General features: G+C 72.6%; 197 protein-coding genes, 3 pseudogenes and 2 riboswitches (1 of these 202 running past the window's edge). Of the genes and pseudogenes, 102 read left to right on the top strand and 98 right to left on the bottom strand.

Annotated elements, in window-relative coordinates:
• The first annotated feature begins 184 nt into the window (after nt 1-184).
• From ACFZB3_RS06980 to ACFZB3_RS06955, 6 genes are all read left to right on the top strand, one after another.
• Nucleotides 185-988 carry an IclR family transcriptional regulator C-terminal domain-containing protein gene (locus tag ACFZB3_RS06980; RefSeq protein WP_391370884.1) on the top strand — a complete coding sequence of 268 codons (804 nt, stop codon included), beginning with the start codon at nt 185-187 and terminating at the stop codon, nt 986-988.
• A gap of 569 nt (nt 989-1557) precedes the next feature.
• The gene (locus tag ACFZB3_RS06975; RefSeq protein WP_391370881.1) at nt 1558-3171 is read left to right on the top strand and encodes an ABC transporter substrate-binding protein; all 1614 of its coding nucleotides are present in this window, start codon (nt 1558-1560) and stop codon (nt 3169-3171) included.
• A 64-nt stretch (nt 3172-3235) separates the two neighbouring features.
• Nucleotides 3236-4174: an ABC transporter permease subunit gene (locus tag ACFZB3_RS06970; RefSeq protein WP_391370878.1), complete on the top strand. Its 939-nt coding sequence runs from the start codon at nt 3236-3238 to the stop codon at nt 4172-4174.
• A complete protein-coding gene (locus tag ACFZB3_RS06965; protein WP_391370875.1) occupies nt 4171-6204 on the top strand; it encodes an oligopeptide/dipeptide ABC transporter ATP-binding protein in 2034 nt (677 codons plus the stop codon). The genes ACFZB3_RS06970 and ACFZB3_RS06965 overlap by 4 nt, the downstream gene beginning before the upstream one ends.
• The gene (locus ACFZB3_RS06960) at nt 6197-7219 is read left to right on the top strand and encodes an oligopeptide/dipeptide ABC transporter ATP-binding protein (RefSeq protein ID WP_391370872.1); all 1023 of its coding nucleotides are present in this window, start codon (nt 6197-6199) and stop codon (nt 7217-7219) included. The genes ACFZB3_RS06965 and ACFZB3_RS06960 overlap by 8 nt, the downstream gene beginning before the upstream one ends.
• 73 nt (nt 7220-7292) lie before the next feature.
• Nucleotides 7293-8780, top strand: coding sequence for an aldehyde dehydrogenase family protein (locus tag ACFZB3_RS06955; RefSeq protein ID WP_391370869.1), 1488 nt, complete (start codon nt 7293-7295; stop codon nt 8778-8780).
• Here the strand turns inward: ACFZB3_RS06955 and ACFZB3_RS06950 are convergent.
• The 4 genes from ACFZB3_RS06950 to ACFZB3_RS06935 all read right to left on the bottom strand — a co-directional run bounded on the left by ACFZB3_RS06950 (nt 8767) and on the right by ACFZB3_RS06935 (nt 14442).
• On the bottom strand, nt 8767-9588 hold the full coding sequence (locus tag ACFZB3_RS06950; protein ID WP_391370867.1) for an SDR family NAD(P)-dependent oxidoreductase: 822 nt from the start codon (nt 9586-9588) through the stop codon (nt 8767-8769). The genes ACFZB3_RS06955 and ACFZB3_RS06950 overlap by 14 nt on opposite strands.
• A 565-nt stretch (nt 9589-10153) precedes the next feature.
• Nucleotides 10154-10837 carry a response regulator gene (locus ACFZB3_RS06945; RefSeq protein WP_391370865.1) on the bottom strand — a complete coding sequence of 228 codons (684 nt, stop codon included), beginning with the start codon at nt 10835-10837 and terminating at the stop codon, nt 10154-10156.
• On the bottom strand, nt 10834-12027 hold the full coding sequence (locus tag ACFZB3_RS06940; RefSeq protein WP_391370862.1) for a histidine kinase: 1194 nt from the start codon (nt 12025-12027) through the stop codon (nt 10834-10836). Before ACFZB3_RS06940 ends, ACFZB3_RS06945 begins: the two co-directional genes overlap by 4 nt.
• Nucleotides 12028-12123: 96 nt before the next feature.
• Nucleotides 12124-14442 (bottom strand): MMPL family transporter, encoded by a 2319-nt coding sequence (locus ACFZB3_RS06935; protein ID WP_391370859.1) that lies wholly within the window; start codon nt 14440-14442, stop codon nt 12124-12126.
• A 237-nt stretch (nt 14443-14679) separates the two neighbouring features.
• Here ACFZB3_RS06935 and ACFZB3_RS06930 point away from each other — a divergent pair, with 237 nt between their 5' ends.
• The gene (locus tag ACFZB3_RS06930; protein WP_391370857.1) at nt 14680-14811 is read left to right on the top strand and encodes a hypothetical protein; all 132 of its coding nucleotides are present in this window, start codon (nt 14680-14682) and stop codon (nt 14809-14811) included.
• 147 nt (nt 14812-14958) lie between these two features.
• On the opposite strand, the gene ACFZB3_RS06925 is transcribed toward ACFZB3_RS06930, so the two are convergent.
• The 6 genes from ACFZB3_RS06925 to ACFZB3_RS06900 are packed head-to-tail and all read right to left on the bottom strand — an operon-like array spanning nt 14959 to nt 20589.
• Complete coding sequence (locus ACFZB3_RS06925) at nt 14959-16257, bottom strand: amidohydrolase family protein (protein ID WP_391370854.1); 1299 nt, start codon at nt 16255-16257, stop codon at nt 14959-14961.
• Nucleotides 16258-16278: 21 nt separating this feature from the next.
• A complete protein-coding gene (locus ACFZB3_RS06920) occupies nt 16279-16587 on the bottom strand; it encodes a hypothetical protein (RefSeq protein ID WP_391370851.1) in 309 nt (102 codons plus the stop codon).
• Nucleotides 16562-17050: a hypothetical protein gene (locus ACFZB3_RS06915; protein WP_391370849.1), complete on the bottom strand. Its 489-nt coding sequence runs from the start codon at nt 17048-17050 to the stop codon at nt 16562-16564. Before ACFZB3_RS06915 ends, ACFZB3_RS06920 begins: the two co-directional genes overlap by 26 nt.
• Entirely contained in the window at nt 17047-17772 is a 726-nt protein-coding gene (locus tag ACFZB3_RS06910) for an ATP-binding cassette domain-containing protein (RefSeq protein ID WP_391370847.1), read from the bottom strand. The genes ACFZB3_RS06915 and ACFZB3_RS06910 overlap by 4 nt, the downstream gene beginning before the upstream one ends.
• A complete protein-coding gene (locus ACFZB3_RS06905) occupies nt 17769-18500 on the bottom strand; it encodes an ATP-binding cassette domain-containing protein (RefSeq protein WP_391370844.1) in 732 nt (243 codons plus the stop codon). Before ACFZB3_RS06905 ends, ACFZB3_RS06910 begins: the two co-directional genes overlap by 4 nt.
• Complete coding sequence (locus ACFZB3_RS06900) at nt 18478-20589, bottom strand: ABC transporter permease (protein WP_391370842.1); 2112 nt, start codon at nt 20587-20589, stop codon at nt 18478-18480. Before ACFZB3_RS06900 ends, ACFZB3_RS06905 begins: the two co-directional genes overlap by 23 nt.
• Nucleotides 20590-20745: 156 nt before the next feature.
• On the opposite strand from ACFZB3_RS06900, the gene ACFZB3_RS06895 reads away from it, so the two are divergent.
• From ACFZB3_RS06895 to ACFZB3_RS06880, 4 genes are read left to right on the top strand one after another with little or no spacing between them, the layout of a single operon-like run.
• A complete protein-coding gene (locus ACFZB3_RS06895) occupies nt 20746-21162 on the top strand; it encodes a nuclear transport factor 2 family protein (RefSeq protein ID WP_391370839.1) in 417 nt (138 codons plus the stop codon).
• Nucleotides 21159-22277, top strand: coding sequence for an acyl-CoA dehydrogenase family protein (locus ACFZB3_RS06890; protein WP_391370836.1), 1119 nt, complete (start codon nt 21159-21161; stop codon nt 22275-22277). Before ACFZB3_RS06895 ends, ACFZB3_RS06890 begins: the two co-directional genes overlap by 4 nt.
• Nucleotides 22278-22283: 6 nt before the next feature.
• Nucleotides 22284-23072, top strand: a complete 789-nt coding sequence (locus ACFZB3_RS06885; protein ID WP_391370833.1) for an acyl-CoA dehydrogenase family protein — start codon at nt 22284-22286, stop codon at nt 23070-23072.
• A gap of 8 nt (nt 23073-23080) precedes the next feature.
• The gene (locus tag ACFZB3_RS06880; RefSeq protein ID WP_391370831.1) at nt 23081-23881 is read left to right on the top strand and encodes an acyl-CoA thioesterase domain-containing protein; all 801 of its coding nucleotides are present in this window, start codon (nt 23081-23083) and stop codon (nt 23879-23881) included.
• An 18-nt stretch (nt 23882-23899) separates the two neighbouring features.
• On the opposite strand, the gene ACFZB3_RS06875 is transcribed toward ACFZB3_RS06880, so the two are convergent.
• Entirely contained in the window at nt 23900-25030 is a 1131-nt protein-coding gene (locus tag ACFZB3_RS06875) for an acetyl-CoA C-acyltransferase (protein WP_391370828.1), read from the bottom strand.
• Complete coding sequence (locus ACFZB3_RS06870) at nt 25023-26453, bottom strand: AMP-binding protein (RefSeq protein ID WP_391370826.1); 1431 nt, start codon at nt 26451-26453, stop codon at nt 25023-25025. The genes ACFZB3_RS06875 and ACFZB3_RS06870 overlap by 8 nt, the downstream gene beginning before the upstream one ends.
• Before the next feature lie 54 nt (nt 26454-26507).
• On the opposite strand from ACFZB3_RS06870, the gene ACFZB3_RS06865 reads away from it, so the two are divergent.
• Complete coding sequence (locus ACFZB3_RS06865; protein ID WP_391370823.1) at nt 26508-27275, top strand: SDR family oxidoreductase; 768 nt, start codon at nt 26508-26510, stop codon at nt 27273-27275.
• A 154-nt stretch (nt 27276-27429) separates the two neighbouring features.
• Here the strand turns inward: ACFZB3_RS06865 and ACFZB3_RS06860 are convergent, their stop codons facing one another.
• From ACFZB3_RS06860 to ACFZB3_RS06850, 3 genes are all read right to left on the bottom strand, one after another.
• Nucleotides 27430-28494: a phosphotransferase gene (locus tag ACFZB3_RS06860; RefSeq protein WP_391370820.1), complete on the bottom strand. Its 1065-nt coding sequence runs from the start codon at nt 28492-28494 to the stop codon at nt 27430-27432.
• Complete coding sequence (locus ACFZB3_RS06855) at nt 28491-29816, bottom strand: acyl-CoA dehydrogenase family protein (RefSeq protein ID WP_391370817.1); 1326 nt, start codon at nt 29814-29816, stop codon at nt 28491-28493. The genes ACFZB3_RS06860 and ACFZB3_RS06855 overlap by 4 nt, the downstream gene beginning before the upstream one ends.
• Before the next feature lie 72 nt (nt 29817-29888).
• The gene (locus ACFZB3_RS06850) at nt 29889-30482 is read right to left on the bottom strand and encodes a TetR family transcriptional regulator (RefSeq protein ID WP_391370814.1); all 594 of its coding nucleotides are present in this window, start codon (nt 30480-30482) and stop codon (nt 29889-29891) included.
• A 47-nt stretch (nt 30483-30529) separates the two neighbouring features.
• On the opposite strand from ACFZB3_RS06850, the gene ACFZB3_RS06845 reads away from it, so the two are divergent.
• Complete coding sequence (locus tag ACFZB3_RS06845) at nt 30530-31297, top strand: glucose 1-dehydrogenase (protein ID WP_391370812.1); 768 nt, start codon at nt 30530-30532, stop codon at nt 31295-31297.
• A gap of 123 nt (nt 31298-31420) precedes the next feature.
• On the opposite strand, the gene ACFZB3_RS06840 is transcribed toward ACFZB3_RS06845, so the two are convergent.
• Genes ACFZB3_RS06840 through ACFZB3_RS06810 form a run of 7 tightly spaced genes read right to left on the bottom strand, consistent with a single transcriptional unit; the run spans nt 31421 to nt 39654 of the window.
• A complete protein-coding gene (locus ACFZB3_RS06840; RefSeq protein ID WP_391370809.1) occupies nt 31421-32509 on the bottom strand; it encodes a CoA transferase in 1089 nt (362 codons plus the stop codon).
• Nucleotides 32506-33462: a TIGR03564 family F420-dependent LLM class oxidoreductase gene (locus ACFZB3_RS06835; RefSeq protein ID WP_391370806.1), complete on the bottom strand. Its 957-nt coding sequence runs from the start codon at nt 33460-33462 to the stop codon at nt 32506-32508. The genes ACFZB3_RS06840 and ACFZB3_RS06835 overlap by 4 nt, the downstream gene beginning before the upstream one ends.
• 1 nt (nt 33463) lies before the next feature.
• Nucleotides 33464-33865, bottom strand: a complete 402-nt coding sequence (locus ACFZB3_RS06830; RefSeq protein WP_391370803.1) for a cobalamin-dependent protein — start codon at nt 33863-33865, stop codon at nt 33464-33466.
• Nucleotides 33865-35442, bottom strand: coding sequence for a methylmalonyl-CoA mutase family protein (locus tag ACFZB3_RS06825; RefSeq protein WP_391370800.1), 1578 nt, complete (start codon nt 35440-35442; stop codon nt 33865-33867). The genes ACFZB3_RS06830 and ACFZB3_RS06825 overlap by 1 nt, the downstream gene beginning before the upstream one ends.
• Nucleotides 35439-36881, bottom strand: coding sequence for a FadD3 family acyl-CoA ligase (locus ACFZB3_RS06820; protein WP_391370797.1), 1443 nt, complete (start codon nt 36879-36881; stop codon nt 35439-35441). The genes ACFZB3_RS06825 and ACFZB3_RS06820 overlap by 4 nt, the downstream gene beginning before the upstream one ends.
• Entirely contained in the window at nt 36878-38056 is a 1179-nt protein-coding gene (locus tag ACFZB3_RS06815) for an amidohydrolase family protein (protein ID WP_391370794.1), read from the bottom strand. The genes ACFZB3_RS06820 and ACFZB3_RS06815 overlap by 4 nt, the downstream gene beginning before the upstream one ends.
• A gap of 35 nt (nt 38057-38091) precedes the next feature.
• Nucleotides 38092-39654: an AMP-binding protein gene (locus ACFZB3_RS06810; protein ID WP_391370791.1), complete on the bottom strand. Its 1563-nt coding sequence runs from the start codon at nt 39652-39654 to the stop codon at nt 38092-38094.
• Nucleotides 39655-39736: 82 nt separating this feature from the next.
• Here ACFZB3_RS06810 and ACFZB3_RS06805 point away from each other — a divergent pair, with 82 nt between their 5' ends.
• The 3 genes from ACFZB3_RS06805 (at nt 39737) to ACFZB3_RS06795 (ending at nt 42271) form a co-directional block, all read left to right on the top strand.
• Nucleotides 39737-40720 (top strand): 2Fe-2S iron-sulfur cluster-binding protein, encoded by a 984-nt coding sequence (locus tag ACFZB3_RS06805; RefSeq protein ID WP_391370788.1) that lies wholly within the window; start codon nt 39737-39739, stop codon nt 40718-40720.
• Nucleotides 40721-40821: 101 nt separating this feature from the next.
• A complete protein-coding gene (locus ACFZB3_RS06800) occupies nt 40822-41541 on the top strand; it encodes an enoyl-CoA hydratase-related protein (protein ID WP_391370785.1) in 720 nt (239 codons plus the stop codon).
• Nucleotides 41531-42271, top strand: coding sequence for an alpha/beta hydrolase fold domain-containing protein (locus tag ACFZB3_RS06795; RefSeq protein WP_391370783.1), 741 nt, complete (start codon nt 41531-41533; stop codon nt 42269-42271). The genes ACFZB3_RS06800 and ACFZB3_RS06795 overlap by 11 nt, the downstream gene beginning before the upstream one ends.
• Nucleotides 42272-42275: 4 nt before the next feature.
• On the opposite strand, the gene ACFZB3_RS06790 is transcribed toward ACFZB3_RS06795, so the two are convergent.
• From ACFZB3_RS06790 to ACFZB3_RS06780, 3 genes are read right to left on the bottom strand one after another with little or no spacing between them, the layout of a single operon-like run.
• A complete protein-coding gene (locus ACFZB3_RS06790) occupies nt 42276-43538 on the bottom strand; it encodes an amidohydrolase family protein (protein ID WP_391370780.1) in 1263 nt (420 codons plus the stop codon).
• Nucleotides 43538-43867, bottom strand: a complete 330-nt coding sequence (locus ACFZB3_RS06785; protein ID WP_391370777.1) for a hypothetical protein — start codon at nt 43865-43867, stop codon at nt 43538-43540. The genes ACFZB3_RS06790 and ACFZB3_RS06785 overlap by 1 nt, the downstream gene beginning before the upstream one ends.
• 33 nt (nt 43868-43900) lie before the next feature.
• Nucleotides 43901-45184, bottom strand: coding sequence for an SRPBCC family protein (locus tag ACFZB3_RS06780; RefSeq protein ID WP_391370775.1), 1284 nt, complete (start codon nt 45182-45184; stop codon nt 43901-43903).
• 366 nt (nt 45185-45550) lie between these two features.
• Between ACFZB3_RS06780 and ACFZB3_RS06775 the strand changes: the two genes are divergently transcribed.
• A complete protein-coding gene (locus ACFZB3_RS06775; RefSeq protein ID WP_391370772.1) occupies nt 45551-46402 on the top strand; it encodes an NAD-binding protein in 852 nt (283 codons plus the stop codon).
• On the opposite strand, the gene ACFZB3_RS06770 is transcribed toward ACFZB3_RS06775, so the two are convergent.
• The 11 genes from ACFZB3_RS06770 to ACFZB3_RS06720 all read right to left on the bottom strand — a co-directional run bounded on the left by ACFZB3_RS06770 (nt 46378) and on the right by ACFZB3_RS06720 (nt 57578).
• Nucleotides 46378-46971 carry a TetR family transcriptional regulator gene (locus ACFZB3_RS06770; RefSeq protein ID WP_391370769.1) on the bottom strand — a complete coding sequence of 198 codons (594 nt, stop codon included), beginning with the start codon at nt 46969-46971 and terminating at the stop codon, nt 46378-46380. The genes ACFZB3_RS06775 and ACFZB3_RS06770 overlap by 25 nt on opposite strands.
• Nucleotides 46972-47060: 89 nt before the next feature.
• Nucleotides 47061-47921: an NAD(P)-binding domain-containing protein gene (locus ACFZB3_RS06765; protein ID WP_391370766.1), complete on the bottom strand. Its 861-nt coding sequence runs from the start codon at nt 47919-47921 to the stop codon at nt 47061-47063.
• 16 nt (nt 47922-47937) lie between these two features.
• Nucleotides 47938-48438, bottom strand: coding sequence for a DoxX family membrane protein (locus tag ACFZB3_RS06760; RefSeq protein ID WP_391370763.1), 501 nt, complete (start codon nt 48436-48438; stop codon nt 47938-47940).
• Complete coding sequence (locus ACFZB3_RS06755) at nt 48431-49345, bottom strand: alpha/beta fold hydrolase (RefSeq protein ID WP_391370760.1); 915 nt, start codon at nt 49343-49345, stop codon at nt 48431-48433. The genes ACFZB3_RS06760 and ACFZB3_RS06755 overlap by 8 nt, the downstream gene beginning before the upstream one ends.
• Nucleotides 49346-49421: 76 nt before the next feature.
• Nucleotides 49422-51098 (bottom strand): OB-fold domain-containing protein, encoded by a 1677-nt coding sequence (locus ACFZB3_RS06750; RefSeq protein ID WP_391370757.1) that lies wholly within the window; start codon nt 51096-51098, stop codon nt 49422-49424.
• A complete protein-coding gene (locus tag ACFZB3_RS06745) occupies nt 51095-52465 on the bottom strand; it encodes a cytochrome P450 (RefSeq protein ID WP_391370754.1) in 1371 nt (456 codons plus the stop codon). Before ACFZB3_RS06745 ends, ACFZB3_RS06750 begins: the two co-directional genes overlap by 4 nt.
• Before the next feature lie 33 nt (nt 52466-52498).
• On the bottom strand, nt 52499-52699 hold the full coding sequence (locus tag ACFZB3_RS06740) for a ferredoxin (RefSeq protein WP_361282364.1): 201 nt from the start codon (nt 52697-52699) through the stop codon (nt 52499-52501).
• An 8-nt stretch (nt 52700-52707) separates the two neighbouring features.
• On the bottom strand, nt 52708-54123 hold the full coding sequence (locus tag ACFZB3_RS06735) for an ABC transporter substrate-binding protein (RefSeq protein ID WP_391370750.1): 1416 nt from the start codon (nt 54121-54123) through the stop codon (nt 52708-52710).
• 58 nt (nt 54124-54181) lie between these two features.
• Nucleotides 54182-55387, bottom strand: a complete 1206-nt coding sequence (locus ACFZB3_RS06730; protein WP_391370747.1) for a CoA transferase — start codon at nt 55385-55387, stop codon at nt 54182-54184.
• On the bottom strand, nt 55384-56850 hold the full coding sequence (locus ACFZB3_RS06725) for an aldehyde dehydrogenase family protein (RefSeq protein ID WP_391370744.1): 1467 nt from the start codon (nt 56848-56850) through the stop codon (nt 55384-55386). The genes ACFZB3_RS06730 and ACFZB3_RS06725 overlap by 4 nt, the downstream gene beginning before the upstream one ends.
• A complete protein-coding gene (locus ACFZB3_RS06720; protein ID WP_391370741.1) occupies nt 56847-57578 on the bottom strand; it encodes an SDR family oxidoreductase in 732 nt (243 codons plus the stop codon). The genes ACFZB3_RS06725 and ACFZB3_RS06720 overlap by 4 nt, the downstream gene beginning before the upstream one ends.
• A 142-nt stretch (nt 57579-57720) precedes the next feature.
• Here ACFZB3_RS06720 and ACFZB3_RS06715 point away from each other — a divergent pair, with 142 nt between their 5' ends.
• The 4 genes from ACFZB3_RS06715 to ACFZB3_RS06700 all read left to right on the top strand — a co-directional run bounded on the left by ACFZB3_RS06715 (nt 57721) and on the right by ACFZB3_RS06700 (nt 60867).
• Nucleotides 57721-58527, top strand: a complete 807-nt coding sequence (locus ACFZB3_RS06715; protein ID WP_391370738.1) for a TauD/TfdA family dioxygenase — start codon at nt 57721-57723, stop codon at nt 58525-58527.
• Nucleotides 58524-59252: a 3-oxoacyl-ACP reductase FabG gene (locus ACFZB3_RS06710; protein ID WP_391370735.1), complete on the top strand. Its 729-nt coding sequence runs from the start codon at nt 58524-58526 to the stop codon at nt 59250-59252. The genes ACFZB3_RS06715 and ACFZB3_RS06710 overlap by 4 nt, the downstream gene beginning before the upstream one ends.
• Nucleotides 59249-59806 carry a carboxymuconolactone decarboxylase family protein gene (locus ACFZB3_RS06705; protein WP_391370732.1) on the top strand — a complete coding sequence of 186 codons (558 nt, stop codon included), beginning with the start codon at nt 59249-59251 and terminating at the stop codon, nt 59804-59806. Before ACFZB3_RS06710 ends, ACFZB3_RS06705 begins: the two co-directional genes overlap by 4 nt.
• Nucleotides 59807-59910: 104 nt before the next feature.
• Complete coding sequence (locus tag ACFZB3_RS06700; protein ID WP_391370729.1) at nt 59911-60867, top strand: dihydrodipicolinate reductase; 957 nt, start codon at nt 59911-59913, stop codon at nt 60865-60867.
• 61 nt (nt 60868-60928) lie between these two features.
• On the opposite strand, the gene ACFZB3_RS06695 is transcribed toward ACFZB3_RS06700, so the two are convergent.
• Genes ACFZB3_RS06695 through ACFZB3_RS06685 form a run of 3 tightly spaced genes read right to left on the bottom strand, consistent with a single transcriptional unit; the run spans nt 60929 to nt 63770 of the window.
• Complete coding sequence (locus tag ACFZB3_RS06695; protein WP_391370727.1) at nt 60929-61720, bottom strand: enoyl-CoA hydratase; 792 nt, start codon at nt 61718-61720, stop codon at nt 60929-60931.
• Between the two features lie 23 nt (nt 61721-61743).
• On the bottom strand, nt 61744-62901 hold the full coding sequence (locus ACFZB3_RS06690) for an acyl-CoA dehydrogenase family protein (protein WP_391370724.1): 1158 nt from the start codon (nt 62899-62901) through the stop codon (nt 61744-61746).
• Entirely contained in the window at nt 62898-63770 is an 873-nt protein-coding gene (locus tag ACFZB3_RS06685; protein ID WP_391370721.1) for an acyl-CoA dehydrogenase family protein, read from the bottom strand. The genes ACFZB3_RS06690 and ACFZB3_RS06685 overlap by 4 nt, the downstream gene beginning before the upstream one ends.
• A 180-nt stretch (nt 63771-63950) precedes the next feature.
• On the opposite strand from ACFZB3_RS06685, the gene ACFZB3_RS06680 reads away from it, so the two are divergent.
• The 13 genes from ACFZB3_RS06680 to ACFZB3_RS06620 all read left to right on the top strand — a co-directional run bounded on the left by ACFZB3_RS06680 (nt 63951) and on the right by ACFZB3_RS06620 (nt 77512).
• Nucleotides 63951-64841 carry a TetR family transcriptional regulator gene (locus tag ACFZB3_RS06680; RefSeq protein WP_391370719.1) on the top strand — a complete coding sequence of 297 codons (891 nt, stop codon included), beginning with the start codon at nt 63951-63953 and terminating at the stop codon, nt 64839-64841.
• 209 nt (nt 64842-65050) lie between these two features.
• Nucleotides 65051-66214 carry an acyl-CoA dehydrogenase family protein gene (locus tag ACFZB3_RS06675; RefSeq protein WP_391370716.1) on the top strand — a complete coding sequence of 388 codons (1164 nt, stop codon included), beginning with the start codon at nt 65051-65053 and terminating at the stop codon, nt 66212-66214.
• Nucleotides 66215-66224: 10 nt separating this feature from the next.
• The gene (locus ACFZB3_RS06670; RefSeq protein WP_391370713.1) at nt 66225-66992 is read left to right on the top strand and encodes a 3-oxoacyl-ACP reductase FabG; all 768 of its coding nucleotides are present in this window, start codon (nt 66225-66227) and stop codon (nt 66990-66992) included.
• 65 nt (nt 66993-67057) lie between these two features.
• The gene (locus tag ACFZB3_RS06665; protein WP_391370710.1) at nt 67058-67825 is read left to right on the top strand and encodes an FCD domain-containing protein; all 768 of its coding nucleotides are present in this window, start codon (nt 67058-67060) and stop codon (nt 67823-67825) included.
• 111 nt (nt 67826-67936) lie between these two features.
• Nucleotides 67937-68737 (top strand): enoyl-CoA hydratase-related protein, encoded by an 801-nt coding sequence (locus tag ACFZB3_RS06660; protein WP_391370708.1) that lies wholly within the window; start codon nt 67937-67939, stop codon nt 68735-68737.
• 2 nt (nt 68738-68739) lie between these two features.
• The gene (locus ACFZB3_RS06655; RefSeq protein ID WP_391370705.1) at nt 68740-69705 is read left to right on the top strand and encodes an acyl-CoA dehydrogenase family protein; all 966 of its coding nucleotides are present in this window, start codon (nt 68740-68742) and stop codon (nt 69703-69705) included.
• Complete coding sequence (locus ACFZB3_RS06650; protein WP_391370702.1) at nt 69702-70850, top strand: acyl-CoA dehydrogenase family protein; 1149 nt, start codon at nt 69702-69704, stop codon at nt 70848-70850. The genes ACFZB3_RS06655 and ACFZB3_RS06650 overlap by 4 nt, the downstream gene beginning before the upstream one ends.
• Before the next feature lie 16 nt (nt 70851-70866).
• Complete coding sequence (locus ACFZB3_RS06645; RefSeq protein WP_391370700.1) at nt 70867-72450, top strand: FadD3 family acyl-CoA ligase; 1584 nt, start codon at nt 70867-70869, stop codon at nt 72448-72450.
• A gap of 1 nt (nt 72451) precedes the next feature.
• On the top strand, nt 72452-73636 hold the full coding sequence (locus ACFZB3_RS06640; protein WP_391370697.1) for a CoA transferase: 1185 nt from the start codon (nt 72452-72454) through the stop codon (nt 73634-73636).
• Nucleotides 73633-74436, top strand: coding sequence for an enoyl-CoA hydratase-related protein (locus tag ACFZB3_RS06635; RefSeq protein ID WP_391370694.1), 804 nt, complete (start codon nt 73633-73635; stop codon nt 74434-74436). Before ACFZB3_RS06640 ends, ACFZB3_RS06635 begins: the two co-directional genes overlap by 4 nt.
• Nucleotides 74433-75569: an acetyl-CoA C-acyltransferase gene (locus tag ACFZB3_RS06630; protein WP_391370691.1), complete on the top strand. Its 1137-nt coding sequence runs from the start codon at nt 74433-74435 to the stop codon at nt 75567-75569. Before ACFZB3_RS06635 ends, ACFZB3_RS06630 begins: the two co-directional genes overlap by 4 nt.
• 14 nt (nt 75570-75583) lie before the next feature.
• A complete protein-coding gene (locus tag ACFZB3_RS06625; protein ID WP_391370688.1) occupies nt 75584-76732 on the top strand; it encodes an acyl-CoA dehydrogenase family protein in 1149 nt (382 codons plus the stop codon).
• A gap of 3 nt (nt 76733-76735) precedes the next feature.
• Nucleotides 76736-77512 carry an SDR family oxidoreductase gene (locus ACFZB3_RS06620; RefSeq protein ID WP_391370685.1) on the top strand — a complete coding sequence of 259 codons (777 nt, stop codon included), beginning with the start codon at nt 76736-76738 and terminating at the stop codon, nt 77510-77512.
• Nucleotides 77513-77523: 11 nt separating this feature from the next.
• On the opposite strand, the gene ACFZB3_RS06615 is transcribed toward ACFZB3_RS06620, so the two are convergent.
• From ACFZB3_RS06615 to ACFZB3_RS06595, 5 genes and pseudogenes are all read right to left on the bottom strand, one after another.
• Nucleotides 77524-78789 (bottom strand): amidohydrolase family protein, encoded by a 1266-nt coding sequence (locus tag ACFZB3_RS06615; RefSeq protein WP_391370682.1) that lies wholly within the window; start codon nt 78787-78789, stop codon nt 77524-77526.
• Entirely contained in the window at nt 78783-79100 is a 318-nt protein-coding gene (locus ACFZB3_RS06610; RefSeq protein ID WP_391370679.1) for a hypothetical protein, read from the bottom strand. Before ACFZB3_RS06610 ends, ACFZB3_RS06615 begins: the two co-directional genes overlap by 7 nt.
• 388 nt (nt 79101-79488) lie before the next feature.
• On the bottom strand, nt 79489-80256 hold the full coding sequence (locus tag ACFZB3_RS06605; RefSeq protein WP_391370677.1) for a hypothetical protein: 768 nt from the start codon (nt 80254-80256) through the stop codon (nt 79489-79491).
• A 1115-nt stretch (nt 80257-81371) separates the two neighbouring features.
• Nucleotides 81372-81593 (bottom strand): annotated as a pseudogene (locus ACFZB3_RS06600) (IS5/IS1182 family transposase); the annotation flags it as partial.
• Nucleotides 81594-81704: 111 nt separating this feature from the next.
• The gene (locus ACFZB3_RS06595) at nt 81705-82298 is read right to left on the bottom strand and encodes a TetR family transcriptional regulator (RefSeq protein WP_391370674.1); all 594 of its coding nucleotides are present in this window, start codon (nt 82296-82298) and stop codon (nt 81705-81707) included.
• Between the two features lie 121 nt (nt 82299-82419).
• Here ACFZB3_RS06595 and ACFZB3_RS06590 point away from each other — a divergent pair, with 121 nt between their 5' ends.
• Both ACFZB3_RS06590 and ACFZB3_RS06585 read left to right on the top strand, forming a co-directional pair.
• Entirely contained in the window at nt 82420-83373 is a 954-nt protein-coding gene (locus ACFZB3_RS06590; protein WP_391370671.1) for an alcohol dehydrogenase catalytic domain-containing protein, read from the top strand.
• Nucleotides 83374-83464: 91 nt separating this feature from the next.
• A protein-coding gene (locus ACFZB3_RS06585) for an IS5 family transposase (protein WP_391370669.1) occupies nt 83465-84234 on the top strand; the annotation gives its coding sequence in 2 pieces (ribosomal slippage) (nt 83465-83822 and nt 83822-84234; 771 coding nt in all).
• 77 nt (nt 84235-84311) lie between these two features.
• Here the strand turns inward: ACFZB3_RS06585 and ACFZB3_RS06580 are convergent.
• Nucleotides 84312-84848 (bottom strand): GNAT family N-acetyltransferase, encoded by a 537-nt coding sequence (locus ACFZB3_RS06580; protein WP_391370666.1) that lies wholly within the window; start codon nt 84846-84848, stop codon nt 84312-84314.
• Between the two features lie 232 nt (nt 84849-85080).
• On the opposite strand from ACFZB3_RS06580, the gene ACFZB3_RS06575 reads away from it, so the two are divergent.
• A complete protein-coding gene (locus tag ACFZB3_RS06575) occupies nt 85081-86067 on the top strand; it encodes an RICIN domain-containing protein (RefSeq protein ID WP_391370663.1) in 987 nt (328 codons plus the stop codon).
• A 232-nt stretch (nt 86068-86299) separates the two neighbouring features.
• Here ACFZB3_RS06575 and ACFZB3_RS06570 read toward each other — a convergent pair.
• Together ACFZB3_RS06570 and ACFZB3_RS06565 are read right to left on the bottom strand one after the other, a co-directional pair.
• Nucleotides 86300-87024 (bottom strand): annotated as a pseudogene (locus ACFZB3_RS06570) (SAM-dependent methyltransferase).
• A gap of 219 nt (nt 87025-87243) precedes the next feature.
• Nucleotides 87244-88716: an aldehyde dehydrogenase family protein gene (locus tag ACFZB3_RS06565; RefSeq protein ID WP_391370660.1), complete on the bottom strand. Its 1473-nt coding sequence runs from the start codon at nt 88714-88716 to the stop codon at nt 87244-87246.
• Between the two features lie 193 nt (nt 88717-88909).
• On the opposite strand from ACFZB3_RS06565, the gene ACFZB3_RS06560 reads away from it, so the two are divergent.
• From ACFZB3_RS06560 to hypA, 10 genes are all read left to right on the top strand, one after another.
• On the top strand, nt 88910-89398 hold the full coding sequence (locus ACFZB3_RS06560) for a TetR family transcriptional regulator (protein ID WP_391372055.1): 489 nt from the start codon (nt 88910-88912) through the stop codon (nt 89396-89398).
• A gap of 69 nt (nt 89399-89467) precedes the next feature.
• On the top strand, nt 89468-90292 hold the full coding sequence (locus ACFZB3_RS06555) for a maleylpyruvate isomerase family mycothiol-dependent enzyme (RefSeq protein WP_391370658.1): 825 nt from the start codon (nt 89468-89470) through the stop codon (nt 90290-90292).
• 241 nt (nt 90293-90533) lie between these two features.
• Nucleotides 90534-92153, top strand: a complete 1620-nt coding sequence (locus tag ACFZB3_RS06550) for a hypothetical protein (protein WP_391370656.1) — start codon at nt 90534-90536, stop codon at nt 92151-92153.
• Nucleotides 92154-92156: 3 nt separating this feature from the next.
• On the top strand, nt 92157-93251 hold the full coding sequence (locus ACFZB3_RS06545; protein ID WP_391370653.1) for a hydrogenase expression protein HypE: 1095 nt from the start codon (nt 92157-92159) through the stop codon (nt 93249-93251).
• Between the two features lie 56 nt (nt 93252-93307).
• Nucleotides 93308-95098 carry a nickel-dependent hydrogenase large subunit gene (locus ACFZB3_RS06540; protein WP_391370650.1) on the top strand — a complete coding sequence of 597 codons (1791 nt, stop codon included), beginning with the start codon at nt 93308-93310 and terminating at the stop codon, nt 95096-95098.
• Nucleotides 95091-95636, top strand: coding sequence for a NifU family protein (locus ACFZB3_RS06535; RefSeq protein WP_391370648.1), 546 nt, complete (start codon nt 95091-95093; stop codon nt 95634-95636). Before ACFZB3_RS06540 ends, ACFZB3_RS06535 begins: the two co-directional genes overlap by 8 nt.
• A complete protein-coding gene (locus ACFZB3_RS06530) occupies nt 95633-96253 on the top strand; it encodes a DUF5947 family protein (RefSeq protein WP_391370645.1) in 621 nt (206 codons plus the stop codon). Before ACFZB3_RS06535 ends, ACFZB3_RS06530 begins: the two co-directional genes overlap by 4 nt.
• Nucleotides 96254-96311: 58 nt before the next feature.
• The gene (locus ACFZB3_RS06525; protein WP_391370642.1) at nt 96312-96518 is read left to right on the top strand and encodes a hypothetical protein; all 207 of its coding nucleotides are present in this window, start codon (nt 96312-96314) and stop codon (nt 96516-96518) included.
• Nucleotides 96519-96561: 43 nt separating this feature from the next.
• Nucleotides 96562-96732: a hypothetical protein gene (locus tag ACFZB3_RS06520; RefSeq protein ID WP_362587085.1), complete on the top strand. Its 171-nt coding sequence runs from the start codon at nt 96562-96564 to the stop codon at nt 96730-96732.
• A gap of 7 nt (nt 96733-96739) precedes the next feature.
• Nucleotides 96740-97078, top strand: a complete 339-nt coding sequence (hypA, locus tag ACFZB3_RS06515) for a hydrogenase maturation nickel metallochaperone HypA (RefSeq protein ID WP_391370638.1) — start codon at nt 96740-96742, stop codon at nt 97076-97078.
• Between the two features lie 68 nt (nt 97079-97146).
• Here hypA and hypE read toward each other — a convergent pair whose 3' ends face one another.
• From hypE to ACFZB3_RS06480, 7 genes are all read right to left on the bottom strand, one after another.
• Nucleotides 97147-98136 (bottom strand): hydrogenase expression/formation protein HypE, encoded by a 990-nt coding sequence (hypE, locus tag ACFZB3_RS06510; protein WP_391372052.1) that lies wholly within the window; start codon nt 98134-98136, stop codon nt 97147-97149.
• 67 nt (nt 98137-98203) lie between these two features.
• Complete coding sequence (gene hypD, locus ACFZB3_RS06505) at nt 98204-99331, bottom strand: hydrogenase formation protein HypD (protein WP_391370636.1); 1128 nt, start codon at nt 99329-99331, stop codon at nt 98204-98206.
• Nucleotides 99328-99618, bottom strand: a complete 291-nt coding sequence (locus tag ACFZB3_RS06500) for a HypC/HybG/HupF family hydrogenase formation chaperone (protein ID WP_391370634.1) — start codon at nt 99616-99618, stop codon at nt 99328-99330. Before ACFZB3_RS06500 ends, hypD begins: the two co-directional genes overlap by 4 nt.
• Nucleotides 99619-99621: 3 nt before the next feature.
• Nucleotides 99622-101985, bottom strand: a complete 2364-nt coding sequence (gene hypF / locus ACFZB3_RS06495; protein WP_391370631.1) for a carbamoyltransferase HypF — start codon at nt 101983-101985, stop codon at nt 99622-99624.
• Nucleotides 101982-102704 (bottom strand): hydrogenase nickel incorporation protein HypB, encoded by a 723-nt coding sequence (gene hypB, locus ACFZB3_RS06490; RefSeq protein WP_391370628.1) that lies wholly within the window; start codon nt 102702-102704, stop codon nt 101982-101984. The genes hypF and hypB overlap by 4 nt, the downstream gene beginning before the upstream one ends.
• 70 nt (nt 102705-102774) lie before the next feature.
• The gene (locus ACFZB3_RS06485; RefSeq protein ID WP_391370625.1) at nt 102775-103356 is read right to left on the bottom strand and encodes a hydrogenase maturation protease; all 582 of its coding nucleotides are present in this window, start codon (nt 103354-103356) and stop codon (nt 102775-102777) included.
• On the bottom strand, nt 103353-105023 hold the full coding sequence (locus tag ACFZB3_RS06480) for an enoyl-CoA hydratase-related protein (RefSeq protein WP_391370623.1): 1671 nt from the start codon (nt 105021-105023) through the stop codon (nt 103353-103355). The genes ACFZB3_RS06485 and ACFZB3_RS06480 overlap by 4 nt, the downstream gene beginning before the upstream one ends.
• 367 nt (nt 105024-105390) lie before the next feature.
• Between ACFZB3_RS06480 and ACFZB3_RS06475 the strand changes: the two genes are divergently transcribed.
• The 5 genes from ACFZB3_RS06475 (at nt 105391) to ACFZB3_RS06455 (ending at nt 110529) form a co-directional block, all read left to right on the top strand.
• Nucleotides 105391-106125 (top strand): nuclear transport factor 2 family protein, encoded by a 735-nt coding sequence (locus ACFZB3_RS06475; RefSeq protein ID WP_391370620.1) that lies wholly within the window; start codon nt 105391-105393, stop codon nt 106123-106125.
• Nucleotides 106122-106463, top strand: a complete 342-nt coding sequence (locus tag ACFZB3_RS06470) for a YciI family protein (RefSeq protein ID WP_391370617.1) — start codon at nt 106122-106124, stop codon at nt 106461-106463. Before ACFZB3_RS06475 ends, ACFZB3_RS06470 begins: the two co-directional genes overlap by 4 nt.
• Nucleotides 106460-107728 carry a sigma-70 family RNA polymerase sigma factor gene (locus tag ACFZB3_RS06465; protein WP_391370614.1) on the top strand — a complete coding sequence of 423 codons (1269 nt, stop codon included), beginning with the start codon at nt 106460-106462 and terminating at the stop codon, nt 107726-107728. Before ACFZB3_RS06470 ends, ACFZB3_RS06465 begins: the two co-directional genes overlap by 4 nt.
• 105 nt (nt 107729-107833) lie before the next feature.
• Nucleotides 107834-109000, top strand: coding sequence for a serine hydrolase (locus tag ACFZB3_RS06460; protein WP_391370611.1), 1167 nt, complete (start codon nt 107834-107836; stop codon nt 108998-109000).
• Nucleotides 108997-110529: an alpha/beta fold hydrolase gene (locus ACFZB3_RS06455; RefSeq protein ID WP_391370608.1), complete on the top strand. Its 1533-nt coding sequence runs from the start codon at nt 108997-108999 to the stop codon at nt 110527-110529. Before ACFZB3_RS06460 ends, ACFZB3_RS06455 begins: the two co-directional genes overlap by 4 nt.
• On the opposite strand, the gene ACFZB3_RS06450 is transcribed toward ACFZB3_RS06455, so the two are convergent.
• Together ACFZB3_RS06450 and ACFZB3_RS06445 are read right to left on the bottom strand one after the other, a co-directional pair.
• Nucleotides 110495-111409 carry a pyridoxamine 5'-phosphate oxidase family protein gene (locus ACFZB3_RS06450; RefSeq protein WP_391370605.1) on the bottom strand — a complete coding sequence of 305 codons (915 nt, stop codon included), beginning with the start codon at nt 111407-111409 and terminating at the stop codon, nt 110495-110497. The genes ACFZB3_RS06455 and ACFZB3_RS06450 overlap by 35 nt on opposite strands.
• Before the next feature lie 3 nt (nt 111410-111412).
• The gene (locus tag ACFZB3_RS06445) at nt 111413-112105 is read right to left on the bottom strand and encodes a hemerythrin domain-containing protein (protein ID WP_391370603.1); all 693 of its coding nucleotides are present in this window, start codon (nt 112103-112105) and stop codon (nt 111413-111415) included.
• A 156-nt stretch (nt 112106-112261) separates the two neighbouring features.
• Here ACFZB3_RS06445 and ACFZB3_RS06440 point away from each other — a divergent pair, with 156 nt between their 5' ends.
• A complete protein-coding gene (locus ACFZB3_RS06440) occupies nt 112262-115588 on the top strand; it encodes a BTAD domain-containing putative transcriptional regulator (RefSeq protein ID WP_391370600.1) in 3327 nt (1108 codons plus the stop codon).
• Between the two features lie 32 nt (nt 115589-115620).
• Here the strand turns inward: ACFZB3_RS06440 and pgm are convergent, their stop codons facing one another.
• From pgm to ACFZB3_RS06400, 8 genes are all read right to left on the bottom strand, one after another.
• A complete protein-coding gene (gene pgm, locus ACFZB3_RS06435) occupies nt 115621-117261 on the bottom strand; it encodes a phosphoglucomutase (alpha-D-glucose-1,6-bisphosphate-dependent) (RefSeq protein ID WP_391370598.1) in 1641 nt (546 codons plus the stop codon).
• Between the two features lie 120 nt (nt 117262-117381).
• Entirely contained in the window at nt 117382-117768 is a 387-nt protein-coding gene (locus ACFZB3_RS06430) for a barstar family protein (protein WP_391370596.1), read from the bottom strand.
• 128 nt (nt 117769-117896) lie between these two features.
• Complete coding sequence (locus ACFZB3_RS06425) at nt 117897-118652, bottom strand: CbtA family protein (RefSeq protein ID WP_391370593.1); 756 nt, start codon at nt 118650-118652, stop codon at nt 117897-117899.
• Between the two features lie 22 nt (nt 118653-118674).
• A complete protein-coding gene (locus tag ACFZB3_RS06420) occupies nt 118675-118896 on the bottom strand; it encodes a CbtB-domain containing protein (protein WP_351960613.1) in 222 nt (73 codons plus the stop codon).
• 36 nt (nt 118897-118932) lie between these two features.
• Nucleotides 118933-119074, bottom strand: a riboswitch (cobalamin riboswitch).
• Nucleotides 119075-119141: 67 nt separating this feature from the next.
• Nucleotides 119142-120197, bottom strand: a complete 1056-nt coding sequence (locus ACFZB3_RS06415) for a 3-hydroxyisobutyryl-CoA hydrolase (protein WP_391370590.1) — start codon at nt 120195-120197, stop codon at nt 119142-119144.
• A 258-nt stretch (nt 120198-120455) separates the two neighbouring features.
• Nucleotides 120456-121463 carry a VOC family protein gene (locus ACFZB3_RS06410; protein ID WP_391370587.1) on the bottom strand — a complete coding sequence of 336 codons (1008 nt, stop codon included), beginning with the start codon at nt 121461-121463 and terminating at the stop codon, nt 120456-120458.
• Nucleotides 121460-122323: an alpha/beta fold hydrolase gene (locus ACFZB3_RS06405; protein ID WP_391370585.1), complete on the bottom strand. Its 864-nt coding sequence runs from the start codon at nt 122321-122323 to the stop codon at nt 121460-121462. The genes ACFZB3_RS06410 and ACFZB3_RS06405 overlap by 4 nt, the downstream gene beginning before the upstream one ends.
• 11 nt (nt 122324-122334) lie before the next feature.
• The gene (locus ACFZB3_RS06400; RefSeq protein WP_391370582.1) at nt 122335-123939 is read right to left on the bottom strand and encodes a bifunctional 3-(3-hydroxy-phenyl)propionate/3-hydroxycinnamic acid hydroxylase; all 1605 of its coding nucleotides are present in this window, start codon (nt 123937-123939) and stop codon (nt 122335-122337) included.
• A gap of 126 nt (nt 123940-124065) precedes the next feature.
• Between ACFZB3_RS06400 and ACFZB3_RS06395 the strand changes: the two genes are divergently transcribed.
• The 6 genes from ACFZB3_RS06395 (at nt 124066) to ACFZB3_RS06370 (ending at nt 134545) form a co-directional block, all read left to right on the top strand.
• A complete protein-coding gene (locus tag ACFZB3_RS06395) occupies nt 124066-125115 on the top strand; it encodes an amidohydrolase family protein (RefSeq protein WP_391370579.1) in 1050 nt (349 codons plus the stop codon).
• A 131-nt stretch (nt 125116-125246) separates the two neighbouring features.
• Entirely contained in the window at nt 125247-126443 is a 1197-nt protein-coding gene (locus ACFZB3_RS06390; protein WP_391370576.1) for an imelysin family protein, read from the top strand.
• Entirely contained in the window at nt 126440-127687 is a 1248-nt protein-coding gene (efeB, locus tag ACFZB3_RS06385; RefSeq protein WP_391370573.1) for an iron uptake transporter deferrochelatase/peroxidase subunit, read from the top strand. Before ACFZB3_RS06390 ends, efeB (ACFZB3_RS06385) begins: the two co-directional genes overlap by 4 nt.
• A gap of 213 nt (nt 127688-127900) precedes the next feature.
• The gene (locus ACFZB3_RS06380; protein WP_391370570.1) at nt 127901-129706 is read left to right on the top strand and encodes an alkaline phosphatase family protein; all 1806 of its coding nucleotides are present in this window, start codon (nt 127901-127903) and stop codon (nt 129704-129706) included.
• A gap of 216 nt (nt 129707-129922) precedes the next feature.
• Nucleotides 129923-131821, top strand: a complete 1899-nt coding sequence (gene phsA, locus ACFZB3_RS06375; protein ID WP_391370567.1) for an O-aminophenol oxidase PhsA — start codon at nt 129923-129925, stop codon at nt 131819-131821.
• A gap of 351 nt (nt 131822-132172) precedes the next feature.
• Nucleotides 132173-134545 (top strand): SpoIIE family protein phosphatase, encoded by a 2373-nt coding sequence (locus tag ACFZB3_RS06370; RefSeq protein WP_391370565.1) that lies wholly within the window; start codon nt 132173-132175, stop codon nt 134543-134545.
• An 11-nt stretch (nt 134546-134556) separates the two neighbouring features.
• Here the strand turns inward: ACFZB3_RS06370 and ACFZB3_RS06365 are convergent, their stop codons facing one another.
• From ACFZB3_RS06365 to ACFZB3_RS06340, 6 genes are all read right to left on the bottom strand, one after another.
• Complete coding sequence (locus ACFZB3_RS06365) at nt 134557-135180, bottom strand: TMEM175 family protein (RefSeq protein WP_391370562.1); 624 nt, start codon at nt 135178-135180, stop codon at nt 134557-134559.
• Nucleotides 135181-135361: 181 nt separating this feature from the next.
• Nucleotides 135362-137200 (bottom strand): M1 family aminopeptidase, encoded by a 1839-nt coding sequence (locus ACFZB3_RS06360; RefSeq protein ID WP_391370559.1) that lies wholly within the window; start codon nt 137198-137200, stop codon nt 135362-135364.
• 154 nt (nt 137201-137354) lie between these two features.
• Nucleotides 137355-137960, bottom strand: coding sequence for a hypothetical protein (locus ACFZB3_RS06355; protein ID WP_391370556.1), 606 nt, complete (start codon nt 137958-137960; stop codon nt 137355-137357).
• The gene (locus tag ACFZB3_RS06350; RefSeq protein ID WP_391370554.1) at nt 137957-139663 is read right to left on the bottom strand and encodes a PHP domain-containing protein; all 1707 of its coding nucleotides are present in this window, start codon (nt 139661-139663) and stop codon (nt 137957-137959) included. Before ACFZB3_RS06350 ends, ACFZB3_RS06355 begins: the two co-directional genes overlap by 4 nt.
• Before the next feature lie 248 nt (nt 139664-139911).
• Nucleotides 139912-142101 (bottom strand): catalase/peroxidase HPI, encoded by a 2190-nt coding sequence (gene katG / locus ACFZB3_RS06345; protein WP_391370551.1) that lies wholly within the window; start codon nt 142099-142101, stop codon nt 139912-139914.
• A gap of 56 nt (nt 142102-142157) precedes the next feature.
• On the bottom strand, nt 142158-142595 hold the full coding sequence (locus tag ACFZB3_RS06340; protein ID WP_391370548.1) for a transcriptional repressor: 438 nt from the start codon (nt 142593-142595) through the stop codon (nt 142158-142160).
• 209 nt (nt 142596-142804) lie between these two features.
• On the opposite strand from ACFZB3_RS06340, the gene ACFZB3_RS06335 reads away from it, so the two are divergent.
• The 5 genes from ACFZB3_RS06335 to ACFZB3_RS06315 all read left to right on the top strand — a co-directional run bounded on the left by ACFZB3_RS06335 (nt 142805) and on the right by ACFZB3_RS06315 (nt 146242).
• Nucleotides 142805-143179 carry a sortase-dependent protein gene (locus tag ACFZB3_RS06335; RefSeq protein ID WP_391370545.1) on the top strand — a complete coding sequence of 125 codons (375 nt, stop codon included), beginning with the start codon at nt 142805-142807 and terminating at the stop codon, nt 143177-143179.
• Nucleotides 143176-143808 carry a class F sortase gene (locus tag ACFZB3_RS06330; RefSeq protein WP_391370542.1) on the top strand — a complete coding sequence of 211 codons (633 nt, stop codon included), beginning with the start codon at nt 143176-143178 and terminating at the stop codon, nt 143806-143808. Before ACFZB3_RS06335 ends, ACFZB3_RS06330 begins: the two co-directional genes overlap by 4 nt.
• 116 nt (nt 143809-143924) lie before the next feature.
• Entirely contained in the window at nt 143925-144416 is a 492-nt protein-coding gene (locus ACFZB3_RS06325) for a sigma-70 family RNA polymerase sigma factor (protein WP_391370539.1), read from the top strand.
• A complete protein-coding gene (locus ACFZB3_RS06320; protein ID WP_391370537.1) occupies nt 144400-144870 on the top strand; it encodes a hypothetical protein in 471 nt (156 codons plus the stop codon). Before ACFZB3_RS06325 ends, ACFZB3_RS06320 begins: the two co-directional genes overlap by 17 nt.
• A gap of 250 nt (nt 144871-145120) precedes the next feature.
• On the top strand, nt 145121-146242 hold the full coding sequence (locus ACFZB3_RS06315; protein ID WP_391370534.1) for an acyltransferase family protein: 1122 nt from the start codon (nt 145121-145123) through the stop codon (nt 146240-146242).
• Between the two features lie 158 nt (nt 146243-146400).
• On the opposite strand, the gene ACFZB3_RS06310 is transcribed toward ACFZB3_RS06315, so the two are convergent.
• Both ACFZB3_RS06310 and ACFZB3_RS06305 read right to left on the bottom strand, forming a co-directional pair.
• Nucleotides 146401-148533: a discoidin domain-containing protein gene (locus ACFZB3_RS06310; RefSeq protein ID WP_391370531.1), complete on the bottom strand. Its 2133-nt coding sequence runs from the start codon at nt 148531-148533 to the stop codon at nt 146401-146403.
• Nucleotides 148534-148738: 205 nt separating this feature from the next.
• Nucleotides 148739-149440: an SDR family oxidoreductase gene (locus ACFZB3_RS06305; RefSeq protein WP_391370528.1), complete on the bottom strand. Its 702-nt coding sequence runs from the start codon at nt 149438-149440 to the stop codon at nt 148739-148741.
• Nucleotides 149441-149725: 285 nt separating this feature from the next.
• Between ACFZB3_RS06305 and ACFZB3_RS06300 the strand changes: the two genes are divergently transcribed.
• Nucleotides 149726-150646, top strand: coding sequence for a GDSL-type esterase/lipase family protein (locus ACFZB3_RS06300; protein ID WP_391370526.1), 921 nt, complete (start codon nt 149726-149728; stop codon nt 150644-150646).
• A 6-nt stretch (nt 150647-150652) separates the two neighbouring features.
• On the opposite strand, the gene ACFZB3_RS06295 is transcribed toward ACFZB3_RS06300, so the two are convergent.
• Nucleotides 150653-151096 (bottom strand): AsnC family transcriptional regulator, encoded by a 444-nt coding sequence (locus ACFZB3_RS06295; protein WP_391370524.1) that lies wholly within the window; start codon nt 151094-151096, stop codon nt 150653-150655.
• Nucleotides 151097-151219: 123 nt separating this feature from the next.
• Between ACFZB3_RS06295 and ACFZB3_RS06290 the strand changes: the two are divergent.
• Both ACFZB3_RS06290 and ACFZB3_RS06285 read left to right on the top strand, forming a co-directional pair.
• Nucleotides 151220-151747, top strand: a pseudogene (locus tag ACFZB3_RS06290) (RBBP9/YdeN family alpha/beta hydrolase); the annotation flags it as partial.
• A 99-nt stretch (nt 151748-151846) separates the two neighbouring features.
• Nucleotides 151847-152338 (top strand): peptidylprolyl isomerase, encoded by a 492-nt coding sequence (locus ACFZB3_RS06285; RefSeq protein WP_391372049.1) that lies wholly within the window; start codon nt 151847-151849, stop codon nt 152336-152338.
• Between the two features lie 69 nt (nt 152339-152407).
• On the opposite strand, the gene ACFZB3_RS06280 is transcribed toward ACFZB3_RS06285, so the two are convergent.
• From ACFZB3_RS06280 to ACFZB3_RS06265, 4 genes are all read right to left on the bottom strand, one after another.
• Nucleotides 152408-153421: an MASE1 domain-containing protein gene (locus ACFZB3_RS06280; RefSeq protein ID WP_391370521.1), complete on the bottom strand. Its 1014-nt coding sequence runs from the start codon at nt 153419-153421 to the stop codon at nt 152408-152410.
• Between the two features lie 76 nt (nt 153422-153497).
• On the bottom strand, nt 153498-154325 hold the full coding sequence (locus ACFZB3_RS06275; protein ID WP_391370518.1) for a SpoIIE family protein phosphatase: 828 nt from the start codon (nt 154323-154325) through the stop codon (nt 153498-153500).
• 142 nt (nt 154326-154467) lie between these two features.
• Nucleotides 154468-155571, bottom strand: a complete 1104-nt coding sequence (locus ACFZB3_RS06270; RefSeq protein WP_391370515.1) for a GNAT family N-acetyltransferase — start codon at nt 155569-155571, stop codon at nt 154468-154470.
• 358 nt (nt 155572-155929) lie between these two features.
• Complete coding sequence (locus ACFZB3_RS06265; RefSeq protein ID WP_391370512.1) at nt 155930-157741, bottom strand: FAD-binding dehydrogenase; 1812 nt, start codon at nt 157739-157741, stop codon at nt 155930-155932.
• Between the two features lie 316 nt (nt 157742-158057).
• Here ACFZB3_RS06265 and ACFZB3_RS06260 point away from each other — a divergent pair, with 316 nt between their 5' ends.
• From ACFZB3_RS06260 to ACFZB3_RS06240, 5 genes are read left to right on the top strand one after another with little or no spacing between them, the layout of a single operon-like run.
• The gene (locus ACFZB3_RS06260) at nt 158058-159149 is read left to right on the top strand and encodes a substrate-binding domain-containing protein (RefSeq protein ID WP_391370509.1); all 1092 of its coding nucleotides are present in this window, start codon (nt 158058-158060) and stop codon (nt 159147-159149) included.
• 34 nt (nt 159150-159183) lie between these two features.
• Nucleotides 159184-160272, top strand: a complete 1089-nt coding sequence (locus ACFZB3_RS06255; protein ID WP_391370506.1) for an enolase C-terminal domain-like protein — start codon at nt 159184-159186, stop codon at nt 160270-160272.
• A complete protein-coding gene (locus tag ACFZB3_RS06250; RefSeq protein ID WP_391370503.1) occupies nt 160269-161333 on the top strand; it encodes an ABC transporter permease in 1065 nt (354 codons plus the stop codon). Before ACFZB3_RS06255 ends, ACFZB3_RS06250 begins: the two co-directional genes overlap by 4 nt.
• A gap of 5 nt (nt 161334-161338) precedes the next feature.
• Complete coding sequence (locus ACFZB3_RS06245) at nt 161339-162376, top strand: ABC transporter permease (RefSeq protein WP_391372046.1); 1038 nt, start codon at nt 161339-161341, stop codon at nt 162374-162376.
• Nucleotides 162373-163896: an ATP-binding cassette domain-containing protein gene (locus ACFZB3_RS06240; protein WP_391370500.1), complete on the top strand. Its 1524-nt coding sequence runs from the start codon at nt 162373-162375 to the stop codon at nt 163894-163896. Before ACFZB3_RS06245 ends, ACFZB3_RS06240 begins: the two co-directional genes overlap by 4 nt.
• A 57-nt stretch (nt 163897-163953) precedes the next feature.
• Here the strand turns inward: ACFZB3_RS06240 and ACFZB3_RS06235 are convergent, their stop codons facing one another.
• A complete protein-coding gene (locus tag ACFZB3_RS06235) occupies nt 163954-164703 on the bottom strand; it encodes an FCD domain-containing protein (RefSeq protein WP_391370497.1) in 750 nt (249 codons plus the stop codon).
• A gap of 180 nt (nt 164704-164883) precedes the next feature.
• Between ACFZB3_RS06235 and ACFZB3_RS06230 the strand changes: the two genes are divergently transcribed.
• The 6 genes from ACFZB3_RS06230 to ACFZB3_RS06205 all read left to right on the top strand — a co-directional run bounded on the left by ACFZB3_RS06230 (nt 164884) and on the right by ACFZB3_RS06205 (nt 170376).
• On the top strand, nt 164884-165627 hold the full coding sequence (locus ACFZB3_RS06230) for a DUF2071 domain-containing protein (RefSeq protein WP_391370494.1): 744 nt from the start codon (nt 164884-164886) through the stop codon (nt 165625-165627).
• Between the two features lie 116 nt (nt 165628-165743).
• The gene (locus ACFZB3_RS06225; RefSeq protein WP_391370491.1) at nt 165744-166958 is read left to right on the top strand and encodes a carbohydrate-binding protein; all 1215 of its coding nucleotides are present in this window, start codon (nt 165744-165746) and stop codon (nt 166956-166958) included.
• A 129-nt stretch (nt 166959-167087) separates the two neighbouring features.
• Nucleotides 167088-167864, top strand: coding sequence for a polysaccharide lyase family 7 protein (locus tag ACFZB3_RS06220; protein ID WP_391370488.1), 777 nt, complete (start codon nt 167088-167090; stop codon nt 167862-167864).
• Nucleotides 167865-167953: 89 nt separating this feature from the next.
• Complete coding sequence (locus ACFZB3_RS06215; RefSeq protein ID WP_391370485.1) at nt 167954-168751, top strand: DUF4389 domain-containing protein; 798 nt, start codon at nt 167954-167956, stop codon at nt 168749-168751.
• A 40-nt stretch (nt 168752-168791) separates the two neighbouring features.
• Nucleotides 168792-169247, top strand: coding sequence for a hypothetical protein (locus tag ACFZB3_RS06210; RefSeq protein ID WP_391370482.1), 456 nt, complete (start codon nt 168792-168794; stop codon nt 169245-169247).
• Between the two features lie 154 nt (nt 169248-169401).
• Nucleotides 169402-170376 (top strand): SMP-30/gluconolactonase/LRE family protein, encoded by a 975-nt coding sequence (locus tag ACFZB3_RS06205; protein WP_391370479.1) that lies wholly within the window; start codon nt 169402-169404, stop codon nt 170374-170376.
• 52 nt (nt 170377-170428) lie between these two features.
• On the opposite strand, the gene ACFZB3_RS06200 is transcribed toward ACFZB3_RS06205, so the two are convergent.
• Nucleotides 170429-173803 carry a pyruvate carboxylase gene (locus ACFZB3_RS06200; RefSeq protein ID WP_391370476.1) on the bottom strand — a complete coding sequence of 1125 codons (3375 nt, stop codon included), beginning with the start codon at nt 173801-173803 and terminating at the stop codon, nt 170429-170431.
• A gap of 206 nt (nt 173804-174009) precedes the next feature.
• Nucleotides 174010-174822: a hypothetical protein gene (locus ACFZB3_RS06195; protein WP_391370473.1), complete on the bottom strand. Its 813-nt coding sequence runs from the start codon at nt 174820-174822 to the stop codon at nt 174010-174012.
• A gap of 350 nt (nt 174823-175172) precedes the next feature.
• Between ACFZB3_RS06195 and bla the strand changes: the two genes are divergently transcribed.
• The 7 genes from bla (at nt 175173) to ACFZB3_RS06160 (ending at nt 181543) form a co-directional block, all read left to right on the top strand.
• Nucleotides 175173-175922 (top strand): class A beta-lactamase, encoded by a 750-nt coding sequence (gene bla / locus ACFZB3_RS06190; protein ID WP_391370470.1) that lies wholly within the window; start codon nt 175173-175175, stop codon nt 175920-175922.
• A gap of 180 nt (nt 175923-176102) precedes the next feature.
• Nucleotides 176103-177677, top strand: a complete 1575-nt coding sequence (locus ACFZB3_RS06185; RefSeq protein WP_391370467.1) for an ATP-binding protein — start codon at nt 176103-176105, stop codon at nt 177675-177677.
• Nucleotides 177674-178081: a roadblock/LC7 domain-containing protein gene (locus ACFZB3_RS06180; RefSeq protein WP_123979438.1), complete on the top strand. Its 408-nt coding sequence runs from the start codon at nt 177674-177676 to the stop codon at nt 178079-178081. The genes ACFZB3_RS06185 and ACFZB3_RS06180 overlap by 4 nt, the downstream gene beginning before the upstream one ends.
• Entirely contained in the window at nt 178078-178425 is a 348-nt protein-coding gene (locus ACFZB3_RS06175) for a DUF742 domain-containing protein (protein WP_391370463.1), read from the top strand. Before ACFZB3_RS06180 ends, ACFZB3_RS06175 begins: the two co-directional genes overlap by 4 nt.
• A complete protein-coding gene (locus ACFZB3_RS06170; protein WP_391370460.1) occupies nt 178406-179032 on the top strand; it encodes an ATP/GTP-binding protein in 627 nt (208 codons plus the stop codon). Before ACFZB3_RS06175 ends, ACFZB3_RS06170 begins: the two co-directional genes overlap by 20 nt.
• On the top strand, nt 179029-180237 hold the full coding sequence (locus ACFZB3_RS06165) for a cytochrome P450 (RefSeq protein ID WP_391370457.1): 1209 nt from the start codon (nt 179029-179031) through the stop codon (nt 180235-180237). The genes ACFZB3_RS06170 and ACFZB3_RS06165 overlap by 4 nt, the downstream gene beginning before the upstream one ends.
• Nucleotides 180238-180316: 79 nt before the next feature.
• Nucleotides 180317-181543, top strand: a complete 1227-nt coding sequence (locus ACFZB3_RS06160; RefSeq protein ID WP_391370455.1) for a cytochrome P450 — start codon at nt 180317-180319, stop codon at nt 181541-181543.
• A gap of 6 nt (nt 181544-181549) precedes the next feature.
• Here ACFZB3_RS06160 and ACFZB3_RS06155 read toward each other — a convergent pair whose 3' ends face one another.
• Nucleotides 181550-182713 carry an NAD-dependent formate dehydrogenase gene (locus ACFZB3_RS06155; RefSeq protein WP_391370452.1) on the bottom strand — a complete coding sequence of 388 codons (1164 nt, stop codon included), beginning with the start codon at nt 182711-182713 and terminating at the stop codon, nt 181550-181552.
• Between the two features lie 104 nt (nt 182714-182817).
• On the bottom strand, nt 182818-183753 hold the full coding sequence (locus ACFZB3_RS06150) for a LysR substrate-binding domain-containing protein (protein ID WP_391370450.1): 936 nt from the start codon (nt 183751-183753) through the stop codon (nt 182818-182820).
• 156 nt (nt 183754-183909) lie between these two features.
• Between ACFZB3_RS06150 and ACFZB3_RS06145 the strand changes: the two genes are divergently transcribed.
• Together ACFZB3_RS06145 and ACFZB3_RS06140 are read left to right on the top strand one after the other, a co-directional pair.
• Nucleotides 183910-184899: an aldo/keto reductase gene (locus tag ACFZB3_RS06145; protein ID WP_391370447.1), complete on the top strand. Its 990-nt coding sequence runs from the start codon at nt 183910-183912 to the stop codon at nt 184897-184899.
• A gap of 62 nt (nt 184900-184961) precedes the next feature.
• The gene (locus tag ACFZB3_RS06140) at nt 184962-186122 is read left to right on the top strand and encodes a SpoIIE family protein phosphatase (RefSeq protein ID WP_391370444.1); all 1161 of its coding nucleotides are present in this window, start codon (nt 184962-184964) and stop codon (nt 186120-186122) included.
• 20 nt (nt 186123-186142) lie between these two features.
• Here ACFZB3_RS06140 and ACFZB3_RS06135 read toward each other — a convergent pair whose 3' ends face one another.
• Entirely contained in the window at nt 186143-187792 is a 1650-nt protein-coding gene (locus ACFZB3_RS06135; RefSeq protein ID WP_391370441.1) for a carboxylesterase family protein, read from the bottom strand.
• A 231-nt stretch (nt 187793-188023) separates the two neighbouring features.
• Here ACFZB3_RS06135 and ACFZB3_RS06130 point away from each other — a divergent pair, with 231 nt between their 5' ends.
• Nucleotides 188024-188809: an NPP1 family protein gene (locus ACFZB3_RS06130; protein ID WP_391370438.1), complete on the top strand. Its 786-nt coding sequence runs from the start codon at nt 188024-188026 to the stop codon at nt 188807-188809.
• Nucleotides 188810-188874: 65 nt separating this feature from the next.
• On the opposite strand, the gene ACFZB3_RS06125 is transcribed toward ACFZB3_RS06130, so the two are convergent.
• From ACFZB3_RS06125 to ACFZB3_RS06115, 3 genes are all read right to left on the bottom strand, one after another.
• A complete protein-coding gene (locus tag ACFZB3_RS06125; RefSeq protein WP_361287407.1) occupies nt 188875-189690 on the bottom strand; it encodes an SAM-dependent methyltransferase in 816 nt (271 codons plus the stop codon).
• A gap of 120 nt (nt 189691-189810) precedes the next feature.
• Nucleotides 189811-190047 (bottom strand): DUF397 domain-containing protein, encoded by a 237-nt coding sequence (locus ACFZB3_RS06120; RefSeq protein WP_174856016.1) that lies wholly within the window; start codon nt 190045-190047, stop codon nt 189811-189813.
• A gap of 1 nt (nt 190048) precedes the next feature.
• Nucleotides 190049-190924, bottom strand: coding sequence for a Scr1 family TA system antitoxin-like transcriptional regulator (locus tag ACFZB3_RS06115; protein ID WP_391370436.1), 876 nt, complete (start codon nt 190922-190924; stop codon nt 190049-190051).
• A gap of 328 nt (nt 190925-191252) precedes the next feature.
• Here ACFZB3_RS06115 and ACFZB3_RS06110 point away from each other — a divergent pair, with 328 nt between their 5' ends.
• On the top strand, nt 191253-191930 hold the full coding sequence (locus ACFZB3_RS06110) for an ATP-binding protein (RefSeq protein WP_391370433.1): 678 nt from the start codon (nt 191253-191255) through the stop codon (nt 191928-191930).
• A 151-nt stretch (nt 191931-192081) separates the two neighbouring features.
• Here the strand turns inward: ACFZB3_RS06110 and ACFZB3_RS06105 are convergent, their stop codons facing one another.
• The 4 genes from ACFZB3_RS06105 to ACFZB3_RS06090 form a co-directional block, all read right to left on the bottom strand.
• On the bottom strand, nt 192082-192333 hold the full coding sequence (locus tag ACFZB3_RS06105; protein WP_391370430.1) for a hypothetical protein: 252 nt from the start codon (nt 192331-192333) through the stop codon (nt 192082-192084).
• A gap of 27 nt (nt 192334-192360) precedes the next feature.
• Nucleotides 192361-194493: a hypothetical protein gene (locus ACFZB3_RS06100; protein ID WP_391370427.1), complete on the bottom strand. Its 2133-nt coding sequence runs from the start codon at nt 194491-194493 to the stop codon at nt 192361-192363.
• Between the two features lie 102 nt (nt 194494-194595).
• Nucleotides 194596-195054, bottom strand: a complete 459-nt coding sequence (locus tag ACFZB3_RS06095) for an NAD(P)H-dependent oxidoreductase (protein ID WP_391370424.1) — start codon at nt 195052-195054, stop codon at nt 194596-194598.
• 114 nt (nt 195055-195168) lie between these two features.
• Nucleotides 195169-196485 (bottom strand): lipase family protein, encoded by a 1317-nt coding sequence (locus ACFZB3_RS06090; protein ID WP_391370421.1) that lies wholly within the window; start codon nt 196483-196485, stop codon nt 195169-195171.
• Nucleotides 196486-196757: 272 nt separating this feature from the next.
• Here ACFZB3_RS06090 and ACFZB3_RS06085 point away from each other — a divergent pair, with 272 nt between their 5' ends.
• Entirely contained in the window at nt 196758-197411 is a 654-nt protein-coding gene (locus tag ACFZB3_RS06085) for a lipoprotein (protein WP_391370418.1), read from the top strand.
• Between the two features lie 7 nt (nt 197412-197418).
• On the opposite strand, the gene ACFZB3_RS06080 is transcribed toward ACFZB3_RS06085, so the two are convergent.
• Nucleotides 197419-199434 carry a DUF1996 domain-containing protein gene (locus tag ACFZB3_RS06080; RefSeq protein ID WP_391372043.1) on the bottom strand — a complete coding sequence of 672 codons (2016 nt, stop codon included), beginning with the start codon at nt 199432-199434 and terminating at the stop codon, nt 197419-197421.
• A 429-nt stretch (nt 199435-199863) separates the two neighbouring features.
• Nucleotides 199864-200016, top strand: a riboswitch (cyclic di-AMP (ydaO/yuaA leader).
• Nucleotides 200017-200026: 10 nt separating this feature from the next.
• Between ACFZB3_RS06080 and ACFZB3_RS06075 the strand changes: the two genes are divergently transcribed.
• Entirely contained in the window at nt 200027-202267 is a 2241-nt protein-coding gene (locus ACFZB3_RS06075; RefSeq protein WP_391370414.1) for an NlpC/P60 family protein, read from the top strand.
• Nucleotides 202268-202319: 52 nt separating this feature from the next.
• Here ACFZB3_RS06075 and ACFZB3_RS06070 read toward each other — a convergent pair whose 3' ends face one another.
• Entirely contained in the window at nt 202320-203378 is a 1059-nt protein-coding gene (locus tag ACFZB3_RS06070) for an NAD-dependent epimerase/dehydratase family protein (RefSeq protein WP_391370411.1), read from the bottom strand.
• A gap of 247 nt (nt 203379-203625) precedes the next feature.
• Between ACFZB3_RS06070 and ACFZB3_RS06065 the strand changes: the two genes are divergently transcribed.
• The 6 genes from ACFZB3_RS06065 (at nt 203626) to ACFZB3_RS06040 (ending at nt 212930) form a co-directional block, all read left to right on the top strand.
• On the top strand, nt 203626-204990 hold the full coding sequence (locus tag ACFZB3_RS06065) for an FAD-dependent oxidoreductase (protein ID WP_391370408.1): 1365 nt from the start codon (nt 203626-203628) through the stop codon (nt 204988-204990).
• A gap of 303 nt (nt 204991-205293) precedes the next feature.
• Complete coding sequence (locus ACFZB3_RS06060) at nt 205294-206457, top strand: hypothetical protein (protein ID WP_391370405.1); 1164 nt, start codon at nt 205294-205296, stop codon at nt 206455-206457.
• A gap of 40 nt (nt 206458-206497) precedes the next feature.
• The gene (locus ACFZB3_RS06055; protein WP_351962548.1) at nt 206498-206782 is read left to right on the top strand and encodes a YkvA family protein; all 285 of its coding nucleotides are present in this window, start codon (nt 206498-206500) and stop codon (nt 206780-206782) included.
• Between the two features lie 21 nt (nt 206783-206803).
• The gene (locus ACFZB3_RS06050) at nt 206804-207499 is read left to right on the top strand and encodes a 2-phosphosulfolactate phosphatase (protein ID WP_391370403.1); all 696 of its coding nucleotides are present in this window, start codon (nt 206804-206806) and stop codon (nt 207497-207499) included.
• A 97-nt stretch (nt 207500-207596) separates the two neighbouring features.
• The gene (locus ACFZB3_RS06045; protein ID WP_391370400.1) at nt 207597-210107 is read left to right on the top strand and encodes a SpoIIE family protein phosphatase; all 2511 of its coding nucleotides are present in this window, start codon (nt 207597-207599) and stop codon (nt 210105-210107) included.
• A gap of 81 nt (nt 210108-210188) precedes the next feature.
• Nucleotides 210189-212930: a SpoIIE family protein phosphatase gene (locus ACFZB3_RS06040; protein WP_391370397.1), complete on the top strand. Its 2742-nt coding sequence runs from the start codon at nt 210189-210191 to the stop codon at nt 212928-212930.
• Nucleotides 212931-212933: 3 nt separating this feature from the next.
• On the opposite strand, the gene ACFZB3_RS06035 is transcribed toward ACFZB3_RS06040, so the two are convergent.
• Nucleotides 212934-214769 (bottom strand): glycoside hydrolase family 15 protein, encoded by a 1836-nt coding sequence (locus tag ACFZB3_RS06035; RefSeq protein WP_391370394.1) that lies wholly within the window; start codon nt 214767-214769, stop codon nt 212934-212936.
• 146 nt (nt 214770-214915) lie between these two features.
• On the opposite strand from ACFZB3_RS06035, the gene ACFZB3_RS06030 reads away from it, so the two are divergent.
• From ACFZB3_RS06030 to ACFZB3_RS06015, 4 genes are all read left to right on the top strand, one after another.
• Nucleotides 214916-215122, top strand: coding sequence for a hypothetical protein (locus ACFZB3_RS06030; RefSeq protein ID WP_362600381.1), 207 nt, complete (start codon nt 214916-214918; stop codon nt 215120-215122).
• Between the two features lie 118 nt (nt 215123-215240).
• Nucleotides 215241-216644, top strand: coding sequence for a Si-specific NAD(P)(+) transhydrogenase (gene sthA, locus ACFZB3_RS06025; RefSeq protein WP_391370391.1), 1404 nt, complete (start codon nt 215241-215243; stop codon nt 216642-216644).
• Nucleotides 216645-216935: 291 nt separating this feature from the next.
• Nucleotides 216936-218408, top strand: coding sequence for an amino acid permease (locus ACFZB3_RS06020; protein WP_391370388.1), 1473 nt, complete (start codon nt 216936-216938; stop codon nt 218406-218408).
• A gap of 12 nt (nt 218409-218420) precedes the next feature.
• A complete protein-coding gene (locus tag ACFZB3_RS06015; RefSeq protein WP_391370385.1) occupies nt 218421-219380 on the top strand; it encodes a hypothetical protein in 960 nt (319 codons plus the stop codon).
• 122 nt (nt 219381-219502) lie between these two features.
• Here the strand turns inward: ACFZB3_RS06015 and ACFZB3_RS06010 are convergent, their stop codons facing one another.
• The 3 genes from ACFZB3_RS06010 to efeU all read right to left on the bottom strand — a co-directional run bounded on the left by ACFZB3_RS06010 (nt 219503) and on the right by efeU (nt 224152).
• Complete coding sequence (locus tag ACFZB3_RS06010; protein WP_391370382.1) at nt 219503-220654, bottom strand: HoxN/HupN/NixA family nickel/cobalt transporter; 1152 nt, start codon at nt 220652-220654, stop codon at nt 219503-219505.
• 148 nt (nt 220655-220802) lie between these two features.
• Nucleotides 220803-222077 carry an iron uptake transporter deferrochelatase/peroxidase subunit gene (efeB, locus tag ACFZB3_RS06005; RefSeq protein WP_391370380.1) on the bottom strand — a complete coding sequence of 425 codons (1275 nt, stop codon included), beginning with the start codon at nt 222075-222077 and terminating at the stop codon, nt 220803-220805.
• 47 nt (nt 222078-222124) lie between these two features.
• A complete protein-coding gene (gene efeU, locus ACFZB3_RS06000; protein WP_391370378.1) occupies nt 222125-224152 on the bottom strand; it encodes an iron uptake transporter permease EfeU in 2028 nt (675 codons plus the stop codon).
• 266 nt (nt 224153-224418) lie between these two features.
• Between efeU and ACFZB3_RS05995 the strand changes: the two genes are divergently transcribed.
• On the top strand, nt 224419-225102 hold the full coding sequence (locus ACFZB3_RS05995) for a phosphatase PAP2 family protein (protein WP_391370377.1): 684 nt from the start codon (nt 224419-224421) through the stop codon (nt 225100-225102).
• A 1-nt stretch (nt 225103) separates the two neighbouring features.
• Here ACFZB3_RS05995 and prcB read toward each other — a convergent pair whose 3' ends face one another.
• Both prcB and ACFZB3_RS05985 read right to left on the bottom strand, forming a co-directional pair.
• Nucleotides 225104-225958, bottom strand: a complete 855-nt coding sequence (gene prcB / locus ACFZB3_RS05990) for a proteasome subunit beta (RefSeq protein ID WP_391370376.1) — start codon at nt 225956-225958, stop codon at nt 225104-225106.
• Nucleotides 225959-226031: 73 nt separating this feature from the next.
• Nucleotides 226032-226105, bottom strand: partial view of a lysylphosphatidylglycerol synthase domain-containing protein gene (locus ACFZB3_RS05985; protein WP_391370373.1) — the end only. It continues 874 nt past the right edge of the window; the window shows 74 of its 948 coding nt (coding positions 875-948); its start codon lies beyond the right edge, outside the window — the gene reads right to left on this strand; its stop codon occupies nt 226032-226034.

The raw sequence follows: 226105 nt of genomic DNA, 5'->3' as shown, positions 1-226105 counted from the left end.
CGTACCTTGTGGACCTTCTCTGGCACGGGGGTTGTCCTCTCGGGGATGGTCGTGGTGCGGTTCCCGGGTCCTCCGAGGCAGGTGCGGCAGCCCTCCGACCCACCAACCCGGTGTTCCATTACGTGGAATGCTGTACTCTCTTGTGGAACGCTCATCAGTGAAACCGTGCGACGGGAGCCTGTCAATGGCCGGGATCGAAACCGCAGAGGACTCACAGCCGGGCGGCCGCGGGGGACGCAGCTCCAGCGCGGGCAACGCCACCGACAAGGCGCTCAACCTGCTGGAGGCCGCCTCGGCCCCCGGCTATCCGCACCGTCTGGGAGACATCGCGGCCACCGCGGGAGTCCCCAAGGCCAGTGCGCACCGCATCCTCCAGAACCTGGTGGGGACAGGTTTCCTGGCCTCCGACGGGGCGGGGAGCTACAGCCCCGGGCCGCGGATCCGCGCGCTCGCGGCCCGGATCACCCAGGGCTGCGAGGAGGACCAGGTGATGCGGGCCGAACTCGAAGTTCTGGGCCGGCGCATCGGCCACACCGTGCACATGGGCGTGCGGACCGGCGACGTCGTGACCCTGCTGGTCAAGGTGTCCGGGCCGAACGCCGTGCAGGACTCCTCGCGGGTCGGCCAGCAGCTGTCGCTGCACACGACCGCGATCGGCAAGTGCGTGCTGTCCGGTCTGGCCGACGAGGAACTCACCGCGCTGGTGGACAGGTCGGGGCTGCCGCCCCGTACGGAGAACTCCCTCACCGGCCTCGCCGCACTGCGCGCGGAACTCGCCAAGGTGCGCGAGCAGGGTTTCGCCGTGGACGACGAGGAGAACGAACCCGGCGTACGCTGCCTGGCCGTACCGGTCCGCGACGCCAAGGGCGGGATCGTCGGCGCGGTCAACGTCTCGACGATCACCTTCCTGGAGACGCGGGAGGCCCTGGTGGGCTGGGCCGACACCGTGCGTACGACGGCGGAGGCGCTGCACGGCCTGCTGGGCTGACGCCCGACTGCGGGATCCCCGCCTTTACAACAAGGCGCGTCTGTACACCAGTCCATGATCCGCACGCTTATCTTTCGCGGCCGGCACCCCATTCCCCTTGCACGGATGCTGGACAGCAGGGCCCGGTTTCATCAGGGTTACACCACTGGGCCGATCGCGTCTCGTCCGCACTGCGGCCGAAAGACGCCCAGGCCCCGGTTCACCGGCCAGCCCCCGGTGGACCGGCATCACCGCAGTACCTGAGCCTGATCCTCGCGAGCAGCGGGAGCACCTCCGGTTCGTCGCCGCTCATTCCTCAGGACCGCCGGTTCCGCACGGCCCGCTCCGGCCGGCACCGCACGACGGTCCCCCGCGACGCACCCGACCCTCCGCACCTCCCGGCCCTCCGCCGGCCGACTCGCACCCTCCGTGAACACGCGCAGGTGGCCCCCTCCTCTTGCGGGTGCCGCCCGGGCCCCGCGACCCCCTCGTCCGCGCCCGGCACGTGCAGATGTTCCTCATGACACCCAGCTGCCCGCCTTCCGGCCCCTGTTGCCCTGGCGGACCTCCCGTGGCGCAAGGAGAAGTACATGCACTCCCTCGACTCCACCTCCGGCCGGCTCACCCCGAGATCGCTCCGGACCGCACGCACCGGCCTCGTCGCCGCGTGCGCCGCGCTCGCCCTGACCCTGACCGCCTGCGGCGGCGGCAAGACCGCGGCAACCGGCGCCCAGAGCACCGGCAAGGCGGTGCCCGGCGACACCCTGACCGTCGCCGAGCAGCAGGCCCCGCCCACCCTCGACCCGGGCAGCCTGGACCTCGGTTTCGTCGACTTCACGATGCTGTCGTACGAGTCGCTGTTCTACCTCTCCCCCGAGGGCACCGTGCAGCCGGCGCTGGCCAAGTCCTGGAAGTACGTGGGCTCCGGCAACACCGAACTGTCGGTCACCCTGCGCTCGGGCGTGAAGTTCGCCGACGGCGAGGCGGTCACCGCCGACGCGGTGAAGGCCTCCCTGGAGTACGCGAAGAAGGCCCAGGGCAACCAGGCGCACTACCTGACGGACGCCACCATCACGGCCACCGGCCCGCTCACCCTGACCATCAAGCTGGCCAAGGCCAACCCGATCCTGCCGACCCTGCTGACCCAGTCGTACGGCATCGGGCAGATCATCAGCCCCAAGGGTCTGGCGAGCGCGTCGAGCCTGACGCCGACCAAGACCAGTCAGGGCGCGGGTCCCTACGTCTACCAGCCGTCCGACAGTGTGGCCGGCGACCACTACACGTACACCGCCAACCCCGGCTACTACGACAAGTCCAAGCAGCACTACAAGAAGATCGTGATCCGGATCGTGCAGAACGGCCAGACCGCGGTCAACGCCATGAAGACCGGCCAGATCGACGTCTACAAGGGCGACTACACCTCCGCCGCCTCGGCCAAGGCCGCGGGCATGTCCACCGTCGGCCTCCCGGTGATCCTCCAGGGGCTGAGCCTGATCGACCGCGCGGGCGAGGTGTCCAAGCCGCTCGGCGACGTCCGGGTCCGCCAGGCGATCAACTACACCATCGACCGGGACGCCGTCACCAAGGCCCTGCTCGGCTCGGCGGGGACACCGACCGTGCAGACCGTCATCAAGGGCGGCGACGGCTACTCGGAGGAGATGGCGAAGGAATACCCCTACGACCCGGCGAAGGCCAAGCAGCTGCTCAAGGAGGCCGGTTACACGGACGGCTTCACGCTGCCCGTCCTCGCCGCCACCTTCGTCGGCTTCGACACGATGGCCGAGGCGATCGCCGGCCAGCTGTCCAAGGTCGGCATCAAGGTGAAGGTCACCGCGGTCACCAGCATCACCTCGTTCGTGGAGAACCAGACCAACCACAAGTACCCGGCGGTCTCCGGCGGCTTCACCGAGGAGCCGATGTACCTGGAGGGCCTGGACCTCTTCATGCCCGGCTCGAAGGTCTTCAACGGCTTCGGCAGCACCGCCCCCGAGCTGACCGAGCTGTTCGACAAGGCGGCCGCCGCCGAGCCGGCCGAGCGCGCGAAGCTCGACCAGCAGATGCAGGAGTACCTGGTGAAGAACGCCTGGTACGCCCCGGTCGCCTTCACCCCCGTCAACTACTACGTCCGCCCCGGCATCGGCGGGGTGAAGGTCAGCGCGGGCGCCCCCTTCGTGAGCCCGCTGGCCATCTACGCCACCAAGTAAGCGCTCCGGGCGGCCCCCGGCCTGACCACGGGGGCCGCCCGGCCCGAGAAAGGAGTGAGGTGAGATGCACAGGATCCTCTTCCGCTGGCTCGTCGGCGCGGTTCCCGTCGTGTTCGGCGTGACCGTCCTGACGTTCGTCCTGACCAGCCTGGTCCCCGGCGACCCCGGCCGCACCATCCTCGGCGCGAACGCCAGTCCCGCTCAGGTCAAGGCGCTCGACGCCCAGCTCGGCCTCGATCATCCGCTGCTGGTCCGCTACTGGGACTGGCTGACCGCAGCCCTGCACGGCGACCTCGGCGACTCGATCACCTCCGGCGTCCCGGTGAGCGACCAGCTCAGCTCCCGGCTGGGCACCACCCTGTCACTGATCGGCGGCGCGATCCTGGTCGCCGCCGTCGCCGGCGTCGCCCTCGGTGTCCTCAGCGCGCTCAAGGGCGGATGGCTGGGGCGCGCCGTGGACGGCATCGCGCTGGTCGGCCTCGCGGTGCCGAACTTCTGGTTCGGGCTGGTGCTGATGACCGCGTTCGCCGTGCAGCTGCCGCTCTTCCCCGTCTCGGGGTACGTGCCGTTCACCGACTCCCCGGTGCAGTGGTTCGAGTCCCTGGTCCTGCCGGTGCTCACCCTCGGGGTGCCGGCCACCGCGCCGGTCGCCAAACAGACCCGGGACGGCGTCCTCACCCAGCTCGACCGGGAGTACGTCCGGGTGCTGCGCGCCCGGGGCGTCCCGGAACGCTCGGTGGTCTTCCGGCACGTGCTGCGCAACGCGGCCGCGCCCATCGTCACCGTCCTCGGCGTGGTCGTCGTGACCCTGTTCGGCGGGACCGTGCTCGCCGAGACCCTGTTCGTCATGCCGGGCCTCGGCGGCCTGGCCGTGACCGCCGCGCAGACGCAGGACATCCCGATGGTCCAGGGTGTCGCGCTCGTCTTCACGGTCACCGTGATGCTGATCAACCTCCTCATCGAAGTGGTGTACGCGATGCTCAACCCGAAGGTGCGGACATGAAGGCCCCGGCGATGGCGCACAGGACGGCGTCCGGGAGCGGCGGCCCTCGACGGGGTGCGGCACGGCGTGGGTTCACCGCCCGGCTGCTGCGCAAGCCCGCCGCGGCCGTCTCCGCCGGCTACCTCCTCCTCGTCGTCCTGGTCACCGTGCTGGCGGGCCCGCTCGCTCCCTACGACCCCGACGAGCAGGACCTGACCGCGGCGCTGCAGGGCCCCAGCGGCGCGCACTGGCTGGGCACCGGCGAACTCGGCCGCGACGTGCTCAGCCGGCTGATGCACGGCGGGCAGATCACCCTGCTCGGCGTGCTGATCACCCTGGCCGTGTACCTGCCCCTCGGGGTCCCGGCCGGGATGGTCGCGGGCTACCGGGGCGGCTGGTTCGACCGGCTGGTCCTCAAGAGCGCCGACCTGATCTCCGCCGTCCCCGTGATCATCGTCCTGCTGGTGGTCCTGTCGGTGTTCACCGGCAACGAGAGCGCGGCCATGGCCGCCAACGGCCTCCTCGGCGCTCCCCTGCTGGCCCGGGTCGTGCGCTCGGCGACGCTCGGGGTGAAGGAGGAGCTGTACGTCCGGGCGGCGGTGGCGGGCGGCATCCGCGACCGGGTCATCATCCGGCGCCACGTCCTGCCCCGGGTCACCGGAGTGGTCCTCGTCCAGGCCTCCGTGTTCGGCGCCTACGCCGTGCTCCTGGAGACCGGGCTCGGCTTCCTCGGCCTCGGCACCACCCGGGCGAGCTGGGGCAGCATGATCGCCGAGGCGTCCAAGAACATCGGCACCGACCCCTGGTTGCTGGTTCCCTCCGGCTTCATGATCGTCAGCTTCATCCTGGCGCTCGGCCTGCTCAGCGACGGCCTGCGCGACACGCTCGCCGAACGGTACGCGCCCCCGGCCGACAGGCCGCCGTCCCGCCGCATGGGCCGGCCGCGGGGAGCCGCGCCGGAACCGGTGCGGGCCGAGGTCACGGGCACGGTCACCGGCACCGGCACCGGCACCGGCACGGACACGGACACGGACACGCCGCGGGTGATCGAGGAGCCCGACCCCGACGCGCTGCTGTCGGTGCGCGGTCTGACGGTGTCGCTGCGCATCGAGGGCACGCCCACCGAGGTCGTCCGGGACGTGTCGTTCGACCTGCGGGCCGGCGAAGTCCTGGGCATCGTGGGCGAGACCGGCTGCGGCAAGACCGTCACGGCCACCTCGCTGCTGGGCATGCTGCCCGCCGGCGGCGCGATCACCGCCGGCACCGTCCTCTTCGAGGGCGCCGACCTCGCCCGCGCCGATGCCGCCGCGCTGCGCCGCGTCCGGGGCCGTCGTATCGGATGGATCGCCCAGGACCCCGTCTCCGGTCTCGACCCGTCCTTCACCGCCGGCGCCCAGGTCGCCGAGGTCGTACGCCTGCACACCGGATGCTCCCGCAGGCAGGCCCGGGAGCGCACCCTGGAGCTCTTCGCGCAGGTACGGCTGCCCGACCCGGCCCGGGTGGCCGGCAGCTACCCGCACCAGCTCTCCGGCGGCATGGCCCAACGGGTCGGCATCGCGGCCGCGTTGGCGGGCGACCCCGCCCTGGTGATCGCCGACGAGCCGACCACCGCCCTCGACGTGACCGTGCAGGCGGAGATCCTCGACCTGCTGCGCGAACTGCGGGCGGGCGGTACCTCCGTCATCCTCATCACCCACGACTGGGGTGTGCTGGCCGACCTCTGCGACCGCGCTGTCGTGATGTACGCCGGCGAGGTCGTCGAGGAGGCCGAGGTCACCGATCTCGTCACCACGCCCGCGCACCCTTACACGGCCGGTCTGCTGGGGTCCGACCCCCATCACGCCCTGCCGGGGCAGCCGTTGCCCGCCGTGGAGGGGGCGGTACCGCCCCCGACCCAGTGGCCCGTCGGCTGCCACTTCCAGAACCGCTGCCCGCGGGTGACCGACGCCTGCAAGGAGAAACCCGTCGTGATCTCCCACCTGGTCGAACTGGAACGGTCGACGCGATGCATCCGCCCGCTCGAACTGATCGGAGGAGGAGCACATGAGTGAGCTTCTCCGGGTGCGCGGCCTGGACGTCACCTACCGCCGCTCCCGGCGGCACGGCGGCGACGTCAGCGCCGTACGCGGCGTGGACCTGACCGTGGGCCGCGGCGAGACCGTCGGCCTGGTCGGCGAGTCCGGTTCCGGCAAGTCGACGATCGGCTCGGCCGTGCTGGGGCTGGTACCGGTGACGGGCGGCAGCGTCGAGTTCGACGGCGCCGACATCACGCACGGCACCCGCGCGGACCGCCGGCTGCTGGCCCGCCGTATGCAGGTGGTCTTCCAGGACCCGTACGGCTCCATGAACCCGGCGCACACGGTCGGAGACACCCTCGCCGAGGCACTCCGTTACAACCTGGGCCTGCCCGCGGACGAGATCCGCGAGCGCGTCCTGCGCGCCCTCGACGACGTCGGCCTGCCGCCCGGCGCCGCCCACCGCTACCCGGCCGCCTTCTCCGGCGGGCAGCGCCAACGCATCGCCATCGCCAGGGCGTTGGTCATGGAGCCGGACTTCGTCGTGTGCGACGAGGCGGTCAGCGCCCTCGACCTGTCCGTGCAGGCGCAGGTCCTCAACCTGCTGGCCCGCCTCAAGCGGACCCGGGGCCTGAGCTACCTGTTCATCTCCCACGACCTGGCCGTGGTGCGCTACCTCAGCGACACGGTCGTCGTCCTGTACGCCGGCCGGGTCGTCGAGCGCGGCCCGGCGGCCCTGGTCGCCGACCACCCCTCCCACCCCTACACCCGGGCCCTGCTCGCCGCCGCCCCGGTCCCTGACCCGATCGTCCAGCGCCGCCGCCAGGCCGAGCGGCGCCTCGCGAGCACGACCGTCCCGGCCGGCCCGGTGACCGGACAGGTCGGCGCGGGGTGTGCCTTCGCCGCCCGCTGTCCGTTCGCGCAGGAGATCTGCCGCTCCGACCAGCCCGCACTGGTGGAGCACGACGGGGTCGCCGTCGCCTGCCACCGCCGCGACGAGATCGCCGCCGGTACGGCCATGCCCCTCCGGTCCCCGGCCGGGGCCGCCTGACCACCCAGCGGGCCCCGCCAGACCACCCGGCAGGCCTTGCCTCTCCCACCGCCCCCGCCCCACAAGGAACTCGATGACCGCCACCGCCCCCGCCTCCACCACCTCCTTCGACATCGCCGCACTCCTGCCCGACGGCACGCACCTCATCGCCGGCGAGTGGGTCCCCGCCCGCTCCAAAGCCGTACTGGAAGTCATCAACCCGGCCACGGGCGCCCTGCTCGCCCGGGTGCCCCGCGGTACGGCCGAGGACGTCGACGACGCCGTACGCGCCGCCGAGGCGGCGCTGCCCGCCTGGCGCGACACCAGCCCCGCCGTGCGCGGCGAACTCCTCTACCGCTGGGCCGAGTTGGTGCGCGAGCACGACGACGACATCAACCGGCTGGAGGCCATGGAGGTCGGCCACCCCGTCGGCCCCTCCCCCATCGCCGCCCGCCTCACCTACCTCGCCGGCAAGGCCGACAAGGTCTTCGGCGACACCCTGCCCACCCGCTCCCCCGACCTGCTCGGCCTGACCCTGCGCGAGCCGTACGGCGTCGTCGGCGCGATCATCCCCTGGAACGCGCCCGGCCCGATGACGGTGTTCAACACGGCCGCGCCGATCGCCGCCGGCAACACCGTCGTCCTCAAGCCGGCCGAGGACGCCCCGCTCACGGCGCTGTACCTGGCCCGGCTCGCGCAGGAGGCGGGGATCCCGCCCGGCGTCCTCAACGTCGTCACCGGCTACGGCGCCGAAGCCGGTGCCGCGCTCCCCGCCCACCCCGGCATCCGCAAGATGAGCTTCACCGGCTCGCCCGCCACCGGCACCGCCGTGATGGCGGCCTGCGCCCGCAACCTCATACCCCTGCAACTGGAGTTGGGCGGCAAGTCGCCCCAGATCGTGCTGCCCGACGCCGACCTGGCGAAGGCGGTCCCGGCGATCGTACGCAGCATCGTCATGAACAGCGGCCAGGTGTGCGCGGCCGGTTCCCGCGTCCTGGTGCACCCCGCGCTGCACGACCGGCTCGTGACCGAGGTCGCGGACGCCTTCCGCGCCGTCCGGGTCGGGCTGTGGGACCAGCCCGTCGACATGGGCCCGCTGATCAACGCCCGCCAGGAGAAGAGGGTCCTGGACTACCTGGCCGTCGGACGCGAGGAGGGCGCCGAAGTGGTCGTGGGCGGCGGCAAGTTGACCGGTGCGCCGTACGACGACGGGTACTTCGTCGAGCCGACCCTCTTCGACCGGGTCCGGCCCGGGATGCGCATCGCCCAGGAGGAGATCTTCGGCCCGGTGCTGTCCGTACTCACCTACGAGGACGAGGAGGAGGCCGTCGCCATCGCCAACGGCACCCGCTACGGCCTCACCGCCACCGTCTGGACGCGGGACATCGGCCGCGCCGTACGCCTGGCCCGCCGGGTCCAGGCCGGCCAGATCGCGGTCAACACCCTGGGGGACGGCGGGCCGGCCGGAGCCATCGGCGCCCCCTTCGGCGGCTACAAGCACAGCGGCTTCGGCCGCTCCATGGGCCCCGACTACCTGGAGGACTGGACGCAGGTGAAGTGCGTGGTCATCAACGCCGGCTGACGCCGGCGGCCCTGGCCCTCCGGTCGAACTCCCTGTTGAGGAAGGGCAGGAGAACGCTGCCGAACCGGGCCAGGGCGCGGGTGCCCGCGTCGGGGCAGATCACGAAGCGTCCTCGCTCGATGCCGTCCACGATGGCCGACGCGACCCGCTCCGGGGTGAGCGGCTTGATCGTCCCGCCGACCGCGCGGGTCTCGGCCGGCTTCCACTGGTTCTCCTCGGCGAGCTGCGGGGTGTCCACGTCCGGCGGGAAGACGACCCCGACGTGCACCCCGTGGGGTGTCAGCTCGGCCCGTACCGACTCCAGCAGCCCGCGTACGGCGAACTTGGCCGGTCCGTAGGCGCTGTAGCCGAAGATCCCGATCAGCCCGGCGGCCGACGAGACGGCGACGACGCTGCCGTGCCCGCGCTCCACCATGCCGGGGGCCACGGCCCGGATCGCGTACAGCGTGCCGAAGTAGTCGACGTCCATCATCTGCCGGAAGACCTCGTCGGGCAGTTCCAGGAAGTGTCCCGGACGGGCGAGCCCCGCCGACGTGACCAGGACGTCGCAGGGCCGGCCCTGCTCCTCCTCCAGTTCCCCGATGGCACGCGTGAGGGCCGTCCGGTCGGCCACGTCGGCCGCCCGCGCGGCGGCCGACAGCTCCTTCGCGGCCTCGCCCAGCCGCTCCGGCCCCCGTGCGATCAAGGACACCTTGGCCCCGCGGTCCGCGAACAGCCGGGCGGTGGCCAGCCCGATGCCGCTCGACCCGCCCGTCACGATCACGTGTGCCGAACCTGCGTCCAGTGAACGGGAGTTCCGCGGTCTCATGGCCGGGAGCGTATCGAAACGACCCGTCGCCGGCAGGACATCCGCCGGCGAGGCACAGCCAAGTGGCCGGGTGGCCAGGGCCCTGCCCCCACCGCTCGATCGGCGACCGCGTCGGACGGCTCGGCAGAGCCCGCTGCCCCGGGTCCTGGCTCGTTCCGGACCGCCCCGCAACGCCTCGATGGCTCCGGACAGATCGACCCCGTTCTCCCCCGTGCATCTGCCCCTCGGCGGGATCGCGCACCCGGGCCGGCCGGCCCGCAGGTGTCCCTGTGCTGTCCGGCTGTGGACCGGACGTGTTGTCAGTGGCTGCGGATACGGTGTGAGGTGATGGGCCGGACGGAGATCGTGAGGGACTCGCGGCCACGGGGGGTGGGTCGTACAGGCCCCGGCACCCAGCTCGGGACTGGAGGCATCTTGCCATGTCCCCACCCCCCGACTCCGTACCTCCGGGAGCCCTGAGCCCTCCTGAGGGCGCGAGGGCCGACCGTCGGGAAACCCTGGTGGCGGGTGAGGGGTGACGCGTCGCAGCGGCCGCGTCATGCTCTGCGCAGTCGGCTGCCGCCGATCAGCCGCCCGGGTGCTGATGTGGTTTCACGAGGCCGCTCTGATAAGCGACGACGACAAGCTGGGCGCGGTCGCGGACCCCGAGTTTGTTCATGGCCCGCTGGATGTGGCTGCGTACCGTCAACGGGCTGAGGACCAGCCGGTCGGCGATCTCGGCGTTGGACTTTCCGAGCGCGGCGAGGACGGTGACCTCACGTTCGCGGTCGGTCAGGGCCTTCACGGCGTCGGGGAGGGCGAGGAACTCGTCGGTGCCCGGGGTGGCCAGGAAGCGGGTGATCAAGGCCCGGGTGGCGGTGGGCGAGAGCAGGGCGTCGCCGTCCGCCACTGTGCGGATGCTCGACAGCAGGACCTCGGGGCTCACGCCCTTGCCGAGGAAGCCGCTCGCGCCGGCGCGCAGGGCGGCCGCGACGTTGGCGTCGTTCTCGAAGGTGGTCAGGATCAGGATGTGGGTGTCCGCCAGCTCGGGCCGGGAGCAGATGGCCGCGGTGGCCGCCACGCCGTCGGTGTTCGGCATGCGGATGTCCATGATGACCACGTCGGGGCGGTGCTCGGCGGTGCGGTCGACGGCTTCCCTGCCGTCGGCGGCCTCCGCGACCACGGTCATGTCCTCGACGGAGTCGATGAGGATGCGGAAGGTCGCCCGCAGCAGAGCCTGGTCGTCGGCGAGCAGGACACGGATGGTCATGGGTTCGGACTTTCGGCGTGGGCGGTGAACGGAAGGGTGCAGACGACCTCGAAGCCGCCCTGCGGACGATGACCGGCGTGGAAGGTGCCACCGACCGCCGTCGCGCGTTCGCGCATGCCGAGCAGGCCGAAGCCGCCGCCGTAGTGGGGTGCGGCCGTCGGCCGGTCGGGCGGGGTGTCGTTGGTGACCCGCAGGGTCAGGTGGCGGCGCGTGTAGGTCAGCCGGACCTGCGCGGTGCGCGTGACGGCGTGCTTGGTGACGTTCGTGAGGGCTTCCTGGAGGATCCGGTAGCACGTGAGGTCGAGGACGGGGCTGAGCGGGTGGGGCGGTCCTTCGGTGGTGACGCTCACCTCCAGGCCCGCCGCCGAGCAGGCGTCGACCAGGCCGGGGAGGTGCTCAAGTCCCGGTGCCGGAGCGAGTTCGTCCGCGGCGTCGGTGTCGTGGCGCAGGAGTCCGACGGTGGCCTTGAGTTCCCGCAGGGCCGCGGCGGTGGACTCCGGCAGTCTGGCGACGATCTCCAGAGCCTTCTCGGGGTCGGTCCGTGACAGGTGTGCCGCGGTGCCGGCCTGGGCGTCGGCCAGGGTGAGGTGGTGGGCGACGACATCGTGCAGTTCCCGTGCGATGCGCATGCGCTCCTGGACCACCCGGTGCCGTGCCTCTTCCTCGCGTTCGCGGGCCGCGTGCTCGGCGCGGGCCACCGCGTACTCACGACGTACCCGGACATAGCTGCCGAAGACCGCCGACAACAGCACCCAGGCCGCCGGGTTGACGATGGTCAGCACCGGGGAGTCGCGGAACGAGGGGAGCAGCAGTCCGGCGACGACCATGCCCGCGGCGGCCGCGAGTGCGCTGTTCCAGGTCGTACGGCGAGAGGCGCGCACACCCACGGTGTACTGGGCGGCCAGGAGCGGGCCCATCACTCCAGGCGTCAGCAGGTAGCCGAGGGCGCCCTGGCCGATGGCGCACAGGAGGGTGACGGCGAAGACCGGGAGGGGGTGGTCGTGGCGCCGGAACAAGGCGAGGCACCCCACGGCCGCGAGCGCGAGGCCGGGCCACAGGGACGGCGGCTCGGGCATGAGCACCCGGGTGAGGAGGACGCCGGCGACGGTGACGCCCAGCAGCAGTGCCACCGTCGCGACGTCGACGGCCGTCGGGCGGGTCGCTGCCCTGCGCTGCCAGTTCGTGCTCATCACACTCCGAGAGGGTTTCCCAGGTCAGCGTACTTGGGCAGGGGCGGGCTGCGGCGCCGTCGCGTCCGGAGCCGTGGCCCGCCCCTGCCGGTCGCCTCAGATGGAGGCCGGTGTCCTTCGGGCGTGCTCGCTGTGAGCCTCTCCCGTGCCGTCCGCCGGTGGCGCGGTGAGCCCGGCGCCCTCGACATCGACGCGGGGCAGCAGCCGGTCGAGCCATCGAGGCAGCCACCATGCCCTGTCACCGAGCAGGGCCAGTACGGCGGGCACGAGCGCCATCCGGACCACGAACGCGTCGAAGAGCACCGCGACGGCGAGCCCGAAACCGATGGTCTTGATCATCGACTCGCCGGAGGCGATGAACCCGGAGAAGACCGCGATCATGATGACGGCCGCCGCGCCGACGACCCGCGCGCTGTGCCGGAAGCCCGACACGACGGCCTGGGGAGCACGGTCACCGTGCACGTACGCCTCCCGCATCCGGGAGACGAGGAAGACCTCGTAGTCCATCGCCAGGCCGAAGACGATGCCGACCAGGAAGATCGGCATCAGGCTCATGATCGGGCCGGTCTGTTCCACGCCCAGCAGGTCCGCGCCCCAGCCCCACTGGAACACGGCCACGACCGCGCCGAGGGAGGCCAGCACCGACAGCAGGAATCCGAAGGCTGCCTTGACGGGTACGAGCACGGAGCGGAAGACCACCAGCAGCAGGAGCAGCGCCAGCAGGACGATGACCGCCAGGTAGGGCACCAGCGCGTCCTGCAGGGCCTGCGCCACGTCGATGTTCATCGCGGTGCTGCCGGTGATCTCGAACGTCGCGCCCGTCGTCCGTTCGAGGTCGGTGCGTTCCGATCGGATGGCCTTGACCAGGTCCTTCGTGGCCTCGGTGTTCGGTCCGGCGGTCGGGACCGCCGAGAGGAGCGCGGTGTCGCCGGCCGGGTTGAACCGCGCGGGAGACACGGACACGACACCGCTCGTGGAGCGGATCTCCGCGGCGATCTCCTTGACTGCCGCCTTGGGTTCTGCCGCGGCCCTGGCGTCCACCACGATCGTCAGCGGGCCGTTGAAGCCGGCGCCGAAGCCGTCGGCGAGGGCGTCGTAGGCGCGCCGTTCGGTGGAGGAGACGGGCTTGGACTCGGCTCCCGGCATGCCCATCTCCAAGTGCGTGGCGGGCAGGGCCAGGATGCCCAGACCGGCCACGCAGGCCACCAGCACGGACACCGGACGGCGCAGCACGAACCGGGCCCACCGGGAACCGCCGTTTCCCACGGCACGGTCGTCCGCACCGCCGTTTTCCACGGCACCGTTGTCCGCGCCGCCGTTGTCCGCGCCGCCGTTGTCCGCGCCGCCGTTGTCCGCGCCCGCGGCCGGTCGGCCGGCCGCGGGGCCGCGCTTGCGCGTGGCTCGGGAGAGCACCGCGTCGGGCCACATTCCGAGCAGGGCGGGGACCAGGGTGAGGGCGACCAGGACGGCGACGACCACGGCCCCCGCGGCGCACAGACCCATCTTGGTCAGCATCGGGACGCCGATCACCGACAGTCCGGCCAGCGCGATGACGACCGTCAGACCCGCGAACACCACGGCCGAGCCGGCTGTACCCGCGGCGAGGCCGACCGCCTCCCGAGGGTCGTGCCCGTTGGCGCGCTCCTCCCGGTAGCGGGAGACCACGAACAGGGCGTAGTCGATGCCGACCGCAAGGCCCAGCATCGAGGCCAGCGTCCCGGTGGTCGCGGAGAGCCCGAACACGCTGCCCAGGGCCAGGACGGACGCCATGCTGACCCCGACGCCGACGACGGCGGTGAGCAGCGGAAGACCCGCCGCCGCGAGGGAACCGAACGTCATCAGCAGGACCACGGCGGCGAGGGCGATGCCCATGGCCTCGGCCGTACCGCCCGCCGCAGGCTGCTCCGCCAGGGCGTCACCGCCGACCTCGACGGTCAGGCCGGTGTCGCGGGCTTCGTCGATGGCCTTCTCCAGCGCGGCCTTGTCGGCGTCGGTCAGCTCGGCGGCCTTCACCTTGAAGGTCACCGTGGCGTAGGCGGTCGAGCCGTCCTTGCTGATCGCGCCCGCCCTGAACGGGCTCACGGCACTGGCGACCTCCGGCTCGTCGGCGGCCTTCGAGACGAGCGCGTCGACGGCCGCACGGTGGCCGGCCGCGGTCACCTTCTCGCCGTCGGGGGCGACGAAGACGATCCGCGCGCCGGCGCCTTCGGCGTCCGTGCCGGGGAAGCGCTCACCGATCAGGTCGAAGGCCTTCTGTGCCTCGATGCCCGGCATGAACGACGTGCCGTCGTCGGAGGAGGCCGGAGCCCTGACGGCGCCGAGGCCGACGGCGCCGAGGGCCACGGCCCACAAGAGCGTCACGAGCCAGCGCCGCCGGAAGGCGGTCCGGCCCATCCGGTACAGGAAGGTAGCCACGGGAAAGGGGTCTCCAGGTCTGGGCGGGGATGGATCACCAGCCTGGCCCGGCCGGGGGTGCCGGGGCATCGTGCCGGTGCGGGCACTTCCGCCTGGTGCTGCCGCACGCACCGGCGCGCCGCCGTCCTCCTTGAGGAGGAGCACGGCATGCGACACAGGCATGACGCCCGTCGTCGACCTGCCCCTTCTCACCTTCCGAGACGTTTCAGTCCCCATGTCACGCAGCCGTACAGGCGGATGACAGCGGCAGGTGGCGGGGCGGACGGGCCGTTCCTCTTCCGGCTCGGCAGCAGCCACCTGCTCCTGCTGTGGTCCAGCCACGGCGACCGGGGCTACGCCATGGGCCTCGCGCACTCCGCGTCGGGCTGATCACCGGGCTGGATCCAGGACGAGGAGGCGCTCGCGGTCGTCAGACGTCTCGTGGAAAACGACACGACGATCACGATCGCCGCCGCCGGCCCGGCGTCGTGACCGGCGCCCTCACCCTGCCGGGCGGCCCTGGCATCGTCACCCGTGTCACTGCTCGGCCGCCGCCAGTGCCGCCTGTGCCTTCTTGCGGTAGGTGGCGAGCTTGTCCGCCGGGGCGATGACCTGGCGGCTGCGGGACTTGACGGACACGTCATGGCCCTCGGCCGCCTTGCGCAGCGCGCCGACGGTGGCCCGGGTGCGCGGGACGTGGGCGAACGGGTCGAACGAGTACCAGCGCATCGCGTTCCCGTGGGTCATCTTGTCGGTCTCGTCGTCCGTCACGGAGTTGGCGGTGAGCACCTCGTGCAGCTGCTCCGGCGCGTTCGGCCACATGGAGTCGCTGTGCGGGTAGTCGGCCTCCCAGCAGATGTTGTCGATGCCGATCTCGTTGCGCAGCCGCACCCCGATCGGATCGCTGATGAAGCAGGTGAGGAAGTGCTCGCGGAAGATCTCCGAGGGCAGCTTGCCGCCGAAGTCCTGGAGGGTCCACGTGGCGTGCATCTCGTAGGTGCGGTCGAGCCGCTCCAGGAAGTAGGGGATCCAGCCGGTGCCGCCCTCCGACAGGGCGATCCTGATGGCCGGGTACTCCTTGAGCACGCGGGACCACATCAGGTCGGCGGCGGCCTGGACGAGGTTGATCGGCTGGAGGGTGATCATCACGTCCGGCGGGGCGTCGGGGGCGGTGACGGCGAGGCGTCCCGAGGAGCCGATGTGCAGGTTCATCACCGTGCCGCAGTCGGTCAGGGCACGCCATACCGGGTCCCAGTACTCGGAGTGGAAGCTGGGGTAGCCGAGCGGGACCGGGTTCTCGGGGAAGGTGAGCGAGTGGCAGCCCTTCTCGGCGACCCGGCGGATCTCCTGGGCGCACAGTTCGGCGTCCCAGATGGCGGGCAGGGCCATCGGGATGAACCGGCCGGGATGGGCGGCGCACCACTCGTCGATGTGCCAGTCGTTGTAGGCGCGGACCAGGGCGAGCGAGAAGTCGGAGTCCTCGGTGGCGAACAGGCGGGCGGAGAAGCCGGGGAAGGAGGGGAAGTTCATCTGCGCGAGGACGCCGCCGGCGTTCATGTCGGCGACCCGCTCGTCGACGTCGTAGCAGCCGGGCCTGATCTCGTCGAGGCCCTGCGGGTCCATGCCGTACTCCTCCTTGGGGCGGCCGGCGACCGCGTTGAGCGCGGCGTTGCCGACGCTGTTGTCCCGGAACTGCCACACGTCGCTGCCGTCCTCGCGGTGGACCAGGCGCGGGGCGTCCTTCTTGTAGCGGTCCGGCAGGTGGTTCGCGAACAGGTCGGGCGGCTCGATGATGTGGTCGTCGACGCTGATGAGGATCATGTCGTCGCGGTTCATGCGGGCTCCTTGGGGCTCGGGTCAGTCCGATGCGGGCAGTGCCTTGGGCGCCTTGATCTGCAACGGCTGTCCGCCGTAGGTGAGTTGACCTGCGCCGGAGGCGGTGCAGAGGAGTTCGAGGGTGTCGGCGGCGTCGACGTACCGCTTTCCGATGAGCGTGCCGGACGGTTCTTCGTCGGCCGGTGCGGCGGGGGCGTCCCGGGCCGGGACCATCGGCAGGCCGCCGCACTCGATCGGGCCCTCCGCACTCGCCGGGGCCCGGATGACGATCACCCGGGTGGTGGAGGTGGCGGAGGCGAGCTGGTCACCTGGGCGAGGGAGCAGCGCCATTGCGCGGTTCTCCTTCCGGTGCGGGTGAATCGACTTCTGGTGCGGGTGAATCGGCTTGTGGTGCGGGTGAATCGGCTTCTGGGGCGGGTGCGTCGGCCGGCTTCGGAGCGACGGCGGGACCGCCGAGGCGCTCCCCGAGCCGGTCCAGGTCGTAGGACTGCCGGACGAGCCAGAAGCGCAGGAAGCCGCTGAGCGAGTAGCGGAGGAAGAGCGCGGCGCCCACCACGGCGGCCGTGATGCCGCCGAGGCCGAGGGAGAGCGCGTCCCCCTGTGCGAGCGAGTTGTCCGTGGCGTGGGCGAGGGGGAAGGCGAGGGCACCGAGCGCGAGGCCCGCGGTCATGAGCAGTCCGCCGAGGCGGAGCCAGAGGGCGGTGCGCGCCGCGGCGGGGTCGGGGATCTTCAGTTCGGCGAGTTCACGGACGAACCGGTCCGCCCGCGAGGCCGGTACGGGGGTCGACGTCATGTGGGGCTCCCCAGGTAGTAGGTGGACAGTTCGGCCTGCAGGGAGCTGTCGGGGTGCCCCTGCCACTGGACGCGGCCACGGACCAGGACGGCGGCGTGGTCGGCGATCTTCAGTACGGCTGCGGCGAACTGCTCCACGACCAGCACCGCGACGCCCTGCCGGGCGATCCCGGCGACGAGTTCGTACAGTTCGGCGACGACCAACGGGGCGAGCCCCATGGAGAGTTCGTCGAGGAGGAGCACGGCGGGATCGGTGGCCAGGCCGCGGGCGAGGGCGAGCATCTGCTGCTCGCCGCCGGAGAGGGTGCCGGCCTGCTGGGTGCGGCGGGCGGCGAGGACGGGGAAACGGCTGTACGCGGTCTCCTCGATCTCCTCCCGGCGGCGGCCGCGGCCGCAGAAGGTCATCATCAGCAGGTTGTCGCGGACGGAGAGGTTGGGGAAGACGCCGCGGCCCTCCGGGATCAGGCAGACCCCGGCGCGGGCCAGGCGGCCGGGACGGATGCCGGTGACGTCCCGGCCGCCCATCAGCAGGTGCCCGGCGCCGGCCGGATGCAGTCCGGCGGCGACCTTCAGGACAGTGGTCTTGCCCGCGCCGTTGGGTCCCAGGAGTGCCACCACCTGGCCCGCGGCGACGGTCAGATCCACACCGTGCAGCACGGTGATGCCGTGGTAGGCGGCGCGGACGCCGCGGAGTTCCAGCAGCGGGCCGGCGTACACGGTCATGGCTCCCCCAGGTAGGCCGCGAGGACGGTCTCGTTCTGCTGGATCCCGGCCGGCGGGCCGCACGCCACGACCCGGCCGAGGTCGAGGACGTACACGTCGTCGCAGACGGCCATGACCAGGCTCATGTCGTGTTCGACCAGGACGACCGCCGTGCCCTCGGCCGCCAGGGAGCGCAGCAGGCCGGCGAAGCGCTCGGTCTCCTCGGCGTCCTGTCCGGCCGCGGGTTCGTCGAGGAGCAGCAGACGGGGGCTCTGGACGAGCGCGCGGCCGACCTCGACGAGGCGGGCGATGCCGGTGGGCAGGGCGTCCGCGGGGGCCTGGGCCGTGTCGGTCAGGCCGAGGCGTGCCAGGACCTCGTCCGCCGTACGGGCCGCGTGGCCGCGTCGGGGCCCGAGTTCCGCGGCGACGAGGAGGTTGTCGCGGACGGAGAGCCGGCCGAAGAGTTCCAGGTGCTGGAAGGTCCGGGACAGTCCGCGCCGTGCCCGGCGGGCAGGCCCCTCGCGGGTGATGTCCCGGCCGTCCAGCCGCACCCGGCCGGTCTGCGGGCGGCGGAGCCCGGAGACGGTGTCGAACAGGGTGCTCTTCCCGGCCCCGTTGGGGCCGATCAGGCCGGTGACCCGGCCGGCCTCGGCGGCCAGCGACACCCGGTCCAGGGCCCGCCGGCCGCCGAACGCGACGGTGATCCCCTCGACTTGCAGCAGCGGTTCAGCTTGCGGCGGCGGTGGCACGGCTGAGCACCTCCCCGTCCTCGGGCCGCCATGGGCGTCGTACGCCCCACCACTCCGGCGGAATGTCGACGGGGGCGGCCTCGCGCATGGCGGCCCGGCCGCGCAGGGTCACGGCCGCCAGCAGGGCGACGGCCAGGGACGGCGGGCCGCCGTCCGGGACGAGGGCGGCGGACGCCCAGCACGCGGCGAGCACCCCGAGCAGTACGGTCAGCAGCGGCCGGTCGCGGCCGAGTGGCGCCCAGTCGGCCTTAAGCCGTGCGATCACACCGCTCGGACTGTGCGCGAAGCCCATGCCCGCGAGGGCGATGAGGAGGGCGGACAGGTTCTGTGCCCAGGGACCGAGCCCGTCCAGCAGTTGGGTGGGCACGACGTACGCGAGCCCCGTGAACAGGCCGGTGCCGACCGAGCCGAGGCCGCCGACGACCGCGATCAGGAAGACGGGCAGTCCGGCGACGAGGTTGAACCGGTCGGCGGTGACGGTCTGGAGCTGCATGCCGTAGAGGGCGCCGCCCAGTCCCGCGATGCCCGCGGAGAGGGCGAAGACCGCGACCTTGGCGACCAGCAGGCGGCCGCCGAGGGTGGCGTAGGCGGCCTCGCTGTCGCGCAGGGCGATCAGCCGGCGGCCGAAGCGGGCGCGCCGCAGCCACGCCACTCCGAGCGTGGTGACGGCGAGGCAGCCGGCGGCGATGACGAGCAGTTCGGCCGGTGCGGTGAGGTGCAGGCCGAACAGGTCGGGGCCGGTCACGGAGACCGAGCCCTGGTCGAACAGGGCGATGTGCACGCCCAGGACGTCGAAGGCCGGCAGGGTGAAGATCCACCGGTCGAGGACGGTGGCGAAGGCGACGGTGCCGAGCGCCAGGTAGATCCCCGAAAGGCGCAGCGCGGGCAGTGCGACCAGGGCGCCGACGGCAGCGGCGACGAGGACGGCGGCCGGCAGCGCCCACAGCTCGCCGTGCGCGCCGAGGTGGCCCCAGACCACCGCGCCGATCCCGGCGATGGAGAGCTGGCAGAGGGAGACCTGCCCCGCGTATCCGGCGAGCGGCACATAGGACAGGGCGATCACACCGAGCGAGAACAGCGTGCCGTACGAGATGACCTGGTCCTCGCTCAGCACGCTGACCAGGAACAGCGCGAGCACGAGGACGCTGCCCGCGAGGAGCAGGCTGCCCCGCCGGCCCGGCAGCGGGACGCGGACCACCGTTCGGTCGCGGCCGCGCAGCCGGCGGTGCGGGAAGGCGAGCAGCGCCAGGAAGAGCAGCAGGGCGGGGGCGGCGAGGCGCAGGCCGGGCAGGTAGTCGTTCTGTGGCAGGTAGCCGGCCAGGTAGGCCTCCATCAGGCCGACGACGACTGCGCCCAGGAAGGTGAGGGGCAGGCTGCGCAGCCGCCCGAAGACGGCGGCGGTGTAGGCGCTGACGATGAGCAGGGAGAGCTGCTGGGCGTCGAGCGCGACGGTGGGCGCGATGAGGATCCCGCCGATGGCCGCGAGCTGGATGCCGAGCACCCAGGCCAGCCGGCCGGCGCGCAGCGGATCGGCGCCGGTCAGCCCGGCGAGGGCGCGGTCGTCGACGCAGGCGCGCATCTCGGTGCCGGCCCGGGTGCGATGGAGCAGGAACCACAGGCCGGCGGCGATGGCGAGCGCGGTCGCCATGGTGGTCGCCTGGTGCCAGGTGACGACGGCCGGGCCGAGCCGGACGGCAGGCTGACCGGCGAAGAACGGGGTCAGTGGGCGCGGCGTGTCGGGATCCCAGACCCAGCGGGCGAGCGCGATGCAGCCGGCGAGCAACGCGACCGTCATGACGAGCCGTTCGGCCTCGCCCAGGGCCTGTACCGGGCGCATCAGGACCCGTTCGACGAACAGGCCGAAGGCGGGCGCGAGGACGAGGAGTACGACGGCCAGGGCGACCGGCACCGGCAGGCCCCAGCCGACGGCGAGCTGCCAGTAGGCGAAGGCGGCGAGCATTCCGGCCGCGCCGTGGGCGAAGTTGAAGACCCCGGCCGTGGTGTGGGTGAGCACCAGACCGCTACCGATCACGGCGTAGATGGCGGCGGTGCTCAGGCCGACCACCGTGAAGGCCAGGAACTGATCCATGGGTTGGAAACTAGCTTCTCACTAGAGGAGAATCAACCATTCGCACAAGGGGAGGTTGCTTCACGCGGCATCGGCGTTGACGGCGGCAGGTCCGCATGGAAGCGTGATACTCGATTTCGAGAATCACATTCTCACCGAGCGACCGTGGAGGCCCCCTTGAGTGCCACCGACGACCTGATCGAGATCCAGCAGCTGCTCGCCCGGTACGCGGTCGCCATGACCCGTGGGGACGTGGACCGGGTCCTCGGCGTCTTCACCCCGGACGGAAGCTACAGCGCGTTCGGCGACACCTACCCGCTGGACGAGTTCCCCGCGCTGGTCGCCGCCGCCCCCAAGGGCCTCTTCCTGGTCGGCACACCGGAGATCGAGCTGGCCGGCGACACCGCCACCGGCACCCAGCCGCTCTGCTTCGTCGAGCACTCCGAGCACCGGATGCGCATCGGCTACTACCACGACACCTACGCCCGCACCCCGGAAGGCTGGCGGCTGCGCACCCGGGCCATGACCTTCATCCGCCGCAGCGGGGACCACGACTCCGGCCGCCCGCACGCCTTCGACCGTACGCGGTCATGAGGACCGCCGAGTTCCGGCAGGGGCTGCGCGCCTGGCTGCACGACAACGACCTGACGCCCCCGCCCGACGCCTCACCAACTGACTCCCCCGACGGCTCCCTGGACGCCCAGGTCGCCCAACTGGCCCGGGTGCGGGCGGCGTTGTGGGACGCGGGCTGGATGCGGTACGGCTGGCCGCGTGCGGTCGGCGGGCTCGGCGGCAGCGGCACCCTGCGCGCGGTGCTCGGCGAGGAGATCGCCTCGCGGGCGCTGGCGGAGCCCGGCATCTGGTCGATGGTCGAGGTGCTGGTGCCGACCGTCGTCGGCTACGCGCCGCCCGCGCTCGCCGCCGAACTGGTGCCGCGGCTGCTGTCCGGCCGGGAGCAGTGGTGCCAGGGCTTCTCGGAACCGGGCTCGGGCAGCGACCTGGCCTCGCTGACGACGCGGGCGGTGCCCGACGGTGACGCCTGGGTGGTGTCCGGCCAGAAGGTGTGGACGAGCCTCGCCCAGTACGCGGCCCGCTGCGTACTGCTGGCCCGCACCGGCGGCCCTGGCCACGCCGGCATCAGCGCCTTCCTCCTCGACATGGACAGCCCCGGCATCACCGTACGGCCGCTGCGCACCCTGCACGGCGTCGACGAGTTCGCCGAGGTCTTCCTCGACGAGGTGCGGGTACCGGCGCACCGCATGCTGGGCGCCCCCGGCGACGGCTGGCGCCTGGCCATGGACCTGCTGCCGCACGAACGCTCCACCTGCTTCTGGCACCGCGTCGCCCACCTCTACGGCACCCTGGACCGGCTCCTCGCCGACGACTGCGAGCAGGACCCCGACGCCCTCGGCTCCGCCTGGCTCGACCTGCACACCGTGCGCTGCCGGTCGGCCGCGACCCAGCGGAGACTGGCGGAGGGCGGACGGCTCGGCCCGGAGACATCGGTCGACAAGATCCTCCTGGCCACCGCCGAGCAGCGGCTGTTCGACACCGCGCGCGATCTCCTGCCGGGCACGGTCGAACTGGCCGAGGACGCCTCGTGGCGCACCGGCTACCTGTACGCGCGGGCCGCCACGATCTACGGCGGCACCGCGGAGATCCAGCGCAACATCGTCGCCCGTCGCCTGCTCGGCCTCGGAAAGGAGTGACACGCGGTGGACACCGCCGAACGCGAACTTCTGGAAGAGGCCCTGCGCAAGGCCATGACGATGAGCGAGCCCGGCGCCGGGCTCGACTCCGCGCTCGCCGACCTCGGCTGGCCGCAGATGCTCGCCGAGGAGCCCGACACCGCCGTCCCGCTGGTCTTCCGGCTGCTCGGGGAGACAGGGACGCAGGCCGCCGTGCTCAACGACGTCGTCCTGCACGCGGCCGGGCGGCCCGTCGGAGGGACCCTGCCACTGCCGTACGCGGGCGGGGTGTGGGTGGAGTGGGCGCGGGACGGCTCCGCGACGCCGAGTGCTCTCGACCCGGGGCTGCCGCTGCGCCGGGTGGACCCGGGCGAGGCCGTCCCGCTCGCCGCCGGGCGGCGGGCGCTGGGCTGGTGGCTGCTCGGCACGGGTCGCGCGATGCTCGCACTCGCGCGGGAACACGTCCTGGACCGGCGGCAGTTCGGACGCCCCCTCGCCTCCTTCCAGGCCCTTCGGCACCGGCTCGCCGAGACCTACGTGGCGCTGGAGGGAGCCGAGGCGGCCCTGGCCGCGGCCGCGGACGACACCGGCTCGCTGCTCGCCAAGGCCGTAGCGGGGCGGGCCGCGCTCACCACCGCCCGCCACTGCCAGCAGGCCCTCGGCGGCATCGGCTTCACCGCCGAGCACGCACTGCACCGGCACGTCAGACGGGCTCTCGTCCTCGACGGACTGCTCGGCTCGACCCGTGAACTGACCCGGGAGGCGGGCGCGTCGCTGCTGCGCGAGCGCCGGACGCGCCGCCTCGTCGACCTGTGAGGGCACACGTGACCACGGATCTCTGGACGGACCTCCTCGGCTGCCTCGACCTCACCGCCCACGGCGCCGGCGCCTACGAGGCCCGCTCACAACAGCTGCGGTACCGGCGGCTGTTCGGCGGCCAGCTCCTCGCCCAGTTCGCGCGCGCCGCCTGTCTGGCCGCGCCCGGCAAGGCGCTGAAGTCCCTGCACACGCAGTTCCTGCGCGAGGGCCGCACCGGGGAACCGGTGCGCTACGAGGCCGAGGTGCCGCAGCACGGCCGTACCTTCGCGACCGTGCGGCTCACCGCCCGCCAGGCGCACGGAGTCGTCGCGGTGGCGAGCGCGAGTCTCCATGTCTGGGAGGAGGGGCCGGACCGGCAGACGGTGGACCCCGCGCCGGTGCTGCCCGGCCCGGAGCGCACGGTCGAACTCGGGCTGCTGCCCTGGGAGTCACGGGCGGCCACCGACCTCGACACCGCGAAGTCCGAGCCTCCCGCCTACGAGTTGTGGACGCGCATCCCGGCCGCACCGCCGGATCTCGTCCCCGCGCTCCTCGCCTACGCCACCGACCTCACCCCGATCGGCACCGCGCTGCGCCCCCGGGAAGGCCTCACCCAGGCGGACGCGGGCCGGGCGTTCACTTCAGCCGTGACCACGCAAACCATCTGGTTCCACCGCCCGTTCAGCACCGGGCGGTGGCTGCTGCTGCGCCAGCACAGCCCGCTGGCCGCACACGGGCGGTGCTTCGGACGCGGCGACGTCCTCACCGAGGACGGGACACTGCTCGCCTCCTACGCACAGGAGGCGCTGCTGAGGTTCGGCGGCTAGCCGCCGCGCCCCGACCGGTCAGGGCGCGGGCACCTCCAGGACCAGGGCGGAGCCCATGCCGCCGCCCGCGCACATCGCGGCCACGCCCACTCCCCCGCCCCGGCGCCGCAGTTCGTGGACGAGGGTGACGACCATGCGTGTCCCGGTGGCGGCCACGGGGTGGCCGAGCGAGCAGCCGCTGCCGTTGACGTTCACCGCGTCCGGGTCGAGGCCGAGGCGGCGGATCACGGCGACCGGTACGACGGCGAAGGCCTCGTTGATCTCGAAGAGGTCCACGTCGGGGACCGACATCCCGGCCCGCTCCAGCGCCTTGGGGATGGCGAGCACGGGGGTCAGCCCGGTCTCGGCCGGGTCCAGGGCGACCGAGGCCCAGGAGCGCACCCGGGCCAGGGCGGGCAGTCCCAGCCGCTCGTCGGCGACCACGACGGCGGCAGCCGCGTCGTTGGCACCGCAGGCGTTCCCGGCCGTGATCGAGAACCCCTCGATCTCGGGGTGCAGCGGCTTGAGCGCAGCCAGCCGCTCCGCGCTGGTGTTCCGGCGCGGATGCTCGTCGGCCTCGAAGGGGCCGTAGGGTGTCTCGACGGCCACGAGTTCGCTCTTGAACCGGCCCTCGTCCTGGGCGCGTACGGCGTTGCGGTGCGAGCGCAGCGCCCACGCGTCCATCTCCTCGCGGCCGATGCCCTCCTGTACGGCCGTGTTCCAGCCCACGGTGATCGACATGTCGAGGTTGGGCGCGTCCGGGCGGTCGGGATGTGTGGGCGGCACCCAGCGTTCGGCGTCCTGGAAGGCCAACGTGGGTGCGGTGGAGGTGGAGTTGACGCCTCCGGCGAGGACGAGGCGGTCCATGCCGGCCCGGACCGAGGCCGCGGCGGTCTGTACGGCGGCGAGTCCGGCGGCGCAGTGCCGGTTGAGGGCGAGGCCGGGGACCCGGGGCAGCCCGGCGGTGAGGGCCGCGTGCCGGGCGACGACCCCGCCGCCGTAGTGGGACTCGGCGAGCACCACGTCGTCGACGAGCGCGGGGTCGAGCCCCTCCGCGGTCGCCGAGACGATGCGGTCGGCCAGGTCGTAAGCGGTGGTACTGCGCAGGGTGCCTTTGAACGCGGTGCCGATCGGGGTGCGCAGGGCGGTGACGAGGACGGCCTCAGGCATCGGCGGTCTCCTCCAGTTCGGCGACGAGGGTCCGGCGCAGGAGCTTGCCGGTGGCGGTGCGGGGCAGTTCGGGGCGGAAGACGACGAGGTCGGGCGTCTTCGAGGAACGCAGGTGACGGAGGACGAAGGCCCTGATGTCGGCGGGGTCCCCGGAGCCGACCAGGACGGCCACCAGCCGCTGCCCCCACTCAGGGTCGGCGACCCCGAGCACGGCGGCCTCCCGCACCCCCGGGTACCGGAGGAGTACATCCTCGATCTCGGCGGGGGCGATGTTCTCGCCGCCGCGGATGATCGTGTCGTCGGCGCGCCCCTCGACGAACAGGTACCCCGCGCCGTCGAGCCGTCCCCGGTCGCGGGTGGCGAACCAGCCGCGGTCGTCCAGCACCCGGCCGCCGGCGTACTCCCCCGAGATCTGCTCGCCACGCACGAAGACGAGCCCGGTCTCCCCCGCGTCGAGCACCTTGCCGTCCTCGTCCCGGATCTCGACCTCGATCCCGGGCAGCGGGCGGCCGACCGAGCCGAGCCGGGCCCGTACGGCCGGGTCCTCGGCGGCCAGGGCCTGCCGGTGGTCGTCGGGGCCGAGGACGCAGATGGAGGACGCGGTCTCGGTCAGACCGTACGCGTTGACGAAGCCGGTCTCCGGGAACTGCCGCAGCGCCCGCTCCACCACCGGGCGCGGGGTGCGCGCACCGCCGTAGGCGAGGCTGCGCAGGGTGGGCGTCCCGGCCTGGCGCTCGCCGAGTTCGGCGGTGACGCGGGCGAGCATGGTCGGCACCAGCATGGCGTGGGTGACGCGCTCGCTCCGTACCGTCGCCAGCCAGTCCGCCGCCTCGAAGGAGGCCTGGTAGACGATCCGGCGGCCCGCGTAGAGGTTCGTCAGCAGGTTCATCAACCCGGCGACGTGGTACGGCGGGAGGGCCACCAGGGTCGCGTCGTCGACGTCGGCCGAGCCGAAGTCCTGGGTGTTGAAGACGTAGGCGAGCAGGTGGCGGTGGCGCAGCAGTGCCGCCTTGGGCGCGGAGGTGGTGCCGCTGGTGTAGAGGGTGACGGCGGTGGCGTCCCGGTCGTCGGGGGTCGGCCGCCAATCGGCGTCCCCGGAGGGAGCGAGGAGGGCGTCGAGGTCGCCGGGGCGCAGGACGACCGCGCCCGGGTGCCGCTCCAGCAGGGCGGCCGACTGATCTTCCCCCAGGCGGTAGTTGAGGGGGACGAAGGGGACACCGGCCAGGGCCGCGCCGAACAGGGCGACGGGGTAGGCGAGGTGGTTCGTGCCGAGGTACAGGACCGCGGGGCGGTCGCGGAAGCGGTCGGCCGCATGACGCGCGAGGCGCTGGAGTTCGGCGGCCGAGAGCGAACGGCCGCCCTCGGTGACGGCCGGCCGGTCTCCCGCGGAGGCGGCCATTTCCAGGATCACGGCTATGTTCATGAGAATGGCATTCTCATACACTCAGAGCCTTACTCGCAAGAGAGGGGAACGGCGATGCTCATCGAGGGTTCCTCGGCCCTGGTGGTCGGCGGCACGGGCGGACTGGGCGAGGCGACGGTACGACGCCTGCACGCGGCGGGCGTGCGGGTCGTGGTCGCCGACCTGGCCGACGACAAGGGCAAGGCCCTCCAGGAGGAGCTGGGGGTGCGGTACGTGCGCGCGGACGCCACCGACGAGGAGTCGATGACCTCGGCGGTCGAAGCGGCTTCGGAGGAAGGCGAGTTCCGCACGGCGGTGGACTGTCACGGCGGGCCCGCGCACGGCGGTCGGCTCGTCGGCAAGGACGGGGCGCCGCTGGATCTCGCCGGTTTCCGAACCACGGTCGACGTCTACCTGACCGGGGTGTTCAACGTCATGCGCCTGGCCGCCGCGGCCATCGCCCGCACCGCGCCCGCCGGGGCGGACGGCGAGCGCGGTGTGATCGTGACGACGTCGTCCATCGCCGCGTACGAGGGCCAGATCGGCCAGCTGCCGTACGCCGCGGCGAAGGGCGGGGTGAGTGCGATGACCCTGGTGGCCGCCCGCGACCTGTCACCGCTGGGCATCCGGGTGGTGTCGATCGCCCCCGGCACGGTCCTCACCCCCGCGTACGGCAAGGCCGCCGACCAGCTGGAGGCGTACTGGGGCCCGCAGGTGCCCCACCCGCGCCGGATGGGCCGCCCGGAGGAGTTCGCGGCCCTGGTCCAGCACCTGTGCGAGAACAGCTACCTCAACGGCGAAGTGGTCCGCCTGGACGGGGCGTTGCGGTTCCCTCCCAAGTGACGTACACCCAATGCCCCGAAAGGGGACCGAGCGTTGCGGTTCCCTCCGAAGCGACGCCCACACCAGCGCCCCGAAAGGGGCGCGGGGCTGTATCGATGTGCGGCTACCGCCGCGTGGGCGCGACCAGCCACGACGGCGCCGCGGCCGAACGACATCAGTCACCCGCCATCTCCTGGCGAGCCTTCTCCCACAACCACCCCGCGTAGGCGTGGAACGCCTCACCCATCCTCCGGTTCAGCTTCCCCGCCAGTGCACGCGCATGGCTGCCCTCCAGCAGCGCGGCGAGCCGGAAACAGGCCAGCACCTGGTACCAGCGGAACGCGGACACGTCCCGGCCGGTCCGCTCGGCGTAGTACGCGACGAGCTCGGCACGGGAGGGCATGCCGTCCCAGGGCCGGAGCTGGGGGTCGCTGCCGGGCGGGTCGCCCGGCTCTCGCCAGGCCGTGAGGATCCAGGCGAGGTCGAGCAGCGGGTCCCCCAGGGAGGCCATCTCCCAGTCGACGACGGCGGCGAGGCGGGGAGCGTCGTGGGCGAACATGACGTTGGCGAACTGCAGGTCCCCGTGGACGATCCCGGTCGCGCCCTGCTTCGGCGCGTGCGCGACCAGCCAGTCGGCCACGGCGTCCACGTGCGGGTTCTCGCTCTCCAAATAGGCCGGGTCGGTGCGGTAACCGTGCAGCACCTTCAGGTACTTGGGGGTCTGCCGCGCCAGCCAGCCCTCCGGACGCCCGAGGTCGGCCAGACCGTGCGCGTCGGGGTCCACCGCGGCCAGCCGCGCGGCGCCGTCGACGAGGGCGAAGGAGACCGCGCGCCGCCACTCGGGGTCCTCCCCGTAACGGCCGGGCAGTTGCCCGCGGGGCATGAAGCCGTCGATCTTCTCCAGGACGGAGAAGGGCGCGCCGAACACCGCCTCGTCCTGCACGCTCGCGTACAGGCGGGGGTGCGGAACATCGGTCGAGGCGAGGGCGCCCAGGACCCGGCTCTCGCGGCGGAAGGCGTCGGAGGCGCCGGCCTTCAGGTGGCGGCCGGGCCGACGCAGCACGAGTTCGGTGCCGTCGGCCCGGCGCAGGACGAACAGGAGGTTCTGCGCTCCGCCGGTGAGCGGTTCGAGCGCGGTGACGGGGCCGTCGCCGGGCAGCTCGGCGACGCCGGACCAGGAGTTGAGGCGGTCGAGGTCGGCCTGCGTGTCGTCGGCAGCGGGCGTTTCCTGGGTGCTCACCGGGTCACCGCCGTTCCGCTCAGGCGGTCCGCGTACTTCGCGCGGGCCGCGGCCAGCCGGGTGGGCAGATGGGCCGAGCCGAACAGCTGGTCGTCCGCCGGGGTGACGTCCTTCAGCAACAGCCGGGCGATGACGTCCTGGTGGACCTCGGTGGGACCGTCGGCGACACCGAGGGTGGGGCCCGAGTTCCACATCTTGGCCAGGGGCAGCTCGTTGGAGACGCCGAGCGCGCCGTGCAGGTGCAGGGCCCGGTAGGCGACGTCGACGAGGACCTTGGGCGTGGCGACCTTGACGCCGGAGACGTGCAGCCGGGCCCGGCGGGCGTCGGCCGGGTCGCCGGTCTCGGCCGCCCGGTCCGTCTGCCAGGCGGCGTGCAGGACCTGGAGGCGGAACTGCTCGATCTGCACCCAGGTGTCGGCGAGTTGGTGACGCACGGCCTGCTGGTCGGAGAGCGGGCCGCCGCGGGTGCGCCGGGAGGCGATGCGTTCGGTCATCATCTCCAGCGCGCGCCGGCACTGACCGACCGAGCGCATCGCGTGGTGCAGCCGGCCGCCGCCGAGGCGGGTCTGCGCGATGAGGAACCCGGAGCCGGGCTCGCCGAGCAGGTTCGCGGCCGGCACCCGGCAGTCGGTGAACCGCAGGTAGGCGTGGACGCCCTCGCCGAGCGGCTCGCCGGCCATGCCGGTGCCGCGCACCATCTCCATGCCGGGTGTGCCGGCCGGGACCAGGATCATGGACGCGCCCTTGTGCACGGGCACGTCGGGGTCGGTGACCACCATGGCGATGACGAAGGCGGCATGGGGGTAGTTGGAGGCGAACCACTTCTCGCCGTCGATCACCCACTCCTCGCCGTCACGGACGGCACGGCAGGTGAAGCCGCCGGGGTCCGCACCGCCGGTCGGCTCGGTCATCGCGAAGGTGGACACGATCCGCCCGTCGAGCAGCGGCTCCAGGTACTCCTTGCGCTGCTCCTCGGTGGCGTAGTGGGCGAGGATCTCGGCGTTGCCGGAGTCCGGGGCCTGGGTGCCGAACACCATCGGCGCCCAACTCGACCGGCCCAGGATCTCGTTGAGCAGTCCGAGGTTCACCTGCCCCATGCCCATGCCGCCGAGCGAGGGCGGCAGATGGGCGGCCCACAGCCCCTGCTCGCGGACCTGCCGCTGCAGCGGGCGGACCACTTCGCGGAAGACCTCGCTGTCGCGGTCGTAGGGCTCGGCGTTGCCCGGGAACAGCACGTCGAGCGGTTCGATCTCCGCACGGACGAACTCCACGGCCCAGTCGAGCCTCTCCTGGAACGCGGCGTCGGTACTGAAGTCCCACATGACGCATCCACCTTCCTTCAGAATGGCGTTCTGAAATTAACAGAACGTCATTCTCGCGTCCAGGGACAGGACTCACCTCCTGCGGGGATCGGGCGCGCGTACGCCCGCGAGCAGGAACCCGACCAGGTGCTCGGTCTCCGCGCGTCCGGGCACCTCCTCGGTGAACAGCCAGTACTGCAGAGCCGCGACGACCGCGCCGGCCGTGGTCCGGGCGGAGCGCATCGGGTCGCCGGACCCCAACTCGGCGGCCGGCTGGGCGAACAGTGCGGCCAGGGCGTCCACCAGCGCGACGGTGACATGCGAGGCCCGCGGAGCGTGTCCGGTGGCGTTGGCCAGGACGGCCCGGGTCTGGCGGGCCAGGGTCACGTCGGCAGCCTGCCGTACAACAGCTTCGAGCCCCGCCCGCAACCGGGCCTCCGGCCCCCGCCCTGCCGCCCGAGCGATGCGGTGCCGGACATACCCCACGAGCGCATGCGCCCCACGCTCCACGATGGCCTCGACCAGGGCGTCCTTGCTCTCGAACGAGCGGTAGAAGGCGTCGTTCGACAGCCCCGCGGCGGCCACGATGTCGGCCACCCGGGGCCGCCGCCCACCGCCCGCCACCATCAGGGCCAGTCCGGCGTCCAACAGCGCCTCGGCGTCGCGATCCCGAATGCTATTCTGCATATCGGAGAACGCTACTCTCGTCATCGAGAACGCTCCAGGAGGCGGACGTGGGCTACGCGGACGAACTGTTCGACCTCTCCGGCCGCGTGGTCCTCGTGACCGGCGGCAGCCGGGGACTGGGACGGGCCATGGCGTTCGGGGCGGCCCGCTGCGGTGCGAACGTCGTCGTCGCCAGCCGGAATTACGAGGCCTGCGCCGCCGTGAGCGCCGAGATCGAGAAGGAGACGGGGCGTACGGCGTTCCCGTACGCCGTCCACGTGGGCCGCTGGGACGAGCTGCCCGGCCTGGTCGACGCCGTCTACGCACGCTTCGGCAGGCTCGACGCGCTGGTCAACAACGCCGGGATGTCCCCCGTCTACGAGGATCTGGCCGACGTCACGGAGAAGATGTTCGACGCGGTGCTGAGCCTCAACCTGAAGGGCCCGTTCCGCCTGTCCGTGCTCGCGGGAGCGCGGATGTCGGAGGCCGGGGGCGGCACGATCGTCAACGTCAGCTCCACCGGCTCGGTCCGGCCGCGGCCCGCGATCGTGCCGTACGCGGCCGCCAAAGCGGGACTCAACGCGGTGAGCGTGGGTCTGGCGCAGGCGCTCGGCCCGTCGGTGCGGGTCAACACCCTGATGTGCGGCCCGTTCGACACCTGGGCCACCCAGGGCTGGCAGCAGGACCCGGAGCAGCTCGCCGAGGGCGTACGCGGCCACGCCCTGCGCCGCATCGGGGACCCGCGCGAGGTGGTGGGCGCCGCCCTCTACCTGATGTCGGACGCGTCCTCGTACACCAGCGGGGCGACCCTGCGGGTGGACGGGGGGATGCCGTGACCGGCAGCGCCCCGAAGGGGCGCGGGGCTGTATGGGATATGCGGCTGCCGCCGCGTGGGCGCGACCAGCCACGACGGCGCCGCGGCCGATCTACGACATACCGCGGCGCTCCCCGGGGAGCGCCTACGTGTTGTCGGCGCCGCCATGCTCGCCCAGCCCCGGCGGCGGCCCGTACGACGGCTCGTAGCCGCTGACCCGGAACGGGCTGCCGACCAGCCGGAGGCCGCCCGCGTCCACCACTGCGTCCGGAGCCTGGGCCAGTGCCTCGGGAAGGGCACGGACGGCCGCTGCGGGGACGCGGAGCGGACGCAGGCGGGCCTCCCAGCCGACGGCCGTGTCGGCGGCCAGCGCCTTGGTCACCGCGGCGATCACCTCGTCGCGGCGTGCCGCGCGTTCGGCCATCGTCGGGAAACCCTCGATGCCGGCCTCGGCGGCGAAGGTGCGCCAGAAGCCGTCGTGGGTGATGAACAGGGCCAGATGGCCGTCGGCGGTCGGGAAGAGCTGGGCGGGGACGTAGTAGGCGTGCGCGCCGCCCAGGCGGCGCGGGGCGACCTCGTCGTTGAGCCAGGCCGAGGCGTGGTAGTTGAGCTGGGAGAGCATCACGTCCCGCAGGGAGACCTCGATCTGTCCGCCCCGCCCCGAGACCACCAGCGCCAGCAGGCCTAGCGCGGCGGCGAGTCCCGCGGAGTTGTCGGCGGAGGAGTAACCGGGCAGCAGGGGCGGGCCGTCCGGGTCGCCGGTGAGGGCGGCGATGCCGGTGGCGGCCTGGACGACGTAGTCGAAGGCGGGTTCGTCGCCCGCGTCCATGCCCCAGCCGGTGAGGGCGACGCAGACGAGGCGTTCGTTGTGGGGCCTCAGGGCGTCGTAGGTAAGGCCGAAGCGGCGGATGGCGGACGGCTTGAGGTTGACGAGCAGGGCGTCCGAGTCGCGCACGAGGTCGTGCAGCCGGTCCTGCCCGCCGGGCGTCGTCAGGTCCAGGCGGACCGAGCGCTTGCCCCGGTTGAGGCTGGCGAAGTAGGCGTCGGACACCTGCCGGGACAGGTCGCCGCCGGGCGGCTCCACCTTCGTGACCCGCGCCCCGAGGTCGGCGAGCAGCATGGTCGCGTAGGGGCCGGCGAGGATGTGGCCGACCTCCAGGACGCGCAGCGCCGCCAGCGGGCCCGGCCCCCCGTCCGAGCGCGGCGCCGCCAGCGGGCCCGGCCCTCCGGTCACCGGAAGTCCGCGGCGAGGGCCGCGACCGTGTCCCGGGTGCGGAGCTTGGAGGCGACCAGTTCGTCCCGCCCGCTGCCGATGGGCAGCAGGCGGACGGACAGGTCGGTCACGCCCGCGTCGGCGAAGCGCCGGAAGCGGGCCGCGATGGCCGCCTCGTCGCCGGCCGCGGACAGGTCGCCGACGTCGCGTGCGTCGCCGTACTCCAGGAGCCGTTGGTAGTTGGGCGAGACCTCGGCCTCGCCGAGGATCCGGTTGGCGCGCTCCCGGGCCGCGTCCACCTCGTGCGGCGCGCAGAGGCAGACCGGGATGCCCGCGACGACGCGCGGGGCGGGCCGTCCGGCCGCCTCCGCCGCCTTGGTGAGGGTCGGTACGACGTGCTCGGCCACGGCCCGTTCGTCCGCCATCCACAGGACGGTGCCGTCGGTGTACTCCCCCGCGATGCGCAGCATCAACGGGCCGAGGGCGGCGACCAGGACCGGCAGCGGGGCGCGCGGGGCGAGGGTGAGCGGATTGTGCACGCGGAAGACGTCGTTCTCGACGTCGACCGAACTCGCGCCGCTGAGTGCCGCGTTGAGGACTTGGAGGTAGGCGCGGGTGTACATGGCGGGCTTCTCGTACGGGATGCCGAGCATGTCGCGGACGATCCAGTGGTGGGAGGCGCCCACGCCGAGGGCGAGCCGCCCGCCGGCGACCGCCTGGGCCGAGATCGCCTGCCGGGCCAGGGCCACCGGGTGCTGGGCGTGCACCGGGACGACCGCCGTGCCCAGTTCGATGCGCGAGGTGGCCTGCCCCATCAGGGAGACGGCGGTCAGGGCGTCGAAGTCGGTGGGCACCTGCGGCACCCACACGGTGTCGAAGCCGGCCTCCTCGGCCCAGCGGGCGTCGTCGGCCATGCGCGCCGCCTTGTGCGCCGCGTCGCCCCGCTCGGGACCGCTCATCACTCCGACTCGCATGTCAGCCCTCCTGGGCGGTCAGTGCACGGATGTCCGCGACGATGGCGGGCAGTGGGGTGCCGGTGGGGAACACGGCCGCCGCGCCGGCCTCCTGCAGCAGCGCCACGTCGGCGGCCGGGATCGTGCCGCCGACCACGACGGGGATGTCGGGCGCGCCCGCCGCGCGCAGTCCGCCGACCGTGCGGCGGGTCAGCGTGACATGGGCGCCGGAGAGGATCGACAGGCCGACCACGGCCACGTCCTCCTGGACGGCGGTGGCGACGATGTCCGCCACCCGCCACCGGATGCCCGTGAACACCACCTCGAACCCGGCGTCGCGGAGCCCGCGCGCCACCAGCTTGGCCCCGCGGTCGTGCCCGTCGAGCCCGGGCTTTGCGACGAGGATCCGCACCGGCCCGGTCATCAGAACACCACCGGCTGCCGGAACTCGCCCCACACCTCGCGCAGGGCTCCGGCCGTCTCGCCGACCGTGCAGTAGGCGTTGGCGCAGGCGATCAGGGGATCCATGAGGTTGGTGTCTCCTTCGGCGGCGCGTCTCAGCTCGGCGAGACGGGTGCGCACCTCGGCGGCGCTGCGCTCGGCCTTGACCTGGGCGAGCCGTTTCAGCTGCCGTTCCCGTCCCTCGCCGTCGAGTTCGTAGGTGGCCAGGTCGGGCGGGGGCTCCTCGGCGGTGAAGCGGTTGACGCCGACGACCGGCCGCTGCCCGGAGTCGACCTCCTGGTGCAGCCGCCAGGCCTCGTCGGCGATCAGCCCCTGGAGGTAGCCGTCCTCGATGCAGCGGACCATGCCGCCGTGCGCCTCCAGATCGGCCATGATCGCGGCGATCCGCTCCTCCGTGGCATCGGTGAGGGCTTCCACGAAGTACGACCCGCCCAGCGGGTCGGCCACGTTCGCCACCCCCGTCTCGTGGGCGAGGATCTGCTGGGTGCGCAGGGCGAGCGTGGCCGACTCCTCGCTGGGCAGCGCGAAGGGCTCGTCCCAGGCGGCGGTGAACATCGACTGCACGCCGCCGAGCACGGAGGCGAGCGCCTCGTAGGCGACGCGCACGGTGTTGTTGCGGGCCTGCGGCGCGTACAGCGAGGCCCCGCCGGCCACACAGCCGAAGCGGAACATGCACGCCTTGTCGGTCCGGGCGCCGAACCGCTCGCGCACGATCGACGCCCACCGCCTGCGCCCCGCACGGTACTTGGCGATCTCCTCGAAGAACTCGCCGTGCGTGTAGAAGAAGAAGGAGATCTGCGGGGCGAACTCGTCGATACTCATACGGCCGCGTTCCAGCACGGTCTCGCAGTACGTCACCCCGTCGGCGAGCGTGAACGCCATCTCCTGCACGGCGTTGGCGCCCGCGTCCCGGAAGTGGGCGCCCGCGACCGAGATCGCGTTGAAGCGGGGCACCTCGGCGGCGCAGAACTCGATGGTGTCCGCGATGAGCCTGAGCGACGGTTCGGGCGGCCAGATCCAGGTGCCGCGCGAGGCGTACTCCTTCAGGATGTCGTTCTGGATGGTGCCGGTCAGCCGGGCGCGCGGGATGCCGCGCTTCTCGGCGGCGGCGACGTAGAAGGCGAGCAGGACGGCCGCCGTGCCGTTGATGGTGAAGCTGGTGCTGATCCGGTCCAGCGGGATCGTGTCGAAGAGGATCTCGGCGTCGGCGAGGGTGTCGAGGGCGACTCCGACGCGGCCGACCTCGTCCGTGTACTCCGGGTCGTCGGAGTCGTAGCCGCACTGGGTGGGCAGGTCGAGCGCGACCGACAGGCCGGTGCCGCCCTGGTCGAGGAGGTAGCGGTAGCGGCGGTTGGACTCCTCGGGGGTGCCGAAGCCGGAGTACTGGCGCAGGGTCCAGGTGCGGCCCCGGTAGCCGGTGGGGTAGTTGCCGCGGGTGAAGGGGAAGGTGCCGGGGTCCGGGGGTTCGGCGCGCAGGTCGGCGGGGCCGTAGACCGGCTTGAGGGGGATGCCGGACGCGGTGCGGGGTTCGTCGGTCATGACAGCTGGTCCTTCATCACCTTTCCGGTGGCGTTCAGCGGCAGTTCCGTGCGGAACTCGACCTGCCGGGGCACCTTGAAGCCCGCCATCCGCTCCCTGGCCCACGCGATCAGCTCGGCCTCCGTCACCGTGCCGCGGGGCACCACGAACGCCTTGCCGACCTGGCCCATGCGGACGTCCGGCACGCCGATGACGGCGGCCTGGGCGACGGCCGGGTGCCGGAGCAGGAAGCCCTCGATCTCGGCCGGGTAGGCGTTGAAGCCGCCCACGATGAACATGTCCTTCTTGCGCCCGACGATCCTCAGCCGCCCGTCGCCGTCCATCTCGCCCAGATCGCCGGTGTGCAGCCAGCCGTCGGGGTCGACGGTCTCGGCGGTGGCCTCGGGGTCGTCGAGGTAGCCGAGCATGACGGCGTAGCCGCGTACGAGGACCTCCTTGTCCTCGGCGAGGCGCACCTCGAAGCCCTCGCACGGCTTGCCCACGGTGGTGGCGACGGCCTCGTACGGGTCGCCGGGCCGGGACGCGGTGACGGTGCCGGCCTCGGTGAGGCCGTAGCCGGTCATGAGGTGGGTGAAGGGAAGTTCGGTGGTGATGCGGCGGACCAGTTCGACGGGGATGTCGGCGGAGCCGGTCACCGCGACCCGCAGCGACGACAGGTCGTGCTTCTCGCCCGCTTGGAGAAGGGAGTGGTAGAGCGTCGGCGGTCCCGGCAGGATCGTCACCCGCTCCCGCGCCACCAGCTCCAGGACGTGCTCCACGTCGAAGACGGCGACGGGGAGCACGGTCGCGCCCCGGATCAGGGAGGCGACCAGGCCCGCCTTGTAGCCGAAGATGTGGAAGAACGGGTTGACGATCAAGTAGCGGTCACCTCGGCGGAGTTGGGCCAGTGCGCACCACTCGGCGTACAGGCGCAGCGTCTGACCGTGCGTCGTCATCACGCCTTTGGGGCGGCCGGTCGTGCCGGAGGTGAAGATGATGTCCGCGACGTCGTCCTCGCCGACCTCGCGCTCCAGCGGTTCCCCGGAGCCGAGGAATCCGTCCGCCCGCAGGTCGACGACGGGGACCCCGGGCGGTCCGGTGAACTCCCGGTCCAGGAAGCCGTTCTGGACGCACAGCACCCTGGCGCCGCTGCGGGCGACGATGTCGTGGGCCTCCTCGTCCCGGAAGCGGGTGTTCACCGGGACCAGCACGGCTCCCGCGGTGAGCGCGCCGAACGCGGCGATCGCCCACTCGGCCGAGTTCGGTGCCCACACCGCGACCCGGTCACCGGGCCGGACGCCCATCGAGGCGAACGCTCCGGCGGTGCGCCGGACTTGATCGGCGAAGCCGGTGAAGGTGAGCCGCAGGTCGCCGTCGACCACGGCCTCCGCGTCCCCGAACCGGTCTGCGGCGCTGCGCACCAGTTCGGGGATGCTGCGCCACGGCACCGTCGCGGTCATGCGTCGATCAGCCGGGCCAGGTTGCCGCCCATGACCCTGGCCTTGTCGGCCTCGGTCAGCCTGGCCAGGTGGTCGACGTAGGTGACCGGGTCGGCCAGGCCCTCCGGGTGCGGGTAGTCGGAGCCGAACAGGACGCGTTCGATGCCGATGAGGTCACCGAGCCGGGCCATGTCCTCCTCCCAGAACGGGCTGATGTGGATGTTCCGCCGGAAGACCTCGACGGGGTCCTCGTGGAACTCGTGGGGCATCTTCTTGTGCACGTCCGCGAGCCGGCCGAGCAGCGGTTCCACCCAGGAGGCGCCGTTCTCGATGACGGCGACCTTCAGGTCCGGGAAGCGGGAGAGCGTGCCGTGGCATATCAGGGACGAGACCGCGTCCTCGATCGGCCGCCACTCGATGACCTGGCGGAACGCGTTGGGCCTGAACGGCAGGAACTCGCGTTGGTTGCCCTCCCAGTCGTTGGCGTAGCGGGCGTAGCCGCTGTCGGAGGAGTGGAAGGCGACCAGCACGCCGGTCTCGACGACCCGTTTCCAGAACGGGTCGAACTCCGGCAGCGCGAACGAGCGCGTGGCACCGAAGCCGGGCACGGGCGCCGGCCGGACCAGGATGGCGCGGGCGCCGCGCTCCACCACCCAGTTCAGTTCCTCGATCGCCTTCTCGACGATCGGGAGGGTGATGACGGGCACCGTGAAGATGCGGTCCTTGTAGGTGAAGGACCAGGTGTCGTACAGCCACTGGTTGAGGGCGTGGATGACCGTGTGGATCAGCTCCGGGTCGTCCTTCATCCGCTCCTCGATGAGGCTCGCGAGCGTGGGGAACATCAGGCTGCGCTGGATGCCGAGCTCGTCCATGAGCTCCAGGCGCGGGGCCGGTTCACGGAAGGCGGGCACGGAGCGCATCGGCTCGCCGAAGATCTCCCGCCGGGTCTTGCCGGTCGGGTTGCCGACCCTGAAGTACTCCTCCATGGCCCCCGGCCGGGCGACCACGTCGAAGGTCGGGTTGGGGATGTACTCGCTGATCTGCCCACGGATCGCGATCTTCGTACGGCCCCGGACGGTCACGTACTCGATAGCCCCGTCGTACTCCTTGGGCAGGTACTTCGTGAGCGCTTCCTGCGTCTCGTAGAGGTGGTTGTCCGCGTCGAAGAGCGGATACGCGAGCGCGCGAGAGGGCATGAGATCCTCCTTCACCAATCTTGAGAATCGTATTCTCACTGTGCGGGAGTGGCAATGTCCCGGCGGAGCTCGAACTTCTTCACCTTCCCGCTCGGCGTACGCGGGAAGTCGTCGACCGTGCGGATCTCCTCGGGCCACTTCTGCCGGGCCAGCCCGGACCGCTGGAAGTGCACCCGCACCTCGGCCAACACCGGCGCGGACCAGCCGGAGCGCATGCGCAGCACGGCGGCGGCCCGCTCCCCCAGGCGCGGATCGGGGACGGCGACCACGGCCGCCTCGGCCACGCCGGGCAGGCCCAGCAGGACGTCCTCGACCTCCAGGGCGCTGATGTTCTCGCCGCCGCGGATGATGACGTCGGCCTTGCGGTCGGTGACGGTCAGGTATCCGTCGGCGTCGAGCACGCCGATGTCGCCGGTGCGGTACCAGCCGTCCGCGTCGAAGGCGGCGGCGGTCAACGCGGGGTCGGTGTAGCCGAGGCAGAGGTCGGGGCCGCGGGTGAGGATCTCGCCGTCCTCGGCGAGCCTCAACTCCACGCCGGGCAGCGGGAGTCCGTCGGTGTGCAGCCGTTTGGCGGCCGGGCCGTCGTAGGGGGTGCAGGTCACCGACGGGTGCTCGGTGGAGCCGTAGGCCCGGAAGACGCCGATGCCCAGCGACTCCAGCCGGGTCGTGACGGCGGAGGCGACCGAAGCGCCGCCCAGACCGGCGTACCTGAGGTGTGCGATGTGCTCGAGCGTGCAGTCGGGATGGTCGAGCAGGCTCGTCATGTAGTACGTCGCTCCCCCGCCGACCGTCAGCCCCTCGGCCCGCAGGAGCGCGAGCGCCTGGGCAGGGTTCCAGACGTCCCCGAGGTTGACCGGAGTGCCGTCGAGGACAGGGATGAGGAAGGCGTTGATCATGCCGATGAAGTGGCCGACCGGCGCCACGGTGAACTGCCGTCCCCGGTCGGGCGGGTAGCTCGCGGCCAGTTGGCGCGTCTCGTAGCCCAGAGTCCGGTGGCTGTGGATCACGCCCTTGGGGTCCCTGGTGGTGCCCGAGGTGAAGGCGATGAGCGCGGGGGCGTCCGGGTCGACGGGCAGTACGCCGGCCAGGGGTTCGTCCGCCAGCAGCGCGTCGAAGCCGCGGCCGACGACACCGAGGACCGGGACGTCCTTGCACAGCTCCGGATGGAACTCGGACCGGCCGAAGCGCCCGGCCGCGAAGAAGGCCTTGGGGCGGGTCGCGCCGAGGATGTAGCCGACCTCCTTGGGTCCGTAGAAGTGGACCACCGGCACGACCACCGCGCCCAGGAAGGCGCAAGCCCAGAACACGGCCGCGGCCTCCATCCAGTTGGGCAGCTGCATGGCGACCGCGTCGCCGGAGCCGACCCCGCGCGCCCGCAGCCCCGCGGCGAGCCGCCGCGCCACCCGCTCGACGTCGGCGAAGGTCCCCGCCCACGGCCGTACCTCGGAGTGCACACGGAACTCCACGTCCCCGGCTGCGGCCAGCCCGGCAGTCAGCAGCTCACCGAGGGTCTCGCGGGTCCACCAGCCCTCTGCCTCGTAACGCGCGGACAGTCCGGGCGGCAACGGCCGCAGAGCACCGGGAGAAGTCGTCGTCATGGCTGGAGTTCTCCTCGTCGCGGTCACCATTGCACCTGTAGGAGAATTGCACTCTCCCATAGCGAGAAGGTAAGTTCCATACATGGCACGGGATCACGGCTTCCATCCGGTGCGGATCACCCGGATCGTCGACGAGACGCCGGACACGCGCACCTTCGCCCTCGACGCGCCGTTCCCCTACCGCGCGGGGCAGTTCCTGACCTTCAAGGTGTGCGGGACGCTGCGCAGTTACTCGATGTCGTCCTCGCCCGACACCGACGGCGAGCTGTCCGTGACGGTGAAGCGGGTCCCGGGCGGACTCGTCTCCGGCTGGATGCACACCCACCTGCGGCCGGGCGACACACTTGAGGCCACCCGGCCCGGCGGCTCCTTCTGCCTCCGCGGGGACGCGACGGACCGGCCGTTGGTCGGTTACGCGGGCGGGAGCGGGATCACGCCGGTGTTCTCCCTGGTCAAAAGCGCACTGGCGACCACACCACGCGCAGTGCGGCTACTGACGGCCCATCAGAACGCGGGTTCGGCCATCTTCCGCAGGGCACTCGACACCCTCGTCGCACACCACCCCGACCGGCTCCGCCTCCACGATCACCTCGACGACCGGGACGGACTGGTCGGCGCCGACGAGATACGGGCCCTCGCCGATGGCGAAGCGGACCACTACATCTGCGGGCCGGAGCCGTTCATGGCACTCGTCGAGAGCACGCTGCTCGCGGCGGGGACGCCCGCCGGACGGATCTTCGTCGAGCGGTTCACGCCGGCCCCGCCCGGCGAGACACAAGCCGAGCCCGTCCCCGGCACCGTCACCGTCGACCTGCGCGGCCGGCGCCGTACCGTGCCGCAACGCGCGGGCGAGACCCTGCTGCAGAGCGCGCGCCGGGCCGGATTCACCCCGCCCTTCTCCTGCGAGTCCGGGGACTGCGCCACCTGTATGGCCCGGCTGACCGAGGGCGAGGCCAAGATGCGGGTGAACAACGCCCTGGAACCCGACGAGATCGCCGAGGGCTATGTGCTCACCTGCCAGGCCGAACCCACGACCGCCGAGGTGACCGTCGTCTACGAGGACTGACGCCCGCCGGGACATCGGCACCCGATGGAGCCCCGGCACGTGCCGAGCCATCGGTACCCGCCGGACCATCGGCACCCGCCCGCCCGACCGGAAGGCCACGCATGGTTGACCTGGACATCGAGGACGGCCTGGCCGTCGTCACCATCGACCGCCCGCACGCCCGCAACGCCATCGACCCGGCCACCATGGGCGAACTGGACAAGGCCCTGGACGCCGCCGAGGGTTCGAAAGCCCTGGTGGTGACCGGCGCGGGCGACAAGGCGTTCGTGTCCGGCGGTGACCTGAAGGAGCTGGCGCGGCTGCGCACCGAGGAGGAGGCGGCCGGGATGGCGCTGCGGATGCGGGCGTTGTGCGACCGGATCGCCGCCTTCCCCGGCCCGGTGGTGGCCGCGCTCAACGGGCACGCCTTCGGCGGTGGCGCGGAGGTCGCGGTCGCCGCCGACATCCGGGTCGCCGCCGAAGGCATCCGCATCGGCTTCAACCAGACGAAGCTCGCCATCGTGCCCGCGTGGGGCGGTGCCGAGCGGCTGGCCCGGCTCGTCGGACCGGGCCGGGCACTGCTGCTGGCGGGTACCGGACGGGTGCTGGACGCGGGCGAGGCCGAACGGCTGGGCCTGGTGGACCTGGTGCTGCCCCGGGCCGGCTTCGACGATGGCTGGCGGGAGGTGGCGCGGGCGCTCGCCACCATGCAGGCCGCCGAGATCAAGAACCTGACCACCCGCGCCAGGTCCCCGCAGGAGGCCGCGGCGGCCTTCGCCCGGCTCTGGGTGTCCGACGAACACTGGCAGGCGGCGGAGAAGGTGGTGTCCCATGGCAGGTGAGATCCACGTCGAGGAAGGGCCGTTCGGGCCGGAGGTGCGGCCCGAGGGCGCGGCCGTCGAGCAGACCGTGCTGTATCTGCACGGCGACCCGCGGCTCGCGGGCACCCCGCAGGACGCCGTGCCGACGGCCCGCGAACTGGCCCGGCACACCGGCTGCACGGTCGTGTGCGCCCGCTACCGGCTGCGATTCCCCGAGGCGCTGGAGGACGCGTACGCCGCCTGGCAGTACTGCCGCGACCGTGGCCCCGGCCCCGCGGCCGTGGCCGGCAAGCGGCTGGGCGGTGCCCTCGCCGCCGGTCTGCTGCTGCGACTGCGCGACGAGGGGGCAGCTCCGCCGTCCTGTGCGGTGCTGTCGTCGCCGGTGCTGGACTTCACGCTGGACGCGTCCAGTCTGCTCCTCAACGCGGCAGCCGACCGCACGCTCGACGCCGAGGCCCTGCCCGCCCAGGCGGCCGCGTACGCGGGCACGACACCGCGCGCCCACCCGTTGCTGAGCCCGCTGCACGGCAACCTTCACGGCCTGCCGCCGATCCAGCTCCATGCGGCGGGTACGGAGATGCTCCTGGACGACACGCTGTCCCTCGCGACCCGCGCGGCGCGCTCGGGGGTCGACGTCGACATGCGGATCTACGAGGACTCCTCGGCGCAGGGACTCAGGCAGCTGGAGGCGACGACGGCCTTTCTGCGCACCTGGAGTTCGACGGGCCTGGCGACACCGCAGCGAAGCTGACCGGTCAGGCCCCCTGTGTGTCGTCGCGGTACACCCGGCCCCCCTTCATCACGAAGCACACCCGCCCCACGACGGACAGGTCGTCGAGCGGGTCGCCGGGGACCGCGACGACGTCGGCGAGCAGTCCCGGGCTCAGCCTCCCCCGGTCGTCGGCGCCGATCAGGTCGGCGGCGACCGTGGTGGCGGCGCGCAGGGCCTGCAGCGGGCGCATGCCCCGGTCGACGAGGGCGAGCAGTTCCAGGGCGCCCCTGCCGTGCGGGATGGCGGGCGCGTCGGTGCCGAAGGCCACCTTGACCCCGCGCCGGATCGCGCGGGCGGTGGACTCACGGGCGCGGGGGAAGACCTCGGCGGCCTTCGCCCGCAGCTCCGGGTCCGCGTGCTCGGTGTTCATGCCCTCGGTGAGGTACGTGGTGGCGACCAGGAAGGTGCCCCGCTCCACCATCAGGTCCAGGGTGGCGTCGCTCGCGAGGAAACCGTGCTCGATGCAGTCGATGCCGGCCTCGACGGCGGCCCGGATCGCCGAGTCCCCCATGCAGTGGGCGGCGACCCGGAGGCCCGCCCGGTGCGCCTCGTCGACGGCGGCGCGCAGCTCCTCGTCGGAGTACTGCTGCGCGCCGGCCGGGCCGGTATGTGACATGACACCGTTGGAGGCACAGACCTTGATGACCTTCGCCCCGTACTTGATCTGGTACCGGACCGCCTTGCGCACCTCCGCCACGCCGTCGGCGATGCCCTCCGCCACGGTCAGGGGCAGCACGCCGGGTGCGAACGCCTGGAACATGGTCGGGTCGAGGTGCCCGCCGGTCGGTGCGATCGCATGCCCGGCAGGCACTACGCGCGGTCCGTCCACCCACCCCAGGTCGATCGCCTTCTTCAGGGCGACGTCCAGGAGCACGCCCCCGGTCTGCACGAAGAGACCGAGGTTGCGTACGGTCGTGAACCCGCGGTGCAGGGTGCGGCGGGCGTTGGCGACCGCGCGCAGGGTGCGCAGCGCCGGGTCCTCCTGGACCGGGATCAGCGGGCTGCGGTGGTCGGGGCCGCCGAGGAAGAGGTTGACCTCCATGTCCATCAGGCCCGGCAGGAGGGTGACGTCCCCGAGTTCGTGGACGACCGTGCCCTCGGGCGGCCTTGCCGGCTGCATCTCGGCGATGTGCTCGCCGACCACCAGCACCTCACCAGGCTCGACGAGTTCACCCTTGCCGACGTCGAGGAGCCGGGCCGCCCGCAGGAGCACGGGCGGCCGTGGCGCCGCCTCCCGGCCCGCCATCACACGGCGGGTTCGACGACGGCGTGGATGCCGGCGGGACCGCTGTCCGGGACCCTCGGCTGGCCCCACGCCTCCACCGGGAAGGCGACGGTCACCAGCGAGCAGAACGCCCACAGGAGGTTCCGGTCCTGCTCGCCGATCCCCTCCATGCCGACCTGCTCCAGGTACACGGTGCCCTTCTGCAGCAGCGGGAACGCCACGTCGTAGAAGGCCTGCAACTCCTCCATGGTGGAGGCGACCCGCTTGGCGTAGCGGGCGCGCTCGCCGTGGATCGCCCAGTCCGCGAACGGCTCCAGCTCGTGGAACCCGGCGGGAAAGACCGTGGTCATCTCTGCACTCTCCCTGTCTGCTCGGTGGACGTCTCAGGACGCGGGGGCCGGTGCCGCCGGCTGCTCGTGAGTGCGCACGAACCGCTGTGCGGTGGCGTGCAGATGGCGCAGCAGGACCTCCTGGTCGCAGAGCGGGAACCCGTCCACGGTGCGCGACTCCAGCATGGTCTGGGTGGCCTCCAGGGTGTTGCCGTCCTGGAGGCCGTACTCCTTGAAGGACACCACCGCGAGTTCCTGCTGGAGGCGCTGGAAGGCGTTCTCGGGCGGGACGAAGTAGCAGGTGCCCTCGAAGATGTGGGTGTTGTAGGAGGTCGGCCAGTAGTGGTAGGTCAGCACCCAGTTCGGCCGCCAGACGAGCAGCATGAAGTTGGGGAAGAAGACGAAGGAGTCCATGCCCCAGACCTTGCTGCGGGTGGGGTTGATCGCGGGAGGCAGCTGCTCCGTGGTCAGGCCGATGTCGGGAGCCTCCCAGGGTCCGAACAGGCCGCTGCGCAGGGCCCGTTCGACGGGCTTGACCATCGCCCGCTCCTTGGGCGGGGCGATGCCGCCCCAGGAGGAGACCATGCTGTGCGGGCCGTCGATGTCGTACGACAGTGCCTCGTAGCCGTACTTCTTGATCTTGGCGGCCTCTTCGGAGACGTACTGGCCGGAGTGCAGGATCGGCGCGTGGTAGAACTCGGCGAACGCGTCGATGAACAGCTTCCAGTTGCTGCCGATCTCGGCGCGGTACCTGTGCACCTGGGTGAGCTTGTGGAAGGGGTAGCCCTCGATGCCGCGGGCGAACCGGCCGAGGTAGTCCCGTAGTGGAGTGGTGTTGTCGGGGTCGAGGTTGACGAAGACGAAGCCTTCCCAGACCTCGGTCTGCACGGCCAGCAGCCCGTACTTCGACTTGTCGACGCCGAAGAACTCCGACTCCTGCTGGACGAAGGCGAGTCTGCCCTCCAGATCGTAGCGCCAGGCGTGGTACTTGCAGGTGAAGGCACGGCAGGTGCCTTTGGTCTCCTCGCGGGGGTAGTCGTCCCACACCAGCTTGTTGCCGCGGTGGCGGCAGACGTTGTGGAAGGCGCGCACCTCGCCGTCGGTGCCGCGCACCACGACGACGGAGGCGCGGGCCGCGTCCAGCTCCTTGGTGAAGTAGCTGCCCTTGCGGGGCAGTTGTTCGACCCGCCCAACGTTCAGCCAGGTGCGCCGGAAGATGGCGTCCCGCTCCCGTTCGTAGAACTCCGGTGAGATCGAGTCCGCGTAGGAGACCGGCTCCGTACCGATCTTGAAGTGCTCGGTCCAGCTGCCCTCGGCGGGCTTCGGGAAGTGCGCCATGAGTGGGAACCTCCGGTCGGTTGACAGCCCCACGATAACAATCGTCTCTGATTTGGAGAATAGCGTTTCCGTATTCTGCATATGGAACCTATGGTCGGGTCAGGACCGGTCCTGGTCGCCGTCCGGCGGCTACCGGAACAGCGGCCGCGGCCGGGCGAAGGGCCTGGCGGCCCGGTACGAGCAGGCGCAGCTCAAGACCGTCAGCGCCGGCCTTGGCTGACCACGGAGGGGATGGCTGATGTACGACGAGGCGAGGGGATGAGGGATGTACGACGAAGCAGCGCAGCGGGCCGCCTACTGGGGCGCGCCGGCCGGGAACGAGGCTTCGGGGATCCTGCGCCAGGTGCGGGCCGCGCGGGAGGCGGGGTGAGCGGGAGCCGGGCGGTGGGCTTCATCGGGCTGGGCAACATGGGCGGGGCGCTGGCGACGAACCTGGTGCGCGGCGGCTTCGAGGTGGTGGCGTACGACGCCGCCGGTCCGGCCCGGACCCCGGACGGCGCCCGCTGGGCACCGAGCCCGGCGGAGGTGGCGCGAGCCGTCGGCACGGTGGTGCTGAGCCTGCCGGACGGCACGGCCTGCGGGAGTGTGGTGGGGGACCTCCTGGCCACGAGGGACCGCCGCGTCACCCACGTCGTGGACACCTCCACGGTCGGAGTCGCTGCCGCCCGTCATCTGGCCGCCACCGGACTGTCGTACGTCGACGCGCCCGTTTCGGGCGGAGTGGCAGGGGCGCGGAAACGCACCCTGATGGTCATGTACGCCGGCTCCGACGAGGACTGCGCGCGCGTCGAGCCGGTGCTCGCGGGGCTGAGCGACCGCAGGCGCAGGGTCGGCGACCGCCCCGGGCAGGCGCAGGCGTTGAAGCTCGCCAACAACTTCCTGTCGGCGAGCGCGCTGGCGGCGGCCAGCGAGGCCGTGGCCTTCGCGCGGGCCGCCGGACTGGACCTGGGTGTGCTGCTGGACGTGCTCAACGCGTCCAGCGGTCGCAGCGGGGCCACGCTCGACAAGTTCCCGCAGGAGGTGCTGACCGGTCGCTACGCCTCGGGGTTCAGCAACTCGCTGATGGCCAAGGACCTGCGGCTGTACCTGCGCGAGGTGGACGAGACGGACGGGCCCGCGGCACTCGCCGCCGTCACGGAGGCACTGTGGGAGGCGTTCGCCACCGCCGAGCCGGGCGTGGACTTCACCCGCATCTATCCGTTCGTCAGCGGGAGTTGAGGTTCCGGGGTGCTGTCGGTGCCGAGCAGCACGGACAGCGCCTCGCGCACGATCCCGGGGTAGCGCTCGGCGTCCTGGTCGACGAGCCACAGCTGGTGGACGCCTTCGATGAGGGCCAGGACGGCGGCGGCCGCGGTCCGCGGCTCCAGGCCGCTGGGCAGCCGCTCCCCGTACCGCTCGACCAGATGCGCGGTCAGGTGCTCCTGGAGGGACCGGCTGCGTTCGCGGACGTAGCCGCAGGCCGGTTCCTGACCCGTGACGGCCTCGGCGAGGACCACGGTCTGCACCGTGGCGAGCGAGGGATGGTGCAGTTCGAACGCCACGGCCTCGGCGAAGTCGCCGGCCCAGTCCTCCCCCAGCCTGCGGCCCGCGAGGTGCTCCCGGTTGAGCTGTTCGCGGAAGTCGAGGAGGTCGAGGAGCAGCCTCTTCTTGCTGGGGAAGTAGTGCAGCACGCCCTGCCGGGTGAGTCCGGCGCGCTCGGCCACCGAGTCGATCGAGGTGCCTTTGAACCCGCGTTCGGCGAAGACCTCCAGGGCCGCTTCCAGGATCTGCTGACGCCTCGCGGACACCACGTGGGGCCCCTTCCGCCGTTGGAGAGGTGCCCGCCCACACTATGCAGGCGCGGCGCGGAAGGGCGAGAGGGCGTCCGGCACTCCCCTCATTTCCCCGTCGCCGTTGCTCTCGCTTCCCCGTGCGGTTCCTCTCGTCTCCCCATCGCGGCCAGGGCGGCGAGCGCCGCTCCCCGGAGTGTCGCCGCCGCGTCGGCACCGGCCGTGTCCGCGATGTCGGCGAACAGCCGGACGTCCTTGGCGAGCAGCCCGCCCGCGTGGGCGCCGATGCGGTCGAGGGTGCCGCCCGCGTCGGCCACCCGGTCCAGCGCGAAGCTGGCCGCGCTCCCGCGGGGCAGGACCCGGGACAGCGCGGCCCGGTCCAGACCGAGGTCGGCACCCGCCCCGAGCGCATCGGCTGCGAGCCCCAACTGGGCGGTGAACAGCACGTTGTTGAGGAGCTTCGCGAGTTGTCCGGAGCCGGTGGGGCCGAGGTGGACGACGGGGTCGCCGTACGTCTCGAACACCGGCCGGCAGTAGGCGAAGACCTGCGGATCGCCGCCCGCCATGACCACCAGGGTGCCCTGCTCGGCGGCCCGGCCGCCCCCGCTGACCGGCGCGTCGAGGAGGGAGACACCGGAGGCCCGGGCCACCTCGGCCAGCCGCCGGCAGGTGTCGGGGTGCACGGTGGAGTGGACGGCGATCACCCCGCCCCGGCGCAGCCCGGCGAGGACCCCGTCCGGGCCGGTGACCACCTGCTCGACGTCGGCGTCGTCGACGACGCACAGGCACACCAGGTCGCTCGCGGCGGCCAGTTCGGCGGGCGAACCGGCCGTCCTGGCGCCGCTGTCGGCGAACGGGGCGAGCGTGGCGGGTCTGCGGGCCCACAGGGTCGTCTCGTGTCCCGCACCGGCGATCCGCCGGGCCATGGGCCCGCCCTGGCTGCCCAGTCCGATGAAGCCCACACGCATGGGTGCCCTCCTCACGTCAGGTCGTCTTCCGCGGGCGCCAGAACACCGCCAGCAGTCCGGCGGTGGCCACCACACCCACCCCTAGCACGACACCGGCCCCCGTCCATCCGGTGAGCGTGATGTCCACCGCCCTGTCGAGTGCGTACTTCCCCGGTCCCCAGGCGCCGAGCGCGACCGCGAGCGTGCCGAGGACGAGGACGTACTCGTAGCCTTCCCTGAACACGAAGAAGCCGTGCGGCCGGTGGGCGAGCAGTCCGGCGACCAGCGTCACCGACAGCACGGCCGCGCAGGCGAGCGGGGTCAGCAGGCCGAGCGCGAGCAGGGCGCCCGCTCCGAGTTCGGTGAGGACGCTCAGCCGGGCCTGCAGCCGGGGCCGGGTCAGACCGAGGCCGCCGAACCAGCCCGCGGTGCCGTCGATCCCGCCCGGACCGCGCCAGTGGTTCCAGCCGTGCGCCACCATGACCGCGCCCAGCTCCAGCCGCACGGCGAGCAGCGCCGCGTCCGGGGCCTCACCCATCCCGGTACCGCCTCTCTGCGGGCAGCGCCCGGACGCCGAGCGCGCACTCCTCCACGAAGGCGAGGACGTGCAGATGGTAGGCGGGGGCGGTGCGGCCCACGCTGGTGTTGTGGCCGGCGCCCGCCTGCTCGTGCACGACGACACGGGGCGACCGGGTGAACATCGAGGCGAGGTCCGCGAGCCCCTCGGGGCCGTTGGCCCACACCTGCTCGTACTCGGCGAGGGTGATGTGGACGGGCACCGGCACCTGTGCCGAGAGCCGGGCGAACTCCTCCTGCCAGCGCTCCCGGTGGCCCTCGTAGGCGGGCGAGGCGGAGCCGATGTGCCGGCCGCCGTACACGTCGGGCGGGTAGGCGTGCGGGGGATCCCACAGCGCGCGGCGGAGGTTGGGCCGGGTGCGCGTCGGGTCGCGGCGCCACTCCTCCATCGCCCGCACCGAACGGGGGTGGTGGACGCGCCCCATCCCGGCCAGCTCCACGCCGAGCAGGTCCGCGCCCCGCCGGTCGCTCGCCATGCGGACGGCCAGTTCACAGCCCGCCGAGTGCGCCCAGAGGAACACGCCGAGGCCGCGCTCCAGGCCGTCCAGCAGCGCGGCCACAGCCTCGTAGGCGAAGTCGGTGCGCTGCTCGGGAGTGCCCATCCGGTCCTCGTGTCCGGCCGAACTGCCGTAGCCGGGGCGGTCCAGGGCCAGGACGGTGAAGCCCGCGGCGGCCGCGGTGCGCAGGAGGGAGAGCCGGGGGTGGCCAGGATGGTCGAAGTAGGCGGAGGTGGTGGCGCCCCCGTGCAGGGCCACGATCACGGCCCGCGGGTTCGGCACCTCGGCCAGCAGTCCGGAGGCGGGCACGCCGTGGACGTCGGCCACCAGCGGCCTTACGGCGTGGGCGAGTTCGGGTTCGAGCGAGGTCATCCGACCGTCCTGTAGTTCATCCGTCGGTCCTGGAGTTCGTCCATCGGTCGTGGAGTTCATCCGTCCGTCGTGGAGTTCATCCGTCCGTCCTGAGCAGGAGTACGCCGCTGGGGGTGAGCCCGCCGCTGGAGACCACCGCGGTGCGGGCGCCGACGACCTGGCGGGCTTCGGCCTCGCCGCGCAGCTGGAGCACCGCCTCGTGCACCAGGCCCATGCCGTGCGTGCGGCCGTGCGAGAGCTGGCCGCCGTGCGGGTTGAGGGGCAGTACCCCGTCGGGGGCGATGTTCTTGCCGCCGTCCAGGAAGTCCCGGGCCTCACCGATGCCGCAGAAGCCGAGCGCCTCGATCCAGGAAAGGCAGTTGAAGGTGAATCCGTCGTAGAGGAGGGCCACGTCCACGTCGGCGGGGCGCAGCTCGGTACGGGTCCACAGGTGGGCGGCCTGGCCGAGCACCTGGGGTTCGTGGGTGAGGGTGGACTGGTCCCACTCGGGGCGTTCGAGGATCTGCGTCCCGACGGCCTCGAAGCGGACCGGGGGCCTGGGAAGGTCGGCGGCGGTCTCGGCGGCGGAGACGACGACGGCCGTGGCGGCGTCGCAGGGGACGTCGCAGTCGTACAGGCCGAAGGGGGTGGTGACGGTGCGCGCGGAGAGGTAGTCGTCCATGGTGAGCGGGTCGCGGTAGATCGCGTCGGGGTGGCGGGCGGCGTTGGCGCGCTGGTTGAGGGTGATCCGGCCGAGGGTCTCGCGGGTGGTGCCGTAGCGGTGCATGTGCCGCTGGGCGTTCATCGCGAGCATCATCGCCGGGGAGACGGCGCCGAACGGCTTGAACCAGCCTTCGGGGCCGACGGGTTGAGCCGCCCGGATGCTGCCCTGCTTCAGCAGTTCGGCGTACGTCGACTCCCAGACCGTGCGGAAGCACAGCACGTGCCGGGCCAGGCCGCCCGCGACCGCCAGCATCGAGGCGATCAGCGAGCCGCCGGGGCCGAAGGTCTCCCCCGCGCCGTTGTGCCAGACGGGGTGGATGCCGAGTGCCGACTCCAGGGCCGTGATGCCGCCCTCGGCGAAGCCGCCGTAGGCACCGCCGCCCGGGTAGGTGGCGAGGCCGTCGATGTCGTCGAAGGTGAGTCCGGCGTCGGCGACGGCCTTCTCGCAGGCTTCCACCGTGAGTTCGAGGGGCGGGACCATGAGGCGGCGGCCGATGCGGGAGGCTCCGGCGCCGCTGATGACCGCGCGCTCCTCGAACCTGCGGGGGACGGGTGCCGTACGGACGTGTTCGCGCATGCGCTCGGGTGCGGGTTCGTCGGTGGGCAGCGGTGCGGGCGGGGGTTGCTCGGCGCACGGCCGGAACAGCGGCAGCCAGACGTCGTCGGCCTGCTCGAACACGGCCTCCATGCGCATGCCCAGCCGCAGTTCCTCCGGGGTGCAGCCGACGACGTTGGTGGTCAGCCGGACCCGTGGGTCCTCCTCGATCGCCACCTGGGCGACGACGAACGGGGTGGGCAGGCCAGGGAAGGGGAAGCGGTGGTTGACCGTGTAGCCGATGAGCGTGGCGCGGCCGGAGACCTCGCGGAGGCCGCCGGTGCGGCCCCGGCAGTACCGGCAGACGGGCTGCGGTGGGTGGATCAGGGACGCGCAGGAGCCGCAGGTGCGGAAGCGGAGCCGTCCGTCGCGGCCGGACGTCCAGAAGAACTCGCTCTCCGGGGCGGTCACGGGCCGGGGCCGGACGGCTCCGGGCTTCTCGCCGGGCGTGCTCAACGGAGCTTCGCCTCCGCCTTGCGTATCGTCACCGGTTCCGCCAACCCCTGTTCGTCGCAGGCACGTTGGAGGGTCTCCAGGGTCTCCGCCAGGCCGGGGCCGAGCCGTCGGCCCGGTGTGAAGGTGGCGGGGAGCCGGCGCATGCCCTGGATGACGCCGATGGTCTCGTAGTGGACCGTGCCCTCGGGGTCGCAGACGAAGTCCGGTAGCCGGTCGAGGACATGGAGCAGCATCCGCTTGAAGACCGCACGGGCCACGTTGGAACCGATGCACCGGTGGATGCCGAGGCCGAAGGCGGTGTGCCGGTTGCCGCCGCGGGCGAGGTCGACGGTGTCGGGGTCGGCGAAGACCGCCGGGTCGCGGTTGGCCATCGCCCAGGACAGCCACAGCCGGTCGCCCTCCTTGAACTGCTTGCCCGAGATCTCGCAGTCCTCGGCGACCGTACGGCCGTCTCCGGGCGCCGGGGTGAAGTAGCGCAGGAACTCCTCGGTGGCCGTGTCGAGGAGGGTGTCCCGTTCGAGGCTGAGGCGCTCGCGTTCGGCCGGGTGCTGGGAGAGCCACTCCAGGGCGTGCGCGGTCAGGGCGGTCGTGGTGTCGAAGCCGCCGCCGATGAGCAGGGCGAGGGCGCCGACCAGGTCCCCCTCCGCCGGGGTCTTGCCGTCGAACTCCATGCGGACGAGGGCGTCGACGAGGCCGGGGCGCGGGTTCGCCCGGACCTCCTGGAGGGTGGCGCCGATGTCCTTGAGCATGGCCATGTGGGCCTGCACCACCCGCGCCATCTCGGGCGAGTTGGGTGGGGTGTAGACGCCCGCGTGCGCGGGTTCGTTGTACAGCTCCCACTTCTTCAGCGGGATGCCCATCATGGCGAGCGTGAACACGGCGGGGACGATGTTGGCGAGGTCGTCGACGAAGTCGATCCGGCCGCTCTCGATCCGTTCGTCGAGGCAGGCCCGGGTCACCTCGTCGATGAAGGGGATCCAGCGCTTGATCGCCGCCGGGGAGAGATAGGGGTTGAGGGCGCCCCGGTAGGCACGCTGCTCGGGCGGGTCCATCTCCAGGAAGCCGCCGCGGATGCCCCTGCCGCGGGCCGGGGCGGGGATGTTGATGCCCTGGTAGCCGCGGCGCTCGCCGTGCACGTCGTGGTCGTTGGAGAGCTGCTCGCCGGCCCGGGCGAAGGCGAGCAGTTCGCGGTTGCCGGCGGCGACCCAGTGGCCGCCGTAGGTGTCGGACCAGGCCAGCGGGCAGCCGGAGTGGAACTCCTGGGTCTTCTCCTCGAAGTGGTGCCGGTACTCGGGGGCGTGCCGGTCGAAGTGGACCCGGGGCTGTTTGCGGGCCTCGTCGCCGGTGTCGTCCGGTGCGGTGGTCATGGGGTGGCTTCCTCTCGGTCCGCCGGGTGCGGCTCAGAACACGCTGATGGCGCGTTCGGGGCAGGAGCGGACGGCCTCGACCACCGCGTCCTCCTGGTCGGCGGGGACGTCCTCGGTGACCGGTGAGGAATGCCCGTCGATCTCGCTCAGTTCGAAGACCTTCGGCGCCCGCATGGCGCACAGGGTGTGGCCCTGGCAGCGCTCCGGGTCGACGCGTACCTTCACGTGACTCATCTCCGGTTTCATTTCAGGTCGGCCATCGACTTGCCGACGCTCGCGAGCGTGGCCGGCTTGCCGTAGTCGGCCTGGTACTTGTAGACGGGGGCGTCGCAGCGGTAGGCGCCCTGGTCCGGCTGGAAGTCGGCCGCCTGCCAGCCCTTGGCGGTCGCCTCGACGACGGAGTAGCACTTGGTCGGCTGCTTCGAGGTGAGGTCGAAGGGGGCCTGCAGACCGCCGGCCGTCCAGTCGGTGTTCTTCGCCGCGTTGCCGTACACGCAGGTGCGGGTGAGGGTGGCGCAGTCGCGGGCCGCCGTGGCGAACAGCAGCCAGGCGGAGAAGGCGCGCAGGGCCGGATAGGTGACCTGCTTGTCCGGCGCGTACTTCTTGTAGAGGTCGATGACCTGCTGGGTGGCCGGGTTGGTGGCGGCGCTCTCCAGCGGCGCGGTGGCGAACAGTTCGGCGTAGTTGTGCTGCTTGGCCAGGGCGGTGCCGGCGAGTTGGAGGAAGGCCGGGCCGTAGGCGTTGCTGTTGGCGTCGATCCAGTCGGGGGTGTAGCCGATGGCGGTGAGGGCCTGTTCCAGTTTGGCCAGGGAGGCAAAGTCGCCGAGGAAGACCAGGCCCCTGACGCCCTTGTTCTTGATCGACTGGGCGTACGGCGTCCAGTCGGAGACGCCGGCCGCGGGGTAGAGGTCGCTGTACGAGACGGTCCCGCCGAGGCCGGCCACGGCCTCCTTGAACTGGGCGGCCATCACCTTGGTGACGGGCGAGTCACCGGCGATGATGCCGACCTTCTTCGCCGAGTCCGGGTACTTGTCCTTGAGCAGCCAGGTGTAGTAGCCGGCGTACTGGAAGTACCCGGCGACGGGCTGGGAGGCCATCACCTGGAGGTCGGAGCCGATGGCACCGATCTGGCTGGACTGGCCGGGGAAGTTGGGCAGCAGGCACTTGAGCCGGTCCTGCACGCCGAGGCTGTCCAGTGCGGAGCCGCCGCCGACGAGCGCGAAGTCCGCCTTGCAGGCCTCCAGGACGCGCTGGCGGACCTCGGTCAGCTTGGTGTCGCGGGTGACGGGGACGAGCTTGCGGCCATTGATACCGCCCGCGTCGTTGCACCACGAGGTGAACACCTTCGCGGCGTCCACGAATTCGGAGTTCTTGGTGAAGCCGACGTCGGACATCACGCCCACCTGGATCCGGTCGGCGGTGACGCCCTGGGAGGGGGCGGACTCGGCGGTGGAGGACTTGGCGGTGGAGGACTCGGCGGTGCCGGGACCGCACACGTCCTTCAGCGTGCCGAAGTCGGCGCTGGATGAACCCGATCCGCTCGCGGTGGGGCTCGCGTTGTGCGCGGCGCCGGAGCCGGTGGTGTCGTCGGAGCGCGTGGAACAGCCGGCCAGCAGCACCGCGGTCACGGTGACCGCGCCGATCAGCAGCCTGCGCATGGTGCCTCCTCGAAGGGCTCGGACGCCGTCGTCCGAGGGAGGTACGAAAGGTGCGGGGTCAGGTGACCGTGCCGCTCGCCTTCAGGGCGAGGATGCGGTCCCAGTCGTAGCCGAGCTCGGCGAGGATCTCCTCGGTCTGCGCGGCGAACTCCGGTGCGGGGCCGAGGGGGATGTCCTCGACGTCGAACTGGACAGGGCTGGCGACGAGTTCGAGGTCGCCGGCCGGTCCGAGGTAGCCGTTGGCGCGGGCCTGCGGGTCGGCGGCGGCCTGGAGGGTGTCCTGGACGGGGGCCCAGGGCCCGTCCAGGGCGGCGAACCGCTCGGACCACTCGGCGAGGGTGCCGCCGGCGATGATCTCCCGGAGGATCTTCACCGCCTCCTCGGTGTGCCCGGCGAGGGCCTCGCCGGTCGCGAACCGGGGGTCCCCGGCGAGGTCCGGCCGCCCCAGGCAGCGGCAGACGCCCGGCCAGAACCTCGCCGGCTGGAGCATGACGAAGGAGACGTAGCGGTCGTCGGCCGTCCGGTAGAGGCCGGAGAGCGGGTTGCTGGGCGAACCGTGGGCGCTGGGGCGTACGCCTTCCCAGGCCCGTGCCAGGTGCAGCGAGAGTCCGATGGCGTGGCCCATCGCCCACAGGCCGCTGCCGAGCAGGGAGACGTCCACCTCCGCCGCCTCCCCGGTGCGCTCGCGGCGCAGCAGGGCGGCCGCGATGCCGCCGGCCAGGTTGGTGCCGGAGACGGTGTCGCCGTAGGCCGGTCCGGGCGGGCTGATCAGGCCTTCGGTGCCGGGCGGGGTGATGCTGGCGGCGGTGCCGGCGCGGGCCCAGAAGGCGGTCATGTCGTAGCCGCCCTTGTCCGCTTCGGGGCCGCGCGGCCCGAGAGCGCTCCCCCGGGCGTACACGATGCGGGGGTTGACGGCACGGATGTCGTCGACGTCGATGCCGAGGCGGGCCCGGGAGGCGGGCAGAAAACTGGTGAGGAATACGTCGGCGTCCTTGGCCAGTTCGTACAGCACCTCGCGGCCCTCGGAGCGTGCGATGTCGAGGCCGATGGACCGTTTGCCGCGGTTGGCGTGCGCGACGTTGGGGTTGGGGTCGCCCTCGACCCGGAAGGTGCCGGTCTGGCGCAGTCCGCGCTGCGGGTCGCCGTTCACGGCGTGCTCGACCTTGACGACGTCCGCGCCCCAGTCGGCGAGCACGGCCCCGGCCGAGGGCACGAAGCCGTACATGGCGACTTCGAGGACCCGGATGCCCTCCAGAGGCCTCATCCCTGCTCCTCGGGCACGACGACCCGGGCGAAGGACTTCTCCTCCAGGAACTCCTCGAATCCCGAGCGGCCGCTCTCCCGGCCGACCCCGGACTGCTTGTAGCCGCCGAAGGGCACGTCGGGCGCGAAGTAGTTGCCGCCGTTGATGGAGAAGGTGCCGGTACGGATGCGCCGGGCGAGCCGGATCGCGCGCTGCTCGTCGGCGCTGTGCACGGCGCCGGACAGGCCGTAGCGGGAGTTGTTGGCGATCCGGACCGCGTCCTCCTCGTCGTCGAAGGGGATCACGGCGAGGACCGGGCCGAAGACCTCCTCCTGGGCGATCTCGCTGTCCGGGTCGACGCCGGCCAGGAGGGTCGGTTCGTAGAAGTAGCCGGGGTCGATGCGGTTGCCGCCGCGGACGAGGGTCGCGCCCGCCTCGACGGCCCGGCGCACCAGGCCGTCGACCTTGTCGCGCTGCTGCTCGCTGATCAGCGGGCCCATGGTGGTCTTGGGGTCGGTCGGGTCGCCGACGTTCACGCGTGCCATGCCCGCGGCCACCAACTGCACGATGCGGTCGTGGTGTTCGCGCGGTACGAGCAGCCGTGAGGTGAGCGCGCAGCCCTGGCCGGAGTGGGAGCAGATGGTGAACGCGGCGAACATGCCCGCCTTCACGAAGTCGGCGTCGTCCAGGACGATCATGGCCGACTTGCCGCCGAGTTCGAGGAAGACCCGCTTGACGGAGTCGGCGGCCGCGGCCATGATCCGGCGGCCGGTGGCGGTGGCGCCGGTGAAGGTGACCACGTCGACGTCGGGGTGGGTGGTGAGCTGCTCGCCGACCTCGGGGCGGGCGGAGCTGAGCACGTTGATCACGCCGGGCGGTATGTCCGTGTGCTCGGCGATGAGTTCACCGAGGGCGAGGGTGGTGAGCGGGGTCTGCGGGGCGCCCTTGAGGACGACGGTGCAGCCCGCGGCGAGGGCGGGGGCGATCTTGGCGAGGGCGAGCTGGTTGGGGTAGTTGTACGGCAGGATCGCGGCGACGACGCCGGCCGCCTCCTTCTCGACCCAGCGGTGGTGGCGCTGGCCGCGCGACTCGATCTCGCCGAGGTCCTCGGAGAACGCGTAACCCTCCAGCAGGTCGGCGTAGAACTTCACTGTGCCGATGGGCTCGTCGAGCTGCGGGCCGTGGGTGAGCTGGCGTGGGGCGCCGACCTCGGCGATGGTCAGTTCGCGCAGTTCCTCGCGGTGCTCGTCGAGGGCCTGGTGGAGCTGGCGGAGGCAGCGCAGCCGCAGGTCGCGGTCCGTGGACCAGCCGGTGGTGTCGAAGGCGCGGCGGGCGGCGGCCACGGCGGCCTGGGCGTTGGCGGTGGTGGCGTCGGGGGCGTGGCCGAGGAGTTCACCGGTGGCGGGGTTGTAGGTGGGGAACGTGCTGTCGGCGGTGACGAGTTTGCCGTCGATCAGCTGGGACCTGCCGGCGGGCGCGCTCACAGCCGCACCAGCGATCCGCCGTCCACGGCGAGGATCTGGCCGGTGACCCAGGCCGCGTCGTCGGAGAGCAGGAACAGCAGTGCGCCCGCCTGGTCCGCCGGGGTCCCCAGGCGCTTGAGGGGGAAGGACTGCACCATGGCCGAGCGGTGCGCCTCCGGGATGATGCTGCGGGTCGCCTCGGTGTCCGTGGGGCCGGGCGCGATGGCGTTGACGCGGATGCCGCGCGGGCCGAGTTCGGAGGCCAGCGAGACGGTGAGGTGGTTGACGCCCGCCTTGGCGAGCCCGTAGAAGCCGGTGGCCTGCCAGGCGGCGGTGGAGGACTGGTTGACGATCGCCGCGCCCTCCTTCAGGTGCGGCAGCACGGCGCGGGTGACGTGCAGGGCGCCGAGCAGGTTCACCTTGAGGAACCGGTCCAGGTAGTCGTAGTCGACGGTGACGACGCCCTCGCGACGCATGCCGTGGAAGATCGCCGCGTTGTTGACGAGGTGGTCGATCCTGCCGTACTCGCCCATCACGGTGGCGGCGAGCTGCTCGGCGGAGGAGGGGTCGGCCACGTCGACCGCGACGAAGAGCGCGTCGCCGATGTCCTTGGCGACGCGCTCGCCCTGCTCCTCGTTCAGGTCCGCCACCACGACCCGCGCGCCCTCGGCGGCCAGTGCCCTGGCATATCCCTCACCGATGCCCTGGCCGGCCCCGGTGACGATCACCACCCTGTTCTGCAAGCGCATCCCAGCCTCCTTGCTCGGTTGGGCTGGAAACTACATTCTCACTTTGAGCGAATCAAGGACTCGAACACGAGAATCTCATGCTCTTCACTTCCCGCCCCACCCTTACGAGAATAAGGTTCTCGCAAACGAAAGGGGAGTTTTCATGATCGACTCGAAGGCCGTACGCCCGTCGCTCGGCGTGGAGTTCACGGGCGTCACGGACCCGCTCGACGACACCTTCGTGCATCGCTGCGTCGAGGCGCTCAAGTGGCGCGGTGTGCTGGTCGTGCGCGGTCTGCACCTCGACGACGAGCGGCAGCTGGCGTTCAGCCGCCGGCTCGGCGAGGTGGTCGCGCTGCGCGGCCAGGAGATCTTCCCCATCTCGATCAACCCGGAGAAGAGCGCGAGCGCCAAGTACCTCAAGGGCGCCTTCTTCTGGCACCTCGACGGCACCAGTGACGACGTTCCGGTCAAGGCGACCACGCTCACCGCCCGGCACGTCGCCACGACCGGCGGGGGCACGGACTTCGCCAGCACCTACGCCGCGTACGAGAACCTGCCGGTCAAGGACCGCGAACGCTACGAGACCCTGCGGGTGGTGCACACCTTCGAGGCGGCGCAGCGGCTGGTGACCCCGGACCCCACCCCCGAGGAGCTGGCGGGCTGGCGCACGCAGCCGGCCCACGAGATGTCCCTGGTGTGGCGGCGCCGGGACGGCCGCCGCTCCCTCGTCGCCGGCGCCACCGCGGACCACGTGGTCGGAATGGACCCCGAGGAGAGCCGCGCCCTCCTGGACGACCTGCTCGACTGGGCCACCCAGGAGCGGTTCCGCTACACCCACGACTGGGAGGTCGGCGACCTGGTGGTGTGGGACAACACCGGGATCCTGCACCGGGCGCTGCCGTACGACGAGAGTTCCGAGCGGCTGCTGCACCGGACCACCGTCGTGGGCGACGAGGCGTTCGCATGACCGCGACAGCCCCGGTCCCGGCCCGGACCGCGGTCGTCACGGGCGGCGCCTCCGGCATCGGCCTGGCCGTGGCCCGCCGGCTCGCGGCCGACGGGCTGAAGGTCGCCGTACTGGACCTCGTCCCGGCGCCGGAGGCCTACGGGCTCACCGTCGACGTCACCGACCGGCCCCAGGTCGACAAGGCGATGGACGCGGTGCGCGAGCGTCTCGGCCCCGTCTCCGTACTGGTCAACGCGGCCGGCAAGGACGGCTTCACGCGCTTCGGCGACCTGCCCTTCGCCGACTGGCAGCGGGTCGTCGACATCAACCTCAACGGCGTCTTCCACTGCGTGCAGTCGGCGCTGCCGGACATGTGGGAGGGCCGCTGGGGCCGGATCGTGAACATCTCCTCCTCCAGCACCCACTCCGGCCAGCCCTTCATGGCACACTACGTCGCCGCGAAGTCCGCGGTGAACGGGCTCACCAAGTCCCTCGCGCTGGAGCTGGGCCCGCGGGGCATCACCGTCAACGCGGTGCCGCCCGGCTTCGTCGACACCCCGATGCTGCGCACCGCGGAGCGCGAGCAGCGCCTCGGCGGCACCGTCGAGGACCACATCGCCCGCACCCCCGTCCGCCGCGTGGGCCGCCCCGAGGACATCGCCGCGACCTGCTCCTTCCTGGTGAGCGAGGAGGCCGGCTACATCACCGGCCAGATCATCGGCGTGAACGGGGGCCGCAACACATGACGAGGCTGCCGCCGATACCGTACGAGGACTGGGACACCGAGGCCCTGCGGCCGCTCACGGGCGGCCGGACCGTCCCGCCGTCCAACGCCCTCGGCCTCCTGCTGAACCATCCGCGCCTGGCCAGGGCCTTCCTGACGTTCAGTACGCAGCTGGTCCACCGCGGCACGCTGCCCGCCCGGATCCGGGAGCTGGCGGTCCTCCGCGTCGCCTGGCGCAACCGCTGCCGCTACGAGTGGGCGCACCACCTGTTGCTGGCCCGGGAGGCCGGTGTCACGGACGAGGAGGTCGACGGAGTACGCCGGGGCGTGGCCACCCTGGTGAACCGGGCGGTGGACGAACTCGACACCGCGTCCTCGCTGTCGGACGCGGTGTACGCGGAGCTGGCGAAGGAACTGGACGAGCCGCAGCTGATGGAGTTCGTGTTCGTCGTCGGCGCCTACCGCCTGCAGGCCATGGCGTACAACACCTTCGGCGTGGAGCCGGATGCGGGGATGGACGACGGCGGGATGGACGACGCCGGGATCGACGGCGCCGGGACGGCGGGCGAAGGGTGAGGCCGGGGCATCCCCGGCATCCTGAGCAGCGCCTGCGGGTCGTCCAGTGGGCCACCGGGAACATCGGTGCGCGCTCGCTCCGTGCCGTCGCCGGCCATCCGCGCATGGCTCTGGCCGGTGTGTACGTCACGGATCCGGACAAGGCCGGGCGGGACGCCGGCGAGCTGTGCGGAAGCGGCCCGACCGGGGTCGTCACCACCTGCGACCGCGACGAGATACTCGCACTGGGCGCCGACTGCGTGCTCTACATGCCCCGCACGACCGACCACGACGAGCTGTGCGCCCTGCTGGCGTCCGGTGCGAACGTGGTGACCACCGCGGGCGGTTTCCATCATCCGCCCGGCCTGGATCCCGCGCTGAGGCACCGGGTCGAGGAGGCCTGTGAGCGGGGCGGCACGTCGCTGCACGCCACTGGCAGCAGTCCGGGGTTCATCACCGAGGCCGTACCCCTCGTCCTTGCCTCCGTGCAACGACGCCTCGACAAGCTGACCGTCCACGAGTACGCCGATCTGTCGCGCCGGAACTCACCGGGGCTGCTCTTCGACGTGATGGGGTTCGGGGCGGCACCGGCCGGTGCGGCGTTCGACGAGGGCCGCCTGGCCCACGTCCGGTCGGGTTTCGGGCCGTCGCTGCGGCTGGTGGCCGACGCCCTGGGCCTGCCCCTCGAATCCGTCGAGGCCCGGGGCCGGATCGCCACCGCCGCGCGCACGACCGCCATCGCCGCCGGGGTGCTGGACGCGGGGACGGTGGCCGCACAGCGGATCACCCTGACCGGCCGGCACGGCGGCCGCACGCTGCTGGAGTTCGACGCGACCTGGTACTGCACCACGGACCTGGACGCGGACTGGGACCTGCGTCCCACCGGCTGGCACCTCACGGTCGACGGCGACACACCCCTCGACGTCGACATGCGGTTCCCGGTGCCGCTGGACCAGCTGGCGGCCGTCTCCCCCGGATACACCGCGCACCGGGCGGTCAACGCCGTCCCCGCCGTGTGCGCGGCCGCGCCCGGCATCCGGACGACCGTGGACCTGCCCCTGTTCACCGCGGAGCTCGGCTGAGCCGGGGCCCGGCGCGGGAGGGAACCGCGGTCCCCTCCCGTCCAGCCCTGCCAGAGCCCGTTCAGCCCTGCCTGAGCCGGTCCTTCATCTCGTCCAGCCGGGTCAGGATCGGATATCCGTCCACGCTCAGGGCGTTGCCGTGCCCGGTCTGGTGGATGTCGAAGACGGACTGGAGGGCGGCGTAGAAGCCCTGGACGTCGAGGGTCTGGTTGACGGCGCGCTTGGCCTGGCGCAGGCCGAACGACGGCATCCGCGCTATCCGCCGGGCCAACTCGTCCGTCGCCGGGCCGAGTTCGGAAAGCGGTACGACCCTGTTGACCATGCCGACCTGTTCGGCCTCGTGCGCGGTCAGCGGGCGGCCGGTGAAGAGGATCTCCTTGGCCTTCCGGGGCCCCAGCTCCCAGGTGTGGCCGTGGTACTCGACGCCGCCGATGCCCATGTGGACCACCGGGTCGGAGAACTCCGCGTTCTCCGCGGCCACGATCAGGTCGCACGGCCAGCACAGCATCAGGCCGGCCGCGATGCACTTGCCCTGGACGGCCGCGATGGTGGGCTTCGGGATGTTGCGCCACTTCAGCGAGTATTCGAGGTACCGGCGCGTCTCGGCGGCGTAGATCCACTCCAGGGTGATCTCGCCGGGGCCCGGCCAGCGGTCCTTCAGGTCGTGGCCGGCGGAGAAGTGCCGGCCGTTCGCCCTGAGCACGACCACCTTCACCGCCTCGTCCCGGGCCGCGCGCATCCAGGCGGCGTCGAGGTCGTCGAGGAGGGCCATGGTCTGGGCGTTGGCGGCCTCCGGCCGGTTGAGGGTGATCGTCGCGATGCCGTCCTCGGCGTCGTACAGGATCTGGTCCATGGCTGGGGTCCTCTGTCCGTCCTCTAGCGCGGCAGGCCGAGGATGCGCTCGGCGACGATGTTGCGCTGGATCTCGCTGGTGCCGCCCGCGATGGTGCCGGCGAAACTCCGCGCGTACCGCTCGAACCAGCTGGAGACGAACGCCTCGTTGTTCATGTGGTGGTACGGCCCGGTGCGGGCGGGATGCGGCAGGGCGTCGGCGCCGTGGGCCTCCAGGGCGTACAGGGAGGCGGACTGGACGGCCTCGGAGCCGAGCAGCTTGAGGACCGACAGTTCGGCGGGGTCCCGGTCCGGGCCGAGTTGCCGGTAGCCGAGCAGCCGTAGCGCCTGGAGGTCCATGAGCAGGGTGGCGTACCACTCCTCGCCCGCTCCGACGTCGGCCGCGTCCTGCACCAGGTCCTCCAGGCGTTCGGCGAACGACAGCCACAGCAGGGTGCGTTCGTGTCCCAGGGAGCCGTTGGCCACCCGCCAGCCCTCGTTCAGCGGGCCGACGAGGTGCTCGCGCGGGACCCGGACGTCCGTGAGGAACACCTCGTTGAAGTCGAGGTCGTCCTCGGCGGCGATCGAGCCGAAGGGACGCCGTACGACCCCCTCGGCGGCCGTGGGGATCAGCAGCGCGCTGATCCCCTGGTGCCTGGGCGCGTCGGGGTCGGTGCGCACGAAGGCGAGCAGGACGTCGGCGTCGTGGGCGCCGGAGGTCCAGATCTTCTGCCCGTCGACGGTGAAGGTGTCGCCGTCGAGCACCGCCCGGGTACGCAGGGAGGCCAGGTCGGAGCCGGCCTCGGGCTCGCTCATCCCGAGCGCGGCGGTGATCTCGGCGCGCAGGATCGGCACGGCCCAGCGGCGCTTCTGCTCCGCGGTACCGAAGGTGATCAGGGAGGCGGCGATGATGCCGAGGCCCTGCGGGTTGAAGCTGTGGTAGATCCTGCGGTGCGCCAACTCCTCCAGATGCGCGAGCTGTTGGGGAAGCGTGGCGTCACGGCCGCCGAACTCCGGCGGCCGGCCGGGCAGCAGCCAGCCCTCGTCGAACAGGGTGCGCTGCCAGCGGCGCGCCCAGTCGGGGACGTGGGCGCTGGAGCGGGAGCGGTCCCGCGCCTCGGCCTCGGCGGGCAGGCGGGCGTCGAGGAACGCAGCGAACTCGGCGCGGAACGCGGCCACTTCGGGATCGTCGGCGAGTCTCATGCGGCCAGCAGAGCCTTCCTGTGCGCGGACGCGGTGCCGAGGAGCAGGTCGCAGGCCTGGGCTCGCTTCAGGTGGTACTGGAGTTCGTTCTCCCAGGTGAAGCCCATGGCTCCGAAGAGCTGCAGCCCGTGCCGGAAGACCACCCGCTGGCACTCCCCGGCCGCGGCCTTGGCCATGTGGGCGGCCCGGGTGCGCCGGGGGTCGTCCTCCGCGAGGGTCAGGGCGGCGAAGTGGGTCAGGGCGCGGGCCCGTTCGATCGCCACGTGCATGTCGGCGGCCTTGTGCTTGACGGCCTGGAAGGAGCCGAGCGGACGGCCGAACTGCACCCGCCGCTTCACATGCTCCAGGCTCAGGTCGAGGATCCGGCGGCAGGCGCCGACCGCGGTGGCCGCGAGCCCGGTCAGCGCCAGGTCGGGCACGCCCGCGGTGAGGGCGCCGACTCCGGTGAGGGCGGTGGCCTCGATCTCGGCCACGTGCAGGTTCGGGTCGAGCACGGGGACCCGGCGCGCCGCCAGTTCGGCGCCGGGTACGACGACCACGCCGTCCGGCGTGAGCAGCGCGACCTCGTCGGCGCGGTCGGCGTCCAGGACGTACCGCCCGGTGCCGTCGAAGACCGCGGTGCCGCTCCCCTCCGGGAGCCGTCCGGTCAGCGGGGCGAACCAGGTGGCCGTGGCCAGGAACGGGGTCGGGTCGGCCGCATAGCCCAACTCCTCCAGGATCAGCGTGAGTTCAAGGGGGGGCGCCTCCAGCCAGCCGAGCCGGCGGTAGGTGCTCCACTGCTGGTCCTCGGGCCGGCCGCGCACCTTGGCGACCGTCTCGCGCACCGTGCGCCGCAGCAGTTGCTGGTCCTCGTCGAGTTCGAACTCCACGCCCGCCTCCGCCCTGTCCGTACCCGGTGGCCGTACCCGGTGGCCGCATCCCGAGTGCGAGCCCGGGTCCGCGAGAATATCATTCTCGCTAAGCGAAAGTAATACTCTTGTTTCCTACGGAGTGCGATTCGGTAGGGGGAGTACCCCTCCTTTTCACATACGTGGAGTACCGTTCTGCCCATGAGTGCCGTCCCCGCAGAACCGGTCGAGACCCCCGAGCCCGCCTGGCGGCAGCGCGCCGTCGAGCGGTCCACCCGGGCCGCGAAACTCCGCGCCGAGCAGCGCGTCCAGCGGTTCCTCGACGCCGCCCAGGAGCTGATCGCCGACAAGGGCACCACCGACTTCACCGTGCAGGAGGTCGTGGAGCGCTCCCGGCAGTCGTTGCGCAGCTTCTACCAGCACTTCGACGGCAAGCACGAGCTGCTGCTCGCCCTGTTCGAGGACGCGCTGTCGAAGTCGGCCGCGGAGATCCGGGAGCGGGCCGCCGCCGGGCAGGACCCGCTGGAGCGGCTGAGGATCGCGGTCGATCTGCTGTACACCTCCTCCACGCCGCGCGCCGGCCAGCAGTCCCCGCTCTTCACCGACTTCGCGATCCAGCTGCTGGTCACCCACCCGGACCAGGTGGCCACCGCCCACCTGCCGCTGCTCGCCTACTTCACGGAGCTGGTGGAGGAGGCGGTCGAGGCGGGCCAGGCCGTGGCCGCGAAGCCCCGGCGCACCGCGTCCCTGATCATGCAGACGGCGATGTTCACGGCACAGGCTCCGGCGGCGCCGGTCGGCGCGCACCCCTCCCCCATCACCGCGGAGGAGGTCTGGGCGTTCTGCCTGGGCGGCCTCAGGGGGCCGGGTGACGTGCGGACTCCGGCCGCCGCCACGGCGACCGAGGACGCGCCGGCCACGACGCGCAGGGCAGCCCCGGCGAAGAAGGCCACGACGGCGACACCGCAGAAGCGCACGGCCGCCGCGAAGAAGGCAACTCCTGCGAAGAAGGCCGCTCCGGCGAAGAAGGCCGCTCCGGCGAAGAAGGCAACCGCCGCGAAGGCCGCCACCACGAAGGGCGCCGGTTCCTAGAGGCGGCAGCGCCGGCCCAGGGCCTCCGCGGGACCGTCCGCGGGGGCCCTTCGTCATGCCACGGGCGAAATTCACGCTCCGCCCCCCTTCCGCCCCCCTTCCGGCCGCCCGGCAGAGCCGGACTCCGCAGCCTCGCCCCCTTGACGGAAGATTTCGGTCTGACCTTTGATATGTTTCGCCATCAGCCGCCGGCAGAGGGGTTCCCCGCCGTGGACTTTGAGCTGACCGAGGACCAGGAGACGATCCGCAAGGCCGTGACCGGTCTCCTGCGCGATTTCGACGACCGGTACTGGATGGAGAAGGACCGCGACCACGTCTTCCCGCAGGAGTTTTACGACGCCGTAGCCGGGGGCGGTTGGCTGGGCCTCACGATCCCGGAGGCGTACGGCGGCCACGGCCTCGGCATCACCGAGGCGACCCTGCTGCTGGAGGCGGCCGCCCGCTGCGGCGGGATGAACGCGGCCAGCGCCATCCACATGTCGGTGTTCGGTATGCACCCCGTCGTCGTGCACGGCTCCGAGGAGCTGAAGCGGCGCACCCTGCCCCGGATCGCGGACGGCGGCCTGCACGTCTGCTTCGGGGTCACGGAACCGGGCGCCGGCCTGGACACGTCCCGCATCACGACGTACGCCCGCCGGGACGGTGGCCACTACGTCGTGAGCGGCCGCAAGGTGTGGATCTCCAAGGCGATGGAGTCCGAGCAGATCCTGCTGCTGACGCGGACGTCGAAGGCCGGCGAGGTGGCGAAGCCGACGGACGGCATGACGCTGTTCCTGACCGACCTCGACCGGGCGCGGGTCGACATCCGCCCGATCCCCAAGATGGGCCGCAACGCCGTCACGTCGAACGAGCTGTTCATCGACGAACTGCGGGTACCGGTCGAGGACCGGGTCGGCGCGGAGGGCCAGGGCTTCCGCTGTCTCCTCGACGGCTTGAACCCCGAGCGCATGCTGATCGCCGCCGAGGCGCTCGGCATCGGCCGGGTGGCCCTGGACCAGGCGGTCCGGTACGGCAGGGAGCGGGAGGTCTTCGGCAGGCCGATCGGCATGAACCAGGGGATCCAGTTCCCGCTCGCCGACTCCCTCGCCCGGCTCGACGCGGCCGAGCTGGTGCTGCGCAAGGCGACCTGGCTGTACGACCGGGGCCGGTCGTGCGCCCGGGAGGCGAACACCGCCAAGTACCTGTGCGCGGACGCCGGTTTCACCGCCGCCGACCGGGCGCTGCAGACCCATGGCGGCATGGGCTACTCCGAGGAGTACCCCGTCGCCCGCTACTTCCGCGAGGCACGGCTGATGCGGATCGCGCCCGTCAGCCAGGAGATGGTCCTGAACTATCTGGGCTCGCACACGCTGGGCCTGCCCAGGAGCTACTGAGGAGCTGGGGATGACCGACCGTACGGATCTGTTCGACCTCACGGGGCGCTCGGCGCTGGTGACCGGTGCCGCGGGCGGTATCGGCTCGGCGGTGGCCGAGGCGCTGGCCCGGGCCGGGGCGGCGGTGCTGGTGACCGACGTCGACGAGTCGGCCGCGGCGGCCGTCGCCGGGAAGATCTCGGCCGCCGGGCTGACCGCCGACAGCACCGGACTCGACGTGACCGACCGGGCGAGCGCCGACGCCGCGGTGGCGCGGGCGGCCGCGCTCGCCGACGGCACCCTGCACATCCTGGTCAACAACGCGGGCATCACCGCGCCCGCCATGTTCGCGAACCTGGCGGAGGACGCCTTCCGGCGACTCCTCGACATCCACGTCGTGGGCAGCTTCCACTGCGCACAGGCCGCGTTGCCGTACCTCCCGGACGACGGACGCGGCCGCATCATCAACGTCACCTCGTCCGCCGGGATCGTCGGCACGCTCGGACAGGTCAACTACTCCGCCGCCAAGGCCGGCATCATCGGCCTCACCAAATCCCTGGCCCGCGAACTGGCCCGCAGGCGCATCCTGGTGAACGCCCTCGCCCCGCTGGCCGCGACCCCGATGACGGAGACCATCAGGACGGACGAGAAGTTCGCCGCCCGGATGCTCGCCCGGATCCCGCTCGGACGGTGGGCGGAGCCGGCGGAGGTCGCGGGGGCGTTCGTCTTCCTCGCCTCGGACGCGGCCTCCTTCATCACCGGTCAGGTGCTGCCGGTCGACGGGGGCATGGTCATGTGACAGCCCCGGACGTCCTGTGTTGAATAGTTCAGCCGAAACGGACGTACGACGAGAGGCCTGTACCCGTGCCCAGCGCCGAGCCCTCCCCGCACACCCCGCGCTTCGACACCCTGACCGTGCCGAAGGCGTCGGACGTGCTGGCGGCGGAGGTCCGCGAGCGGATCCTGTCCGGGGAGATCGGCGAGGGCACGGCCCTGCCCCCGGAGCGCCAGCTCGTCGAGCAGACCGGGCTGAGCCGGGCCACCGTGCGGGAGGCGCTGCGGATCCTGGAGGTCGAGCGGCTCCTGGAGATCCGGCCGGGGCGCGGCGGCGGGGCCTTCGTGCACCGGCCCGGGCGCGAGTCCCTGGCGAACACCGTGCGGTTGGTGATCCGCGGCCAGCAGATCCGGCTGGAGGCGCTGCACGAGACCCGGGAGGCGATCGAGCCGACGTGTGCCGCGCTGGCCGCGAGACGGCGCACCGACCGGGACCTGGCCGACATGGACGCCGCGAACGCCGAGTTGAGGGAGGCCGGGGACGACGCCCAGCGGTTCCTCCGGGCGAACGTGCGCTGGCACAACGCGGTGGCGCGGGCGGGCGACAACGAACTGCTCATCGGGTTCATGAGCGCGCTCTCGCAGTCGATCCACGCGGCCACGAACCTGCGTCAGTTCACGGGAGCGGACATCCGCGAGGTCACCGCGCGGGCGCACGCCCGGATCACCGACGCGATCCGGGCCGGTGACGAGGCGGCGGCGATGCGGCGGATGTCCCGGCACGTGTGCGGTTTCGCTCGCGCGGCGGCCGAGGTGGACGTGCGCGAGCGCGTGGAGCTGACCGACCCCGAAGCCTGACGGCCCGAGCCCGGGACACCGGGGTGTCACCGCACGCATGCGAGAATCTCATTCTCATATTCGAGTAACACCATTGACAGTTATGGCCTGACCTTTAATAGCATCGTCGGCATGAGCGAGGTGAGTCCCGTACTGACCGTGGCCGCCGACGGCGACGTCCGCATCGTCACCCTGAACCGTCCGGACCGTCTCAACGGCGTCTCCGCGGAACTCCACCGCAGGCTGTCCGAGGTGTGGCGGGAGCTGGCGGACGACGCCGGGGCCCGGGCCGTCGTCCTCACCGGCGCCGGCCGGGCGTTCAGCGCGGGCGGCGACCTCGACCATCTACGCAGCCATCATGAGGATCCCGAACTGCGCGAGCGGTCGATCCGGCTCGACCGGACCCTCCAGACGGAGATGATCCGCTTCCCGCTGCCCGTCGTCGCGGCCGTCAACGGCCCTGCGGTGGGGCTGGGTTGCTCGCTGGCCCTCGGCTGCGACCTGGTCCTGATGGCCGAGGACGCCTACCTCGCCGACCCGCATGTCTCGGTCGGTCTGGTGGCGGGCGACGGCGGGGTCACCCTGTGGCCGTTGCTGACGAGCCTGCTCCGGGTGAAGGAGTACCTGTTCACCGGGGACCGCATCCCGGCCGCCACCGCGGTCGGGCTCGGCCTCGCCAACCGGGTCGTGCCGGCCGCGGACCTGCTGCCCGAGGCGCTGGTGCTGGCGCACCGGCTCGCCGCGCAGCCCGCGGAGGCGCTGCGCGCGACGAAGGCGGCGCTGGCCGCGGTGGTCGAGCAGGTCTCCCGCGGCGGCATGGAGGCGGCGCTCCTGGCGGAGCGGTCCACGATGACCAGCCCGGACCACATCCGCATCGTCGGCGACCTCGCCGCCCGGGCCGGCCGCCGCCCGGCCGCTCCCGGGGAGGGCTGAGCATGCGACCCGAGGAGTTCACGCTGGTCCGCGATCTGCTGCGGACGTTCGCGAGCCGGCACGCCGTCGGCTCGGCCGACGAGGTCACGGCCCGCTCCCGCGCCGCGGCGCAGAAGGCCCTGGACGGGCTGGGACTCGCCGAACTGCGCGGTACCGCCCTGCCCGCCGCCACCGTCCAGGAGTGCGCCCTGCTCGCCGAGGAGCACGGCCGGCTGCCGCTGACCACCTCGCTGCTGGGCACCGTCCTGCTGGCTCCGGAGCTGCTGCGCCTCCTCCGGGCGGACGAGCGCGGCACACGGTTCACGGTGGCACTCGCCTCCGACCTGCGCCTCCACGGCCCCGCCCCACGGAGTCTCCGCGCCTGGGACTGCGACGGAGCCGACGCGGCGCTGTACGCCGACACCGGAGGACACGTGACCCGCGCCGAACTCGGGTCACCGGCGCCCACCGCCGACCTGCTGCGCAGCGTCCGGAAGGCCGCCGCCGTGGGCGAGCCCCTGGGCCGGCTCGCACCGGAGGACCGGCTGCGCTGGCAGGCCTACGCGCTGGTGATCGTGGCGAGCGAACTCGTCGGCGCGGCGGGCTCGTTCGTCGGGCGGAGCGTCGAATACGCCCGCGAGCGGCGGCAGTACGGCCGACGGATCGGCTCCTTCCAGGCCGTCCGGCATCTGCTCGCCGACGCGACCGTCCTGGTGGAGGGCGCCACCAGCGCCACCCGGTACGCCGCCTGGTGTCTGGACCACGAGCCGCCGGACCGGGCGCTCGCGGCGGCCCGCGCGGCCAAGGCCGAGGTGAACACCTCGGCCGTGGAGGCGGTGTACGCCGGGATGCAGGTGTTCGGCGGGATCGCCCAGACCTGGGAGCACGTCGCCCACCTGTACCTGCGCAGGGTGCTCGTCGGCGCCACCGTGCTGGCCACCACGGCCGACCTGCTGCCCGCCCTCGCCGTGCCGGAGGCGACCCGATGACCGACGGCCCCCTCGACTTCGGCGACCCGGCGGACCTGGAACGGCTGCGGCGGGACTTCCGTGCCTGGCTGGCCGGCCATCCGCTGCCCGAGCGGCGGCCGGACGAACCGGTCCCCGCCTTCCTGCACCGCTGGCACCGCATCCTGCACTCGGGCGGCTGGGTCGGCCTCGACGTGCCGCGGGAGTACGGCGGCCGCGGCCTGACACCACTGCACCAGGTCGCCGTCAGCGACGAGCTGGGTGCTCGCGGCGCCCCCGGCGTCCCCCGGATCGGCTATCTCGCCCATGCCCTCCTGGAGTTCGGCGACGACGAACAGCGCCGGCGTCTGCTGCCCCGGATGCTCTCCGGCGACGACGTCTGGTGCCAGGGCTTCAGCGAACCGGGCGCCGGCTCGGACCTGGCCGGCCTGAGCACCCGCGCCGAACGGCAGCCGGACGGCGGGTATCTCGTCAACGGGCAGAAACTGTGGACGAGTTACGCCCAGTACTCAGACCTCTGCCTGCTCCTGGCCCGCACCGGCCGCACGGCTCCCGCGCACACCTCGATCTCCGCGTTCGCCCTGCCGCTGGACCGGCCCGGCGTGACCGTGCGCCCGCTGCGCGCGGCCAACGGCGACGAGGAGTTCTGCGAGCTGTTCCTCGACGACGTCCGCGTCGAGGAAGCCGAACGGGTCGGCGCCGAGGGCGACGGCTGGCCACTGGCGATGACCACGGTGTCGTACGAACGCAACGCCCTCGACACCGGGCACCTGTCGAAATACGGACTCCTCGTCGACCGCCTGCGCCGTACCGCGCAGGAACGGCGCGGGAGCCTGCCGGACGGGCTCCTCTCGCGGATCGGGCAGTGCGTGGTGGACTACCAGGTCCTCGTCGCCCACGCCCGGCGCCGTACCGCGCAGCGGCTCGCCGGTCGGGTCGCCGGGCCGGACTCGTCCGTGGACAAGCTGCTGATGACCCGCGCCGAGCAACGCCTCTACGAGACCGCCCTGTCGGTGTTCCCCGAAGAGCTGCACACCGAGGGCGGCGAGGTGTTCGGGGACTACCTGTACTCCCGGGCCGCCTCCGTCTACGGCGGAACGTCCCAGATCCAGCGCAACATCATCGCCAAGCGGCTGCTGCGCCTGCCGGCCGACGACCGCGCCTGAGCAACGGAGTCCGCCGATGCGACACGACCAGGAGTTCCGCAGCATCCCGAACGTGATCAGGATCGCCGCCCGACGGTTCGGCGACGCCCCGGCGATCGTCGACGGTGCGGTGCGGCTGACCTTCCGTGAGCTGGAGGAGCGGATGGTCCAGGCGGTGCGCGGCGCGCTCGCGCTGGGCATCGGGCCAGGGGACCGGGTGGGCCTGTGTGCGCCGAACTCCGCGGAGTGGATCGTCGCGGCGCTGGGCATCCAGGGCGCGGGAGGTGTCGTCGTCCCCCTCAACACCCGTTTCAGGGCACAGGAGATCTCCTACATCCTGCGCAAGTCGCATGCCAGGGCGCTCTTCGCGGCCGCTTCCTTCCTCGGCCACGACTACATCGGCGAGTTGCGACGGGCCGACCCCGGGCTGCCCGCACTGGCCACCGCCGTCTCCCTCCTCGGGCCGGCCGCGGAGGCCACCCTGGACTGGCGGGACTTCCTCGACGCGGGAGCGGGGACGGCGCCCTCGGCCGTATACGCCTCGATCGACCGGATCGCCCCGGACGTCCTGTCCGACGTGATGTTCACCTCCGGCACCACCGGCCACCCCAAGGGCGTGCAGCTGACGCACGGGCAGTCCCTGCGGGCGTACGGCTGGATGTCGACGGAGTACACCTTCGCCGCCTCCGACACGTTCCTGGTCATCCCGCCCTTCTTCCACTGCTTCGGCTACAAGGCGGGCTGGCTCGCCTCCCTGATGCACGGGGTCACGGTGATCCCCATGGCCGTCTTCGACCCGGAACGGGCGCTGCGGCTCATCGCCGACGAACGGGTGAGCATCCTCCTCGGCCCGCCCACCATCTTCCACGACCTCCTCAACCACCCCGACCGGTCCGCGTACGACCTGTCCTCGCTGCGGGTGTCCATGACGGGCGGCACCACGGTCCCCGAGGCCCTGATCCGCGCCATGAAGAAGGAGCTGACCTTCGACATCGTGCTGAGCGCCTACGGGCTGACCGAGTCGAGCGCGCTGGTGACCAGCACCCGCGTCGGCGACCCGGAGGAGACGGTGGCCCGCACCACCGGCCGGGCCGTACCCGACGTCGAGGTCCGCATCGCCGCCGACAACGGCCGGGACGCCGCTCCGGGCGAGGACGGGGAGATCCTGGTGCGCGGCTACAACGTCACCCGCGGCTACTGGGACGACCCCGGGGCCACCGCCGCCGCGATCGACCCCGAGGGCTGGCTGCACACCGGGGACATCGGCCGCCTCGATCCGGACGGCAACCTGTCCGTCGTCGACCGCAAGAAGGAGATGTTCATCGTCGGCGGCTTCAACGCCTACCCCGCGGAGATCGAGAAACTGCTGCTCGGCTGTACGGCGATCGCGCAGGTCGCGGTGGTCGGCGTCCCCGACGAGCGGCTCGGCGAGGTCGGGTGCGCCTTCGTCGTGCCGAAGCCGGGGGCGGACCCGACCGAGCGCGAGATCATCGCCTGGGCCAGGGAGCACATGGCCAACTTCAAGGTCCCCCGCCGGGTTCGATTCGTGGACGGACTCCCGCGCAACGCGAGCCAGAAGATCCTCAAGCACGAACTGCGCGCCCGGCTCGGGGAGTTCTGAGATGGGCGGACCGCTGACCGGCGTCACGGTCGTGACCCTGGAGCAGGCCGTGTCGGCCCCCATGTGCACCCGCACGCTCGGCGACCTCGGCGCCCGGGTCATCAAGGTGGAGAACCCTGCGGGCGGGGACTTCGCCCGCCACTACGACGACGTGGTGGGCGGGTTGGCGGCCCACTTCGTGTGGGCGAACCGGGGCAAGGAGTCGGTGGCGCTGAACCTCAAGTCGGAGGCCGGCCTCGCGATCCTGCACCGGCTGCTGGACCGCGCCGACGTACTCGTCTCCAACCTCGCCCCCGGCACCACGGCCAGGCTCGGGCTCTCCCCCGCCGACCTGGAGGTACGGCACCCCGCGCTGATCCCCGTGGAGATCGACGGGTACGGCCCCGGCGGCCCGCTCTCCCACAAGCGCGCCTACGACATGCTGGTCCAGGCGGAGTCGGGTGCCTGCTCGGTGACGGGCCGCCCCGGCGCCCCGGCGAAGCCAGGCCCGCCCGTGGCCGACGTGTGCACCGGGCTGTACGCGGCGCTGTCGGTCCTGGCGCTGCTGTACGGCAAGGGCCGGGGCGGTCCGCCGTCGTCCGTGGCGGTCAGCATGTTCGACACCATGGCCGAGCTGATGGGGTATCCGCTCACGTACACCCTGCACTCGGGGATCGAGCAGCAGCCGCTAGGCATGGGCTCGCCCGCCGTCGCGCCGTACGGCGCCTACCCCACCGGCGACGGGCAGACCGTCGTCCTGGGCACCACCAACGACGCCGAATGGCAGCGGCTGGCGCGGGAGTTGATCGGCAGGCCGGACCTGGCGGACGACGAGCGGTTCCGGACGAACGCCGGCCGGGTCGAGCACCGTGCGCCGCTCGACGAGGCGATCGGCGCCTGGTGCGGGCGCCACGACCTGGCGTACGTCCAAGCCCGCGCGGACGCCGCCGGAATCGGCAACGCCCGCTACAACACGGCGAAGGACGTCCTCGCCCACGAACAGCTCACCGCCCGTGACCGCTGGCGGAAGATCGGCACACCCTCCGGGCCGGTGCCCGCGCTGCTGCCGCCGCCGGTGATCGCCGGGTACGACCCGCCGATGGGGGCGGTCCCCTCCCTGGGCGAGCACACCGACGCCGTGCTGGCCGAACTGGGCTTCGGGGCAAGGGACATCGCCGCCCTGCGCGAGCAGGGAGCGGTGCGGTGACCGTGCTGTTGACGGACGACGCGTCCGACGGCGTACGGACGCTGACACTGAACCGGCCCGACCGCAGGAACGCCCTCGACGCCGAGCTGTGGGAGGCGCTGGCGGCGGCCCTGCGGGCGGCCGGAGCCGACCGGTCCGTTCGGGCCCTGGTCCTCACCGGGGCGGGCGGCGCGTTCTGCTCCGGTGCCGACATCTCCCGGCCGGTGACCGACCGGCATCCGCTGCACCGGATGCGGACGCTCACCGAAGTGACCCTGCTGCTGCACGAGTTGCCGTTCCCGACCATCGCCAAGGTGACCGGCGTGGCGGTGGGCGCGGGCTGGAACCTGGCGCTCGGCTGCGACCTGGTGGTGGCCACGCCCGAGGCGCGGTTCTCGCAGATCTTCGCGCGGCGCGGTCTGTCACTCGACTGCGGCGGCTCGTGGCTGCTGCCGAGGCTCGTCGGACTCCAGCAGGCCAAGCGGCTCGCCCTGCTGGCGGAGACGATCGACGCCGAGCAGGCGCGGGCGCTGAACCTGGTGACCTGGGTCGTGGCCGCCGACGAGGTGGACGCCTTCGTCGACGGCCTGACGGCGCGCCTGGCGTCCGGCGCGCCGGTCGCGCTCGCGCAGACCAAGGCGCTGCTCGACGAGGGCGCCGACCGCACCCTGCGGGACGCGCTGGCGAACGAGGCGCGGGCGCAGGCCGTCAACTTCGCCACCGCGGACGTGTGGGAGGCGTACGCCGCGTTCGCGGGCGGACGAGAGCCGCTGTTCACCGGCCGCTGGGTGGTGCCGAGACGAACGGAGAACGACACATGACGCGGGAAGCGGTGATCGCGGCGGCGGTCCGTACGGCTGTCGGCAGACGGCACGGCGGGCTGGCCGGCGTCCATCCGGCCGACCTGTCCGGGGCGGTGCTGACGGCGCTCGCCGAACGGTCCGGGGTCGATCCGGCGGTGGTCGACGACGTGATCTGGGGGTGCGTGTCCCAGGTCGGCGACCAGTCGAGCAACATCGGCCGCTACGCCGTGCTGGCGGCCGGGTGGCCCGAGAGCATCCCGGGGACGACGGTCAACCGGGCGTGCGGGTCGGGTCAGCAGGCGCTGGAGTTCGCCGTCCAGGCGGTGCTGTCGGGGCAGCAGGACGTGGTCGTGGCAGGCGGCGTCGAGGTCATGAGCCGGGTGCCGCTGGGCTCGGCGAAGGCGGGCGGCATGCCGTACGGACCCCAAGTCCGCGCCCGCTACCGGGACTTCTCCTTCGACCAGGGCCTCTCGGCGGAGCTGATCGCACAGAAGTGGGGCTTCACCCGGGAACGGCTCGACACGTACGCCGCGCTGTCGCACGAGCGGGCGGCGGCCGCGCAGGACGGCGGGGCCTTCGACGGGCAGATCGTGCCCGTGGCGGGGGTCGCGGCGGACGAGGGCGTCCGGCGCGGCACCAGCGTGGAGACGTTGGCGAGGCTCAGGCCCTCCTTCCGGGAGGACGGTGTCCTGCACGCCGGGAACGCCTCGCAGATCTCCGACGGCGCGGCGGCGCTGCTGATCACCACGCCGGAGCGGGCCCGCGTGCTGGGCCTGACCCCGCTCGTGCGGTTCCGGGCGGGCGCGGTCGTCGGCTCCGACCCGGTGCTGATGCTGACCGGACCCGTTCCGGCGACGGAGAAGGTGCTGCGGAGAGCCGGAGTGGCGTTGGCGGAGGTCGGGGTCTTCGAGGTGAACGAGGCGTTCGCGCCCGTCCCGCTGGCCTGGCTCGCCGGGACCGGCGCGGATCCCGAGCGCCTCAACCCGCTCGGCGGCGCGATCGCGCTCGGCCATCCGCTCGGCGCGTCGGGTGCGGTGCTGATGACGCGGATGGTCCATCACATGCGCGCCCAGGGGATCCGCTACGGCCTGCTGACCATGTGCGAGGGCGGCGGCACGGCCAATGCCACCCTCGTCGAACTCGCCGCGTGACGGGGGCGGTCGGCATGCGGCGGGATGTCTTCACCGACGACCACGAGGCGTTCCGGGGACTGGTGCGGGAGGTCGTGGCGAAGGAGGTGGTGCCGCACTACGGCGAGTGGGAGAAGGCGGGCAGGATCCCGCGCGGCTTCTTCGCGACCCTCGGCTCGCTGGGCCTGCTGGGCACGGCGATCCCGGAGCAGTACGGCGGCAGCGGGCTGCCCGACTACCGCTACAACGTCGTCCTCCAGGAGGAGGCCGCCCGCGCCTTGGTCACCCTGGGCACCGTGCGCACCCAACTCGACGTCGTGCTGCCGTACTTCCTCGCCTACGCGAACGAGGAGCAGCGCGAGCGCTGGTTCCCCGGCCTGGCGTCCGGGCGCCTGCTGACCGCGATCGCGATGACCGAGCCGGGCACCGGCTCCGACCTCGCCGGCATCCGCACGACCGCCGTACGCGACGGCGACACCTACGTCCTCAACGGCGCCAAGACCTTCATCACCGGCGGGCTGCTGGCCGATCTGGTGATCGTGGTGGCGCGTACGGCGACCGTCCCGGACGACCGGCGGGCAGGGCTGACACTGCTCGTCGTGGCGGACGGCACGCCCGGGTTCACCCGCGGCCGGGTCCTGGACAAGATGGGCATCAAGGTGCAGGACACGGTCGAGCTGGCCTTCGACGACGTACGGGTGCCGGTGGCCGACCGGCTCGGCGAGGAGGGCGCCGCCTTCGCCTACCTGGGCCACAACCTCCCGCAGGAGCGGATGACGGTCGCGGTCGGCTCGGTGGCCCAGGCCCGGGCGGCGCTGGACACCACGATCGCCTACGTCAGGGAACGCAGGGTGTTCGGCTCGCCGGTCGCCGCCTTCCAGAACACCAAGTTCGAACTGGCCGCCGTCGCCGCCGAGGTCGAGGCGGCGCAGGCCCTGCTGGACCGGGCGGTCCTGGACCTCGTGGACGGCCGGCTCTCCGGCGCGGACGCGGCGAAGGTCAAGCTGTTCTGCACCGAGATGCAGGCCCGGGCCGTGGACCGATGCCTTCAACTCTTCGGCGGATACGGCTACATGCTGGAGTATCCGATCGCCCGGCTGTACGCGGACGCCCGCATCACGCGGATCTATGCGGGGACGAGTGAGGTCATGAAGGTCATCATCGCCAAGTCACTGGGGTTGTGAGCCATGTCCGTGGAGGACTTCACCCACCGGCCCGGAACCGCGTTCGTCGCGGGCGGCACCGGCGGCATCGGCGCGGCGGTCGTACGGACGCTGGCGGAACACGGCAGCGACGTCACGTTCACCTACCGGGCCAACCACGAGGCGGCGGGTGCCCTGGTGGACGAGGTCGAGACACTCGGCCGGCAGGTCCGTTCGCTGCGGGTCGACCTGACCGACGAGACGGCGGCCGCGCGGGCGGTCACCGAGGCAGCCGAGACGTCCGGCGGCCTGCACACCCTCGTGTACGCCGCCGGACCCCACGTTCCCATGACCCATCTGAGCCGGGTCACGCCCGCCCGGTACCGCGCCCAACTGGAGGCCGACGCCGTGGCGTTCTTCAACCTCGTCCATCCGGCACTGCCCTTGCTGCGGGCGAGCAGAGGCAGCGTCGTCGCCGTCACCACGGTCGCGACCCGCCGCTACCCGGTCCGGGACGGGCTGTCCTCGGGAACGAAGGGCGCGGTCGAGGCCGTCGCCCGCGCCCTGGCCGCCGAGGAGGGCCGGTACGGGGTCCGGGTCAACTGCGTGGCTCCCGGCATGCTCGACGACGGAATCGCGGCCCGGCTGATCGCGACGGGAGAACTCGACGAGGACGCCCTCGCGATCACCCGGCGCAACATTCCCCTGCGCCGGTTCGGGCAGGCCCGGGACATCGCGGAGGCGGTCTGCTTCCTCGCCTCGGACCGGGCCGCGTTCGTCACCGGACAGGCGCTGGGGGTGGACGGCGGGTACAGCGTCTGACGGGACGTGCTTCAAGGAGTGACCGCCCGGCCGCCGACGTAGGTGGCCCGGACGACACCGGCGGACAGCGCGTCCAGCGCCTCGCGCAGAGGCGCATGAAGCAGGCACAGGTCGGCCGGGCCCCCGACCTTCAACCGCCGTGGCCGGGAGGGCCGTTCGGGTGCGCCGAGGAAGAGCCGCAGGGCAGCCCGCGGCGTCACCGCTTCCCCGTCCTCCCGTGCGACGGCCGCCCGCATCACCGCCCACGGGTCGGGGGTGCCGTACGGTGCGTCGGTCCCGGCGGCCAGGGGGATGCCGGCCTCGGCCAGGCTGCGGCAGCGGTAGAGGTGGGGCCGGTCGTCCGGGGCGACATCGGTGGCGTACTCACGGCCTCGCTCGACGGGAAAGTGCGGCTGCCTCACCACGGTCACACGGAGCCGCCGCAGCCACGGCAGGACATCGCCCGGGATCACCGCCCCGTGCTCGACGCGGTCTCCGCCGACCGGTCCGGCCTGCTCCAGGGCGAGCAGGGTCACGAGCAACTGCACTCGGGTGACACAGTGCACGGCGACCGGGCGGGGCCGCAGTCCGGCGACGGTGGCCGCGAGGCCGGCGGGCGTGGGCAGACTCAGGTCGTCGAGCATGATCTTGACCGGTGCCGTCCGGTCCGCTCCCATGACGACCACCCGCTGCGGCAGCGCCGCGAGGGCGCGCCCGAGTCCGGGCGCCGGGCGCGGATCGGCGTTGGTGAACCCCGTGACGCCGCACCGTGCCGCACGGAGCCCCAGTCCGGCCAGGTCCAGCCGGACCGCCGGAACAAGGCGGCGCAGCCGCTCGTCCGACCGCCACAGCCGGCCGTCACGGTCCTCGCCGTCGTCCAGGCCGGCCGACCGCAGCGCAACGCTGTTCAGGAACCACATGGCACCGCTGCGGTGCTGCACCCGTACCGGCCGGTCGGGCACGATCGCGTCCAGCGCCCACCGGTCGAGTTCCCCGGCCACGCTCTCGTGGTAGCCGACGGCCCGCACCCACTCCCCCGCCGGGCCCTCGCGCAGCTCCGCCGCGAGTCCGGCCCGGCCCTGTACGTCGCGGGGCCCGACCCGCACGGAAGCGGCGGCCGCCGCCAGCGCGGTGAGGTGCACGTGGTGGTCGTGCAACCCCGGCAACAGCGCCCCGCCGCGGCCGTCCACGTCCGCCGACCCGCCGAGGCGACGCCCGATCTCCGCGATCCGGCCGTCGGCCCCGACCCGTACGTCCACCAGGCCGCGCCCCTCGACCTCCACCGCCCTGATCAGCACGACGTTGCCGGGCGCGGCGGGAGGGCGTTGGCAGGGGCGGCGCACAACCCGGTGACGGGATCCGCCGACGTGTCGACGAGGAGCCCGGACCGTCCGGAGCGTCCGGAGCGTGCGGACAGTGCAGGCTGGGCGGCCTCGTCGTCCGGCCGGGCCGGGTTGATCGCCACCCAGCCGTCCGCCGCGGTCATGAGGTGGCGGCAGCCACCCGCCGGCACCTTCCCGGCCCGGTCCGACGAAGCCGGCCGGGCGCGGCGGAACACGACGTCCGGCGGATCGGCAGGAACGCCCGTACGGCGGGTGATGTCGTCCACGGCCTCGAACAGGGGGCCTGGGCAGGGTCCGGCGTCGGCCGCCCGTTGCTCGAGAGCCGCGTTCTCCATGAAGCGAACAACGCATACGCGGATCACCGTTTCCTACCGGCCTGCCGACAGGGGCGGTGAATTTCCTGACGGCCCGTCCTGCCTGTGCTTCGGTCCGCCTGCTTACGGGGCGCGCGGCGGAGACGGTGGTGGGGCGGGTCTGGGCGGAGTTGCGCGTGCGGTGGCAGGCCGGTCGAGCCCGCGGGCCTGGCTCCTCCGGCATGTGTGGGTCGCCGGGTTTGCCCGCCGGCCCGGGCCGGCGGGCGGGTGTCGGGACATGTCGCGCCTGCAGGGGCGCGTCTTCCGGCCCTGGCACCTGACGGGCGGTGCCCTGCAGTGCCTAGCTTGAGCGGAGCCAGCTGACGCTGAAGCTGTTGTCCAGGTTGCTGCCGCCGAGTGCGCTGATGCTGTTCAGGGGAGTGCCCGCGCTGTTGGTAATGGCTGGTATCTGGGTCAGGTCGAAGGAGGACCCGATGCCGCCCAGAGCCACCGCGCTGAAGTTGACCGTGGTGAACTTCGTCAGCGGCGTGAGGCCGTCCGTGGGTATCGAGGCGACGACCTCGGTGCTGGCCGGCGTACCGGTCAACGGGATAACGGCAGCATCGGACCAGCCCGCGGTGTTGTCGACGACCACGAAGGTGCAATAGCCGCCGAGGTAGGCGACCCTCCCCGTCATCGAGTCGCCCGTGTTGATCGCGCCCCCGAAGGTGATCTTCGAGGTAAGGGAGGTGCCGTACCAGGCGTAGTTCACATGGGTGGCCCCCGAGCAGTCGGCGTCGGTGCCGGCCCGTTCGACCGGGCCTCCTGAGGAGTTGCCCACGCCGGCCCAGAAGCTGGCGACCGTGTTCGTTTCGGCGCCGCAGCCGATCGGCGGCTGCACCCAGTTGGCGCTGGCGCCCCACCCGTAATAGTTGGGTCCCCATCCCCATATGAAGGGGGTTCTGGGGGGATTGAGGGCGGTGTACCCGGACCAGAAGTTACCGCCGGCGGGGTCATCGAGCGGCGCGGCCGTGCCGGCCTCGGCAGCCTCCGCGCTGCCGGACGCCCACAGCGCGGGCACGGCGGCGAGGGCGAGGGCAGCGAGGCAGATGCGCAGGCGTCTCAACATGTCTGAGCTCCTTGGGATTTGGGATTTGGGAGGTGCGAGAGGGCGGTTCATAATTTTTTGGAGTGGTTCCGTCGTCGCCTGATGGTGTCGGCACGGGCGGAATTCGTGGGTCCGCAGTCGGTGGTCTGCCGGTGTGGCGGGGTGGGCGAACGTAAGCCTTACGCGGGCGACTTATTGGACGAAAATTCAGCCTCGCCCCGATACGGCCATGAAACTGGCATAAACTCACGAACCTCCCTCTCGTGAGTCCGGTCTCCTCGGCTCCTCGGGTCAGCGCGCAGTGGACGGTGTGGCTCTGGATGAGCCCGTCACGGAAGGCGGAGGTGTCCGCGCCGTGCTGCGCCCGGTTGGTATCGGAGTCGGCGAACCCCTCGCGGACGCCGTCCGGGGTGATGAAGGCCGCGTCAGGGCCGTAGTTGGCGACGATCCCGTCGAGGTCCTCGGCGAGAGCGCCTTGCTGTGGTTCTGGAGGATCCCCTGTGGGGTTCGGGAGCCCCGGTCATTCACGGCCGGCCCCTTGATGTACTCAATGAGGTGGGGTGGCTGCTTGACCCCGTACAGCAGAACATGGGGACGGACAGGGACACCAGGAAGAAGCACGGGACGGACTACCGGAAGATCTACCGGAACAAACCAGGAGCGCGGGCCGGAGAGAGGCCCGCCGGTCCGCCCGGGACTACGGCATGGCGCATGCCCGCGCGTAGCCGCCACCAGGGTGAGGAAATGCCCTTCCCCTCAACCGCATGGGACGGAGAATGCAGTCGTGAAGGGGACAGCCGCCGATTTCATCGCCCGCGCAGCCCAACCCCCAGCCGCGATGACCCTGACGGAATCCCTTGCCGCGGCCCTCGATCGCCCGGCACCGCGATCTGTCCTACGTGTGTCCACCGACGCTGCAGGCAGCACGATCAGTGGACTGGCACCGGTTCTCGTCCCGCCGCCCACGCCGCACTTCACGCCCCGCCCGCGCCGCGGCCAGGGGCAGGGACGCTGAACGGAACCTCAGGACACCAGCGCGGGCTCGCCTCACGGCGACACCCGCCGCCCCCTTCCTTCCGCATGAGAGTCCTCGCCCTGCACGCCCTCCCGCACTACCGGGAGTCTTACTGATCATTTCAGAATGAGGTGCGGAGTCGTCGCAAGCAGATGATGCTGCAGGCGAGTTGGAGCAGGCCGTCGTGGAGGTCGGAGCGTATGGGTTCGTAGCTGTTGAACTGGTGAAGCCGGGCAAAGGTGCGCTCGACGACCCAGCGGGTCCTGCCCAGGCCGGAGCCGTGGGCGGTGGCCTTGCGGGTGATCTTCGGTGTGATGCCCCGGTCTCGGAGGCGACGGCCGTAATACCGGCCCATCAAACCACCCCAGAAGCGAATATCCCTGTGCGCTCCTCAGCACCCACACATGCCGATTGGCCTCGGCCGGCACGCAAGCACAGCAGATCAACCCCGCCCTCACGGTATGGCTTGTCGACGTGCGCGGAGAAGCCGTGCGCTGCTCTCGGGGGATGTGCTGTCGTCCGCTGCCAGCCCGATCAGGAGGAGTTCGACGAGTCGCTGAAGGTCTGTGGCGGAGTGCGCCAGACGGAACGAGGCAATGGCGCCGAGGCATACGCGTACGTCCTCCACTGTGACGTCCGGACGCACTGCACCCGCCTCGCGGGCGCGGTCTACGAGCTGCTCCATTGCCCGTGCCTGTTCGCGGCGGTCGACAGCGAAGGCTGCCGCCGCCGGGTGGGAACCGAACAGAGCCTCATTCAGCCCGCGGTCCTGCAACCGGTGCTCCGCGAAGCTGTGTATGGCGCCGCTGAGCGCGCGCCAGGGATCGGGCTCGTCCAGAGATGCCTGCATGTCCCCACGGCATTCCGCGACATGCTCAGCGAGCGCCGCCGTGACGAGGTCGGTACGTGCAGGGAAGTGCCGATGGATCGTGGCAATGCCCAGACCGGCACGGCGGGCGATCTCCCGCATCGGCAGGTCGAGCCCTTCGCCGGCGAAGGCGGCGCGGGCGACGGCGATGATACGGCGACGGTTGAGCTCCGCGTCCATGCGTGGTTTCCGAGTCACTTCGATCTCCGCGATTCTCACTTCGGCCTGATACGGAACACCTGCTCCAGATCCATGTCTACCGTAAGGCAGCGCCCGGAAATTCCGGGCCGGAGAGGTGATCATGCAAGCAGTACAGTTCGACCGTTTCGGTTCTCCCGACGTACTCGGCGTCCGCTCCGCGCCCGAGCCGCACGCAGGCCCGGGCGAGGTGCGCATCGCGGTCCGCACCAGCGCGGTGTCGCCGGTCGACCTCGCGCTGCGGGCCGGTGAATCACCCTCACGCGACAGCCTTGCCCTGCCCCACATCCCTGGCGTGGACGCGGCCGGCGTGATCGACGAGGTCGGCGAAGGCGTCGAAGGCTTTGCCATCGGGGACGAAGTGTTCGGCGCCGTCGATGTCGCCCGACGGGGCGGGGCGAGCGCGCAGTTCGCCGTCCTGGCGTTCTGGGCGGTGAAGCCGGCCGCTTTGTCCTGGGAGGAGGCAGGTGCCGCCGGGACGAGCGTGGAAACGGCTACCCGTGCTCTGGACCTGCTCGGCGTGCGCGAGGAGACGGACACGACATTGCTGATCGACGGCGCGACGGGTGGTGTCGGGAGCATCGCCGTGCAACTGGCCGTGGCTCGCGGAGCCCGTGTCGTCGGAACCGGCCGCCCCAGCAGCGAAGAATTCCTCTCCGGTCTCGGCGCGACCCCCCTGCCCTACGGGCCTGGCCTGCCCCAGCGGGTTCGCTCGCTGGGCATCTCACGCATCGACCGCGCGCTCGACGTGGCCGGAGCCGGCTCGCTCGATGAACTCATCAGTCTCACCAACGGACCTCAGTCGGTAGTCACCCTGGCGGATTTCACCGGCCCCAGCCGTGAGGTGCGCCTCTCCCTTGGCCAGTTCGGTGGCCAGCCCGACGGGCGCCACGGACTCGCTGTCGCCGCAGATCTCGCCGAAAAGGGACTGTTCCACGTACCGGTCCAGGCGGTCTTCCCTGCCAGCCGGGCCGCCGAAGCACACGCGGCGGCGGGGACAGGCCCCCGCCGCGGGAAGACCGTCATCGATCTCACGATACTCACGCCTGGCCTCTGACGTTGGTCAGGCGGGACCAACCGCCGTAATTCCCGCTAGCAAAGATCCCGGTCGACATGGGCATTGCGCTCGTAGACCTCGGTCGGCCAGTGTGTCCGGGGCGCGTGCTGATCTTTTTCCTGACGACCTGTGGGAGCGGGTTTCTCCGCTGCTGCCGCCCACTCCCGAGCGACGCCACCGCTACCCCGGACGGTTGCGTGTTGCGGACCGCGCTGCACTCGCCGGCATCCTGTACGTGCTGCGGACCGGTGTCGCCTGGCGCGATGTTCCCGCGGAGACGGTGGGCTGCTCTGGGGTGACGGCCTGGCGTCGGCTGCGGGACTGGACCGAGGCCGGTGTATGGCCTCGTCTGCACGCCGCCCTGCTCAGCGAGTTGCGCCGCAACGACCTCTTGGACCTGGACGACTGCGCCGTGGACGGCTCGCACGTCCGGGCCCTCAAAGGCGGGATCACGTCGGCCCCCCGCCCGTCGACCGGGCCCGCCCCGGCTCGAAACACCATGTGATCGTCGACCGTCACGGGACCCCGCTCGCCGTCACGCTCACCGGCGGCAACCGGCATGACGTCACCCGGCTTCTGCCGCTCCTGGACGCGGTCCCACCGATCCGGGGCCTGCGGGGACGCCCCCGCCGCAAGCCGCGGCGCCTGTACGCCGACCGGGGCTACGACTTCGACAAGTACCGCCGCCTGCTGTGGAAACGCGGCGTCAAGCCGTTGATCGGCCGCCGCGGTGTCGCCCACGGCTCAGGACCGGGCAAGGTGCGTTGGGTGGTCGAGCGCGCCTTCGCCTGGTTGCACCAGTTCAAGCGACTCCGCATCCGCTACGAGCGACGCGCTGATCTCCACATGGGCCTGCTCTAGCTGACCTGCGGCCCCATCTGCCTCCGCCGCCTGCGAACCTCATTCTGAATCGAGGGAACAGCGGATCCGCGTTGGGCTCAGGCGTTGTGTTCTGCAACGAGCATGGTCTTCCCCTGGCTCGTGTGCCGGCGCAGGACAGTGCCGGGCATGGTAGGGAACGCGCCTGTCCGGATCTTCGCGAAGGCCGGATACGTGCCGGCAGCACGGGCCGTCTCCCCGGCCTCCCTCAGCAGCGCGCTGGCGATGCCCCGGCCACGCCAGGGCTCGGCGACGGCCAGGAATTCGATCTCGACCAGGCTCCGGACCAGACGACCACGGTGTCTGCGATGCGAGCGGTCAGGCAGCCGCCGTGCCCGTAGGGCAACGGCACCTGCCCGCCGTGGCGGTCGATGGCCCGGGCCAGAAGTGCCGCGCCGCCGCGCCTGGCGTGGGGATGAACTCCTGGACGGCGAGGGCGCCCAGCGCCACTGCCGCAGGACCCTCGCCGGGTGCTGCGAGTCTGATCGTGACAGTGCTGACGGGCTGCTCAGGCACGGAGGCCACCCCAGGGAACTTCCAGACTTCCGCCTGATCCCCGAGGCCAAGCGGACAGCCGAGCAGGCCCGGTCACGCACACCCTGTCCGAGTCCTTAGTATCTCAGTGCTGCGCGACGCCACGGTGGTGACCGCCCGAAGTCGCTGCCGCCGTGCGTAAAGGGCCGCTTCGCACCCAGGCGGCGGCCGAGCGAGCTGTCACTCAACCATCTCCCCCTCCGAAAGGCCTCCGACGTGTCCCTGTTAGTCACCTGCCGTCGTCTTGGGCATGTCCTGCGCTGCCTGGTGGCAGCCGCCCTGAGCGTCAGTACCGTGATCGTGGCCGCGGCGTCCGCGCACGCCGTCTCGATCACCCTCGTCCTCACCGCCGGCGGCGGGTCGCTGTGCGGGTACGGCGACCCAAACCCTCAGCCCTTCCTGCTGGTCACTCCAGTCACCACCTTGCCCGCGAACTGCCAGTGGTTGCTGAAACCGGTGGGAGACAACTACTACCTGTACAACACCGGCCTCGATAAATACCTCACGCTGCTCGGCAACCCTGCCAAGGGCGTCGGCTTCACTCTCAAACCACAGCTCTCCGGTGCCTCCGCGGTCAACCTGCAGCTGTTCAACTTCAGCAGCCAGACCAACAGCGGCGGCGTGGCGATACGCCCGGCCACCAACCTCGATCTCAACATCAACATGGACGGCAACGACTCCGGCGCCAGAGGTCTCATGCTCACCACGTGGGATCAGGATCGGCGGTCCATGAGCTGGCAGTTCACCATGATGGACCCGGCCGCGACGGCACCCACGGCCACATTGGCCAAGGCACCGTTCACCGTCGGGACCTATGGGTTGCTGGTGGACCAGTCCGCACGGCCGACCGCCGGCTCTCCCCAACCCGGCATGGCGCTCTGTGCCGACACGGGTGACAGCAATGTGCAGCTGCAAGTGCTCAGCCCGGCCCTCAACCTGTACTGCCTGTGGCAGCAGGGCAAGCCGGACGGAACCCCGTCGAACATGACCTACCTGTACAACCCCGCCACCGGCAAGGTTCTCGACATCAACGGCAGCGGCCCGTTGAAAGACCCCACCCCCGTCAACCTGCAGCCGTTCTACACCAACCCGCTGCAGACCTACGAGTGGTGGAACCCGACAACCACCGACGCCGGCTACACGGCGTTCCGCCCTTCCGGGAACAGCGACCTCAACCTCAACGGCTACACCGCGGCACCCGTGCAGCCCGCCGCGGTCACCTCCTGGAGCACCGGCTCTACCCAGCCCCAGATGAGCTGGACTTTCATCCCCGTCCGCTAGAGATCTTCAACAGCTGGGGTTACGGCGACCGGAAGTCAAGGCCGGTCTTCGCGGTGAGGCCGTCGAGGCTGCGCCTGGCGAGGTTGGCAAGCGCTCTCTCCAGATGTGACCACCCATCATCGACCGGATGGAACTCGGGTGCCCCGGCCACAACGATCGGGCCGCCGAGCTGCTAGTACGTGGCATCGAGCAGGCGGGCGTCATCGGTCTCGGTGAAACTCTTGCGCCGCCCTCACGGGGGCGGTATCTGCCGGAAGCCGGCACCCAGCAACGTTGCTGAGGCCTCAACGCCCGTAAATTTTGCGGCCCTTGAGGGTCGGGCTACCGTCGCCCGCTGCCGGCAGGGCATCTGGCGTTTCTGCCGTGTCAGTCCAGGCGGAGCCGCGTGGGAGCGTCGCGCGTCGCCGGTGCAGTGCGTCAGGCTCAGCGCCACCGGCTTGCCGAAATCGACGGTCGCGATTGCCCTGATGGCCGCCAGCAGTTCGTCGGGCTGGGTCCCGTCGGCCTCGACGTAGCAGGTCCTGCCCTCGGGGGCACCGTCGAGGAGTGCGTCGGCATAGACCAGGACGACTGGACGATCTGGCGGAGGTTGGGCGCGGTGGGGATTCCGGCGCCCACATCGAAAAACTGCCGGACCCCCTGGCGCGCCAGATGGTGCGCGACCCGGTGCATGGAGCCGCGGTTCACCCGGGCCCCTACCTCGATGGACGGGAAGACCTGGATGACGGCCTGCGCCGCCTCGCCCGCCCACAGAACAAGGCTTCCCGTCACCCCACCCGGGCTCCCCTCCGACCTCGCCCTCTTCCAGCCGGCCTCGCACCCGCGCAGCCAACACCCTGGACTTCCTCGCTCCGACGTGCAGTTCCTTGCGTAGCGTCTCCGCCGAGGCCGACCGCTGATGCAGCTCCCGATGCTCAGGATCGAGCTTTCTCGCTCGCGCCAGGAGCGGATCCTCATCCAGTTCCGCCCCGCCCGGCTCCGCCCGATCTCGGTCGAAGCACCGCTCCGTCCCGTCCAGACGACGACCACCCGTCCGGTGGACCAGGAGTTCCACGGACAGCAACGAGGCCACAGGCGGCCAGCCGGCCACCAGCGCCGACCGGCATTCCAGCTGCGGGGCCGCGGCTACTACTGGCGGGGCGTGAAAATGCCTGCCCAGGTCAGCACCGGTCCAGGTCAGACCCCTGAGGCCGGCAGCGTCACCGACTTGTACTCGGTGTACTGGGCAAGCCCCGCCATGCCGTACTCGCGGCCGATGCCGCTGGCCTTGTGGCCGCCGAACGGGCCGTCGAAGGAGATGGGTGCGCCATTCACGGTGACCGTGCCGGTGCGCAGGCGGCGGGCCACTTCGAGGGCGTGGGTCTCGTCGGCGGACCACACGCCGCCCGAGAGGCCGTACTCGGAGTCGTTGGCGATGCGTACCGCGTGGTCCTCGTCGTCGTAGGGGATGACCACGAGGACGGGGCCGAAGATCTCCTCCTGGGCGATCCGGAAGGAGTTGTCGACGTCGGCGAAGACGGTGGGGGTGACGTAGTTGCCGTTCTCCAGGCCCGGCGGGACCTGGGGGCCGCCGGTGACGAGCCGGGCGCCCTCCCTGATGCCGAGTTCGATGTAGTCGCGCACGCGCTGCTGCTGGTCCCGGCGGACCATCGGGCCGATGAAGGTGTCGGGGTCCGCCGGGTCGCCGACCTTGAGCGACTCCACGAGGTCCTTGAGGGCGGTGACGACCTCTTCGTACCGGCTGCGCGGCGCGAGGACGCGGGTCTGTGCGATGCAGGACTCGCCGTTGTTGAGGAGCGAGGCGAACTTCAGTCCCGGCACCGCCCGGCCGAGATCCGTGTCCGGCAGGATGATCGCGGCGGACTTGCCGCCCAGCTCCAGGCTGACCCGCTTCAGCTGCTCGCCCGCGATGGCGGCGATCCTGCGGCCGGCCAGGGTCGAGCCGGTGAACGCGATCTTGTCGATGTCGCGGTGCGAGACGAGGTACTCGCTGGTCTGCCGGTCGGCGGGCAGGACGCTGATCACGCCTTCGGGCAGCCCGGCCCGGTCCAGCAGGTCCGCGAGCAGCCCCATGCTCAGCGAGTTCTCCGGGGACACCTTCAGGACGACGGTGTTGCCGGCCAGCAGCGCGGGGACGATCTTCGCCATGGCGGCCGAGAACGGGGAGTTCCAGGGGATGACCGCGGCCACGACGCCGACGGGCTCGCGGCGCACCACCGTCCGGACCGCCGGGGCGGATTCCGGAGCGGATTCCGATGCGGATTCCGGCGTCTCCTCCCAGCCGAACGCCTCCGCCGCCCGGAGGTAGGCCTCGGCCTGGCGGGTGAGCCCCGGCTGTCCCGCCCTGGTGAACCAACGGGCGGAGCCGTTCTCGGCCGAGACGAGGTCGGCGATCCGCTCGGCGTCGGCCTCCCGCAGGGCGTTCAGCCGCCGTATGGCGGCGATCCGCTCCGCCGGTGCCGTCCGCGGCCAGGGACCCTCGTCGAAGGCGGCCCGGGCGGCTGCCACGGCGCGGTCGACGTCGGCGGGCCGGGCCTGGGCGGCACGGCCGATGACGGCCTGGTCGTGCGGCGAGCGGATGTCGAGGAGTTCCGGGTCGCTGGGCGCCGCCCACGAGCCCGCGATGTAGAGACAGTCGTAAGTGATCATGTGGCCTCTCCTGAGGATCCGGATCCGAACGGACCGGCTCTGTTATATGTCACTTCAATGTAGCACTTCCATGAGTGTAAGCCTCATCTGTGCGCCAGAAGGTGCGGCAGGTTCCACACCTCCGGATATGCTCTGGCGCGTGAGAGCCGACGCAGCACGCAACCTGGAAGCCGTTCTGACCACCGGGGCCCGGATGCTCGCCGTCGATCCGGGCGCGACCATCGCCGCGATCGCCGCCGAGGCCGGTGTCGACCGGCGGACCGTCTACCGGCGGTTCGCGTCCCGCGAGGAGCTGCTGGCCGCCATCTACGAGGCGCGGTACGACGCGGTCGAGCGGGCCGTCGAGCACGCCAGGCTGCGGGAGGCCCCGGTCGCCGTGGCGCTGCACCGGTACGTCGAGGAGATCATCGGCGTCAATCGCAAGTGGCCGGTGGAGCTCACCCGGCTGCGGGCCGACGACGCGATCCGGGAGCGGCGCGACGCCCTGGTCCGGGAGGTGGACGACTTCCTGCGGCGGGCCACCGAGGAGGGGCTGCTCCGCGCCGACCTGCCGCCCGGCTGGGCGAGTTCGCTGCTGCCGCAGCTCATGCATCTGGCGTCGCGGGAGCTGCCCGAGCTCAACCCGGCCCAGGCCGCCGACACGGTCGTCGACAGCTTTCTCCGGGGGCTGGGGACGCGGTGATCGTCGCGGGGGTTGTGGCCGGCCCGTGCGTCTGATTGGGTACCGCGCGACAGAACAGGGGTGACCGGCGTGGATCAGGCGGCACGGCAGGACGTCGGCGGGGCGCTGCCCGCGGAGCTCGGGCGGGCGATACGGCAGACGGCCGCGGACATCGCGGCCGTACTCGACGGCATCGCCGACACGAGCGGACCCGTACCGGGATCGCAGTGGACGGTCGGCGAGGCGGCGGCCCATCTGGCGCTGGCCAACGAGCTGATGGCCGACCTCGCCCTGGGGCGGGAACGGCCCTACGGGGACGGTACGCCGCAGAGCCTGGCGGCGGCCAACGCCGAGTCGCTGGCCGTGTTCGAAGAGCGCCGGGCGGCGCCGCTCGCGGCCATGATCACCGAGCAGGCGGACCGCTGCGCCGACGCGCTGGCCGCGGCGGCGGACGGCCCGGCGCCGGTGACCCCGCTCGGCCCGATGGACCGGTCCGTGCTCGCCTCCTACCTGCTCACCCACATGCTGGGCCACGGCTACGACCTCGCCCGCGCGGTGCGCCGCCCGCACATGATCGACGCCGAACGGGTCGCCAGGTGCCTGCCGTTCCTGCTCTCGGTGATGCCGGCCGTGGCGGACGGCACGGCCACCGCCGGTCTGACCGCCCGTTACACGATCCGGCTGCGCGGTGGCGGCGGCGGCTTCGGTGTCTCCCTGGCCGACGGCACCGTAGAGGTGGCTCCGGAACCGCGGGACCGTCCGGACTGCACGATCCTCATCGATCCGGTCGCCTTCCTGCTCATCGCCCTCGGCCGTCGCAACCCGTGGCTCGCCATGGCCCGCGGCCAGGTGTTCGCCTTCGGACGCAAGCCCTGGCTCGGGCCCCGCTTCCCCGCCCTGTTCGTCGCCCCCTGACCGCACCGGCCCCCTGACCGCACCGGCCCCCTGACCGCACCGGCCTCCTGACCGCACCGGCCCGCCGCTGCCGCGCCGTCGCACTCCGGCGGCCGGACCGGCGCCCGTGCGCTGTCCGGCGTACGCCCCGGCACCCGTCCCCCGTCCGGCCCAACCCCGCTCCGCCAGAAGAGGCGGGCGGGCGTGACCGGTGTGACCGTGGTGGAAGGTATGGGCGCGCGCACGGATCCGAGGAGGCTGCATGGCCGAGGGACTGGTCGACGGCAGAGCGCCCCGCACTGCCCTGGTGGACGGCTCCGGCCGCCCCGCGCCGACCTTCGATGCGATGAGTGCAGTCGCCGACGCCGTGCTCTACGAGGGCTACCTCCTCTACCCCTATCGGCGGTCCTCGCCGAAGAATCGTGCCCGCTGGCAGTTCGGGGTGCTCTTCCCGCGCGACCGGGCGGAGGCCGACGGTCCGGTCAGACCGGGCGTGTCGGGTTCGGCGGACTCCTGGTACCAGCAGACGGAGTGCCTGCTGCGGGTGCGCAGGCCGGACGCGGTCCTGCGGCTGCGGGTCCGGTATCTGCAGCTTCAGCACAAGCAGGTCGAGGACGCCGAAGGGCGGCCGGTCGAGTCGCTCGCCTGCGACGACGGGACCGTGCAGCTCACCTTCGAGGAGGCGGTGGCCCGCGAGGCCGAGTTCACGGTCGCGCTGGACGGGGACGAGCACGGGTTTCCGGTGGGCTCGCCGGCCGGTACCGACGTCGAGGAGCTGCCCTCCGGAGCCGGGCGGATCGTGCGTCGCCGGGCGGAGGTGCGGGCGCGTACCGTCCTCGTGGCCGAGCAGCTCGGGGGAGACCTCATCCGGCTCCGGGTCCGCACCACGAACGAGGGGCACCCCGGAGACCCGCACGCCCCGCGCGACCGGGCGCTGCGGCACGCGCTCATCGCCACCCACACCCTCCTGGGGGTCGAGGGCGCGGAGTTCGTCTCCCTGATCGACCCGGGCCGGGCCCTCCAGGAGGCCGCCCGGAGCTGCCGCAACGACTTCACCTTCCCGGTGCTCGGCGGCGCGCCGCCCGCCGTCGCCCCCGCGGACGGCTCGGTCTCCGGCCTGCTGCTCTCCTCGCCGATCATCCTCCCCGACCATCCGCAGGTGGCCCCGGAGAGCCCCGGTGACCTGCACGACGCCGGCGAGATCGACGAGATCCTCACCCTGCGCACCATGCTGCTGACGGACGAGGAGAAGCGGGAGGCACGGGCCACCGATCCGCGGGCCGCCGAGATCCTCGACCGGGTCGACACCATGCCGCCGGAGGTCTTCGAACGCCTGCACGGCGCCATCCGCTCGATCGGCCCGGCCGGCCGGACCACGGGCAGCGAAGGCTCTGCCGACGCACCCGCCGCCGACCCGGCAGGCGCCGTCGACACACCCGCCACCGACCCGGCAGGCGCCGTCGGCGCACCCCTCCGCGCCCCGGCCTCCGCCGGCGAGGACTTCCTCGCCGGGCGGCCCGCCTGGTGGCAGGAGGGCGGCGACGACGGGCTGTCCCCGACCACCGACACGGTCCTCGTCGACGGCGTGCGGGTCGGCGGCGGCAGCCCGGTGCGGCTGCGCCCGCGCGGCAGGGGCGCCGACGCCCAGGACATGTTCCTCGCCGGCCGCACGGCGACCGTGGCCGCCGTCTTCCACGACGTGGACGGCAGCACCCACCTCGCCGTCACCGTGGACGACGACCCGGCGGCCGAACTGCACGGCTGGTACGGCCGTTACCACTACTTCCGGCCCGACGAAGTCGAGCCGCTCGGGGGCACCGAAGTCCCGGATCCAGCGGCGGCTGCCGAGCCGTCGCCGGGGCCCACACCATCGGAGGCCTAGCACATGAGCACCAGCAAGAACGGCACCACGGCCGTCGGCGGCGAACCCGCCCGGGCCGACGGCGAGCACCAGGGGTTCGACGAGATCACCATCCTCTGGATCTCCGAGGGCATGAGCTGCGACGGCGACACCGTCTCGGTCACGGCCGCCGACCAGCCCTCCATCGAGGACCTGGTCCTGGGCCTGATCCCGGGCATGCCGAAGGTCAACCTGGTCAACAAGGTGCTCTCGCCGAGCCTGGGAGGCGAGGACTTCCTCGCGCCGTACCGGGCGGCCGCGCGGGGCGAACTGGAACCCTTCATCCTCGTCATCGAGGGCTCGATCCCGAACCAGAACATCATCGAGGGCGACGGCTACTGGACGTCCTTCGGCAACGACCCGGAGACCGGCCAGCCGCAGACCCTCAACGACTGGATCGACGAACTGGCGCCCCGGGCCTGGGCGGTGGTGGCCGTCGGCACCTGTGCCACCTTCGGCGGCATCCACGCCATGGCCGGCAACCCGACCGGCGCGATGGGCCTCGCGGACTACCTCGGCTGGGACTTCAAGTCCCAGGGCGGGCTGCCGGTGGTGAACATCCCGGGCTGCCCCGTCCAGCCGGAGAACTTCATGGAGACCCTGGTCTGGGTGCTCTACCACGCCGCCGGCACCGCTCCCCCGCCGCCGCTGGACCACATGCTGCGGCCGCAGTGGCTGTTCGGGCGCACCGTCCACGAGGGCTGCGACCGCGCCGCCTACTACGAGCAGGCGACCTTCGCGGCGGACTACAACTCGCCCAAGTGCCTGGTCAAGACGGGCTGCTGGGGTCCGGTCGTGAACTGCAACGTGCCCAAGCGGGGCTGGATGGCCGGCATCGGCGGCTGTCCGAACGTCGGCGGCATCTGCATCGGCTGCACCATGCCGGGCTTCCCGGACGCGTTCATGCCGTTCATGGACGAGCCGCCCGGCGGCACCCTCTCCTCGCTCGCGATCAAGCCGTACGGGGCGGTCATCCGCAGGCTGCGCGGCTTCACCAACGAGCTGGTCAACCACGAGCCCAAGTGGCGCCACAACAAGCGCAAGCTCACCAGCGGCTACGCCCCGCGCTGGCGCCCCTGACCCACCCGCGCCCTCCCGCACCCCCAAGTCCCCCCACAGCAAAGGTCAGCGAGCCGATGACGACAGAGGCCCGGCACAAAGGGCGCAAGCCCGCTCAGATCGTGGACATGTCCTGGGATCCGATCACCCGGATCATCGGAAACCTGGGCATCTACACGAAGATCGACTTCGCCAACAAGGAGGTGGTGGAGTGTCACAGCACCTCCTCCCTCTTCCGCGGCTACTCCGTCTTCATGAAGGGGAAGGACCCGCGCGACGCCGGGTTCATCACCTCCCGCATCTGCGGCATCTGCGGCGACAACCACACGACGTGCTCCGACTACGCCCAGCAGATGGCGTACGGCGTGAAACCGCCGCCGCTCGCCGAGCACATCGTCAACCTCGGCGAAGCGGCCGAGTACATGTTCGACCACACGATCTTCCAGGACAACCTGGTCTTCGTGGACTTCTGCGAGCAGATGGTCAAGGCCACCAACCCGAGCGTCCTGGCCCGCGCGCAGAAGACCAACGCGCCGCGCGGTGACATCCACGGCTACCGGACCATCGCGGACATCATGAAGGCCTTCAACCCCTTCGAGGGCGAGGTCTACAAGGAGGCCCTGAAGGTCTCCCGGACCACCCGCGAGATGTTCTGCCTGATGGAGGGTCGGCACGTCCACCCCTCCACCCTCTATCCGGGCGGTGTCGGCACCATGCCGTCGCCGACCGCGTTCACCGACTACCTCAGCCGGCTGATGCACGTCATCGACTTCGTGAAGAAGGCCGTCGCCATGAACGACGACGTCTTCGACTTCTTCTACGAGGCGCTGCCCGGCTACGAGGAGGTCGGCAAGCGCCGTATCCTCCTTGGCTGTTGGGGCGCATGGCAGGACCCGAAGGTGGTCGACTACAAGTACGAGAACATGGACCGCTGGGGCAAGGCGATGTACGTCACCCCGGGCATCGTGGTCGACGGCGAGCTGGTCACCAACAACCTGGTCGACATCAACCTGGGCCTGCGGATCATGCTCGGCAGCTCGTTCTACGAGGACTGGGTCAACGAGGACCCGTTCGTCACCCACGACCCGCTCGGCAACCCCGTCGACATGCGCCACCCGTGGAACCAGACCACCCTCCCGGTGCCGCAGAAGCGGGACTTCGAGGGCAACTACAGCTGGGTGATGAGCCCACGCTGGTTCGACCAGCGCACCGGCGACCACCTGGCCCTGGACACCGGCGGCGGGCCGCTGGCCCGGCTCTGGTCGACCGCGCTCAGCGGCCTCGTCGACACGCCGTACATCAAGGCCACCGGCAGCAGCGTGCGGATCTCGCTGCCCAAGGGCCCGGAGCTGCCGGAGACCACGCTGGAGTGGAAGATCCCGAAGTGGTCGAACACCCTTGAGCGCGACCGCGCCCGGCCGTACTTCGTGGCGTACGCGGCCGCCATGGCCCTGCAGTTCTTGGACGAGGCGATGGGCCTGGTCAGGTCCGGCGACACCAAGGTGTTCGAGGACTTCGAGGTGCCGGACGAGGCGATCGGCTGCGGTTTCCACGAGGCCGTGCGCGGGGTCCTCTCGCACCACCTGGTGATCAAGGACAAGAAGATCGCCAACTACCACCCGTACCCGCCGACCCCGTGGAACGCCAGCCCCCGCGACAAGTTCGGCACCCCGGGCCCGTACGAGGACGCGGTCATGGGCCAGCCGATCTTCGAGGAGAACGGCCCGGACGACTTCAAGGGCGTCGACATCATGCGCACGGTCCGCAGCTTCGACCCCTGTCTGCCGTGCGGTGTCCACATGTACACGGGCAAGGGCAAGACGCTGAGCGTCACGCACTCGCCGGTGTACGGGGCGAACCATGGCTGACGCGCGGCTCGACGGACCGGCGGTCGAGTCCCGGCTGGCCCGGCTCGACGGGCTGCTGGAGAGCCTGGAGTCCGCGCCGGGGCCGACCGGCGGCTCGGCCGTCGAGGCGGTACGGCTGCTGACCGAGGTCTACGGCGAGGCACTGGCCCGGATCCTCGACCACGCGGACCCGCCGCTGGCCGAGCGGCTCGCCGACGACGAGCTGCTCGACCACCTCATGGTCCTGCACGGCATCCACCCCGACCCGCCCGAGCGCCGGGCCGCCCGCGCGGTCGAGCGGCTGCGTCCCGCCGTGCGGGAACGCGGCGGTGACGTCGAGTGGGCCGGTGTGGAGGGCGGGGTCGGCCGGGTGCGGCTGGCCACCGGCGGCGGTTGCGGCTCGGGGTGCGGCGGAGGTACCACGGAGGTGACCGACGCCGTCCGGGAGGCGGTGCTCGCCGCGGCCCCCGAGCTGGCCGACGTGCAGCCGGTGCCCGAGGCGCCGGCACCCGCCTTCGTCCCCCTGGACTCCCTGCGCCGGCCACAGGAGGCCCGGTGACCACCCGGACGCCGGCCGGCGGAGCCCTGGCCCGCCTCATCCGTTCCTCGGCCGACCGGCGGCCGGCGGCCGGGGCGGAGGTGTGCGACCTGTGCGCCGAGCCGCTGGCCGAGGACCATCCGCACCTGTACGACACCGGGCAGGCCGAGGTCCGCTGCGCCTGCCGGGCCTGCTCGGTGCTGTTCGCCGGCACCCGGCACGGCACCGGCGCGGGCGGCGGCCAGTTCCGGCTGGTCCCCACCCGCCGGGTCCGCCTCCCGAAGGTGGACACCGCGGCCCTCGGGGTCCCGGTCGGCCTGGTCTTCTTCGTGCCGCGCGCCGACGGCACGGTCACCGCCGAGGGGCCGAGCCCGGCGGGGGCCATGCGCTGGGAGGTGGCGGCGGAGGGCTGGCAGCGGGCGGTCGCCGGCTGCCCGCCCCTGGCCGGCCTGACCCCCGACGTCGAGGCGCTGCTGGTCAACACGGTGCACGGCCTGGACCACCACTGGATCGTCCCGGTCGACGACTGCTTCCGCATGCTCGCCGTCGTCCGCCGGGAATGGCGCGGCCTGTCCGGCGGCGGCCGGATGTGGCCGGCCGTGGAGCGTTTCTTCGAGGAGCTCACCGAGCGGCCTTGAGCTGAGCGGCCATGAGCCGAGCGGCCTCGAGGAACGGCAACACAGGAAGGAGAACCCCATGGGCAGCATCCGAGTCGGCCGAGCCCAGGCCCGGCCCGACACACCGTCCCACGTGCCCGGCATGCACCAGGGGAACAGGGGTCCGTACAAGAAGCAGACCGGACACCACCCGGACGGCACCGCCGACGCGCGGCGCTCGACCAACATCCACTGGAAGCGGCACGACGCCCTGCTGGACGTCATGCCGAACATCCCGCCCGCGTGACACAGAAGCGCGTGACACAGAACAGGGAGTGCCCGCTGTGAAGATGCAACGCAAGAGAACCGGAACGGCGGCCCAGCGCGTGCTGACCGCCGAGGTCGCCGTGGTGGGCGCGCTGCTCCTGGCGCTGTTCGTCACCGAGATCCCCAGCATGATGCGCGAGATGAGGATCTGGCGGATCGCCGGCGGGCTGCGCGCCGGCCACCGGTATCCGTGAGCCGGTCGTGCACGAACTGTCGATCGCTACCGCGATCGTGGAGCAGGCCGACGAGTGGGCCCGGGCGGACGGCGCGGACCGCGTCCGCGCCGTGACCGTCCGGGTCGGCGAGCTGTCCGGGGTCGTCCCCGACGCCCTGGACTTCGCCTTCGAGGTGGCGCGCGAGGGCACCGTCCTCGCCGGCGCCCGGCTCGTCGTCGAACAGGTGACCGCACAGGCCTGGTGCGGCCCCTGCGCCGAGGAGTTCGCGGTGGGCATGCCGCCGTTCTTCTGGTGCCCGCGCTGCGACCGGCCCTCCACCGACCTGCGCAGCGGCCGGGAGCTGGAGATCACCGCGGTCGAGTGACCCCGCCGGTGCCCGGGACGGTCCGGGCACCGGCGGGGTCACGCCCAGTCGTCGGGCGAGAGCCGCCGTCAGCAGATGCGCGGCAGCTGCTCCCCGAGCGGGAGATCGACGACCCGGGTGCCGCCGAGTCCGGTCGCCACCACCACCATGCCGGGGTGTTCGGTCACGCACTCCCCGATCCGGGTGGCGCCGGCCCCCTGCGGGTGGGCGCGCATCGCCTCCAGCACCGCGTCGGCGTCCGTCGGCGGGACGAAGGCCACGAGCCTGCCCTCGTTGGCGACGTAGAGCGGGTCCAGGCCGAGGAAGCCGCAGGCGCCCGCGACCGCGTCCGGTACCGGCAGGGCGCGCTCGGCGAGCCGTACGCCCGTCCCCGAGGCGCGGGCGATCTCGTTCAGGGAGGCGGCCAGGCCGCCGCGGGTCGGGTCGCGCAGGACGTGGACGTCGGGGGTGACGTCCAGCATGGTCGCGACCAGGTCGGCCAGCGGCGCGGTGTCGCTGGCGATCTCGACGCCGAACTCCAGCCCCTCGCGCACGCTGAGCACGGCGACACCGTGCAGGCCGATCGGTCCGCTGACGATGACGGCGTCGCCGGGCCTGGCCCGCTGCGGCCGGATGTCGACCCGCTCGGGGACCAGGCCGACGCCGGCGGTGGTGACGTACACCCCGTCCCCGTGGCCGCTCTCGACCACCTTGGTGTCGCCGGTGGCGATCGTGACCCCGGCCGTCTCGGCCGCCGCGCCCATGGCCCGCGCGATGCGTTCGACGACCGACAGCTCGACGCCCTCCTCCAGGACGAAGGCGGCGGAGAGGTAGGCGGGCCGGGCGCCGCTCATCGCCAGGTCGTTGACGGTGCCGTTGACGGCGAGGTCGCCCAGGCAGCCGCCGGGGAAGAACAGCGGCCGTACGACGTAGGAGTCGGTGGAGAGCGCGAGGCGGGCGCCGCCGAGGTGGAGGACGGCGGAGTCGGTCATCCCGGCGAGGAGGGCGTTGCCGTAGGCGGGGGCGAAGATCTGCTCGATCAGTTCGGCGGAGAGGGCGCCGCCACCGCCGTGGCCCATGACCACGACCGGCTGGTCGCGGATCGGCGCCGGGCAGCTCCAGTTCGCGGGGTCGACGAGGGTCTGCTCAGCCAACGGGGTTCATCTCCTCGCGCGGGAGCGCCGGTTCGGACATCCGGCGGTAGAGGTAGTAGGCGGCGCAGGCGCCCTCGCTGGAGACCATGGTGGCGCCGAGCGGGGTGCGCGGGGTGCAGGTGGTGCCGAAGGCCGCGCAGTCGGTGGGTTTGATGAGCCCCTGCAGGACCTCGCCGGCACGGCACTCGGCGGGTTCCTCGGTGCGGATGCCGGTGACGTCGAAGCGGTGCTCGGCGTCGAAGTCGCGGTAGGCCGGGCTCAGCCGCCAGCCGCTGCCGGGGATGCGGCCGATGCCGCGCCAGTTGCGGTCGGTGACCTCGAAGACCTCCTCGATCATGCGGATCGCGGCCGGGTTGCCGTCCTCGCGCACGGCACGGGCGTAGGCGTTCTCCACCCGGTGCTCGCCGCGTTCCAGCTGGCCCACCGTGCGGCGGATGCCCTCCAGGATGTCGAGCGGTTCGAAGCCGGTGACGACGACGGGGACCCGGTGCCGTTCGGCGAGTCGGGGGTACTCGGCCATGCCCATCACGCTGCACACGTGCCCGGCGGCCAGGAAGCCCTGCACCCGGCAGGCGGGGGCGGTCATGATGGCCTCGATGGCCGGGGGGACCCGGACGTGGGAGACCAGCAGGGTGAAGTTGGCGAGGCCCAGGCGCTTGGCCTGGTGGACGGCCATGGCGTTGGCGGGGGCGGTGGTCTCGAAGCCGATGGCGAAGAACACCACCTGCTTGTCCGGGTGGCGCCGGGCGAGTTGGAGCGCGTCGAGCGGTGAGTAGACCACGCGGACGTCACCGCCCGCGCCCCTGACCCGGAACAGGTCCCGGTCGGTGCCGGGGACCCGGAGCATGTCGCCGAACGAGCAGAAGATCACGTCGGGGCGGGCGGCGATCTCCAGTGCCTTGTCGATGCACTCCAGCGGGGTGACACAGACCGGGCAGCCCGGCCCGTGGATCAACTCGACCTCCTCCGGGAGGAGTTGGTCGATGCCGTGCCGGATGATCGAGTGGGTCTGGCCGCCGCAGACCTCCATCAGGGCCCAGGGCCGGGTGACGGTGGCCCGGATCTCGTCCAGCAGCCGGCGCGCCAGCCGCGGGTCGTTGAACTCGTCGAGGTACTTCACCGCGCCTCGCTCCCCTCCGCCTGCCGGGCCGCCTGCTGCCAGGCGTCGCCGAACTCCTCCTCCAGGAGGCCCAGTTCCTCGAAGAGTTTGAGGGAGGCCAGGGCCGACTCCTCGTCGAGGCGCTGCAGGGCGAAGCCCACATGGACGATGACGTACTCCCCCACCTTCACGTCGGACACGTACTCGAGACACGCCTGCTTCTGCACACCGCCGAAGTCGATCAGGCCGGTGAGCGGATCAGCGGTGTCGTCGATGCTCACGACTCTGCCGGGCACTGCCAAACACATGGGTCACTCCGTCTCGTCGCTGACTGCCTTGCGTCGGTCGTCGTCGGGCCGTGGTCCGTGGGCCGCGACCACCAGTTGCCCGAGCGCCAGTCCGCCGTCGTTCGGCGGGACTTCGCCGTGCCGCAGGACCGTGAATCCGGCGCCGTGCAGCAGGTCCGCACTCGCGTCCTCAAGGAGCGCGTTGGCGAAGACGCCTCCGGTGAGGGCGACGGTGGTCAGTCCGGTGGCGCGGCGCGCGCCGCGGCAGAGGTCCAGGACGGCCCGGGCGACCCCGCGGTGGAAGCGGGCCGCGATCACCGGCACGGGGGTGCCGCGCCGCAGGTCGGCGATGATCGCGCAGAGGGCGGGGGCCGGGTCGAAGCGGTCGCCGAAGGGGTACGCGGCCGTCTCCGTGCCCCAGGCCGCGCAGGCCTGCGCCTCCAGTTCCAGGGCGGCCTGGGCCTCGTACCCGGTGCGGTGGCACACGCCCGCGAGGGACGACACCGCGTCGAAGAGGCGCCCCATGCTGGAGGTGGCCACGCAGCCGACCTGGCTCGGCAACTGCCGTTCCAGCAAGCGGAGTTCCTCGCGTGAGCAGGCGGCGACGCTGGGCAGGTCGGCGTCCCAGGGCAGGCCGGCCGCCCACAGCCGGGCCAGCGCGGTCCGGCACGGGTTGGCGACGCCCGCGTCCCCGCCGGGCAGCGGGGCGGGGGCGAGATGGGCGAAGCGCCGGTAGCCGGTGTAGTCGGCGACGAGCACCTCGCCGCCCCAGACGGTGGCGTCGTCGCCGTAGCCGGTGCCGTCGAAGGCGACGCCGATGACGGGTGTGGTGCCGTCGAGGCCGGCCTCGGCCATGGCGGCGGCGATGTGCGCGTGGTGGTGCTGGACGAACACCGGCCTGCCGAGACCGAGCCGGGTGGCGCGGCGGCGGGCCCAGGCGGACGAGTGGTAGCCCGGGTGCCGGTCGGCGGCGACGCGTTCGGGCTGGATCCCGGTCAGCCGGCGTACGTGCCGTTCCGCCCGGACGGCCGCCTCCAGGGTGGCCAGGTCGCCCATGTCGCCGATGTGCGGCCCGAACCAGGCCAGGTCGCCCTCGCCGACGCACAGCGCGTTCTTGAGGTCGCCGCCCACCGCGAGCGCGGGCCGCACCGGGACCGGCAGGCGCAGCGGGCGCGGCGCGTAGCCGCGGGAGCGGCGCAGGACCTGTTCGGTGCCGTCGGCGCGGACCCGCAGCAGGGAGTCGTCGCAGGGCGAGGCGATGGGCCGGTCGTGGACGAGCCAGGCGTCGGCGAGTCCGAACAGCCGGGTCAGCGCCTCGTCGTCGGCGGTGACGATGGGCTCGCCCGAGCGGTTGCCGCTGGTCATGACGAGGACGCGGGGGCCGGCCGGGTCGCCGGGGAGGCCGAAGAGGAGGGTGTGGACGGGCGTGTAGGGCAGCAGGACGCCGAGGTGCGGGCTGCCGGGGCAGACGCCGGGGGCGAGCCGGGCGGCCGGGCGGGGGCGGAGCAGGACGATGGGACGGCGGGGGCTGGTGAGCGCGGCCCGCTCGGCCGTCCCGACCTCGGCGATGCGCTCGGCCTCCGCGAGGTCGGCGCACATCACCGCGAACGGCTTGTCGCCCCGCGCCTTGCGGGTGCGCAGGGTGTCCACGGCGCGGGCGTCGGAGGCGTCGCAGGCCAGGTGGTAGCCGCCGATGCCCTTCACGGCGACGATCCGCCCGGCGGCGAGAAGTTCCCGCGCCCGTGAGAGGGCATCACCGTCGCGAGCGGCTCTCACCCCGCTGCCCGCGGCGGGCACCAGCCGCAGCCGGGGGCCGCAGTCCGGGCAGGCCACGGGCTGGGCGTGGAAGCGGCGGTCGGCCGGGGTGTCGTACTCCAGGGTGCAGGCGGGGCACATGGGGAAGCCGGACATGGTGGTGGCCGCGCGGTCGTACGGCATGCCGGTGGCGATGGTGAAGCGGGGCCCGCAGTGGGTGCAGGTGATGAAGGGGTGGCGGTGCCGGCGGTCGGCCGGGTCGGCCAGTTCGCGCAGGCAGTCGGGGCAGGTGGCGGTGTCGGGCGGGAGGAGGGTGCGGCCCGGGGCCGACTGCTCGGTGGCGCGGATGGTGAAGCCGGGGTCCGCCCCGGTGGCCGGTACCTCCTCGACGGCCACGGCGGTCACGGCGGCCAGCGGCGGCGGCTCACCGGCGAGCCGCGCGCAGAACCGTTCGACGCCGGCCGCCGTTCCCTCGACCTCGATGAGCACCCCGTTCGCCGTGTTGCCGACGAACCCGGTGAGCGCCAGGTCGGCGGCCAGGCGGTGGACGAACGGGCGGAACCCCACGCCCTGCACGGTCCCGTGCACGGTGACGCGCCGGCGGACGGCCGCCGCCGTGGTGGGCGCCGTCACGAGGCGCTGGGGGCGTGGACGTGGCCGTGCGGGTGCGGGGCGAGGGGCGGGGTGTGCACGGGGGCGCCGTCCCGTGCGGCGAGCACCCGGTCGAGGACGGTGTCGACGCCCTCCCCGGTGCGGGCGCAGGAGCGGACGATCTCCACTCCGGGGTTGACCCGGCGCACGTGCTCGGCGAAGGCGTGCTCGTCGAACCCGGCCGGCCCGGCGAGGTCGGTCTTGGTGAGCACGACCAGGTGGGCGGAGCCGAAGGCGGTGGGGTACTTCGCGGGCTTGTCCTCGCCCTCGGTCACCGCCATCAGCACGATCCGCAGGTGCTCGCCGAGGTCGTAGGAGGCCGGGCAGACCAGGTTGCCGACGTTCTCCACGAACAGCAGCGCGGTGTCCGCCGGCAGCCAGCCCTCCAGATGGCCGCGGACCTGCCGGGCCTCCAGGTGGCACAGCCCGTCGGTGAGCAGCTGCTTGACCGGCGCTCCGGAGCGGGCCAGCCGCTTCGCGTCGTTCTCGGTGGCGAGGTCGGCGGTGAAGGCGGCCACGGACACGCCCCGCTCCCCCGCCCGGGCCAGCACCCGGCCGAGCAGCTCGGTCTTGCCGCTGCCGGGGCTGGAGAGCAGGTTCACCACGCTCACCCCGCGCGCGGCCAGGTCGCTGCGCAGGCCGGCGGCCAGGCCGTCGTTCCTGGCCAGGACGGCCCGGGTGACCTCCTCCGACTGACACATGGGGACTCCGCTCCTCGGTCGCTGGGTTCGGGAAGGACCTGCGGAGCGCGCGGTTCCGCGTCCTGGTCCGCTAGCGATCCTCCGCGCCGGTGGCGGCTGTCGGCGGGCGACCGGCCGCGGCGGGGGCCGCGGATTCCTCCGGGCGGGCCAACGCGGGCGTGACCAGGGGATCCGCCAGCAGCGCCGGGACCAGGGTGTGCAGGGCCTCGACGGCCCGGCCGACCGCGTCCCGGACGGCGGCGCTCAGCCCCGGGGCGATGTCCTCGTCGCCCCGCGGCAGCTCTCCGGGCTCGCAGGCGAGCACGAGGACGCGGGGCAGGGCCTCCTCGCCGAGGTGGGCGGCGAGGGCGAGCACCTTCGCCGGGTCCATGCCGTGCGCCTCGGGCGGGGCCGCCGGGCGGCCGTCGGGGAGTTCGGGTTCGACGAGGGACAGGGTGCCCGGGCGTTCGCCGCGGACGGCGGCGTCCACGAGCACGACCACCGGCCAGCCGTCGAGCAGGGCGTAGGCGAGGTCCATGCCCCGGATGCCGTAGTCCCGGACCTGTGCGCCGGGCGGCAGCGGGCGCTGCTCCAGGGCGCGGATCACCTCCGGGCCGAAGGCGTCGTCGCCGAGGAAGATGTTCCCGACGCCCGCCACCAGCAGCCGCGTCACCGGGCACCGCCCGGTACCTTGCGGACGAAGTCGGAGCGCAGCGAGTGGTAGGCGGCGTCCGGGTCGAAGAACAGGGCGTGCATCCGGGCGAGTTCGTCGCGGCGGTACTCGGCGAGCGGCCGTTCCTCCTCGTCGGCCCGGCGCGCCGCGGCCTTGGCGGCGATCCGGCGGTCGAGATCCGGAGCGCCCGCCAGCTCGGCGGCCAGTCGCTCGGCCTCGGCGGTGAACCCCTGCGCGGGGACCCGTACCAGCCGGTCGACGAGCCCGATGCCGGCGGCCGTCGCGGCGCTCACCGGCCGGGCCTCCTCCGTCAGCCGCCGGGCGGCCGCCATGCCGACGCGGCGGGGCAGCGAGTACGTCCAGAACTCCGAGCCGTACAGGCCCATCCGCCGGTAGTGCGGGTTGAGCACGGCGCCGGCGCGGCACCAGACCTCGTCGGCGGCGAGGGCGAGCATGGCCCCGCCGGCCGCCGCGTTCCCGCCGAGAGCGGCCACGACGAGCCGGTCGGTGGTCCGCAGTACGGCCTCGACCAGGTCGTCCATGGCGTGGAGGTTGGTCCAGGACTCCTCGGCGGGGTCCGGGGCGGCCTCGATGACGTTGAGGTGGATGCCGTTGGAGAAGAAGTCGCGCCGGCCGCCGAGGACCAGGACCCGGGTGGGCCGGTCGAGGGCGTACCGGTAGGCGGCGAGCAGGCGCCGGCAGTGGTCGGTGCTCATCGCGCCGCCGGGGAAGGAGAAGGTGACGAGGCCGACGTCGCCGTGCTGCCGGTAGCGGATGTCGGTCCAGGTGCGGCGGTCCGCGGGCAGTTCGAGCGGGGCGGGGCTCCCGGGGAGGCCGGGGCCGCCGAGGACGTCGGTGGCGGGGCGGCGGAAGGGGGCCGGGTCGCCGGAGTTCCTGCGGGGGCGCAGCTCGGGGATCCAGACGGCGCCGTCGCGGGTGGCCCGGCAGACCGCGCCCGCCCGGGTGGCGAGCAGCTCGCCCGGTGCTCCGCGCAGTCGGTCCTCGGGGTGGCCGCCGTGCAGGAACACCTCACGGCCGGCGAGTTCGTCCAGCACCCCCGGCTGGGAGTCGGCCCCGCGCAGCTTGCGCAGCACCGTCGCGGTGTCGTCGGCCGCCCAGTCGATCCGCCGCCGCTCCTGCCGGAGGACGTCCCGCCAGACGACCTTGCCGTGGATCGCGGGATCGCTCTGCGGCCGCGGCTTGTACGAGCCGTCCGCGTACCGGCGTACCGCCCGGTGGACGGCGGTGAGGGCGGCGTCGGCGGCCTCGTTGCGGTAGAGGTCGCTCTTGCCGACCGGCGCCACCGGGAACGGCTCGCTCGCCCAGACCGGGCCCGCGTCCATGGCCGCCTCGGCCTGGAGCACGGTCACCCCCCACTCGGCCGCCCGGTCGGCGATGGCCCAGTCGAGCGAGGAGGGGCCCCGGTCGCCGAGCGGTCCCGGATGGACGATCAGGCAGGTGTGCTGCTGCCAGACGTCCTCCGGGAGTGCCGTCTTGAGCATCGGCGCGACGACCAGCTCCGGGCGCCGGTCCCGTACGGCGCGGCGGACGGCGTCGGGGCCCTGGCCGGCGAGGACGACGTCCACCCGGTGGCCGAGGTCGGACAGTTCGGCGTAGACCCGCTGGGACAGGCTGTTGAACGCGCTCGCGACGAGCAGAATGTCCATGGTGCGGCATATTCGCCGCTTCCACGGCTCCCGGAAAGGACCCGTGCGGCGTTTCGCCCGCCGTCCCGTGCCGCGCGCCCCCGTTCAGGCGCCGGAGCGGGAAACGGGGCCGTCCGCCGGGCCCGCGGTGCGAGGACGGGTGCGCCCGTGCCGACCGACGGCAGCCGGTGGCGCACCCTGGCCGGGGCGAAGTGCCGGCACGACCCGTACGGCATCCTGGGCGGGGCCACGGCATCGGCCGGTGAGCCGCCGCCGTCCGCACGGGAGGCGACCGGGCGTCGCGGGAATTCGGTGCACCGGGGTGTCGATCGCGCGGGGTGCCGTTCGTCGGTGGGGTGCAGGAAGCTCTTGAGGACCGGGAGGAACCATGAAGTACATGCTGCTGGTCTGCGGCGACGACACCGCTGACACGTCCGGGATGGCACCCGTCGAACCCTGGGTGGAGGAGCACGGCGTCCGGCGCGGGGCCCGGTTGTACGGCCACCGGCTGCAGCTGCCGGACCGGGCGGTCACCGTGCGGGTGCGGGACGGTGAGGTGCTGCGCACCGACGGGCCGTTCGCGGAGACGAAGGAGTACGTGGCCGGGTTCGACGTCGTCGACTGCGACGGCCTGGAGGAGGCCGTCCGGATCGCCGCCTCGCACCCCGTGGCCAGCATCGGGGCCATGGAGGTGCGCCCGTTCTGGGACGAGGGGCTGATGGAGGATGCCGAGGGGGCCGTCCGCCGTATCGACGCCGAACTGACCGAGGCCGCCCGCGACCGGGACGTCGACCGGATGCTGGCCTGCTACGCACCCGACGTGGAGGCCTTCGGGCCGGCCGGTGCGGAGGTGTGGTCGGGAACCGGCGCGCTGCGCAAGGCGGTCGAGGCGTGGTTCGCGACGTTCACCGGGCCCGTGCACCGCGAGGTGCTGGAGCTGCGGGTGCGTCCCGGGGAGGGCAGTACCTTCAGCCACGCCCTGGTCCGGATCCACGGCACCCGGGTGGGCGGGGAGCCCGTGGACCGGGTGGTGCGTGCGACCACCGGCTACCGGGACACCGGTTTCAGCTGGCTGATCGCCCATGAACACGTGTCGGTGCCCCTGGAGGCGGAGCAGTCATGAAGTACGTCCTGTTCATCTGCACCCCCGTCGGCGGCGAGGAGTCGAGCCCGGCCGAGATCGCCGCGGACCCGCGCTTCGCCTCGTACATCCACGAGGTCCGTACCCGGGACGTCGTCCGGGGCGGTGCCCGGCTGCGGCCCGCCGCCGACGCGACGACCGTCCGGGTCCGGGATGCCGAGGTGCTGCTGAGCGACGGGCCGTTCGCCGAGACCAAGGAGTACATCGCGGGCTTCGACGTCATCGAGGTCGCCGACCTCGACGAGGCGATCACGCTGGCCTCCCGGCACCCCGCGGCGCTCGCCGGCGGCTCGGTAGAGGTACGGCCGGTCTGGGAGTGAGCACCACGGACGAGGTCGAGGCGGCCGTCGCGACCGCCTTCCGCGAGGAGTGGGCCCAGGTCGTCGCCACCCTGATCCGGGTGACCGGCGACTGGGACCTCGCCGAGGAGTGCGCGCAGGACGCGTTCGCCCAGGCGCTGGAACGGTGGCGGCGCGACGGGGTGCCGGGCCGCCCCGGCGCCTGGCTGACCACGACCGCCCGCAACCGCGCCCTGGACGTGTTGCGCAGGGCGGCGGTGGGGGCCCGGAAGCTGCGGGAGGCGGCGGTGCTGGCACGGGACGAGGGGCCCTACGACCCGTACGACCCGTTCGGCGAGGGCGACGACAGCGGGGTGGCGGACGACCGGCTGCGGCTGCTCTTCACCTGCTGCCACCCGGCGCTGCCGATCGAGGCCCGGGTCGCGCTGACGCTGCGCACGCTCGCCGGGCTGACCACGCCCGAGATCGCGCGCGCCTTCCTCGTCCCGGAGGCGACGATGGCACAGCGGCTGGTGCGGGCCAAGCGGAAGATCCGCAACGCCGGCATCCCGTACCGGGTGCCGCCCGCGCACCTGCTGCCGGAGCGCACGACGGGCGTCCTCGGTGTGCTGTACCTGCTGTTCAACGAGGGGTACGCGGCCACGGCCGGCGACGGCCTGATGCGGACCGGCCTGTGCGCCGAGGCGATCCGGCTGGCCCGGCTGCTGGCCCGGCTGATGCCCGACGAGCCGGAGGTCGTCGGGCTGCTCGCGCTTCTGCTGCTGCACGACGCCCGCCGGGACACCCGGGTCGACGCGGCCGGCGACCTGGTCACCCTGGAGGAGCAGGACCGCACGGCCTGGGACCGCGCCGAGATCGACGAGGGCGCCGCGCTCCTGGACGGCGCGCTGCGCCGGGGCCGCCCCGGCCCGTACCAGATCCAGGCCGCCATCGCCGCCTGCCACACCACCGCGCCGGCCGCCGCCGACACCGACTGGGCCGACATCGCCGGCCTCTACGGCGAACTCCAGCGGTACGTCCCCTCGCCCGTGGTCCGGCTGAACCGCGCGGTCGCCGTGGGCATGGCCGAGGGCGGGGAGGCGGGGCTCGCCCTGGTGGCGGAGCTGGCGGCGGAGGACGGCCTGACCGGCTACCACCTGCTGCCCGCGACCCGCGCCGACCTGCTGCGCCGCATGGGGCGTACCCGGGAGGCGGCCGAATCGTACGCGCAGGCGTTGGAGTTGGCGGAGAACGCGGCGGAGCGCAGGTTCCTGGCGAAGCGCCTCGCGGAGTGCCGTTCGGCGTAGGCAGCCTGGGGTTCGCCGCAGGCTCCGGCCGGGGGTTGTCCCCACGCCGGATGCGGCAGCCCGCCGGAGTGAGCGCGGGGCGGGCCGTGCCTAGCGTGTTGGCGCATGGCAACGTTTCCTCTGAAGTCCGCCCAGGCGTTATCGGTGGCGGCGCTCGTACTCGCGTCCGCACCGGCGGCCCTCGCACGGTCGTCGCCTCCGGGACCGGCCGGGCACTGCGGCCCGCGCGACGGCGTCCGCGCGGCGCTCACCCGGCTGACCGCCGACGATCACATCACCGGAGCCTCGGTCCTCGCCGACGGCCCGTGCGGGCGCTGGACCGGGTCCGCCGGTACGGCCGACCTGCGCACCGGCCGCCCGATGAACACCACCGACCGGCTGCGCGCCGGGAGCGTCACCAAGACGTTCACCGCGACGGTCGTCCTGCAACTCGCCGCCGAGCACCGCCTCTCGCTCGACGCCCCCGTCGACCGCTACCTGCCGGGCCTGATCGACGCGCACGGCTACGACGGCCGGCGCATCACCGTACGGCAGCTCCTCGGGCACACCAGCGGGCTGCCCGACTATCTCGACGCGCCCGAGTGGGCGCGTCCGGAGCGGCTGCGGTACCGCCACTTCGAGACGGGCGAGTTGATCGCGCGGGCCCTGCAACTCCCGCGCCCGGAGGGGCCCTGGCACTACGCCACCACCAACTACCTGGTCCTCGGCCTGATCGTCCGCGAGGTCACCGGGCACGCTCCCGAGGACGAGATCAGCCGCCGGGTGATCCGGCCCCTCGGACTGCACGACACCTACTGGCCCGGAGACGAGACCCGGCTCCAGGGGCCGCATTCCCACAGCTACTTCACGTCCGGCGACGGGCGGCGCGTCGACGGCACCGACTGGAACATGTCCCTCGGCGGGGTCGGCGGTGCCCTGGTCTCGACTCAGGGCGACCTCGTCCGGTTCGCCACCGCGCTGCTCGGCGGACGGCTGCTGCCGGCGGCCCGGCTCGCGGAGATGCAGCGGACGGTGGCCGCCGATCCGGACCGGCTGTGGCCCGGTGCCCGGTACGGCCTGGGGCTGATCTCGTCGCCGCTGTCGTGCGGCGGGGTGTGGTGGGGACACGCCGGGACCGTGCCCGGCGGGCATCGTGCGCTGGTCGCCGTCGGCCCCGGCGGCACAAGCGTGGCCGTCGCCCTGAACCGGGTCCCGGACAGCCTCCGGGCCGAACTGGACTTCCAGGACCTCGTCGACACCTCCCTCTGCGACACCGGAAGGACCTCCGCATGACCGGCTTCGCGGCCACCGCCGCCCTGGCCCTGGCGAGCGCCCTGGCCCTCGGCACCACACCGGCCACGACCGGTGCCCCGGACCCGCTGGCCCGCTACCACCACCAGCACCTCACCTGGAAGAGCTGCGTGCTGGGCCCCGACGACGACACCGGCAGGGACCTGGAGAAGGCGGGCGCCCGATGCGCCGACGTCACCGTGCCGCTGGACTACGCCGACCCGGGCGGCCGTACGATCACGGTCGCCGTCTCCCGGATCAGGGCCGGCGACACCGCCCACCGCGTCGGCGCGCTGCTCCTCAACAGCGGTGGCCCGGGCGGGCAGACGCTCGGTGACCCGCCGTGGGTGCGGCAGGCGATGAAGGACACCGGCAGGCGCTACGACGTGGTCGGGGTGGACCCCCGCTTCGTCGGCCGCAGCACTCCGCTGGACTGCCACTGGCCGACGGGGTCGGGGATCCGCGGCCCGGGGCACGACCGGGCCGGCTTCGACCGCTCCACCGCCTTCGCCGGGGAACTCGCCCGCGACTGCCGGAAGTACGAGGGCGACGTCCTGCCGTACGCCACCACCCGGAACACCGCACGGGACATGGACGTGATCCGGGCGGCGCTCGGTGAGCGGCGGATCTCCTACCTCGGCTACTCGTACGGCAGTTACCTGGGCGAGGTGTACGCCACCATGTTCCCGGACCGTACGGACCGGGTCGTGCTGGACGGCGTGGCCGACCCCGCCCGGTACGGCCCCCGCCTGCTGCGCGGCTCGGAGGCCGCCAACCGGCACGCGCTGCGGGACTGGGCCGCCTGGGCCGCCGCCCGTGACACGACGTACCACTTGGGCCGCAGCCGGGACGCGGTGCTGGGGGTCGTGGACCGGATCCAGGCCGCCGCCGGCCGCGCCCCGCTGCGGGTGGGCGGCTACCGGGTGGACGACAGCGTCACGCCGATGGTCGTCTTCAACGGCCTCTCGCAGGACAACGACGCGGCGTACGGCGACTTCGCGGCGGCCGTCCGCGACCTGCGTGCCGCGGCCGACGGCAGGACCGTCGAGCCGAGTCCGTGGCTCGCCGACGCGCTGGCCTTCGTGCTGACCGGTTCCGACTCGGACTACGGCAGTGTGCAGATGGCCATCCTCTGCGGGGACGTCGCCGCGCCCCGTGACCCGGAGACGTACTGGCGTGACGTCCGACGGGCCCGTGCGCAGGACCCGTTGTTCGGTCCCGTGACCAGCAACATCGGGCCGTGCGCGTTCTGGGACCCGCCGCGCGAGCGCCCGACCACGATCCGGGACGACCTGCCGGCCCTCCTCGTCAACGCGACCGGCGACCCGCGCACCGTCTACGCGGGCGCCCGGGCCGTGCACCGCGCCTGGCCCGCCTCCCGGCTGGTGACCCTGCGCGGTGCGGACCAGCACGCGGTGTTCGGCGTCTACGGCAGCGACTGCGCCGACTCGGCGGTCAACGCGTATCTCGCCACCGGGCGGCTGCCTGCCGCGGACGTCAGCTGCGCCGCGCGTCCTGTGCCAGCGCCCTGAAATCCGCCCACCGCACCCGCGGCCGGGGCAGGCCGCGGCGCCGCAGATAGCGGTCGGTGGCCTGCCTCGTGCTGCGCAGCACGTTCACCGCGTCGCTGACCCGGCCCGAGCCCATCGGCTCCACCACCTTGCCCGGGACCAGCACCCGTCCCGTGCTGTCCGCCCGCAGTTCGCCGCGCACGAGCGCGTTCTGCATGTGGTTGAGGCGTTCGTCGTGCCGGTGCACCAGCAGGGCGGCGGGGCCCGGGGCGGCCGGGCAGTCGGCCGGTACGTCCACGGCGAATCCCTCGCCCGTGGGCACCGGCCTGGTGCGGGCGAGGACCGGTGCCCCGGAGGCGTCGCGCGCGGCGAGCACCGCGGTCGGGAAGCGGGCGAGCTGCGCGGCGCCGACCAGTTCACCGGTGGCCGCGGCGGGCGCGGCGGACTCGGGCAGCGGTGACCGTACGACGACCTGCTGCGGCGTCACGGTGATCAGCAGCCGCAGGTAGTACCAGTCCATCACCAGCCGCATCGGTGCGGTGACGTACGACCTGCTGTGCGGCTGCCGTTCGAACAGCATCCGCCAGTAGTCCTCGGCGCCCTGCGGCCCGGTCATGATCTCGTCGGGGCAGTCGGCGTGGCCGCCGACGAAGATCTGCGGGGGTTTCTCCAGGCCGCTGCCGGTGGGGTCGGAGAAGAGCAGGGCGACGCGGCCGTCCCGGCGGATGTTCAGCGCCTTCTGCGCGAACGCGAGGGACGTGCTGAGCAGCAGCGTCCCGTCCGGGCGGCGGCGCACGGCCGTCGGCCAGGCGAGCGGGGTGCCGTCCCGGCCCAGGGTGGCGAACTCGCAGGTCCGGTAGGCGTCGAGGATGTCGAGCGGGGCGGAGTCGAGGAGGGCCATGGTCTACTCTCCGTCCAGCGGGCCACGCATGGCCCGGCGGTAGGCGAGATACTGGCGGCGGCCGACGGCCCGCCACAGCAGCCGGCCGATCAGCGGGGCCTTGCCCAGGAAGAAGGCGGTCTCCTCGGGGGTGGCCTCCTCCAGGATCGCGCCGAGGGCCAGCATGCGCTTGTTCTTCGGCAGCCCTTCCAGGCCGCGTTGTCCGACCAGTTCCCATTCCGGGACGGTGAGGTGCTCGGCGACCAGCGGGAGCAGCGACTGCTCCTCCTCGTCGAGGTGCTCCAGGAGCGCGATCCGGTGTGCGTCCAGGGCCAGCGCCAGTTCCTCGCCGGGTATCCGGTCTCCGGACCGCTCCCACAGGAGCAGCCACTCGTCGACGGCCGCCAGGGTGTGGTCGATCGCCTCGTGCTGCTCCGTCATCAGCGCCACCAGCGCCCCGTCGTGTGCGGCGCGCTCCCGCAGCAGCGGCCAGATCAGCTCGTCCTCGGCGTGGTGATGGTGGTGCAGGCCGAGGATGTAGTCGCGCAGGGCGGCGGCGACCCGCGCCGCACGGGCCCGGTCGCCGTCGGGCACGGCACGCACCAGCCGGGGCAGCAGTGCCGACTCGCGGCGGAAGACCCGGTGGACCACGACCATTTCGTGGGTATGAGGACGCTCTGCGGTGGCGGAGGCGCCGTGGCTGCTGTTGAGGGACACGCTTGCTTGCTCCAACGATCCGGTGTGTGCGGTGAGCTGCCCACGGTCGCGCCCTCCCCTTGGCGTCCGCTTGGCGGCCGGCTTGGCGGTCCCGTCCAGTGCGCGTTCAACGTCTGTTGACAGGATGCACACGGCGCTCGGGTAGATTCCGGCGGCGTGCTGCGTTTGCGAGTCCTGGGTCCGCTGGGTGCCGAAGTCGCCGGGACACCGGTCGAGCTGGGCGCTCCGCGGCAGCGTGCCGTGCTGGCCCTGCTGGTCGCGGCCCGGGGCGGTGTCGTACCCGTGGACCGGATGACGGACGCGCTGTGGCGGGGTGAGCCGCCGGCCAAGGCCGGTGCGTCGCTGCACGCCTATCTGTCCAACCTGCGCCGGTCGCTGGAGCCGGGGCGCCCGCCGCGGGCCCCGGCCAGCGTGCTGGTCACCGTGGCGCCCGGGTACGCCCTGCGGCTGGCCGCGGACGCGGTGGACGCCTGGCGGTTCGAGACCTGGGTGGAGCGCGCCCGCACCGCGTCGGCCGAGGAGGCCCGGCGGCTGCTCGCCGAGGCGCTCGGCTGGTGGCGGGGGCCGGCCTTCGCCGAGCACGCGGACGAGGAGTGGGCCGCCGCCGAGGTGGCCCGGCTGACCGGGCTGTACGCGGAGGCCCGGGAGCTGGCCGTGGCCGCGGATCTGCGTACCGGCCGGGCGGCACGGGCCGCGGCCGACGCCGAGTCGCTGGTCCGGGAGAGCCCGCTGCGCGAGGAGGGCTGGCGGCTGCTCGCGCTCGCCCACTGGGCCTGCGACCGGCAGGCCGACGCCCTCGCCGCGGTGCGCCGCGCCACCGCCGTCCTCCGCGCCGAACTGGGCTGCGATCCGGGGCCCGCCCTGCGGGAGCTGGAGCACGCCGTGCTCAACGGGCGGCTCGACGTGCTGCGTGCGGCCGGGCCCGAGCCCGCCGCCGGACTCCCCGCGCGCTCCGGACCGGGTCTGTTCGTCGGCAGGGGCCCGGAACTGCAGACCCTGGACGGGGCTGCCCGGGCCGCACGCCAGGGCGGCGGCCTGGTGCTGGTCACGGGCGCGGCCGGGGCCGGCAAGTCCGCGTTCCTGGACCGGGCCGCCGCCCGGCTGCGCGAGGCCGGCTGGCGGGTGGTGGTCGGGCGCTGCCCCGAGTACGAGGGCGCACCGCCCGCCTGGGCCTGGGTGGAGGCGCTCGGCGCGCTGGCCCGCGAGGTGCCCCCGGCCAGGCCGGAGGAGCTGACGGTGCTGCTGCGGGAGCCGGAGGCCACGGCCGCCCCCGCCCCGGACGGCGAGGCCAGCGCCGGCCGCTTCCGCATGCACCGCGCCTTCGCCGCCTGGCTGCGCGCCGCGGCCTCCGGGGCGCCCCTCGCCGTCCTCCTTGAGGACCTGCACCGGGCGGACGCCGAGACCCTGGCCCTGGTCGAGGCGGCGGCCGCGGTCACCGGGGTGCCGCTGCTCACCGTCGCCGGGTACCGGCCCGGCGAGGTCGGCGAGCACCTGCTCAAGACCCTCGCCCACCTCGCCCCGGCCGCCCCGCACCGGATCGCGCTGGGCGGCCTGCCGCTCCAGGACACGGCCACCCTGGTGAACGCCGTCTGCGGGGCACCCGTGGCCGCGGAGACGGTGACGGCGCTCGCCGAGCGCACCGGCGGCAATCCGTTCTACGTCCTGGAGAGCGCCCGGCTGCTGGCCGACGAGGGCGCCCTGGTCGCGGTCTCCGAGGTCCCCCAGGGGGTGCGGGACGTGCTGCGCAGGCGCCTCGCCCTGCTGCCGCCCGCCGCCCGGTCCGTCGTACAGCTCACCGCCGTGCTGGGTCTGGAGGCCGAGGTGGCGCTGCTCGTCGACGCCGCCGACGCGGACGAGGAGGAGGTGCTGGAGGGGCTCGACGCGGCGCTCGGCGCCGACCTGCTCGCCGAACCCGGGCCCGGCCGCGTCCGGTTCGTGCACGCCCTGGTCCGCGACACCGTCTACGCCGACCTGTCCGGCGCCCGGCGCTCCCGGCTGCACGCCCGCGTCGCGCGTCTGCTGCGCCACCACCGGCCCGGCGAACTCGCCGCCCTGGCCCACCACTTCGCCCGCTCCGGCGGCGCGGCCGACGCGCCGCTCGCCGTCGACTACGCCCTGCGGGCCGCCGAGGCCGCCGAGCGGCGCTACGCCCACGACGTCGCCGTCACCCTGATCCAGCAGGCGATCGACACCCACACCGCGGCCGCCGGCGACGACACCCCGCCCGACCGGCTGATCGAGCTGTCGGTACGGCTGCTGGGCGCCCAGGTGCGCACCGGTGCCACGGACACGGCCCGGCGCACCCGGCAGCGCGCGGTGGAACTCGCCGAGCAGGCCGACCGGGGCGACCTGGTCGCGGCCGTGTACGGGGCCTGGACCGAGCCCGCGCCCTGGCGCAGCCGGCTCGAAGGACCGTTCGACCGGACCGCGCTGACCCGCCTGGAGCGGCTCGCCGCCGATCCCGGCCTCGACGGCCCGACGCGGGCCCGGGTCCTCCAGGTGCTCGTCGACTCGGTGGCCGCGGAGGACCCGTCCCGGGCCCAGCAGGCGGCCGACGCCCAGCTGGCGCTCGCCCGTGCCGACGGCGAACCGCGCCTGATGGCCGCCGCGTTGATGACCTCGGCACGGCTGCTGCCGCACGAGACCGGCGCCGGCACCCGGCCGCAGCTCACCACCGAGCTGCGCGACCTGGCCCGGGCCCACGACCTGCCCGCCTACCGCTGGGTCTGCGAGAACCTGGACGCGATGACCGCCGCCGCCCGCAACGACCCGGCGGCCGTGCACCGGCACACCGCGGAGGGACTGGTCCTCGCCCGCCGCTACCGGCTGGTGTGGGCGCAGGGGCTCAGCGCGGCGACCACCGCCATGCTGGCCTGCGTGACCGGGCGCTTCGCGGCGGCGGAGGCCGCCTACGCCGAGGCGGACACCCTGCTGCAGCGGGTGGGCGCCCACCACGCCACCGGTCTGCGCACGCTCGGGCTGATCACCATGCGGCTCGTCCAGGACCGGGCAGCCGATGTCGAGCCGCTGGTCCGGGCCGTGTACGAGTCGGCGCCCGGCCAGGTCGCGGTGGCGTGGGCGCTGGTCCTGGCGCGCCTGGGCAGACTCGACGAGGCGCGTGCCGTACCCGTCTCCGCGGAACCGCCGCGGGACCATCTCTACGGCCTGGAGCTCGACTTCCGCGCCGAGCTCGCCGTGCTCCTCCGGGACCACGACACGGCGGCCGCCCTCCTCGGGCACCTGCGGCCGCTGCGGGACCAGCTGGCCGGCGCGGCGGGCGCGGCGTACGCGAGCCGTCCGCTCGCGCACGCCCTGGCCGACCTGCACCGGCTGCTCGGCGAGGACCGGGCGGCGGCCGAGGGCTACGCGCTGGCCGCGCGCACCGCGCACGCCTGGGGCTCGGCCCATCTCGCGGCGGACGCCCGCCGGGCCGGGGCGGACCTGGCCGAGGACCGGGCCCGCCGCCGCACCTTCGCGACCTGACGGCCCGGCACCGGGCCGCCGTGCCCGCGTCGTCAGCCGCCGAGTGCGGTGTTCACCACCGCCTTGGCCTCCTCCTGCACACGGGCCAGGTGGTCGGGGCCCTGGAAGGACTCGGCGTAGATCTTGTAGACGTCCTCGGTGCCGGACGGGCGGGCCGCGAACCAGGCGTTCTCCGTGGTCACCTTGATGCCGCCGATCGCCGCGCCGTTGCCCGGGGCCTCGGTCAGGACGGCGGTGACCGGCTCCCCCGCCAGGGTCTCGGCGGTGACCTGGGCCGGGGAGAGCTTCGCGAGGAGGGCCTTCTCCTCGCGGGTGGCCGGGGCGTCGATACGGGCGTACGCGGGTTCACCGAAGCGGGCGGTGAGGCCGGCGTAGTGCTCGGACGGGGTCCGGTCCGTCACGGCCGTGATCTCGGAGGCCAGCAGGGCGAGCAGGATGCCGTCCTTGTCGGTCGTCCAGACCGAGCCGTCACGGCGCAGGAAGGAGGCGCCGGCCGACTCCTCGCCGCCGAACCCGATCGCCCCGCTGACCAGTCCGTCCACGAACCACTTGAACCCGACCGGGACCTCGACCAGTCGGCGGCCGAGGTCGGCGGCGACCCGGTCGATCATCGAGGACGAGACGAGGGTCTTGCCGATGCCCGCACCCGCCGCCCACCGCTCGCGGTGGCGGTAGAGGTAGGAGATGGCGACGGCGAGGTAGTGGTTGGGGTTCATCAGGCCGGCGTCGCGGGTGACGATGCCGTGCCGGTCGGCGTCGGCGTCGTTGCCGGTGGCGACGCGGAACTCGTCCCGCTTCTCGATGAGCGAGGCCATCGCGTACGGCGACGAGCAGTCCATGCGGATCTTGCCGTCCCAGTCCAGCGTCATGAACCGCCAGGTGGGGTCGGTGTACGGGTTGACCACGGTGAGGTCGAGCCCGTGCCGTTCGGCGATCCGGCCCCAGTAGGCGACGGAGGCGCCGCCGAGCGGGTCGGCGCCGATGCGCAGTCCGGAGGCCCGGACCGCGTCCATGTCGAGGACGCTGGGCAGGTCGTCGACGTAGACGCCCATGAAGTCGTACCGGCCGGTGGCCGGCGCGGCGAGCGCGCGCTCGTACGGGATGCGCTGCACGTCCTTCATCCCGCCCGCGATGATCTCGTTGGCGCGGTCCTGGATCCAGGAGGTGGCGTCGGACGCGGCGGGGCCGCCGCTGGGCGGGTTGTACTTGAAGCCGCCGTCGGCGGGCGGGTTGTGCGAGGGGGTGACCACGACGCCGTCCGCGAGGCCGGTGGTGCGGCCCCGGTTGTGGGTGAGGATGGCGTGCGAGACGGCGGGGGTCGGGGTGTAGCCGTCGGCGCTGTCGACGAGCACGGTGACGCCGTTGGCCGCGAAGACCTCCAGGGCGGTGACCTTGGCCGGCTCCGACAGGGCGTGGGTGTCGGCTCCGAGGAAGAGGGGGCCGTCGGTGCCCTGGCCGCTCCGGTACTCGCAGATGGCCTGGCTGGTGGCGGCGATGTGGTCCTCGTTGAACGCGGTCGCCAGTGACGATCCGCGGTGTCCCGAGGTGCCGAACGCCACCCGCTGGCCCGGGTCGGACGGGTCGGGGTGCAGTGCGTAGTAGGCCGTGACCAGCCGGGCCACGTCGACGAGGTCCTCCGGAGCCGCCGGCCGGCCCGCTCGCTCATGCGGCATGAGTCCACTTCCTCCGCAGTCGTTGATCGATCGCTCGCCGCCCATCTTTCCTTGTCAGCGGCCCCGGACGCGAGTGCGGCACCGGCCGCGCGCCGAAGACACGGCGGGTTCACGGCGAGTTCACAGCAGTCGTACCGTCTCCGGGGCCCGCTCCTCGAAGATCTCGACCAGCCAGTCGAAGACGGTGGCCCCGCGTCCGGCGCGGGCCTCGGCCAGCTCCGCCGCCACGGCGGCACGGTTGGTCGGGTGGCAGCGGGTGAGCCGGATCTCCAGCTGGCGGGCGGTCTCCGCGTGGCCGAGGTGCGCGCGGGAGGTCTCGTGGTCGCGCCACTCGAAGACGAAGTCGCCGTCGTCGGGCGTGCCGAAGCCGCCCCTGAGGCAGTCGACGAACGCGTCGAGGTTGCGGCCGAAGTAGCCGCCGGGTCCGTTGACCGCCTCCCCGACGACCTGCCAGAAGTCCTCCAGGGTGCGGATCGCGGTGCCGTCCAGTACATAAGTCGCCGTCACGGCCGCAGGATACGGCCGGCGGCCCGCGTACACCGGTGAACGCCCGAGGGCCCCCGGACGGTTCCGGGGGCCCTCGGGTGTCGTTCGGTGTGCCGATCGGTCTACCGGTCGGTGTGCCGTGCCGCGGGTCAGTGCGGTGCGGGCACCCTGCGCGCGGCGGCCGGCGCCTTCGCCGGCTTCGGGTTGAGGACGCGCTCGGCCAACTCGCCGAACAGCAGGCCGAATCCACCCCACAGCACCGCCTGGATGGCGAGCGCCGAGAGCCGGAACCGCCACAGCAGGGTGGCCGGGAAGTCCGCCGGCACCTCGTTGACGACCGGCAGGAACTGGTACGCCAGCCCGATGACCACGCCGAACGCGGCCACCGCGAGCACGGTCGCCCACCAGGTGCCCAGCCGCGGCTGGAGCCGCTTGCCGAGGATGGTGGCGGCCACCGCGAGGAGCACGCTGAGCAGCATCATCAGGAAGTACAGCGTGGTCCGTTTGCCGATGGTGTCCGGGTCGCCCACCGACGGCGGGTTGGCCGGGTACTTCAGGAACGGCACCACGTACACGGCGACCAGGGCGCAGCCGGACAGCAGCAGCGCCGTCGCCCGCGGCGAGAAGCGGCCGACGCGGCCGAGGGCGAAGGAGAAGGCCAGGGCGGCGATGCCCCCGAAGGCGACCCCGTAGACGAGGACGCCGGTGGCCAGGCCGGCGGTGGACTGCAGGGAGCGGGAGACGACCTCCATCTCGTGCTCGTGCGAGTGGGCGTCCTCGAAGCTGATCGCCTTGTCGACGTTCGGCTCACCGAGTACGTAGGCGACGACGAGGGCGAGCAGGCCAGCGGCCAGGCCGGCGAGCATGCCCCGCACCAGGAGGTTGCGAACCGTTGCGGAGTTCATGGGTGGTACGGCGTCCCTCGTGTCAGTGGCAGGGGAAGCCGAGCAGGTGGCGGGCGTCGTGCACCCACTCGTGGACGTCCGTGCCGCTGAACACGGAGGTGGCGCCCTGTTCGGCGCCGACGAAGTAGAGCAGGACCAGCATCAGGATGCCGAAGAAGACCGCCCAGGGAGCTATCGCGGACAGCGGCAGCTTGGCGGGGACGGCGGGGGTGTTGGCTGTCGGCGGAGCGACGGTCTGCGCCATGGCAGGACCTCCTCTGGGAGTTCGCGTCCCATCTCGGTGGTGCACAGGACGACGGCCACGGGTCTGACTCACGAGCGGCCCGGGGGCTCTCGCATACAGTGGCGCGACCGTTCCGGATTCCCACCGGGTTCCGTCTCGCCGTCGTCGATATCGGACAGACCGTACCGCGTGTCAGGAGCACGGCCAAGACCGCGTCACCAGGCGTGATCTTCGTCTCGCGCCTGGTGGACGGCGGTTGGGGCGGGTCAGACGGGTGGGGCGAGGCCGAGTTCGCGTTCGCCGAGCGGGGCGAAGAAGCGGTCCACGTCGGCGTCGGTGACCCCGGCGAGGGTGGCCGGGGACCAGTGCGGGGTGCGGTCCTTGTCGACGACCTGGGCGCGGATGCCCTCCACCAGGTCATGGGTGGCGAGGGTCGCGCAGGAGACGCGGTACTCCTGGTCCAGGACCCGCTCCAGCGAACCGAGTTGCCGGGCCCGGCGCAGCGCCGCCAGCGTGACCTTCAGGGCGGTGGGGGACCTGGTGAGCAGGGTGTCCGCCGCCTCCTTCGCCGCCGGGTCGCCGTGTGCGAACAGCCGCTGGACGATCTCCTCGACGGTGTCGGCCGCGTAGCAGGCGTCGATCCACGCCCGCTGCCCGGCCAACTCCCCGTCGGGCGCCTGCCGTACCTGCCGGGCGAGTGCTTCGGGCACGGGCAGGCCGGCGAGGTCGGCGACGAACGCGGGGATCGAGCCGGACGGCAGGTAGTGGTCGGCGAGTCCGCAGAGCATGGCGTCGGCGGCGCCGATCCGGGCGCCGGTCAGGGCGAGATGGGTGCCGAGTTCGCCGGGCGCGCGGCCGAGCAGATACGTGCCGCCGACGTCGGGCACGAAGCCGATGCCGGTCTCCGGCATGGCGATCCGCGACCGCTCGGTGGCGATCCGGACGCGGCCGTGTGCCGAGACACCGACCCCGCCGCCCATCACGATGCCGTCCATGAGCGCGACATACGGCTTCGGGTACCGGGCGATGCGGGCGTTGAGCCGGTACTCGTCCCGCCAGAACGCGGCCGCCGCCGACCCGTCGCCGTCCCGGGCGTCGTCGTGGACGGCGCGGATGTCCCCGCCCGCGCACAGGCCGCGCTCCCCCGCGCCGGTGATGACGACGGTCTGCACGGCCGGGTCCCGCTCCCATGCCGTGAGCGCCTCGTCGATGCGGCGCACCATGGCGTGCGAGAGCGCGTTGATGGCCTTCGGCCGGTTGAGCGTGATGTGCGCGGCCCGTCCGCGGACGTGCAGCAGGACGTGTTCGTCGGCGCCGGTCATCCGGACACCTCCGCCGGGCCGCGGGCCACGATGAGGCGCATGATCTCGTCGGTTCCTTCCGGGAGCGGGTGGACGCGTGGTCGGGGACGATCTTCTCGTGACCGTTGCGTCCACGGCACGCCGACCCGTCGGAGGGCGTCCCGGGCCCTGCGGGACAGCCCCCGGGGGCGGCGGCCGACGGCGCCGAGGAAGCGGAGTCCGCTGCGGGAGCGGTACGGGGACACGCCGACCGCCTCGTGCCGGGTGACGGTCCGGGCGTCAGTCGTCGGGGATGCCGGCACCGCTGAGCGCGGGGACGGTCTTCTCCGGGTGGAGCAGGGAGCGGGCGCCGAGGCGGAACTGGCCGAGCCTGTCGAGGATGGTCCGGCCGACCGGGGTGTGGCCCCAGATGCTGATGCCCTGGTGGGTGCCGGGTTCCCAGGTGGACTCGTCGATGACGAGGGGGTTCCAGCCGACCTCCCACTCGAAGCCCGAGGGGGTGCGGGCGTAGTAGGAGAGTTCCTTGTCGTTGGTGTGCTGCCCGACGGACAGGGCCATGTCGAAGCCGAGTTCGTGGACACGTCGGTAGCTGCGGGCCAGGTCGTCCAGGGAGGCGGCCTGGATGTTCACGTGCTGGACGCGGGTGCGGACCGGGTCGATGGGCAGGCCCTGGACCGCGGCGACGGCGATGGAGTGGTGGCGTTCGTTGACGCGCAGGAAGCGGATCTTGAGTTTGACGCCGCCGATGGTCTCGTCGATGTAGTCGGTGAGTCGGGCGTCGAAGACGGTGTCGAAGTAGCCGCGCATCAGGGCGGGTCTGGCCGAGGTGATGGCGACGTGGCCCATCCCCGAGTCGCCGGTGACCCAGCCGGACGCCCGCATCCTCAGGGGTTCCGAAGAGGTGAGGGGGGTGGTGTAGATCTCCTGGGCGATGCCCTTGGGGCCGGGGAAGCGCAGCAGCCGCTCGACGCCGCGCAGCTTCGCCTCCTCGGCGGTGCCGGCCACCGCGGGGACGCCGTGGGCGCGGACGCGGGCCTCGATCCGCTCGAACGTCGTGTGGTCGTCGAGGTGCCAGCCGAGGGCGACCACGTCCTCGGCGGGGCCGCGCCGCAGGAGGAACCGGCATGCGTGGTCGTCGAGCCGGAACCGCATCAGGTCGCGGGAGAGGTCGTCGTGGTGCATGCCGATGGCGTCGGTGCCGAAGCGGCGCCAGTCGGTGAACTTCTCCGTCTCGACGACCAGATAACCGAGATGGACGGAGCCGAAGACGTCGGGACGCGTGGTCATCGGCGGCCTGCCAGGAAGTCGCCGCACAGACGGTTGAACAGCTCGGCCCGCTCCCACTGCACCCAGTGCCCGGTGTTCGCCACCATGTACAGGTCGCAGTCGGGCATGCGCTCGGCCAGCATCCGGCCGCCGGACGGCCGGTTGACCCTGTCCGCCGCGCCCCACAGCACCAGGGTCGGCACCGGCAGCCGTTCCAGGCGCCTGTCGCGGGTGAAGTCCGTCTTCCACACGGTGCGCAGGGACTTCGGACGCGTCAGCGGCGGGGCCGCGACGACCTCGGGGTCGATGCTGTCCCGGTAACGGGAGTCGATGACGGAGTCGGGCACCTCGGCGGCGTTGAAGACGAGGTGGGTGCGGATGAACTTCTCCAGCTTCGGCCGCGAAGGGCCGTCCCCCGTGTAGTAGTCGAGGAGGCTGGTGAGGCCGGGCGTGGGCAGGGCGCGGGTGGTGCCGATGCCGCCGGGGCCCATGAGGACCATGCGGCCGACCCGGTCGGGGGTGTCCAGGGCCAGGCGCAGCGCGCAGGCACCGCCGTAGGAGTTGCCGACCAGGTGCGCCTTTTCCAGGCCGAGTCGGTCCAGCAGGCCCCGGATGTGGCCGGCGAGGTAGCCGAACGGGTCGCGCCCGTCGACGCCCTTGCTGCTGCGGCCGTAGCCGGGCAGGTCGGGCACGATGACCCGGTACTCCTTGGCCAACTCGGCGATGTTGCGGCTGTAGTTGGAGACTCCCGAGGCGCCGGGTCCGCCGCCGTGCAGGAGGAGGACGGGCGGGCCGTCGCCGGTCTCCGCGACGAAGATCTTCCTGCCGCGGACGTCGAGCAGAGACTCGTGCATCGTCGTCGGCTGGCTGTGTGTGGTCATGGGGGCGGTCCTCACTGGGCGGAGACGGCGGCCGGTCGCGGGGCGGGGGCGAATCCGGCCGGCGGCGGAGGGAGCCGGGCGCCGGCGGGCGCGGCGGCGTAGACGTAGGCGTCGGGGCGCAGGGCGAGGGTGGTCACGCCGTGTTCCGCCAGCCAGGGCAGCAGCACGCCGTCGCTGTCCACGACCGCGTTCCCGGCGGGGCGTGAGCCCGCGGGCAGGACGGCCAGTGCGGGCACACCGGCCCGCTCCCAGGCGGGCTGCGGGCGGGACGGGCCGAGGTGCAGCAGCAGCCAGCGGCCGCCGAGCACGTCGTCCAGCCGGACCCGCTCCCCGTCGGAGCCGGTCACCCAGGGCTGCGGGATCTGCCGGCCGGAGGCCTTGGTGCGCGGTCGGGCCTGGAACCCCTGCGCGTAGGACGCGACCGGTATCCAGTTCGAGTCCACCAGCCGGGCGGTGAGCCACTTCGCCGGGCGGATCGCGCGCAGCACGCCGTTCCGGGCCCGGGCCACCGGGAGTCTGCGTTCGGTGATGAGCCGGCCGACGAGCACCGCCCGCCGGGTCACCTCCCGCACGTGCGGCTTGCGCTCGGTCTCGTAGGAGTCCAGGACCGACTCCGGCAGCTCGCCCCGCAGCACCGCGGCCAGCTTCCAGCACAGGTTGGCCGCGTCCCGCACGCCCGCCGCCATGCCCTGGCCGATCCACGGCGGCATCGCGTGCGCGGCGTCTCCGGCCAGGAAGACCCTGCCCACCCGGAACCGGGCGGCGAAGCGGACGTGGTGGCTGTAGACCGTCGCCCGCAGGATCCTGATCCGGTCCCGTCCGATGCCGTACCGCGAGACCATCGCGTGGATCGCGTCGTCCGTGGTCAGGTGCTTCTCGTCGTCGCCGGGCAGGACCGGGAACTCCCACCGGTGGTGGCCCAGCGGCGTCGGGCAGTCCACCGCCGGGCGCGCCGGGTCGCAGCGGAACCGCAGCCGGTCGTGGTCGGGCCACGGCTTCAGCATCTCGGTGTCGACGACCACCCAGCGGTCCTCGTACGTCCGCCCCTCGTACCCCACGTTGAGCTGGGCACGGGTGAGACTGGAGCCGCCGTCGGCCGCGATCACGTACCGCGCGCGCAGGCGTCGTACCGAGTCGTCGGCGCCGGCCACGGTCAGCTCGACGCCGGTGCCGTCCGCGGACTCGCGCAGCCGCAGGCACTCGTGGCGCAGCAGCACCTCCACGTTCGGGTAGCGGCCGACCCCCTCGCGCAGGACCTGCTCCAGGGCGGGCTGGTAGAGGAACATCTGCGGCGGATGCCCGTGGCCGCGCGGGGCGGGGCGGGCGGTGAGGAAGGTGCGGCCCCGCGCGTCGACGAAGTCCAGCGGCCGCTCGGCGAGCATGTCGAGCTTCAGGCGCTCGGCCAGCCCGGTCCGCTGCCAGATCCGGATGACCTCCTCGTCCGTGGAGATCGCCCGCGCACGGGAGAAGACATCGGCCTCCCGCTCCACCACCACGACCCTGAGGCCCGTCCCGCCCAGCAGGTTCGCCGCGGTCACCCCCGTGGGTCCGTAGCCGATCACCGCCACGTCGTAGGTGTCGTCGGCTCTGTTCACGGCGCTCGTCTCACTGCTCACCGGGCCACCTCATGTCGCTCCCGTCGCGGCTCATTGCTGTAGCGTCTACTCCAATTGGAGCAAGCGCTACGTTAAGCAGGCCGCCAGAGGGCGGTCAAGTACGGTCGCAAGGGGAAAGGCAGTCCCATGACCAGCGCACCTCGCCGGATCGACGTCCATCAGCACCTGATCCCGCCCTTCTACCGGGACGCCCTCGCCGGGCACGGGATCAGCGAGGCGGGCGGCCGCGCCCTGCCCGGGTGGAGTCCCGGGGCGGCGCTGGAGCAGATGGACCTGCTCGGCACCGGGACGGCGATCCTGTCCGTGTCCACGCCGGGCACCGGATTCCTCGCCGAACCCGGCGAGGCCACCGCCATGGCCCGGCGGCTGAACGACTTCTCCGCCGCGCTCGCCGCCGGGCACCCCGGCCGTTTCGGCTGGTTCGCCACCCTGCCGCTGCCGGACGCCGCCGCGGCCGCCCGGGAGGCCCAAAGGTCGCTCGCCGGGCTCGGCGCCGACGGCGTCACCCTGCTCGCCAACACCGACGGCGACTACCTCGGGGCCGACGGCCAGGACGCCCTGTGGCGGGTGCTGGACGAGCACGGCGCCGTCGCGTTCGTGCACCCGGCCGAGCTGCCCGGGCCCGCCGTGGCCGGGATCCCGCCGTTCGCCGCCGACTTCCTCCTCGACACCACCCGCGCCGCCTACCTCCTGGTACGCAATGGCGTCGTGCGCCGGTACCCGCACATCCGGTTCGTCCTCAGCCACGCGGGCGGCTTCGTGCCGTACGCCTCGCACCGCATGGCCGTCGCCCTCGCCGCCGACACCGGGCGCAGTCCGCTGGACGTCCTGGAGGACCTCCGCGGCTTCTACTTCGACACCGCGCTCTCCTCCAGCCCGGCCGCGCTGCCCACGCTGCTCGCCTTCGCCCGGCCCGGGCACGTCCTGTTCGGCAGCGACTGGCCGTTCGCGCCGGCCGCGGCGGGCCAGTACTTCGCCAACGGGCTGGACAGCGGCGTCGACCCCGACACCCTCGCGGCCGTCGACCGCGGCAACGCCGAGGCGCTCTTCCCACGGCTGGCGGCCGGCACCCCCGCCCAGGCTCCCGCCCGCCCGCTCGCCGCACGGCTGCGGCAGTCCGTGCGGCGCGCCGGGGCCCGCGCCTTCTTCCGGATGGTCCAGCCCGGTACCGACTGAGCGGCTTCCACGGAGGTCCGGTGAACCGGCAGGGAACTCTTGGTCATGGGTTTCCCTGGACGGCCGTTCGAGTACAAAGGGCTGCCTAACATGAGGCGATCACGAACGGTACGAACCCCCGGGAGCTCGGGATGGTGTTGTCCGGCCTCAGGTGGAGGTCGTTGCGTCCCTGGACGGTCGTCGGTGTCGCCGTCGTGTGCCTGGTGGCCGGAGTACTGGCGCTCACGCACGACTCACGCCCCGCACACGCCGATCCGGCCGCGCTGCCGCACACCACGGTGGAGGTGTCCGCCAGCCGCTGCGGCCGGGGGTGGGACGCGCCGGTGTCCGGCGTCCAGGTCTTCGACCTGCACAACCCGACCGACGGGGCGGCCGAGGTCTTCCTGGAGGACCCGGGGAGCCAGGCCGTGTACGGCGAGGTGGAGGACATCGGGCCCGGTACCACCCGGGAGCTGACCGTCCGGCTCGGCAAGGGCGCGTACGCGTTCAAGTGCGTGCCGGACGACGCCGACGCCGTCACCGGGCCGACCGTGCGGATCGCCAGGGGCAGCAGCGGCCCGGCCGCGGCCCCGGTCACCGAGCACGACCTGATCCCGCCCGCGCTCGCCTACCAGAAGTGGGTCGGCGGCGGCCTGTCCGACGTCGTACGGCTGACGACCGCGCTGCGGGCCGCGATCGACCGCGGCGACCTGTCCGCCGCCCGCACCGCCTGGCTGCCGGCGCACCTGGAGTACGAGCGGCTGGGCGCGGCGTACGACGCCTTCGGCGACGCCGACGGCGCGATCAACGGCACGGACGCGGGGCTGGCCGGCGAGGTGCACGACAAGGACTTCACCGGGTTCCACCGGATCGAGTACGGCCTGTGGCACGGCGAGTCCGCGGCCGGCCTGCGCGGCCCGGCGGCGGACCTGGTGAAGGCGGTCACCGGGCTGCGCGACGACTGGGCGCAGACCCGGATGGACCCCGCCCAGCTGGGGCTGCGGGCCCACGAGATCCTGGAGAACACGGTGCAGTTCGAGCTGACCGGCCGTACCGACTACGGCAGCGGCAGCAACCTCGCCACCGCCCGCGCCAACCTGGACGGCACGGTGGAGGTCATGTCCCGGCTGCACCCGCTGCTGGCCTCCCGGTACGCGGACCTGGCCGGTCTGGAGGGCGAGTTGAAGCAGGCCGGCACGGTGCTCGACGGCTTCGGGCACGGCGGCACCTGGACCCCGCTCGGAAAGCTCGGCCACCGGCAGCGCGAGGACGTCGACGCGGTCCTCGGCGACCTGGTGGAGCGGCTGGCGTCGGTGGCGACCCTGTGCGATCCACGGAGGACGGTATGAGCGCGAACGAGACGGCGGGCAGCGGCGGAGTGGGCCGCCGCGGGTTCCTGCGCGGCGCGGCCCTCGCGGGCGCCGGGCTGGCCGCGGGCGGTGCGGCCGCCCCCGGCACGGACCCCACCGCCCCCGGCGCCACCGCCTCCGGCGCGATCGCTCCCTTCCACGGCGCCCGCCAGCAGTCCGCGATCGCCGCGCCCCGCCGGACGACCGTGTTCACCTCCTTCGACGTCACCGCCGAGAGCCGCGCCGAGCTGACCGAGCTGCTGCACACGCTCACCGACCGCGCCCGCTTCCTGACCTCGGGCGGCACCCCGGACCCGGTCGGAATCACCGGCCCGCCCGCCGACTCGGGCGTCCTCGGCGAGCAACTGCCCTCCGGTGCGCTGGCGGTGACCGTCGGCGTCGGCGGCTCGCTCTTCGACGACCGGTACGGGCTCGGGAGACTGAGGCCGCGCCGGCTGACGGCGATGCCCGCCTTCCCGGACGACGACCTGCGGCCCGAGTGGTGTCACGGCGACCTCAGTTTGCAGTTGCACGCGGACGACACCGACACCGTGCTGCACGCACTGCGCGACATCGCCCGGCACACCCGGGGCGGCATGCAGGTCCGCTGGCGGCTGGACGGCTTCACCAGCCCGCCCCGCCCGTCCGGCACCCCGCGCAACCTGCTGGGGTTCAAGGACGGCACCGCCAACCCGGAGACCACCAGCGCCCGGGAGATGGACCGGCTGGTGTGGGTCGGCAAGGACGCGGGCGAACCGGAGTGGGCGGTCGGCGGCAGCTACCAGGTGGTGCGGCTGATCCGCATGCTGGTGGAGTTCTGGGACCGGGTCTCGCTCAGCGAGCAGGAGCGGATGTTCGGCCGTTCCCGGGAGTCCGGGGCGCCCCTGGACGGCAACGCCGAGCACGACACGCCCGATTACCCCGACGACCCCAAGGGCGACGTCATCCCGCTGGACGCGCACATCCGGCTGGCCAACCCGCGCACCACGGCCACCGCCGACCAGCGGCTCCTGCGCCGCGCCTACAACTACGACCGGGGCATGGACGGCAACGGCAACCTCGACATGGGCCTGCTGTTCTGCTGCTACCAGCAGGACCTGGCCCGGCAGTTCGAGACCGTGCAGAAGCGGCTGGCCGGGGAGCCGCTGGTCGACTACATCTCGCCGTTCGGCGGCGGCTACTTCTTCGCCCTGCCCGGGGTACGGGACCGGAACGACTGGTACGGACGCGCTCTCCTCACCTGAGCTTGTTCGAACAACTCCGCGGCAATTCCGTAGCCCAGACGGTCAATACACAGTCAAGATTTGCCCCAGCATCCCTGACCCGGTGTTCATTCACCCGCCATCATGGCTCCGCCGGAACGCCCGCGAACGAGCGAAGCATCACTGCCTGTACGACGCAGTGACGTTCATGCCCGGAGGGGAACCAGCATGGCCAGCACAGGAAGACGAACCGCGATGAGGAGCATCGGCGCTCTCGCGGGGGCCGCCGCACTCACGGTCCTCGGGAGCACCGCGCCCAGCTGGGCCGCCGTACCCGCCGGGCACAGCAGCGGCTCGTCGACCGCGACCCCGATCAAGCACGTGGTCGTGCTGTTCGACGAGAACATCTCCTTCGACCACTACTTCGCGACCTACCCGAAGGCCGCGAACACCGACGGCACGAAGTTCACGGCGTCCAAGAAGACCCCGAAGGACATCGACACCGTCGCGCACGCCGGGCTGCTGACGAAGAACCCGAACCAGTACGCGCCGAAGCGGCTCTCCTCGTCGCAGGCGATGACCTGCGACCAGAACCACTCCTACGGGCCCGAGCAGCTGGCCTACGACGGCGGCAAGGCCGACCAGTTCGTCCAGAACACCGAGGTCGACAAGTGCTCCGGCGGCCTGTTCGGCGAGCCGGGCCTGGTGATGGACTACTACGACGGCAACACCGTCACCGGTCTGTGGAACTACGCCCAGCAGTACGCCCTCAACGACCGGTCCTACAGCTCGGTCTACGGCCCGTCCACGCCCGGCGCGCTCAACCTGATCTCGGGTCAGACGCACGGCGCGATCTCGGTGGACTCGGTCACCGGCAAGCAGACGTCGACGCCCGACTCGTACGCCATCGCGTCGCCGAACGCCAAGGGCGTCGGCACGGTCGTCAACGACCCCGACCCGGCCTACGACGACTGCTCCGACAAGGACCACACCAGCACCAGCGCGCTGGCCTCGCTGCAGGGCAAGAACATCGGTGACCTGCTCAACTCCAAGCACGTGACGTGGGGCTGGTTCCAGGGCGGCTTCCGCCCGTCCACGGCGTACAGCGGCACATCCGGCTCCTACGCCAAGTGCGACACCACGCACACCAACGTCGGCGGCGCCTCCGTGGTCGACTACAGCCCGCACCACAACCCGTTCTCGTACTACAAGTCGACGTCCAACCCGCACCACGTGGCGCCGAAGAACGTCAACGAGATCGGCCACAACGGCCAGGCGAACCACAACTACGACCTGACCGACTTCACCGCGGCCGCCAAGGCCGGCAAGCTCCCGGCCGTCAGCTTCCTCAAGGCCGGTGAGTACCAGGACGGCCACGCGGGCTACTCGGACCCGACCGACGAGCAGCACTTCCTCGTCAACGAGATCAACGCCGTCCAGAGCTCGCCGCAGTGGAAGTCCACCGCGATCGTCATCGCGTACGACGACTCCGACGGCTGGTACGACCACGCCTACGCCAAGCCGCGCAACGGCTCCAAGGACAGCACGGTCGGCTCCAACGGCAAGGCCCTGGACAGCGCGGCCTGCCAGGCCGGTCCGGCCGCGTCCGGCGGCTACGCCGACCGCTGCGGCCCGGGCACCCGGCAGCCGCTGCTGGTCATCTCGCCCTACAGCAAGGTGAACAAGGTCGACCACACCCAGACCGACCAGGCCTCGATCACCCGCTTCATCGAGGACAACTGGCGCACCGGCCGCGTCGGCGACCACTCCTTCGACGCGACCGCCGGCTCGCTGACCAACATGTTCGACTTCCGGCACCCGAACAACAAGCAGGTGCTGCTGAACTCGGACGGTTCCGTCAAGCACATCGGCCCGATCCGCCACGTCTCCGCGGTGAGCACCCACATCACCCCGGGCCCGGCGATGGTGAACACGGCCGCGACGACCGACTCCGGCCAGTTCCCGGCCCTCCCGGTCAGCCTCGGTGCGGGCGCCCTGGTGGCCGCCGGCGCCACGGGCACGTACCTGACGCTCCGCCGCAGGCAGCGCACCACCGCCTGACGCCGGCCCCCGCCCTGACCCGCTCGGCACGGTCCTCCTCCCCGGACCGTGCCGAGCGGCGTTTTTCCGGGCACCGGAAACCTGGCCGGAAATACTCACCCTTTCGGGTGGAACGGGGCATTCCTGGAACGTCGGGCGTGACTCGGGAGTCCTGTGGAGTGACGGGAGAAGAACCGCAGAACACGAGAGAGCCACAGAACACGGGGGTGTTCGACCTTGACCGAGATCATCGACAGGACCACCGAGAGCGGCGCGGGCGCGGGGGAAGCGGCGCCGGCCCCGGAGGAACTGGCGCCGTACGTGACGCCGTTGCCGGTCCCGCCCGTCCTGCGGCCCGGCACCGGCGACGTCCTGCGCGAGACGGAGATCGCGCTGCGCCCGGCCTGGGTCCGGCTGCACCCGCAGCTCCCACCGACCCTGATGTGGGGGTACGACGGGCAGGTGCCGGGCCCGACCATCGAGGTCCGGCGCGGGCAGCGCGTCCGCATCGCCTGGACCAACCGGATCCCCAGGGGCAGCGAGTATCCGGTCACTTCGGTGGCGGTGCCGCTGCGCACCGACGGCCGGCCGCAGCCGAGCACCGAGCCCGGCCGCGAGGGCGCCGAGCCGGACAAGGACGTCGCCGCCCTGCCCGCCTGGACGGTGACCCACCTGCACGGAGCCCGGACCGGCGGGGGCAACGACGGCTGGGCGGACAACGCCGTCGGCTCCGGCGACGCCCAGCTCTCCGAGTACCCGAACGACCACCAGGCAGTGCAGTGGTGGTACCACGACCACGCCATGAACGTGACGCGGTGGAACGTACACACCGGCCTGTACGGCACCTACCTCGTCCGTGACGACGAGGAGGACGCCCTGGGGCTGCCGGGCGGGGAGCGGGAGATCCCGCTGCTGCTCGCCGACCGGAACCTGGACACCGACGAGGACGGCCGGCTCAACGGCCGGCTGCTCCACAAGACGGTGATCGTCCAGCAGCGGAACCCGGAGACGGGCAAGCCGGTCACCACCCCGTTCACCGGCCCGTACACCACGGTCAACGGCCGCATCTGGCCGTACGCGGAGGTGTCCGACGGCTGGTACCGCTTCCGGCTCGTCAACGCGTCCAACGCGCGCATCTACGACCTCGTCCTGGTCGACGAGGACGGCAGCCCGGTACCGGGCGTGCTGCACCAGATCGGCAGCGACGGCGGGCTGCTGCCCCGCCCGGTTCCGGTCGACTTCGACACGGCGCTGCCCACGCTCACCGTGGCCCCGGCCGAGCGCTTCGACCTGCTGGCCGACTTCCGGGGCCTGGAAGGCAGGAAGCTGCGCCTGGTCAACAAGGGCCGCAACCAGCCGCCCGGCGTGCCCGACCCGGCGGGTGACGTCCGCTACCCCGCCGTCCTGGAGTTCCGGGTCGGCTGCGGCGGTGCGGCGGACGGATTCGAGCTGCCCGAGGTGCTCTCCGGTTCCTTCCGGCGGCTCACGCACGACATCCCGCACGGCCACCGCCTGATCGTGCTCACCCCGCCGGCCACCAAGGGCGCGGGCGGGCACCCGGAGATCTGGGAGATGACGGAGGTCACCGACCCCGGCTCCGTCCAGGTTCCGGCCGAGGGCGTCATCCAGCTGACCGGGGCGGACGGCACCACGAAGACCTACCGGCGCACCTCCCGGACCTTCAACGACGCGCTGGGCTTCACCATCGCCGAGGGCTCCTACGAGCAGTGGAGCTTCCTCAACCTGGCGCCGATCGTCCACCCGATGCACATCCACCTGGCCGACTTCCAGCTGCTGGGCCGTGACCCCTACGACGTCTCCGGGTTCGACCCGGCGGTCGGCGGCACCACGAAGCCGATCGCGTTCAACGCCGCGACGCAGCTGCCGCTGGCGCCGAACGAGCTCGGCCACAAGGACGTCTTCCGGGTGCCGGGCGGCCAGGTCCTGCGCGTGATGGGGAGGTTCGACGGCGCGTACGGCCGCTTCATGTACCACTGCCACCTCCTCGAACACGAGGACATGGGCATGATGCGGCCCTTCGTGGTCATGCCCGAGGAGGCGATGAAGTTCGACCACGGCGCGGCCCACGGCGGACACGACGGACACGACGGACACGGGGAGGGCCACCCGGGCTGACCCCGCGACGCGGCTCGCGCCGGTACCCGACGCTCGGGATGCCCGTACGTCCACGCCGCCGGTGCCGGTCCGGGAGGGTCCGGCGGCGTGGCGTCCGGGGAGCGGCGAGCAGCCCCGGGCGCTCCTCGGCGGCGCTGCCGGGGCGTGCGTGCGGCAGGTGCGGCACGTGCGGCCGGGTCGCCCGGTACCAGCCCGGAGGGGCTGCGGTCGCGGCCTCAGACGGCCGACGGCAGCCTGCGACGGCGCAGGTCGGCGGTGTCCGCCGGGTACCCGGAGATGTCGGCCGTGTGTGCGGTTGTCGTCCGCCGTGCGGCACGGGATGCTGAGGGAGCACGGAGGGAAGCGGTGCCCATGGATCGTTTTCCGAACGCGGCCGACGTCGATTTCCACAGTCCTCTGGACCTCACCAAGGCCGCGGCCGCGGTGCTGGACGCCGAAGGCCGCATCTCGGGATGGGGCCTCTCGGCCCAGCGCCTCCTCGGGCATCCGGCCGAGGACGTGCTCGGCCGGCCGGCGTCCCTGCTGCTGGCGACGGATCCCGGACCGCGGCCCTCCTCGCTCTGCACGGCGCACCGGCCCCGCAGCACGGTCCTGGACCTGGCCTGCCGGGACGGGCGTACCCTGCGCGCGGCAGTGAACTTCAGCCCGCTCGTCTCCCGGGGCACGGCCGCGACCGTCGTGGTCGCGGCGGAGCTGGAGGCGCTGCGCTGCTGGGAGGCGCAGCTGGCCCTGTTGCAGGGGCTGGCCACCGAGTCCTCCGTGGGCCTGACGATCTTCGACACCGACATGCGGGTCGTCTGGGGGAACGTCTCCACCGACCTGGAGCTCGCGGGGGTCGCCCAGTACGTCGGCCGTCCGGCCGCGGACCTGTTTCCGGAGGGCGAGTTCATCTCCCGCCACCATCCTCCGGACGAGGACCAGATCATGGAGCACGTGCTCACGACGGGCGAACCGATCATGGGCATGCACTACCGGGGGCGGGCCCCCGCCGACCCGGTGCGCGAGCACGTCTGGTCCTGCTCGTACCACCGGCTGGTGGACGCCCGTGGCGAGCCGCTGGGGCTGTTCGAGGAGTCGCTGGACATCACCGACCGCTACCGTGCCCAGGAACGGCTCTCGCTGCTCGTACGGGCGGGCAAGCGCATCGGCGCCTCGCTGGACGTGCGCCGTACGGCCGCCGAGCTCGCCGACGTGGCGGTGCCGCAGCTGGCCGACGAGGTGCTGGTGGACCTCCCGCCGGCGGTGATCGAGGGCCGGCAGCCGCCGACCGGGTCGGCACCCGGGCACAGCCTGCTGCGGATGCACGGCCGCACCCCGGAGGAGTTCCGCACCAGTCCCGTCTCCTACCCGCCGTCCTCGCCGCAGGCGATGAGCCTGGCCACCAGCCGCCCCGTCGTCGACGCCGCGCCGCCCGGGTCGACGGGCGAGCCGGTACCGGCCGGCCGGCGCTCCAGCCTGTTCGTACCGCTGCTCGCCCGGGACGCGGTCCTCGGCCTCGCCACGTTCCGGCGCAGCAGCAACCCCGATCCCTTCGGGCCCGAGGAGCAGACGCTCGCGGTGGAGCTGACCGAGCGGGCCGCCGTCGGCATCGACAACGCCCGCCGCTACACCAGCCAGCACGCCGCGGCCCTGGTGCTTCAGCGGAGCCTGCTGCCGCAGCGCCTGCCCGAGCAGAGCGCGGTCGACGTGGCGTACCGCTATCTGCCCGCGGACAGCCGGGTGGGCGTGGGCGGCGACTGGTTCGACCTGATCCCGCTCTCCGGCGCCCGGGTGGGGCTGACCGTCGGCGACGTGGTCGGCCACGGCGTGCACGCGGCCGCGACCATGGGCCGGCTGCGCGCCACCGTGCGGACCCTGGCCCTGCTGGATCTCGACCCGGCGGAGCTGCTCACCCGCCTCGACGGCCTGGTCGCGCAGGATTCCGAGCCGCACGCGGACGACGGGCTGGGCGACGAGGCGCTCGGGGTGACCTGCCTCTACGCGATCTACGACCCGGTGAGCGGCCGCTGTGTCTGGGCGAGCGCGGGCCATCCCCCGCCGATCGTCGCCGACGCGAGCGGTTCGGTGGCGCTGTCCGCGCTGGCTCCGGGGCCGCCCCTGGGGCTGGGCAGCCTGCCCTACGAGAACGTGGAGCTGAGCCTGTCCAACGGCAGCGTGGTGGCGTTCTTCACCGACGGGGTGGTGGAGGACCGGCGCACCGACATCGACAGCGGTATCGACCGCCTCGCCCATGTGCTGACCTGGCAGCGGTGCCCGCTGGAGGAGCTGTGCGACCGGGCGCTGTCGACGCTGCCACCGGGGCCGCAGGCGGACGACGCCACGCTGCTGCTGGTGCGCACCCGGCGGCTGGGCGCCGGCCAGGTGGCGGACCTGGAGCTGCCGCCGGACCCGGCGATGGTGGCGCGGGCGCGCACGGACACCGAGCGTCAGCTGGAGACCTGGGGCCTGTCCGACCTGGCGTTCACCGCGGAGCTGGTGGTGAGCGAGCTGGTCACCAACAGCATCCGGTACGCCACCGGGCCGGTGCTGCTGCGGCTGATCAGGGACCGCAGCCTGCTCTGCGAGGTCTCCGACAACGCGCACACGGCACCGCACCTGCGCCGGGCCCGCCGGGACGACGAGGGAGGCCGCGGCCTGTTCCTCGTCGCCCAGATGTCGCAGCGCTGGGGCACGCGCTACACCGGGTCCGGGAAGACCATCTGGGCCGAACTGGCCATCCCCTGACCCGCGCAGGCCTACGGCTGCTGTTCCCCGGGCGCGGCCGGTGCGACCGGGGCGGCCGGGTCCGGCGTCCGGTGCAGGAGGCGGACCGGGATCACCAGCAGCCACCAGTACTTGGCGAGGCCGGGCGACCAGAACGCCAGCGGGATCGCCGTGACGAAGACCAGGACGTGCAGGGCGCTGCGCCGGACCGACGTCCGCAGCTCCCCGGGGTCCGTGCCCGGGACCGCCAGCGTGGGGTCGGCCAGCAGGCGCAGGTACATCGCGCCGAGGAAGCCGAGGGACAGCGCGATCGAGCCCGAGTAGCACGCCGTGGCCGCAGCCGTCTCGCCGTACTCGCTGATCAGCTTGGTCGGGAAGGGCAGCGCCGCGGCGACCGCGAGCAGGGCGAAGTACAGGTAGAGCAGCCAGCGGTCGACGGTCCTGATCATCCTGAACAGGGCGTGCTGGGTCAGCCAGAGCACGCCGATGACGGCGAAGCTCAGCAGGTACGCGCCGACCGCGGGCAGCAACTCCCGCAGGGCGTGCGGGACTTCCGAGTCGTGCAGGCCTTCGGGGACGTTGATGTCGAGGGCGAGCAGGGTGATGGCGATGGCGAAGACGGCATCGCCGAGCATCGCCAGTCGCTCGGGACTCACGGCGGTCTCGCTACGACGCATCGTAGAGGGGCGGGAGTTGCTCATGTGGAGGGCACCAGGGGCTCGTCGGCGTACGGACGACGAAAGAGGTACCACACGGTGGTGTACGTACGGAGCGGGAAAGATCCCCCGGCCTGTGCCTTGCCCGTTGGGGAAATTCCCCGCCCCGTACGGACGGGTGTCAGCCGTCGATGCGGTGCGTGGTCCAGAACGACGTCAGGTCGGTGCTGGTGGCCGCCTGGGCCGCCGCCTTGAACTCGGCGGTGGTCGAGACGCCGTACCAGTGCGAACTGGCGTAGCTCTTCAGGAGGTTGGTCATGGCGGTGTCACCGATCAGGCGGCGCAGGTCGTGCAGGGCGCACTTGCCGTAGCCGTAGACGACGGTGGAGTAGCGGGAGGAGTGGGCGTCCCAGTACGCCATGGAGTTGGTGATCTTCTCCGCCGACGAGGCCCAGGACACGCTGTTCCAGCAGTTGGTGCCGGTCAGCCCCTGTGCCAGGTCGGTGGCGTAGTCGGTGAACGCCTCGTCCAGCCAGGGGCTGTTGTACTCGTCGTCGCCGACGATGCCGTACCACCACTGGTGGCCGATCTCGTGGGTGAGCGCGGTGGTGCTGACCAGGTCGAGGACGAAGCCGGGGTACTCCATGCCGCCGAACCAGAAGTTGTTGTCGATGACCGCGTCCAGTTCGCCGTACGGGTAGGCCCCGAAGCGGCCGGCGTGGGCGTCGACCGCCGACTTGGCGGTGGTGAGCATGGACTGGGCGCTGGAGGAGCTGATGCCGGACACCGAGTAGATGTTGATCGGCACCCCGGCCGGGGAGGTGCCGGAGATCTTGGTGAACGGCCCGGCCGCCCAGGCGAAGTCACGGACCTTGGAGGCCGTGGCGGTGGTGACGGTGCGGCCGCTGGTGCCGGGGGTGTCGACGGAGGTGCCGGTCGCCGGGACCAGGATGCTGGTGGGGTGGTCCAGGGTCACCTTGAAGTCGGCGGCCAGGGAGTAGAAGGACTCGCCGTTGTTGGTGTACGGGTCCAGGTGCCAGCCGGAGCCGTCCTGGACCGCGAGGACGGGCAGCGCGTTGCCGATCATGCTGAAGGCGCCGTCGTAGCCGAAGCGGTCGGCGCCGCTGGGCACGGTGATGCCCAGGTCGAAGCCGACCGTGGTGCTCTGGCCCTGGGCCAGCGGGGTCGGCAGGGCGATCTCCAGCGCGGTGCAGGCGACCGAGAGGGCGCCCGCGGTACCGCCGGTGACGTTGCTGACGGTGATCGGCGGTGCCGAGCAGGTGCCGTGGTAGTTGTCCCACAGCCTCAGGTAGATCTCGCTCAGCGCGGTCGAGGAGGCGTTGGTGAAGGTCACGCTCTCGTGGCCGGTCCAGCCGGTGCCGGTGGAGTTGCTGGTCAGGCTGACCGTGTACGACGGCGACGCCGGGGTGCGGGTGCTGTCGCCCGGGGTGGTGGCGGCCGAGGTGTCGAGGGCGATGTCGTCCAGGACGAAGCTGGTCTGGAGGCTGGAGTCCTCGGTGCCGGTGAAGGCGACGGTCACGGTCTGGCCGGCGAAGGCGGACACGTCGAACGACTTCTTCACGTACCCGGTGGCCTTGTCCAGGTTGGAGTACGTCGCCAGCGTGGTGCTGCCGATCTTCGCCGTGAGCTTGTCGTACGCCGTGGACGAGGTCGTCTCGGCGGTGTCGATGTGCACCCAGAAGCTGAGCGTCGCGGCGCATCCGGAGGGAATGCTGACGCTCTGCGAGAGGGTGTCGGTGTGGGTGGAGCCGGTGCCGTCCAGCCAGGCGAAGCTGGCGCCGCCGTGGGCGGACTGGCCGGTACGGCTGGTGATCACACTGGTCGAGGACTGGGTCCAGGGTGACGTGCCGCTCTCGAAGCCGCCGTTGGTGACGACCTGGGCGGGTGTGCAGGCCGCCTGGGCGGCGGCCGATGCCGTGCTACCGGGGAGCAGGGCCGCGGCGAGCGCCGCGATGGCCAGCGCGCTGGTGGCGAAGGCCTTGTGGGGGGTCGATCTCACACGAAACTCCTTTGCGGAGGCCGGGTCATGGCCTGCTGAGTGGCCGCCGGTCCGGCTGGGGTGCGCCGGTGGCGGCCTCACGCGTTGCGAAGTGGTGCGAGTCGGAAGCCTGTCAGACTTGACCAGGCCATGTCACTAAGGGGTTACCCTCGCGTCAGGCGTGGTCCACGCAGCAGGGGGTGGGGTTGGGTACCTCGAAGGGGGCCAGCCGGCCGCCCGCCGCCGGGACCAGGGCGAGGGTGAGGACGCCGTCGCGCCACTCCGGGCGCACGTGGTCCTGGGTCAGGACCTCGGTGCCGGGCGCGAGTCGGGCGTCCGGTGCGCCGAGCACGACCAGGCGCTCGACGGCGGTGCGGTCGAGCAGGTCCGCGACGGTGACGGTGCCGGTCAGGTGCGCCGCACCGGGGTAGGCCACGGCCCGGCCCGAGGCGGGGGGCGCGGCGGCGGCCAGCCGGGCGCCGGCCACCGCGTCGTCGGGGCCGTGGGCGCGGTCGGCCAGGGCGAGGCCGGTGTCCTTCGGGAGCATGCCGACCAGTTCCTGCCAGACCGCGTCCGCGTCCGGGCCGGGGACGGCCAGCGAGACCGTCGTACCCCGCCGCTCGTCGGTGCGGAGCAGGTGGGTGCAGGCGAACACGCCCTCCGGGGCCGCCAGCCGGTCCAGCAGCCGGTGGATCAGGTGGTCGGCCTCGCGCAGGGTCGCCGTACCGGCGTCCACCCCGATGACGGGGCGGACGCCGGACGCGTGGTGCGGGGAGGTCATGCGGGCAGGACCCACATCGGGTTGGAGTAGAACCACAGGTCCTTCCACGGGTCGGCGTCGCCGAGGACGTCGATGGCCGGGCCGGCCGGGTCCACGGCGGCACCGTTGTAGCCGACCGCGGAGCGGTTGCCGTCGGTGCCGCGCAGCCGGACGTAGACCGGCTTGTCGAGGCGGCCGAGGGAGTAGGTCAGTTTGACCGTGCCGGTCGCCTTGTTGACCTCGAAGGACTTCACGACCTTGGTGGCGGGCGTGGCGAAGGTGTCCCTGTCGCTCACCTTGCCGGTGACATCGCCCTGGATGACGTCGACGCGGGCCAGCGACGGCACGAACTGCGCCCAGTTGGGGCCGTTGGCCAGGCTGATCTCGATCACCAGGTCGACCTTGCTGCCCTTGCGGACGTGCAGCACGTCGCCGAGGGTCACCGCCTGGGAGCCGGACCGCAGCCGGGCGTCGAGCCCGCTGATCAGGCCGCCGTGGTCCACCCAGACCCGGCCGGCGCGGATGCCGTCCATGACCGACTTGTAGGAGAAGGACGAGGCGCCGACGTGGGTGCGGGAGTACTGGCCGGGCCAGAAGTCGGTGTCGGTGAGGCTGATGCCGGTGCCGTAGACCGGGTCCTCGTAGCGGCCGTTGGCGTTGAAGTCGCTGTTCGGGCCGCGCACCGCGGTGTCGGCGTAGACGTTGTGGGAGTCGGAGTTGGCGGTGATCCACCAGGGCTTGCCCTCGGCGAGCAGGCTGTCCCACAGGCCGCCGACGGTGGCGGTCATCCAGTCGAAGCCGCCCCAGGTGCGGTAGCTCTCCAGGGGGTAGCCGGCGAAGGAGTCGGCGCTCGGGCTGTTGTCGTAGATGCCGCGGGCCGAGCCGGGACCGTTCGGCTTGGGCAGGCCGCCCGCCTGGTGGCCGGGGGCGCCCTCGAAGCCGACCGCGATCGACGGCTGGGCGTCGCGCCAGGCGCGGATCTCGTGCGGGGAGTCGATGCCCTTGCGCGCCGGGTGGTTGGCGAGGAACAGCGCGTCCCTGACGTTGCGGCGCTGCACCTGCTCGGCGAGGAAGTTGAGGCCCGAGATGGCCAGCGCCTCGTTGGCGGGGGAACTGCCGGAGGCGCCCTTCACCGAGCCGTCGAAGGAGTTCTCGAACTCCTTGAGGACGGCGACCTCGTTCTTGCCGGGGTGGACGAAGACCGTGCCGTGCTCGGCGGACGGGATGTTCCACTCCAGGCCCTGGAAGACCAGGGTGTCGTCGATCTGGTCACGGGCGGCGACGATGTCCGGGTTGACCTTCTCGACACCGATCTTGGCGTGCGCCTCGCTGCCGTGGTCGGTGATGACCATCCAGTCCAGGCCGTGCGCGTTGGCCTGCCGGACGTGGTCGATGACCCGGTACTTGGCGTCGGAGCTGTACTGGGTGTGGATGTGGTGGTCGCCGGCCAGCCACAGGTAGCCGCCGGAGCGGCCGCTCTGGGAGTGGGCGGCGGAGACCGCGGCGGCCTGGCCCGCACCGGCGAGGACGCTGCCCGCCGCGAGGCCGGCGCCGAGCAGGCCGGTGCGGCGCAGCATCGAGCGGCGGGAGAGCTGACCGGGCGTCAGCTCCGCGTCGGGGACCGACAGGTCGAGGGCGGGCGGCAGCGACGAGGCGGCGTCGCCGTCCCCGTGGTGGTGATGGTGGTGAGGGTGACCGTGGTCGTGGCTGTGACCGTGACTCATGTTCGCAACTCCCGTGGGCGGCCGGTACGGGGGGTGACTGAGGACGTGCAGAGTCTGCGAAGGTCGCGTGAACAACGGGAGTCGAGGTCATAGTGGGGTAAAGAACCGCTGATGTGCAGCAAACAACGGGGAGTTGGAACCGTAAAGCCGCACCGCCCGGGCAGCGGCCGCGCATGCACGGACGCCCGGGCCGGCCACGGTGGCCGGCCCGGGCGTCACGCACCGGGCGCCGGGTCGCAGGACCCGGATCAGACCAGGTCGAACCGGTCCGCGTTCGCGACCTTCGTCCAGGCGGCGACGAAGTCCTTCACGAACTTCTCCTTGGCGTCGTCGCTCGCGTAGACCTCGGCGACGGCGCGCAGCTCGGAGTTGGAGCCGAAGACCAGGTCGGCACGGGTGCCGGTCCACTTCACCGCACCGCTGTCGTCGCGGCCCTCGAAGGTGGACTGGTCCTCGGACGTGGACTTCCAGGTCGTGCCCATGTCGAGCAGGTTGACGAAGAAGTCGTTGGTCAGCACGCCCGGCGTCCCGGTGAGGACACCGTGCTTCGAACCGCCCTGGTTGGCGCCGAGGACGCGCAGACCGCCGACGAGGACGGTCAGCTCGGGGGCGCTGAGGCCGAGCAGGTTGGCGCGGTCGAGGAGCAGGTACTCGGCCGGCAGGCGGTTGCCCTTGCCGAGGTAGTTGCGGAAGCCGTCCGAGGTCGGCTCCAGGGCCGCGAAGGACTCGGCGTCCGTGTGCTCGTCGGTCGCGTCGACCCGGCCCGGGGTGAACGGCACCTCGATGTCGACGCCGCCGTCCTTGGCTGCCTTCTCCACCGCGGCGGCACCGCCGAGGACGATCAGGTCGGCCAGGGACACCTTCTTGGCGCCGGTGTTGAACTCCCGCTGGACGCCCTCCAGGACGCGCAGCACCTGGGCGAGCTCGTCCGGGTCGTTGACCTCCCAGCCGCGCTGCGGCTCAAGGCGGATCCGGGCGCCGTTGGCACCGCCGCGCTTGTCGCTGCCGCGGAACGTCGAGGCCGACGCCCAGGCGGCGGAGACCAGCTGCGAGACCGTCAGGCCGGAGTCGAGGAGCTTGGCCTTGAGGGCCGTGACGTCGGCGGCGTCGATGGCCTCGCCCTCGGCCTGCGGCAGCGGGTCCTGCCAGATCAGCGTCTCCGCCGGGACCTCCGGGCCGAGGTACAGGGACTTCGGGCCCATGTCACGGTGGGTCAGCTTGAACCAGGCGCGGGCGAACGCGTCCGCGAACTGGTCGGGGTGCTCGTGGAAGCGGCGCGCGATCGGCTCGTAGATCGGGTCGAAGCGCAGCGACAGGTCGGTGGTCAGCATCGTCGGGAGCTTCTTCTTCGACGCGTCGTGCGCGTCCGGGATGATCGCCTCGGCGTCCTTGGCGACCCACTGGTTGGCGCCGGCGGGGCTCTGGGTCAGCTCCCACTCGTAGCCGAAGAGGATGCCGAAGAAGTCGTTGCTCCACTGGGTGGGCTTGGTGGTCCAGGTGACCTCCAGACCGCTGGTGATCGCGTCGCCGGCCTTGCCGCTGCCGTAGGTGCTCTTCCAGCCGAGGCCCTGCTGCTCGATCGGGGCGCCCTCGGGCTCGGCGCCCACGCTCTCCGCGGGGCCGGCGCCGTGGGTCTTGCCGAAGGTGTGGCCGCCGGCGATGAGGGCGACGGTCTCCTCGTCGTTCATCGCCATCCGGCGGAAGGTCTCGCGGATGTCGCGGGCCGCGGCGATCGGGTCCGGGTTGCCGTTGGGGCCCTCCGGGTTGACGTAGATGAGGCCCATCTGGACGGCGCCGAGCGGGTTCTCCAGGTCACGGTCGCCGGTGTAGCGCTGGTCGTCGAGCCAGACCTTCTCGGGACCCCAGTAGACGTCGTCCTCCGGCTCCCAGACGTCCGCGCGGCCGCCGCCGAAGCCGAAGGTCTCGAAGCCCATCGACTCCAGGGCCACGTTGCCGGTGAGGATCATCAGGTCGGCCCAGGAGATGGCCTGGCCGTACTTCTTCTTGACCGGCCACAGCAGACGGCGCGCCTTGTCGAGGTTGCCGTTGTCCGGCCAGCTGTTGAGCGGGGCGAAGCGCTGCTGGCCGGCGCCGGCGCCGCCGCGGCCGTCGGAGATGCGGTAGGTGCCCGCGCTGTGCCAGGCCATGCGGATCATCAGCGGGCCGTAGTTGCCGAAGTCGGCCGGCCACCAGTCCTGGGACGTGGTGAGCACCTCCGCGATGTCACGTTTCACGGCCGCGAGGTCGAGGTTCTGGAACGCCTCGGCGTAGTCGAAACCCTCGCCGAGGGGGTTCGAGACCGCGGGGTTCTTGGCAAGGATCTTCAGGTTGAGCCCCTCGGGCCACCACTGGCGGTTGCCGCCGCCCTGGGTGGGGTGCGGTGCGCGGTCGTGCGCGACCGGGCACTGGCCCGCGGCGTTCTCCTGGGTCTCAGACATGGGGGAAATCCTTCCGGAATGGGCGGATCAACGTACTCAGGAACTATGGGACGTACTCAGGAAATGCTGACGGTGGAACAGGCGGGGCACAGGCCCCAGTAGATGACCTCGGCCTCGTCGATCGCGAAGCCGTGGTCGTCCGAAGCGGTCAGGCACGGGGCGTCGCCGACCGCACAGTCGACGTCGGCGACGGCACCGCACGACCGGCACAGGACGTGGTGGTGGTTGTCGCCGACGCGTCCCTCGAACCGGGCCGGGCTGCCGGCCGGTTCGATACGGCGTATGAGTCGTGCCGTGGTGAGCGCGTGCAGCGCGTCGTACACGGCTTGAAGCGATATGTGGCCCACCCGCTCGCGGACGCCCGAGGCGATCGCCTCGACGTCGAGGTGGTCGCCGTGGCGGACGGTCTCCAGCAGCGCGACCCGGGCGGCCGTCACCCGCAGGCCGGCACCGCGCAGCTCATCGGCGGTCGTCGGGGGCTGGGATGCGGTCATGGCGCCAACCTATCGCCATAAACACGAGTGATTCAAGAAAACAAACCAGTCCAGTCTGGTGGCGAACCGGCCGACGGCCGTCCCATGCGCCACCCGCCGCGCGACTTTGCCATCTCTTTACAACCCGCGACGGTGCCGGGTCGTCTCTCCGCTCGATCCGTAACTCAGCCCGTCCCGACCACGGCGGGCCGACGAAAGAGAGCGTCTCCATGCGCCGAACTGTTCTGAGCGCCACGGCCCTCGCCTGCACCGCCGTGCTGGCGGGCGCCGTGCCCGCGTTCGCCGACGGCACCGCCCCGAGCCCGGCCGCCACCGTGGCACCGTCCGCCAGGGCTTCCGCCGAGCCGTCCGCCGTCCCGTCCCCGGCGGCGTCCGCCGAGCCCACCCGGGCCGCGACCCCCGTGCCGACGCGGGACTCCCGCCAGGTCGCGGCGGTGCCGCAGGGCGCGCCCGACACCGGGGTGACGGAGCCGTCCGCGGGCTCCGGCTCCGAGGGCACGCTGATCGGCGGCGGCGCCGCGGCCGTGCTCGCCGCGGGCGCGACGGTGTTCGCCGTCCGTCGCCGCCGGGCGACCGGGGCATGACCCCCCTCTCCAGGCGCGCCTTGGTGACCGCCGCGGCGGCCTCGCTGCTGGCGGGGTGCGCGGGCCGGGCACCGGAGCGGACGGCCCCGGCCGGACACCGGCGGCCGGCGTCCTCGCCGCCCCCGTCCACGGCCACGACCACGGCCGCCGCCGGCACGCCCACCGCGCTCGGCCGCTCCACGCCGGTCCGGCTGCGCATCCCGGCGATCGACGTCGACACCCCGCTGCTGCGGCTCGGCCTCGCCGCCGACGGCACGGTGCAGGTGCCGCCGGTCACCGCGCACGACCGGGCGGGCTGGTACCGCTACTCCCCCACCCCGGGGCAGACCGGCCCGTCGGTGATCCTCGGCCATGTCACGGTCGGCGCCTACGGGGACGGGGTGTTCCGCCGGCTCGCGGAACTGCGCCGGGGCGAGCAGGCCGTGGCGCGCCTGGAGAACGGCAGGTCGGCGGTGTTCACCGTCGACGAGGTGCGTACGGTCGCGAAGGCCGCGTTCCCGACGCAGGACGTGTACGGGGACGTGGACCGCCCGGAGCTGCGGCTGATCACCTGCGGCGGTCCGCGCGGCGGCGACGGCTACCTCGACAACGTGATCGTCTTCGCCACGCTGACCGGCACGACCCCCTGACCCGCCGGACCGGCTGCGGGACCGGTGGAACGTACGCCGCCGGTCCCGCATCCTCCCCGACGAGCCCGACGAGCCCGACGAGCCCGACGAGCGAGCCCCCTCGACCCTGGAGAACGTTGAAACGGTCCCGTGACACGGCGGCCTCCGAGCTGTTCGCCGCCCTGTACCCGCGCCTGGCCGGCTGGTGCCGCCGTCTGGTCGACGACGACGAGACGGCGCACGAGATCGCCTCGGAGGCCTTCACCCGGCTGTGGGCCCGGTGGACGAAGGTGGAGGAGCCGCGCGGCTTCCTCTACGTCACCGCGGCCAACCTGGTCCGGGACCACTGGCGCAAGCTGGAGCGCGAGCGCCGGGCGGTGCGCCGGGCCGGTTCGGAGGCCGCGATCCGCCCGCACACCGAACCGGCCGATCCGTCGGTACGGCTGCTGGTGCAGTCGCTGCCCGAGCGGCTGCGGGTGCCGATCCTGCTGCACTACTACGCTGACATGCCGATCCGGGAGGTGTCCGAGCTGACCGGGCGCAAGGAAGGAACCGTCAAGGCCGATCTGCACGCGGCCCGAGAACTGCTCCGCGGTCATCTGAGGAGAAGCCTTGACCACACGCTTTGACGACGAGCCCGGGTTCGACGGCACGGACGACCCGCTCGCGGTCGTCCTGCGGCCGCCGGCGGCCCACCTCGGCCCGCCGCCCGGCCGCTACGAGGAGATCCGGCGCGCCGCGAGCCGCCGCCGCCTGGTCCGCGCGGCGGCCGGAGCCGGGGCGACCTGTGCCGTCGCCGTCTGCGTCGCCCTGTCGCTGCATGTGACGGCACCCGCGGCGCCGGTCTCCCCGCGGCTGCCCCTCGCACCGCCGGCCGCCACGCCCACCGCCCCGCACCGCCCGTCGGGGTCCCCGACGGCGGCCACGCCGAGTCCGCGCCCCAGCGTCGCGCCCACCCGGCGGGAGGCCACACAGCTTCCGACCCGGGGATCGTCGGCGGCCGCGTCGGCGACCCCCTCGGCGGTCCGGGACATCCCGTCCGGGTACCGGCCGAGCGCCGCCGCCACCGCGACCCGCCCGTAGCGGCGTCAACGCGGCGGCGGGTGGCGTCATCCGTCCGTGCCCCCGTCTTGCGACGCACCTCCCGCGCCCCAAAGGCGCGGGTCAAGACGCCACTCCGGCGGGGGCGGGGCACGGCGGGGGCGACGGCCCGGATGGCCGAGGCTGCGGCTCGGCGTTGGTGTGATGTTTCGTACGAGGCCGGAATGAAAGGCGTGGAACGGGCAACGCTCCGTTTCATGCTCCACGCGCGAACCCTCCGGCAGGTGACTCGATGACGACGGCGACCCAGGCCCCTCCGACCGCTCCGGCCGCCGCGCCACCCGCCCGTACCCTGCTGTCCGCCCCCGCCCCTGCGCTGCCCTCCCTGACCGGACTGAGATGGATGGCCGCGCTGCTGGTCTTCGGGCTGCACGTGCACAACTTCCGCTATTTCGGCGGCACCGGCGGCCGCATCGTGTCCTGGGGATTCGAGGCCGGCGCCTCGGGGGTGTCGTTCTTCTTCGTGCTCTCCGGGTTCGTCCTGATGTGGTCCGCGCGGCCGGGCGACCGGGCGGCGCGCTTCTGGTGGCGGCGGGTCGCCCGGGTCTACCCGGTGCACCTGGTCACCGTCGCCCTCGCGCTGGTCATGGTGTGCACGCTGCCCCGCCAGCCGAGGCCGACCCTGCTGCAGGGCCTGGCCGACGTGTTCCTGGTGCACTCCTGGTGGCGGCCGTGGTGGCAGACGCTGGACCCGGTCAGCTGGTCGCTGGCCTGCGAGGCGTTCTTCTACGCCGCGTTCCCGCTGCTGGCGCTGGTACTGCGCCGGCTGGGCGGGCGGGGCGCCACGGCGCTGGCCGCGCTGGCCCTGCTGACCGTGCTGGCGCTGGCCTGGACGGACGCGCACCACTGGTGGGCGCAGCCGATCAGCTCCTTCCCGGCGGCCCGCCTTCCCGAGTTCGTGCTGGGCGCGGCCACCGCACGCCTGGTGCTGCTCGGCCGGTGGCGCGGCCCGGGCCTGGAGGCCTCGCTGGCGCTGGCGGTCATCGGCTACTTCCTGGTCCCGCAGGTCACCGCCGAGTACGCGGCGACCGCCTGCACGATCACGGGCTTCGCGCTGCTCATCCCGGCGGCGGCCGTCGCGGACCTGCACGGGCTGCCCTCGCTGTGGCGGCGCCGGTGGCTGGTCCGCCTCGGCGAGCTGTCGTTCGCCTTCTACATGGTCCATCTGCTGGTACTGCGGGCGGGCACCCACCTGCTCGGCACCCGCCCGCGTTTCCACCTGTTCACCGGCGCCGCCGTCGCCGCCGCCGCGTTCACCGTGGCGCTGGGCCTGTCCTGGCTCCTCTACGAGGGCGTGGAACGGCCCGCGCGACGGCTGCTGCTGCGAGGTCCGGCACGGCGTCGGACGGCCTGACCGGGGGCGAGAAGCCCGCGCCCCGTAAGGGGCGCTGGGGGTACCCCCGGCCGAAGGCTGGGGGAGGAACTGCGCGACCAGCCACGACCGCGCCGCAGTCGAAGACGGCATGTCGCGGCACTTCCCGCCGACCGCTCAGCCGGGTCCGGCCCGGCCGGCTACGGGAACTGGACCACCTTGGACGGGGTCGTGCTGGTCCCCGAGGTCGGCGATCCCGTGGTGTTGACGACGTGGGCGTACTGCCCCATGCCGCCGAGGGAGATCACCAGCAGGTCGTGCATCTTGATCCCCGGACCGGTCGGCACCTGGAAGCCGTTGGACTGGACGATCGTCGGATCGGCCGTGTAGTTGCAGTAGCTGCCCAGGCCCCAGGCCTCGTGGGTGGTCACGGTGTCGGCGACCTTGTAGGCCGCGTAACCGACGACGCCGTCGTGGGTGATGGCGGCGGCGTTCGGGGCGTCGTACGCCTTCTCGTTCTGGAAGAAGATCGTGCGGCCGCGTTCGCCGTTCCAGTAGACGTCGTACTTGTTGAAGTGCTCGACGAACAGGCCGGTGGCGAGGACGTCGTTGCCGTTGACTCTGAGGCCGTAGTCGGCGCGGTTGGTGTCCCAGCCGACGCCGCTGCCGTGGTCGGCGCGCCAGAGCCAGGTGTGGTCGATGATCACGTTGTTGCTGTTGACCACGACCGAGTTGGTGGCGAGGCCGGGTCCGGCGCCGCCGATGCGGACGAACACGTCCTGCATGGAGGTGGGGTTGGCGGAGTGGTCGGCGGTGGAGCCGGGGTCGCCGATCCGCAGCAGGGTGTCGGAGTTGACGGTGCCGGCGTCGATGAGGAACCCGGCGAGCTTCACACCGTCCACGTCGGCGACGTGCATGGCGTCGACGCCGTTGTCCGGGACCAGGGTGGCGAGGCCGAGGCCGAGGACCACGGTGTTGGCCCGGGTGACGTTGATGGTCTGGTCGAGGTGGTAGACGCCCGGGGTGAAGAGGAGGTTGAGGCCCTGGGCGAGGGCCTGGTTGATGGTGGCGGCGGTGGCGCCGGGCTTGACGACGTAGAACTGGTCCAGCGGGATGGAGGTGCCCGCGTCGGCCGGCCAGGAGACGCCCCGGGCGTTGGTGCGCTTGGCGGGGACGAAGACCTTGTAGGCGCTGCCGTCCAGGTAGAGGAAGGGCTTCTCCCGCGAGACCGGGGTGTTGTCCAGCGTGGTGTAGGAGCCGGTGGCGAAGTCGGTCGCGGGTGCGCCCTGGACCCCGGAGAAGGTCATGTTCCAGACGCCGTTGGTCCAGCCGCCGACCGAGCTGTCGCGGGTGTACCACTGCTGCTGGGAGTACGGGCCCACCGTGCCGTCGATCTTCGAGTCGGCGATGTAGCCGCCGGAGGCCCAGCCGTAGCCGTTCGGGGCGAGGTTGAGGCCGCCCTTGACGTGGATACGGCGGAAGGGGGCCGCCTGAGCCACGGCCCACCGGTCGGTGCCGTTGGACGGCGTGATGGCGAAGTTCTCCGCGGAACGCCAGAAGTTCTGGGTGGCGTTGCCGTTGAACCAGCCGGCGTCGACCGTGACGTCACCGTTGATCTGGGTGTCGTCGGGGTTGAGCCCGAGCCCGGAGATCGAGGTGTAGAAGCCGATCTGGGCGTTGATGCCGCTGTAGGTGCCCGGCTTGAGCAGGAACTGGTAGCGGCCGGTGCCGAACTGGGCCGACTCCTGCTGGGCGAAGACGGAGTCGAACTTCGCCTGGAGGTTCGGCGTGGAGGGGTCGACGACGATCACGTTGGGGCCGAGGTCGCCGCCGCCCTGGACCGGGGGCGTGCCGGTGGTGGTGCCGTAGACCTGGAACTCCCAGAGCGAGTAGCCCCACTGGGTGGCGCGGTGCACGCCGAGCATCCGGACGTAGCGGCCCTGTCCGGACACGGTGAGGGTGTCGGTGCCGCCGTCGCCGCCGGTCACGGACTGCAGGTCGGTCCAGTTGCTGCCGTCCGAGGAGATCTGGACCTTGTAGTCCTTGCCGTAGGCGGTCTCCCAGTTGAGGACCACCTGGCTGACCTGGGCGGTGGCGCCGAGGTCGACCTGGAGCCACTGGTCGTCGGTGAAGGCGGACGACCAGCGGGTGCCGGTGTTGCCGTCCACCGCGTTCCCGGCGGCGGTCCCGGCGTTCTCCTCCGAGGAGGCGGTGGCCGTCTTTCCCTGCGACAACGGGGTGTCGGCGGCCTGCGCCGCCGGCGCGTGCGCGACGGGGAGGGCCAGCAGCGCTGCCATGGCGGCGAGCGCTACGCCCAAGGATCTCAATCTCATCAGCGGCTCCCTGAGGTGGGCAGGGGGTACGTCCAACCGACGCACCCCACTGCTTAGTTCAGGATTTGATTTAAGTGATGAGGCAACCCGGCGACAACCCTTCGGCAGCGGATTTCTCAACGACCGGCCCGGATCCCCCGCCGGACGGGCCGCCCACCGGGAACCGGGCGGAAGGGGGCGGCGCCGTCCGGATGCGGGGCCCCGGTCAGCGGCCGAGCTGCTGGTACATGCCGGCGAGGTCGCCCGACAGGGCACCCTTGGCCCAGCGGGTGAGGTCGTCGCCGAGCACCTCCCAGGCGTCCGACTCGATGCCGTCGAGGGCAGCCGCGGCGATGTCCTCGGGCTTCGCCTTGGGGCCGTCGGCGTGGGCCGCCATGTCGGTGTCGACGTAGCCCATGTGCAGGCCGGTGACGCCGATGCCGCGCGGCTGGAGGGCCAGGCGCAGGCTGTTGGTCTGCGACCAGAAGGCGGCCTTGGAGGCACTGTAGGCGCCGCCCTCGGCGAGCCAGGACAGGACCGAGTGCACGTTCAGGATGTGGCCGCCGCCGTTGCGCTCGATGACCGGGACGAAGGCGCGGGTGACCAGCAGCGGGCCGTAGAAGTTGGTCTCGAACTCCTGGCGGATGTCGTCCAGCGGCGAGGTCAGGAAACGGGTCCCGAGGGCGACCCCGGCGTTGTTGATCAGGACGGTGACGTCCTGCGCCTGCTCGACGGCCGCGGCCACCGAGTCGGGGTCGGTCACCTCCAGCGCCAGCGGCACGGCGTCGGGGTGGGTGACGGCGCGCGGGTCGCGGGCGGTGGCGTAGACCTTGCCGGCACCGCGCGCGTACAGCCCTTCCACCAGCGCCTTTCCGACGCCTCGGCTGCCGCCGGTGACGAGGACGACGGAATCCTTGATCGAGGTCATGACACTCACGCTCCAGACGTGCACAGAGATCGGAAACCGATCGGTTTCCCTCGGTTCCCGCCCATCGTAAACCGATCGGTTTCCATCTTCAATCGCAGGGGGCGCCCCCCGGACGCCGTCCGGACCGGATGCCCTTGCGGGCAGGGCGGGTTGCCCGATCCGGTTCCTTGCGTCCGGCCTCTGGCTACGGACTCCTACCGGGCGGTATACAGACCCCCGACACACGCGTGCGGGCCGCCCGTCGGGACCGGTTCCGTACGCGTCCTGGTTCCAGGGGGGATCTCCATGGCGTACGGCATCCCGTCCGACGGTTCGGCGAGACGGCACCGGCGGAAGGCCACCGTGGCGGCGGCACTGGGCGGCTGCGCCCTGGTGGCCGCGTCCACGGCACCGGCCGCGGCGCACGGCGGCGGCCCGGGCCCCGGCCACGACCGCGGCACGAGCTATGTGGCGCTCGGCGACTCGTACACCTCGGGCCCGGTCATCCCGACGCAGGTCGACGCGAACTGCGCCCGCTCCGACCACAACTACCCCTCGCTGGTGGCGGCGGCCCGGCACGTCAGCGCCTTCAAGGACGTGAGCTGTTCCGGAGCGACGACCGCCGAGATGTGGAAGGCGCAGGGCACCAACGGCCCCCAGCTCGACGCCGTGCAGCGGAGCACCGACCTGGTCACCGTCCAGATCGGCGGCAACGACATCGGGTTCAGCTCGATCATCGGCACCTGCGCGGCCCTGAGCTCCAAGGACCTGACGGGCAACCCCTGCCAGCAGTACTACAACGCCTCCGGCACCGACCAGCTGGTGCTGAACATCGCGCAGGCCGCGCCCAAGGTCGACAAGGTGCTGCGGGCGATACGCGCCCGGGCCCCGCACGCCCGGATCCTGGTGGTCGGCTACCCCGACCTGCTGCCCGACGACGGCAGCGGCTGCTACCCGACGGTGCCGTTCGCGGCCAAGGACTTCCCCTACCTCCGGGACACCGGCAAGCGGCTGAACCTCATGCTGCGCATGGTCGCCGCCTGGAACGGCGCCCGGTACGTGGACACCTACGGCCCGACCGTCGGCCACGACATGTGCAAGGCCCCCGCCGACCGCTGGATCGAGCCCCTCCAGCCGGCCTCCCCGGCCGCCCCCGCCCATCCCAACGCCAAGGGCGAGGCGGCCATGGCCCAGGCGGTGCTGGAGCGGCTGGAGCGGCGCTACTGAGCGTGCTCAGGGGTTCGTGGGCAGCGGCTTGGGCGGGTAGCCGCGCAGGACGAGGGACGTGGTGACCGGGCCGTGGCGGGCCAGGGAGTCCACGACCTCCTCCAGGCGTTCGGCACGGGTGCAGTGCACGTCGAAGAGCAGGCAGTCCTCGCCGGTCACCCGGAGCGTCGAGACGACCTCCGGGGTCCGGGCGGCGAGGGCGAGCGCCATCGGCAGCTGCGCGTGCGTGGTGCGCAGCCGGACCACGGCGTGGATGTTGAGCCCGAGCGCCGCCGGGGCGACGACGGCCCGGTAGCCGGTGATGACACCGCTCCTCTCCAGCCGCTGGATCCGGGCGCCCGCCGCCGGCTGGGAGAGTCCGACCCGCCGTCCGACCTCGGCTCCGGTGAGCCGGCCGTCGGTCTGGAGCAGTTCCAGGATGGCCCGGTCGATGTCGTCGAGTGATTCCATCGTCGTGCTCCCCGCTTTCCTCTGGATCACTTGCCGGGCCGTGCCGTCGCGACTGCTCCGTCCAGAATCGCCCGCAGGACGGACCCGGGAAGCCCCGGGCCACGACGGAAAGGGCGGTCGGCGGTGGTCGCGTACGTCATCATCCCCGGAATCGACGGGTCGGACGACAGGCACTGGCAGAGCCGGTGGGAGCGGACGTGGGGCGGCGCGGCGGTGCGGATCGCCCCGGGCTCGTGGCGCCGGCCCGAGCTGCGGGACTGGGTCGCCGCGGTGCAGGTCGCCTACGAGACCGCCGTCGCACGGGACGGCGGGTCGGACGGCCGGGTGGCACTCGTGGCGCACAGCCTCGGCTGCTGGGCGGCCGCCGAATGGCTGGCCCGGGTACGGCCCGCGGGGGTCGCCGCGTTCCTGGCCGCGCCGCCCGATCCCCGGGGACCGGCGTTCCCGGCAGCGGCCGCGCCCACCTTCCTGGGGCTGACCGCCCGCCCGCTGCCCGGCCCGGCCCTGGTGGTGGCGAGCGACGACGACCCGTACGGCGACGCCGCGGCCTCCGCCGGGCTGGCCTCGGGCTGGCTGGCGCCGTGGCACTCCGTCGGCGCGCACGGGCATCTGAACTCCGCGAGCGGACTCGGCGACTGGCCCGTGGGCCGGGAGCTGCTGCGCAGCCTGGTGGGCCGCCGAGCGGCCCACGGCGGCCCGACACCCCGGGCCGTGCGGCCCGGTAGCACGGTTCGCGATAGGTTGACCTGCATGAGCGACAACGTTTACTTCGACATCTCGATCAACAACGAGCCGGCCGGCCGGATCGTGTTCAGCCTGTTCGACAAGGTGGTGCCCGAGACGGCCCGCAACTTCCGTGAGCTCGCCACCGGGCAGAACGGTTTCGGGTACGCCGGTTCCGGCTTCCACCGGATCATCCCGCAGTTCATGCTCCAGGGCGGTGACTTCACCCGCGGTGACGGCACCGGCGGCAAGAGCATCTACGGCGAGAAGTTCAAGGACGAGAACTTCGAGCTCAAGCACGACCGCAAGTACCTGCTGAGCATGGCCAACGCGGGCCCGAACACCAACGGCTCGCAGTTCTTCGTCACCACCGTGCTGACGCCGTGGCTGGACGGCAAGCACGTGGTCTTCGGCGAGGTCGTCGAGGGCTCGGACCTCGTCGACAAGATCGAGGGCTACGGCTCCCAGAGCGGCACCCCCAAGGCCAAGGTCGAGATCACGGCGAGCGGCACCGTCTGATCCCGGTCCCGGACCGGCAGCTTTCCGCGGGGGGACCGGGCGGCTCGTCCGGTCCCCCCGCGGCGTCCGTCACCGCGCGTCGCGCCCGCGCCGCGGCTGCGCCGCCTCCGGTGGCGCGCGCCCGGCCGGGGAGTCGTGTGCGCTGAGGTGTTCCAGGGCCTCGGCCAGTTCCGTGCAGGCCTCCGCCACGGAGCGCCGGGTGTTGTGCTGCTCGGTGATGACGGCCGACAGCAGGAGTGCGGTCAGCGCCAGCGAGCCGTTGAACAGCTGCAGCTTCAGCATCACCTCGACGTGGGACAGGTGGGCGAACGCGCCGACCCCCTCCGTCGCGGCGACCGCGGCCATCACGGACGTGAACAGGGCGCACAGCACGCTCCCCGCCAGCCGGAACCGCAGCGCGGCCCAGATCAGCAGCGGATAGCCGAGGAACAGCGCGTTCAGGGAGCTGAGCGTGGCCAGCGGGACCAGGACGGCCGCGACGACCACGAGGGCCAGGCACTCCTTCCAGCGGGCCGGCGACGGCGGCCGACGGGCTTCGAACAGCATCAGCAGCACGGGGGTGACGATCAGGACACCCATCGCGTCGCCGACCCACCAGGCCAGCCAGATCGGCCAGAAGTGGGTCGCGTCGAGTTTGCCGGCCAGCGTCAGCGTGATCACGTCGACGGTGGAGCTGACCAGCATGGCGCCGAGCGCGCCGAGGAACACCAGGGCGAGGCCGTCCCGCAGCCGGCCCAGGTCGGTGCGGAAGCCGACCCGGCGCAGCAGCACGAAGGCGCAGACCGGCCCGGCCGTGTTGCCGACGAGGATGCCCAGCAGGTCGGGCCCGGGCGGGCCGATCGACAGCACGAGGAAGAGGGCGCCGAGCGTGATGCCCGGCCAGCAGCCCAGGCCGAAGACCAGCAGGCAGGCCAGCGCCACGCCGGTCGGCGGATAGATGGGCGTGAAGACGGCGCCCTCGACGGTGAGCCGGCACAGCAGACCGAGCCGTCCGCCCGCGAAGTAGCAGACGGCGACGGCCAGCGTCCGGAGGACCGGGACGGCCGGCCGGCGCAGCTCCTGGTTGCCCACCACACCAGCCATCACACACCGGGGCGGCCGTCTCGGCGAGGCGGGGACCGCCCGCGGGCCGACCTGACGGGGGCCGGGGCCCCGGCGGCTACGGCGCGGGGCCCAGGTCCTCGTGGCCCATGACCAGCACGGCCGCGTCGTCCTCGTGGCCCACCCGTTCCGCGCCCTTGATCACGGCGGCAGCCAGGGACTGCGCCTCCAGGCCCGCGACGGCGGCGACGCCGGCGAGCCTCACCACCTGGTCGAGCCCCTCCTCGATGGGCATCGACGGCCCCTCCACCACCCCGTCCGTGAGCAGCACGACCATGCCGCCGGTGGTGAGCCGGTACCGGGCCACCGGATACTCGATGCCCGGGTCGATGCCCAGTGGGGGTCCGCCCTCGTCCTCCCCGAGCCCGGACTTTCCGTCGGCGGTGGCCCACACGAACGGGACGTGACCGGCGCGGGCGCTCTCCAGCAGTCCGGTCTCCGGGTCGAGCCGCATGAAGGTGCAGGTCGCGAAGAGATCGCTGCCCAGGGACACCAGGAGGTCGTTGGTGCGGGCGAGGAGCTCGCCCGGCTCGCCGGCCACCGAGGCGAGCGCCCGCAGCGCCGCCCGGACCTGCCCCATGAAGGCGGCCGCCTCGATGTTGTGTCCCTGGACGTCGCCTATGCACAGGCCGATGTGGCCGTCGGGCAGCGTGAAGGCGTCGTACCAGTCGCCGCCGACGTTGAGCCCGTAGCAGGCGGGCGCGTACCGGACGGCCAGATGGAAGCGCGGGGTGTCGGGCAGGTCCCGGGGCAGCATGCCGCGCTGGAGGGCGACGGCCAGCTCGACCTGCGAACGCTGGTACTCGGCCCGCTCGCGCGCCTGGGCGGTGAGCGACCTGAGTCTGGCCAGCAGCTCGTCGTCGTCCGTTGCACGCTTGCGGGGCATGGATCACTCCGGCCGAGGCGATGTCCTTACCAGGGCAAACCCGCAGGTTTTCACCTTGACAGGATCATAGTGCGAACGGCGGGTGAGCGGTCGACCGCAAGGCGGCGGCCGGACGTGGCCGGCCGCCGCCGGACGGGCCGGTTCATCCCTCCCGCGGGCCCTCCGGCCGGCGGGACGCGCGCAGCGTGCCGACCGTCTTGAGCAGCCGGTCCGCCGGGTCGCGCAGCCGGGGATGGGCGAGGACGGTGTTGCGCAGCCCGCGGACCGGCCGGCGCCACAGGCGGTGCGCCGCGGCCACCGGATGGGTGCGGGTGGCGAAGCCCTCGCCCACCCGCAGTTCGCGGGTCTTGAGCCAGTCCTTGTACTCCTTGTCGCCGCGCCCCAGGTCGACCAGGGTGACACCGCCGCGCGCGGACGCCTCGGCGGTGCGCAGATGCATCATCAACCCCGGTGAGTAGTAGTGCAGTTCGGGGTCGTAGGCGGTGAACCAGGCGGCGAGTACGGTGGCCGAGCGCGGGCCGAAGTGCGCGGCCACCGGCCGGTCGCCGGCGTAGAGCACGGACAGTACGCCGGTGAAGTGCTCCTCGCGGACGTGGAAGAGGTGGTCCACGAGGTCGACGATCCAGGGGCGGGCGAAGCGGTCCATGCGTCCGGTCCGCCGGTACTGTGCGGACTTCCAGCGCATCAGGGTGCGCAGGGCCGCGGGGTCGCGCTCGTCGAACTCGAAGCGCAGCTCGCCGATGTCGCGGCCGAGCCGCCGTTCCTTCTTCAGCGTGGTCTTCGCCAGGCCCGGGTAGGTGGCGCGCAGCCATTCCGGGTAACCGCCGTCGCCGGGCTTCACGTCGATCACCGGCGAGGCGAAGGTGCCGGTCACGTGGGGGGTGAAAGGTCTCTGCTCGGCGACCAGGTGGTCGAACTCGAAGATGGACATCCCGCACGCGCCCAGCAGTTCCTGCGCGTCCCAGGTGACTCCGGGCCGGTGCACCAGCGCCTGGCAGTCCGAGAGACCGAGGCCGACGGCCCGGCCGACGCCGAGGGCGTTGCGCTCGTACGGGAGGAAGCCGACGGGTTCCCCGCCCTCGCGCAGGACCGCCACCCGGACGCCGGCGCGGTGTCTGCCGACGCCGATCGTGAACTCCGGGGCCAGAAAAGGGTTGGCGTACTCCGGCGACTCGTCCATCGCGTGGTGCCAGGCCCGGCGGAGCGACTCGGTCAGCTCGCCGGGTCTGTGGATCGTGATGTCCACCTCAGATCAACCGCCCCTCGGCTGACGAGGTGCGTGACGCATGACTGCACTGGCCTCTGGATCGCATGGGCGACCGCTCTCCCCCCATAACGCGTATGCCGCGCTCTGCCGTTCTGCCGTTTCTACGAACAGCTCCTGTTCCCCGCTGTACACCTTTGTCCCGGGACCGGTGACGGGGTCACCGGTCCGGAGGTGTCGCTCAAACGTCGCGAAACAGTACGCACGCTGTCAAGGGTGCCACTGCCGGGGCAGGTTGGGGGTGGGGTGACTCGGACTTTCCCGGCCCTTTCCGTCAGACCGCCGCCGGGTCGCGGTCATGTCGCCGTCATACCACCATCAGGTCGCCGTCATGCCACCGTCAGGTCGCCGTCGCCTGCGCCGCCGCGCGGCCCGCCTGCCGGCCGGAGAAGAGGCAGCCGCCGAGGAAGGTGCCCTCCAGCGAGCGGTAGCCGTGCACCCCGCCGCCGCCGAAGCCGGCGACCTCACCGGCGGCGTACAGGCCGGGGACGGGTGAGCCGCCGCTGTCCAGGACGCGTCCGGAGAGGTCGGTCTGCAGGCCGCCGAGGGTCTTGCGGGTGAGGATGTTCAGCCGGACGGCGATCAGCGGTCCGGCACCGGAGTCCAGGATCCGGTGGATCGAGGCGGTACGGCTGAGGGAGTCGCCGATGTAGCTGAGGGCGTTGCGGATGCCCTGGACCTGGACGTCCTTGGTGTACGGGTTGTCGATCTCGCGGTCACGGGCCTCGATCTGCCGCTTGAGGTCGGCGAGGACGATGAGGTTGTCGCCGGTCAGCTTGTTCATGCCGGTGACGAGGTCGGTGAGGTTGTCGGCGACCACGAAGTCGGCGCCGTTGTTCTTGAACTTCTCGATGGGCTCCGGGGTCTGCCAGATCCGGGAGAGCAGCTGCCAGACGTTCTTGTTGGTGAGGTCGGGGTTCTGCTCGGAGCCGGAGAGCGCGAACTCCTTGGCGATGATCTTCTGGGTGGTGACGAACCAGGAGTAGTCGTAGCCGGAGGCGGTGATCGACCCGAGGGTGTGCAGGGTGTCGTAGCCGGGGATGTCCGGGGTGTTGAAGCGGCGGCCCTTGGCGTCGAACCACATGGAGGACGGGCCGGGCAGGATGCGGATGCCGTGGTTCGGCCAGATCGGGGCGTAGTTGCGCAGGCCCTCGGTGTAGTGCCACATCCGGTCCGGGTTGACGATCCGGCCGCCCGCCTGCGCGGTGATGCCGAGCATCCGGCCGTCCACGTGTGCGGGGACGCCGGTGACCATGAACTTCGGCGGGGTGCCCAGCCGGGCCGGCCAGTTCTGCCGTACGAGGTCGTGGTTGGCGCCGATACCGCCGGAGGTGACGACCACGACCGGGGCCCGCAGCTCGAAGTCGCCGACGACGGTGCGGCTGCTGGCGGTGCCGCGGGCCGCGCTGCTGGGCTCCAGGACCGCGCCCCGGACGCCGGTCACCGCCCCGCCCGTGGTCACCAGCTCGTCGACCCGGTAGCGGAACTTGAAGGTCACCTTGCCGGCGGCGACGGCCGCACGGACCTTCTTCTCGAACGGTTCGACGACGGCCGGACCGGTCCCCCAGGTCACGTGGAAGCGGGGCACGGAGTTGCCGTGGCCGTCGGCGAGGCCGCCGCCGCGCTCGGCCCAGCCCACGATCGGGAACCACTGCACGCCCAGGCCGGAGAGCCAGGACCGCTTCTCGCCGGAGGCGAAGTCCACGTACGACTGGGCCCACTTGTAGGCCCAGTAGTCCTGGCCCTTCGGGTCGTCGACACCCCGGTCGAAGCCGGCCGTGCCGAGCCAGTCCTGCCAGGCGAGGTCATGGGAGTCCTTGACGCCCATCAGCCGCTGTTCGTCGGAGTCGACGAAGAACAGTCCGCCGAAGGACCAGAACGCCTGGCCGCCGAGGCTCGCCTCCGGCTCCTGGTCGAGCAGCAGCACCTTGCGGCCGGCGGCGGCGAGTTCGGCGGTCGCGACCAGACCGGCGAGGCCGTGGCCGACGACGATCGCGTCCGCGTCCTGCGACTCGGCGGCGAACGCCCCGGCCTGCGCGAGGGTCAGACCGGCGAGCGCGCCGCCGGCCACCGTCAGGACCTGGCGGCGGCTGAACCGGGAGGGCTGCTCGGAGCCCTCGACGGCGCCGGTGCCTGCTCTGGGATTCTCCATGGGGGGTTGCCTTCCGTACGGGTGCGGGCGGTGCGGGAGACATGACTGTGACGGCCGGGACGGCCTGGTGTTACCGACGGTAGCCCATGGTGGGGGCCGCGACCAGAGTCGTGCGCGACCTGATCGCGGCCGAACTGCCGTACAGACAAGCCGAGTTGCGTTTCCTATAGGATTCTTCGACTCCTCGATGATGCCGTGCACGGCATTCACGCAAACCCCCTGCTTGAAACGGTTCTTGTCGCAGACCTTGACGCACACCGCCCCCTGCCCCACGATCACCGCATCAATTTCCTATCTGATTCCGCAGGGGTGGGAGATGCACTTCCCGACCAGATCCGTCCTGTCCGGGGTTCTCACAGCGGCGCTGCTCGCCGCCGGGACCGCGGCCTGCACCTATCGCAACGCACCCGCCCCCGCCACCGGGCAGGCCCCGGCGTCCGGACACACCGGCGACGGCACCGACCTGGCCGACGGGTCGGGGACCAAGGTGGCCCTCGTGCCCGGCGGCGCCCATCCGTACTTCCAGCCGTGGAAGACGGCGGGGGCCGCCGCGAAGAAGACCTACGGCCTCGGTGACGTCACCTTCGACGAGACGGCGGAGTGGGACCAGCAGAAGCAGAACAACCTGCTGTCCACGCTCGCCGCCCGCGGCTACAACGCCTTCGGGGTGTTCGGGGTCTCCCCCACCGACATCAACACCACCTTCGCCGACCTCAGGTCACAGGGCTTCCCGGTGGCGTCCCTGGGCTCCTGTCCGGCCGGCGACAGGGACGAGGCGGACTTCTGCCTCTCCACCGACGTCGAACTCGCCGCATACAAGGCCGCGAAGGCCGCCATCGCGGCCATGGGCGGCAAGGGCACCCTGGTCCATCTGACCGGCAACAACGTGGACGCCAACACCCAGTTGCGCATCAAGGGCGTGGCCAGGGCCGTCAAGGAGTCCGGCGGCAGGGTGAAGCTCCTGCAGACCGTCACCGACATCGACACCGATCTGCAGACGGCCCAGAAGGCCGTGTCCGACCTCATGGCGGCCAAGGGCGGCCGGATCACGGGCATCGTCGCCACCGCCTACAACCCGGCCGTCGCCGCCGCCGACGCGGTCAGGTCGTCCGGTTCGAAGGCGAAGGTCATCGCCATCGACGACGACGCCAAGATCCTCAGCGGCATCCGGCAGGGCACGGTCACGGCGACCGTCGTGCAGAACCCCACCGGCCAGGCCGAGATCGGCACCTGGGCGCTCGCGCTGCTCCAGACGAAGCAGTGCACCATGCGCGATCCCGGGGTGGAGGTCGACTCCGGTTCGTTCGTCGTCACCAAGGCGAACGTCGCCGACTACGACCAGGCGCGGCAGCAGAGGACCAGGCAGCTGAAGACGGAGTTCGCCGACAAGTACCTCTCGTGCGGCTGACCGCCCCGGAAAGCCCGAAAGAGAACGGACATCGATGAGCATCATCACGACCGCGACCGCCCGGCTGGTCGACATCGCCGTCGAGACGGACCGCACCGACGCGGTGCAGTCCTTCGTCAAACAGGAGACCGTCCTGGTCGACCTGGCCACGGCGGACGGTCTCGCGGGCACCGGCTACGCGTACACGATCGGCACCGGCGGCACCTCCGTGCTGGCCCTGCTGCGGGACCACCTGCTGCCCGCCCTCGTCGGGCAGGACGCCCGCAACGTCGAGGCGCTGTGGCAGCGGCTGTTCGCCCTGACCCGGGCCACCACCACCGGCGCCATCACCTCCCTCGCCCTCGCCGCCGTGGACACCGCCCTGTGGGACGTGCGGTGCAGGCGGGCCGGGGAACCGCTGTGGCGGCTGGCCGGCGGACACCGCCGGGAGGTACCGGTCTACGACACCGAGGGCGGCTGGCTCCACCTCGACACAGAAGAACTGGTGAAGGGCGCCCTGCGGGCCCAGGAGGCGGGCTGGGCCGGCGTCAAGATCAAGGTGGGCAGGCCGCACCCCGCCGAGGATGCCGAGCGGCTGCGCGCCGTACGCGAGGCGGTCGGGCCCACGCTGCACGTCATGACCGACGCCAACCAGTCCCAGACGGCGTCCTCGGCGCTCCGGCTCGCGGCCGCGCTGGAGCCGTACGACCCGTACTGGCTGGAGGAGCCGCTGCCCGCGGACGACATCGGCGGCCACGCCCGGCTCGCGCGGGCGACCCGGATCCCGGTGGCCGTCGGCGAGTCCATGTACTCGCTCATGCAGTTCCGCAGCTACCTGGAGACGGGTGCCGCCTCCGTGGTGCAGGTCGACGCGGCCCGCGTCGGCGGCATCACCCCGTGGCTGAAGGTCGCGCACCTGGCGGAGAGCCACAACGTGGCGGTCTGCCCGCACTTCCTGATGGAACTGCACGTCAGCCTCGCCGCCGCGGTGCCCAACGGCAGCTTCGTCGAGTACATCCCGCAGCTGCGGGCCGTGACCCGGACCGAGCTGGCGATCCGGGACGGCCTCGCCGTGGCCCCGGACGAGCCGGGCATCGGCATCGACTGGGACCCGGACGCGCTGGACGACCGGAGGGTGGCATGACGACCTCCGTCAGTCCCCCGGACACCGTCCCGGAGGTGAAGGCGGCCGGTCACCGGATGCCGTTCTGGGTCAACCAGCGGCTCGGTCTGCTGGTCCTGGTCATCGCGCTGAGCGTCCTGTTCGGGGTGCTCCGGCCCGCCTTCCTCGACCAGCGCCTGGTGCTCTTCCCGCTGCTGCGGGACGTGGCCACGCTGACCGTGGTGGCGCTCGCCCAGATGGCCGCCCTGTCCGTGGGGCACATGAACCTCGCGGTCGGACGGATGGCGGCCTTCGGCGCCATGTTCGCGGGCCTCGGCTACGACAGGCTCCATCTGCCCATGCAGGTCGGCCTGTTGCTGTGCCTGGCCGCGGGCGCGGTGATCGGCGCGGTCACCGGCCGGCTGATCGCGCGTACCGGGGTCAGCTCGTTCGTCGTCACGCTGGCGATGGACTTCGCCCTGCTGGGCCTGGTGTCGTTGATGTACTCGGCCCTGACCGAGGACGCCGCCTTCACCAGCCGCCCCGCCGGCATCGACGCCCTGCGGTCCTACTCACTGGCGGACATCTGCGTCGGCCCGGTCTGCGGTTCGCCGGCGATCCCGCAGCTGGCCCAGTTCACCGTACTGGCCATGCTCGGTCTCGGCTTCCTGTACGGCTGTACGCGCATCGGCAGGGAGCTGCTCCTCACCGGGGCGAACCCGGCCGCCGCCGAGCTGTCCGGCATCCCCACCGGACGCCGGGTCCTGCTCGCGCACACCCTGTCCGGGCTGCTCGCGGCGCTCGCCGGGTTCATGGCCGCCGCCGGGACGGGCACGTTCCGCGCCTCGATCGGCGACGACTTCATGCTGCCGTCCTTCCTGGGCGCGGTGCTCGGCGGCACCCTGCTCACCGGCGGGGTGGTGTCCGTGCTGGGCACGCTGCTCGGCACCGCGCTGGTCGGCGTGATCCGCAAGGGGCTCGACCTGCTCGGCGTCGGCCTGGAAAGCCTCAACATCTACCTCGGCTGCATTCTGCTGCTCGCCCTGTCGGCGGACCGGATCCGCACCGTGGTGTCCTATCGCAAGGTGGTGCGCTCCACATGAGCCACATGAGCACGATCCGCGACCAGCAGAGCCGGGCCGCCGCGGCGCTGCACCGGTTCTCCCGTACGACGACGGCCATGCTGCTGCTGGTGGTCGTGGCGGGGGCGGTGGCGCTGGAGGTGGCGTCGTCGGGCTCCTTCTTCGAGGGCCCCTCGGTGCGGGTCTTCCTCCAGTACCTGGCCACGCCCGTCCTCATCGGCCTCGCCCAGATGGTGGCGCTCTGCGTGGGCCAGCTCAATCTCGCGGTCGGCGCGCTGGGCGGCTTCACCGCCTGCCTGACGGGGGTGCTGATGGCCGACCACGGGGTGCCGGCCGGGGTCGCCGTGCTCGTGGGGCTGCTGACGGCGACCGCCGTCGGCCTGGTGACCGGTGTCGTCATCGTGGCCACGCAGATCAACGGGTTCATCGTCACCCTCGCCACGATGACGATCCTGCTGGGCGCGCAGTACCGGCTGGTCGGCACCCGGACCGTCGACGGCTACTCCGCAACGCTGCGCGACCTGGGCACGGCGGCGCCGCTGGACATCCCGCTCGTCTTCGTCACGGCGATCGTCGCGGCCGTTCTGCTGGGCGCGTTCATGTACCGCACGGTCGCCGGCCGGCGGCTGCTCGCGGCCGGCGGCAACCCGCTGGCCGCGCGGCTGTCGGGCATCTCCACCGACCGGCAGATCGTGGCCGCGCACACCCTGTCCGGGCTGCTCGTCGGCGTGGCCGCCGTCACCGCCACCGCCTCGCTGCCGGGCGTCAACCGCAGCGTCGGCGGCGACTGGCTGCTGCCCAGCTTCGCCGCGCCGATCATCGGCGGGGTCGCGCTGACCGGTGGTTCCATCGCGGTGTTCGGGACGGTGCTCGCGGCCTTCGTGACCCGGCTCATCGACGCGGCCCGCGCCCAGTTCTCGCTGGACCCGAGCTGGGTCAACCTGCTGATCGGCCTGGTCGTCCTCGGCACGGTCGCCGGCGGGCACCTGCACCAGACGCGGCTGGCGAAGGCCGCCACGCCGTCACCACTGCCCCCGTCACCGCAGCCGGGAGGCGCCCGATGAGTACGGTTCTCCTCGAATGCCGCGACCTCGTGAAGGTCTTCCCCGGCGTCCGCGCCCTGGACGGCGTGGGGCTGCGGCTGACCGCCGGCTCCGTACACGCGCTCCTCGGTGAGAACGGCGCCGGCAAGTCCACCCTCATCAAGGTCCTGACCGGGGTGCACTCCCCCGACGGCGGCACCCTCGCCTGGTGCGGTGAACCGGTGCACCTGCGCTCGCCGTTGGAGGCGACCCGGACCGGCATCGGCGTCGTCCACCAGGAACGCAACCTCGTCCCGGGCTTCTCGGTGGCCGAGAACATCACCCTGCAGAAGCCGCCCGCGCGCCGTGGTCTGGTCGACTTCGCGGCCATGACCGAGCCGGCCGTCGCCTGCCTCACCGAGCTGGGCGTCGACCTCGACCCTGACCGGCCGGTGCGTGAACTGTCGGTCGCCCAGCAGCAGTTGGTGGAGATCGCCAAGGCCCTGTACACCGAGAGCCGGGTGCTGCTCCTGGACGAGCCCACCGCCTCCCTCTCCCCGGAGGAGACGGAGCGCCTGTTCGAGGTGGTCCGGCGGCTGGCCGAGCGCGGCGCCTGTGTCGTCTTCGTCAGCCACAAGCTGGAGGAGGTCTTCGCCGTCTGCGACACCGTGACCGTGCTGCGCGACGGCAGGTCGGTGCTGGAGTCCGCACCGCTGGCCGGCCACTCCCACGACGACATCGTGAGCCTGATGGTGGGCCGGGCCCACGCGGCGGCGGAGATGCGCCCGCGCACGGTCGACCGGTCCGCCGCGCCGGTCCTGGAGCTGGACGGCGTCGCCACGGCCGGCGGGCACCGGGACATCGGCCTGGCGGTGCGGCCCGGGGAGATCGTCGGCCTGTACGGGCTGGTCGGCGCGGGGCGCAGTGAGCTGGTCAAGGCGGTGCTCGGCCTGGACCGCATCACCGCCGGCGAGGTCCGGGTGCACGGCAGACCGGTCCGGATCGGCTCGCCCCGCCAGGCGCTGCACGAGTTCGGCATCGGGTACGTGACCGAGAACCGCAAGGAGGAGGGCGTCTTCCTGGAGCAGCCGATCGTCCGCAACATCACGGTGACGGTGTGGCAGCGGCTGGCCAGGGCGCTCGGGTTCGTCCCGGCGGGCGAGGAACGCGCCGTCGCCCGGGACCTCGTCGACCGGCTCGGCATCCGGATCACCGGGCTCGCGCAGAACGCCGGTGAACTCTCCGGCGGCAACCAGCAGAAGGTCAGCCTCGCCAAGTGGCTCGCCGCCGACACCCGCTTGCTGGTCGTCGACGAGCCGACGGTGGGCGTCGACGTCCGCACCAAACGCGCCTTCCACGAACTCCTCTGGGACCTGGCCGACGGCGGGCTGCCCATCCTGCTGATCAGCAGCGACCTCGCGGAGATGGTCACCCTCGCCGACCGGATCGTCGTCATGACCGGCCACCGGGTCCGCGGCGAGGTCGACAACGACCGGGACTACGACCGGATGAGCGGCCGGATCATCCGCCTGATCCACGACCGGGACGCGGTGCGCCCGTGAGACGGGCGGCCCAGCCGGGCCCGGGCGAGTGGTGCGCCACCGCGGAACAGCTGTTCCTCAGGGAGTAGCCGACTCGGCAACGCCGCCGCCACCGTCTCCGCCGGCGTCCTGGAGCTGGCGCTCCATGCTCCGGGTGAGGTGTTCGGTCATCGCCTCGGCCGCCCGTCCGGGATTGCGGCGGAGCACGGCCCGGACGATCCGCTCGTGCTCGGCGACGGTCGGGCCGCCGGCGCCCACGACGTCGCCGAGCCGGAAGATGTGCAGGTGCGCGTGGAGGCGTTCCACGGCATCGGCGAGGAGCGGCCGGTGCGCGGCCTGTCCGATCGCCTCGTGGAAGCGCTGGTCGAGGGCGGCGAAGTCGCGGTAGGAGGCGTACCGTCCGTCGGGGCTGGGCTGGTCCTGCATCTCCTCCACGATCCGTTCCAGACCGTCGAGTTGCTCCTCGGTGGCGTTGGCGGCGGCCAGCGCGGCGGCCGTCGGTTCCAGCAGCAGCCGCATCTCGAAGAGTTCCGCGAGGCCCTGCGGGGTGAGCAGTTCCGTGGCCCGGTACCCGGACAGGGCGCGCTTGACCACGAGGCCGTCGGACTCCAGCCGCGCCAGCGCCTCGCGGACCGGGGTCGGCGAGACGCTGAGGGTCCGGGACAGCGCGTCGATGCCGACGCGGGCGCCGGGGGCGATCTCGTGGTCCATGACCATCGCCTTGATGCTCTCGTACACGCTGTCCGACAGCGCCTGCCGGACGGGCGGCGGCTCGCCGGGTCCCTCGCCGCCCGGGACCCCGGCCGCGGAAGAGCTGTGCGGCGGCATCCCGGCTCCTCCTTCTCAAGGCCTGCGTGTCGCCCACAGTTTACCCGTGTTACCGGCGCGAGCGGCGCGGAAGTCCTGATCAGCGGGCCGTCGCCGCCGAAGCGCGCGGGCGGTTCCGGCTCCGCCCCAGTCTCGCGGAACACCCCCGCCGGCTCGCACTGGCGTGCTATCACCGGTGCCATGGAGACCGTGGCGACCGAGCCCGTAACCGCGTCCACCCCGCGCCCCGTGCCGTGGCCGACGATGGTGCAGGGATGGCACCAACTGACCTTTCTGCACTGGCCGGTGGAGCCGGAGCGGGTGGCGGGGCTGCTGCCCGCCGGCACCCGGCCGGACACCCTGGACGGGGTCACGTACGTCGGGCTGGTCCCGTTCCTGATGCGGGGCACGGGCTTCGGGCCGGGGCCGGGGCTGCCGTACCTGGGCACCTTCTGCGAGACGAACGTGCGGCTGTACTCGGTGGACGGGCAGGGCCGGCGCGGGGTGGTGTTCAGGTCCCTGGACGCGACCCGGCTGCTTCCGGTGCTGGTGGGCCGGCTGGGGTTCCGGCTGCCGTACATCTGGTCCGCGATGCGGCTGCGCCGCGAGGGCGACGTGATCACCTACACCTGCCGGCGGCGGCGCCCGGCGGCCGCGAGCCGGGCGGTCGTGCGGATCGGGGCACCGGTCACCGAGCCGTCGCCGCTGGAGCACTTCCTGACGGCGCGCTGGGGGCTGCACGTGACCTGGCACGGCCGTACCGCGCACCTGCCGAACGAGCACGCCCCCTGGCCGCTGCACCGGGCGGAACTGCTCGATCTGGACGACGAGTTGGTGGAGGCCGCGGGCCTGCCGGCGATGGACGGGCCGCCGGTCAGCGTGCTCTGGTCGCCCGGTGTGAAGGTCCGGTTCGGGACCCTGGAACTGCTCCGCCCCACAAGGTAAAGAGATCGTATGGTCTAGTCCAAAGTGAGCTTTGGTCCAGTCCAATTCATTGACGTGACCGCGACACCTCCGGAAGCTGGGACCCACCCCACCTCCCCGGCCCCCTGGAGGCACCAGTGAGACCCCTTCGCGCATGTCTGGGCGCGGCGGCCGCCGTGACCCTCGCCGCCGCCGGCACCACCGCCCTCGTCGCGAGCAACGCCTCGGGCGCGACCACCGCCCTGAGCAACCGGTGGTACGCGGCCGCCCCCTATCTGATGCCGCTGGACAACAACCCGCCGGACGCGGCCGCCATCATGGACGCCACCGGCCTCAAGGCCTTCCAGCTGGCGTTCGTGCTGGCCCCCAACGGCGGCGGCTGCTCGCCCACCTGGGGCGGCACGTCGGCGGTCTCCTCGGACACCGCCGTCCAGTCGGTGATCAACACGATCCGGGCCAAGGGCGGTGACGTCTCCGTCTCCATCGGCGGCTACGGCGGCACCAAGCTGGGGCAGACCTGCGCGGACGCGGCCTCCACTGCGGCGGCCTACCAGCAGGTCATCACCAAGTACGGGCTGCACGCGATCGACTTCGACCTGGAGGAGCCGGAGTACGAGAACACCGCGGCGATCAGGAACGAGATCGGCGCCGCGAAGATCCTCCAGCAGAACAACCCGGGCCTGTACGTGTCGGTGACGACGGCCGGCACGGCGGACGGGACCGGCTGGTTCGGCAAGCAGATGCTGCTGGAGGCGAAGTCGCAGGGGTTCACGCCCAACAACTTCTCCATCATGCCGTTCGACGGGGGTTTCAGCGGGGCGGCCGCGCAGACCAGCGCGCTGACCAACTTCAACTCGATCCTGCAGTCGACCTTCGGCTGGGACCAGGCGACCGCCTACGCCCACGAGGGCTTCTCCGGGATGAACGGCCGCAGCGACACCGGCGAGTACTTCACCCAGGCCGACTTCCAGACCGTGCTCGACTACGCGACGAGCCACAACATGGACCGCTTCACGTTCTGGTCCCTGAACCGCGACCGCCAGTGCACCCCGGTCGACAACAACGGCACCACGTCCGGGACCTGCTCCAGCGTGGCGCAGGGCGCCTGGGACTTCGCCAAGTACTCGGTGAAGTTCGCCGGGGTCACCCCGCCGACCAGCACGCCCACCCCGACGCCGACCCCGACACCCACTCCCACCTCCTGCAAGACCGCCTGGAGCGCGACGGCGGTGTACACGGCCGGGAACGAGGTCTCGTACAACAGCCACAACTGGAAGGCCAAGTGGTGGACCCAGAACGAGGTGCCCGGCGCCTCGCAGTGGGGCCCCTGGGAGGACGAGGGCGCCTGCTGAACCCCTTGACGGGGCTGGTCCGGACCTTTAGCTTCACGGGTCAGCGACGGTTATGGATGCGTCCGGAGTTCACAGACATGAACACGAAGTGAGTTCCGGGCGCAGTCCTCCGACGAAAGGACCCCCCACGTGAACCGTTCCCGGCTGCTCGCGGCGCCCACCGCCGCGGGCCTCGCCCTCGCCCTCACCGTCCTGTTCGGCGGCAGCGCGGACGCCGCGGACCCGAACGTCGCACCCGGCGGCAACTTCGACCTGTCCGTCTGGCAGCTCCAGGAGCCGGTCGGCTCCCCCGGCTCGCCGACCACCATCCCCTCGTCCCGGCTGCAGGGCGCGAACGGCTACCAGGACGCGTACTTCTACACCGACACCCGCGACGGCGCGATGACCTTCTGGGCGCCCGAGAAGGGCGTCACCACCCCCAACTCCAACTACGCCCGCTCCGAACTGCGCGAGATGAACCGGGACGGCAGCGCCGCCAACTGGTCGCTGAGCGGCAGCCACAAGATGAGCGCGACCCTGCGGGTGGTCTCGGTGACCAAGAACGTGTGCGTGGGCCAGATCCACCTCGGCACCGGCGGCTCCTCCACCAAGCCGCTGCTGGAGCTCTACTACCGCTCCAACGGCGACATCGTGCTCGGCACCGAGAACTCCCCGGACGGCGGCCAGACCTCGCACAGCGTGGGCCACGTGTCGGTCGGCAAGACCTGGACGTACACCATCGCGGTCTCCGGCGGGAACACCATCGACCTGACCGTCAACGGGACTACGACCCACTACGCCATTCCGTCCTCCTTCAACCAGTACAAGCAGTACTTCAAGGCGGGCTCGTACAACCAGTCGTCCTCCGACAGCACGACGAACGGTGCCCGCGTCGCGTTCTACGGCCTGACCGTCAAACACGGCTGACTTCACCCGGTCCACCCTGGCGGGGGCCGTCGTTCCGCCGCACGATGGAGAGGCCATCCGCGCTGCGGCAGGACGCCGGGGGAGGACTCATGACGCAGAGCTGGGAACCACGTCCTCCCGCCACGGCGGACGGCCCCGAATGGCGGCCGGCGCTCGACATCCCGGCGCCGGCGCAGCAGCGCCGCTGGACGGTGCTGCTGCGCTGGCTGCTGCTGGTCCCGCAGTTCGTCGTGGTCGTCGTCCTCGGCATCGCGGCGTTCTTCGTCACGGTGGCCGGCTGGTTCGCGGCGCTCGTGCTGGGCCGGCTGCCCGACTCCGTCGCCTCGTTCCTCGGCAGGTACCTCGCCTACGAGACCCGGGTCGCGGCCAGCTCCATGCTTCTGGTGGACCGGTACCCGCCGTTCGCCCTCACCGCACCCGGCTACCCGGTGCAGATCGAGCTGCGGCCCACCACCCTGAACCGGCTCGCGGTGCTGTTCCGGCTGGTCCTGATGATCCCGGCGGCGATCATCGCGAACCTCGCGTCGGCCGGCTGGTTCGCGGTCGGCTGGATCTTCTGGATCATCGGGATCGTGCTGGGCCGGCTGCCCGGTCCGGTCTTCGGGGCGACGGCCGCGGTCGCCCGCTACCGGATGCGGTTCGGCGCCTACACCAGCATGCTGACGCCCGTCTACCCGAAGGGACTCCTCGGCGACGCGCCGGCCGCCGGGGAGGAGGTGCGCTCCGCCACCCGGCCCCTGGTCCTGGACACCGCCGCGAAGGTCCTGATCTGGGTCTTCCTGGTGCTCGGCCTGATCACCCAGATCGGCTCCCGCTCCACCGGCGGCCACGACATGAACGGACTGTCGAATACGCCGCAAGTGGTACATCCCGCTGGACGGTCGTAGCGTCGAAGGGACAGGTACGGCCGAACGGGCGGGAGCGACCATGCGCAGACCAGTGGTGGGAACGGCGATCGGACTCGGGGCGGCCCTGCTGCTCACGGCAGGCATGACGACGGCGTCCGCGACGCCGCCGACACCGTCCGCGTCGCGGGCCTCCGCCCAGCACCCGGTGCTCGTGGACTGCCTCTGGCACCAGCGGTTCCGGCCGACGGACTTCCTGCTGGCCTGCGGCGACGGCAACAGCATCCTCACCGGCATGCGCTGGACCCAGTGGAACGACAGCACGGCGGTCGCCCAGGGCGTGAACGTGGTGAACGACTGCAAGCCGTACTGCGCGGCGGGAAAGTTCCACAAGTATCCGGTGACCGTACGGCTCGACCGCCCGACGGCCTGGACGAAGCACCCGAACGTGCAGCACTTCACGCGGATGAACCTGACCTACTCCGGTGCCAGGCCGGAGGGGTACACGCAGGTCATGAACTACCCCATGTGGAACTGAGCGGGGCCGTCACCCGGCTGCGCGGCATGCGGGGCCACGCCGTGCGCCGGGCGGGCGACGTCGCGGCCACGGCTGCCGCGGCCCGGGGACGGGCAGGCGTCATGTTGGTGTGACCGGTACGCCGGAGCCTTGCGCTCCCGTCGAAAGAGGTCACATGCCCCGATTCCCCCGCCGGGCCGTCGTCGCCCCGGCCGCGGTCGCGATCGGCCTGCTCGCGGCGGTTCCGGCCGCGAGCGACGAGCCGGTCCTCTCCCAGCCGCACACCGTCGCCCATTTCGATCTGGCCCAGGGACAGACGCCCGAGAGCGTCGTCGCCGAGCGGGGCGGCACGGTCGACATGTCCTTCGCGTTCGCCCGGCAGGTCGTCAAGGTCACGCGGGAGCGCCGGGTCCGTGTCCTCGCCACCCTGCCCGCCGAGAACCACCCCCGGACGCCCCTGGTGAGCAGCGCGGTCACGCACGGCCTGGTCCGGGCGCACGACGGCACGCTGTACGTCAACTACGCCACCGGCACCGACCGGACCGGTGTCTGGCGGATCCCGGCGGGCGGCGGCAGGCCCGAGCAGATCGCCCAGCTGCCGGCCGACGGCCTGCCCAACGGTCTGGCCCTCGACGAGAAGCACGGCGTGCTCTACGCCGCCGACTCGGCGCTCGGGACGGTCTGGCGCGTCCCGCAGTCGGGCGGCACGCCCACCGCCTGGGCCACGGGCACCGAACTCTCCGGGCTCCCGTCGGCCACCGGATTCGGCGCCGACGGGATCAAGGTGCACCAGGACGCGGTGTGGGTGACCAACACCGACCGGGGCACCCTGCTGCGCATCCCGGTCGGCGCGGACGGCTCGGCGGGGCCCGCGGAGACGAGGGCGACCGGCCTCACCGGGGTCGACGACTTCGTCTTCCCCGGGCACTCGGACCTCGTGCTCGCCGCGCTGACCCCGTCCAACGAGGTCGCGCTGGTGGCCCCGGACGGCACCCACGGCACCGTGCTGACGGTGCAGGAGGGGCTGTCCAACCCGACCTCGCTCGCGGTGCTCGGCCGTGACGTGTTCGTGGCGAGCGCGGCCTACTTCACGCAGCGCGACCCGAACCTCCTCAAGGCCCGGCTGGGCGCGCACTTCTCCCGTTCGTAGCCGGGGAGGGCCGGGTGGCCCGGCCCTCCCCCGCCCCGCGGACCGTCCGGGCTCAGGCGATCTCGACCAGCAGGTCGCCGCCCTCCACCTGCTGGATGCGGTTGATGGCGAGCCGGGAGACGCGTCCCGCCTTCGGCGCGGTGATGGTGGCCTCCATCTTCATGGCCTCGATGGTGGCCACCGTGGCGCCCGCCTCGACCTCCGCGCCCTCCTGCACCGCGAGGGTGACGACGCCGGCGAACGGGGCCGCGACATGGCCGGGGTTGGCGCGGTCGGCCTTCTCGGTGACCGGGATGTCGGAGGCCGCGGCCCGGTCGCGGATCTGGATCGGCCGCAGCTGGCCGTTGAGGCTGGACATCACCGTGCGCATGCCGCGCTCGTCGGCCTCGCCGACCGCCTGGAGCTCGATGAGCAGCCGGACTCCGGGCTCCAGGTCGACCGAGTACTCCTTGCCCGGACGCAGGCCGTAGAAGAAGTCCTTGCTGTCGAGGACGCTGGTGTCGCCGTAGGTCTGGCGATGGGTGTCGAACTCGCGGGTCGGGGCCGGGAACAGCAGCCGGTTGAGGGTCGTGCGGGGCTCCTTGGCCAGGCCTTCGCGGTCCTCGGCGGTCAGCTCCGGGGCCGGCCTGGCGGCGGCACGGCCCTGCAGGGCCTTGGTGCGGAACGGCTCGGGCCAGCCGCCGGGCGGGGTGCCCAGCTCACCGCGGAGGAAGCCGATCACCGAGTCCGGGATGTCGAACTTGTCGGGGGTCGCCTCGAAGTCCAGCGGCCGCACCCCGGCGCCGACCAGGTGCAGGGCGAGGTCGCCGACCACCTTGGAGGACGGGGTGACCTTGACGAGCCGGCCCAGGATCCGGTCGGCGGCCTCGTACATCGCCTCGATCTCCTCGAAGCGGTCGCCGAGACCCAGCGCGACGGCCTGGGTGCGCAGGTTGGAGAGCTGGCCGCCGGGGATCTCGTGGTGGTAGACGCGGCCGGTCGGCGAGGCGAGGCCGGCCTCGAAGGGGGCGTAGACCTTGCGGACGCTCTCCCAGTACGGCTCCAGGTCCTCGATCGCCCGCAGGTCGAGCCCGGTCGGGCGCTCCGAGTAGTCGGTCGCGGCCACGATCGCCGACAGCGAGGGCTGCGAGGTCGTACCGGCCATGGAGGCCACCGCGCCGTCCACCGCGTCCGCGCCGGCCTGGATCGCGGCGAGGTAGGTGGCCAGCTGGCCGCCCGCGGTGTCGTGGGTGTGCAGGTGGACGGGGAGGTCGAACTCGCTGCGCAGCGCCGAGACCAGCTTCGCCGCGGCGGGGGCGCGCAGCAGGCCCGCCATGTCCTTGACGGCGAGGATGTGCGCGCCCGCCTCGACGATCTGCTCGGCGAGGCGGAGGTAGTAGTCGAGCGTGTACAGCTGCTCGTTCGGGTTGGAGAGGTCGGCGGTGTAGCAGAGGGCGACCTCGGCGACGGCGGTGCCCGTCTCGCGTACGGCCTGGATGGCCGGGCGCATCTGGCCGACGTCGTTGAGGGCGTCGAAGATGCGGAAGATGTCGATGCCGGTGGCGGCGGCCTCCTGGACGAAGGCGTCGGTCACCTCGGTCGGGTAGGGGGTGTACCCGACGGTGTTGCGGCCGCGCAGCAGCATCTGGAGGCAGATGTTGGGGACGGCCTCGCGCAGGGCGGCGAGCCGCTCCCACGGGTCTTCGGCGAGGAAGCGCAACGCCACGTCGTAGGTGGCGCCGCCCCAGCACTCCAGGGAGAGGAGTTCGGGCAGGGTGCGGGCGACGACCGGGGCGACGGCGAGGAGGTCCTTGGTGCGCACGCGGGTGGCGAGCAGGGACTGGTGGGCGTCGCGGAAGGTGGTGTCGGTGATGCCGATGGTCGGCGACTCGCGCAGGTGGCGGGCGAAGCCCTCGGGGCCGAGTTCGACCAGGCGCTGGCGCGAGCCGGCCGGGGGCTCGCCGGCCGGCAGCGGGGGCAGCTTGGTGGTCGACTCGATCAGGTGGGGGCGCTCGCCGTGCGGCTTGTTGACGGTGACGTCGGCCAGGTAGGTGAGCAGCTTGGTGCCGCGGTCGGCGGAGGTGCGGGCGGTGAGCAGGTGCGGGCGCTGCTCGATGAACGACGTGGTGATCCGGCCCGCCTGGAAGTCCGGGTCGTCCAGGACCGCCTGCAGGAAGGGGATGTTGGTGGCCACACCGCGGATCCGGAACTCGGCGACGGCACGCCGGGCGCGGCCGATGGCGGACTTGAAGTCCCGGCCTCGGCAGGTGAGCTTGACCAGCATCGAGTCGAAGTGCGCGCTGATCTCCGTACCCGCGTGGGTGGTTCCGCCGTCCAGCCGGATGCCGGAGCCGCCCGGGGAGCGGTAGGCGCTGATCCGGCCGGTGTCGGGGCGGAAGCCGTTGGCGGGGTCCTCGGTGGTGATACGGCACTGCAGGGCCGCGCCGTGCAGCTTCACCGTCTCCTGGGAGAGCCCGAGGTCGGCGAGGGTCTCGCCGGAGGCGATGCGCATCTGGGCCTGGACCAGGTCGACGTCGGTGACCTCCTCGGTGACCGTGTGCTCGACCTGGATGCGCGGGTTCATCTCGATGAAGACGTGGTTGCCGTTCCGGTCGAGGAGGAACTCGACGGTGCCGGCGTTGCGGTAGCCGATCTCGCGGGCGAAGCGGACGGCGTCGGCGCAGATGCGGTCGCGCAGCTCCGGGTCGAGGTTGGGCGCGGGGGCCAGCTCGATGACCTTCTGGTGGCGGCGCTGGAGCGAGCAGTCGCGCTCGAAGAGGTGGATGACGTTGCCCTCGCCGTCGGCGAGGATCTGCACCTCGATGTGGCGGGGGTCGACGACGGCCTTCTCCAGGAAGACGGTCGGGTCGCCGAACGCGGAGGCCGCCTCCCGGGAGGCCTGTTCGATGGACTCGCGCAGCGCGGCCGGGTTCTCGACCCGGCGCATGCCGCGGCCGCCACCGCCGGCGACGGCCTTCACGAAGACCGGGAAGCCGATCTCGTCGGCGGCGCGGACCAGTTCGTCGATGTCGTTGGAGGGCTGGGAGGAGCCGAGGACCGGTACGCCGGCCGCGCGGGCGGCGGCGACCGCGCGGGCCTTGTTGCCGGTCAGCTCCAGCGTCTGGGCGCTGGGCCCGACGAAGGTGATGCCCGCTTCCTCGCAGGCGCGGGCGAGTTCGGGGTTCTCGGAGAGGAACCCGTAGCCGGGATAGACGGCGTCGGCCCCGGCCCGCCGGGCCGCGCCCACGATCTCCTCGACGGAGAGGTAGGCGCGGACCGGATGTCCCGGTTCCCCGATCTCGTAGGCCTCGTCGGCCTTCAGGCGGTGCAGTGAGTTGCGGTCCTCGTACGGGAACACGGCAACTGTGCGCGCGCCCAGCTCGTAGCCCGCGCGGAATGCGCGGATGGCGATCTCTCCACGGTTGGCGACCAGCACCTTGCGGAACATCCCTGGATCCCTTCAGCCTGCCGGCGACGAACACCATGGTGTCAGCCGCGCCCGTCCGTAGCTCGCCGCAACATTAGGGGTTGCCCGAACCGGCTGAAGTGCGAAAACCATCACATTGACGTGGTTGAGCACTTCGGCGGGTCGGCCGCGTGACATATGGGTTTTCGGGGAAGCCGGGTGGGGAAGTCGGCAGGGTTGGGGAGTCTTCAGGGCAGCCGGAAGGACGGTACGGGGTGGCGCGGCGGGCCCGGTCGGGGCAGCGGCGGGTCCGACCGGGGCGGCGAGGACGGTGTGGTGCCGAGGCGTTCCGCGAGGCGGGCGGCGAGTGGCAGCCGGCGGCCGTGCAGCAGGCCGAGGACGATCGCGGCGGCCACGGCGATCAGGTGTTCGCGGCCGGCGAGGTTCGGTACGGCGACGGACTCCCACACCATCGAGCCGCCGGTGAGGGTGAAGACGACGGGGGCGCGCCGGACCACCGCCAGATAGGTGAAGAGGCCCACCACGGCGGCGGACGGCCCCGTGTCGAGGATCCGGCCGACCTCCGGGGGCAGGCCGAAACCCCACCAGCCGGGTCCCAGCGCGACCATCACCCGGGCGGTCATCGTGCCGGCCAGGGTCGTGACGTACGCGACGGCGAGGGTCCGGCTGCGGCCGAGGGTGAGTTCGGCGAGCGCGAAGGCGAGGAAGAGCTGGGTGATGCCCGCCCAGACCGGCAGGTCGAGCGCCGGGACGTAGAGCGACACCGGGGTGCGCAGCAGGGAGAGCCACAGGGGCAGGTCGGCGGTGACGCCGCCGAGGTGCCACACCATCCTTCTGCCGAAGGGGTGCTGGGCGACGGCGTGGAAGAAGATGACGCCGAACGCGGCCACGAACGCCAGCACGAGCCCGGACAGCCCGCGCCGCACCAACTGCCGTACCGGCTCCACCACGACGGCGTGCCATTCGTCGCGCAGTGTGCGCCGCACGAACCGGACCCCCCGCGCGGCCATCCGGCTCCAGTCGCCTTCCATGAAAGGCATCGCCCCCTCGACACCGCCCCCGTTGTCGGCCTGCGCCCTCCAAGAGGTTCTCCGGGCCCGGGCCGTTCCACGCGTCATCGTATAGACGTTTGGATCATTTGCGACGATGCGGGAGCTACGGTCGGCCGGATATCGGCGTCGGATTTATCACCCGTCCACGGCTGAACCCGCAGGGCCGCGTCGGCGTCCCCCTGAGCGTCGTCCCGGTAAAGGAGCAGTAATGCGCAACCCGTCGCGTCGCACGGTGCCGGCCTCGGCCCTGGCGGCGGCGGCGAGCACCCCGCCGACGCCGGGGGGGGGCGACCACGAGACTGCGCGCCCTGGAGCGCGAACACGGGGCCCGGCTGGGGGTGTTCGCCCGGGACACCGGCTCGGGGGCCCGGCTCGGGTACCGGTCCGGGGAACTGTTCCCGATGTGCTCGGTGTTCAAGACGGTCGCGGTCGCCGCGGTCCTGCGCGACCTCGGCGAGGGCGTGCTCGACGAGGTCGTGCACTACGACGAGAGAGATGTCGAGCGGGCGGGCGGCGCTCCGGTCACCGGAAGGCCCGAGAACCTCGCCGCGGGAATGACCGTGGCCCAGCTGTGCGGAGCGGCGGTCTCGTACAGCGACAACACCGCGGCGAACCTGTTGCTGGAGCAACTGGGCGGGCCGGTGGCGGTGACGAGGCTGTGCCGTTCGCTCGGGGACGGGGTGACACGTCTGGACCGGTGGGAGCCGGAGCTGAACTCGGCGGAGCCCGGGCGGGTCACCGACACCACCACTCCCCTGGCCATCGCGACGACGTACGCGGAGCTGACGGTCGGTCACGCCCTGGACGGCGCCGACCGGCGGCGGCTCACCGGCCGGCTGCGCGCCAACACCACCGGCGGGGAGCGGATCCGCGCCGGGCTGCCCGGCGACTGGACGGTCGGCGACAAAACCGGAACGGGCGCCTATGGCACCGCCAACGATGTCGCGGTCGCCTGGCCCCCCGGTCGCGCACCGCTGGTCGTCGCCGTCCTCTCCACCCACGCCGATGCCACCGCCGGGGCCGACTCTCCGCTGGTCAGGGCGGCCGCGGCGATCGTCGCCGACGCCTTCGGGCCCAGCTCCGCATGAGATCATCCACAGCCGGAACACAGCAAGTCCCCTTCCCCGCAGCAGGTTTTCTGCAATGAGACCGGAACCGTTCTGTTTCGATCACGAACTCTCGTATAGTGACGCCCAGTTCAGCACCGAGCGTCACAACTCCTTCACCGGACACACATCCCTACCTGCTCCGAGGACCAGACCGGACCGATGACCGCGCCCACGCATCCCGGCGAACGACCTTCCCTCCGCATGCTCGTTCCGACCTTCGCGCTGACCGCCGTGGTGTCGGCCCTCGCGGTCGTCGCCGCGGTGACCGCCGCGTCGGCCTCGGTACGCGCGCCGCTCGCCCTCGGCGGGAGCGCGGCCGCGCTGCTGCTGTGCGCGGCGGTGACCTGGGCCGTGCACGCGGCGCGGGCCGCCCGCGCCGCCCGGCGCCGGCTGGAGGCGGTGAGCCAGGACATCGGGCGGCTGCTCCAGCAGCAGGCCAGGACCACCGAGGAGGCGCGCCAGGAGCAGCAGCGGCTGATCGACGAACTGGCCCAGCAGCGCAGCGAGTTCGCCGACTCCTTCGAGCAGGAGCGGACGCGGATCCACCAGGACAGCGGTCAGGAACTGGACTGGTACCGGGAGGAGAACACCCGGCTCACCGGCGATCTGGAGCGCGCCCTGCGGGAGCGGGCCGCCGCGATCGCCGCCGCCGGCAACGCGGCCGGACGGATGCAGGCCCTGGCCACCGCCACCCTCGCCGACCTGCGGGCCATGGAGGACCGGCACACCGACGAGGACGTGCTGGCCGACCTGCTCCACCTCGACCACCGCACCGCTCAGGCGGGCCGGCTCGCCGACTCGATCGCCGTGCTCACCGGGGCGCGTTCCGGCCGCCGCTGGGCGCGTCCGATCAGCATGGAGTCGATCCTGCGCGGCGCGATGGGCCGCATCAGTGGCTACCGCCGGGTGCGGGTGCACTCGGTGAGCGAGACGGCCGTCGCCGGACACGCCGCCGAGGGCGTCATGCACGCGCTGGCCGAACTCCTCGACAACGCGGCCAACTTCTCGCCCCCCACGGCCGAGGTCCACGTGTACGTGGAGGAGGTGCCGGCCGGGGTCATCGTGTCCGTGGAGGACAGCGGGCTGGTGATGGGCGACGTGCAGCTGCGCCGCGCCGAACGGGCGGTCGCCGGCGACAGCACCGAGCTGGGCGGTCTCACCGGCACCCGGCTCGGCCTCGCGGTGGTGGGCCGGCTGGCCCGCAAGCACGGCCTGAAGGTGTCGTTCCGGCCGTCCGCGCGCGGCGGCACCGGGGTGCTGATGCTGGTCCCGCAGGACCTGCTGACCCGCCCGGTCGCCGACGAACCCGCCGCGGCACCTGAGGCGGAGCCGGCCGCACCGGTGACGGCCCCGCTCGACCCCGCACCCGTGCACGAGTCCGCCGCCGAGCCTGACGAGGACGAGGAAGGGCCCACCGGGCTGCCCCGGCGGCGCCGCGGCCGGACCCTCGCCGAGGCCGAGCGCCGGTCGACGCCCCAGCCGGCCGAGCCGCGCCCCGCGCCCGGCGCCGCGGACGCCCAGGTCCGCGCCGCCCGCTTCAACAGCTTCCGGCAGGCCGTCCGCCCGGCCGCGCACGACCCCCGCGCCGCCGAAACCGCCGGCGCGCCCGGCGAGCCGGCCGCCCCGTACGCCCCCACCCCCGCGCACGACCCGGTCCCCGCGCCCCACCCGGAGCCCGGCCCGGAACACACGTCCCACCCGCATGCGTACCCGGAAGGCGACCCCACTTCATGACCGGCAGGACCACCGCCGACGACAAGCTCACCTGGCTGATCGAGGGCCTCCTGGAGCGCACCCCCGGCGCGCGGCACGCCCTGGTGCTCTCGCGTGACGGGCTGAAGCTCTGCCGTACCCCGGAGCTCTCCGTCGACCAGGCCGACCAGCTCGCGGCGATCGCCGCCGGCATCCAGTCGCTGTCGCACGGGGCGTCCGTCGAGTTCGGCGACGGCAGCGGCGGCGTGCGGTCGGCGATGACCGAGTTCTACGGCGGTGTGCTGTTCATCGTCGAGGCCGGCGAGGGCGCCCACCTGGCCGTGGTGACCAGCGAGGACGCCGACCCCGGGCTGGTCGGGCACAACATGAGCGAACTGGTCGAGCAGCTCGGCGAGCACCTGACCGCGCAGCCCCGCACGTCATGAGCCGCCCGGGCAGGGACGACGCGCCCGACCGCCTGTACACCATCACCGGCGGCCGCAGCAGCACCGGCCCCGACAGCCCCTTCGACCTGGTCACCCTGGTCGTCGCCGAGTCGGAGCCGGCGCCCGGCATGCAGTCGGAGCACGCGGCGATCCTGCGCCTGGCCGAGTTCCCGACCTCGGTGGTGGAGATCGCCGCGGAGCTGAGACTGCCGGTGAGCATCACCAAGGTCCTGCTGGGCGACCTGCAGGCGGCCGGCCGGGTCAGCGCCCGCCACCCCTACCGGCCGGCCATCACCGACCCCGACATCCTGGAGCAGGTGCTCGTTGGACTCCGCAACCTCTGACGCGCGCACCCCGTTGGGTGCCTCCGCCGACCACGGTTTCAAGATCGTGGTCGTGGGCGGCTTCGGCGTCGGCAAGACCACCCTGGTCCGCTCGGTCAGCGAGATACGCCCCCTCAACACCGAGGAGACGATGACCCAGGCCGGCGAGGAGGTCGACGACATCCGGGAGGTGCGCGGCAAGTCCGCGACCACCGTCGCCTTCGACTTCGGCCGGATCACCCTGGACGCCCGCAACGTGCTGTACCTGTTCGGGGCGCCGGGCCAGGAGCGGTTCTGGTTCCTGTGGGACCGGCTGTTCTCCGGCACCCTCGGCGCGGTCGTGCTCGTCGACACCCGGCGGATCGGCGACTCCTGGTACGCCATCGACCGGCTGGAGAAGCACGGCACGCCGTTCATCGTGGCCTGCAACGACTTCGGCGGCCCCGTGCACACGCCCCAGGACGTCCGGCACGCCCTCGACCTGGACCCGCACGTCCCGCTGGTCAACTGCGACGCCCGGTCCCGGGAGTCCGGCAAGCAGGTGCTGATCACGCTCGTCCAGCACGTCAAGAACCGGTACGCCGGCCCATCCGCACCGGCGGACCTGCCCCGACAGGAGTTCGTGTGACCCCCGAAGCCGTGCCGCTCGGCGGCCCCCGGTTCCAGACCGAACCGGCGCGTCTGTACCGCGAGATGCGGCGCGACCACGGTGCCGTCACCCCCGTCGTGCTGGACGGGGACGTGCCCGCCTGGCTGGTGGTCGGCTACCGCGAGCTGCACCAGGTGACCGGGGACCCGGTGCTGTTCAGCCGGGACTCCGACCTGTGGAACCAGTGGGACATGATCCCCGACGACTGGCCGCTGCTGCCGATGATCGGCCGCAAGCAGCCGTCGATCCTCTACACGGTCGGCGAACGGCACCGCGAGCGGGCCGGGATGATCAGCGACGCGCTGGAGGCCGTCGACCCGTTCGAACTGCGCGGCCACGCCGAGCGGTTCGCGGACGAGCTGATCGACGGGCTGTGCACCAGCGGCGAGGCGGACCTGATCGGCCAGTACGCGATGCTGCTGCCGGTGCGGGTCCTCGCCCGGCTGTACGGCTTCCCCGACGAGGAGGGGCCCGGCCTGGTCACCGCGCTCAACGACATGATCGACGGGCGCGAGCGGGCGATCGCCGGGCAGCAGCATCTGGGCTCGTCCATGGCGCAGTTGCTGGCCGACCGGAAGGCGGACCCGGCCGACGACGTGGTGTCGCGGATGCTCCAGGACAAGAGCGGCTTCACCGACGAAGAGATCATGCAGGACCTGATGGTCATGATGGCGGCCGGGCACCAGCCGACCGCCGACTGGATCGGCAACTCGCTGCGCCTGATGCTCACCGACGACCGGTTCGCCGCCTCCCTGTTCGGCGGCCGCAACAGTGTCGCCGAGGCGATGAACGAGGTGCTGTGGGAGGACACCCCCAGCCAGAACATCGCCGGCCGCTGGGCCTCCCGCGACACCCAGCTGGGCGGCCGCCGGATCCGCGCCGGCGACCTGCTGATCCTCGGTCTGCAGGGCGCCAACTCCGATCCGCAGGTGCGCACCGACGCCTCCGCGCTGACCGGCGGCAACAACGCGCACTTCTCCTTCGGGCACGGCGAGCACCGCTGCCCGTTCCCGGCCCAGGAGGTCGCCGAGGTGGTCGCCCGGACCGGCATCGAGGTCGTCCTCGACCGGCTCCCGGACATCGACCTGGCGGTCCCGGCCGAGTCCCTCAGCCGCCGGCCCTCGCCCTGGCTGCGGGGGCTGACCGAGCTGCCCGTCAGGTTCACGCCCGTACCCGCCCTCTGATCCGCACCTCGCACCGACAGACAGGCGCAGCACACCGCATGGCGCAGTTATCCGACCCTGCCCTGGGAGGCATGCCACGATGACGACCGGTACCGAACAAGCCCGGATCGCCCTCGACCCCTTCGTCAGCGACCTCGACGGCGAGAGCGCGCGGCTGCGCGCCGCCGGACCGCTCGCGGCCGTGGAACTGCCCGGCGGGGTTCCCGTCTGGGCCGTCACGCACCATGCCGAGGCCAAGGCGCTGCTCAACGACCCGCGCCTGGTCAAGGACATCAACGTGTGGGGTGCCTGGCAGCGCGGGGAGATCGCGCCGGACTGGCCGCTGATCGGCCTCGCCAACCCCGGCCGTTCGATGCTGACCGTGGACGGCGCCGACCACCGCAGGATGCGCACGCTGGTCGCGCAGGCGCTCACCCCGCGCCGGGTGGAGCAGATGCGGGAACGGATCGAGAAGCTCACCCAGGACCTGCTCGACGGGCTCCCGGCGGACGGGGAGACGGTCGACCTCAAGGCGGCCTTCGCCTACCCGCTGCCGATGTTCGTGGTCGCCGACCTGATGGGCATCGACGAGGCCGAACTGCCGCGCCTGAAGGTGCTGTTCGAGAAGTTCTTCTCGACGCAGACCCCGCCCGCGGAGGTCATCGCGACCCTGACCGAGCTGGCGGGGATCATGGCGGCGACGGTCGCCGCCAAGCGGGCCGAGCCCGGCGACGACCTCACCAGCGCGCTGATCCTGGCCTCCGAGGACGGCGACCACCTCACCGACGCGGAGATCGTCTCCACCCTCCAGCTGATGGTGGCGGCCGGGCACGAGACGACGATCTCCCTGATCGTCAACGCGGTGGTCAACCTCTCCACCCATCCCGACCAGCGCGCCCGGGTGCTCTCCGGCGAGGTGGACTGGTCGGCGGTGGTCGAGGAGACCCTGCGCTGGTCCACGCCGACCTCGCACGTCCTGATCCGGTTCGCCACCGAGGACGTGCCGGTCGGCGACAGGGTGCTCCCGGCGGGCGACGCGCTCATCGTGTCGTACGCCGCGATCGGCCGCGACGAGAACGCGCACGGGCCGAGCGCCGGGGAGTTCGACGTCACCCGGGAGTCGCAGAACCGGCACATCTCCTTCGGGCACGGCCCGCACGTCTGCCCGGGTGCCGCACTCTCCCGGCTGGAAGCGGGCGTCGCGCTGCCCGCGCTGTACGACCGCTTCCCCGGCCTGGACCTGGCGGTACCGGCGTCGGAGCTGCGCAACAAGCCGGTGGTGACCCAGAACGACCTCTTCGAGCTGCCGGTCCGGCTGAACCCCTAGGGGCCCCTAGCGGGTGTGCACGGAGTACGACTTGGCTCCGGTGCCGGCCAGCTTGCCGCCGTCGACGATCAGGTACTCGTCCCGGATCGGGCGGCCGGCCAGCCAGGACTCCAGGATCTCCCGGGTGCCGGCGGCGTAGCGGGCCTGGGCGGAGAGGCTGGAGCCCGAGATGTGCGGGGTCATCCCCTGGTGCGGCATGGTGCGCCAGGGGTGGTCGGCGGGCGCGGGCTGCGGGTACCAGACGTCGCCCGCGTAGCCGGCCAGCTGCCCGCTGCGCAGCGCCCGGTCGACGGCGTCCCGGTCGACGATCAGGGCCCGGGCGGTGTTGATGAGGTACGCGCCGCGCTTCATGGTGCCGAGCAGTTCGTCGCCGAAGAGTCCCTCGGTCTCCGGGTGCAGCGGCGCGTTGACGGTCACGACGTCGCAGTGCGGGGCCATGGCGGCCGCGCTCTCGTGGAAGGTCAGGTTCAGCTCGCGCTCGACGGACTCGGGCAGCCGGGTCCGGTCGGTGTAGTGCAGCTTGACGTCGAAGGGGGCGAGGCGGCGCAGCACCGCGAGCCCGATCCGGCCGGCCGCGACGGTCCCGACGTGCATGCCCTCCAGGTCGTAGGACCGGCTCACGCAGTCGGCGATGTTCCAGCCGCCGTCGAGCACCACCTGGTGCGAGGGCAGGTAGTTGCGGACCAGCCCGAGGATCATCATCACGACGTGCTCGGCGACGCTGATGCTGTTGCAGTAGGTCACCTCGGCGACCGTCACCCCGTGCGCGATCGCGGCGTCGAGGTCGACGTGGTCGGAGCCGATGCCGGCGGTGACCGCCAGCTTGAGGTTCCTCGCGGCGGCGATCCGCTCCGGGGTGAGGTACGCGGGCCAGAACGGCTGCGAGATCACGACGTCCGCGTCCGGCAGCTCACGGTCGAAGACCGAGCCGGCGCCGTCCTTGTCGGAGGTGACGACGAGGGTGTGACCGGCCTTCTCCAGGAAGGAGCGCAGCCCGAGTTCGCCGGAGACGCTGCCGAGGAGGTGGCCGGGGGTGAAGTCGATCGCCTCGGGGGTGGGGGTGGTCTGGCCGCCCGGGTAGTGGTCGATGACCGGGATGTCGTCGCGGGCGTAGCCGGTGGGGTATCCGTCGGTCGGGTCGTCGTACAGGACGCAGAGCACCTTGGCCATGATGGCGGCTCCTCAGCTCCGTTGCGGATGGTGAGTTCCACGATCCTCGGGGGTAACTGCGCAGGTCAAAGCGAACGTCGCTATCCCGTGATAGGCCGTGCCTATCATCGGTCGCGGCCGTCCAGGACCGCGTGCAGCCGGCTGTCCAGGGCGTCCCGCAGGCCGGCCTCCCGGGCGACCTTCAGCAGGGCGCCGGCCAGCACGGACTGGGGTTCGCTGCGGGCGACGACGAGCCCGACCCGGGGCCGGTGGGCCGGGACCTCCAGCGGGACCACGCGCATGCCCTCCGGTACGCCGAACATGTGCAGCCAGGCGTGCGAGATCACGCTGGACCAGCGGCCGCCGGGGAGGTGCGCGTAGAGGCCGGCCACGCTGTCGGACTCGACGGCCGGGACGGGGGCGGCGCCGTCGGCGGCGAAGCACTCGTCGATGATGCGCCGGTTGCGCATCCGCCGCCCGAGCAGGCACAGCGGGAGGGCGGCGGCCTGCGACCAGGTGGCCGTGAGCGCGTCGCCGAGGAGGCCGCCGACCGGGGTGAGCAGGACGTACCGCTCCTCGTAGAGCGGGAAGCGGCGGACCTGGCGCAGTTCGTCGTCGTCCAGGTAGGTCATGGCGGCGTCCAGCTCGAACTCGGCGAGGCCGCGCCGGATGTCCGCGGACGACAGGGACTCCATGGCCACCCTGGCGTGCGGGTGCCGGTCGCAGAAGGGACCGGTGAGGAGCGAGGCGACGGGGACGGCGGTGGGGACGACGCCGAGGCGCAGGGTGCCGGTGAGGCCGTCCCGCAGCGCCGACAGCTCCTGGCGGAGCGCGTCCCCCTCGGCGAGGATGCGGTGCGCCCAGGCCAGCACGACCTCGCCCTCGGGGGTGAGGCCCTCGTAGCGGCGGCCCCGGCGCACGATCGGGACCGCCAGCTCGTGTTCGAGCCGACGTATCGCCGCGGACAGGGAGGGCTGCGAGACGTGGCAGGCGGCGGCCGCCCGGCCGAAGTGCCGCTCCCGGGCGAGTGCGACGAGGTATTCGAGCTGGCGCAGCAGCATGCGGCCTCCGCGGGCGGGCTCCGGCGACGGGCAAGGGTACGAGGTACGGCTCCGGATCCAGGTGTACCGGATCGGCGGCGCGCGTTTGACTTCGAGTGCTCTTGAAGTCGTAGCGTCCTGGAGGAGAACGAGTCAGCGGGAAAGGCTGGGATTCACATGCGACAGCGCAATCTGCGAGATCTTCAGGTGAGCAGCATCGGCCTCGGGTGCATGGGCATGTCCGCCTTCTACGGCACCGCCGACGAGGACGAGGGCGTGCGGACCATCCACCGCGCGCTGGAACTCGGCGTCACCTTCCTCGACACCGCGCAGCTCTACGGCCCGCTCACCAACGAGTCGCTGGTCGGCAAGGCGATCCGGGGGCACCGGGAGGAGTACGTGATCGCCACCAAGTTCAACTACCGGATGGACCACGCCGTCCCCGGCGACATGAGCAGCATCGGCCGGCAGGACGGTTCCGCCGAGCACGTCCGCAGCTCGGTGCACGGCTCGCTGGAGCGGCTCGGCACCGACTACATCGACCTGTACTACCAGCACCGCGTCGACCCGAACGTGCCGATCGAGGAGACCGTCGGCGCGCTGGGCGAGCTGGTCGCCGAGGGCAAGGTGCGGCACATCGGGCTGAGCGAGGCGAGCGCCGAGACGATCCGGCGGGCGAACGCCGTGCACCCGGTCGCCGCCGTGCAGACCGAGTACTCGCTGTGGACCCGCGACCCGGAGGACGAGGTGCTGCCCGCCTGCCGGGAGCTGGGCATCGGGTTCGTGCCGTACTCGCCGCTGGGCCGCGGCTTCCTGGCCGGCCGCTTCTCCTCCCCGGACGACCTCGACGCGAACGACTGGCGCCGCAGCGGTCCCCGCTTCACCGGCGACAACCTGGAGGCGAACCTGCGGCTGGCCGCCAAGGTGAAGGAGATCGCCGCCGAGAAGGACGTGACCCCGGCACAGCTGGCGCTCGCCTGGGTGCTGGCGCAGGGCGACGGCATCGTGCCGATCCCGGGCACCAAGCGCGTCGGCTACCTGGAGCAGAACGCGGCCGCGGTGGACGTCGAGCTGACCAAGGAGGACCTGGCCCGTATCGAGGCCGAGGTGCCGCGGGCGGCGGGCGAGCGCTACGACGAGGCCGGGATGCGCTCCGTGAACCTCTAGCGGCCCGCACGTCGAAGGGGCGAGCGGTGGCCGCTCCCCCGGCGGTGGCGCACGCTGGTGGCATGGGCAAGCTGCAGGGCTGTGCGGCGGGGCTGCGGCGCTCGTGGCAGTCGTCGCACGCGCTGCTGCTGCTCCCGGTCCTGCTCATCGTGGTGATCACGGTGGCGGACCTCCGCACGCCCGAGAACATCCATCTGGGCCCCGCCCTGGTCATCGCCCCGGCGCTCACCCCGTCCTTCGCGGGGCCCCGGTCGACCGCACTGGTCGGGGCCCTTGCGGTGATCGCCCAGGTGGTGATCGCCGTGTTCCACGGCGGTCTGACCACCGCGAACCACATCGTGCAGATCGTCACCCTGGCGCTGCTCTCGGTGATGGTGGTGGTCTACAGCGCGGTCCGCGAGCGGCGCCGCGCCCAGCTGGCCCAGGTGCGCACGGTCGCCGAGGCGGCGCAGCACGTCCTGATGTGGCCGCTGCCCGAGCACATCGGCCCGCTGCGGATCGCCTCGCTGTACCTGGCCGCCGAGGACGAGGCGCAGATCGGCGGTGACCTGTACGCGGCCACCCGCTGCGACGGCGAGGTCCGGGTTCTCATCGGCGACGTCCGGGGCAAGGGCCTGTCCGCGATCGGCGAGGCGGCGCTGCTGCTGAGCGCCTTCCGGGAGTCCGCCCACCGGCATGTCACCCTGCCGGACCTCGCCGCCGCCCTGGAGCAGAGCGTGCAGCGGTACTCGGCGGACCTGGAGCCCCGGGAGGAGGCGCCCGAGCGGTTCGCCACCGCGCTGCTGGTCGAGATCCCCGACGAGGACCCGGTGACCCGGATGACCAGCTCCGGTCATCCGCCGCCGCTGCTGCTCAGCCCGGGGCACGCGGTCACCGTGCCGAGCCTGCATCCGTCGCCGCCCCTGGGCGTGCACGCGACGGGCGGCACCGAGCACACCCTGGACGTGTTCTCGTTCGAGCCCGGTGACACCCTGCTGCTCTACACCGACGGTGTCGTCGAGGCCCGGGACGCGCAGGGCCGCTTCTACCCGCTCGCCGAGCGGGTCGCGCAGTGGACCGACGCCACCCCGGAGGCGCTGATGCACCACATCCGGCGCGACCTGCTGGCGCACGCGGGCGGCCACCTCGGCGACGACGCGGCCCTGATCGCCCTGCACCGCACCCCGACCGTGCACCACCGGCACCATCACGGCATCCTCGGCCACGACGCCGCCCGGACGTAGCGGGCCGCGGAACGCGGGGATCAGAACTCCGTGGTCTGCGACTCCAGGTACGTCTTCAGGAAGGCGAGCTTGGCGTCGCTGTCGGCCACCGCCAGCGTGCCGAAGTCCGCGCCGAGTTCCATGGTCTGCGGGGTGTCGGTGGCGAGGGCGGGCCAGTCGGCCAGGGAGGAGCCGTTCGGGTCGCCGCCCGCGGCGAAGCGGGCGACGTAGGAGGCGGTGGTGTCGGCGATGTCGTAGTCCTTGGAGGTCCAGGGGCGGTCGGTGTTGTAGAGGTAGCCGAGCAGGTAGTAGACGTCGGAGCCCTCGAAGGCGCCGGTCGCGGCGGTGCCGATGACCGGGTTGGTGTCGTCGTAGCCGGGCGGGACGCGGGTCCAGAAGTAGGTGTGCACGGCGCTGGAGTTGGCGGCCGTGTCCTTGAACTGGGTCCCCCACAGGAAGGCGGAGACGCGTTCCTCGTCCCGGGCGTAGGCGCTGTACTGCTGGGCCGCCGCCGTGTCGCTGTCCGCGGGGTACAGGGCCAGGAAGGTGTCCGCGAGCCCCAGCGGGCCGAACTCGGTCCGGGCGTACGCCTCGAACGCGTCGAGCGTCAGCTTCAGGCCGGACGACGCGCCGTTGGCGTCCTTGCAGACGCCGGTCAGGACGGGCACGTCGGTCTCGGCGCAGGCCTTCAGGACGGTGGTGTAGCTGTCGGGCAGGACATGTCCGTCGAGGACGTGGCCGAAGTCGGCGGTGCTGTCCGCGGCGGCTTCGGTGACGATGTCGGCGGCGTCCAGGGCGCGCAGGTCGGCGAGGCCGGCGGCCCCCAGCCGGGTGGCGAAGCCGGTGCCGTCGGCCTCGGCGTCGGCGAGGCTCCGGTAGCGGGCGGCCCCCCGGGCGAGGGCCGGGTCCTTCGTGTACCGGACGCCGGAGGAGAGCAGCGCACGGTGGTAGAGGCCCCTGGCCTGCCGGGACGCGAGCAGGATCTGCACGATGGACGCGCCCTGTGCCCAGCCCGCCAGGGTGACCCGGTCCGGGTCGCCGCCGAAGCCGCCGATGTTCCGCTGGACCCACTGCAGCGCCGCGACGACGTCCAGGATCCCCCAGTTGCCGGAGCCGCCGTACGCGGACTCCGCGGTCAGCTCGGGGTGGGCGAGACCGCCGAGCGGGCCGACGCGGTGGTCGAGGGTGACGACGACCACGCCCTTGGACGCGAGCAGGGAGCCGTTGTAGATCTCCTGGCCCGACCACAGGGCCTGCCGGCCGCCGTACAGCCAGACCAGGACCGGGCGGCTGTCGCCCGAACCCGTCGCCGCCGTCCAGATGTTGAGGTTCAGGCAGTCCTCGCCGAGCTCGGGCACCTGGTCGTCGGGGATGCCCGTGACGGGCTGCGGGCAGGCGGGGCCCCAGGCGCCGGCGGTGCGGATCCCGTCCCAGGAGGGGGCCGGCTGCGGCGGGCGCCAGCGGTTGGCGCCGGCGGTGGTGGCGGCGTACGGGATGCCCTTGTAGACGGTGACGCCCCGCAGGCTGCCCTGGACTCCGGTGACCTGGCCGGACTCGGTGGATATCACGGTGGCGGCCGCGGACTTCGCCTCGGCCGGGGTGGCCGGGGTACCGAGCAGTCCGGCTGCGGCGGCGGCGCCGAGGAAGCCGCGCCGGTTCAGCGGGGCGGAAGGCATGTCTGTGTCGCTCACGGGGTTCCCTCTCGGGCGGTGGGGGGCGGACGAACCGACGAGCAGCCTGGCCCCGGGCGTGCCCTGCGGCAACCGCATCCGGAGGACTCACAGCAGGTCAACAGCCTCTGACAGCAGCCGAATTGGGTGAGCTGTTCAATTGTCTTTGGGTCAAAGTTAAGTCGTAAGGGTGGTCGTCGGCAGGACCTGACTGCGAGACTCCGCTTCGCCTTTCACCGACAGGGAGTCCCCATGACCGCACTGCAAACCCCCACCCGCAGACGGCCGCTCCGCAAGGCCCTCGCCGCGGCTCTCGGCGCGCTCGCGCTGGTCGTCGCCGTGCCCGCCACCGCGCACGCCGACGTCCTGACGCTGCTGCCGCAGAACGCCGACGGCCTGGAGCAGACGTTCTCCCCCGCCTACGACTACGACGGCGACGGCTGCTACGCCACCGCGGCCATCGGCGCCGACGGCACCATCAACCCCGGTCTCTCGCTCGGCGGCGACGTCAACGGCCACTGCCACGACTACGCGCAGCTCGCCAACGCCAACACCTACTCGCGCGAGAAGTGCAACAACGGCTGGTGCGCGGTGATGTACGCCAGCTACTTCGAGAAGGACCAGGCGACGTACGGGCCGCTGGCCATCGGGCACCGGCACGACTGGGAACACGTCATCGTGTGGATCCAGAACAACCAGGTGCAGTACGTCTCGGTGTCCCAGCACAGCAGCTACCAGGTGGCGGCCGCCTCGGCGATCCGGTTCGACGGCACCCACCCGAAGATCGTGTACCACAAGGACGGCCTGTCCACCCACGACTTCCGGTTCGCCAACTCCAACGACGACCCGCCGGAGAACGTGACCGGCGGCTGGTTCTTCCCGCGTCTGGTGGGCTGGGACGGCTACCCGGCGGGCTACCGCGACAAGTTGATGAACGCGGACTTCGGCGACGCCACCATCAAGATCAAGGACGGCTCGTTCAACGCCAACCTGGGGTACTCCATGCCGTCCGGGATCTCCTTCGACCCGAACGCCTGAGTCAGCCTCGCGGAACGACCGTGCCGGGGCCGGGAAGGTGAGCCGGGCCCCGGCACGGAGTCATGTCACGGCTTGCGGGCGACCGCTCCGTACATCGCGATGTCCTCGTCGCGGATGCCCTGTTCGCCGGTGCCGTCCGGGTGCCACTTGTGCACCTGGACGATGCCCGGCTCCACCAGTTCCAGGCCGTCGAAGAACGCGTGGGCCTCGTCGATGGTGCGCAGCCGCATCGGCATGTTGCGGGCCGCGTACTCGCGGGCGACCCGGCCCACCTCGTCGGGCGCGAACTCGGCGGTGCCGATGGACATCGCCAGGTAGCTGCCGGACGGCAGCGGTTCGAGCAGTCGCCGTACGACGCCCACCGCGTCGTCCGCGTCGAGCATGAAGTGGACGATGGCGATCACCGTGAGCGCCACCGGCTTGTCCAGGTCGAGGGTCTCGCGCAGCTCGGGGGCCTCGTAGAGGTCCGTCAGGTCGCGGAAGTCCGCCTCGATGTACGCCGTGCGGCCCTCCGGCGTGCTGGAGAGCAGGCCCTGGGACAGGGTGAGGACGATGGGGTCGTTGTCCACGTAGACGACCCGGGAGTCCGGGGACACCGCCTGGGCTATCTCGTGGAGGTTCGGGGAGGTGGGGATGCCGGTCCCGACGTCCAGGAACTGGCGCATCCCCGCCTCCTCGGCGAGCCAGCGCACGGCGCGGTTCATCCAGTCGCGGTTGGCGCGCATGTGGATCGGGAGCGCGGGCCACTCCCGGGACATCGCGTCGCCCGCCTCCTGGTCGGCGGGGTAGTAGTCCTTGCCGCCCAGGATGTAGTCGTAGATGCGAGCGGAGTGCGCGTTCTCGGTGTCGATGCGGTCGGCCGGCCATCCGTTGTCGGGCAACGCCGTGTCTCCCATTCAGGTGAGGGATGCGGGGGTGTTCGGGGGGCTGCGCTGTGCTGCTTCAGGGGTGGGGGGTTGGTTGAACGATCAGCTATAGCAAGGAAGTTCCGGGAAATCCGATCACATCAGGAAGTCGGCGTCACCCGCCTTCACACCGGACAGGAAACTCGTCATCTCACGGGGCGTGAAGACCAGCGCCGGACCGTCGGGGTCGGTCGACTGGCGTACCGCGACCCGGCCGTCGGCGAGCTTCTTCACTTCCACGCAGGCGCCGCCGGCGTCGTCGCTCCACGGCTTGGACCAGCCGCGCGCGCCGAGTTGCCGGGACGGAATGCCGTTGTGTATGGGGTGGTGCACGTCAGAGCTCCTTGCGAATCGCACCGAGGAGGGCCTCGGTCTTTCTGGCGGGCGCTGCCTGCGCGCCCAACCGGTCCAGGGCCTCGCGGTAGACCACGACGTCGTCGCTCTTGTCCAGGTAGACGGCGCCCACCAGGCCGTTGAGATAGACGATGTCGGGCAGCTCGGGGGCCTTGAAACGGAAGAGGTGGTACGCGCCCGCGCGCATGGCGGGGTGCGGGCCGTTGGCGAACGGCATGATCTGCAAGGTGACGTTGGGGAGCCGGTTGATCTCGATCAGGTGGTCGACCTGGGCGCGCATGACCTCGGACCCGCCGACCGGCCAGCGCAGTACGGTCTCGTCCATCACGACCCACAGCCGCGGCGGGGCCGGCCGGGTGATCAGCTCCTGGCGGCGCATGCGCAGCGCCACCATGCGCTCGGTCGCCTCGCCCGGCGCGTGCGGGTTGCCGGCGCCGAGCAGGGCGGCGGCGTACTGGCGGGTCTGCAACAGGCCGTGCACGAACTGGTTCTCGTAGGCGCGGATCTGCAACGCCGCCTGTTCCAGGCTGAGATAGGCGGCGAACCAGTCCGGCATCACATCGCGGTAGGTGTGCCACCAGCCGCGCTTGTTGGCCTCGCGCACCGACTGGAGGAAGGTGTCGATCTCCTGGCGGTCCGTCACGCCGTAGACCTGCAGGAGTTTCTCGGCGTCGGCCAGCCGGAGCCGGGCCACCTTGGCGGCCTCCATCCGGCGGATCGTGGAGTGGCTGACGCCGATCGCGGCGGCCGCCTGCTCGAAGGTCAGGCCGGCCCGGGTCCGCATCTCCTCCAGCTGTCTGCCGAGGATCATGCGCAGGACGGAAGGGGCTCCGCCCCAGTCGGTCTCCGAGGTCACGCCCTACCCCCTCACACCAGGTTCCAGGGTCACCGTCTCACGTGGTTGTGATCGTTCACGGACCCGTTCGATCACTTCCTGTCGGGAGCAGCATGCACTTCGCTTCTTGCAATTTTCAACTTGCCGGTTGCGAGGCGATGTTGGCAGATGCCAAAGTGGAGTCACTGCTCCGGCCGACCAAGGAGCAGGCGAAGCAGTCCAGTTGGGGGAGACTGAACTGCGGCCCGGCGCCGCCCAGGCACGGGTCGTCGTCTGCCCACGAGCGGCCCGGGGCGGACGCGACCGATCAGCCCCCCACGCTGCGAAGCCGGACGAAAGGCGCACGGCGATGGCCCCGCCCTCTCTCCCCCAGCCGCTCGACCGACTGCCCGAGGACCACATACCCGGACTGCCCCGGCCGGCCCTGGCGGCCGCCGCCGAGGGCCCGTACCGCCCGTCGGACGCGACGGGCATCCCCGGACCACCCGGAGGCGAACGCCTCGGTCGACTCCCTGGGCCGCAAGGCCTCGACCGGTTCGCCTCCGGGGACCGGCCCGCCCTGCGCAGCCGGGTCTTCGACCTGGCGCCGACGCCGCGCGCGGTGGGCAACGCCCGCCGGAGCGTGGGCGAACTGCTCGGCTCGTGGGGTGTGGACGAGGAGGCCCGCGACAACGCGGTCCTGGTGACCTCGGAACTGGTCACCAACGCGATCGTGCACTCGGCCGGCCGGCGGATCGTCTGCCGGGTGCACGCCGGTGCCGACCGGATCCGCATCGAGGTCGAGGACCAGAACAACGGGAGCATCGTGCTCCCGGCACCCCGGCGGGCCAGACCCGACGAGCAGAACGGGCGCGGCCTGTTCCTCGTCGACGCGCTCAGTCTCGACTGGGGCGTCACGACCGCGCCGGAGGGACGGCCCTCCGCCCGGGTCGTCTGGGCCGAGCTGTCGACGGCACCGGACGCACCGCTCACCACCCCCCACACCCCAGGAGGCCCCCCGACCCATGGACCGTCCCCCCACTCCTGATCCCGCCGCCGACCCGTCCTGGACCCGCACCCGCCCCAAGCCCGGCCCGGAACAGCCCCACACCGCTCCGGCGGGCTGAGCCGCCGACGCCACACCACGGCCGGGACGCGACCGTCCCGGCCGCGCCGCGTCAGCGGCCGAAGGCCGCCGTTCACTCCGCCGCGTGGGCCAGCAACGCGGTCGCGGCCGCCCGCAGTTGTACCGCCGCGGTCACGCAGGCCGTCGCCTGCCGGTCCAGGGCGGCACCGCTCCACTCCGGTGCCCCCGCACAGCCCCCCAGCCGCTCGGCCGCGCCGCGCAGCCGCTGGGCGTAGCCGTCCATCCGGTCCGCGTCGGCTCTCAGGCCGTCCACGTACGCGAGGAGTTCGGGGGCGGCGGTGACGGGACGGGATTCGGTCGCCATGGCGTTCACCTGCACTCGGAGGGATGCCTAGCGCGGCAGCACCGCGCCGGCGCTTCTGCGGGCCACGAACCTGGGGCTGGTCAGGACGAACCCGGGCCGCACGGCGTCGAGTTCGAGGATCTGGAGGTGCCGGGCGAGCGGCCCGTGGGCGCCGTCGAGCCGCAGCCGCAGCCGGGGACGGGCATGGACGCGCGGCCTGCCGTGGGCACGGACCAGGGTGCGCACGGTGCTCTCGCCCCGGCGCCCGTAGAACACCCAGTCCGCCTCGGGGCAGCGGGCCCCGGGCCCCGGGCGGCCCTCCACCGAGACACCCAGCTCGGGTGCGTGTACGCGCAGTTCCCGCCCCTGCAGCTCGACGTCGGCGGCGCCGCGCACGGCCGGCTGGGCCCACAGCTCCTCGGCCACCGCCCGCGCCTCCTGGGTGCCGACGGCGAGCGCGACCACGTAGCGTCCGGTGCGCCGCAGGTCGGCACGGCGCAGCAGGTCCGCGGCGAGGTCGTACGCGTGCGGCCGCCACAGGTCGTCGACCAGCACCGACAGGCCGAGCTCGGTGTAGGGGCCGATGGTGGTGCAGCGGTGCTCGTAGAGGGAGAGCACGGCGAGGGCGCGGCGGCCGAGCCGGGTGGGGACCAGCCAGGCGACGTCGGGCAGCAGGCTGCGGGCCACGTCGGCGTCGACCGGGAAGCACAGGTGCGCGGCGGAGGAGTCGTAGTAGCGGACCGGCACGTCGACCGGGCCCGCCGAGGTGGCGAGGCTGGTGGTGGGGACGGCCAGGAACGGGTAGCCCTCGGGCGGGCGGCCGCGGTCCCTGAGCCGGTAGGCACGGGCGCGTTCGACCGGGCCCCGGTAGGGGGCGAGGGCCCGGTCGACGTCGGCCCGGGCCTGCGGGACCACCGTCTCCAGGTCGTCGATGTACACGCCGAGCAGATGGCAGCGCGGGAACTCGCGGGTGGGGCCGGTGTAGTCGACCCGGTACCGGTTGGGGTGCGGGGCGCCGGGGCCGTCCGGGACCGGGACGATGTCGTACCGGTTGGTGATGCCGGCGACCCAGGTGCGCGGGTCGGCGGGCCTGCGGTCGTCGGTCTGTGCGCCGACGGCCACCACGTGGGTGACCCGGTAGGCGCGGCAGAACTCGTCGTCCTGCGCGAGGTTCAGCAGCGCGATCCCGCCCTCGCCGTGCCCGACCAGCGCGAGGTCGGACCCGCGCGGGATGCCGTGGTCCCGGATCGCCAGCAGGATCGAGCGGGCGTACGGCGAGTCGGTCAGGAACAGGTTGCGCCAGGCGCCGGCGAAGTCCTGCGGGGAGTCGTCGCGGGGGCGGCCGGGGGCCGTGCCGGGTGCCTGGACGACGTACCGGAGAACGCCGTCGGGGCCGCGTACCTCCTGGACGAGGACGCGGGCGTCCCCGGCGAGCGCGTCGATGTTGCGCAGGAAGCCGAGGAAGGAGCCCTCGGTGACGAGGGACCGGGCCTCCTGGGCGGACAGTTCGACGGCCTGGGCGGCGCCCTCGCCGCCGGTGGCGGGGAGCCGGGCGGCGGCGAGGCCGCTCACCGGGCCGGCGGTCAGCTCCCGGCCCACCGCCAGTGCCCAGGCGGTCTCGTCGCTCAGCGGGTCCTCGTCCAGCAGGCCCCGGACGGTGAGGAGTTCGGCCAGGACGGGGGCGAGCGCGGCGAGCGAGCGCTGGGCGCCCGGGTCCTTGAGGAGGGACCGCAGGGCGCGGACGGCCGCCTCCGGGTCGTGGTCGGCGGTGACCGCGTCCGTCAGCCGCCGCATGCCCGGGTCGCGCCCGAACTCGGGGTGGTCGAGGAGTACGGCGGCGATCCTCAGCCGCAGCGCGGTGACCGCCACCAGCGCGGCCAGGCTCTCCCGGCCCAGCACCTCGCCCGCCGCGCCGAGCAGATGGCCGACGCCGTCCGGCGCGACGATCGCCGCGCCGCCGAGGCCCTGCCTGTTGGTGAGCGTCCGCAGCAGCGCCCAGCGGGCGGCCAGGCCGGTGCGCGGGCGGCGGCGCGCGGAACCGGTCAGCGCCGGGGCGAACAGGACGGAGCTGGTCCGTGCGGAGACCTCGCGGATGCCCTCGGCGACGGCCACCACGTCACGGGCGCACTCCCGCAGCATCTCCTCCGCGGGCGGCCCGCAGGCACGGCGCTGCGCTGCCATCCGGCGCTCCCTGGGATCGACGACATGGCCTGGTCCCATCGTGTGCCCTGGATCCGGTGCCCGCACCTTCGTCCGTCCGGGTGACCGGCGCCCGCGGACCGGTCAGGCGTCGGTGGCGAGGCCGGCGGCGACGGTGGCGCCCAGTTCCCAGCACGCCTCGATGTCGGGCCTGCCGGGCTCGCCGGTCACCGTGACCGGTTCGGCCGCGCGGCGCCAGCCGAGGCCGGTGGTGATGGAGTCGAGGGCGCGCAGGGCGCCCGTGACGTCGTTGCCGCCGTGCACGTAGGCGCCGAAGGGGCGGCCGCGCGTCTCGTCCAGGCACGGGTAGTAGATCTGGTCGAAGAAATGCTTCAGGGCGCCGGAGAGGTAGCCGAGGTTGGCCGGGGTGCCGAGCAGGTACCCGTCGGCCGCGAGCACGTCGGCGGCGGTGGCGGACAGGGCTGCCCGGCGTACGACCCGGACGCCCTCGATCTCCGGGGTGGTCGCCCCGGAGACCATGGCCTCGAACATGGCCTGGCAGTGCGGTGAGGGGGTGTGGTGGACGATCAGCAAGGTGGGCACAACGGCACCCTGCCGTGCGGTGCCCGCCGACGGCAAACGGCGGCGGGCGGCGCCAGGGCTGTGAGCGCCCGGGGCTGTGGGCGCTCAGGACCGTGCGCCCTCAGGGCCGCGTGTTCAGGGCTGTACCGGCATGCTCCAGCAGTTGGAGCCGGCCGGTACCCCGGACAGCCGGGCGGTGAGCCAGGCGACGGCGTCGCCCTGGTCGGTGAGCAGGGGTTCGAGGTGGTTCAGCAGGGCGCTGCCCGCGTCCGGCAGGAGGACCGGCACGTAGGTGACGTTCGCACCCTTGCCGCACCAGTCGACGGCGAGCTGCCGTGCCTGCGCGTGCGGGACGAGGTCGTCGCTGACGCCGGTGGCCAGCCGGACCGGGCCGGCCGGCGCGGTCCTGCCGATGCGCTGCTCGTCCAGGAAGGCCTGGAGGGCGGGCTCCCCGGCGACGACCTCGGAGATGGAGCTGCCGTCGTTCGTCCAGGCGGTGCTGTGCTGGGAACCGTAGGCGAGGAGCGCGTCGCCGACGCACATCGTCGACAGGTCGGCGAGGGCGGCCCGGCCCGCCGCGCCGAGGTGGGCGTCGACGACCGGCCTGAGCGCCGGGTCGGCCTGGACGAAGCCGTTGACCGCCCAGCCGAGGGCGCCGGCCAGCTCACTGCCGTCGATGGCCGCGGTGACGGCGTTGAGGTCGGCGGGCGGTGCCCCGGCGTAGCTGCCGGCGAGGGTGATGTCCGGGGCGTAGGAGGGCTGGAGCTCGGCGGCCGCGGCGGTCGCGCCGCCGCCCTGGCTGTAGCCGAACAGGCCCACCCGCGAGGCGGCGGTGACCGAGGTGCCGGGCAGGTTGCGGGCGGCGCGTACGGCGTCCAGGACGGCATGGGCGCCGTCGAGCCGGTTGACGTAGGTGTGGAGCCGGTCCGTGGCGCCGAGTCCCACGTAGTCGGTGACGACGACCGCGACCCCCTCGGCGAGCAGCCGGTAGACCGCCAGGTCCTCGTACCCGACGGACACCGTCCGGCCGTTGAGGAGCAGCGGGTACTGCAGGCCCATCGACGCGGCGCACTGGTCGCCCTGCCCCATGGTGCCCGGGGCGAGTGCGACCAGCGGGCGGGCGCCGGGGCCGAGCCAGGGGGCGGCGGGCTCGATGTAGGCGCCGGTGACGGCGACGGGGTCGCCCGCCGAGTCGGTGGACTTGTACATCAGCCGGGTCGCGGTGCCCGGCAGCGGGCCGGGCAGGCTCGGCAGGCTCAGGGCCAGCGGAAGGGGTGCGGTGCGCACGAGGGCGCCGTCGGCCGCGGGCAGAGCGGCCGGCGGGTCGTAGAAGGCGGGGATGGTGACGCCCCGGGAGACCTCCGCCTGGGAGGCCGTGGCCTGCAGGGTCTGGAGACAGAGGCAGGCGGCAGCGGCGACGGCGGTGGCCAGCAGGCGAACGCGGACGGGCATGGGGAAGGACCTCCTGGACGTGCGGGGACGTGGGAGGTGGTGCGTGGGGACCCGAGCGAGGTCGGGCGACGGTGGTCCCGGTGCGGCTGCCGGGACACATGGCGGCTCTCCTCGACGGTAACGAGCGGGGGTTACCGGCGGTACCGTCCAGTAGGTTACGGTTCAGTAATGTGACGTACCGTCAACCGGGCCGCCCGCGCCTCTCGCGCACGACGGTGTCCGCGCCCTCGGTTACAGTGACCGCCGCGTGTCGTACCAAGGGGAGGTAAAGAGTGGGGACCCACGGGGGCAGAGTGGCGTTGACCGGGCTGTTCCTGGCGCTGCTCGCGGGATGCGGCGCCGCACCGCGCGCCGTCGAGGTGACCGAGTCCGGTCACGCGTCCGGTGCGGCGGCGCAGCGCGGGGGCTCGGTCGGCGCCGCCGGTTCGGCCTGCGAACTGCCGGTGGTGTTCGACATCGCCAAGGGCTGGAAGGCGGAGGCCGTCGACGGCCTCGCCGCCGTCGCCTCGGCCGGCACCGACTCCGACATCACCGAGGAGGTCGTCGACGGCCTGCTGCGCCAGGGCCCGGTGACCATGGTCTGCGAGATCGACGCCAAACCCGCCGGGAACATCGGCTACCTGAGGGCGTGGACCGGCAGACCCGGCAGCGGCGACGCGCGCGCCGTGCTGCAGGCGTTCGTGGCCGCCGAGGACAACACCGGCGGGGCGGCCTACCGGACCTTCACCGCGGGCGGGCTCTCGGGGGTCCGGGTCGACTACCGGTACACCAGCAAGCTGCTGGCGGAGACCAAGAAGGAGTCCGCGCTCGCCGTGGTCACCCCGAAGGGCCCGGTCGTCCTGCACCTGGGCGGGCTCGACAGCGCGGAGCACGACGAGATGCTCCCCGCGTTCGAGCTCGCCCAGGACTCGCTGCGCAGCAGGTGAGAAGGGGTCAGACCGCGTTCCGCCTGGTGCGCCAGAGCAACACGGCCCCGGCGGCCAGCAGCAGGCCGCCGAAGGCGGCGGGCCACAGGTTGGCGCCGGTCTCGGCGAGTCCGCCCTGGACGGCCTGGGGTTCGGTCTGGGGAACCGTCCCGGAACCGGTGGCCGGCGGGGTCTCCTGACCGGCCGGTGCGGCGACCGCGGTGCCGGTCGGCGACGCGGCGGCGGTACCGGCCGGTGCCTCGGTGTCAGGCCGCTGTGTCGGCTCGCTGATGACACCGCCGCCCGACAACTTCGTGGTCGACGTCTTCTTCGGCGACGCAGTCGCGTAGACCCTCGGCAGCTCGGTGCCGCCCGAGCCGGAGCCCGAGCCGGAGCCCGAGCCGGGGGCCGTGGCGGGGGCCGTGGCGGGGGCCGTGGCGGTCTCCGTGGCGGTGGCGGTCTCCGTGGCCGGGGTGCCGGCCGGGGGCTCGGAGGACGGCTGGTCGGTCGCCGGGGCGGTCGGCTCGGCGCTCTGCGTCTGGGCGGGCGGCGTCACCGGGCTCGCGGTGTCGCTCGGCTCGGACGGCTCCGCGCTCTGGGACGGCGGCTGCTCGTCGGCCCCCGCGCCGCACTTGCGGCCGGAGTTGATGCAGTCGACCATCTTCCGCATCAGGCTCTCGTCGAAGACGTTGATGAAGTCGCCGTGGTCGGTGACCGGCTTGTGCAGCTGCTCCGGGAACGAGTCCACCGCGAACAGCGGGACCGTACGGCCGCCGTCCTGGAGGCTCGGCGCGTCCACGGCGTAGACGATGCGCTGCACCAGCTGCGGGATGGCCTGGAAACCGGCCGGGCACGTGCCGTCGGGGGCCTCGAACGCCACGTGGGTGCGGTGGTTGGCGCTGTCGATGTTCCGGCCGTCCCAGCAGCTCTGGAACCTGAACGTGCGCACCACGTCGCTGCCGGACGGGCAGAGCGGGTACTTGTCCTTGAGCTGCCGGTCCTCGAAACCGGTGCAGCTCCAGGAGGCGTTGGCGTTGCCCGGGCCGTTGACGAACGCCTTGGCGTCGCCGGTGATGATGCGCAGCAGCCGCGGCATCTCGGTGACCTTGGAGGTGGGGTTGCCCTCGAAGGTCAGCGTGACCTCCTTCGCCGTGACGATCTGCCCGGCGTTGCCCTCGGTGCCGCCGCCCGGCTTGTCGGCGTCCCGCTCCTGCTTGCCGTTCTGCAGCCGCAGCACGGGCCAGTAGTACGTGGACTTGTCGCCCTGGTCCGCACAGCTGGTCTGGGCGTTCGCCAGGTCCTGGTCGCTGGCGAAGGCGTTGTTGGACTGGTTGCCGATGTAGTCGTGGAAGTGGTGGGCGCCGTTGGAGACGCCGGGCGCGACGATCACGTTGTCTGAGTTGAACAGGCCGTTGGCGTTGACGCCGCAGCTGGAGGAGAAGGTGCCGGTGGAGCCGCCGGGCTGCTCGGCCGGGGTCGTGACGTTGGGCTGCACGGAGGTGATGTCCGCGTAGTCCGCGGCGACCGGGCCGTTGCCGCCCTGGCCGCCGGCGCCGGTGCCCTGGCTCGGCGCGGCGCTGCCCTGGGCGCTCTGGCTCGGGGTGGCACTGCCCTGGGGAGCCGCCGACTGCCCGTCGCCCTGGCTGGAGGAGCGCAGGGTGCAGGCGGCGAGGTCGTCGAGGCCCTGCGGGCGGTCGCCCTCGCGGCCGATGGCGTCGGCGATCCGCTGGATCGACTCGGTCCGCTTCTCCTTCAGCGGGTCGATGATCGTCTGGGCGGCGGAGCCGGGGTCCTGCTCGATCTCGGCGGCGGATTCCTTGAGTTGCTGGTAGGCGGCCGCGATCTGCTGGTCCAGCTGGGCAAGTTCACGGTCGACGTCGGCCCGGGCCCCGTCGGGCACCGCCGTCAGCCGGCTGCCGATGTCGGGGCAGTAGATGGTGGGCGCGGACAGCACCTGGCCGGTGGCGACCTGGCCCTGGTCCCCGCCGCTCTCGGTGGCCGAGGCGTAGACGTTCACCGCGACCAGTCCTCCACCGCCGAGCATCAGGGCGACCGCTGCGAAGGTCGCGCGCTGTGCGCCGGTCGGGCGTCTGCGCCTGTTGCGTCTCAAGGTCGTTCCCCTGCGTGTCGTGGTCGGCCGGGCATGGAAATCCCCGGCCCTATACGGCCCGCGGCGCCACCGTGTTCAACAGACCCAGGAATTCACGGTGACCTCACAGAAAGCGGGTGTCCCGGAGCAGGGGCAACGCGACCGACGGCGACGCCCCGGTGACCCTGCGAATGCAATGGATGCGCGCGAAATGCCGTCCCGTACGGTCGAGTTCCGAACGCTACGACGAACATCACAAATACGTATCGGACATTAGCCACTTCAACCTTCACACGAGTGACACAAGTTGGCTAAGTTGACGGGCAAGCCGTTCGGCTCCCCCCGGCGAATCCCGTCGGGCCGCGCGGCCTCCGCCGAGTCCGGTGCCCCTCAGGGGCGGATCCGGAGCCGGGGACCCAACCGATCACTGGGGTGAATCGGCCGCCGTCCGCAAGGGCAATGGCCGTAGGGCATGCCTTCCGGATTCGACCGCCCGAACCCGACAGCTAACCCGGTAGGCAGAGTACGGAAGGAGCACGACCCCTCAATGGCGCCCGAGAGCCGTGACGAGGTTCGACAGCGGATCGACAGCCTCTACGACCAGGCCGAGAACGCCACCGGGAACTACAACGCCACCCGTGCGATGAGCGGGGGCTCGCGCTCACGGGGTGTCCCGCTGTTCAAACGGCCCCGTCGCGACGACCCGGGCCTCGACAACATCGCCCGGGAGTGGTTCGAGGGGGCGCGCTCGAAGCTGGGGCCGAGTGTTCCGGCCGCACTGCCCTCCGACCGGAAGCCCGACCGGCCCGCCCCTCGGCGGCCCGTCAGCGCCATGGCCGCCGACCTGCTCGGCCAGCTGGAGGACTCCGGCCCGGCCCGGCTGGAGCTGACCGCGGGGCCGTCCGCGCAGAGCGAGATCGAGGTCGTCCGGGAACTGCCGGCGCGCCCGAAGCTGGAGCTGACGGCGGGCCCCGCCGCGGCGCTGCCGGCCGGGTCCTCGGGTGCGCCCAGGGCGCTGCCCGCCGCCGGGCCGCAGCGGCCCACGCCGGGTACCTCGAAGACGAAGAACCAGCTCAAGCTCGCCAAGGCGCGCGAGGTGCTGTCCCAGCGCACCGGGCAGCGCGCGATCGCCGCCCTCGCCCCGGCCCCGGTCCAGCCCGCCCAGGCCGCTCCGCCCGCGCCCAGCCCCTGGCCCACGCCCGAGGCGCAGGCCCCGGTGCAGCCGTGGCAGGCCCCCGCCCTCGGGATACCGAACCAGCGCACCGGCAGCGGCTCCTTCCGCAGCGGGTCCCCCGCCGCCACCCGCGCGCTCCCGGCGGTGACGGAGACGGGCGGCATCCCGATCGTCTCCCCGTCGGACACCGGTACCTTCCGGATCATGACCCCGGGTGGTACCGACAGTTCCCCGAGCCGGGCCGCGGCGGACTCGGGCGGCTTCCGCGTCATGACCCCGGGCAGCTCGGCCGGCGGGAACTACCAGACCGCGGCCGCCAGGGACACCGGCGCCGCCCAGGCTCCGGCCCCGTCTCTCGGGGACTCCGGCTCCTTCCGCATCATGACCCCGGGCGCCACGGGCTCGTTCCCGATGCCGGCCCCGGCCGACGCGGGCGCCTTCCCGGCCGCGGACCCCATGGCGAACACGAGCGTCTTCCCGACGACGGACCCCATGGCGAGCACGAGCGTCTTCCCGACCGCGGCGCCGACGCACACGGGCGCCTTCCCGACCGCCGCCCCCTCGGACAGCGGCGCCTTCCCGACCGCGGCGCCCGCCGCTCCCGTTCCCGCGGCCGTTCCCGCCCCGGTCCCCGGCCCGATGGACGTCGGCGGCTTCCGGATCATGTCGCCGAACGCGCCCGCCGCCTACGCCGACATCCCCCCGGCCGTCGCCGACACCGCCTACGCCACCGGCGGGTACACCGCGGCGGCCCCTGTCCCGCCCGCGACGCCGATGGCCGCGATGCCGCAGGCCGCGCCCTTCGCCCCGGCACCGGCCGCCGACATGTACGGCGCCTACGCGGCAGGCATGCAGCCCGCCGACGGCGGCTACGCCTACGCCGCCACCATGGCCATGCCCACGGACATGGCGGCGCCCGCCGCCGCGATGCCCGCGCCGGTGCCCACGCCCATGGCGGCACCGATGGCGGCACCCGTGGCAGCGCCCATGACGGCACCCCCCGCACCGGCGATGGCCGCCATGCCGACGGCTGCCATGCCGACGGCCATGACCGCGCCGCCCGAGGCGATGATGACGGCCGCGCCCGCCATGGCGATGCCCACCGCCGCGCCCGCCCCGGTCGTCACCGCCCCGCTCCCCACCACGCCCCTGCCGACCGCACCCCCGCAGGTCCCCGCCGCCCCGGTGCCCGCGGCTGCCCCCGGCGCCTACGCCGACCCCGGTGCCTTCCTCCAGCCCGGCGCCGGGGCCGAGCCCGGCAAGGCCATGAAGGCGCTGGCGTTCGCGCGGGAGCAGATCGGCCGGCCGTGTGTCTGGGGCGCGACCGGGCCGGGGGCGTACGACGCCCCCAGCCTGACCCAGGCCGCCTGGCGCGCCGCCGGCGTGTCGCTGCCGCGGACCGCGCCCGAGCAGACCCTGGCCGGCACCCCGATCACGCTCGCCGCCGTCGAGCCGGGAGACCTGGTCTTCTTCTTCGACGACGACAGCCACGTCGGGATCTACGCGGGCGGCGGTGCGATGGTGCACGCGCCGAGCCCCGGGGCGCTCATCCGCGAGGAGTCGATCTACAACGCCGGGGAGTCGGCGATCCACCGGGTGATCCGCCCGGCCTGACCCCCCGGCCCTGTGCTCCCGGCCCTCTGCCCCGGCTGCCTGGCCGTCGGGCTCAGACCTTCCGCCGCCGGGTGCGCCAGCTCTCGTGGTGGTCGAGGAGGGTCTCCTCGACGGGCCGGTAGGCAAGGCCCAGTTCGTGCACGCTGCGGCCGTTGTCGACCCGGAAGCGGATGCCGAGGTGGTTGCGTATGTAGTCCTGGGTCAGGCCGAAGAGCGGGCCCAGGACCCGTACCGGCCCGTGCGGGAGCGCGGTGCGCGGCAGGCGCGGGTCCCAGGGGTGGCGGGTGCGGATGATCCGGGACATCTCGTGGAAGGACGTCATCGTCTCGTTGGCCACGATGTAACGGCCGCTCGCCGCCGGGTTCTCCGCGGCCGCGATGTGCGCGTCGGCCACGTCGCGGACGTCCGCGGTGGTGAAGCTGAAGTCCGGGGCGCCGTAGCAGAAGTAGCCCTTGAACAGTTCGTCGAGCAGGAAGAGGCTGCCGGACTCGGAGGCGGGCGTGAGGGAGGGGCCCAGGACGAGGCCGGGGTTGATCGAGACCAGGCGCCAGCGGTCCTGCGCGGCCTCGGCGTCCCAGGCGGCGCGCTCGGCGACCGTCTTGGCGTAGTGGTACGGGTTGTTCGCCACCGTGCTGGTGGTGTTGAAGTACTTCTCCGTCAGCACCTCGCCGGCCATTGCGCGGACGTCGGCGTAGTCGCCGAAGATCGCGCCCACGGTGGAGGTGAGGACCAGGGTCGCCACCTCCGGCGTGCGCTCCACGCTGCCGAGCACGTTGCGGGTGCCCAGCAACGCCGGGTCCACCAGCTCCCGTTGGCCGTCCTTGATCCGTTCCGGCATCAGGAACGGCGAGGCCACGTGGAAGACGGCGGCGCAGCCGCGGAAGGCCTCGTCGAAGGACCCGTCCCGGAGCAGGTCGGCCTCGAAGAGGGCGAGTTGCCCGGGGAAGGCCTCCTGGAGCTCCCACAGCGGTCGTGCCTTTGCCTGGTCGGAGACGCGGCGGACGGTCGCACGGACCCGGTACCCGCGCTCCAGCAGCCGCCGTACCAGATGGCTGCCGACGAATCCGCTGCCGCCGGTCACCGCGACGGTCGTCCTCCCGCGTGCGTCCACGCTCTCACCCCTCGCCCTCCGGCCACCGCGCCTCGGTGCGCCGCAGAGGACAGGTTGGTGCATGCGCCGGGCACCCGCCAAGCACCGGGAGACCGCCGGGACGCCCCGGAAGCCATAAGCCGGACCCGATACACGTCATAAGATCGGCTTATGAGGTCATAGAGCGGACCCGTGTACTAACTTAGGACTGCCTTAGTTTAGGCTTCCCGTTCGAGATCGCTTGTCCTCACTCGAAGGGAACCTGATCATGCCGCGCCCCCTGCGGGTAGCCATCGTCGGAGCCGGCCCCGCCGGGATCTACGCCGCCGACGCCCTGCTCAAGTCCGGGGTGGCCGCCGAGCCCGGCGTGTCCATCGACATCTTCGAGCGGATGCCCGCCCCGTTCGGCCTGATCCGGTACGGCGTCGCCCCCGACCACCCGCGCATCAAGGGCATCATCACGGCCCTGCACCAGGTGCTCGACAAGCCGCAGATCCGCCTCTTCGGCAACGTGGACTACCCCACCGACATCAGCCTCGACGACCTGCGCTCCTTCTACGACGCGGTGATCTTCTCCACCGGCGCGACCGCCGACCGCGAACTGCGGATACCCGGGATCGAGCTGGACGGCTCCTACGGCGCCGCCGACTTCGTCTCCTGGTACGACGGCCACCCGGACGTGCCGCGCACCTGGCCGCTTCAGGCGGAGAAGGTCGCGGTCCTGGGCGTCGGCAACGTGGCCCTGGACGTGGCCCGCATCCTCGCCAAGACCGCCGACGAGCTGCTCCCGACGGAGATCCCGCCGAACGTCCACGACGGCCTGAAGGCCAACAAGGCCCTCGAAGTGCACGTCTTCGGCCGCCGCGGCCCGGCGCAGGCGAAGTTCTCCCCGATGGAGCTGCGGGAGCTGGACCACTCCCCCAACATCGAGGTCATCGTCGATCCCGAGGACATCGACTACGACGACGGCTCGATCGAGACCAGGCGCGGCAACAAGCAGGCCGACATGGTCGCCAAGACCCTGGAGAACTGGGCGATCCGCGACGTCGGCGACCGCCCGCACAAGCTCTTCCTGCACTTCTTCGAGTCGCCGACCGAGATCCTCGGCGAGGACGGCAGGGTCACCGGCCTGCGCACCGAGCGCACCGCCCTCGACGGCACCGGCAACGTCAAGGGCACCGGCGAGTTCAAGGACTGGGACGTCACCGCGGTCTACCGCGCGGTCGGCTACCTCTCCGACAAGCTGCCCAAGCTGCCCTGGGACATCGAGTCGGGCACCGTCCCGGACGAGGGCGGCCGCGTCATCGAGGAGAGCGGCAGCCACCTCACGTCGACGTACGTCACGGGCTGGATCCGGCGCGGCCCGGTCGGCCTCATCGGCCACACCAAGGGCGACGCCAACGAGACGGTGTCGAACCTCCTGGACGACTACGCGAACGGCCGCCTCCAGACCCCCGAGGCGCCCGCGCCGGAGGCCGTCGAGGCCTTCCTCGCCGAGCGCGACGTCCGCTTCACCACCTGGGAGGGCTGGTACAGGCTGGACGCCGCCGAGAAGGCGCTGGGCGAGCCGCAGGGCCGCGAGCGCGTCAAGCTCGTCGAGCGCGAGGACATGCTCCGCGAGAGCGGCGCCTGAGCCACCGAGGCGTGAGGCGTCCGGGAGGCGCGGGCGGAGTGCCGTCGGCCCCTTCCGCACACCTCCCGGTGGGGTGAACGGGGCCCGCCCCTCAGCGGATGGGCGGGCGGGCCCCGTTCGCCGCACCATTGTGCGGGGCGGCCCGGATCAAGGACACGGGTGAACCGGAGTCGTCTGGCGCACTCGGTTCGCGCCCCGGGTGCGGGGCGCACGCACCGTGCGCGGGCGGCCCCCCGCCTGTGGGACACGCTCCCGGGCGGTGATACTGGAGGACGCACTCCTCTCCCACCAGCAGATTGGCCCATGTCGAACTCCGCCACCGACCGTGCCGTCCTTCCGCCGACCGTCTGGGCCGCCCGCGGCCGTCACACGGGTCCGGACTCCGAGGAGGTGATCCGCAGGATCCTGCGCAGCCGCCGGGAGACCGGCGCCCTCGACGACTTCGCGGAACCCCCCGTGCCCGAGGACCCCGCCCGGCGCGTCCTCGAAGCCCGCTGGCGCGTCGACGACGGCACCGTGACGGTACGCGCCCGGCTGACCCTCGCCGTCGACCTGCAGGGCCGGCAGGCGGGGCGGGAGTGGCAGCTCGTCGCCGAGGCCGACCGGCCCTGGGACGAGGCCTGGCCCTCCCCGGCGGGGATGTTCTGGCCCGACGGCGAGGAGGCCGGTGACGGCGGCGAGGCCGCCTGGGACTACCACCCGGCCGTGGCGGGCGTCAGGCTCCGCACGGTCAACCCGCTGCCCGCCGACGACAAGGACATGCGCCGGGTGCTGCGGGACGCGGCGAAGGACGCCTGGTGCGTCAACCTCGTCGTGCACGAGGCGATGACCCCCGACGCGCTCGGCCGGCTGCCGCTGGTGCGGCAGCTGCCGCCCGGTCTCGCGCACCGCGTCGTGGAGCACCGGGCCGCGCCCCAGCAGTTCCGTGCCGTCAACTGGGCGCTGCGCGACCTCGGTGCCGAGGTCCCGCGCGGCGGCGCCGTGCTGCTGCCGCCGGACCCGGCGCCGTCGGACTACGACGCGCAGGAGTACGCGGTGCGCAGCGTCTTCCTGGACGGCTCGGAGCCCACCGAGCTGATCGCCGCCGTGCGCCGGTTCGCCGCGCTGCCGAAGCCGGCCCCGCAGGGCGCCGAGGAGGCGCTGGCCGATCTGCGGGACAACTGGACCCTGATGACGCTGGAGGAGGAGCTGGCACGGGAACGGGGGCGCGTCGCGCAGTACGCCGAGGCGCTGGAGGCCATGACCAGGTCCCGCGACCTGTACCGGGAGGCCGCCGAGCGGGCCGGCGAGGCGCTCGCCGCCCTCCGCGACACCCCGGCCCCGGCCGCGCCGGCGCCCCAGCCCGCCTCCCCCTTCCAGCAGTTGACCCGCGCCTTCAAGGGACTGCGGGCCCCGAGGGAATCCGCCGAGCCCGCGGCCGAAACCGCGGCCATGCCCGGGGACGAAACCGGGAAGACGGACCAGTGAGAGACCCCGGGCCGGATCGGGGCGGGACGACAGGACAGCCATGGACACCACCACGACCGTGCTCGTGATCTGCGCGATCGTCGCCGCGGCCCTGCTGGCGGGCGCCGTCGCCGTGCTCGTGCGGCTGGTCCGCACCCGGCGCACCCTGCGCCGGGCCGGGCTGCCGACCGGCTCGCGCTGGGTGTTCTGGGGCGCCGTCCTGTATCTGGTGCTCCCCACCGACCTGCTGCCGGACCCGATCTACCTGGACGACATCGGCGTTCTGCTCCTGGCCCTGCGCTCGATGCGCGCGGCCCTGCCGGCGGCGGAGGAACCGGAGCTCTGACCGGCCGGGCATGATGGGGGCGTGCATGCCACCTTCACCGGTGTCCCCGGTCTGTCCTCCCTGTCCTCGACGCCCGAAGTCGCCGTGGTCGTCGACGTGATGCGCGCGTTCACCGTGGCGGCCCGGGCGTTCCGGCAGGGCGCCGAGCGGATCGTGTTCGCCGAGACCCTCGACGAGGCGCTGGAGCTGAAGGCCCGTCACCCCGGCTGGCTGGCTTTCCAGGACGGCCCGGTGGTCCCCGGTTTCGACCTGGCCAACTCGCCGGCCGAGCTGCGTTCGCTGGACGTCGCGGGCCGCACGGTCGTGCAGAAGACCACCGCCGGGACGACCGGGGCGCTCGCCGTCGCCGGGGCCTGGCTGCTGCTGTGCGCGAGCTTCGTGGTCGCCGGGGCCACCGCCGCCGTACTGCGGCGCGAGCGGCCCGCGGCGGTCACCTTCGTGGTCACCGGGGACGGCGGGCGGGCCGACGAGGACCTGGCCTGCGCCGAGTACATCGCCGGGCTGGTGACCGACGGCTCCGTCGCCCCCGGCCCGTTCGTGGAGCGGGCCCGGAACTCCGGCGGGGCGGCGCGGCTCGCCGAGGGCCTGCGGCTCGGCTGGACGGGCGTCCACCCCGAGGACGTGCCGATGTGCCTGGAGACGGACGTCTTCCCGTTCGCCATGGCGGCCGCCCGGGAGGACGGTCACCTGGTGCTGCGGCCGGTCGGCACGGGCTGAGCGGCCCGGTCCGCGGCGCGGGGGTGCGTATCCGGGCCGTCGTGACGCATTCTTGCTGTGTCACCCACCCGGCGGTGCGCGGACGAGGTAGGACCCGATGACTGGGAGCGACGAGCACGTGGGCCGGGCGCGTGAGCGGCTGACCGCGCTGCTGGTCGACGCCTCGACCGGCGCCCTGGGCGCGGCCGGTGCCCACGTCGCCGGGGTGTACCTGCGCTCCGGCACCCCCGGGCTGCTGCGGCTCGCCACCCTGGTGGGGCTCCCCGGCCCGCTGTTCAGGCCCTGGTGGCGGCTGCACGTGGACCGGCCCTTCCCGGTCGCGGACGCCTACCGGCTCGGCGTGCGGGTGGTGCTGCCCAACGCCACCGAGATGGTGCGCCGCTATCCGCAGTTCGCGGCGGGCCTGCCCTTCCAGTTCGGGTCGGTGTACACGCCCGTGCCCGGCGCGGAGCCCTCGTTCGGGGTGCTCACCGTGCTGCTTCCCGGTACCGCGGACACCGTGGACGAGCTGCCCGACCTGGACCGGCTGTGCCGGCTGGCAGACCGGCTGGGGACCGGGCTGCGCGAGCTGGTGGCCGAGGAGGGCGACGCGGCGGTCGCGTGGGAGGGCGAGCCGGTGTGCGTCCGGCCGCCCGCGCCCCGGCCCGGGCCGGCCCGGGTGGGCCGTTTCACCTGGGATCCGGCCACCTCGGCGGTGCACGCGGACGACCGGCTGCACGCCCTGCTCGGCAGGGCGCCGCAGGACTTCCCCGGTACCGGCGCCGAGCTGGCCGTGGCCGTGACGCCCGACGACGCCGACGACGTGCTCACCGCCCTGCACGAGACCGCGGCCGGCAAGCCGCCGCACGCCCCGCTGCGGGTACGGGCGGCGGACGGCACCCCGCTGCTGCTGGAGCTGTGGCCGCCGCCCGGCGCCCCCGACCCGTCCCTGGTCTCCGGGATCGTCGTCGACCCGGGCCCGGCCCCGGCCACCGACGGCGCGGCCGATCTGCTCCCCGAGGGCGTCTTCTGCCTGGACCGCTCCGGCGCCGTCCGCTACGCCAACCCGGCGGCCGTGCGGCTGGCCGGCCGGCCGCGCTCCGAACTGCTCGGCCGCCCCCTGTGGGAGGTGATGCCGTGGCTGAGCGGGCCGCCGTACGACGACCACTGGCGCGGTGCGCTGCTCGCCCGCGGCCCCGTGCACTTCCAGGTCCGGCGCGCGGACTCCGCGGACGACGACTTCTTCGCCCTGTCCGTGCATCCGGGCCCGGACCTGGTCACCTGCACGGTGGTGCCGGCCAACCGGATCGACGCGTCCGTGCACCTGCCGCCGGCGGCCGAGCCGGGCGCGGCGGCCGAGCCCGGGCGGCCCGGTGGCCCCGGGCCGCCGATGACCCCGCTGTACCGGCCGATCGCCCTGGCGATCGCACTGACCGACGCGGTGACCGCCCGGCAGGTGTCCGCGGTGGTGATGCAGGAGCTGCTCCCCGCGTTCGGCGGCCGCCGGCTGGCCATCTACCTGCTGCAGGACCGGCACTTCTACCTGGCCTGGGAGACCGGCTTCCCGCCGGGCTTCCTCGCCCCGTTCGACGGCGTCGGTCTGGACGCCCACATCCCCGGTGTGGAGGCCCTGACCACCGGCAGGCCGCTGTTCTTCGAGTCGATGCGGCGGCTGGCGGACACCTACCCGGGCCTCGCCCTGGACGCCGACGTGGGCGCCCGCGCCTTCCTGCCGCTGATCGCCTCCGGGCGGCCGGTCGGCACCTGCATCCTCGGCTTCGAGGTCGAGCGCAACTTCAGCACCGAGGAGCGGACGGTCCTCATGGCGCTCGCGGGGCTGATCGCGCACGCGATGGAGCGGGCCCGGCGCTACGACAGCGAGGCCGCCCTCGCCCGTGGCCTCCAGCAGGCGCTGCTGCCCCGCCGGCTCTCGGCGCACCCGCAGGTGGAGACCGCGGGCCGGTATCTGCCGGGCACCCAGGGCATGGACGTGGGCGGCGACTGGTACGACGTCGTCGGGGCGGGCGACGGCCTCGCGCTGGTCATCGGCGACGTCCAGGGGCACGGCGTGCAGGCGGCCGCCACCATGGGGCAACTGCGCAGCGCGGTCCGGGCGTTCGCGCTCACCGACCGGCCGCCCGACGAGGTGCTGAGCGGCACCAACCGGCTGCTCATCGACCTCGACCCGGGCCAGTTCGCGAGCTGCTGCTACCTGCGTCTGGACCCCGCCACCGGGCGCGCCCGGATCGCCCGGGCGGGTCATCCGCCGCCCCTGCTGCGGGCTCCGGACGGCCGCACCCGCGTCCTGGAGATCCCCGGCGGTGTCGTGCTGGGGGTGGACCCGCGGGCCCGGTATCCGGTGACCGAGCTGGAGCTGGTGCCGGACGCGATCCTCGCCCTGTACACGGACGGTCTCGTGGAGCGGCCGGGTGCCGACATCGACGACGGCATCGCGGCGCTGGGGGCGGCCCTGGCCGAGGCCGGGGCGGTGCCGGGGCGGCTCGGCGCCCGTACCCTCACCGCGGTGGCCGACCGGCTCACCGCCATGGCCCGGCACGCCACCGACCGCCCGGACGACGTCGCACTGCTGCTCGCCACCCGCCGTCCGGGGCCCGCGGCCCCGGGGTGATCGGGACACAACGGGGTATCGACCCGGTTACCTCGGGGGACGCTCTCGCCTCGCGGGGCCCGGCAGTGTAGACATGGGCTCATGGTCCGTCAGCCCGGCCGGTCCGACACTCGGCCGTCCCGTTCCGGGGCTCCGCACACGCCGCTCGTCCCGCGGGAGCCGAGCGGGCCGGGCAGTGTCCGGTCCGGGCGGCTGCGGTCGGCGCTGAGCGGGCGCAGTGTGGCCGGGCAGGTCTTCGTGCTGCAGGTGGCGATCGTGCTGCTGCTGATCGTGTCGGCCGTGCTGGCGCTGGTGCTCCAGGTGCGGCACGACAGCAGCATGGAGGCCCGCAACCGGTCCCTGGCCGTCGCCCAGACCTTCGCCGACGCTCCCGGCACGGCGGCGGCGCTGCGGCTGCCCGACCCGACGGCGGTGCTCCAGCCGCGGGCGGAGGCGGCCCGCAAGGCGACGGGCGTGGACTTCATCGTCGTCATGGACACCGACGGGATCCGGTACACGCACCCCAAGCCGGACCGCATCGGCAAGAAGTTCGTCGGGAACATCGGGCCCGCGCTGGCCGGCGGGACGGTCACCGAGGAGGTCCACGGCACCATCGGGGAGCTGGTGCAGGCCGTGGTCCCGGTCCGGGACGCGAGCGGCAGGGTGGTGGGCCTGGTGTCGGCCGGCATCACCACCGCGCACGTGGGCGGCACCGCCGACCAGCAGCTGCCGCTGCTGCTGACCGCGGCGGCCGCGGCGCTGGCCCTGGCGACGGCGGGCACCGCGCTGGTCAGCAGGCGGCTGCTGCGCCAGACGCACGGCCTCGGCCCGGACGAGATGACCCGGATGTACGAGCACCACGACGCGGTGCTGCACTCCGTGCGGGAGGGTGTCCTGATCGTCGGCGGCGACGGCCGCCTGATGCTCGCCAACGACGAGGCACAGCGCCTGCTGGACCTGCCCCCGGACGCCGAGCGCCGCCGGGTCCCGGACCTCGGCCTGGACCCGGAGACGGCGACGCTGATCGCCTCCGGGCGGGTCGCCACCGACGAGGTGTACCTGGTCAAGGACCGGCTGCTGGCCGTCAACCAGCGCCCCATCCAGGTGCGCGGCGGCCCGCCCGGCAGCGTCATCACCCTGCGCGACTCCACCGAGCTGCGCGCCCTCTCCGGCCGCGCCGAGGTGGCCCGCGAGCGCCTGAACATGCTGTACGACGCCGGGGTGGGCATCGGCACCAGCCTGGACGTCACCCGTACCGCGGAGGAGCTGGCGGAGCTGGCCGTGCCGCGGTTCGCGGACTACGTCTCCGTCGACCTGTACGAGGCGGTGCTCAAGGGCGAGGAGCCCAAACCCGGGAACGCGCTGCGCCGGGTGGCGTGCACCGGCATCCGCAAGGACGCCCCGCTGTACCCGGTCGGCGAGCGGTTCCAGTTCGTGCCGTCCTCGCCGCAGGGCCGCAGTCTGGAGACCGGCGAGTCCGTCGTCGAGCCGCGACTGCGGGACTCGCCCGGCTGGCGGGCCCAGGACGTGGAGCTGACCGGCCGGATCCTGGAGTTCGGCATCCACTCGCTGATCACGGTGCCGCTGCGGGCCGGGAACATGGTGCTGGGCCTGGCCAACTTCTGCCGCGCGGAGAAGGCGGCGCCGTTCGACACCGAGGAGCTGACCCTCGCGGAGGAGCTGGTGGCCCGCGCCGCCGTCTCCATCGACAACGCCCGCCGCTACACGCGCGAGCACAGCATGGCGGTGACCCTGCAGCGCAGTCTGCTGCCGCGCAGCCTGCCGGCGCAGAGCGCCCTGGACATCGCCTACCGCTATCTGCCGGCCCAGTCGGGGGTGGGCGGCGACTGGTTCGACGTGCTGCCGCTGTCCGGGGCCCGGGTGGCGCTGGTGGTCGGGGACGTGGTGGGGCACGGGCTGCACGCGGCGGCGACCATGGGGCGGCTGCGCACCGCCGTGCACAACTTCACGGCGCTGGACCTGCCGCCCGACGAACTGCTGGGTCTGCTGGACGAGTTGGTGGGCCGCATCGACCAGGACGAGACCCCCGCGGACGATGCGGACACCACGGCCACGATCACCGGCGCGACCTGCCTGTACGCGATCTACGACCCGGTGTCCCGGCGGTGCACGGTGGCCCGGGCCGGTCATCCGCCGCCGGCGCTGGTCGGCCCGGACGGCAGTGTGGAGTTCGCGGACGTGCCGGCCGGTCCGCCGCTGGGCCTGGGCGGGCTGCCCTTCGAGACGGCCGAGCTGGAGCTGCCCGCGGGCAGCAGCCTGGTCCTGTACACCGACGGGCTGGTGGAGGACCGGCAGCGGGACATCGACGAGGGGCTCGAACTGCTCGCCGGCGCCCTGGAGTCGGCGGCCGGCGGCACTCCCGAGGAGACCTGCGCGGCCGTCCTGGAGCGGCTGCCGGCCCGCCCCAGCGACGACGTGGCGCTGATCGTCGCCCGGACCCGGGCGCTCGGCGCGGACCGGATCGCCGCATGGCAGGTGCCGGCGGATCCCGCCGCTGTCTCCGAGGTGCGGGCCAGGGTGACCCGGCAGCTGGCGGACTGGGGCCTGGACGAGCTGTCGTTCACCACCGAGCTGATCCTCAGCGAGCTGGTCACCAACGCCATCCGGCACGGCCGGGCCCCGATCGGGGTACGGCTGCTTCACGACCGGACGCTGATCTGCGAGGTCTCCGACGGCAGCACCACCTCCCCGCACCTGCGGTACGCGGCGAGCACCGACGAGGGCGGCCGGGGCCTCTTCCTGGTCGCGCAGATGGCCGAGCGCTGGGGCACCCGCTACACGCCCGCCGGGAAGGTCATCTGGGCGGAGCAGCCGCTGCCGTGACCCTCAGCCGAGCGCCCGGTCGAGGTTGAACGCGGCGCTGATGAGGGCGAGATGGGTGAAGGCCTGCGGGAAGTTGCCCTGTTGCTCGCCGGTGCGGCCGATTTCCTCGGCGTACAGGCCGAGATGGTTGGCGTAGGTGAGCATCTTCTCGAAGGCGAGCCGGGCCTCGTCGACGCGTCCGGCCCGCACCAGGGCCTCCACGTACCAGAAGGAGCAGATGGAGAAGGTGCCCTCGTCGCCGCGGAGTCCGTCGGGGCTGGCCTGCGGGTCGTAGCGGTAGACGAGGGAGTCGGAGACCAGGTCCTCGGTGAGGGCGTCCAGGGTGGACAGCCACTTGGGGTCGGTCGGGGCGATGAACTTGGCCAGGGGCATCATCAGCAGCGAGGCGTCCAGGACGTCGCCGCCCTCGTGCTGGACGAAGGCGCCGCGCCGCTCGGACCAGCCGCGGTCCATGATCCGCCGGTAGATGGTGTCGCGGCACTGCCGCCAGCGGGGCAGGTCGGCGGGGAGGCCGCGCCGGTTGGCGAGGCGGATCGCGCGCTCGATGGCGACCCAGCACATCAGACGCGAGTAGAGGAAGTTCTTGCGGCCGCCGCGGGTCTCCCAGATGCCCTCGTCGGGCTGGTCCCAGTGGTCGCAGACCCACCCCACGAGGCGGGTGACGTCGTCCCACTGGTCGCTGGAAATGGGCTCGGCCCACTTGTCGTACAGGTAGATCGAGTCGATGAGGGCACCGTAGATGTCCAGCTGGAGCTGGCCGGCCGCGTCGTTGCCGACCCGGACCGGGGCCGAGCCGAGGTGGCCCTCCAGGTGGAGAAGCTCGCGTTCGGGCAGTTCGGAGCGGCCGTCGATGCCGTACATGATCTGCAGCGGGCCGGAGGCGAAGCCGTCGCCGGGGCTGATGTAGGTGGTCACGAACTTCATGAAGGCCGCGGCCTCGCTGCTGAAGCCGAGCCGCAGCAGGGCGTAGACGGCGAAGGCGGCGTCGCGGATCCAGACGTAGCGGTAGTCCCAGTTGCGTTCGCCGCCGAACTGCTCGGGGAGGCTGGTGGTGGGCGCGGCGACGATGGCGCCGGTGGGGGCGTAGGTGAGCAGCTTCAGGGTGAGCGCCGAGCGGTGCACCATCTCGCGCCAGCGGCCGCGGTAGCGGGACTGGTGGAGCCAGCGCCGCCAGTAGCAGACCGTGGTTTCGAACTGCTGTTCCGCCTCGGCCCGGGCGCAGCCGCGCGGGGCGATGTCCTCGCCGGCCTGGTCGAGGGCGAAGACGGCGGACTCGCCCTCGGAGAGCTTGAAGTCGGCGCAGGCGTCAGGCCCGTCGCTCTCCAGGGCCACCGTGGAGGTGAGCAGCAGGGACTTGGCCGGGGACTCGAACAGCGCGGTGTCACCGAGCATGCGCAGGGTGTGCGGGTCGGCGCCGTAGTTGAAACGGGGGGCCACCCGGACCCGGAAGGGCACGGTGCCGCGCACGCACAGCACCCGGCGGATCAGCCGGTGCCGCGCGCACTCCTCCGACTCCCCCGTCACCGGCATGAAGTCCTGGACCTCGCCGACCCCCTCGTCCGTGAAGAACCGGGTGATCAGCACGTTCGTGTCGGGGAAGTAGAACTGCTTGGTCCGGGCCGGTACGGCGGCGGCCAGCGCGAAGAAACCGCCGCGCTCGGCGTCCAGCACCGCGGCGAAGACGCTGGGGGCGTCGAAGGACGGGCTGCAGTACCAGTCGATCGTGCCGTTGCTGCCGACCAGGGCCACGCTGCGCAGATCGCCGATCAGTCCGTGTTCGGCGATCGGCAGGTAGCGGGGGCTCCCGGGCGCATTCTGGTAGAACGCCTGCTCGGCCATCGTGACGGCCTCCCCGGAACGGATGTACGGTCACGATACAGCTTAAAAGGGACACAGCCTAAAGGGGCTGCCCCCTTCCCGGGATGCGGGGTGCGGCCGGGCAGGCAATCGTGAGAGTGTGCACCCCGCTCCGTGAAGGAGGGACCATGTCGACCCCAGAACCCGAAGCGTCCCGGCCGTCCGACGACCGCGCCACCCCGGACTCCCTGCTGCACAGCGCCCCCGGCACCGGGGTGGCGCCCGAAGACCTGGTGATGGCGTCCGGCCGGGACGTCACCCCGGCCACGCTGGAATGGGCCAGGAAGAAGATGGAGCGCGAGGGGCCGAACTGCATCGAGCGGCTCCTGCCCTGACTCCGGCGGCGGGCCGGGCCCGTGCGGCGGGCAACGGTCCTGGCCCGTACCGGATTTCACGCGAAGGTTGCTCGTTCACCCTTTCGAAGCGGGTGCGGCTGCTGACAGACTTCGCAGGGTGCCCGACTTCGACATGCTCGTCATCGGTTCCGGACCCGGCGGCCAGAAGGCCGCCATCGCCGCGGCCAAGCTCGGCCGCCGGGTCGCCGTCGTGGACAGCCCCGACATGGTCGGCGGCGTGTCCATCCACACCGGGACCATCCCCTCCAAGACCCTGCGCGAGGCGGTCCTCTACCTGACCGGCCTGACCCAGCGCGACCTGTACGGGCAGAGCTACCGGCTGAAGGAGGACATCACCGTCGCCGACCTGACCGCACGCACCCAGCACGTGGTCAGCCGCGAGGTGGACGTCATCCGCAACCAGCTCTCCCGCAACCACGTCACCCTCTGCTCCGGCACCGGCCGGTTCACCGACCCGCACACCGTCGCGCTGCTCGAACCGAACGGCAACGAGCGGCTGTTGACCGCGGAGCACATCGTCATCGCCACCGGCACCCGGCCGGCCCGCCCGGACAGCGTCGCGTTCGACGGCCGCACCGTCATGGACTCGGACAACGTGCTGTCCCTGGAGCGGGTGCCGCGTTCCATGGTCATCGTCGGCGCCGGCGTCATCGGCATGGAGTACGCCAGCATGTTCGCCGCGCTCGGCAGCAAGGTCACCGTGGTGGAGAAGCGCGCCGCCATGCTCGACATGTGCGACGTCGAGGTCGTGGAGTCCCTCAAGTACCACCTGCGGGACCTGGCCGTCACCTTCCGGTTCGGGGAGACCGTGGCCGCCGTCGAACGGCATCCGCGGGGCACGCTGACCGTGCTGGAGAGCGGCAAGAAGATACCGGCGGACACGGTGATGTACTCGGCGGGCCGGCAGGGCCTGACCGACGGGCTCGACCTGGACAAGGCGGGACTGTCGGCGGACCGGCGCGGCCGGATCAAGGTGGACGAGCACTTCCGGACCGAGGTGCCGCACATCTACGCCGTCGGCGACGTCATCGGCTTCCCGGCGCTCGCCGCGACCTCGATGGAACAGGGCAGGGTCGCCGCGTACCACGCCTGCGGGGAGCCCGTCGGACAGATGGACAACCTCCAGCCCATCGGCATCTACACCATCCCGGAGATCAGCTTCGTCGGCCGGACCGAGGACCAACTCACCGAGGAATGCGTTCCGTTCGAGGTCGGCGTGGCCCGCTACCGGGAGCTGGCCCGGGGCCAGATCATCGGCGACTCGCACGGCATGCTCAAGCTCCTGGTCTCCCCCGAGGACCGGCGGCTGCTCGGTGTGCACTGCTTCGGTACCGGAGCGACAGAACTGATCCATATCGGTCAGTCGGTGATGGGCTGCGGCGGCACGGTCGACTATCTGGTCGATGCGGTGTTCAACTACCCGACGCTCGCGGAGTCGTACAAGGTTGCGGCCCTGGACGCCACCAACAAGCTGCGACAGCTCGACCGGCTGGAGGACTGAGGGGCCGACGGAACCGCTGCTTCCGGCGGGTGAGTTACCGGCCCCAAGTGGCATATGTGATTACCGGTCGGTCAGCTTGAAAGGTCAAAGAGTGCCGCTATAGTCACACCCACACACGCGGTGTGACCGTTCGCCGACTCTGGGCATGCGGCCCTCACCACCTTTGTCTTCCGACCGGTCCTTGCCCGAGGCCAACCCTCACCGGGTGCGGGGCGGGTCGTGCACCCCCCACCCGTACCGCCGCGGGTCAGCACTCCCGTGCGCCCTGCACGACCGGAAAGCAGCACAGCCATGAGCAACAACAGGGGCAGAGGTCTCCAGGCCAACGCCCTCGGCACGTTCGACACCGTGGTGATGGCCGTCGCGGGCAGCGCACCGGCGTACTCGCTGGCCGCGACCACCGCGGTGCTGGTCGGGGCGGTGGGGCTGGCCAGTCCGGCGGCCCTGCTGTGGTGTGCGATACCGATGCTGGGCATCGCGCTCGCCTTCAGCTACCTGGGCCGGATCGACGTGAACGCGGGCGCCAGCTACTCCTGGGTGGGCCGCACCCTGCACCCGTTCCTCGGCTTCGTCAGCGGCTGGGCGCTGGTGGTGTCCGCGACCATCTTCATGGTGGCCGGCTCGCTGCCCGCCGGATCGATGACGCTGTCCCTGTTCGACGCGGACCTCGCCGACAACGTGGCCCTGTCCACCGTGGTCGGCGCCGCCTGGTTCCTGGTCATGCTCGCGGTGGTGCTCGGCGGCGCCCGCCTCACGGTGCGCGCCCAGCTGCTGATGTCCGGCATCGAGCTGGCGATCCTGCTGCTCTTCGCGGTGCTGGCCCTCTTCCACACCGGCAACGCCCGCGCCTTCGACTGGTCCTGGCTCGGCTTCTCGCACTTCGACGGCGTCTCCGGCTTCGCCTCGGGCGCGCTGATCGCCGCGTTCTACTACTGGGGCTGGGACGTCACCAGCAACCTCAGCGAGGAGACCCGCAACTCCCGCCGTACCACCGGCCTCGCGGGCCTGATCGGCGTCGGCATCGTCTTCGCCCTGTTCGAGGTGTTCACCATCGCCGCGAATATCATCCTCTCCTCGGACCAGATCGACGCGAACAAGGCCAACGTGCTAGGTGTGCTGGGCGAGCAGATCTGGCCGGGCTGGGGCGGCAAGCTGCTCATCGCCGCCGTGATGCTGTCCACCATCGCCACCCTGGAGACGACGCTCATCCAGGTCACCCGCTCGCTGTTCGCGATGGGCCGCGACCGGACGATGCCGGCCGCGCTGGGCCGGGTGCACCGCACCTGGAACACCCCGCACGTGGCGATCGGCGTGGTCGGCGCGGTGGCGCTGACCCTGTTCATCGCCTCCAACGCGCTGGGCTCGGTGGGCGAGATCCTCTCCGACGCCATCTCGGCGATCGGTCTGCAGATCGCCGTCTACTACGGTCTCGCGGGCCTCGCGGTGGTCGTGGCCTACCGCAAGATGCTCTTCAGGTCGGCGGGCAACTTCCTGCTCGGCGGGCTGTGGCCGCTGGGCGGCGCGGTGTTCATGTTCTGGATCTTCGTCGAGTCGCTGGGCGAGCTCAGCACCGCGGCGATCTCGATCGGCATCGGCGGCCTGGCCGTCGGCCTGATCCCGATGCTCTGGTACTGGAAGCAGGGCAGCGACTACTACCGGCCGGCCAAGCTGGACGCCACCCGCACGGTCGAGGCCGACTACGTCCCCGACGAACCCGCCACCGTGCACGCCCAGGCTTACGAAGGCCTCCCCACCGACTTCTGAGGTACGAGTCAGATGGCGCGCGACCGTTTCGCCCCCGACTTCGACCCGGACTGCGGGGACGAATCCCTCACCTCGGCCCGGCAGGACATCGTCATCGGGCGCTGGCAGGGCCTGCGGGAACTGCTCCGGGCCACCGGCCCCGACTGGCTGGTCCGGGGACACCGGGTACGGCTGCTGGCGCAGGCCTGCGCGGGCAACTCGACGGCCGAGTCCTGGCTGGCCGCCGAGCCGCAGGGCGCCGACGCGCTGGTGCTGCGGGCGGCGACCGAGACGGCCCGGGCGTTCACCCTGGCCATTTCGGCGGGCCGGGGTGTCCCGATCGACCGGGCCAGGATCGACACCGCCGTGCTGGCCTGCCTGGCCGCCACCGACGCGTACCCGCAGGACCCGACCCCCTGGGTCTCCCTGATCTCGGTGGCCCGGCTCTATCCGACCGGGGTGCGCCGGCAGGAACTCGCCCGCTGGTGGGACGAGTTGCACCGGCGCGACCCGTACAACGTGGAGGGCCACCTCCAGGTGCTCCACTACTACTCCGCGCGCTGGCACGGCACGCACGGCCTCATGTACGACTTCGCCCGGGACGCGGCCGGGGTCGCCCCGCCGGGCTGCGCGCTGCCCGTCCTGGTGCAGTACGCCCGCGTCGAGGAGTTCCGGTACGCCCTGGACGCGGCGCAGGGACAGCAGAACGCGGTCGCGCTCAGCCAGCACTGGAAGCACGACGGCGCGGTCAGCGACGTGCGGCGGTCCTGGGAGCGCTGGATCGCCCAGCGCGGCGAGGCGCCGGTCGCCCCGGGTGAGCTGCGGGACCTCAACTACCTGACGCACGCGGCCTGCCAGGCGGGCGTCACGGACGTCGCCACGGACCTGCTGCGGCTCATGGGACGACGGGCCACCCGCACGCCGTGGTCGTACACCGGCGACGCGGAGAAGCAGATCATCAAGTGGCGGGCGGACTTGAAGGTGCGTGGGTGAGCGCTCCGCTGGAAGTACCGCGATATGCCGTTCGTGAACTGCGGCGCCGTCGTGGCCGGTCGCGCAGTTCCTCCCCCAGCCTTCGGCCGGGGGTACCCCCAGCGCCCCTTACGGGGCGCTCCTCAGCCCTCGGTCTGCTCGGCGAGGCCGCTGGTCCACTTCTCCTCGATGCGGCCCGCCTTCCAGATCAGCAGGGCGATCGCCCAGGTGGCGAAGAAGAGGCCGACGATGACGAAGCCGACGGTGTTGAGGTCGAGGCCGGCGACCCAGTCCCAGAAGAAGCCGTGCAGGTCCATCTTGTCGGCGAGGAGGCCGAGCAGTTCCACGGTGCCGATGATGAGGGCGACGGCGACGGACAGGCCGGTGATGGTGAGGTTGTAGTAGACCTTGCGGACCGGCTTGGAGAACGCCCACTCGTAGGCGAAGTTCATGAACGAGCCGTCGATGGTGTCCAGGAGCGACATGCCGGCCGCGAAGAGCACCGGCAGGGTCAGGATGGCGTACCAGGGCAGGCCGGAGGCGGCGCCGGACCCGGCCAGGACCAGCAGGGCGATCTCGGTGGCGGTGTCGAAGCCGAGGCCGAAGAGAAGGCCGAGCGGGTACATCTGCCAGGGCTTGCGGATCGAACCCGTGACCCGGCCGAGGAAGCGGTTCATGAAGCCGCGGTTGTTGAGCTGGGTCTCCAGCGCGGCCTCGTCGTAGGCGCCGGAGCGCATCTGCCGGAAGACCTTCCAGATCCCGGCCAGGATGACGAGGTTGATGCCGGCGATGAGGTAGAGGAAGGTGCCGGAGACGGTCGTGCCGATCAGGCCGGTGACCTCGTGCAGGTGCGAGTCGTCGTTCTGGACGGGTCCGGCCAGGGTCTTCATGCCGAGCGAGAGCAGCAGGGCGAGACCGAAGACGATGCTGGAGTGGCCGAGGGAGAACCAGAAACCGACCGACAGCGGCCGCTGCCCCTCCCCCATCAGCTTGCGGGTGGTGTTGTCGATGGCCGCGATGTGGTCGGCGTCGAAGGCGTGCCGCATGCCCAGGGTGTACGCGGTCACGCCGATGCCGATGCCGAAGGACTCGGTACCGACGCTGAAGTGCTGCGGCGCGATGATCCCGACCAGGGTGCCCCAGCCGATGACGTGCAGGGCGAGCACGAAGCCGGCCATCCCGCCGACCCTGATCCACTCCTGCCGTGTCATGGAGCCCCGGACACGGCGCCAGGCCGAGCGCTTGGCGTCGGCCTGGGCGGGGAGGGACGGAACGGAACCAGGGGCGGCCGTCATCGGGAGGTGACATCCTTCGGTCGAGCAATGGGCAGCTGCCATCGGCAGCCTTGTGCCATCCTCCCGTACTTGCAAATCATGCGCATCAACGCCCGCGACAGGCCTTCACCAAGAGAATCCCATGGAAAGGTAAAGGCCGGTGCGGCGGTCAGACGGCCGCCAGCAGTCCGCTCCCCAGCCAGTCCTTGGCGTTCCGCACGCCCGGCAGGGCGAAGAAGTAGCCGCCGCCGGTCGGCGAGATGTAGTCGACCAGGGGCTCGTCGATGAGCCGGGTCTGGGTGGCCTCGAACTGGCGCCGGACGTCCTGGTTGTAGCAGCAGAAGACCAGGCCCATGTCGAGGTTGCCGACGCTGTCGACGCCCCGGTCGTAGTTGTAGCCGCGGCGCAGGATGCGGGAGCTGTCGGTCTTCGCGGTGCGCGGGTTGGCGAGCCGGATGTGGGCGTCCAGCGGGATGGCGTTGCCCTTCGGGTCCTTGGCGTACTGCGGGATGTCGGTCTCCTTGGCGCCGTCCAGCGGGGCGCCGGTGTCCTTGCGGCGGCCGAACATCAGCTCCTGCTCGCTGAGCGAGACCCGGTCCCAGAACTCGACGAGCATCCGGATGATCCGGACGACCTGGTAGCTGCCGCCCGTCGTCCAGGCCGGTTCGCCCTGCCCCTCGCCGACCCAGATCAGCCGGTCGGTCTCGCGGGCGGAGGCGACGTCCGGGTTGGCTATGCCGTCCTTGAAGCCGAGCAGGTTGCGCTGGGCGCCGGTGGGGCGCGGGGCGTTCTGGAAGCCGTCGATCCGCCACCTGATCTGCATGGCGCCGCGGGTGTGCTTGGCGATGTCGCGCAGGGCGTGCAGCACGGTGTCCGTGCTGTCGGCGCAGATCTGGAGGGAGAGGTCGCCGTGGCACTCGGCGGCCTTCAGGTTGTCGTTGGGGAAGGTCCGCATCGGCGTCAGCCGGGCCGGCTTCGCCTTCGCGAGGCCGTAGCGGTCGTCGAACAGGGAGGCACCGACGCCGACGGTGACGGTCAGCGCGTCGGAGGGGACCTCGGGGCCGAGGATGCCGTTGTCGGCGGGCGGGGCGCCGACGCCGAGGTCCTCGGGGGTGCCGCCGGAGGTGAGGAAGCGGGCCCGCTCGGTGATCGTCTTCAGCAGGTCGGTGAGTCCCTGCCGGTCGTCGGCGATGACGTCGAGGGAGACGAAGGTGGCGGCGGCCGGGGCCGGGGTGAGGATGCCGGCCTGGTGGACGCCGTGGAAGGGGACCTTCGCGGTGCCGGTCGCGTCGGCGGCCTGAGCCTCGGCGGTGCCGCCGGCCTGGCTCAGCGCGAAGCCGCCGCCGGCCAGGACCGCGCCCGCGGCCCCGGCGCCCAGCGCGGTCCGCACGAAGGAGCGGCGGCCGGTGCCCATCGGGCAGGACGGGGTGTCGGCAGCGGACATCGGAGGGTTCCCTTCGTCGTACGGGTGCGGGTGCTGTGCGGGGTTCATCAGGCGGACTTCCTGATCTCCAGGAGGTCCGGCACCGGGGCGAGGTCCTCCAGGAGCTGGCCGGTGGCACCGGCGATCCGCTGCCGGGCGGCGGTGTCGAGCTGCTCGACCGGGGTCCAGGTCGCGCCCTGGTGCCGGGCGTCCAGGAGCTGCTGGAGGCGGGCGATGTCCGCGTCGACGGCCGGCAGCAGCTTCGGCGCCCGGGTGGTGAGGAGCGGGCGCAGAACGGTCAGCAGCTCGCGGGTGCCGGCGAGGTTGGCGTTCGCGGTGGCGAGGTTGGTGCCGCTGCCCTCGTCGGTGTCGGCGGTCAGCTCGAACTGGAGGGTGTTCTCCAGGATCTCGTGGGCGCGCAGCGGCAGGTCGCCCGGGTCGAAGTCCTGGGTGGGGAACGCCTTCTGGAGCCCGGCGGCCGCGACCGCGAGCGCCTGGACCGGCGCCTTCAGCTGCCCGGCGGTCTGTGCGTGCCACAGCCCGTACTCGACCCGGTGGAACCCGGCGAAGTCCTTGTCGGCCACCCCGCCCGGGAGGCCGTCGGCCCGCCCGTTGATCTTCTGGTCGTAGTCCTCGAAGGTGCCGTAGGCGGCGCCGAGGGAGGCATAGGTGAGGTGGGCGGTCAGCCAGTCGGTGCGGGCCTTGGCGAGGTGGTTGCCCGCGATGTCGTCCTGGAGCGTGCGGGTCTGCGCGACGAGGGTGGCCAAACCCTGTTCGACGTAGGCCTTGTACGCGGTCAGGGGTGCCGCGAGGTCGTTCTCGGAGACCGGTACGACCGCCTTGGTGCTGCCTCCGCCGCCGCTGACGGTGACCGGCTGCGAGGTGACGGCCTTGCCGCTGGAGGGGACGCAGCGCCAGGCATAGGTGCCGCCGGCGACCGTGGCGACCAGGTCGCGGGTGGTGCCGGGGGCGAGGCCCTCGACCTCGCCGTAGACCGCGTTGCTGCTCGGGTCGATCAGGTACACCTCGGCGGTCTTGCTGCCGGTGTTCTGCATCCGGAAGGTCTGCCGGCCCGGCTTGGGCGCGGTGAAGCCCTTGCCGCACTCGGTCCCGGAGACGGCGACGGTCTGCCCGCCGCTCGGCTTGGGCCGGGCGAAGGCGACGACGAGCCCGGCGATCACGGCGGGGACGGTGACCACGGCCACGGGCACCACCCAGGCGGGCCTGCGCCGTGGGTCCCCGGCGGGCCGCGGGGCGGGCGCGGCGGCGGCCGGCTTCGGCGTACCGGCACGCACCCCGCGCACGAAGAGGGTCATCACCACGGCGAGATAGGCGGCGTACCCGGTCACCTGCAGCCAGGTCATCGTCGGCGTGATGTTGAGGACGCCCTGGAGGAGGGTGCTGTACCAGGAGCCCGCGTCGATGTGGCCGCTGAGGTCGACGGCGTAGGCGGTGCTGCCGGGGAGGACGCCGCCCTCCTGGAGGTCGCGGAGTCCGTAGCCGAGGACGCCGGCCGCGATCACGATCAGGACGGCGCCCGTGTAGGTGAAGAACCTCGTGAGGTTGATCTTCAGGACGCGCCGGTACAGGCCCCAGCAGAGGCCGGCCGCCAGGACCAGGCCGATCCCGGCGCCGGTCAGGGGGCCGGCGGACTCGCCGGCCGCCTTGGCCGTGGTCCACAGGAACAGCGCGGTCTCCAGGCCCTCACGGCCGACCGCGAGGAACGAGGTGAGGACCAGGACGCCCGAGCCCATGGCCAGGGCGCCGGTGACCTTCTCCTTGATCTCGCCGGCGAGGCTGCGGGCCGAGCGGCGCATCCAGAAGACCATCGCGGTGACGAAGGCGACCGCGATCACGCTGAGGGTGCCGCCGAAGGCCTCCTGGGCGGTCGCCGAGAGGGAGGCGGCGGTGAAGGTGAGCACCGCGCCGAAGCTCATCGCCAGCGCGATCGCCGCCAGTACGCCCGTCCACACCTGCGGCAGGCGGTTCCTCGCCTCGGCCCGCACCAGCGTGGCGACGAGGATCGAGACGATCAGCCCGGCCTCGAGACCTTCCCTCAGCCCGATCAGAAAACTAGGAAACGCGTCGTCCCACATCCGTCGCAGCCCTCCCCGGCAGGCCCGTCCCCGCCCTTTGGCTCGAACTTAGTGAAGGCATGCCTTACTCCGCCGACCATGATGACTACACCCGTGTAGTCAGTCGGTCATGAACTGGCAATGGTGCGGCAAAGGCCGCGACCGGACACGGGCGCGACCCCGCGGGAACACCGACGGGACGCCGATCGTCTACATTCGGGTAGACCGTCTACACCTTCGTAGTCACCGGATTGTCGTAGTCAGCGGAAAGGGCCGTCGTCGGCGTCATGGCACGCAAGAGGACCGCGGAGTTCGCGGGGAGCGTCGCGTTCGGGGCCTGGGCGGCGTTCACGGTGCTGGCCCTGGTCGTGACCGGGCGGCACGGCGTCCCGCTCGGCCCGGACCGCACGCTGCTGGCCTGGTCCCTCGCCCACCGGCCGGACGTGGCGGTGGCCGTGGCCCGCGGGATCACCGCGACCGGCACCGGGGTCGTGCCGTACGCCCTGGTCGTGGCGGCCGGGGTGGCCGTGGGCCGCACCCGGCGGCAGCGGCTGGTCGCCGCGCTGCTCGGCGCGGGTTGCCTCGCCCTGGGCCAGACCGCCCGGAGCGCGCTGATGGAGCTGATCGGCCGGGCCCGGCCGCCGCAGGCCGACTGGCAGACGTCGGCCTCCGGCTGGTCGTTCCCCTCCGGGCACAGCACCACGGCCGCGCTGACCGCCGGCCTCCTGGTCCTCGCGATCCGGTGGCGGGCCCCGCACGGCCGTACGCCCTGGTGCGTGGCCGTCGCCTGCTGGGGGCTCGCCGTCGGGGCCACCCGGGTGTTCCTCGGCGTGCACTGGTGCACCGACGTGCTGGGCGGCTGGCTGTTCGCCGTCGGGTGGCTCGGGATCTGCGTGTGCGCGGCGGCCCGGTGGGTTCCGCACACCTGGCTGGCGGACGAGATACCGGAGAGACCGGTGGCCGCGCCGTGAGTCAGGACGTGGCGCGGGGTCCGTCCGGGCGGGTGCGGCGCTGGTCGACCATCTCCCGCGTCAGGTCCGCCGTCTCGGACTCCGGCAGCCGTTCGAAGCCGTCCTCCGTGATGACCGAGACCAGCGGGAAGATCCGCCGGTTGAGGTCGGGACCGCCGGTCGCCGAGTCGTCGTCGGCCGCGTCGTAGAGTGCCTGGAGCGCGGCCAGGGCGGCCTCGCGGCGGGTGAGGCCGGGACGGTACAGCTTCTTCAGCGCGCCTCCGGCGTACGGCGAGCCGCTGCCCTCGGCGTGGAAGGCGCGCTTCTCGTAGAGGCCGCCGGCGACGTCGAAGCTGAAGATGCGGCCGCGTGCCCCCGCCGGCGCCTTGGGGTCGTATCCGGCGAGCAGCGGAACGACGGCGAGGCCCTGCATGGCCTGGCCGAGGTTCTCGCGGATCATCGCGGCGAGTCGGCTCGCCTTGCCGTCGAGGGTCATGGGGATGCCCTCGATCTTCTCGAAGTGGGTCAGTTCAACCTGGTAGAGCTTGACCATGTCGAGGGCCAGCCCCACGGTGCCGGCGAAGGCGACCGCGGTGTGGTCGTCCGCGGGGTGCACCTTCTCCAGGTCGCGCTGGGCGATGAGGTTGCCCATGGTGGCCCGGCGGTCGCCGGCGATCAGGACGCCGTCGCGGTAGGCGAGGGCGAGGACGGTGGTGCCGTGCGCCACGGCGTCGGGCGCGACGGCCGTACCGGGCGGCAGCGGGCTGCGGGTGGGCAGCAGTCCGGGCCGGTGGGCGGCGAGGAAGCGGGCGAAGGACGAGGTCCCCGGCGTGAAGAACTCCTCCCCCAGGCGGCCCCCGGTCTCGTGCGCTGGCATACCAGTCCCCCTCCTGCCGGCCGACGACACCGGACTCCTACCTGACACGGGGCGCCGGGAAACGCCCGCCCGGTCACAGCGCCCGGCGGCGGACCAGCCACCCGAGCACCAGCAGGCCCGGCAGCAACGGCAGCCACACCGTCAGCA

It is taken from the genome of Streptomyces sp. NPDC008092 (assembly GCF_042957285.1).
Lineage (GTDB): Bacteria > Actinomycetota > Actinomycetes > Streptomycetales > Streptomycetaceae > Streptomyces.
Note: the sequence above shows the minus strand (reverse complement) of the source record. Positions and strands in the feature narration are given on the sequence as shown.

Bases quoted from the DNA above. Each gene is read 5' to 3' on its own strand.
- ACFZB3_RS06980 (WP_391370884.1), top strand. From the start codon at position 185: ATGGCCGGGATCGAAACCGCAGAGGACTCACAGCCGGGCGGCCGCGGG.
- ACFZB3_RS06975 (WP_391370881.1), top strand. From the start codon at position 1,558: ATGCACTCCCTCGACTCCACCTCCGGCCGGCTCACCCCGAGATCGCTC.
- ACFZB3_RS06970 (WP_391370878.1), top strand. From the start codon at position 3,236: ATGCACAGGATCCTCTTCCGCTGGCTCGTCGGCGCGGTTCCCGTCGTG.
- ACFZB3_RS06965 (WP_391370875.1), top strand. From the start codon at position 4,171: ATGAAGGCCCCGGCGATGGCGCACAGGACGGCGTCCGGGAGCGGCGGC.
- ACFZB3_RS06960 (WP_391370872.1), top strand. From the start codon at position 6,197: ATGAGTGAGCTTCTCCGGGTGCGCGGCCTGGACGTCACCTACCGCCGC.
- ACFZB3_RS06955 (WP_391370869.1), top strand. From the start codon at position 7,293: ATGACCGCCACCGCCCCCGCCTCCACCACCTCCTTCGACATCGCCGCA.
- ACFZB3_RS06950 (WP_391370867.1), bottom strand. From the start codon at position 9,588: ATGAGACCGCGGAACTCCCGTTCACTGGACGCAGGTTCGGCACACGTG.
- ACFZB3_RS06945 (WP_391370865.1), bottom strand. From the start codon at position 10,837: ATGACCATCCGTGTCCTGCTCGCCGACGACCAGGCTCTGCTGCGGGCG.
- ACFZB3_RS06940 (WP_391370862.1), bottom strand. From the start codon at position 12,027: ATGAGCACGAACTGGCAGCGCAGGGCAGCGACCCGCCCGACGGCCGTC.
- ACFZB3_RS06930 (WP_391370857.1), top strand. From the start codon at position 14,680: ATGACAGCGGCAGGTGGCGGGGCGGACGGGCCGTTCCTCTTCCGGCTC.
- ACFZB3_RS06925 (WP_391370854.1), bottom strand. From the start codon at position 16,257: ATGAACCGCGACGACATGATCCTCATCAGCGTCGACGACCACATCATC.
- ACFZB3_RS06920 (WP_391370851.1), bottom strand. From the start codon at position 16,587: ATGGCGCTGCTCCCTCGCCCAGGTGACCAGCTCGCCTCCGCCACCTCC.
- ACFZB3_RS06915 (WP_391370849.1), bottom strand. From the start codon at position 17,050: ATGACGTCGACCCCCGTACCGGCCTCGCGGGCGGACCGGTTCGTCCGT.
- ACFZB3_RS06910 (WP_391370847.1), bottom strand. From the start codon at position 17,772: ATGACCGTGTACGCCGGCCCGCTGCTGGAACTCCGCGGCGTCCGCGCC.
- ACFZB3_RS06900 (WP_391370842.1), bottom strand. From the start codon at position 20,589: ATGGATCAGTTCCTGGCCTTCACGGTGGTCGGCCTGAGCACCGCCGCC.
- ACFZB3_RS06890 (WP_391370836.1), top strand. From the start codon at position 21,159: ATGAGGACCGCCGAGTTCCGGCAGGGGCTGCGCGCCTGGCTGCACGAC.
- ACFZB3_RS06875 (WP_391370828.1), bottom strand. From the start codon at position 25,030: ATGCCTGAGGCCGTCCTCGTCACCGCCCTGCGCACCCCGATCGGCACC.
- ACFZB3_RS06870 (WP_391370826.1), bottom strand. From the start codon at position 26,453: ATGAACATAGCCGTGATCCTGGAAATGGCCGCCTCCGCGGGAGACCGG.
- ACFZB3_RS06865 (WP_391370823.1), top strand. From the start codon at position 26,508: ATGCTCATCGAGGGTTCCTCGGCCCTGGTGGTCGGCGGCACGGGCGGA.
- ACFZB3_RS06855 (WP_391370817.1), bottom strand. From the start codon at position 29,816: ATGTGGGACTTCAGTACCGACGCCGCGTTCCAGGAGAGGCTCGACTGG.
- ACFZB3_RS06850 (WP_391370814.1), bottom strand. From the start codon at position 30,482: ATGCAGAATAGCATTCGGGATCGCGACGCCGAGGCGCTGTTGGACGCC.
- ACFZB3_RS06835 (WP_391370806.1), bottom strand. From the start codon at position 33,462: ATGCGAGTCGGAGTGATGAGCGGTCCCGAGCGGGGCGACGCGGCGCAC.
- ACFZB3_RS06830 (WP_391370803.1), bottom strand. From the start codon at position 33,865: ATGACCGGGCCGGTGCGGATCCTCGTCGCAAAGCCCGGGCTCGACGGG.
- ACFZB3_RS06825 (WP_391370800.1), bottom strand. From the start codon at position 35,442: ATGACCGACGAACCCCGCACCGCGTCCGGCATCCCCCTCAAGCCGGTC.
- ACFZB3_RS06820 (WP_391370797.1), bottom strand. From the start codon at position 36,881: ATGACCGCGACGGTGCCGTGGCGCAGCATCCCCGAACTGGTGCGCAGC.
- ACFZB3_RS06815 (WP_391370794.1), bottom strand. From the start codon at position 38,056: ATGCCCTCTCGCGCGCTCGCGTATCCGCTCTTCGACGCGGACAACCAC.
- ACFZB3_RS06810 (WP_391370791.1), bottom strand. From the start codon at position 39,654: ATGACGACGACTTCTCCCGGTGCTCTGCGGCCGTTGCCGCCCGGACTG.
- ACFZB3_RS06805 (WP_391370788.1), top strand. From the start codon at position 39,737: ATGGCACGGGATCACGGCTTCCATCCGGTGCGGATCACCCGGATCGTC.
- ACFZB3_RS06800 (WP_391370785.1), top strand. From the start codon at position 40,822: ATGGTTGACCTGGACATCGAGGACGGCCTGGCCGTCGTCACCATCGAC.
- ACFZB3_RS06795 (WP_391370783.1), top strand. From the start codon at position 41,531: ATGGCAGGTGAGATCCACGTCGAGGAAGGGCCGTTCGGGCCGGAGGTG.
- ACFZB3_RS06790 (WP_391370780.1), bottom strand. From the start codon at position 43,538: ATGGCGGGCCGGGAGGCGGCGCCACGGCCGCCCGTGCTCCTGCGGGCG.
- ACFZB3_RS06785 (WP_391370777.1), bottom strand. From the start codon at position 43,867: ATGACCACGGTCTTTCCCGCCGGGTTCCACGAGCTGGAGCCGTTCGCG.
- ACFZB3_RS06780 (WP_391370775.1), bottom strand. From the start codon at position 45,184: ATGGCGCACTTCCCGAAGCCCGCCGAGGGCAGCTGGACCGAGCACTTC.
- ACFZB3_RS06765 (WP_391370766.1), bottom strand. From the start codon at position 47,921: ATGCGTGTGGGCTTCATCGGACTGGGCAGCCAGGGCGGGCCCATGGCC.
- ACFZB3_RS06760 (WP_391370763.1), bottom strand. From the start codon at position 48,438: ATGGGTGAGGCCCCGGACGCGGCGCTGCTCGCCGTGCGGCTGGAGCTG.
- ACFZB3_RS06755 (WP_391370760.1), bottom strand. From the start codon at position 49,345: ATGACCTCGCTCGAACCCGAACTCGCCCACGCCGTAAGGCCGCTGGTG.
- ACFZB3_RS06745 (WP_391370754.1), bottom strand. From the start codon at position 52,465: ATGACCACCGCACCGGACGACACCGGCGACGAGGCCCGCAAACAGCCC.
- ACFZB3_RS06740 (WP_361282364.1), bottom strand. From the start codon at position 52,699: ATGAGTCACGTGAAGGTACGCGTCGACCCGGAGCGCTGCCAGGGCCAC.
- ACFZB3_RS06735 (WP_391370750.1), bottom strand. From the start codon at position 54,123: ATGCGCAGGCTGCTGATCGGCGCGGTCACCGTGACCGCGGTGCTGCTG.
- ACFZB3_RS06730 (WP_391370747.1), bottom strand. From the start codon at position 55,387: ATGAGGCCTCTGGAGGGCATCCGGGTCCTCGAAGTCGCCATGTACGGC.
- ACFZB3_RS06720 (WP_391370741.1), bottom strand. From the start codon at position 57,578: ATGCGCTTGCAGAACAGGGTGGTGATCGTCACCGGGGCCGGCCAGGGC.
- ACFZB3_RS06715 (WP_391370738.1), top strand. From the start codon at position 57,721: ATGATCGACTCGAAGGCCGTACGCCCGTCGCTCGGCGTGGAGTTCACG.
- ACFZB3_RS06710 (WP_391370735.1), top strand. From the start codon at position 58,524: ATGACCGCGACAGCCCCGGTCCCGGCCCGGACCGCGGTCGTCACGGGC.
- ACFZB3_RS06705 (WP_391370732.1), top strand. From the start codon at position 59,249: ATGACGAGGCTGCCGCCGATACCGTACGAGGACTGGGACACCGAGGCC.
- ACFZB3_RS06700 (WP_391370729.1), top strand. From the start codon at position 59,911: ATGGCTCTGGCCGGTGTGTACGTCACGGATCCGGACAAGGCCGGGCGG.
- ACFZB3_RS06695 (WP_391370727.1), bottom strand. From the start codon at position 61,720: ATGGACCAGATCCTGTACGACGCCGAGGACGGCATCGCGACGATCACC.
- ACFZB3_RS06690 (WP_391370724.1), bottom strand. From the start codon at position 62,901: ATGAGACTCGCCGACGATCCCGAAGTGGCCGCGTTCCGCGCCGAGTTC.
- ACFZB3_RS06680 (WP_391370719.1), top strand. From the start codon at position 63,951: ATGAGTGCCGTCCCCGCAGAACCGGTCGAGACCCCCGAGCCCGCCTGG.
- ACFZB3_RS06670 (WP_391370713.1), top strand. From the start codon at position 66,225: ATGACCGACCGTACGGATCTGTTCGACCTCACGGGGCGCTCGGCGCTG.
- ACFZB3_RS06660 (WP_391370708.1), top strand. From the start codon at position 67,937: ATGAGCGAGGTGAGTCCCGTACTGACCGTGGCCGCCGACGGCGACGTC.
- ACFZB3_RS06655 (WP_391370705.1), top strand. From the start codon at position 68,740: ATGCGACCCGAGGAGTTCACGCTGGTCCGCGATCTGCTGCGGACGTTC.
- ACFZB3_RS06650 (WP_391370702.1), top strand. From the start codon at position 69,702: ATGACCGACGGCCCCCTCGACTTCGGCGACCCGGCGGACCTGGAACGG.
- ACFZB3_RS06645 (WP_391370700.1), top strand. From the start codon at position 70,867: ATGCGACACGACCAGGAGTTCCGCAGCATCCCGAACGTGATCAGGATC.
- ACFZB3_RS06640 (WP_391370697.1), top strand. From the start codon at position 72,452: ATGGGCGGACCGCTGACCGGCGTCACGGTCGTGACCCTGGAGCAGGCC.
- ACFZB3_RS06630 (WP_391370691.1), top strand. From the start codon at position 74,433: ATGACGCGGGAAGCGGTGATCGCGGCGGCGGTCCGTACGGCTGTCGGC.
- ACFZB3_RS06625 (WP_391370688.1), top strand. From the start codon at position 75,584: ATGCGGCGGGATGTCTTCACCGACGACCACGAGGCGTTCCGGGGACTG.
- ACFZB3_RS06620 (WP_391370685.1), top strand. From the start codon at position 76,736: ATGTCCGTGGAGGACTTCACCCACCGGCCCGGAACCGCGTTCGTCGCG.
- ACFZB3_RS06605 (WP_391370677.1), bottom strand. From the start codon at position 80,256: ATGTTGAGACGCCTGCGCATCTGCCTCGCTGCCCTCGCCCTCGCCGCC.
- ACFZB3_RS06595 (WP_391370674.1), bottom strand. From the start codon at position 82,298: ATGGACGCGGAGCTCAACCGTCGCCGTATCATCGCCGTCGCCCGCGCC.
- ACFZB3_RS06590 (WP_391370671.1), top strand. From the start codon at position 82,420: ATGCAAGCAGTACAGTTCGACCGTTTCGGTTCTCCCGACGTACTCGGC.
- ACFZB3_RS06565 (WP_391370660.1), bottom strand. From the start codon at position 88,716: ATGATCACTTACGACTGTCTCTACATCGCGGGCTCGTGGGCGGCGCCC.
- ACFZB3_RS06560 (WP_391372055.1), top strand. From the start codon at position 88,910: ATGCTCGCCGTCGATCCGGGCGCGACCATCGCCGCGATCGCCGCCGAG.
- ACFZB3_RS06550 (WP_391370656.1), top strand. From the start codon at position 90,534: ATGGCCGAGGGACTGGTCGACGGCAGAGCGCCCCGCACTGCCCTGGTG.
- ACFZB3_RS06545 (WP_391370653.1), top strand. From the start codon at position 92,157: ATGAGCACCAGCAAGAACGGCACCACGGCCGTCGGCGGCGAACCCGCC.
- ACFZB3_RS06540 (WP_391370650.1), top strand. From the start codon at position 93,308: ATGACGACAGAGGCCCGGCACAAAGGGCGCAAGCCCGCTCAGATCGTG.
- ACFZB3_RS06535 (WP_391370648.1), top strand. From the start codon at position 95,091: ATGGCTGACGCGCGGCTCGACGGACCGGCGGTCGAGTCCCGGCTGGCC.
- ACFZB3_RS06525 (WP_391370642.1), top strand. From the start codon at position 96,312: ATGGGCAGCATCCGAGTCGGCCGAGCCCAGGCCCGGCCCGACACACCG.
- ACFZB3_RS06520 (WP_362587085.1), top strand. From the start codon at position 96,562: ATGCAACGCAAGAGAACCGGAACGGCGGCCCAGCGCGTGCTGACCGCC.
- hypE (WP_391372052.1), bottom strand. From the start codon at position 98,136: ATGGGCCACGGCGGTGGCGGCGCCCTCTCCGCCGAACTGATCGAGCAG.
- ACFZB3_RS06500 (WP_391370634.1), bottom strand. From the start codon at position 99,618: ATGTGTTTGGCAGTGCCCGGCAGAGTCGTGAGCATCGACGACACCGCT.
- hypB (WP_391370628.1), bottom strand. From the start codon at position 102,704: ATGTGTCAGTCGGAGGAGGTCACCCGGGCCGTCCTGGCCAGGAACGAC.
- ACFZB3_RS06480 (WP_391370623.1), bottom strand. From the start codon at position 105,023: ATGGACATTCTGCTCGTCGCGAGCGCGTTCAACAGCCTGTCCCAGCGG.
- ACFZB3_RS06475 (WP_391370620.1), top strand. From the start codon at position 105,391: ATGAAGTACATGCTGCTGGTCTGCGGCGACGACACCGCTGACACGTCC.
- ACFZB3_RS06470 (WP_391370617.1), top strand. From the start codon at position 106,122: ATGAAGTACGTCCTGTTCATCTGCACCCCCGTCGGCGGCGAGGAGTCG.
- ACFZB3_RS06460 (WP_391370611.1), top strand. From the start codon at position 107,834: ATGGCAACGTTTCCTCTGAAGTCCGCCCAGGCGTTATCGGTGGCGGCG.
- ACFZB3_RS06455 (WP_391370608.1), top strand. From the start codon at position 108,997: ATGACCGGCTTCGCGGCCACCGCCGCCCTGGCCCTGGCGAGCGCCCTG.
- ACFZB3_RS06450 (WP_391370605.1), bottom strand. From the start codon at position 111,409: ATGGCCCTCCTCGACTCCGCCCCGCTCGACATCCTCGACGCCTACCGG.
- pgm (WP_391370598.1), bottom strand. From the start codon at position 117,261: ATGCCGCATGAGCGAGCGGGCCGGCCGGCGGCTCCGGAGGACCTCGTC.
- ACFZB3_RS06425 (WP_391370593.1), bottom strand. From the start codon at position 118,652: ATGAACTCCGCAACGGTTCGCAACCTCCTGGTGCGGGGCATGCTCGCC.
- ACFZB3_RS06420 (WP_351960613.1), bottom strand. From the start codon at position 118,896: ATGGCGCAGACCGTCGCTCCGCCGACAGCCAACACCCCCGCCGTCCCC.
- ACFZB3_RS06415 (WP_391370590.1), bottom strand. From the start codon at position 120,197: ATGACCGGCGCCGACGAACACGTCCTGCTGCACGTCCGCGGACGGGCC.
- ACFZB3_RS06410 (WP_391370587.1), bottom strand. From the start codon at position 121,463: ATGACCACGCGTCCCGACGTCTTCGGCTCCGTCCATCTCGGTTATCTG.
- ACFZB3_RS06405 (WP_391370585.1), bottom strand. From the start codon at position 122,323: ATGACCACACACAGCCAGCCGACGACGATGCACGAGTCTCTGCTCGAC.
- ACFZB3_RS06395 (WP_391370579.1), top strand. From the start codon at position 124,066: ATGACCAGCGCACCTCGCCGGATCGACGTCCATCAGCACCTGATCCCG.
- ACFZB3_RS06390 (WP_391370576.1), top strand. From the start codon at position 125,247: ATGGTGTTGTCCGGCCTCAGGTGGAGGTCGTTGCGTCCCTGGACGGTC.
- efeB (WP_391370573.1), top strand. From the start codon at position 126,440: ATGAGCGCGAACGAGACGGCGGGCAGCGGCGGAGTGGGCCGCCGCGGG.
- ACFZB3_RS06380 (WP_391370570.1), top strand. From the start codon at position 127,901: ATGAGGAGCATCGGCGCTCTCGCGGGGGCCGCCGCACTCACGGTCCTC.
- ACFZB3_RS06370 (WP_391370565.1), top strand. From the start codon at position 132,173: ATGGATCGTTTTCCGAACGCGGCCGACGTCGATTTCCACAGTCCTCTG.
- ACFZB3_RS06355 (WP_391370556.1), bottom strand. From the start codon at position 137,960: ATGACCTCCCCGCACCACGCGTCCGGCGTCCGCCCCGTCATCGGGGTG.
- ACFZB3_RS06350 (WP_391370554.1), bottom strand. From the start codon at position 139,663: ATGAGTCACGGTCACAGCCACGACCACGGTCACCCTCACCACCATCAC.
- katG (WP_391370551.1), bottom strand. From the start codon at position 142,101: ATGTCTGAGACCCAGGAGAACGCCGCGGGCCAGTGCCCGGTCGCGCAC.
- ACFZB3_RS06340 (WP_391370548.1), bottom strand. From the start codon at position 142,595: ATGACCGCATCCCAGCCCCCGACGACCGCCGATGAGCTGCGCGGTGCC.
- ACFZB3_RS06335 (WP_391370545.1), top strand. From the start codon at position 142,805: ATGCGCCGAACTGTTCTGAGCGCCACGGCCCTCGCCTGCACCGCCGTG.
- ACFZB3_RS06330 (WP_391370542.1), top strand. From the start codon at position 143,176: ATGACCCCCCTCTCCAGGCGCGCCTTGGTGACCGCCGCGGCGGCCTCG.
- ACFZB3_RS06315 (WP_391370534.1), top strand. From the start codon at position 145,121: ATGACGACGGCGACCCAGGCCCCTCCGACCGCTCCGGCCGCCGCGCCA.
- ACFZB3_RS06310 (WP_391370531.1), bottom strand. From the start codon at position 148,533: ATGAGATTGAGATCCTTGGGCGTAGCGCTCGCCGCCATGGCAGCGCTG.
- ACFZB3_RS06305 (WP_391370528.1), bottom strand. From the start codon at position 149,440: ATGACCTCGATCAAGGATTCCGTCGTCCTCGTCACCGGCGGCAGCCGA.
- ACFZB3_RS06300 (WP_391370526.1), top strand. From the start codon at position 149,726: ATGGCGTACGGCATCCCGTCCGACGGTTCGGCGAGACGGCACCGGCGG.
- ACFZB3_RS06295 (WP_391370524.1), bottom strand. From the start codon at position 151,096: ATGGAATCACTCGACGACATCGACCGGGCCATCCTGGAACTGCTCCAG.
- ACFZB3_RS06285 (WP_391372049.1), top strand. From the start codon at position 151,847: ATGAGCGACAACGTTTACTTCGACATCTCGATCAACAACGAGCCGGCC.
- ACFZB3_RS06280 (WP_391370521.1), bottom strand. From the start codon at position 153,421: ATGGCTGGTGTGGTGGGCAACCAGGAGCTGCGCCGGCCGGCCGTCCCG.
- ACFZB3_RS06275 (WP_391370518.1), bottom strand. From the start codon at position 154,325: ATGCCCCGCAAGCGTGCAACGGACGACGACGAGCTGCTGGCCAGACTC.
- ACFZB3_RS06265 (WP_391370512.1), bottom strand. From the start codon at position 157,741: ATGGAGAATCCCAGAGCAGGCACCGGCGCCGTCGAGGGCTCCGAGCAG.
- ACFZB3_RS06260 (WP_391370509.1), top strand. From the start codon at position 158,058: ATGCACTTCCCGACCAGATCCGTCCTGTCCGGGGTTCTCACAGCGGCG.
- ACFZB3_RS06255 (WP_391370506.1), top strand. From the start codon at position 159,184: ATGAGCATCATCACGACCGCGACCGCCCGGCTGGTCGACATCGCCGTC.
- ACFZB3_RS06250 (WP_391370503.1), top strand. From the start codon at position 160,269: ATGACGACCTCCGTCAGTCCCCCGGACACCGTCCCGGAGGTGAAGGCG.
- ACFZB3_RS06245 (WP_391372046.1), top strand. From the start codon at position 161,339: ATGAGCACGATCCGCGACCAGCAGAGCCGGGCCGCCGCGGCGCTGCAC.
- ACFZB3_RS06240 (WP_391370500.1), top strand. From the start codon at position 162,373: ATGAGTACGGTTCTCCTCGAATGCCGCGACCTCGTGAAGGTCTTCCCC.
- ACFZB3_RS06235 (WP_391370497.1), bottom strand. From the start codon at position 164,703: ATGCCGCCGCACAGCTCTTCCGCGGCCGGGGTCCCGGGCGGCGAGGGA.
- ACFZB3_RS06230 (WP_391370494.1), top strand. From the start codon at position 164,884: ATGGAGACCGTGGCGACCGAGCCCGTAACCGCGTCCACCCCGCGCCCC.
- ACFZB3_RS06215 (WP_391370485.1), top strand. From the start codon at position 167,954: ATGACGCAGAGCTGGGAACCACGTCCTCCCGCCACGGCGGACGGCCCC.
- ACFZB3_RS06210 (WP_391370482.1), top strand. From the start codon at position 168,792: ATGCGCAGACCAGTGGTGGGAACGGCGATCGGACTCGGGGCGGCCCTG.
- ACFZB3_RS06205 (WP_391370479.1), top strand. From the start codon at position 169,402: ATGCCCCGATTCCCCCGCCGGGCCGTCGTCGCCCCGGCCGCGGTCGCG.
- ACFZB3_RS06200 (WP_391370476.1), bottom strand. From the start codon at position 173,803: ATGTTCCGCAAGGTGCTGGTCGCCAACCGTGGAGAGATCGCCATCCGC.
- ACFZB3_RS06195 (WP_391370473.1), bottom strand. From the start codon at position 174,822: ATGCCTTTCATGGAAGGCGACTGGAGCCGGATGGCCGCGCGGGGGGTC.
- ACFZB3_RS06185 (WP_391370467.1), top strand. From the start codon at position 176,103: ATGACCGCGCCCACGCATCCCGGCGAACGACCTTCCCTCCGCATGCTC.
- ACFZB3_RS06180 (WP_123979438.1), top strand. From the start codon at position 177,674: ATGACCGGCAGGACCACCGCCGACGACAAGCTCACCTGGCTGATCGAG.
- ACFZB3_RS06175 (WP_391370463.1), top strand. From the start codon at position 178,078: ATGAGCCGCCCGGGCAGGGACGACGCGCCCGACCGCCTGTACACCATC.
- ACFZB3_RS06160 (WP_391370455.1), top strand. From the start codon at position 180,317: ATGACGACCGGTACCGAACAAGCCCGGATCGCCCTCGACCCCTTCGTC.
- ACFZB3_RS06155 (WP_391370452.1), bottom strand. From the start codon at position 182,713: ATGGCCAAGGTGCTCTGCGTCCTGTACGACGACCCGACCGACGGATAC.
- ACFZB3_RS06150 (WP_391370450.1), bottom strand. From the start codon at position 183,753: ATGCTGCTGCGCCAGCTCGAATACCTCGTCGCACTCGCCCGGGAGCGG.
- ACFZB3_RS06145 (WP_391370447.1), top strand. From the start codon at position 183,910: ATGCGACAGCGCAATCTGCGAGATCTTCAGGTGAGCAGCATCGGCCTC.
- ACFZB3_RS06140 (WP_391370444.1), top strand. From the start codon at position 184,962: ATGGGCAAGCTGCAGGGCTGTGCGGCGGGGCTGCGGCGCTCGTGGCAG.
- ACFZB3_RS06130 (WP_391370438.1), top strand. From the start codon at position 188,024: ATGACCGCACTGCAAACCCCCACCCGCAGACGGCCGCTCCGCAAGGCC.
- ACFZB3_RS06110 (WP_391370433.1), top strand. From the start codon at position 191,253: ATGGCCCCGCCCTCTCTCCCCCAGCCGCTCGACCGACTGCCCGAGGAC.
- ACFZB3_RS06105 (WP_391370430.1), bottom strand. From the start codon at position 192,333: ATGGCGACCGAATCCCGTCCCGTCACCGCCGCCCCCGAACTCCTCGCG.
- ACFZB3_RS06100 (WP_391370427.1), bottom strand. From the start codon at position 194,493: ATGGCAGCGCAGCGCCGTGCCTGCGGGCCGCCCGCGGAGGAGATGCTG.
- ACFZB3_RS06090 (WP_391370421.1), bottom strand. From the start codon at position 196,485: ATGCCCGTCCGCGTTCGCCTGCTGGCCACCGCCGTCGCCGCTGCCGCC.
- ACFZB3_RS06080 (WP_391372043.1), bottom strand. From the start codon at position 199,434: ATGCTCGGCGGTGGAGGACTGGTCGCGGTGAACGTCTACGCCTCGGCC.
- ACFZB3_RS06075 (WP_391370414.1), top strand. From the start codon at position 200,027: ATGGCGCCCGAGAGCCGTGACGAGGTTCGACAGCGGATCGACAGCCTC.
- ACFZB3_RS06065 (WP_391370408.1), top strand. From the start codon at position 203,626: ATGCCGCGCCCCCTGCGGGTAGCCATCGTCGGAGCCGGCCCCGCCGGG.
- ACFZB3_RS06060 (WP_391370405.1), top strand. From the start codon at position 205,294: ATGTCGAACTCCGCCACCGACCGTGCCGTCCTTCCGCCGACCGTCTGG.
- ACFZB3_RS06055 (WP_351962548.1), top strand. From the start codon at position 206,498: ATGGACACCACCACGACCGTGCTCGTGATCTGCGCGATCGTCGCCGCG.
- ACFZB3_RS06045 (WP_391370400.1), top strand. From the start codon at position 207,597: ATGACTGGGAGCGACGAGCACGTGGGCCGGGCGCGTGAGCGGCTGACC.
- ACFZB3_RS06040 (WP_391370397.1), top strand. From the start codon at position 210,189: ATGGTCCGTCAGCCCGGCCGGTCCGACACTCGGCCGTCCCGTTCCGGG.
- ACFZB3_RS06035 (WP_391370394.1), bottom strand. From the start codon at position 214,769: ATGGCCGAGCAGGCGTTCTACCAGAATGCGCCCGGGAGCCCCCGCTAC.
- ACFZB3_RS06030 (WP_362600381.1), top strand. From the start codon at position 214,916: ATGTCGACCCCAGAACCCGAAGCGTCCCGGCCGTCCGACGACCGCGCC.
- ACFZB3_RS06020 (WP_391370388.1), top strand. From the start codon at position 216,936: ATGAGCAACAACAGGGGCAGAGGTCTCCAGGCCAACGCCCTCGGCACG.
- ACFZB3_RS06015 (WP_391370385.1), top strand. From the start codon at position 218,421: ATGGCGCGCGACCGTTTCGCCCCCGACTTCGACCCGGACTGCGGGGAC.
- ACFZB3_RS06010 (WP_391370382.1), bottom strand. From the start codon at position 220,654: ATGACGGCCGCCCCTGGTTCCGTTCCGTCCCTCCCCGCCCAGGCCGAC.
- efeB (WP_391370380.1), bottom strand. From the start codon at position 222,077: ATGTCCGCTGCCGACACCCCGTCCTGCCCGATGGGCACCGGCCGCCGC.
- efeU (WP_391370378.1), bottom strand. From the start codon at position 224,152: ATGTGGGACGACGCGTTTCCTAGTTTTCTGATCGGGCTGAGGGAAGGT.
- ACFZB3_RS05995 (WP_391370377.1), top strand. From the start codon at position 224,419: ATGGCACGCAAGAGGACCGCGGAGTTCGCGGGGAGCGTCGCGTTCGGG.
- prcB (WP_391370376.1), bottom strand. From the start codon at position 225,958: ATGCCAGCGCACGAGACCGGGGGCCGCCTGGGGGAGGAGTTCTTCACG.